The organism is Pseudomonas sp. NPDC088322 (assembly GCF_044740745.1).
Lineage (GTDB): Bacteria > Pseudomonadota > Gammaproteobacteria > Pseudomonadales > Pseudomonadaceae > Aquipseudomonas > Aquipseudomonas shirazensis.
The window spans coordinates 55,068-285,753 of the sequence record NZ_JBIURK010000007.1 but is presented as its reverse complement, the minus strand read 5'-3'; the positions used below and the strand labels follow the sequence as shown (position 1 = coordinate 285,753).

Annotated in this window: 190 protein-coding genes, 3 tRNA genes and 2 pseudogenes (2 of these 195 only partly in view); 100 read left to right on the top strand and 95 right to left on the bottom strand. The window is 62.7% G+C overall.

Annotated elements, in window-relative coordinates:
- Positions 1 to 657, top strand: the 3' portion of a protein-coding gene (locus ACIOAU_RS19660; protein WP_101322428.1) for a serine/threonine protein kinase. The gene continues 318 nt to the left of window position 1, outside the view; only the last 657 of its 975 coding nucleotides appear in the window; the start codon falls outside the window, past its left edge; it ends in the stop codon at positions 655 to 657.
- 62 nt (positions 658 to 719) lie between these two features.
- The gene (gene rarD / locus ACIOAU_RS19655; RefSeq protein WP_150571151.1) at positions 720 to 1,607 is read left to right on the top strand and encodes an EamA family transporter RarD; all 888 of its coding nucleotides are present in this window, start codon (positions 720 to 722) and stop codon (positions 1,605 to 1,607) included.
- A 232-nt stretch (positions 1,608 to 1,839) separates the two neighbouring features.
- Here the strand turns inward: rarD and ACIOAU_RS19650 are convergent, their stop codons facing one another.
- A complete protein-coding gene (locus ACIOAU_RS19650; RefSeq protein ID WP_150573407.1) occupies positions 1,840 to 2,358 on the bottom strand; it encodes a glycine cleavage system protein R in 519 nt (172 codons plus the stop codon).
- Between the two features lie 448 nt (positions 2,359 to 2,806).
- Here ACIOAU_RS19650 and ACIOAU_RS19645 point away from each other — a divergent pair, with 448 nt between their 5' ends.
- Positions 2,807 to 4,984, top strand: a complete 2,178-nt coding sequence (locus ACIOAU_RS19645; protein WP_401184075.1) for a malate synthase G — start codon at positions 2,807 to 2,809, stop codon at positions 4,982 to 4,984.
- A gap of 35 nt (positions 4,985 to 5,019) precedes the next feature.
- Here ACIOAU_RS19645 and ACIOAU_RS19640 read toward each other — a convergent pair whose 3' ends face one another.
- On the bottom strand, positions 5,020 to 5,463 hold the full coding sequence (locus ACIOAU_RS19640) for a response regulator (RefSeq protein ID WP_101322432.1): 444 nt from the start codon (positions 5,461 to 5,463) through the stop codon (positions 5,020 to 5,022).
- 226 nt (positions 5,464 to 5,689) lie between these two features.
- Here ACIOAU_RS19640 and ACIOAU_RS19635 point away from each other — a divergent pair, with 226 nt between their 5' ends.
- From ACIOAU_RS19635 to ACIOAU_RS19600, 8 genes are all read left to right on the top strand, one after another.
- Positions 5,690 to 7,627: a putative nucleotidyltransferase substrate binding domain-containing protein gene (locus ACIOAU_RS19635; RefSeq protein ID WP_101322433.1), complete on the top strand. Its 1,938-nt coding sequence runs from the start codon at positions 5,690 to 5,692 to the stop codon at positions 7,625 to 7,627.
- The gene (locus tag ACIOAU_RS19630) at positions 7,624 to 8,337 is read left to right on the top strand and encodes a PolC-type DNA polymerase III (protein ID WP_401184071.1); all 714 of its coding nucleotides are present in this window, start codon (positions 7,624 to 7,626) and stop codon (positions 8,335 to 8,337) included. Before ACIOAU_RS19635 ends, ACIOAU_RS19630 begins: the two co-directional genes overlap by 4 nt.
- Before the next feature lie 97 nt (positions 8,338 to 8,434).
- On the top strand, positions 8,435 to 8,953 hold the full coding sequence (locus ACIOAU_RS19625; protein WP_150571148.1) for an RNA polymerase sigma factor: 519 nt from the start codon (positions 8,435 to 8,437) through the stop codon (positions 8,951 to 8,953).
- On the top strand, positions 8,950 to 9,906 hold the full coding sequence (locus tag ACIOAU_RS19620; protein ID WP_150571147.1) for a FecR domain-containing protein: 957 nt from the start codon (positions 8,950 to 8,952) through the stop codon (positions 9,904 to 9,906). The genes ACIOAU_RS19625 and ACIOAU_RS19620 overlap by 4 nt, the downstream gene beginning before the upstream one ends.
- Positions 9,907 to 10,012: 106 nt before the next feature.
- Positions 10,013 to 12,418: a TonB-dependent siderophore receptor gene (locus ACIOAU_RS19615; RefSeq protein ID WP_401184067.1), complete on the top strand. Its 2,406-nt coding sequence runs from the start codon at positions 10,013 to 10,015 to the stop codon at positions 12,416 to 12,418.
- A 115-nt stretch (positions 12,419 to 12,533) separates the two neighbouring features.
- The gene (locus tag ACIOAU_RS19610; RefSeq protein ID WP_401184064.1) at positions 12,534 to 13,646 is read left to right on the top strand and encodes a PepSY-associated TM helix domain-containing protein; all 1,113 of its coding nucleotides are present in this window, start codon (positions 12,534 to 12,536) and stop codon (positions 13,644 to 13,646) included.
- Complete coding sequence (locus ACIOAU_RS19605) at positions 13,643 to 13,822, top strand: hypothetical protein (protein WP_101322439.1); 180 nt, start codon at positions 13,643 to 13,645, stop codon at positions 13,820 to 13,822. The genes ACIOAU_RS19610 and ACIOAU_RS19605 overlap by 4 nt, the downstream gene beginning before the upstream one ends.
- A 71-nt stretch (positions 13,823 to 13,893) precedes the next feature.
- Positions 13,894 to 16,704, top strand: coding sequence for a dermonecrotic toxin domain-containing protein (locus tag ACIOAU_RS19600; protein ID WP_401184061.1), 2,811 nt, complete (start codon positions 13,894 to 13,896; stop codon positions 16,702 to 16,704).
- Here the strand turns inward: ACIOAU_RS19600 and ACIOAU_RS19595 are convergent.
- The 8 genes from ACIOAU_RS19595 to glnE form a co-directional block, all read right to left on the bottom strand.
- The gene (locus ACIOAU_RS19595; protein ID WP_401184058.1) at positions 16,677 to 18,119 is read right to left on the bottom strand and encodes a lipopolysaccharide kinase InaA family protein; all 1,443 of its coding nucleotides are present in this window, start codon (positions 18,117 to 18,119) and stop codon (positions 16,677 to 16,679) included. The two genes, ACIOAU_RS19600 and ACIOAU_RS19595, sit on opposite strands and share 28 nt — an antisense overlap.
- Positions 18,119 to 18,871: a lipopolysaccharide kinase InaA family protein gene (locus tag ACIOAU_RS19590; protein WP_181089452.1), complete on the bottom strand. Its 753-nt coding sequence runs from the start codon at positions 18,869 to 18,871 to the stop codon at positions 18,119 to 18,121. The genes ACIOAU_RS19595 and ACIOAU_RS19590 overlap by 1 nt, the downstream gene beginning before the upstream one ends.
- The gene (locus ACIOAU_RS19585) at positions 18,868 to 19,602 is read right to left on the bottom strand and encodes a lipopolysaccharide kinase InaA family protein (RefSeq protein WP_150571141.1); all 735 of its coding nucleotides are present in this window, start codon (positions 19,600 to 19,602) and stop codon (positions 18,868 to 18,870) included. Before ACIOAU_RS19585 ends, ACIOAU_RS19590 begins: the two co-directional genes overlap by 4 nt.
- A complete protein-coding gene (gene rfaP / locus ACIOAU_RS19580; RefSeq protein ID WP_101322444.1) occupies positions 19,602 to 20,408 on the bottom strand; it encodes a lipopolysaccharide core heptose(I) kinase RfaP in 807 nt (268 codons plus the stop codon). Before rfaP ends, ACIOAU_RS19585 begins: the two co-directional genes overlap by 1 nt.
- Positions 20,405 to 21,529: a glycosyltransferase family 4 protein gene (locus ACIOAU_RS19575; protein ID WP_150571140.1), complete on the bottom strand. Its 1,125-nt coding sequence runs from the start codon at positions 21,527 to 21,529 to the stop codon at positions 20,405 to 20,407. The genes rfaP and ACIOAU_RS19575 overlap by 4 nt, the downstream gene beginning before the upstream one ends.
- Complete coding sequence (gene waaC / locus ACIOAU_RS19570; RefSeq protein WP_150573398.1) at positions 21,529 to 22,587, bottom strand: lipopolysaccharide heptosyltransferase I; 1,059 nt, start codon at positions 22,585 to 22,587, stop codon at positions 21,529 to 21,531. Before waaC ends, ACIOAU_RS19575 begins: the two co-directional genes overlap by 1 nt.
- Positions 22,588 to 23,637, bottom strand: a complete 1,050-nt coding sequence (waaF, locus tag ACIOAU_RS19565) for a lipopolysaccharide heptosyltransferase II (protein ID WP_150571138.1) — start codon at positions 23,635 to 23,637, stop codon at positions 22,588 to 22,590.
- 328 nt (positions 23,638 to 23,965) lie between these two features.
- Positions 23,966 to 26,899: a bifunctional [glutamate--ammonia ligase]-adenylyl-L-tyrosine phosphorylase/[glutamate--ammonia-ligase] adenylyltransferase gene (gene glnE, locus ACIOAU_RS19560; protein ID WP_401184051.1), complete on the bottom strand. Its 2,934-nt coding sequence runs from the start codon at positions 26,897 to 26,899 to the stop codon at positions 23,966 to 23,968.
- Positions 26,900 to 27,282: 383 nt separating this feature from the next.
- Between glnE and aceE the strand changes: the two genes are divergently transcribed.
- From aceE to ACIOAU_RS19535, 5 genes are all read left to right on the top strand, one after another.
- Positions 27,283 to 29,928, top strand: coding sequence for a pyruvate dehydrogenase (acetyl-transferring), homodimeric type (aceE, locus tag ACIOAU_RS19555; RefSeq protein WP_101322449.1), 2,646 nt, complete (start codon positions 27,283 to 27,285; stop codon positions 29,926 to 29,928).
- Between the two features lie 13 nt (positions 29,929 to 29,941).
- A complete protein-coding gene (gene aceF, locus ACIOAU_RS19550; RefSeq protein ID WP_101322450.1) occupies positions 29,942 to 31,582 on the top strand; it encodes a dihydrolipoyllysine-residue acetyltransferase in 1,641 nt (546 codons plus the stop codon).
- Between the two features lie 252 nt (positions 31,583 to 31,834).
- Positions 31,835 to 34,528 (top strand): bifunctional diguanylate cyclase/phosphodiesterase, encoded by a 2,694-nt coding sequence (locus ACIOAU_RS19545; RefSeq protein ID WP_150570454.1) that lies wholly within the window; start codon positions 31,835 to 31,837, stop codon positions 34,526 to 34,528.
- Between the two features lie 97 nt (positions 34,529 to 34,625).
- The gene (gene msrA / locus ACIOAU_RS19540) at positions 34,626 to 35,291 is read left to right on the top strand and encodes a peptide-methionine (S)-S-oxide reductase MsrA (protein WP_101322452.1); all 666 of its coding nucleotides are present in this window, start codon (positions 34,626 to 34,628) and stop codon (positions 35,289 to 35,291) included.
- Positions 35,292 to 35,300: 9 nt separating this feature from the next.
- Entirely contained in the window at positions 35,301 to 35,924 is a 624-nt protein-coding gene (locus ACIOAU_RS19535) for a glutathione S-transferase (protein ID WP_101322453.1), read from the top strand.
- Positions 35,925 to 36,030: 106 nt separating this feature from the next.
- Here the strand turns inward: ACIOAU_RS19535 and creD are convergent, their stop codons facing one another.
- The 4 genes from creD to ACIOAU_RS19515 all read right to left on the bottom strand — a co-directional run bounded on the left by creD (position 36,031) and on the right by ACIOAU_RS19515 (position 40,343).
- Positions 36,031 to 37,359, bottom strand: coding sequence for a cell envelope integrity protein CreD (creD, locus tag ACIOAU_RS19530; RefSeq protein ID WP_401184046.1), 1,329 nt, complete (start codon positions 37,357 to 37,359; stop codon positions 36,031 to 36,033).
- A gap of 254 nt (positions 37,360 to 37,613) precedes the next feature.
- On the bottom strand, positions 37,614 to 39,047 hold the full coding sequence (gene creC / locus ACIOAU_RS19525; protein WP_150570457.1) for a two-component system sensor histidine kinase CreC: 1,434 nt from the start codon (positions 39,045 to 39,047) through the stop codon (positions 37,614 to 37,616).
- On the bottom strand, positions 39,047 to 39,727 hold the full coding sequence (gene creB, locus ACIOAU_RS19520; RefSeq protein WP_181089462.1) for a two-component system response regulator CreB: 681 nt from the start codon (positions 39,725 to 39,727) through the stop codon (positions 39,047 to 39,049). The genes creC and creB overlap by 1 nt, the downstream gene beginning before the upstream one ends.
- Before the next feature lie 109 nt (positions 39,728 to 39,836).
- On the bottom strand, positions 39,837 to 40,343 hold the full coding sequence (locus ACIOAU_RS19515; protein ID WP_150570458.1) for an ATP-dependent zinc protease: 507 nt from the start codon (positions 40,341 to 40,343) through the stop codon (positions 39,837 to 39,839).
- 181 nt (positions 40,344 to 40,524) lie between these two features.
- Between ACIOAU_RS19515 and ACIOAU_RS19510 the strand changes: the two genes are divergently transcribed.
- Positions 40,525 to 41,412, top strand: coding sequence for an acyltransferase (locus tag ACIOAU_RS19510; RefSeq protein ID WP_101322458.1), 888 nt, complete (start codon positions 40,525 to 40,527; stop codon positions 41,410 to 41,412).
- 200 nt (positions 41,413 to 41,612) lie between these two features.
- Entirely contained in the window at positions 41,613 to 42,551 is a 939-nt protein-coding gene (locus tag ACIOAU_RS19505) for an RHS repeat-associated core domain-containing protein (protein WP_401184041.1), read from the top strand.
- Here ACIOAU_RS19505 and ACIOAU_RS19500 read toward each other — a convergent pair whose 3' ends face one another.
- Complete coding sequence (locus tag ACIOAU_RS19500) at positions 42,552 to 43,127, bottom strand: DUF2780 domain-containing protein (RefSeq protein WP_101322460.1); 576 nt, start codon at positions 43,125 to 43,127, stop codon at positions 42,552 to 42,554. It lies immediately after the preceding gene.
- A gap of 443 nt (positions 43,128 to 43,570) precedes the next feature.
- Between ACIOAU_RS19500 and ACIOAU_RS19495 the strand changes: the two genes are divergently transcribed.
- Entirely contained in the window at positions 43,571 to 44,482 is a 912-nt protein-coding gene (locus ACIOAU_RS19495; RefSeq protein WP_312387204.1) for an RHS repeat-associated core domain-containing protein, read from the top strand.
- A 352-nt stretch (positions 44,483 to 44,834) separates the two neighbouring features.
- Here ACIOAU_RS19495 and fdhA read toward each other — a convergent pair whose 3' ends face one another.
- The 7 genes from fdhA to glyA all read right to left on the bottom strand — a co-directional run bounded on the left by fdhA (position 44,835) and on the right by glyA (position 53,792).
- Positions 44,835 to 46,034, bottom strand: coding sequence for a formaldehyde dehydrogenase, glutathione-independent (gene fdhA, locus ACIOAU_RS19490; RefSeq protein ID WP_401184037.1), 1,200 nt, complete (start codon positions 46,032 to 46,034; stop codon positions 44,835 to 44,837).
- A 294-nt stretch (positions 46,035 to 46,328) separates the two neighbouring features.
- The gene (purU, locus tag ACIOAU_RS19485; protein WP_101322464.1) at positions 46,329 to 47,186 is read right to left on the bottom strand and encodes a formyltetrahydrofolate deformylase; all 858 of its coding nucleotides are present in this window, start codon (positions 47,184 to 47,186) and stop codon (positions 46,329 to 46,331) included.
- A gap of 10 nt (positions 47,187 to 47,196) precedes the next feature.
- The gene (locus tag ACIOAU_RS19480) at positions 47,197 to 47,829 is read right to left on the bottom strand and encodes a sarcosine oxidase subunit gamma (protein WP_101322465.1); all 633 of its coding nucleotides are present in this window, start codon (positions 47,827 to 47,829) and stop codon (positions 47,197 to 47,199) included.
- Between the two features lie 81 nt (positions 47,830 to 47,910).
- Positions 47,911 to 50,925, bottom strand: a complete 3,015-nt coding sequence (locus tag ACIOAU_RS19475; protein ID WP_220632685.1) for a sarcosine oxidase subunit alpha — start codon at positions 50,923 to 50,925, stop codon at positions 47,911 to 47,913.
- Entirely contained in the window at positions 50,922 to 51,257 is a 336-nt protein-coding gene (locus ACIOAU_RS19470; protein WP_101322467.1) for a sarcosine oxidase subunit delta, read from the bottom strand. The genes ACIOAU_RS19475 and ACIOAU_RS19470 overlap by 4 nt, the downstream gene beginning before the upstream one ends.
- Positions 51,258 to 51,272: 15 nt before the next feature.
- Positions 51,273 to 52,523 carry a sarcosine oxidase subunit beta family protein gene (locus ACIOAU_RS19465; RefSeq protein WP_101322468.1) on the bottom strand — a complete coding sequence of 417 codons (1,251 nt, stop codon included), beginning with the start codon at positions 52,521 to 52,523 and terminating at the stop codon, positions 51,273 to 51,275.
- 15 nt (positions 52,524 to 52,538) lie between these two features.
- On the bottom strand, positions 52,539 to 53,792 hold the full coding sequence (glyA, locus tag ACIOAU_RS19460) for a serine hydroxymethyltransferase (protein WP_188036804.1): 1,254 nt from the start codon (positions 53,790 to 53,792) through the stop codon (positions 52,539 to 52,541).
- A gap of 293 nt (positions 53,793 to 54,085) precedes the next feature.
- Here glyA and ACIOAU_RS19455 point away from each other — a divergent pair, with 293 nt between their 5' ends.
- A complete protein-coding gene (locus ACIOAU_RS19455; protein WP_181108049.1) occupies positions 54,086 to 55,135 on the top strand; it encodes a low specificity L-threonine aldolase in 1,050 nt (349 codons plus the stop codon).
- A 155-nt stretch (positions 55,136 to 55,290) separates the two neighbouring features.
- Here ACIOAU_RS19455 and ACIOAU_RS19450 read toward each other — a convergent pair whose 3' ends face one another.
- The 4 genes and pseudogenes from ACIOAU_RS19450 to ACIOAU_RS19435 all read right to left on the bottom strand — a co-directional run bounded on the left by ACIOAU_RS19450 (position 55,291) and on the right by ACIOAU_RS19435 (position 57,916).
- Entirely contained in the window at positions 55,291 to 56,019 is a 729-nt protein-coding gene (locus ACIOAU_RS19450) for a methyl-accepting chemotaxis protein (protein ID WP_375139967.1), read from the bottom strand.
- A 135-nt stretch (positions 56,020 to 56,154) separates the two neighbouring features.
- A pseudogene (locus tag ACIOAU_RS19445) lies at positions 56,155 to 57,183 on the bottom strand (cache domain-containing protein); the annotation flags it as partial.
- 203 nt (positions 57,184 to 57,386) lie between these two features.
- Entirely contained in the window at positions 57,387 to 57,689 is a 303-nt protein-coding gene (locus ACIOAU_RS19440) for a cell division protein ZapA (RefSeq protein ID WP_101322472.1), read from the bottom strand.
- Positions 57,686 to 57,916 (bottom strand): hypothetical protein, encoded by a 231-nt coding sequence (locus ACIOAU_RS19435; RefSeq protein WP_101322473.1) that lies wholly within the window; start codon positions 57,914 to 57,916, stop codon positions 57,686 to 57,688. The genes ACIOAU_RS19440 and ACIOAU_RS19435 overlap by 4 nt, the downstream gene beginning before the upstream one ends.
- A gap of 282 nt (positions 57,917 to 58,198) precedes the next feature.
- On the opposite strand from ACIOAU_RS19435, the pseudogene ACIOAU_RS19430 reads away from it, so the two are divergent.
- Both ACIOAU_RS19430 and ACIOAU_RS19425 read left to right on the top strand, forming a co-directional pair.
- Positions 58,199 to 58,969 (top strand): annotated as a pseudogene (locus ACIOAU_RS19430) (MCP four helix bundle domain-containing protein); the annotation flags it as partial.
- Entirely contained in the window at positions 58,952 to 59,824 is an 873-nt protein-coding gene (locus tag ACIOAU_RS19425; protein WP_401184171.1) for a methyl-accepting chemotaxis protein, read from the top strand. The pseudogene ACIOAU_RS19430 and the gene ACIOAU_RS19425, both read left to right, overlap by 18 nt.
- 40 nt (positions 59,825 to 59,864) lie before the next feature.
- Here the strand turns inward: ACIOAU_RS19425 and gbcB are convergent, their stop codons facing one another.
- Positions 59,865 to 60,965, bottom strand: coding sequence for a glycine-betaine demethylase subunit GbcB (gene gbcB, locus ACIOAU_RS19420; RefSeq protein WP_101322475.1), 1,101 nt, complete (start codon positions 60,963 to 60,965; stop codon positions 59,865 to 59,867).
- 293 nt (positions 60,966 to 61,258) lie between these two features.
- Between gbcB and gbcA the strand changes: the two genes are divergently transcribed.
- Positions 61,259 to 62,551, top strand: coding sequence for a glycine-betaine demethylase subunit GbcA (gbcA, locus tag ACIOAU_RS19415; RefSeq protein WP_150572818.1), 1,293 nt, complete (start codon positions 61,259 to 61,261; stop codon positions 62,549 to 62,551).
- Positions 62,552 to 63,238: 687 nt separating this feature from the next.
- On the opposite strand, the gene ACIOAU_RS19410 is transcribed toward gbcA, so the two are convergent.
- The 6 genes from ACIOAU_RS19410 to ACIOAU_RS19385 form a co-directional block, all read right to left on the bottom strand.
- Positions 63,239 to 64,009 carry an electron transfer flavoprotein subunit beta gene (locus tag ACIOAU_RS19410; protein ID WP_150572817.1) on the bottom strand — a complete coding sequence of 257 codons (771 nt, stop codon included), beginning with the start codon at positions 64,007 to 64,009 and terminating at the stop codon, positions 63,239 to 63,241.
- 10 nt (positions 64,010 to 64,019) lie between these two features.
- Positions 64,020 to 65,252 (bottom strand): electron transfer flavoprotein subunit alpha/FixB family protein, encoded by a 1,233-nt coding sequence (locus ACIOAU_RS19405; protein WP_103435267.1) that lies wholly within the window; start codon positions 65,250 to 65,252, stop codon positions 64,020 to 64,022.
- Positions 65,252 to 67,204, bottom strand: a complete 1,953-nt coding sequence (gene dgcB / locus ACIOAU_RS19400; RefSeq protein WP_401184025.1) for a dimethylglycine demethylation protein DgcB — start codon at positions 67,202 to 67,204, stop codon at positions 65,252 to 65,254. The genes ACIOAU_RS19405 and dgcB overlap by 1 nt, the downstream gene beginning before the upstream one ends.
- A gap of 202 nt (positions 67,205 to 67,406) precedes the next feature.
- The gene (gene dgcA, locus ACIOAU_RS19395; protein ID WP_101322481.1) at positions 67,407 to 69,467 is read right to left on the bottom strand and encodes a dimethylglycine demethylation protein DgcA; all 2,061 of its coding nucleotides are present in this window, start codon (positions 69,465 to 69,467) and stop codon (positions 67,407 to 67,409) included.
- A 21-nt stretch (positions 69,468 to 69,488) separates the two neighbouring features.
- Positions 69,489 to 70,019 (bottom strand): DUF5943 domain-containing protein, encoded by a 531-nt coding sequence (locus tag ACIOAU_RS19390; RefSeq protein ID WP_101322482.1) that lies wholly within the window; start codon positions 70,017 to 70,019, stop codon positions 69,489 to 69,491.
- A 75-nt stretch (positions 70,020 to 70,094) separates the two neighbouring features.
- A complete protein-coding gene (locus ACIOAU_RS19385; RefSeq protein ID WP_086976918.1) occupies positions 70,095 to 71,072 on the bottom strand; it encodes a dipeptidase in 978 nt (325 codons plus the stop codon).
- 233 nt (positions 71,073 to 71,305) lie between these two features.
- Here ACIOAU_RS19385 and ACIOAU_RS19380 point away from each other — a divergent pair, with 233 nt between their 5' ends.
- Complete coding sequence (locus ACIOAU_RS19380) at positions 71,306 to 71,707, top strand: lysozyme inhibitor LprI family protein (RefSeq protein WP_371411593.1); 402 nt, start codon at positions 71,306 to 71,308, stop codon at positions 71,705 to 71,707.
- A 10-nt stretch (positions 71,708 to 71,717) separates the two neighbouring features.
- Here the strand turns inward: ACIOAU_RS19380 and ACIOAU_RS19375 are convergent, their stop codons facing one another.
- Complete coding sequence (locus ACIOAU_RS19375; RefSeq protein WP_086976920.1) at positions 71,718 to 72,665, bottom strand: GlxA family transcriptional regulator; 948 nt, start codon at positions 72,663 to 72,665, stop codon at positions 71,718 to 71,720.
- Between the two features lie 145 nt (positions 72,666 to 72,810).
- On the opposite strand from ACIOAU_RS19375, the gene choX reads away from it, so the two are divergent.
- The 5 genes from choX to ACIOAU_RS19350 all read left to right on the top strand — a co-directional run bounded on the left by choX (position 72,811) and on the right by ACIOAU_RS19350 (position 76,703).
- A complete protein-coding gene (gene choX / locus ACIOAU_RS19370) occupies positions 72,811 to 73,755 on the top strand; it encodes a choline ABC transporter substrate-binding protein (RefSeq protein ID WP_150570468.1) in 945 nt (314 codons plus the stop codon).
- An 80-nt stretch (positions 73,756 to 73,835) separates the two neighbouring features.
- Positions 73,836 to 74,720 carry a 3-keto-5-aminohexanoate cleavage protein gene (locus ACIOAU_RS19365; protein ID WP_101322485.1) on the top strand — a complete coding sequence of 295 codons (885 nt, stop codon included), beginning with the start codon at positions 73,836 to 73,838 and terminating at the stop codon, positions 74,718 to 74,720.
- 18 nt (positions 74,721 to 74,738) lie between these two features.
- Positions 74,739 to 75,704, top strand: coding sequence for an L-carnitine dehydrogenase (locus ACIOAU_RS19360; RefSeq protein ID WP_401184018.1), 966 nt, complete (start codon positions 74,739 to 74,741; stop codon positions 75,702 to 75,704).
- A 10-nt stretch (positions 75,705 to 75,714) separates the two neighbouring features.
- Positions 75,715 to 76,206 carry a thioesterase family protein gene (locus ACIOAU_RS19355; RefSeq protein WP_101322487.1) on the top strand — a complete coding sequence of 164 codons (492 nt, stop codon included), beginning with the start codon at positions 75,715 to 75,717 and terminating at the stop codon, positions 76,204 to 76,206.
- A gap of 239 nt (positions 76,207 to 76,445) precedes the next feature.
- Complete coding sequence (locus ACIOAU_RS19350) at positions 76,446 to 76,703, top strand: hypothetical protein (RefSeq protein ID WP_101322488.1); 258 nt, start codon at positions 76,446 to 76,448, stop codon at positions 76,701 to 76,703.
- Between the two features lie 6 nt (positions 76,704 to 76,709).
- Here ACIOAU_RS19350 and ACIOAU_RS19345 read toward each other — a convergent pair whose 3' ends face one another.
- The 7 genes from ACIOAU_RS19345 to ACIOAU_RS19315 form a co-directional block, all read right to left on the bottom strand.
- Entirely contained in the window at positions 76,710 to 78,383 is a 1,674-nt protein-coding gene (locus ACIOAU_RS19345; protein WP_401184015.1) for an ABC transporter ATP-binding protein/permease, read from the bottom strand.
- Complete coding sequence (locus ACIOAU_RS19340) at positions 78,380 to 81,163, bottom strand: insulinase family protein (RefSeq protein WP_401184012.1); 2,784 nt, start codon at positions 81,161 to 81,163, stop codon at positions 78,380 to 78,382. The genes ACIOAU_RS19345 and ACIOAU_RS19340 overlap by 4 nt, the downstream gene beginning before the upstream one ends.
- A gap of 29 nt (positions 81,164 to 81,192) precedes the next feature.
- A complete protein-coding gene (locus tag ACIOAU_RS19335; RefSeq protein WP_401184009.1) occupies positions 81,193 to 84,033 on the bottom strand; it encodes a TonB-dependent receptor plug domain-containing protein in 2,841 nt (946 codons plus the stop codon).
- 166 nt (positions 84,034 to 84,199) lie between these two features.
- Complete coding sequence (locus ACIOAU_RS19330; protein ID WP_401184006.1) at positions 84,200 to 85,177, bottom strand: FecR family protein; 978 nt, start codon at positions 85,175 to 85,177, stop codon at positions 84,200 to 84,202.
- Positions 85,178 to 85,277: 100 nt separating this feature from the next.
- The gene (locus ACIOAU_RS19325) at positions 85,278 to 85,778 is read right to left on the bottom strand and encodes a sigma-70 family RNA polymerase sigma factor (RefSeq protein WP_150572808.1); all 501 of its coding nucleotides are present in this window, start codon (positions 85,776 to 85,778) and stop codon (positions 85,278 to 85,280) included.
- Positions 85,779 to 85,897: 119 nt separating this feature from the next.
- Positions 85,898 to 87,004, bottom strand: a complete 1,107-nt coding sequence (locus ACIOAU_RS19320; protein WP_101322493.1) for a GlxA family transcriptional regulator — start codon at positions 87,002 to 87,004, stop codon at positions 85,898 to 85,900.
- 460 nt (positions 87,005 to 87,464) lie between these two features.
- Entirely contained in the window at positions 87,465 to 88,841 is a 1,377-nt protein-coding gene (locus ACIOAU_RS19315) for an L-serine ammonia-lyase (RefSeq protein WP_101322494.1), read from the bottom strand.
- A gap of 452 nt (positions 88,842 to 89,293) precedes the next feature.
- Here ACIOAU_RS19315 and ACIOAU_RS19310 point away from each other — a divergent pair, with 452 nt between their 5' ends.
- From ACIOAU_RS19310 to choV, 3 genes are all read left to right on the top strand, one after another.
- On the top strand, positions 89,294 to 90,241 hold the full coding sequence (locus ACIOAU_RS19310) for a choline ABC transporter substrate-binding protein (RefSeq protein ID WP_101322495.1): 948 nt from the start codon (positions 89,294 to 89,296) through the stop codon (positions 90,239 to 90,241).
- A gap of 81 nt (positions 90,242 to 90,322) precedes the next feature.
- A complete protein-coding gene (gene choW, locus ACIOAU_RS19305; protein WP_178080849.1) occupies positions 90,323 to 91,171 on the top strand; it encodes a choline ABC transporter permease subunit in 849 nt (282 codons plus the stop codon).
- Complete coding sequence (choV, locus tag ACIOAU_RS19300) at positions 91,168 to 92,346, top strand: choline ABC transporter ATP-binding protein (protein WP_101322497.1); 1,179 nt, start codon at positions 91,168 to 91,170, stop codon at positions 92,344 to 92,346. The genes choW and choV overlap by 4 nt, the downstream gene beginning before the upstream one ends.
- Positions 92,347 to 92,472: 126 nt before the next feature.
- On the opposite strand, the gene hisF is transcribed toward choV, so the two are convergent.
- The 6 genes from hisF to ACIOAU_RS19270 form a co-directional block, all read right to left on the bottom strand.
- A complete protein-coding gene (gene hisF / locus ACIOAU_RS19295; protein WP_101322498.1) occupies positions 92,473 to 93,243 on the bottom strand; it encodes an imidazole glycerol phosphate synthase subunit HisF in 771 nt (256 codons plus the stop codon).
- Positions 93,244 to 93,253: 10 nt separating this feature from the next.
- On the bottom strand, positions 93,254 to 93,991 hold the full coding sequence (gene hisA / locus ACIOAU_RS19290; RefSeq protein WP_101322499.1) for a 1-(5-phosphoribosyl)-5-[(5-phosphoribosylamino)methylideneamino]imidazole-4-carboxamide isomerase: 738 nt from the start codon (positions 93,989 to 93,991) through the stop codon (positions 93,254 to 93,256).
- A 27-nt stretch (positions 93,992 to 94,018) separates the two neighbouring features.
- A complete protein-coding gene (locus tag ACIOAU_RS19285; protein WP_101322500.1) occupies positions 94,019 to 94,279 on the bottom strand; it encodes a DUF2164 domain-containing protein in 261 nt (86 codons plus the stop codon).
- Entirely contained in the window at positions 94,280 to 94,918 is a 639-nt protein-coding gene (gene hisH / locus ACIOAU_RS19280) for an imidazole glycerol phosphate synthase subunit HisH (RefSeq protein WP_101322501.1), read from the bottom strand.
- Entirely contained in the window at positions 94,919 to 95,512 is a 594-nt protein-coding gene (gene hisB, locus ACIOAU_RS19275; protein WP_101323128.1) for an imidazoleglycerol-phosphate dehydratase HisB, read from the bottom strand.
- Between the two features lie 209 nt (positions 95,513 to 95,721).
- The gene (locus tag ACIOAU_RS19270; RefSeq protein WP_101322502.1) at positions 95,722 to 97,377 is read right to left on the bottom strand and encodes an OFA family MFS transporter; all 1,656 of its coding nucleotides are present in this window, start codon (positions 97,375 to 97,377) and stop codon (positions 95,722 to 95,724) included.
- Positions 97,378 to 97,755: 378 nt separating this feature from the next.
- On the opposite strand from ACIOAU_RS19270, the gene ACIOAU_RS19265 reads away from it, so the two are divergent.
- The 7 genes from ACIOAU_RS19265 to ACIOAU_RS19235 all read left to right on the top strand — a co-directional run bounded on the left by ACIOAU_RS19265 (position 97,756) and on the right by ACIOAU_RS19235 (position 103,866).
- Positions 97,756 to 100,002: an AsmA family protein gene (locus ACIOAU_RS19265; protein WP_150572807.1), complete on the top strand. Its 2,247-nt coding sequence runs from the start codon at positions 97,756 to 97,758 to the stop codon at positions 100,000 to 100,002.
- Positions 99,999 to 101,066 carry an A/G-specific adenine glycosylase gene (gene mutY / locus ACIOAU_RS19260; protein WP_401183995.1) on the top strand — a complete coding sequence of 356 codons (1,068 nt, stop codon included), beginning with the start codon at positions 99,999 to 100,001 and terminating at the stop codon, positions 101,064 to 101,066. Before ACIOAU_RS19265 ends, mutY begins: the two co-directional genes overlap by 4 nt.
- Positions 101,063 to 101,335 carry an oxidative damage protection protein gene (locus ACIOAU_RS19255; protein WP_101322505.1) on the top strand — a complete coding sequence of 91 codons (273 nt, stop codon included), beginning with the start codon at positions 101,063 to 101,065 and terminating at the stop codon, positions 101,333 to 101,335. The genes mutY and ACIOAU_RS19255 overlap by 4 nt, the downstream gene beginning before the upstream one ends.
- A 91-nt stretch (positions 101,336 to 101,426) precedes the next feature.
- Positions 101,427 to 101,502: transfer RNA gene (locus ACIOAU_RS19250), tRNA-Phe, on the top strand.
- A 213-nt stretch (positions 101,503 to 101,715) separates the two neighbouring features.
- Positions 101,716 to 102,177 (top strand): DUF4234 domain-containing protein, encoded by a 462-nt coding sequence (locus tag ACIOAU_RS19245; protein ID WP_157831768.1) that lies wholly within the window; start codon positions 101,716 to 101,718, stop codon positions 102,175 to 102,177.
- A 144-nt stretch (positions 102,178 to 102,321) separates the two neighbouring features.
- Positions 102,322 to 103,341 carry a polyphosphate kinase 2 gene (gene ppk2 / locus ACIOAU_RS19240; RefSeq protein WP_188036815.1) on the top strand — a complete coding sequence of 340 codons (1,020 nt, stop codon included), beginning with the start codon at positions 102,322 to 102,324 and terminating at the stop codon, positions 103,339 to 103,341.
- A gap of 81 nt (positions 103,342 to 103,422) precedes the next feature.
- Entirely contained in the window at positions 103,423 to 103,866 is a 444-nt protein-coding gene (locus tag ACIOAU_RS19235; RefSeq protein WP_101322508.1) for a hypothetical protein, read from the top strand.
- Positions 103,867 to 104,083: 217 nt separating this feature from the next.
- Here the strand turns inward: ACIOAU_RS19235 and gabP are convergent, their stop codons facing one another.
- The gene (gene gabP, locus ACIOAU_RS19230) at positions 104,084 to 105,481 is read right to left on the bottom strand and encodes a GABA permease (RefSeq protein WP_101322509.1); all 1,398 of its coding nucleotides are present in this window, start codon (positions 105,479 to 105,481) and stop codon (positions 104,084 to 104,086) included.
- A gap of 603 nt (positions 105,482 to 106,084) precedes the next feature.
- On the opposite strand from gabP, the gene ACIOAU_RS19225 reads away from it, so the two are divergent.
- From ACIOAU_RS19225 to ACIOAU_RS19175, 11 genes are all read left to right on the top strand, one after another.
- Positions 106,085 to 106,858 (top strand): ABC transporter ATP-binding protein, encoded by a 774-nt coding sequence (locus ACIOAU_RS19225; RefSeq protein WP_101322510.1) that lies wholly within the window; start codon positions 106,085 to 106,087, stop codon positions 106,856 to 106,858.
- Between the two features lie 11 nt (positions 106,859 to 106,869).
- Positions 106,870 to 107,625, top strand: coding sequence for an ABC transporter substrate-binding protein (locus ACIOAU_RS19220; RefSeq protein ID WP_101322511.1), 756 nt, complete (start codon positions 106,870 to 106,872; stop codon positions 107,623 to 107,625).
- 55 nt (positions 107,626 to 107,680) lie between these two features.
- Positions 107,681 to 108,373 carry an ABC transporter permease gene (locus ACIOAU_RS19215; RefSeq protein ID WP_101322512.1) on the top strand — a complete coding sequence of 231 codons (693 nt, stop codon included), beginning with the start codon at positions 107,681 to 107,683 and terminating at the stop codon, positions 108,371 to 108,373.
- Positions 108,373 to 109,062: an ABC transporter permease gene (locus tag ACIOAU_RS19210; RefSeq protein ID WP_101322513.1), complete on the top strand. Its 690-nt coding sequence runs from the start codon at positions 108,373 to 108,375 to the stop codon at positions 109,060 to 109,062. The genes ACIOAU_RS19215 and ACIOAU_RS19210 overlap by 1 nt, the downstream gene beginning before the upstream one ends.
- Before the next feature lie 7 nt (positions 109,063 to 109,069).
- Positions 109,070 to 110,272: a methyltransferase gene (locus ACIOAU_RS19205; RefSeq protein ID WP_401183986.1), complete on the top strand. Its 1,203-nt coding sequence runs from the start codon at positions 109,070 to 109,072 to the stop codon at positions 110,270 to 110,272.
- 299 nt (positions 110,273 to 110,571) lie between these two features.
- Complete coding sequence (locus tag ACIOAU_RS19200) at positions 110,572 to 110,820, top strand: hypothetical protein (protein WP_371918887.1); 249 nt, start codon at positions 110,572 to 110,574, stop codon at positions 110,818 to 110,820.
- Between the two features lie 97 nt (positions 110,821 to 110,917).
- Positions 110,918 to 110,993 (top strand) — tRNA-Thr (locus ACIOAU_RS19195).
- Positions 110,994 to 111,294: 301 nt separating this feature from the next.
- Positions 111,295 to 111,609, top strand: coding sequence for a hypothetical protein (locus ACIOAU_RS19190; RefSeq protein ID WP_401184167.1), 315 nt, complete (start codon positions 111,295 to 111,297; stop codon positions 111,607 to 111,609).
- Positions 111,610 to 111,745: 136 nt separating this feature from the next.
- Positions 111,746 to 112,246: a sigma-70 family RNA polymerase sigma factor gene (locus ACIOAU_RS19185; RefSeq protein WP_401183982.1), complete on the top strand. Its 501-nt coding sequence runs from the start codon at positions 111,746 to 111,748 to the stop codon at positions 112,244 to 112,246.
- Entirely contained in the window at positions 112,246 to 113,193 is a 948-nt protein-coding gene (locus tag ACIOAU_RS19180) for a FecR domain-containing protein (RefSeq protein ID WP_401183979.1), read from the top strand. Before ACIOAU_RS19185 ends, ACIOAU_RS19180 begins: the two co-directional genes overlap by 1 nt.
- 111 nt (positions 113,194 to 113,304) lie before the next feature.
- Entirely contained in the window at positions 113,305 to 115,722 is a 2,418-nt protein-coding gene (locus ACIOAU_RS19175) for a TonB-dependent siderophore receptor (protein WP_401183976.1), read from the top strand.
- Positions 115,723 to 115,946: 224 nt separating this feature from the next.
- On the opposite strand, the gene ACIOAU_RS19170 is transcribed toward ACIOAU_RS19175, so the two are convergent.
- The 3 genes from ACIOAU_RS19170 to ACIOAU_RS19160 form a co-directional block, all read right to left on the bottom strand.
- Positions 115,947 to 118,376, bottom strand: coding sequence for a TonB-dependent siderophore receptor (locus tag ACIOAU_RS19170; protein ID WP_401183973.1), 2,430 nt, complete (start codon positions 118,374 to 118,376; stop codon positions 115,947 to 115,949).
- A gap of 105 nt (positions 118,377 to 118,481) precedes the next feature.
- Complete coding sequence (locus tag ACIOAU_RS19165) at positions 118,482 to 119,447, bottom strand: DUF4880 domain-containing protein (RefSeq protein WP_150570487.1); 966 nt, start codon at positions 119,445 to 119,447, stop codon at positions 118,482 to 118,484.
- On the bottom strand, positions 119,444 to 119,953 hold the full coding sequence (locus tag ACIOAU_RS19160; protein ID WP_401183970.1) for a sigma-70 family RNA polymerase sigma factor: 510 nt from the start codon (positions 119,951 to 119,953) through the stop codon (positions 119,444 to 119,446). Before ACIOAU_RS19160 ends, ACIOAU_RS19165 begins: the two co-directional genes overlap by 4 nt.
- A 415-nt stretch (positions 119,954 to 120,368) precedes the next feature.
- Here ACIOAU_RS19160 and ACIOAU_RS19155 point away from each other — a divergent pair, with 415 nt between their 5' ends.
- The 3 genes from ACIOAU_RS19155 to ACIOAU_RS19145 all read left to right on the top strand — a co-directional run bounded on the left by ACIOAU_RS19155 (position 120,369) and on the right by ACIOAU_RS19145 (position 121,286).
- Positions 120,369 to 120,638: a hypothetical protein gene (locus ACIOAU_RS19155; RefSeq protein ID WP_259076762.1), complete on the top strand. Its 270-nt coding sequence runs from the start codon at positions 120,369 to 120,371 to the stop codon at positions 120,636 to 120,638.
- A gap of 1 nt (position 120,639) precedes the next feature.
- Positions 120,640 to 120,924 (top strand): DUF3077 domain-containing protein, encoded by a 285-nt coding sequence (locus ACIOAU_RS19150; protein ID WP_150573244.1) that lies wholly within the window; start codon positions 120,640 to 120,642, stop codon positions 120,922 to 120,924.
- 143 nt (positions 120,925 to 121,067) lie between these two features.
- Positions 121,068 to 121,286 (top strand): DUF3079 domain-containing protein, encoded by a 219-nt coding sequence (locus ACIOAU_RS19145; RefSeq protein WP_401183966.1) that lies wholly within the window; start codon positions 121,068 to 121,070, stop codon positions 121,284 to 121,286.
- A gap of 9 nt (positions 121,287 to 121,295) precedes the next feature.
- On the opposite strand, the gene ACIOAU_RS19140 is transcribed toward ACIOAU_RS19145, so the two are convergent.
- The 5 genes from ACIOAU_RS19140 to ACIOAU_RS19120 all read right to left on the bottom strand — a co-directional run bounded on the left by ACIOAU_RS19140 (position 121,296) and on the right by ACIOAU_RS19120 (position 124,820).
- The gene (locus ACIOAU_RS19140) at positions 121,296 to 122,495 is read right to left on the bottom strand and encodes a type II toxin-antitoxin system HipA family toxin (protein WP_401183963.1); all 1,200 of its coding nucleotides are present in this window, start codon (positions 122,493 to 122,495) and stop codon (positions 121,296 to 121,298) included.
- A complete protein-coding gene (locus tag ACIOAU_RS19135) occupies positions 122,492 to 122,743 on the bottom strand; it encodes a helix-turn-helix transcriptional regulator (RefSeq protein WP_101323130.1) in 252 nt (83 codons plus the stop codon). The genes ACIOAU_RS19140 and ACIOAU_RS19135 overlap by 4 nt, the downstream gene beginning before the upstream one ends.
- Positions 122,744 to 122,975: 232 nt before the next feature.
- Positions 122,976 to 123,224, bottom strand: a complete 249-nt coding sequence (locus tag ACIOAU_RS19130; protein WP_401183960.1) for a hypothetical protein — start codon at positions 123,222 to 123,224, stop codon at positions 122,976 to 122,978.
- Positions 123,206 to 123,400, bottom strand: a complete 195-nt coding sequence (locus ACIOAU_RS19125; protein ID WP_401183958.1) for a hypothetical protein — start codon at positions 123,398 to 123,400, stop codon at positions 123,206 to 123,208. Before ACIOAU_RS19125 ends, ACIOAU_RS19130 begins: the two co-directional genes overlap by 19 nt.
- Positions 123,401 to 123,500: 100 nt before the next feature.
- Entirely contained in the window at positions 123,501 to 124,820 is a 1,320-nt protein-coding gene (locus tag ACIOAU_RS19120; RefSeq protein ID WP_101322526.1) for an OprD family porin, read from the bottom strand.
- 470 nt (positions 124,821 to 125,290) lie between these two features.
- Between ACIOAU_RS19120 and ACIOAU_RS19115 the strand changes: the two genes are divergently transcribed.
- Positions 125,291 to 127,393, top strand: a complete 2,103-nt coding sequence (locus ACIOAU_RS19115; protein WP_401183955.1) for a TonB-dependent receptor — start codon at positions 125,291 to 125,293, stop codon at positions 127,391 to 127,393.
- Between the two features lie 456 nt (positions 127,394 to 127,849).
- Here the strand turns inward: ACIOAU_RS19115 and aguA are convergent, their stop codons facing one another.
- Positions 127,850 to 128,956: an agmatine deiminase gene (gene aguA / locus ACIOAU_RS19110; RefSeq protein WP_401183952.1), complete on the bottom strand. Its 1,107-nt coding sequence runs from the start codon at positions 128,954 to 128,956 to the stop codon at positions 127,850 to 127,852.
- 176 nt (positions 128,957 to 129,132) lie between these two features.
- Positions 129,133 to 132,033, bottom strand: coding sequence for an aminotransferase (locus ACIOAU_RS19105; protein WP_401183949.1), 2,901 nt, complete (start codon positions 132,031 to 132,033; stop codon positions 129,133 to 129,135).
- 178 nt (positions 132,034 to 132,211) lie between these two features.
- On the opposite strand from ACIOAU_RS19105, the gene rfbB reads away from it, so the two are divergent.
- Genes rfbB through ACIOAU_RS19070 form a run of 7 tightly spaced genes read left to right on the top strand, consistent with a single transcriptional unit; the run spans position 132,212 to position 139,283 of the window.
- A complete protein-coding gene (rfbB, locus tag ACIOAU_RS19100) occupies positions 132,212 to 133,294 on the top strand; it encodes a dTDP-glucose 4,6-dehydratase (RefSeq protein WP_101322530.1) in 1,083 nt (360 codons plus the stop codon).
- Positions 133,291 to 134,166: a glucose-1-phosphate thymidylyltransferase RfbA gene (gene rfbA / locus ACIOAU_RS19095; RefSeq protein WP_101322531.1), complete on the top strand. Its 876-nt coding sequence runs from the start codon at positions 133,291 to 133,293 to the stop codon at positions 134,164 to 134,166. The genes rfbB and rfbA overlap by 4 nt, the downstream gene beginning before the upstream one ends.
- Positions 134,163 to 134,702: a dTDP-4-dehydrorhamnose 3,5-epimerase gene (rfbC, locus tag ACIOAU_RS19090; protein WP_150570501.1), complete on the top strand. Its 540-nt coding sequence runs from the start codon at positions 134,163 to 134,165 to the stop codon at positions 134,700 to 134,702. The genes rfbA and rfbC overlap by 4 nt, the downstream gene beginning before the upstream one ends.
- A gap of 5 nt (positions 134,703 to 134,707) precedes the next feature.
- Positions 134,708 to 135,568 carry a dTDP-4-dehydrorhamnose reductase gene (rfbD, locus tag ACIOAU_RS19085; RefSeq protein ID WP_150573257.1) on the top strand — a complete coding sequence of 287 codons (861 nt, stop codon included), beginning with the start codon at positions 134,708 to 134,710 and terminating at the stop codon, positions 135,566 to 135,568.
- 39 nt (positions 135,569 to 135,607) lie between these two features.
- Positions 135,608 to 137,422, top strand: a complete 1,815-nt coding sequence (locus ACIOAU_RS19080) for an ATP-binding protein (RefSeq protein WP_101322533.1) — start codon at positions 135,608 to 135,610, stop codon at positions 137,420 to 137,422.
- Positions 137,419 to 138,831, top strand: a complete 1,413-nt coding sequence (locus ACIOAU_RS19075) for a sigma-54 dependent transcriptional regulator (protein ID WP_150573328.1) — start codon at positions 137,419 to 137,421, stop codon at positions 138,829 to 138,831. The genes ACIOAU_RS19080 and ACIOAU_RS19075 overlap by 4 nt, the downstream gene beginning before the upstream one ends.
- Positions 138,828 to 139,283 (top strand): YiiD C-terminal domain-containing protein, encoded by a 456-nt coding sequence (locus ACIOAU_RS19070; protein WP_401183943.1) that lies wholly within the window; start codon positions 138,828 to 138,830, stop codon positions 139,281 to 139,283. The genes ACIOAU_RS19075 and ACIOAU_RS19070 overlap by 4 nt, the downstream gene beginning before the upstream one ends.
- Here ACIOAU_RS19070 and cysQ read toward each other — a convergent pair.
- Positions 139,272 to 140,099 (bottom strand): 3'(2'),5'-bisphosphate nucleotidase CysQ, encoded by an 828-nt coding sequence (cysQ, locus tag ACIOAU_RS19065; protein ID WP_150573327.1) that lies wholly within the window; start codon positions 140,097 to 140,099, stop codon positions 139,272 to 139,274. The two genes, ACIOAU_RS19070 and cysQ, sit on opposite strands and share 12 nt — an antisense overlap.
- Positions 140,096 to 140,662: an ADP compounds hydrolase NudE gene (nudE, locus tag ACIOAU_RS19060; protein WP_150570505.1), complete on the bottom strand. Its 567-nt coding sequence runs from the start codon at positions 140,660 to 140,662 to the stop codon at positions 140,096 to 140,098. The genes cysQ and nudE overlap by 4 nt, the downstream gene beginning before the upstream one ends.
- Positions 140,663 to 140,726: 64 nt before the next feature.
- Between nudE and yrfG the strand changes: the two genes are divergently transcribed.
- The 3 genes from yrfG (at position 140,727) to ACIOAU_RS19045 (ending at position 142,402) form a co-directional block, all read left to right on the top strand.
- Complete coding sequence (yrfG, locus tag ACIOAU_RS19055; RefSeq protein ID WP_101322538.1) at positions 140,727 to 141,389, top strand: GMP/IMP nucleotidase; 663 nt, start codon at positions 140,727 to 140,729, stop codon at positions 141,387 to 141,389.
- A 480-nt stretch (positions 141,390 to 141,869) separates the two neighbouring features.
- A complete protein-coding gene (locus tag ACIOAU_RS19050; protein ID WP_401183939.1) occupies positions 141,870 to 142,133 on the top strand; it encodes a hypothetical protein in 264 nt (87 codons plus the stop codon).
- On the top strand, positions 142,130 to 142,402 hold the full coding sequence (locus ACIOAU_RS19045; protein WP_181089032.1) for a DUF3077 domain-containing protein: 273 nt from the start codon (positions 142,130 to 142,132) through the stop codon (positions 142,400 to 142,402). The genes ACIOAU_RS19050 and ACIOAU_RS19045 overlap by 4 nt, the downstream gene beginning before the upstream one ends.
- 165 nt (positions 142,403 to 142,567) lie before the next feature.
- Here the strand turns inward: ACIOAU_RS19045 and lysM are convergent, their stop codons facing one another.
- Positions 142,568 to 143,008, bottom strand: coding sequence for a peptidoglycan-binding protein LysM (lysM, locus tag ACIOAU_RS19040; protein ID WP_101322541.1), 441 nt, complete (start codon positions 143,006 to 143,008; stop codon positions 142,568 to 142,570).
- Positions 143,009 to 143,181: 173 nt separating this feature from the next.
- Between lysM and fdhD the strand changes: the two genes are divergently transcribed.
- From fdhD to ACIOAU_RS19025, 3 genes are all read left to right on the top strand, one after another.
- Positions 143,182 to 144,021: a formate dehydrogenase accessory sulfurtransferase FdhD gene (fdhD, locus tag ACIOAU_RS19035; RefSeq protein WP_401183935.1), complete on the top strand. Its 840-nt coding sequence runs from the start codon at positions 143,182 to 143,184 to the stop codon at positions 144,019 to 144,021.
- Positions 144,018 to 146,357, top strand: a complete 2,340-nt coding sequence (locus ACIOAU_RS19030; protein ID WP_401183932.1) for an FdhF/YdeP family oxidoreductase — start codon at positions 144,018 to 144,020, stop codon at positions 146,355 to 146,357. The genes fdhD and ACIOAU_RS19030 overlap by 4 nt, the downstream gene beginning before the upstream one ends.
- Positions 146,358 to 146,579: 222 nt before the next feature.
- The gene (locus ACIOAU_RS19025) at positions 146,580 to 147,062 is read left to right on the top strand and encodes a glycine zipper domain-containing protein (protein WP_101322543.1); all 483 of its coding nucleotides are present in this window, start codon (positions 146,580 to 146,582) and stop codon (positions 147,060 to 147,062) included.
- Between the two features lie 69 nt (positions 147,063 to 147,131).
- Here ACIOAU_RS19025 and ACIOAU_RS19020 read toward each other — a convergent pair whose 3' ends face one another.
- Positions 147,132 to 147,566: a thioesterase family protein gene (locus tag ACIOAU_RS19020; RefSeq protein WP_101322544.1), complete on the bottom strand. Its 435-nt coding sequence runs from the start codon at positions 147,564 to 147,566 to the stop codon at positions 147,132 to 147,134.
- Between the two features lie 223 nt (positions 147,567 to 147,789).
- Here ACIOAU_RS19020 and ACIOAU_RS19015 point away from each other — a divergent pair, with 223 nt between their 5' ends.
- Entirely contained in the window at positions 147,790 to 148,134 is a 345-nt protein-coding gene (locus ACIOAU_RS19015; RefSeq protein ID WP_224785581.1) for a hypothetical protein, read from the top strand.
- Complete coding sequence (locus ACIOAU_RS19010; protein ID WP_150570511.1) at positions 148,134 to 148,406, top strand: type II toxin-antitoxin system RelE/ParE family toxin; 273 nt, start codon at positions 148,134 to 148,136, stop codon at positions 148,404 to 148,406. The genes ACIOAU_RS19015 and ACIOAU_RS19010 overlap by 1 nt, the downstream gene beginning before the upstream one ends.
- Positions 148,407 to 148,471: 65 nt before the next feature.
- Here the strand turns inward: ACIOAU_RS19010 and ACIOAU_RS19005 are convergent, their stop codons facing one another.
- The 3 genes from ACIOAU_RS19005 to ACIOAU_RS18995 form a co-directional block, all read right to left on the bottom strand.
- Positions 148,472 to 150,016 carry a phosphoenolpyruvate carboxykinase gene (locus ACIOAU_RS19005; RefSeq protein WP_150570512.1) on the bottom strand — a complete coding sequence of 515 codons (1,545 nt, stop codon included), beginning with the start codon at positions 150,014 to 150,016 and terminating at the stop codon, positions 148,472 to 148,474.
- A 179-nt stretch (positions 150,017 to 150,195) separates the two neighbouring features.
- Positions 150,196 to 151,098, bottom strand: a complete 903-nt coding sequence (hslO, locus tag ACIOAU_RS19000; protein ID WP_101322546.1) for an Hsp33 family molecular chaperone HslO — start codon at positions 151,096 to 151,098, stop codon at positions 150,196 to 150,198.
- A 101-nt stretch (positions 151,099 to 151,199) separates the two neighbouring features.
- Positions 151,200 to 151,601, bottom strand: a complete 402-nt coding sequence (locus ACIOAU_RS18995; protein ID WP_101322547.1) for an RNA-binding S4 domain-containing protein — start codon at positions 151,599 to 151,601, stop codon at positions 151,200 to 151,202.
- 142 nt (positions 151,602 to 151,743) lie between these two features.
- Between ACIOAU_RS18995 and ACIOAU_RS18990 the strand changes: the two genes are divergently transcribed.
- Both ACIOAU_RS18990 and rimK read left to right on the top strand, forming a co-directional pair.
- Positions 151,744 to 152,193 (top strand): ATP-dependent zinc protease, encoded by a 450-nt coding sequence (locus ACIOAU_RS18990; protein ID WP_224785582.1) that lies wholly within the window; start codon positions 151,744 to 151,746, stop codon positions 152,191 to 152,193.
- The gene (rimK, locus tag ACIOAU_RS18985; protein WP_101322549.1) at positions 152,190 to 153,095 is read left to right on the top strand and encodes a 30S ribosomal protein S6--L-glutamate ligase; all 906 of its coding nucleotides are present in this window, start codon (positions 152,190 to 152,192) and stop codon (positions 153,093 to 153,095) included. Before ACIOAU_RS18990 ends, rimK begins: the two co-directional genes overlap by 4 nt.
- 31 nt (positions 153,096 to 153,126) lie before the next feature.
- On the opposite strand, the gene ACIOAU_RS18980 is transcribed toward rimK, so the two are convergent.
- Positions 153,127 to 154,440, bottom strand: coding sequence for an ATP-binding protein (locus tag ACIOAU_RS18980; RefSeq protein ID WP_178080802.1), 1,314 nt, complete (start codon positions 154,438 to 154,440; stop codon positions 153,127 to 153,129).
- A gap of 118 nt (positions 154,441 to 154,558) precedes the next feature.
- Positions 154,559 to 155,299 carry a two-component system response regulator OmpR gene (ompR, locus tag ACIOAU_RS18975; protein ID WP_101322551.1) on the bottom strand — a complete coding sequence of 247 codons (741 nt, stop codon included), beginning with the start codon at positions 155,297 to 155,299 and terminating at the stop codon, positions 154,559 to 154,561.
- A 230-nt stretch (positions 155,300 to 155,529) separates the two neighbouring features.
- On the opposite strand from ompR, the gene ACIOAU_RS18970 reads away from it, so the two are divergent.
- The 4 genes from ACIOAU_RS18970 to ACIOAU_RS18955 all read left to right on the top strand — a co-directional run bounded on the left by ACIOAU_RS18970 (position 155,530) and on the right by ACIOAU_RS18955 (position 160,593).
- A complete protein-coding gene (locus tag ACIOAU_RS18970; protein WP_101322552.1) occupies positions 155,530 to 157,854 on the top strand; it encodes a Tex family protein in 2,325 nt (774 codons plus the stop codon).
- Positions 157,851 to 158,237: a PaaI family thioesterase gene (locus ACIOAU_RS18965; RefSeq protein ID WP_101322553.1), complete on the top strand. Its 387-nt coding sequence runs from the start codon at positions 157,851 to 157,853 to the stop codon at positions 158,235 to 158,237. Before ACIOAU_RS18970 ends, ACIOAU_RS18965 begins: the two co-directional genes overlap by 4 nt.
- A 152-nt stretch (positions 158,238 to 158,389) precedes the next feature.
- The gene (gene gshA, locus ACIOAU_RS18960; protein ID WP_219860607.1) at positions 158,390 to 159,967 is read left to right on the top strand and encodes a glutamate--cysteine ligase; all 1,578 of its coding nucleotides are present in this window, start codon (positions 158,390 to 158,392) and stop codon (positions 159,965 to 159,967) included.
- A complete protein-coding gene (locus ACIOAU_RS18955; protein ID WP_101322555.1) occupies positions 159,967 to 160,593 on the top strand; it encodes a TetR/AcrR family transcriptional regulator in 627 nt (208 codons plus the stop codon). Before gshA ends, ACIOAU_RS18955 begins: the two co-directional genes overlap by 1 nt.
- Positions 160,594 to 160,707: 114 nt before the next feature.
- Here ACIOAU_RS18955 and ACIOAU_RS18950 read toward each other — a convergent pair whose 3' ends face one another.
- From ACIOAU_RS18950 to ACIOAU_RS18915, 8 genes are all read right to left on the bottom strand, one after another.
- Positions 160,708 to 160,923 carry a molybdopterin-binding protein gene (locus tag ACIOAU_RS18950; RefSeq protein WP_101322556.1) on the bottom strand — a complete coding sequence of 72 codons (216 nt, stop codon included), beginning with the start codon at positions 160,921 to 160,923 and terminating at the stop codon, positions 160,708 to 160,710.
- A gap of 30 nt (positions 160,924 to 160,953) precedes the next feature.
- Positions 160,954 to 161,766 (bottom strand): aliphatic sulfonates ABC transporter ATP-binding protein, encoded by an 813-nt coding sequence (ssuB, locus tag ACIOAU_RS18945; RefSeq protein ID WP_401183921.1) that lies wholly within the window; start codon positions 161,764 to 161,766, stop codon positions 160,954 to 160,956.
- On the bottom strand, positions 161,763 to 162,560 hold the full coding sequence (gene ssuC, locus ACIOAU_RS18940) for an aliphatic sulfonate ABC transporter permease SsuC (RefSeq protein ID WP_101322558.1): 798 nt from the start codon (positions 162,558 to 162,560) through the stop codon (positions 161,763 to 161,765). The genes ssuB and ssuC overlap by 4 nt, the downstream gene beginning before the upstream one ends.
- 10 nt (positions 162,561 to 162,570) lie before the next feature.
- Positions 162,571 to 163,719 carry an FMNH2-dependent alkanesulfonate monooxygenase gene (gene ssuD / locus ACIOAU_RS18935; RefSeq protein WP_101322559.1) on the bottom strand — a complete coding sequence of 383 codons (1,149 nt, stop codon included), beginning with the start codon at positions 163,717 to 163,719 and terminating at the stop codon, positions 162,571 to 162,573.
- Positions 163,720 to 163,779: 60 nt separating this feature from the next.
- Complete coding sequence (locus ACIOAU_RS18930) at positions 163,780 to 164,745, bottom strand: sulfonate ABC transporter substrate-binding protein (RefSeq protein ID WP_101322560.1); 966 nt, start codon at positions 164,743 to 164,745, stop codon at positions 163,780 to 163,782.
- 81 nt (positions 164,746 to 164,826) lie between these two features.
- The gene (gene ssuE, locus ACIOAU_RS18925; protein ID WP_101322561.1) at positions 164,827 to 165,420 is read right to left on the bottom strand and encodes an NADPH-dependent FMN reductase; all 594 of its coding nucleotides are present in this window, start codon (positions 165,418 to 165,420) and stop codon (positions 164,827 to 164,829) included.
- 361 nt (positions 165,421 to 165,781) lie between these two features.
- Positions 165,782 to 166,420, bottom strand: coding sequence for a peroxiredoxin (locus ACIOAU_RS18920; RefSeq protein WP_101322562.1), 639 nt, complete (start codon positions 166,418 to 166,420; stop codon positions 165,782 to 165,784).
- 158 nt (positions 166,421 to 166,578) lie between these two features.
- Entirely contained in the window at positions 166,579 to 167,925 is a 1,347-nt protein-coding gene (locus ACIOAU_RS18915; protein WP_150570517.1) for an OprD family porin, read from the bottom strand.
- Between the two features lie 582 nt (positions 167,926 to 168,507).
- Between ACIOAU_RS18915 and tauA the strand changes: the two genes are divergently transcribed.
- From tauA to tauD, 4 genes are read left to right on the top strand one after another with little or no spacing between them, the layout of a single operon-like run.
- Entirely contained in the window at positions 168,508 to 169,479 is a 972-nt protein-coding gene (gene tauA / locus ACIOAU_RS18910; protein ID WP_188036839.1) for a taurine ABC transporter substrate-binding protein, read from the top strand.
- 13 nt (positions 169,480 to 169,492) lie between these two features.
- Positions 169,493 to 170,287: a taurine ABC transporter ATP-binding subunit gene (gene tauB, locus ACIOAU_RS18905; protein ID WP_181108095.1), complete on the top strand. Its 795-nt coding sequence runs from the start codon at positions 169,493 to 169,495 to the stop codon at positions 170,285 to 170,287.
- The gene (gene tauC, locus ACIOAU_RS18900; protein ID WP_103435331.1) at positions 170,284 to 171,114 is read left to right on the top strand and encodes a taurine ABC transporter permease TauC; all 831 of its coding nucleotides are present in this window, start codon (positions 170,284 to 170,286) and stop codon (positions 171,112 to 171,114) included. Before tauB ends, tauC begins: the two co-directional genes overlap by 4 nt.
- A gap of 47 nt (positions 171,115 to 171,161) precedes the next feature.
- Entirely contained in the window at positions 171,162 to 171,995 is an 834-nt protein-coding gene (gene tauD / locus ACIOAU_RS18895; protein ID WP_401183912.1) for a taurine dioxygenase, read from the top strand.
- Positions 171,996 to 172,031: 36 nt separating this feature from the next.
- On the opposite strand, the gene betT is transcribed toward tauD, so the two are convergent.
- Positions 172,032 to 174,035, bottom strand: coding sequence for a choline transporter BetT (betT, locus tag ACIOAU_RS18890; protein ID WP_150570521.1), 2,004 nt, complete (start codon positions 174,033 to 174,035; stop codon positions 172,032 to 172,034).
- A 207-nt stretch (positions 174,036 to 174,242) separates the two neighbouring features.
- Positions 174,243 to 175,175, bottom strand: a complete 933-nt coding sequence (epsC, locus tag ACIOAU_RS18885; RefSeq protein ID WP_101322569.1) for a serine O-acetyltransferase EpsC — start codon at positions 175,173 to 175,175, stop codon at positions 174,243 to 174,245.
- A 247-nt stretch (positions 175,176 to 175,422) separates the two neighbouring features.
- On the opposite strand from epsC, the gene tcyJ reads away from it, so the two are divergent.
- The 9 genes from tcyJ to ACIOAU_RS18840 all read left to right on the top strand — a co-directional run bounded on the left by tcyJ (position 175,423) and on the right by ACIOAU_RS18840 (position 184,440).
- A complete protein-coding gene (gene tcyJ, locus ACIOAU_RS18880; protein ID WP_101322570.1) occupies positions 175,423 to 176,217 on the top strand; it encodes a cystine ABC transporter substrate-binding protein in 795 nt (264 codons plus the stop codon).
- Positions 176,214 to 176,882 (top strand): cystine ABC transporter permease, encoded by a 669-nt coding sequence (tcyL, locus tag ACIOAU_RS18875; protein WP_101322571.1) that lies wholly within the window; start codon positions 176,214 to 176,216, stop codon positions 176,880 to 176,882. Before tcyJ ends, tcyL begins: the two co-directional genes overlap by 4 nt.
- Before the next feature lie 2 nt (positions 176,883 to 176,884).
- Positions 176,885 to 177,640 carry an L-cystine ABC transporter ATP-binding protein TcyN gene (tcyN, locus tag ACIOAU_RS18870; protein WP_101322572.1) on the top strand — a complete coding sequence of 252 codons (756 nt, stop codon included), beginning with the start codon at positions 176,885 to 176,887 and terminating at the stop codon, positions 177,638 to 177,640.
- A 307-nt stretch (positions 177,641 to 177,947) separates the two neighbouring features.
- Positions 177,948 to 179,189 (top strand): SfnB family sulfur acquisition oxidoreductase, encoded by a 1,242-nt coding sequence (locus ACIOAU_RS18865; RefSeq protein ID WP_401183907.1) that lies wholly within the window; start codon positions 177,948 to 177,950, stop codon positions 179,187 to 179,189.
- A 128-nt stretch (positions 179,190 to 179,317) separates the two neighbouring features.
- Positions 179,318 to 180,508 carry an SfnB family sulfur acquisition oxidoreductase gene (locus ACIOAU_RS18860; protein WP_401183904.1) on the top strand — a complete coding sequence of 397 codons (1,191 nt, stop codon included), beginning with the start codon at positions 179,318 to 179,320 and terminating at the stop codon, positions 180,506 to 180,508.
- A complete protein-coding gene (locus ACIOAU_RS18855; protein ID WP_220632764.1) occupies positions 180,508 to 181,902 on the top strand; it encodes an LLM class flavin-dependent oxidoreductase in 1,395 nt (464 codons plus the stop codon). Before ACIOAU_RS18860 ends, ACIOAU_RS18855 begins: the two co-directional genes overlap by 1 nt.
- Positions 181,895 to 182,695: a MetQ/NlpA family ABC transporter substrate-binding protein gene (locus tag ACIOAU_RS18850; RefSeq protein WP_150573674.1), complete on the top strand. Its 801-nt coding sequence runs from the start codon at positions 181,895 to 181,897 to the stop codon at positions 182,693 to 182,695. The genes ACIOAU_RS18855 and ACIOAU_RS18850 overlap by 8 nt, the downstream gene beginning before the upstream one ends.
- A 1-nt stretch (position 182,696) precedes the next feature.
- The gene (locus tag ACIOAU_RS18845) at positions 182,697 to 183,806 is read left to right on the top strand and encodes a methionine ABC transporter ATP-binding protein (RefSeq protein ID WP_401183899.1); all 1,110 of its coding nucleotides are present in this window, start codon (positions 182,697 to 182,699) and stop codon (positions 183,804 to 183,806) included.
- On the top strand, positions 183,796 to 184,440 hold the full coding sequence (locus ACIOAU_RS18840) for a methionine ABC transporter permease (protein ID WP_101322578.1): 645 nt from the start codon (positions 183,796 to 183,798) through the stop codon (positions 184,438 to 184,440). Before ACIOAU_RS18845 ends, ACIOAU_RS18840 begins: the two co-directional genes overlap by 11 nt.
- A gap of 148 nt (positions 184,441 to 184,588) precedes the next feature.
- Here ACIOAU_RS18840 and dibA read toward each other — a convergent pair whose 3' ends face one another.
- Positions 184,589 to 186,484 (bottom strand): phosphodiesterase DibA, encoded by a 1,896-nt coding sequence (gene dibA, locus ACIOAU_RS18835; RefSeq protein ID WP_188036845.1) that lies wholly within the window; start codon positions 186,482 to 186,484, stop codon positions 184,589 to 184,591.
- Between the two features lie 146 nt (positions 186,485 to 186,630).
- Here dibA and desA point away from each other — a divergent pair, with 146 nt between their 5' ends.
- Together desA and ACIOAU_RS18825 are read left to right on the top strand one after the other, a co-directional pair.
- A complete protein-coding gene (desA, locus tag ACIOAU_RS18830) occupies positions 186,631 to 187,812 on the top strand; it encodes a delta-9 fatty acid desaturase DesA (RefSeq protein ID WP_101322580.1) in 1,182 nt (393 codons plus the stop codon).
- Between the two features lie 139 nt (positions 187,813 to 187,951).
- Entirely contained in the window at positions 187,952 to 188,929 is a 978-nt protein-coding gene (locus tag ACIOAU_RS18825) for a sensor domain-containing diguanylate cyclase (protein WP_101322581.1), read from the top strand.
- Here ACIOAU_RS18825 and ACIOAU_RS18820 read toward each other — a convergent pair.
- From ACIOAU_RS18820 to ACIOAU_RS18760, 13 genes are all read right to left on the bottom strand, one after another.
- Positions 188,916 to 189,131 (bottom strand): DUF3077 domain-containing protein, encoded by a 216-nt coding sequence (locus tag ACIOAU_RS18820; protein WP_150573685.1) that lies wholly within the window; start codon positions 189,129 to 189,131, stop codon positions 188,916 to 188,918. The two genes, ACIOAU_RS18825 and ACIOAU_RS18820, sit on opposite strands and share 14 nt — an antisense overlap.
- A gap of 188 nt (positions 189,132 to 189,319) precedes the next feature.
- Complete coding sequence (locus tag ACIOAU_RS18815) at positions 189,320 to 189,559, bottom strand: hypothetical protein (RefSeq protein WP_401183894.1); 240 nt, start codon at positions 189,557 to 189,559, stop codon at positions 189,320 to 189,322.
- 515 nt (positions 189,560 to 190,074) lie between these two features.
- Positions 190,075 to 190,692, bottom strand: a complete 618-nt coding sequence (locus ACIOAU_RS18810) for a GAD-like domain-containing protein (RefSeq protein ID WP_401183891.1) — start codon at positions 190,690 to 190,692, stop codon at positions 190,075 to 190,077.
- 256 nt (positions 190,693 to 190,948) lie between these two features.
- The gene (locus tag ACIOAU_RS18805; protein WP_401183888.1) at positions 190,949 to 191,539 is read right to left on the bottom strand and encodes a GAD-like domain-containing protein; all 591 of its coding nucleotides are present in this window, start codon (positions 191,537 to 191,539) and stop codon (positions 190,949 to 190,951) included.
- A gap of 73 nt (positions 191,540 to 191,612) precedes the next feature.
- Positions 191,613 to 191,945 (bottom strand): hypothetical protein, encoded by a 333-nt coding sequence (locus tag ACIOAU_RS18800; protein ID WP_401183885.1) that lies wholly within the window; start codon positions 191,943 to 191,945, stop codon positions 191,613 to 191,615.
- Positions 191,942 to 200,992 (bottom strand): hemagglutinin repeat-containing protein, encoded by a 9,051-nt coding sequence (locus ACIOAU_RS18795; RefSeq protein ID WP_401183882.1) that lies wholly within the window; start codon positions 200,990 to 200,992, stop codon positions 191,942 to 191,944. Before ACIOAU_RS18795 ends, ACIOAU_RS18800 begins: the two co-directional genes overlap by 4 nt.
- Before the next feature lie 16 nt (positions 200,993 to 201,008).
- Positions 201,009 to 201,527: a toxin-activating lysine-acyltransferase gene (locus tag ACIOAU_RS18790; RefSeq protein ID WP_101322589.1), complete on the bottom strand. Its 519-nt coding sequence runs from the start codon at positions 201,525 to 201,527 to the stop codon at positions 201,009 to 201,011.
- A gap of 10 nt (positions 201,528 to 201,537) precedes the next feature.
- Complete coding sequence (locus ACIOAU_RS18785; protein WP_259076653.1) at positions 201,538 to 203,286, bottom strand: ShlB/FhaC/HecB family hemolysin secretion/activation protein; 1,749 nt, start codon at positions 203,284 to 203,286, stop codon at positions 201,538 to 201,540.
- A 191-nt stretch (positions 203,287 to 203,477) separates the two neighbouring features.
- The gene (locus tag ACIOAU_RS18780; RefSeq protein WP_188036854.1) at positions 203,478 to 204,761 is read right to left on the bottom strand and encodes a response regulator; all 1,284 of its coding nucleotides are present in this window, start codon (positions 204,759 to 204,761) and stop codon (positions 203,478 to 203,480) included.
- Between the two features lie 317 nt (positions 204,762 to 205,078).
- Entirely contained in the window at positions 205,079 to 206,359 is a 1,281-nt protein-coding gene (gabT, locus tag ACIOAU_RS18775) for a 4-aminobutyrate--2-oxoglutarate transaminase (RefSeq protein ID WP_101322592.1), read from the bottom strand.
- A 177-nt stretch (positions 206,360 to 206,536) separates the two neighbouring features.
- Complete coding sequence (gene gabD / locus ACIOAU_RS18770) at positions 206,537 to 207,979, bottom strand: NADP-dependent succinate-semialdehyde dehydrogenase (protein WP_101322593.1); 1,443 nt, start codon at positions 207,977 to 207,979, stop codon at positions 206,537 to 206,539.
- 429 nt (positions 207,980 to 208,408) lie between these two features.
- Positions 208,409 to 210,085 (bottom strand): aryl-sulfate sulfotransferase, encoded by a 1,677-nt coding sequence (locus ACIOAU_RS18765; RefSeq protein WP_401183875.1) that lies wholly within the window; start codon positions 210,083 to 210,085, stop codon positions 208,409 to 208,411.
- A gap of 17 nt (positions 210,086 to 210,102) precedes the next feature.
- Complete coding sequence (locus ACIOAU_RS18760) at positions 210,103 to 212,439, bottom strand: TonB-dependent receptor (RefSeq protein ID WP_188036857.1); 2,337 nt, start codon at positions 212,437 to 212,439, stop codon at positions 210,103 to 210,105.
- A 192-nt stretch (positions 212,440 to 212,631) separates the two neighbouring features.
- On the opposite strand from ACIOAU_RS18760, the gene ACIOAU_RS18755 reads away from it, so the two are divergent.
- Complete coding sequence (locus ACIOAU_RS18755) at positions 212,632 to 213,546, top strand: LysR family transcriptional regulator (RefSeq protein WP_401183872.1); 915 nt, start codon at positions 212,632 to 212,634, stop codon at positions 213,544 to 213,546.
- A 133-nt stretch (positions 213,547 to 213,679) separates the two neighbouring features.
- Here the strand turns inward: ACIOAU_RS18755 and ACIOAU_RS18750 are convergent, their stop codons facing one another.
- Together ACIOAU_RS18750 and ACIOAU_RS18745 are read right to left on the bottom strand one after the other, a co-directional pair.
- Positions 213,680 to 214,585 (bottom strand): TauD/TfdA dioxygenase family protein, encoded by a 906-nt coding sequence (locus ACIOAU_RS18750; RefSeq protein WP_401183869.1) that lies wholly within the window; start codon positions 214,583 to 214,585, stop codon positions 213,680 to 213,682.
- Between the two features lie 41 nt (positions 214,586 to 214,626).
- On the bottom strand, positions 214,627 to 215,679 hold the full coding sequence (locus ACIOAU_RS18745; RefSeq protein ID WP_401183866.1) for an ABC transporter substrate-binding protein: 1,053 nt from the start codon (positions 215,677 to 215,679) through the stop codon (positions 214,627 to 214,629).
- 298 nt (positions 215,680 to 215,977) lie between these two features.
- Here ACIOAU_RS18745 and ACIOAU_RS18740 point away from each other — a divergent pair, with 298 nt between their 5' ends.
- The 4 genes from ACIOAU_RS18740 (at position 215,978) to ACIOAU_RS18725 (ending at position 218,961) form a co-directional block, all read left to right on the top strand.
- Positions 215,978 to 217,582 carry an ABC transporter permease gene (locus ACIOAU_RS18740; RefSeq protein WP_401183859.1) on the top strand — a complete coding sequence of 535 codons (1,605 nt, stop codon included), beginning with the start codon at positions 215,978 to 215,980 and terminating at the stop codon, positions 217,580 to 217,582.
- The gene (locus ACIOAU_RS18735) at positions 217,579 to 218,442 is read left to right on the top strand and encodes an ABC transporter ATP-binding protein (RefSeq protein ID WP_401183856.1); all 864 of its coding nucleotides are present in this window, start codon (positions 217,579 to 217,581) and stop codon (positions 218,440 to 218,442) included. Before ACIOAU_RS18740 ends, ACIOAU_RS18735 begins: the two co-directional genes overlap by 4 nt.
- A 117-nt stretch (positions 218,443 to 218,559) precedes the next feature.
- Positions 218,560 to 218,636 (top strand) — tRNA-Arg (locus tag ACIOAU_RS18730).
- Positions 218,637 to 218,736: 100 nt separating this feature from the next.
- Positions 218,737 to 218,961 (top strand): hypothetical protein, encoded by a 225-nt coding sequence (locus ACIOAU_RS18725; protein WP_101322601.1) that lies wholly within the window; start codon positions 218,737 to 218,739, stop codon positions 218,959 to 218,961.
- A gap of 17 nt (positions 218,962 to 218,978) precedes the next feature.
- On the opposite strand, the gene ACIOAU_RS18720 is transcribed toward ACIOAU_RS18725, so the two are convergent.
- Positions 218,979 to 219,947, bottom strand: coding sequence for an LppP/LprE family lipoprotein (locus tag ACIOAU_RS18720; protein ID WP_181088990.1), 969 nt, complete (start codon positions 219,945 to 219,947; stop codon positions 218,979 to 218,981).
- Positions 219,948 to 219,992: 45 nt separating this feature from the next.
- A complete protein-coding gene (locus ACIOAU_RS18715; RefSeq protein ID WP_150573571.1) occupies positions 219,993 to 220,898 on the bottom strand; it encodes a hypothetical protein in 906 nt (301 codons plus the stop codon).
- A 210-nt stretch (positions 220,899 to 221,108) separates the two neighbouring features.
- Here ACIOAU_RS18715 and ACIOAU_RS18710 point away from each other — a divergent pair, with 210 nt between their 5' ends.
- The 5 genes in view from ACIOAU_RS18710 to ACIOAU_RS18690 are tightly spaced (at most 15 nt apart) and all read left to right on the top strand, a layout consistent with a single transcriptional unit that may run on beyond the window.
- Positions 221,109 to 222,566 carry an SrfA family protein gene (locus ACIOAU_RS18710; protein WP_401183851.1) on the top strand — a complete coding sequence of 486 codons (1,458 nt, stop codon included), beginning with the start codon at positions 221,109 to 221,111 and terminating at the stop codon, positions 222,564 to 222,566.
- Between the two features lie 15 nt (positions 222,567 to 222,581).
- On the top strand, positions 222,582 to 225,662 hold the full coding sequence (locus ACIOAU_RS18705) for a virulence factor SrfB (protein WP_401183848.1): 3,081 nt from the start codon (positions 222,582 to 222,584) through the stop codon (positions 225,660 to 225,662).
- Positions 225,659 to 228,373 (top strand): virulence factor SrfC family protein, encoded by a 2,715-nt coding sequence (locus tag ACIOAU_RS18700; protein WP_401183845.1) that lies wholly within the window; start codon positions 225,659 to 225,661, stop codon positions 228,371 to 228,373. Before ACIOAU_RS18705 ends, ACIOAU_RS18700 begins: the two co-directional genes overlap by 4 nt.
- Positions 228,374 to 228,378: 5 nt before the next feature.
- On the top strand, positions 228,379 to 229,431 hold the full coding sequence (locus ACIOAU_RS18695; RefSeq protein WP_401183842.1) for a hypothetical protein: 1,053 nt from the start codon (positions 228,379 to 228,381) through the stop codon (positions 229,429 to 229,431).
- Positions 229,428 to 230,686 carry the 5' portion of a vWA domain-containing protein gene (locus ACIOAU_RS18690; RefSeq protein WP_150570543.1) on the top strand. Its footprint extends 700 nt past the window's final position, so 1,259 of the gene's 1,959 nt are visible here — the first part of the coding sequence; it begins with the start codon at positions 229,428 to 229,430; its stop codon lies off the right edge, out of view. The genes ACIOAU_RS18695 and ACIOAU_RS18690 overlap by 4 nt, the downstream gene beginning before the upstream one ends.

Genomic DNA, 230,686 nt, shown 5'->3' with positions numbered 1-230,686 from the left:
GGCGGCCGGGCGCCAGAGCCGGGCAATCTCGACCAGCTGTATACCCTAGGCCAGTTGCTCGGGCGCCTGCACAAAGTCAGCGCCACGCGGCCGTTCGTGCACCGTGAGTCGCTCGCTGTGGATAACTTCGGGCATGCCTCGCTGCAGACCTTGCTCGACGGCAACTACGTGCCCAAGGAACTGCTGCCAGCTTATGAATCGGTCGCTCGCGATCTGCTCAAACGGGTTGAAGCGATCTACGCGCGCACCCCGCACCAGACCATCCGCCTGCACGGCGACTGCCACCCAGGCAACATCATGCACCGCGAAGACGCCTACCACCTGGTCGATCTGGACGACTGCCGGACGGGCCCGGCAGTGCAGGACCTGTGGATGATGCTCGCCGGCAGCCGCGAAGAACGCCTGGGCCAGTTGGCCGAGCTGATCGACGGCTACAACGAGTTCCACGACTTCGACCCGCGCGAACTGCCGCTGATCGAGCCGCTGCGGGCCTTGCGCCAGTTGCACTACAGCGCCTGGCTGGCGCGGCGCTGGGACGACCCGGCATTCCCGCGCAGCTTCCCCTGGTTTGGTCAGCCGCGTTACTGGGGCGATCAGATCCTTGCCCTGCGCGAGCAGATCTCGGCGCTGGACGAAGCGCCGCTGAAATTGTTCTAGGAGCAGGTGCAGGTCTGTCTACAATAGGTGCTGTTATTTAGCTACCTAAGCAAGGATTCGGCATGCACGCTGCAAACCCGCGTCGCGGGTATATTCTCGGCCTGACGGCCTACATCATCTGGGGCCTGTTCCCGCTGTACTTCAAAGCCATTCAGAGCGTGCCGGCGGTCGAGATCATCGTCCACCGGGTGCTCTGGTCGGCGTTGTTCGGTTCGCTGTTACTGTTGGTGTGGAAGCACCCCGGCTGGTGGCGCGAGTTGCGCGACAACCCCAAGCGCCTGGCAATCCTCGCCTTGAGCGGCACATTGATCGCCGGCAACTGGCTGACCTATGTCTGGGCGGTAAACAACGGGCGCATGCTCGAAGCCAGCCTTGGCTATTACATCAACCCATTGATCAACGTGCTGCTGGGCATGCTCCTGCTCGGCGAGCGTTTGCGGCGGCTGCAGTGGCTGGCGGTCGGCCTGGCAGCGGTCGGGGTCGCACAGCAGGTGTGGCAGGTCGGCAGCCTGCCGTGGGTGTCGCTGGTGCTGGCGCTGACCTTTGGCTTCTATGGGCTGATCCGCAAGCAGGCACCCGTCGCGGCACTGCCCGGGCTGGTAGTGGAGACCTGGATGCTGGTGCCGCTGGCTGCGGGCTGGCTGTTGCTGCACCCGGCTGCCAGCAGCACGCAGGGGGATTTCTTCAGCAGCACTGAAGCGCTCTGGCTGATTGCCGCCGGGCCGGTCACGCTGGTCCCGTTGGTGTGCTTCAACGCAGCCGCGCGACACCTGCCCTACACCACCTTGGGTTTCCTGCAGTACCTGGCACCGAGCCTGGTGCTGTTGCAGGCGGTGCTGCTGTTCGACGAGCACTTGTCGTCGAGCACGCTGGTCGCATTCATGTTCATCTGGGCCGGTTTGGCGCTGTACAGCGTGGATGCCTGGCTTAAAGTGCGCAAGCGCACCTGATCAATAAATGACCAAAATCCTGCAGGCCACAGCTGGCGTGGGCTGCAGCAACCTCTCCAGAGGTTATCCACATGCTGATCCCCGCGCTTTGTGCACAAGCGCCTGATTACTGAGCGTTTTTTGCTCAATCCTCGGCAAGCGGCATGGGCATTGGGCTGAAGCGGTACGCCCCCAGGTTATCCACAGGGACGTCCCCGTAAATCAGGGATAACCGCACCGCCCTGGCTGTGGACTATTCTTCGGCGCGCAGCTCAAGTTCGACCATCAAATCATCGGCCAGCGCTTCCAGGCTCTGCTGCAGATCCTCCAACGAAAGCGCCATCGGCAACGCCAGCAGCGCGTTGGCGTGGAACAGTGGCTCGCTGCTCATCGGCGCCGGCCGTACTTCAGTGGTGAAGCGCTCCAGATTTACCCCCTTGTCTGCCAGCAATCGGGTAATGTCGCGAACGATACCTGGGCGGTCATTGCCCACCAGTTCCATACTGATTGGCTTCCAGTTAGCGGCAGGCTCGGTGCCGCTCTCGGCGATCAGTACGCGGATGTTGTGGCTGATCAGTTGCTCCAGCGCTTTGACCAATTCAGCGTGGGACTCAGCCGGCACCGCCACCCGCAGGATCCCGGCAAACTGCCCGGCCATGCGCGACATGCGGCTTTCCAGCCAGTTGCCGTTGTGGCTGGCGATGCACTGGGCAATGCGTTCTACCTGCCCAGCCTGGTCGGGGGCGATCACGGTCAATACTAGGTGGTCCACTGCGTACTCCTCTGCCCTGCCAAGGTTTCAGCCAGGCCGAACATGGCGCAAAGGCTGGCAATCGAGTGAGTATAGGCAAGCTGTGGCAACCTGCCGCAGGGCAGTCCGAATGACTAATCGTGTACTGTTTCAAGATTTATCTGGAACAATCTACCTGTTTTTTGCGAACATGCGGCTTCCCAGCGTGACCCTATGCGACCAAATGGTCGCACAGCGACGCTTTTAGTCTGATGTTCACCCGCCTGCTGCTTCATGTAGTATGCCCCGACGCGGACTACAAAACGTCGCTGGATGTCTGCCGATGGCGCCTGTGAAAATACGCAAACCGCCCGCCAGCGCGTCTGGCAGGCCGCACCCAGCCGCCTGCGGGCATGTACTGGTGCGTGTTTGAAGAAGCGCTACAGGCTTAATACGATGAGCGAAATAGCTGAGCAGAGTGAGGCAAGCAATGACTGAACACGTTCAAGTCGGTGGCCTTCAGGTCGCCAAGGTGCTGTACGACTTCGTCAACAACGAAGCCATTCCAGGCACCGGCATCGTCGCCAAGGATTTCTGGCTCGGTGCGGAAAAGATCATCAACGACCTCGCTCCGAAGAATAAAAACCTGCTCGCCAAACGCGACCAGCTGCAAGCCCAGATCGACGCCTGGCACCAGGCGCGTCAAGGCCAGGCTCACGACGCCGCAGCCTACAAGGCATTCCTCCAGGAAATCGGTTACCTGCTGCCAGCAGCAGAAGACTTCCAGGCAACCACGCAAAACGTCGACGAAGAAATCGCCCGCATGGCCGGCCCACAGCTGGTAGTACCGGTGATGAACGCGCGTTTCGCCCTCAACGCCGCCAACGCGCGCTGGGGTTCGCTGTATGACGCGCTGTATGGCACCGACGCCATCAGCGAAGAAGGTGGCGCCGAAAAAGGCCAGGGCTACAACAAGGTCCGTGGTGACAAGGTCATCGCCTTTGGCCGCGCCTTCCTCGACCAGGCTGCGCCACTGGCTGCTGGCTCGCACGTCGACTCCACCGGCTACCGCATCGATGCCGGCAAGCTCGTGGTTGCGCTCAAGGGCGGCAGCAACAGCGGCCTGCGCGACGATGCACAGTTGATCGGCTACCGTGGCGAGGCCGCGGCGCCAACCGCAGTCCTGCTCAAGCACAACGGCCTGCACTTCGAAATTCAGGTCGACGCCAGCACCCCGGTCGGCAGCACTGACGCCGCCGCCGTCAAAGACATCCTGATGGAATCGGCCCTGACCACCATCATGGACTGCGAAGACTCGGTTGCTGCAGTCGATGCCGACGACAAGGTGGTGGTTTACCGCAACTGGCTGGGCCTGATGAAAGGCGATCTGTCCGAAAGCGTCAGCAAGGGCGGCAAGACCTTCACCCGGACCATGAACCCGGACCGCGAGTACACCGCACCGAACGGCGGCAGCGTAAGCCTGCACGGTCGCTCGCTGCTGTTCGTGCGCAACGTTGGTCACCTGATGACCAACCCCGCAATCCTCGACGCGCAGGGCAACGAGATCCCGGAAGGCATCCAGGATGGCCTGTTCACCGGCCTGATCGCCTTGCACAACCTCAAGGGCACCACCACCCGCAAGAACAGCCGCACCGGCAGCGTCTATATCGTCAAACCGAAAATGCACGGCCCGGAAGAAGTGGCGTTTGCCGCAGAAATCTTCAGCCGCGTCGAAGACGTGCTGCAGATGCCGCGCAACACCATGAAGGTTGGCATCATGGACGAGGAGCGCCGTACCACGGTCAACCTCAAGTCGTGCATCAAGGCTGCGGCCGAGCGCGTGGTGTTCATCAACACCGGCTTCCTTGACCGTACCGGTGACGAAATCCATACCTCGATGGAAGCCGGCGCCGTTGTGCGCAAGGGCGCCATGAAGAACGAGAAGTGGATCGGCGCCTACGAGAACAACAACGTCGATGTCGGCCTCGCCACTGGCCTGCAAGGCCGTGCCCAGATCGGCAAGGGCATGTGGGCCATGCCTGACCTGATGGCGGCCATGCTCGAACAGAAGATCGCTCACCCATTGGCCGGTGCCAACACCGCCTGGGTGCCGTCACCGACCGCCGCGGTACTGCACGCCCTGCACTACCACCAGGTTGATGTGCAGGCGCGTCAGGCGGAACTGGCCAAGCGCGCGCCGGCCTCGGTCGATGACATTCTGACCATCCCGCTGGCAGCCGACACCAACTGGTCCGACGAAGAAATTCGCAACGAGCTGGACAACAACGCCCAGGGCATCCTCGGCTATGTCGTGCGCTGGATTGACCACGGTGTGGGCTGTTCGAAGGTGCCGGACATCAACAACGTCGGCCTGATGGAAGACCGCGCGACCCTGCGTATCTCCGCACAATTGCTCGCCAACTGGCTGCGCCACGGCATCGTGCGCGAAGAGCAGGTGCTGGAAAGCCTCAAGCGCATGGCGGCAGTGGTCGATCAGCAGAACGCTGCCGACAGTTCGTACCGGCCAATGGCGCCGAACTTCGACGACAACGTTGCCTTCCAGGCAGCGCTGGAGTTGGTGCTCGAAGGTGCCAAGCAGCCGAACGGCTACACCGAGCCGGTGCTGCACCGTCGCCGCCGCGAGTTCAAGGCGCGCAACGGGCTGTAAGTGGAGAATGCTAGGGCCGCTTTGCGGCCCTAGCTTCACTCAATCCGCAATTCCTTCCTCACCAGCCGCAACAGCTTGTCCAGATCCGGCGGCTTGACCATGAAGTCCAGCACCCCAAGGTGCATCGCCTTGACGGCCTCTGGCACCTGCGACTCCCCCGACACCACCACAATGGGCAGATCTGCCCGCACCGAACTGCGAATCTGCTTGATCAGTTCAAGCCCATCCACTGGCCCCATGCGCAGATCGGTGATCATCATGCCAATACGCGGTTCACGCCTGAGTGCCCGCAACGCAGCCAATGCGCTCGACGCACTGATGCAGCGGATACCTTTGCGATTCAGATACCAGGCCAGGGCTCTACGGCTGAGGATGTCGTCGTCGACCACCAGCACCAGCGGCAGTTGCGGCGGTGGCGCGCTGACCAAGGCCAACGCCTCGCGCTCGGCGTCACTCAGAATGTCGTCATGCTCACCCATGGTCTTCCCGTTGAAATATCGTCTGCACAGCGTATGACCACAAATTCGCCGAATGTGCTATCCGCCCGTGCAGCCAACGTCGCCGAACGGGCGTTATGCCCTCATAGACTTACGTCCAATGGGCACGAACCGGCCGCCAGCCGACCATGGGGACCGAGAACAACAAGGCCGACTTCACTATATATAGTTAGATATATATAGATCGGCACAGCGATACGGTCAGCTCATGAGTAAAAAGGACGCCTACAGCCAAGCCGGCAGAACCGCGGTGTTGCAGAACATCCAGGGCACATTGCAGTTCCTGCAGCGCTTTCCGCCGTTCAAGCAGATGGAACACAGCCATCTGGCCTTTATGGTGGAGCAGTGCCAACTGCGCTTCCACGCCAGCGGCGAAAGCATCATCAAGCCCGCCGATGGCCCGGTCGAGCACTTCTATATCGTCAAGCAAGGGCGGGTCGTCGGTGAGCGCCAGCACGTCAGCCAGGCCGGGGTAGAAACTACCTTCGAGATCACCAGCGGCGAATGCTTCCCGCTGGCGGCCTTGCTTGGCGAGCGTGCGACCCGCACCGAGCACGTTGCCGGCGAGGACACCTTCTGCCTGCAGCTGAACAAAGCTGCGTTCATTCGCCTGTTCTCGATGTCGGATGTGTTTCGTGATTTTGCTCTGCGCGGCGTCAGCAGCCTGCTCGATCAGGTTAATCAGCAGGTGCGCCACCGTGCGGTAGAAAACCTCGGCAGCCAATATTCCCTGAATACACCGCTGGGCGAGCTGGCCATGCGTCACCCGGTGGTGTGCACTCCGGACATGCCCTTGCGCGAAGCGGTGCGCCTGATGCACGAACAGCAGGTCGGCAGCATCGTGATCATCGATCCGCAGCGCTTTCCGATCGGCATCTTCACCCTGCGCGACCTGCGTCAGGTAGTAGCCGATGCCAGCGCCGAACTGAGCGCGCCGATTGCCCTGCACATGACCGCCGCGCCGTTTTACCTGGCGCCGGATGCAACTGCGTTCGATGCGGCCATGGCGATGACCGAACGACATATTGCCCACGTCTGCCTGGTACATGAGCGGCGCCTGTGCGGGGTGGTGTCCGAGCGCGATCTGTTCTCCTTGCAGCGGGTCGACCTGGTCCATCTGGCGCGCACCATCCGCCATGCGCCACGGCTGGACACATTGGTGTCGCTGCGCGGCGAGATCAGCCAGCTGGTCGAGCGCATGCTCGCCCACGGTGCTTCGTCGACGCAGATCACCCAGATCATCACCCTGCTCAACGACCACACCGTGTGCCGGGTGATCGAGCTGGCCCTGGCCGAGCGTGGCGATCCCGGCGTAGCATTCAGCTGGTTGTGTTTTGGCAGTGAAGGCCGCGGTGAACAAACCCTGTTCACCGATCAGGACAACGGCATCCTGTTCGAGGCCGACGATACTGCCCAGGCCGACGCCCATCGGCGCGCTCTGCTGCCGCTGGCGCAGTACATCAACCAGTGCCTGGCGCAGTGTGGTTTCAGCTTGTGCCAAGGCAATATCATGGCCGGCAACGCCGACCTGTGCCTGTCGCGCAGCGAGTGGGCGCGGCGCTTTGCCGGGTTCGTCCGCGAGGCCAGCCCGGAAAACCTGCTCGGGTCTTCCATCTACTTTGACCTGCGCGCGGTCTGGGGCGATGAGCAGGCGGTCGAACAATTGCGCCAGGGCATGCTTGCCCAGGTCCGCGACAATCGCATTTTCCAGCGCATGATGGCCGACAATGCCTTGCGCCAGCGGCCACCGGTGGGGCGCCTGCGCGACTTCGTACTGACCCGTCAAGGCAACGACAAGGCCGCCACCCTCGACCTCAAGGTGCAGGGCCTGACGCCGTTTGTCGACGGCGCCCGTCTGCTCGCCCTGGCCAACGGCATTGGCGCCTGCAACACCCTCGAACGCCTGCGTCAGCTGGTCGCCAGAGAAGTCATCGATGCCCTGGACGGCGCCGCCTTCGAAGAGGCATACCACTTCATCCAGCAGACCCGCATGCAGCAGCATCAACGCCAGAGCCGCGCCAACCAGGCCTACTCCAACCGGCTTGACCCGGACAGCCTCAACCAGCTCGATCGACGCATCCTGCGTGAGTCGCTGCGCCAGGCTCAACGCCTGCAAAGCAGCCTGGCCCTGCGGTATCAGCTATGAGTCTGTTTACCTGGCTGCGCCCTTCCCTGCCTGCCGCCGTCGACCCGGCCATGCGCCAGCGCCTGGCGCAATTGCCCAAGCCAGCGCCGCCAGGCGTGCATTCGCTGCGCGAGCAGCGCTGGGTGGTCATCGACCTGGAAACCAGCGGGCTCAACCTAAACCGTGATCAGGTGCTGTCGATCGGTGCAGTGGCTATCGAAGACGGCGCCATCGATTTCAGCCAGCAGTTCGAACGCACCTTGCACCGCCCGGCGCAGAAGACCACCCCCAGCGTGTTGATCCACGGCCTCGGCCCGGATGCCCTGGCCGCCGGCTCAGCACCCGCAACGGCGCTGCTGGAGTTGCTCGAGTTCATCGGCGACAGCCCACTGCTGGCGTTCCACGCGCCGTTCGATCAGCACATGCTCGGCCGCGCCTTGAAAGACAGCCTCGGTCATCGCTTGCAGCACAGCTTTTACGACGTGGCCGAAATCGCGCCGATGCTCAACCCCGACACGGTAATGCGCGAGGCCGGCCTGGACGACTGGATCGGCCACTTCGGCCTGCAGGTGGATGAGCGCCATCATGCCAGTGCCGACGCCCAGGTCACCGCCGAGTTGGCCCTGATCCTGTTCAGCCAGGCCCGCCGGCAGCAGCTCGACAGCCCCCGGCAACTGAGCACGCGCCTGCAGCAATGGCGGCGGCGCAAGGCTCAGAGTCACAGTTGGTAATAGCTATCCGATAGACGTGGATTGCGTGCGGCCACCCGCCTCTGTAACAATCGCGAATAATTATCGTTAGTTAACGCATTCTTTCCGGGGAACGCTCTTGCCGTCTGCGCACAGTCCACATGCTGATCTGATCGGTGCGCTTTATCGCGACCACCGCAGCTGGCTGCTGGCCTGGCTGCAACGCAGCACGCGCTGCCAGCAACGCGCCGAAGACCTGAGTCAGGACACCTTCGTGCGCTTGCTCGGGCGTGACCAGTTGCCGGTGCCGCGTGAGCCAAGGGCGTTTCTTGCTGCAGTGGCCAAGGGTTTGCTGTTCGATCATTTCCGCCGGGCTGCGCTGGAGCAGGCTTACCTGGCTGAACTGGCGCAGATGCCCGAAGCCGAACAGCCCTCGCCGGAACTGCAACTACTGATTCTCGAAGACCTCAAGGCCATCGACCGCTTGCTTGGCAAACTGTCGAGCAAAGCCCGCGCTGCGTTCCTGCACAACCGCCTGGATGGCATGGGCCATGCCGAAATCGCCGAGCGTCTGGGCGTTTCCGTCTCCCGTGTGCGTCAGTATCTGGCCCAGGGGATGCGCCAGTGCTACATCGCTCTGTATGGCGAGCCGACGTGAGCACCAGCCCGGTCTCGAACAAGGTGCTGGACGCTGCAATCGCCTGGAAGCTATGCCTGGACGACAGCCCCGGCGTGCCAGAGCAGCGTAGTGAGTTTCTACGTTGGCACGCTGCCAGCGAAGAGCACGCTCGCGCCTGGCGCCAACTGGGCATGCTCGACCAGCGTTTCAGCGCCGCAGTCGGCCCAGCGCGCAAGGCACTGCTGCAGTCGCGGGTCAGCCTGCGCCGGCGGGTTGGTACCCTTGGCGGCGGGCTCGCCAGCGTGCTGCTGGTCGCCGCGCTGGTGCTGCAACTCGATGCACCGTCGCTGTCGCCGGGTTACTGGCTGGCCGATCAGCGCACCGCCACCGGCGAATTGCGCACCCTGCGCCTGGAAGACGGCACGTTGCTCAGCCTCAATACCCATACCGCCGTGGATATCGATTTCGAAGGCAGCCAGCGCGTGATCGTTCTGCATCAGGGCGAAATCTCGGTTGAAACCGGCCATGACGACCTGCGGCCACTGCTGGTGCGTACCGATGATGGTCGCCTGCGCCCACTAGGCACACGCTTCCTGGTCAAGCGCGAAGCGCAAGGTACGCGTCTTGAAGTGCTCCAGTCGCAGGTCGCGGCAATGCCGTCCAACCGTGCAGATGAGCAGGTTCTGGCAGCAGGCCAGCAGGTCATGATGACGGCCAATGGCCTCAGCCAGATCAGCCCGGTTGCGGCCGGCGCCGATGCCTGGACCCGCGGCATGCTGGTGGTGGACAACGTGCGCCTGGCCGATCTTATCGCTGAGCTGGGCCGCTACCGCAGCGGCCATCTGGGCGTCGCGCCCGAGGTAGCCGACCTGCGCGTGACCGGCAGCTTCCCGCTGACCGATATCGACCTGGCACTGGCCTCACTGACCCCTGCATTGCCGGTCAAGGTCGAGCAGCGCACGCCATGGTGGGTCAAGGTCGTCGCGCAATGAGCCGCTAGCGGCAGCGCCGATAAATTTATTTCGACAGGCCCCTGTCACTTTTCAATTCTCGCTCGGCAAGGAAGCACAAAGCACTTATCCGTCGAGGAGCCGCTGCATGTCCCGTGCCGTTGATCGTATCCTGCGCCCCAGCCTGATGGCTCTGGCGATTGCCCTGTCTATCCCGATGGCCAGCCCTGCTCTGCATGCTGCCGAGCAATCGCAACTCGCCTATGACTTGCCCAGCGCGCCACTGGCGACGACCCTGAATCAGATCGCTAGCCAGGCGGGTATCGCCCTGGCGATCGACCCAGCCCTGGTCAGCGGGCGCACCGCGGCGCCGGTCAAAGGCCAGTACGATGCCCTCGGCGCACTGCAGGCGGCCCTGCGCGGCAGCGGCCTGCAACTGCAGCAGAGCAGTGTCGGCAGTTACAGCCTGGTGGCCACGCCGGAAGGCAGCCTGGCGTTGCCGGAGACAAGTATCAATGCGGCCGGCGAGTATGAGAGCGCATGGGGTGCCAGCACCGGCTACGTCGCTACGCGCACCGCTGCGGGCACCAAGACCGACACGCCGATTGTCGAGACTGCACGCTCTCTGTCGGTGATTACCCGCCAGCAGTTGGACGACCGCCAGGTTCTCAACCTGAACGACGCCCTGCGCTACACCGCTGGTGTGCAGAGTAGCGGCTATGGCTCCGACTCGCGCGCCGATTGGCTGCGTGTGCGCGGCTTCGACCCGACCCAGTTCCTTGATGGCCTGGCGCTGCCCAAAGGCTCGTTCGCCAACCCCAAGGTCGAGCCATGGAACCTTGAGCGCATTACCGTACTGCGTGGCCCTGCCTCATCGGTTTATGGCCAGACCCCGCCGGGCGGTATGCTCGACATGGTCAGCCGCCGCCCGCAGGCAGAGAGCGCTCATCAGATCGAAGTCCAGGCCGGCAGCAACGAACACAAGCAGATCAACTTCGACAGCACCGGCAAGATCGACGACGAAGGCCGCCTTCTGTACCGCATCAGCGGCGTGGTGCGTGACAGCAATTCACCCATCGATCACATCCCGGACAAACGCTACAACATCGCTCCGAGCCTGACCTGGAACGTTGACGAAGACACCAAGCTGACCTTCATAAGCCAGTACACCCGCGACGATACCGGCATTACCGGGCAGTTCCTGCCGCTGCAAGGCACCAAGTTGCCATCTGCGGCAGGCAAGATTTCTCACCACAAGAATCTTGGCGAGCCCGACTGGGACTTCTACGACCGCACCTACTACGCCCTTGGCTACGCCTTCGAACATCGACTGAACGATACCTGGCAGTTCCACCAGAATCTGCGCTACACCAAAAACGATCTGTCGTTCCAGGCCGTCAACGTTGGTACCGTTAACACCGTCGACGCCGACGGCAACGTCAACCGCGAGTCAGGCATCATCAACGAAGACATCAGCCAGTTTGCAGTGGACAACAACTTCCAGGCTGACTTCGACACCGGCGCCGTCAGCCACACGCTTCTGCTGGGCCTCGACCACCAACGCGCCAATACCAACTACCAATGGTTGTATGGCCTGGGTGTGCCGCCGATCAACGTCAATCGGCCGGTGTATGGCGCTGACATGTCCGGGGTTAGCTACATTACCCTGCAAGATTTCAACCAGAAGACTCAGCAGACGGGTGTGTACGTGCAAGATCAAATGTCACTGGATAACTGGCGCCTGACCCTCGGCGGGCGCGAGGACTGGGTGCACACCGGGACTCGATTCAACGTCAACAATGCCACCAGCACCCAGCGTGACAAGGCCTTCAGCGGCAACGTAGGCTTGAGCTATGTGTTCGATAATGGCGTCACGCCGTATATCTCCTATACCGAGTCGTTCCAGCCCACCATGGGTGCCGATGCCCGAGCAGCGCAGTCGTTCGCACCGACCGAGGGCCGTCAGTACGAGGTCGGCGTGAAATACCAGCCGGTTGGCAGCCAGACCTTGCTGACCGCCGCCGTGTATGACCTGACCCAGCAAAACGTGCGTGTAACCGAAGGCAGCATCACCCGCCAGGTCGGTGAATTGCAGGTTCGTGGCCTGGAGCTGGAAGCGTCCACGCAGTTGACCGACAACTTCAAGGCGATTGCCTCCTACACCTACACCGATACCGAGATCACCAAGGGTCTTGCCACCGACGTCGGCAACCGCATGGCATTGATTCCGCGCAACCAGGCAACACTTTGGGCTGACTACACCTGGCACAACGGCCTGCTTGACGGTTTCGGTGTCGGTGGTGGCGTGCGCTATGTAGGCGATACCTACGGCAACACCGCCAACACCAGCGTGGCGCATGTCAGTTCCTATACGGTCTATGACGCCTCGGCGCACTATGACCTCGGCCGGCTGGACAACAGCATGAAAGGCCTGAGCGTAGCGGTCGAAGCGAAGAATCTGTTCAACAAGGACTACTTGGCGAACTGCGACGGTTTCTGGTGCTATTACGGCGACGAACGCAACGTCGTAGCCAGCGTCAATTACAAGTTCTGAGTCGCGCCCGGGGCCGCTTTGCGGCCCGTTCGCGGGCAAGCCCGCTCCTACAGGTATTGCGCACACCCCACCTTTGGCGCCGCTCCCGACGCCCCCCTGGCAACCCGGAAACGCGATGAAAAGCCTAACCCTGCGCCGCTGGTCCACGGTCCATACCTGGAGCAGCCTGATCTGCACACTGTTCCTGCTCCTGCTGGCAATCACCGGCCTGCCGCTGATCTTCCATCACGAACTGGAACACCTGCTCGGCGACGCCCCCGTACTGCGCCAGATGCCTGCCGATACCCCGCACCTGGACCTGCAGCAACTGGTGCTCAAGGCAGAACAGTATCGTCCTGGTGAAGTCATGCAGTACTTCGGCTATGACGAGGACGAGCCCAACGGCGTAGTCGCCATCACTGCCGCCACGGCAGGCAGCGATCCCAACGACTCGCACACCTTCATGCTCGATGCGCGCACCGGCGAAGCCGTGCCCATGCCGGCTGCCAACGGCGGCTTGATGATGACCATCCTGCGCCTGCACGTGGACATGTTCGCAGGGCTTGCCGGCAAATTATGGCTGGCGTTCATGGGCCTGTTGTTCGTCGTCGCGATCATCTCCGGCACAGTGCTGTATGCGCCGTTCATGCGCCGCTTGCCGTTCGCCAGCGTGCGCCAGGACAGATCGCCGCGCCTGCGCTGGCTCGACCTGCACAACCTGATCGGCATCGTGACCCTGACCTGGGCGCTGGTGGTTGGCGTCACCGGGGTGATCAGTGCCTGTGCTGACCTGGTCATCGCCGCCTGGCGCAACGACAGCCTGGCAGCAATGGTTGCACCCTACCGCGACGCGCCGCCGCTGACCGAGCGTGCGTCGGCCAGCCAGCTGCTGCAGATCGCAACTGCCGCTGCACCGGGGATGCGTGCCGACTTCATCGCATTCCCCGGCACACGCTTCTCCAGTGAGCACCACTATGCCGTGTTCATGAACGGCGCCACGCATCTGACCTCGCACCTGTTCACCCCAGTCCTGATCGATGCCACCACCCTCGCCGTCACAGCAGTCGGCGAGCGGCCCTGGTACATGGACGCGATGGGCCTGTCGCAACCGCTGCACTTTGGCGACTACGGCGGACGGCCGATGCAGATCCTCTGGGCACTGCTCGACGTGCTGACCATCGTCGTGCTCGCCAGTGGCGTTTATCTCTGGTGGGGCAAGCGCCGTACCGGCGCGAAGGCAAAGCCATGAGCCATCGCTCGCAATCCACCTGGCGGATCTTTACCTGGCCTGTGCTGATCGCGCTGCTGGGTGCAGGGGGACTGTTCGCCGCGCTGCTGGGTGACGATGGCTGGGATGTTCTGGCCTGGGTCGGCCTGGGCATTCCTGGCGTGCTCGGCGTGCGGGCACTGATCAGGCGCAGTTGAGTTATCTGGCTACAACCACAGCAGGTTTGCCGTACCTAGGATGCAGGGTCCCCCATGACAAGGAGCGGGCCATGCAACCTCTCGAACTTATCCAAACACTCACCGGCCAGATCAAGGCGCTGCTCGAACCCCTGCCGGTCATCGAGCAGCCGCTGCACAATGATCTGCAGACGCGACGCAAGCTCCACAGCGACCTGGCCAGCTACTGGTCAGAACTCAATACTCAAGGCTTGAACCGCAAGCAGTCGCTGATCGCCCTGCGCCAGATTTACCTGCTGGCCGAAATCGACCTGCGCATCACTGACGACACGCTGAGCGCCGATCAGGCCGCACCGCTGCGCACTTGCATCGAGCAACCGCGCGCCTGGCAACGCCAGCAGATAACGGCAGCACACCGACCTCAGGTCTACCGGCCCCTGCTGGTGAACCTGCAGCCCAACTGGCGCAGCTACCTGCCGGGGGTGATGGTGATCGTCGCGGGCACCCCTGAGGGCACGCTGCTCGACGCCGACAGCGAAACCGGCGAGGCACTGCTGTGCTGCCTGTCACAAGGCATCGAGGTATTTCCCTCGCTCAAGGCCTTGCATGACGAACTGTGCGAACGGCTGGACGACCCTCTACTCAGCAGCACGTTGCTGCACCTGTACGCCGACCCGCAATCCGCCGAGCAGGCGCGTCTGGCTGAGCGTCTGCGTTATGAGTGGTATGCCGATGATCCGATCGAAGCGCAGGTACAGCAACTGATCGACACCCAGCGCCAGCGCCTGAACCTGCCGTCGCTATGGGGCGACGACCAGCCGTCATCGACCACCACGCGACACGCGCAGGTCATGGCGGCACTCAGGCTCGAGGATGATCTTGGTAGCAAGGCGACGCTGAACACGCGCTATTCACGGTTACTGGAAAAACACATGCCGGCATGGCTGCGCGATGCTGACACGCAAAGCCTCAGCCACATCATGCAGACCATGCAGGAACTGGTGGTGGCCAGTGAAAGAGCAGCGGCTCCAGGCATCCCCACCCAAGCGCAGTTTATTCAGCAGAACGATCTCAGGACATGGACGCGAGCCCGCCTGCAAGAGCGCCTGCTCGATGATTTCGGCCTGCAATTGCTACCACAGGACATAACGGTGAGCATCACGCGCGCCCGCCAGGTCGGGCCGCAGCCCTACCCGTTCAACCCATCCCTGTTCATTACCTGGCAAGGCCTCAAACAGGTCGGCAATGAAACCATTGAGATGGTCACCGAGCGCTTGCCACTGGACGATCTGGCCTTGGTCAACCTCGCCTGGTTCAATTACGACTACTGGTTGACCGCCCGTGTCAGCCATACCGAGGCACGCACGCTGCCCCCGGAGCTGACGCCGGCCTACGTGAAGACACTGGTGCGCAGCCTCAATGCCGGCGGGCGCTATGCAGATTTTCTCTACACCCAACTGGTCGACTCGCGCACGGGCCGCTGGCGCCTGCTGGCCCATACTCGAATCAACCGCGCCCGAATGCGTGCCGAAGCGGTCAAGGCCCGGTATGCCGGGCACTTCGCCGAACATCGCGCCGAGCGTGGTTACCGCTGGGCAACGGCGGTACTGGACCAACCCCACAACGCGCTCCGCCCGCCGGTAGATGGCCATACGGTCGTGGTGCGGCAGCTACTGATCCAGGGCCATACGGTGCAGGGGGTGCTACTGATAAACACTGCACAAGGCAGTGTGCCGTCGTTTCTCATGTACACCCCAGGCGCGCCAGACCGACGCAACTGGCGCGAGTTTTCCAGCACCCGGCAATTGCTGCGCACCCTGCGCGACAAACCGGCGCTGCGCCAGTACCTGGCCGCTCGGCTACCACAGGTCGAGGAGAGCCAGCTGCAACGGCTGTTGCTCAAAGGGGGCCTGGGCAGTTCTCTACGCCTGCCAGCCATTCACGACGATCTGTTCTTCGCATTGTATATGGCAGAGGTCCGCGCCCAACTTGCAGCAGTCGACACCAGCAGCCGGACGACCCGCGAGGTCAATGTTCAGTCAGTCATCGACCTGTCCTGGCGGTTGCTGGACCTGATAAGCCTGATACTGCCTGCCAAGCCCCTGATGGCGTTATCGATCGGGCGAATGATCCTGGACATCTGCGATGGCATCCAGGCACACCAGCGAGGCGATATGGAAGGCGTGTTGCGCCATCTCTACAACACCATCAGCCATGCCACGGATGCGGGCGGCAGCTTCTTCGCTACCAGCGTCCTGCGCCGAGCGCTGCGCGGCTTGCCCAAGCAACCGCCACTGCCATTGCCGGCCCGCTACCAAGTCAATGTCGACACCAGCTCGTTGCGCTATCGCATCGATGGTGTGCATGACATCGGTGTCTACGAGCAGGTTTCGGCGTTTGGGGGCTTGTCGTTGTACTTCGTCAGGGACAACCACGGCAGTCATTACAAAGTCAGCTTCGATGGCGAACGCTGGCGGGTTATCGACCCTGAGCAACCGGATGCCTATCTACAGCAGCCGATCAAACGCCTGCGCAGCGGCGAGTGGGTGATCGATTCACCTGTGCTCTGGTATGACGGCCTGCCAGATCTGGCAGCGTTGTGTCATGACTGCCTGCTCACGCCAGCCCGCGCCGGCACCCCTTTGAGCAGCGCAGCGGGCTTGCACGCTGATGGCCAGCAGCTGTACCTGCAGACCCGCAGCGGGCAACTGGGCTTGCGCAGGCATTTGCTGGCAGACCAGTACCACCTGCTGATTCCCCCGGCTGAGCAGACAGGCGTCAAGCCTTGGGCGGTGCTACGCTGGCAGGCGGACGAATGGCGCATCCGGGTGCGCCAGTCGGGCCGCAGCAGCGACTGGCTGGCGCTGCCCGAAGCCTATTCGGCGAGCCGCGGCAACAGCTGATCAATCCGCTTGTGCAAGGCGCTGTCACTCGGCCAGTTTCGCAGCATGCGCGCCCGGTCACGGGCATATGCAGCCGCGAAGCTGAGTTGAGTGGCGTGCTGGCACATGGCGTCGAGGTCGATCAACGACCATTGGCCGTGCTGCCAGAACAAATTATGGCCTTTCATATCGCCATGGCTGATGCGCTCGCGGATCAACTGCTGCATCAACTTCAGCAAGGCCTGCAACTGCTCGTCGGGCGCATCGCCACTGGCGACGAAGGGCGCAAAACACTCGAGCAGATCCGGTCCATCGGCGTATTCGGTGACCAGATAGGCACGGCTGCGCAGGCCCATGACCCGTTGTTCAAGCACCGCCAGCGGCTTTGGCGTGGCGATGTCGAGAAAGCGCAGACGCTGCCCTTCGATCCACGAATGCCAGGCCCGGCTCGGGCGCCAGAAACGCTTCAACCAGTGCACGGTGTTCTTGATGTTGTAGCGCTTGAGCACCAGCGGCCGGCCGCCAACGTCGACCCGGGCAACGCTTGCGGCGCCACCGGTCTTGTACAGGTGGCCTTGGTCGATCAGCGCATCGGCCTGCTCCAGCACCGGCTGCATGGCTGCCACTTCGCTACGATCGATAGCACGCAGGCCAGACAGGCTGCGTTCGACGCTGAACAGGGTGCACTCGCGACCGGCCTTGTCCAGGAAGTCCTTGAGGCGCCAGGCGCGAACCTTGTCGACCTGCTTTTGCAGGGCTTCCAGCGGCAGCGCGTGCTCACCGTTGGCCAGCAGGTAATGCACCAGCAGCTCTTCGGTGAACGGCTCGAGGCGCTTGGGCAACTGGGCGAAGAATACGCCGAGGTTTTCCAGCACGCGCGGGCGCGACAGGTTTTGCCCCGGCGTCTCGGCCTTGATCCCGGCACCATCGATCAGGTACAGCTGGCCACCGTGGCGGAGCAGGTTATCCAGATGCAGATCAGCCTGCCACAAGCCCTTGGCGTGCATCTGCGCAACCGCCCCAAGCGCCTCTCCCAGTACCTGTTGCTGCTCATCGGCCAGCGGCGCCAGCGCCTCGACCTCAGCCCAGGCAGCGCCCAGGCTCTGGGCGTTTTCCAGGTACTCGAACAACAGCCAGCCGCCCTCGCCCTCTTGCAGACCGTCAGCCAGCAGTTGCGGAGTGGTCAAGCCTTGCGCGGCAATCAGCTTGACGCCATCCAGCTCGCGCTGAAAATGCCGTGCAGCATTGCTGCCGACCAGCAGCTTGGCCAGCACCGGCTTGCCGCGCCAAATACCAGCACCGACGTAGCGTTGCCCAGGCAGCACCCGCAGCAGGCTGAGCAGCTGCAGCTCAGCGCTGCCAGCAGCATCGGCCAAGGTAATGTTCAGCGGCAGGCTCGGCGTGCGCCCAGCCGCCTTGAGTTCAGACAAACGCATCAACGGGCCTCTTTTTCATGCTGGCGGCGCACCAGCCGCTGCAGCCAGGTAGTCACCAGCGGGCTGTCGGCCGGTTGCTGCAGATAGGCCGCCAGCAGACTGCGCACATCGCCTTCGCTCCAGGCGCGGGCACGGCGCAGCAAAGGTTCCAGATCTTTCAGCCGGTCGCGCATGCCAAGCAGCAGCGGCCGGGTCTTTTCCAGGTCGATCAGTTGCGCCTGCCAGCCTTCGCGGCGCTCGCGGAGGAAGATGTGCTTGGGATAGAAGCAACCGTGCACCTGGCCGGCGGCGTGCAAGGTACGCCCCAGTTGGCCGCAGGCCTGGAGGATGCCCAGGCGTTTTTCGGCGGCCAGTTGCGGCCACTGCGCCAGCAGGCTGTCGAGGTCGTTCCACTCATCCAGGGCGCGAGTCATGAGCATCGCGCGGTGCTCGCCGTTACCCTTGCGCTCACCGTAGAACACCGCCTGCAAGGCCGGGATCTTCAGCTTCTGGTAGCGCGTGATATTGCGAAACTCGCGGGCAAATGTCGGCTCACCGAAGGGCCGATGCAGGGTGCGAGTGAAGTAGTTGAGCTGGCGTTTGAGGTAGTAGCCCTTGCCCTCCAGCTCCAGGCGAAACACGCTGCTCCAGCCGCCACGGCCGGTATTGGGTTCGTCCACCGCATCGAGTTGCAGCGCCCACAGCGCTTCGAAATCGTTCAAGCCGTGGCGTTGCAGCAGGGCAAGCTCGCTGCTGGCCAGATAGTCGGTCATTCCCTTCCCTCGAAAAAGCGCACCACTTCGCGTACCCGTTTTTTGTCGCTCGCGTTCAACCGCTGGTGCCCGCGGTACTGCAGGTAGAAGCGCAGGCGCTGAGTCGCCGACAGGTGATACTTGGCGACCTTGTCCAGGCAGGCCAGGTCCTTGATCACTCGATGGCGGAGCATGAAGCCGCGCCAGAAATCGCCGGTCGGGCAATCGATGAAGAATAGCGTGCCCTGATCGTCCACCAGCAGGTTGCGCCACTTCAGATCGTTATGGGTGAAGTGGTTGTCGTGCATGACCCGCGTATGCCGGGCCAACTGACGGCTGACGTGGTCGACCCAGGCGCGGTCGGCCAGGCGCGGATCATTGCGCTTGGCCAGTTCGGACAGGTCTTCGGTACGCGGCAGCTCGCGGGTGATCATCGCCCCACGGCCAAAGGCCAGGCCATTGCGCTCCAGGCCCCAGCCGATCACTTCGGCGGTGGGAATGCCCCACTTGGCGAACTGCTTGAGGTTCTGCCACTCGGCCTTGATCCGCGGCCGGCCCAGGTAGCGGCGCAAGTGCTTGCCGGCGCCGGTATAGCGTTTGACGTAGTAGTACACGCCATCGCGCTGGATCCGCACCACTTCGCTGAGCGGGTCACGGGTCAGGCGCTCGCCGTCGATGGCGAACACTGCCTCGAGGCTGCCGAAATCTGCTGCCAGGTGTTGATACTCCGGCAGCAGCGTCCAGCCCGCCATCAGAGTGCATCCCCGTAGCGTTGTTTGCGCGCGTACAGTTTCTGCGCCTTGCCTTCGAGCCAGGCCAGCAGGCGCGCCTCCTCGGTGAGGATCTGACGCAGCGGCTGCTGGAAGTAACCGCGCAGGAAGCGCAGCTTGTCGCGCCGGGTCAGGCCGATATCCAGCGCCGAGAAGTACAGCGCGGCCAGGTCCTTGTCGCGCCAGCGGCGGCTGATGCTGCTGCGGGTCTGGGCGCGGTGCAGGTCGATTACCGACAGTTTGAAGTCGTCGGCACTCACCGGGCGATCAGTATGCAGAAGGAAATGGCAGATGTAGCAGTCGCGGTGGTTGACCCCGGCGCGGTGCATGCCGCCGGTCATCTTCGCCACTTCGGCGATCAGCGCGTGTTTGAGGCGCGGCAGCGGCGGCTGCTTGACCCAGTCGATGCTGAAGTCTTCCAGGCTGATGGTCGGCGCCAGCTCTTCGGTGATGATGAACGAGTGCTGCTGCGCCGGATTGCTGCCGCGCTCGCCGTAGGCGACTGCGGTCATGGTCGGCACGCCGACTTCATGCAGGCGCTGGATGGCGCGCCATTCCTGGCCGGCACCGAGTACCGGCAGCTTGGCGCTGAACAGGTTCTTGAAGATCTCGCCCCAGCCGATGCCACGGTGAATCTTGACAAAGTAACCTGCGCCCTCGACCTCGGTGCGCAGCGTGCGCCGGCCTTCCAGTTCGCGGAACACTTCGCCCTGCAGTTGCTCGGCGGCCTCGAAGGCATCGCGCCCGGCCCACAGCCGTTGGAACGGCTGCGCCAATATCAGCTTCATGCGCGCTCCTGGTTGAGGATCACATCGGCGGCATGCTGCGGCATGCTGTAGAGGTCGGCGCTGTCGGCAAACGCCAGGCCATTGCGCGACCAGGCCGCACGGGCCTCGCCGTCTTCGAGCATGCGTTGCAGGTAGCGGTCGAGCTGCTCCTGCGCGAACGGCTCATCAAGCACCAGGCCGCTGTCGGCCTCGGCGATGTAATGGGCATAACCGCATACTTTCGAGACCAGCACCGGCAAGCCGGCGACCAGCGCTTCGAGCAGCACGGTGCCGGTGTTTTCGTTGTAGGCCGGGTGGATCAGCAGGTCAGCACCCAACAGGAAGCGCGGGATATCGCTGCGCCCCTTCAGAAATTGCACCTGCTCGCCCAGGCCCAGCCCGGCACTTTGCAGCTGGAACACTTTGGGGTCGTCCTGGCCGATGACCATCAGCCGGGTGCGCTTGCGCAACGCCGCCGGCAGCGCAGCCAGCGCCTTGAGGCTGCGGTCGACGCCCTTGGTCTTGAAGCCGGAGCCGATCTGCACCAGCAGCAGGTCGTCGTCAGTGAGTTTGAACTCCTGACGGAACTGCGCACGGATTTCAGCGGCGTTGGCCGGTGCCCGACGGTCCTGGGAAATCCCTGGTGGCAGCAGATGAAAACGCTCCACCGGTGTACCGTAGTGTTTGATGAACAGCGGCTGCTGCACTTCGGAGATCATCAGGATCTCGGTGCGGGCATCCTTGGCGAACACCGCACGCTCGTATTCGGCGAAGTGGCGGTAACGGCCCCAGCGCCGGTACAGGCTGCCGCGCAGGGTCTGCGCCTTGTCTTCGAAGCAGCCGTCGGCAGCGTAGTAGACGTCCAGTCCGGGCATCTTGTTGAAGCCGATCAGGCGGTCGACCGGGCGCTTGGCCAGGTCAGCGGCCATCCAGGCGCTGAGCTTCTCGTTGCGGCGATGGTTGAAGATCGCCTTGACCGGCGCCACCAGCACTTCGAAGCCAGGCGGAACCTCGCCCTCCCAGATCAGCGTATAGACGCGGATCTGATGACCACGCTGCTGGCACTCCAGGGCAATGCGCATGAAGTCACGCTGCAGCCCGCCAAACGGGAAGTATTTGTACAGTACGAAAGCCAGTTGCATTAACGAACATCCTCAGCCAGCAGCAACGCGCTCAAGCGGCTCGCCACATGCTCGGGATTCAGGCGAGTGAAGCACAGCGGCCACTCGCGTTTGATATCGAACCGGCGCAGATCCTCGGCGCTCGGTTTATAGGTGCACTTCTTTTGCAGGCAGGGCGCGCAAGGGAAGTCGCTGGCCTGGTGGACCTGGACACGTCCGTAGGCGCCGGTCAAACCAGGGTTGGTGGGTCCAAACAGGGAAATGGTCGGTACATCCAGTGCTGCAGCCAGATGACCCAGGCCGGTATCCACCGCCACGCAGGCCTTGGCGGCGGCCAACACGCGAGCCACCCCTACCAGATTCAATTTGGGCAGTACCTGGCAATTACTCAAGCCCTGGGCGATGCGCTCGGCACGGTCTTTTTCGGCCTGATTGCCCCACGGCAGGCAGACCTGCAGGTTGCGCCGGCCCATGCGTTCGGCCAACTCGCGCCAGTAGGCCTCTGGCCAATGCTTGGTTGCCCAGGTCGTGCCATGCAGGAACACCACGAACGGCGCCGTGGGTGGCAATTGCAGACGGTCGAGGTCCAGGCCGTAGTTGCCGATGCCTTCGGGCAGGTCGTAAGCCAGCGCCAGGGCAAACAGCTGGCGCAGGCGCTCCACCGCATGCTGGCCGACCGCAACCGACAACGGCCGGTCATAGAAGCGGCTGGACAGGCCTTCACGCGCCGAGAAGCGATCTAGCCCAGCCACCGGCGCCTTGACATAACGGGTCAGCCAGGCCGATTTGACCAGGCCCTGGGCGTCGATCACCAGGTCATACTGGCGCTCGCGCAGGCGCTGCTTGAAGGCTTTCCATTCACCGCTTTTGAGGGTCTGCCAGATGTTCTTGCGCCAGCGCCGGATCGCTACCGGAATCACCCGGTCTACCGCTGGGTGCCAGCTCGGGATCTCGGCAAAACCCTCTTCCACCACCCAGTCGAAACGGATGCCGGGGATGGCGTGGGCGGCATCGGTCAGCGCCGGCAAGGTATGAATCACGTCTCCCAACGAAGACGTCTTGATGATCAGAACCCGCACTCAGTCGACCTCAGCCAGAACATCGATACGGTTCGGCCCAGCCAGATTATGCAGCGCGGCAATGACCTTGCCCGGCTCAAGCAGACGCAGGCAGTTGTAATGACCAAAGCGGCAGGTGCGGTCGAAGCACGGGCTGCATTCCAGGCCCAGGCGGACCACTTCGACTTGTTCGGCCAAGGGCGGGGTGAAGCCCGGCGAGGTCGAGCCGTAGACGGCCACCAGCGGGCGGTTAAGCGCCGCAGCGACGTGCATCAGCCCTGAGTCGTTGGAAACCACCGCATCGGCGCAGGACATCAGGTCGATGGCCTCGGCCAACGAGGTTTCGCCGGAAAGGTTGTAAGACTCTTCGCGCAGGCCGGGGATCAACCGCTCGCGGATGGCTTCGCCAACCGGGTGGTCTTTCTTCGAGCCAAACAGCCAGACCTGCCAGCCCTGGCGGATCATGGCGTCGGCGACTTCGGCGTAGTGCTCGGCCGGCCAGCGCTTGGACTCGCCAAACTCGGCGCCCGGGCACAAGGCCAGGACCGGCCGGTCCAGCGCCAGGCCGAACTTGGCCAGCGCGGCGTCGCGGCTCGGCGCCTCGATCTGCAGGCTTGGCCGCGGATACGGCTGCGGCAGCTCGGCGCCGGGCGCATAGGCCAGGGCCATGAAGCGCTCGATCATCAGCGGGTAACGCGCCTTGTCCAGCTTGCGCACGTCGTTGAGCAACAGGTAGCGCATCTCGCCGCGCCAACCGGTGCGTTTGGGGATGCCGGCAAAGTACGGCACCAGCGCCGACTTCAACGAATTGGGCAACAGGATCGCCTGGTCGTACTGGCCCGCCAGCGACTTGCCGATCCGCCGGCGCGTGGCCAGCTCCAGCGCGCCGTGGCCGAGCGGGAAGCTCAAGGCCTGGCGCACTTCGGGCATGCGTTCGAGCAGCGGCCGGCTCCATTCGGGCGCCAGCACGTCGATCTCACACTCAGGGTGCTGCTGCTTCAGGCACTGGAACAAGGTCTGCGCCATTACCATGTCGCCGACCCAACTGGGGCCAATGATCAGTATTCTCATGCTTTGTCCAGGAACGCTGGGGGAAAGTGCAGCACGGTCTCCCCTCTTTATATTCAGGCTAGGTGGCGTGCAGTGTACCACTGGTGGTGGAGCAAGGCTTTTAGCGCCTGTAACGCAAAAGAACACGAGCTCAGCACGCCGCTCATTACCCTGTGGGAGCGGGTTTGCCCGCGAAGAGGCCGGTCGCAGCCCCCTATTTGTACGGCGAAGGCTTTGCCTTCGTTCGCGGGTAAACCCGCTCCCACAAGTTTTTGCGGCGCAGCCTAACCCTGTGGGTTTACCGGGACGCCGGACTGCCGCGAAGGGCCGCCCTGCGGCCCCAGCGATTTCAGCTCAAACCCAACTCACCCCAGATCCGGCGCACTTCGGCGCGTTCAGTGGCGAACTGCGCGGCGTCGATCACCCCGGCCTGCTTTTGCAGGGCCTGGCGGTGCGAGGCCGAGCGAAACGCCTTGTACACTTCTCGCAGCAATATTGCATCGCTGGCCGGCACCAGCCCGGCCTGTTCGAGTTCTTCGAGGATGCGGATGTTGTCGGTCCAGCGCAGCAGCGCCGGGTGCGCGTGCGACCAGGCCAGCGCCGCGTACTGGACCATGAACTCGATATCGACGATGCCGCCGGCATCCTGTTTGATATCGAACGGCACGCCAGCCTCGAAGGCATTGCTCGCAGTGCCTGCCGCAGTCTGCTTGGTGCCCAGGCTGCCGCGCATCTTGGCGCGCATCTCGCTGACCTCGGCGCGCAGTTTGTCCAGATCACGTGGCTGGCCGAGCACCCTCGCCCGCACCGCTTCAAACGCGCTCGCCACGTCCTTGCAGCCAACCAGCACCCGCGCCCGTACCAGCGCCTGATGCTCCCAGGTCCAGGCTTGCCCTTGCTGGTAACGCTCGAACGCACCGAGCGAGCTGACCAGCAAGCCGGCAGCGCCCGAGGGACGCAGGCGCATGTCGACGTCATACAGCTGGCCGGAGTTGGTCTGGGTGGTCAGCAGGTGAATGATGCGCTGGCCCAGACGGGTGTAGAACTGCGCGCTGTCGATCGGCTTGGCGCCGTCGGTTTCAGCCTGCGGATCGCCGTCATGGATAAACACCAGGTCGAGATCAGAGCCGTGGCCCAGCTCGATGCCACCGACCTTGCCGTAACCGACGATGATGAAACCTGGATCACACAGGCTGCCATCGCTGCGTTTGGGCTGACCGTGACGGGCCACGGTCTGGCGCCAGGCCAGCGCCAGCACCTGGTCAAGAATCGCCTCGGCCAGCCAGGTCAGGTAGTCACTGACCTTCATCAATGGCAGGTTGCCGCTGATTTCCGAGGCAGCCACGCGCAGGCTGTGCGCCAGCTTGAAGTGGCGCAGGGCTTCCATCTGCTGCTCGAGGTCGTCTTCGGGGATGCGGGTCAGCCGCTCGCGTAGCTCGCTGGCCAATTCCGGCGCCAGCGGCGGGCTGAACAGACGGCCCTCGTTGAGCAGCTCATCGAGCAGCAGCGGATAGCGGGCAATCTGTTCGGCGATCCACGGGCTGGCTGCGCACAGCGTCAGCAGACGGCGCAGGGCACTTGGGTTCTCGGTCAGCAACACCAGGTACGCCGAGCGCCGCGCCACCGCCTCGACCAGCGGCAGTACCCGCTCCAATACCAAGTCGGGATTGTCGTGTTCAACGGCCTGAGCCAGCAGGCGCGGGATAAATGCATCCAGGCGTTCGCGGCCCAGGCGCTGCATCGAACGCAGCTGCGGGCTGGCGCGCAGCCCGGTCAAGCGGCGCAAGGCATCGGCTGGCTGGCCGAAGCCGGCTTCTTCAAGCTGGCGGCAGGCGGCCTCTTCATCCTGGGCCTGCTCCCACAGCGGCGACCATTCGCCACCCACCACCAGTTCGCCCTCGGCCTCGTCTTCATCCGGGTCAGCGATGACCTGGCGGAAGTGCCAGTCGATGCGTCCGCGCCAGTACATCAACTGGGCATGGAAGCTGTCCCAGTCGGCAAAGCCGAGGATGAACGCAACCCGCGCCCGATCGATGTCGCTGTCGGGCAACATTTGCGTCTGCCGGTCGGCAATGGCCTGGATGGCGTGTTCGGTATAACGCAGGAATTCATAGCCTTCGCGCAGCTCGGTAATCACTGCAGGCGGCAAATAGCCCTGCCCTTCAAGGGTGGCCAGCACCTTCAGCAGTGGCCGCTGCTGCAGGCTCAGGTCGCGCCCACCATGGATCAGCTGGAAAGCCTGGGCGATGAACTCGACCTCGCGAATGCCACCCGCGCCCAGCTTGATGTTGTCGGCCATGCCCTTGCGCCGCACTTCCTGCTGAATCAGCTGCTTCATGGTGCGCAGCGCTTCGATTGCCGAGAAGTCCAGGTAGCGCCGGTACACGAACGGCCGCAGCATCTCCTGCAACTGGGCGCCGGCAGCCTGATCACCGGCCACAACACGCGCCTTGATCATGGCGTAGCGTTCCCAGTCGCGGCCCTGGTCCTGGTAGTACTGCTCCAGTGCATTGAACGACAGCACCAGCGCGCCGGCCGAGCCGTAGGGACGCAGGCGCATGTCGACGCGAAACACAAAGCCATCGACGGTGACCGGATCGAGTGCCTTGATCAGGCGCTGGCCGAGGCGGGTGAAAAACTCCTGGTTGTCCAGCGAGCGCTTGACCCCCTCGGTCTCGCCGCCCTCGGCAAAGGCGAAGATCAGGTCGATGTCCGAAGACAGGTTCAGCTCGACCGCACCCAGCTTGCCCATGCCCAGTACGACCATGTGCTGCGCCTCGCCACTGCGGTTGCCGATAGGCGTGCCGAACTGCTGGCAATGCCGCGGGTACAGCCATTGGTAAGCCTGATCGATGCAGGCGTCGGCCATATCTGACAGGTCGCGGCAGGTTTCCCCCAGCGCCGCCTGGCGGGTAATGTCGCGCCAGATGATGCGCATCTGCTGACGGTTGCGGGCCCGGCGCAGGTTGCGCGCCAGCTCTTCTTCGCTCTGCGCCGCCTGGGCCACTGCGGCAATCCGCGCGGTCATCTCGCCCGGCGCATAGGCCTGCTCCAGATCACCGCTGGCCAGCAGCTCGAGCAACATACCCGGCTCGCGCTGAGCCTGATCGAAGATGAACTCGCTGGCGGCAGCCACCTGCTCGAACTGCTGCCGATGCTCGGCGCTCAACGTAGACAGGCCAGGGTCGTCCTGACTGCTCAGCGCCTCGTTCAGCAGCTGTTGGTTACGGACGACCAGTGGTTGCAAGCCAGCGGGCAGATCGAGAGGCAAAGGCAGACGCATGGGCTATCCTTGATCGGCAACAAAGAGAGGGGTGTAATTGGCTACGGGGAAGCGGGACCGCGGTTGAAGTGTCATACAAAAGTTGTAAATAGCTGAAATCAACGAATCATTGGCATTAAATATCAAGATCCACCCGCCTCAGCTACATCGCCAACCAACATGAACGTTTTTCCCCACAAGCCAAGGTGCGACCAAACGTCGCATTTCTGTAGTATTACTACTACCCCAACCGTGTAAAAGCATGAAATGCGAAAGCTTTTGTAGTAAAACTACACGGCGCCGGGTCACACTCCGGTAATCCAAGAATTCACGACGTCTGCCCATAAGGCCAGTCGCAAACTCAGGCAGCCGATTCTGGTTGCCTTTCCGCCCTGGAGCAAGCCATGCAAGACCTCGATCCAATCGAAACCCAGGAATGGCTGGATGCCCTGGAGTCGGTCCTCGACAAAGAAGGCGAAGACCGCGCTCATTACCTGATGACCCGTATGGGCGAGCTGGCCACCCGCAGTGGATCCCAGCTGCCGTATGCCATCACCACGCCATACCGCAACACCATCCCTGTCACCCACGAAGCACGCATGCCTGGCGACCTGTTCATGGAACGCCGCATTCGCTCGTTGGTGCGTTGGAACGCACTGGCCATGGTCATGCGCACCAACCTGAAGGATTCGGACCTGGGCGGACACATCTCGAGCTTTGCCTCCAGTGCCACCCTGTATGACATCGGCTTCAACTACTTCTTCCAGGCCCCGACCGACGAACACGGCGGCGACCTGATCTTCTTCCAGGGCCACGCCTCGCCTGGCGTCTACGCCCGTGCCTTCATGGAAGGCCGGATCAGCGAAGAGCAGATGAACAACTTCCGTCAGGAAGTCGATGGCAAAGGCCTGTCGTCCTACCCGCACCCATGGCTGATGCCTGATTTCTGGCAGTTCCCGACCGTTTCGATGGGTCTGGGCCCGATCCAGGCGATCTACCAGGCGCGCTTCATGAAGTACCTCGAAGCCCGCGGCTACATCCCGGCCGGCAAGCAAAAGGTCTGGTGCTTCATGGGCGACGGCGAGTGCGACGAGCCGGAATCCCTGGGCGCGATCTCCCTGGCTGGCCGCGAGAAGCTGGACAACCTGATCTTCGTCATCAACTGCAACCTGCAGCGCCTCGACGGCCCAGTGCGCGGTAACGGCAAGATCATCCAGGAACTCGAAGGCGTGTTCCGTGGCGGTGGCTGGAACGTCAACAAAGTGGTCTGGGGCCGTTTCTGGGATCCACTGCTGGCCAAGGACGTCGACGGTATCCTGCAACGTCGCATGGACGAAGTCATCGACGGCGAGTACCAGAACTACAAGGCCAAGGACGGCGCGTACGTCCGTCAGCACTTCTTCAACACCCCAGAGCTCAAGGCCATGGTCGAAGACCTGTCCGATGACGAGATCTGGAAGCTCAACCGTGGCGGCCACGACCCGTACAAGGTCTACGCGGCGTACCACCAGGCTGTGAACCACAAGGAACAGCCGACCGTCATCCTGGCCAAGACCATCAAGGGTTACGGTACCGGTGCTGGCGAAGCCAAGAACACCGCGCACAACACCAAGAAGGTCGACGTCGACAGCCTGCGTCACTTCCGTGATCGTTTCGACATCCCGGTCAAGGACGACGAGCTGGAGAACCTGCCGTTCTTCAAACCAGAAGAAGGCAGCGCCGAGGCCCGTTACCTGGCCGAGCGTCGCTCCGCCCTGGGTGGCTTCGTACCACAGCGCCGCGCCAAGAGCATGAGCATCCCGACCCCGCCCCTGGAAACCCTCAAGGCTATCCTGGACGGCTCGGGCGACCGTGAAATCTCCACCACCATGGCCTTCGTGCGGATCCTCGCGCAGCTGGTCAAGGACAAAGAGATTGGCCAGCGCATCGTTCCGATCATCCCGGACGAAGCCCGTACCTTCGGTATGGAAGGCATGTTCCGCCAGCTGGGCATCTACTCGTCGGTCGGCCAGCTCTACGAGCCAGTCGACAAAGACCAGGTGATGTTCTACCGCGAAGACAAGAAAGGTCAGATTCTCGAAGAAGGCATCAACGAAGCCGGCGCCATGTCGTCGTTCATCGCTGCCGGTACTTCGTACTCGAACCACAACCAGCCGATGCTGCCGTTCTACATCTTCTACTCGATGTTCGGCTTCCAGCGTATCGGTGACCTGGCCTGGGCCGCTGGCGACAGCCGCACCCGTGGCTTCCTGATCGGCGGTACCGCCGGCCGTACCACCCTCAACGGTGAAGGCTTGCAGCACGAAGACGGTCATAGCCACCTGCTGGCCGGGACCATCCCGAACTGCCGCACCTACGATCCAACCTACGGCTATGAGCTGGCGGTGATCATTCAGGACGGCATGAAGAAGATGACCGAAGAGCAACAGGACATCTTCTACTACATCACCGTGATGAACGAATCCTACCAGCAGCCGGCAATCCCGGCCGGTGTCGAGGAAGGTATCGTCAAGGGCATGTACCTGCTCGAAGAAGACACCCGCGACGCGGCACACCACGTTCAGCTGATGGGTTCCGGCACCATCCTGCGTGAAGTCCGTGAAGCTGCGAAGATCCTGCGCGAAGAGTTCAACGTCGGTGCCGACGTGTGGAGCGTTACCAGCTTCAACGAACTGCGTCGCGACGGCCTCGCCGTAGAACGCGCCAACCGCCTCAAGCCTGGCCAGAAGCCACAGCAGACTTACGTCGAGCAGTGCCTGACCGGTCGCAAAGGCCCGGTTATCGCATCGACCGACTACATGAAGATTTTTGCCGAGCAGATCCGTCAGTGGGTGCCGAGCAAAGAGTTCAAAGTCCTGGGTACCGATGGTTTCGGTCGCAGCGACAGCCGCAAGAAGCTGCGTCACTTCTTCGAAGTTGACCGTCACTTCGTGGTGCTGGCTGCCCTGGAAGCCTTGGCTGACCGTGGCGAGATCGAACCGAAGGTGGTAGCTGATGCCATCGTCAAGTTCGGCATCGACCCGGACAAGCGCAACCCACTGGACTGCTGAGGAGTATTTTTAAGTGAGCGAACTCATTCGCGTACCTGACATCGGCAGCGGTGAAGGTGAAATCATCGAGCTGTTCGTCAAGGTTGGCGACCGCATCGAGGCTGACCAGAGCCTGCTGACCCTGGAGTCCGACAAGGCCTCCATGGAGATTCCGGCGCCTAAAGCCGGCATCGTCAAAGAGCTCAAGGTCAAGCTGGGCGATCGCCTGAAAGAAGGCGACGAACTGCTGGTTCTGGAAGCCGAGGGCGCTGCGGCGTCCGAGGCTCCAGCCGCTGCTGCGCCTGCCGCCGAACAACCGGCTGCCGCGCCTGCGCCAGCCGCCGAGGCTGCTCCTGCGCCGGCCGCAGCTCCTGCTGCTGCCACCGTGCAGGACATCCACGTGCCGGACATCGGCTCGTCGGGCAAGGCCAAGATCATCGAAGTACTGGTCAAGGCCGGCGACACCGTCGAAGCTGACCAGTCGCTGATCACCCTGGAGTCCGACAAGGCCTCCATGGAGATCCCTTCGCCTGCCGCTGGCGTGGTTGAAGAAGTGATCGCCAAGCTGGACGACGAAGTCGGCACCGGTGACCTGATCCTCAAGTTGAAGATCGCTGGCGCCGCACCTGCTGCGGCCCCTGCCCAGGCGGCTGCCGCACCGGCCAAGGCTGAGGCTGCTCCGGCTGCCGCACCTGCCGCCGCACCGGCTCCAGCTGCTGCACCGGCCCAGGCTGCTGCCCCGGCTGCTGCCAGCAACGCCAAGGTCCATGCCGGCCCTGCGGTACGTCAGCTGGCCCGTGAATTTGGTGTCGAGCTGGGCGCTGTTTCGGCTACTGGCCCGCACGGTCGCATCCTCAAGGAAGACGTGCAGGTCTACGTCAAGGCGATGATGCAGAAGGCCAAGGAAGCGCCGGCCGCCGCCGGTGCAACCGGTGGTGCTGGTATCCCGCCGATCCCGGTAGTCGACTTCAGCAAGTTCGGTGAAGTCGAAGAAGTGGCCATGACCCGCCTGATGCAGGTCGGCGCTGCCAACCTGCACCGCAGCTGGCTCAACGTGCCGCACGTGACTCAGTTCGATTCGGCTGACATCACCGAGCTGGAAGCCTTCCGTGTCGCGCAAAAAGCCGTAGCGGAAAAGGCCGGCGTCAAGCTGACCGTACTGCCGCTGCTGCTCAAGGCCTGCGCCCACCTGCTCAAGGAGCTGCCGGACTTCAACAGTTCGCTGGCACCAAGCGGCAAGGCAATCATCCGCAAGAAGTACGTCAACGTCGGTTTCGCCGTCGACACCCCGGATGGTCTGCTGGTCCCGGTCATCAAGAACGTCGACCAGAAGAGCCTGCTGCAACTGGCTGGCGAAGCTGCGGCACTGGCTGAAAAAGCCCGTACCAAAAAGCTTTCGGCCGACGAGATGCAGGGCGCCTGCTTCACCATCTCCAGCCTCGGTCACATTGGCGGCACTGGCTTCACGCCGATCGTCAACGCGCCGGAAGTGGCGATCTTGGGTGTATCCAAGGCAACCATCCAGCCAGTCTGGGATGGCAAGGCCTTCCAGCCCAAGCTGATGCTGCCGCTGTCGCTGTCGTACGATCACCGTGTGATCAACGGCGCCGCTGCTGCGCGCTTCACCAAGCGCCTGAGCGACTTGCTGGGTGATATCCGCACCATCCTGCTGTAATGCTGCAACTGCTGCCCCGGTACATGCCGGGGCAGCAGGCACTACTTTCGAGCTGCCACGCTCGTACCTCAACCCCGCCTCTGGCGGGGCTTTTTTTTGCCCGCAAAACTGCAACCGGCTGCAGAAACTCACGCCCCTGCCGATAAACTGCCAATAGCCCGACATGGCCGCTTGCCAGCCTTCGGGACATGATGCAACCTTGCCAGATGCGCTGCCTGCCAGGCCCTGTCACCCTCTTCAAGCGAGTCTTCGATGAAAAGCCAACCCGATGCCGCGACCCGAGTGGCGGCCGAGGTCGTGACCCAGCTACCCGTGCCCTCGCGGCTGGGCATGCTGCGTTTCGAAAGGCTCAACGAAGCCAACTGGGCGATGCTCTACCTGGACCCCAACTGCGACCGCCAATTCGGCCTGCCTGCCGCTGAGCTGTGCGCGTTGGTCAGCTCGCCGTATGCCAGCCTGATGGAGCCCGAAGCACGCTATCGCCTGCATGACGAGATCCAGCTGCAGCTGTCGCGCCGTGGTCATTACCGGGTGCGCTACACCCTGCACGTTGGCCCGGCGCCATTGCGTTTGCTGGAGTGCGGCGAAGTCTACAAGCAGCATGGCCGGCAGCTGCTGCGCGGGTACCTGACAGTGCTCGATGATCACGCCGAAGACAGCATCAACATGACCGCCAGCGACCTGGAAACCCGCAACAACCGCCTGCAGATCGCTCTGCAGCTGAACCAGCGCGCGCAGCAGGAACAGCTAGAGCATCTGGAGCGGGTACGAGCCCAGCAAGACTTGATTCTGCGCCTGGCGCGGCAGCGCTACAGCGCCGACAACTCGCTGCTCGAAGCCGCCGAGCTGATCACCCGCAGCGCCTGTGAAATCTACAACGTCGACTGCTCGAGCATCTGGTACCTGCATGACCAGCAGCTGGAGCCGATTACCGCTTGGTACCGGCTTGACCAGGAGCACCGCCTACCGGCCCCGATCGACGCCAGCCAGTTCCCCGACTACATCGAAGCGCTGCATGCCAGCCGCGCCATCGACGCGCACAACGCCAGCCACGACCCGCGCACCCGCGACATGGCGCAGAGCCTGTTCCCGGCCTCCGACAACGCCATGCTCGACGCCAGTATCCGCGTCGACGGCCAGGTAGTCGGCGTGCTGTGCCTGGAGCAAACCGGCATGCCGCGGGCCTGGCAGTCGGATGAAATCGCTTTTGCAGGCGAGCTCGCCGACCAGTTCGCCCAGGTCATCACCAACCACAACCGGCGTACCGCTGCCAGCGCGTTGCACCTGTTCCAGCGCGCGGTCGAGCAGAGCGCCAGCGCCTTTTTGCTGGTCAACCGCGACGGCGTGGTCGAGTACGTCAACCCAAGTTTCACCGCGATCACCCAGTACAGCACCGATGAGGTCCAGGGCCATCGCCTGTCCGAACTGCCGGCCCTGGAAAACCTCAGCGAGCTGCTGTTCGATTCGCCGTCGAGCCTGGACATGGGCAACAGCTGGCAGGGCGAATTCAAGAGCCGGCGCAAGAACCTCGAACCCTACTGGGGTCAGCTGTCGATTTCCAAGGTGTACGGCGACAACCGCGAGTTGACCCACTACATCGGCATCTACGAAGACGTCACCCAGAGCAAGCTGGCTCAGCAGCGCATCGAGCGCCTGGCCTACACCGACAACCTGACCAACCTGGGCAACCGCCCGGCGTTCATTCGCAACCTCGATGAGCGCTTCAGCCGCGACAGCGCCAGTTCGCTGTGCCTGCTGCTGGTCGACATCGACAACTTCAAGCGGATCAACGACAGCCTTGGCCACCAGACCGGCGACAAGCTGCTGGTGAGCCTGGCCCGACGCCTGCGCAACAGTCTGACCGTCGGCGGCATCCTTGCGCGCTTTGCCAGTAACGAATTTGCCGTGCTGCTCGACCACACCAGCCTGGAGGGCGGCCAGAGCATTGCCCTGCAACTGCTGCGCACCCTCGACAAGCCGATGTTCGTCGACAACCAGCTGATCAACGTCACCGCCTCGGTAGGCCTGGCCTGCGCGCCGCTGCACGGCAGCGACCCGCAGACCCTGATGAAAAACGCCGGCCTCGCCCTGCACAAGGCCAAGGCCAACGGCAAGCATCAGGTGCAGGTGTTCACCGAAGTGCTCAACGCCGAAGCCAGCTACAAGCTGTTCGTCGAGAACAACCTGCGCCGCGCCCTGACCCAGAACGAGCTGGAGGTGTTCTACCAGCCCAAGCTGTGCCTGCGCAGCGGGCGCCTCCTCGGGCTGGAAGCGTTGCTGCGCTGGAACCACCCGGAGCGCGGCATGATCCGCCCGGATCAGTTCATCAGCGTGGCCGAAGAAACCGGCCTGATCATCCCCATCGGCAAGTGGGTGGTGCGCCAGTCGTGCCGCATGAGCCTTGAACTGAGCGCCGCTGGCCTGGGTGACCTGCACGTCGCTATCAACCTTTCACCCAAGCAGTTTTCCGACCCTGAGCTGGTCAGCTCGATCGGCTCGATCATCAAGGAAGAAGGCCTGCCTTCGCACTTGCTGGAACTGGAGCTGACCGAAGGCTTGCTGCTTGAGGCGACCGAAGACACCCACCGCCAGCTGATCGAACTGAAGGCGTTGGGGCTGACCCTGGCGATGGACGACTTTGGTACCGGCTACTCGTCGCTGAGCTACCTGAAGAAATTCCCGATCGACATCATCAAGATCGACCGCAGCTTCATCAACGAAATCCCGGACAACCAGGACGACATGGAAATCACCTCGGCGGTGGTGGCCATGGCCCACAACCTCAAGCTCAAAGTAGTCGCCGAGGGCATCGAGACCCCTGCGCAGCTGGCCTTCCTGCGCCGCCATCGCTGTGACGTCGGCCAGGGCTACCTGTTCGATCGGCCAATCCCCGGCCGCGAACTGGTTGAGCGCCTCAAGCGCTACCCGCGCGGACCAGTGGCCTGACAGCGCGCTCAGTCTAGGGCACTATACAAGTCATTCGGGCCGCAGCAGCGCGCTGACGGCCCCTGCCTACATCTACTGAATATACAGAGGAGCGGCTATGGTCCTGCGTTCGGAAATCCTGGTGAACAAAAACGTCCTGCCTACTGCGGAGCAGGCCCTGCCTGGCCGCGAGACGCCGATGAGCCTGCCCGAGATGCATTACGTCTTCAACGAGACGCCGCTGCTTGGGCCGTTCTTCCAGAACGTCGATTTCGCCATCTTTGGCCTGGGTTGCTTCTGGGGCGCCGAGCGCCGCTTCTGGCAGCGCGAAGGCGTGGTCAGCACGGTGGTCGGCTATGCCGGCGGCTTCACTCCGAACCCAACCTACGAAGAAGTCTGCTCGGGCCTGACCGGCCACACCGAAGTGGTGCTGGTCGTGTTCGACAAGGACAAGGTCAGCTATCAGGAGCTGCTGGCGATGTTCTGGGAGCTGCACAACCCGACCCAGGGCATGCGCCAGGGCAACGACGTCGGCACCCAGTACCGTTCGGCGATCTTCTGCACCAGCCCCGAGCAGCTTGAGCAAGCCAACGCGAGCAAAGCGGCCTACCAGGCTGAGCTGGACAAGGCCGGCTTTGGCCCGATCACCACCGAGATCGAGCAGGCGCCAACGGTGTACTTCGCCGAGGCCTACCACCAGCAATATCTGGCCAAGAACCCCAACGGCTACTGCGGCATCGCTGGCACCGGCGTGTGCCTGCCGCCCAGCCTGCAAGGCAACTGAGGCCCGGCCATGAGCACGATGACCCTGTTCCACTCGCCGCTGTCGCCGTTTGTGCGCAAGGTCATGGTGGTGCTGCACGAAACCGGGCAACTGCCGCGGGTACAGTTGCAGGCAGTGAATATCAGCCCGGTGGCTGGCGACGAGCAACTCAATCAGGACAACCCGATCGGCAAGATCCCGGCCTTGCGCCTGGAAGACGGCACTGTGCTGCATGACAGCCGGGTGATCTGCGAGTACCTCGACAGCCAGCACGTCGGCACCCCGCTGATCCCGCGTGAGGGCTCGGCCCGCTGGCGCCGGCTGACCCTGGCGGCGCAGGCCGATGCGATCATGGATGCGGCGGTATCGAGCCGCTACGAGAGCTTCCTGCGCCCGCAGGACAAGCGCTGGGATGGCTGGCTCGAAGCGCAGAGCGAGAAGATCCGCCGCAGCCTGGCCAACCTGGAGCAGGAGCACCTGGCCGAGCTGATCTCCGGGTTCGACATGGTCGCCATCGGCGTCGCCTGCGCGCTGGGTTATCTGGACCTGCGCCAGCCTGAGTTCGGCTGGCGTGAGCGCCAGCCCGGCCTGGCGGCCTGGTACGCCGAAGTGTCGCAGCGGCCTTCGCTGCGCGCCACTGCGCCAGCTGCCTGACTGACGGCAAAAGGGGCCGCAATGCGGCCCCTCTTTCAGCGCTGGCCTGGCGCAAACAGCAGGCCGATCTGCAGCGCCAGCCGGCGCCCCAGCTCACGTTCCTCCCTCATGCCGACCTCCCCACCCGCGACCAGTCCAGGCGCCGGGTCAGGACCATGAATACGCCGAGCAAGCCAAAGCACAGCAGCGAGCCCATCAACAGCGCGTAGTCCTCGGCGCTGAGCAACCCGAACAACATCGCGTAGAGCACCGCCAACCCGCCAGCGAAGCCCAACCCGCGCCAGACACTGCGCAGCACGTGGCTGAGGTAGAAGCCGATCAGCAGCACACAAGCCGACGCCGACAAACCATAGGCAGCGCCAAAGCCCAGGTGCTCGGACAGTGACAGCAACAGCAGGTAGAAGAACGCCAACGCCACGCCAACCAGCACGTACTGCACCGGGTGCACGCTGAGGTTTTTCAGCACCTCGAAGAGGAAGAATCCGGCAAAGGTCAGAGCAATGAACAGCAGCGCATATTTTATCGCCCGCTCGCTCTTGAGGTACTGGTCGACCGGGTCGACAAAGCTCACGCCAAAGGTGCGCTGCTTGTACTCACTACAGTCGGCGACCGTCGCACACTGGCGCAGGGCATCTTCCAGGTTGGTGGCAAAGAACGAGGTCTGCCAGTGGGCCTTGAAGCCATCACCGCTGATCTCGCGCCGGCTTGGCAAGTAACTGCCGACAAAGCTTGGGTGCGGCCAGTTGGCCTGCATGTCGACACTGCTGCTGCGCCCGATCGGCAGCACGTACAGCTGCCCGGTGCCTTGCAAGGCAAGCTCGAAGCCATAGGTGAACTCGCGCGCCTGCTGGCCATCGAACTGCGGCAACGGCACGTGCACACCGCCACGCATCCAGTCCAGACCGGTACCTGCAGCGAAAGGCAGGCGTTGATCATCCAGCTGCAGTTCCAGGTTGCTCTCGATGCCGCGGATGTCGCTGATGCCAACCACCAGGAACGGCTTGTCGAAACGGTAATCCTCATAGTCCTTGTCGATGCCCCAACGCTCGGGCAGCTTGAACCGCCCGGCTATCTGACTCTTGGCGTGGAACAGCCGCGCCTGATAGATGCCGCGGGCGCGCAGTTCGGTATCGATGTTGATGTCAGCGTCGAACGTCTCCGGCAGGAAGTACAACTGGCCGTTAACGGTGACCGTCTCCTGTACGCTCTGGCCGTCCTTGTCGATCCAGCGCCGCTCGTACTTGCGGTACGGCACCACCAGCAGTGGACCGGAGATCAGCTGATCGAAGCTTGAGCTCTGGGCGATGTCGGCCAGCACATTGTCGCGCAGGTTCTGCCGGTCCTCGATCAGGCCACCGATCATCAGCAGCGGTATCAACAGCAGCAACATCAGCAAGGCGATCATGCCGAGCTTGAAACTCAGGGTCTTGTTCATGGGTGGAGGCTCCGTTGGCGATGGGCACAGTCTGTGCCGCGCCTGTGGAGCCAGCAGGGAGCCAATGTGGAGATTGCGTGGAGATACTGTGGTGAGTTGCAGTTACCAGCTTCGCCGCCGACACCGCCGGGCCAGCTACGCTGGCCTTTCGCGACACAAGGCCGCTCCTACAGGGGCCGCGTCATGTCAGGTTCACGCGGATCCTGAAGGAGCGGCCTTGTGTCGCGAGAATGTCGCGAAGCGGCCCCAGCAATTCAACAGACGCGCCGCAGCGGCAGCCACAACCTCACCCGCACGCCGCCTTCGACGTTATCCACCGCCAACTCGCCACCATGCAGCTGCATCACCTCGGCGACAAAATTCAGCCCCAGACCGCTGCTCTTGCGCCCACTGCCTGGTCGCGGCAGCGAATAGAAGCGCTCGCTGACGCGCCCTATCGCGTATTGCGGAATTGCCTCACCCTGGTTGAACAGGCTCAACGCGACCCGCTCGCCGCCCTGCTCCAGCTCGAACAGCAAAGTCCCACCCGCCGGGGTGAAGTCCAGTGCATTCTCGAGCAGGTTGGCCAACGCCTGGCGCATCAGGTACGGATCACAACGCAACCGCACCGCCGCTGGCACGCGCTGGCGCACCTGCAAGCCAGCGCTGTCGATACGCGCTGCGTGGGCCAGCAGCAACTCGTCGACCAGCGCCGCCAGCGCCACCTCCTGCTCATCCTCCAGAGCCTGCATCTGCTCGACCTGGGCGAGATTCAGCAAGCGTTCGATCATCTGCTGCAAGCGCCCGCTCTCACGTTCGATATTGCTGGCAAAACGCAGCCTCTGCTCGGCGGGCATGTCGCCCTGCAGCAGCTCGGAGGCGCCACGAATCGCCGCCAGCGGGCTTTTCAGCTCGTGGGTCAGGGTATGCACATAGCGCTCGACATAGGCCTTGCCGGCAAGCTCGGTGCGCATCCGCTCGACTGCGGTGGCGAGTTGCTCGAGCTCGCCGCCCTTGTAATGCGGCAACGCCGCGCGCTGACCCTCGCTGACCGCCTGGGCGTAGTGGGTGAGCCTGCGCAGCGAGCGCGCCAGCCACCACGACAACAGCGCACCGACCAGCAGGCCGAGGATGATCAAGCCCAGGCCAAGATTGAGCAGGCGCCGCTCGGCGCGGTCGATGTACGGCTGCAGCGAGCTGTTGGGCTTGGCCACGGTGACCACGCCGATGATCTTGCCGGCATCCATGATCGGCGCCGCGACGTGCATCACCGAGGTGCTTTCGTCATCCGGATCGCTGCGTGAAGAGCGCGCACCGTATTGCCCGTGCAGGGTCAGGTAGACGTCGTTCCAGCGTGAGTAATCCTTGCCCAGATCGACCCCGGCCGAGTCGAGCAGGACGATGCCATTGGCGTCGGTCACGTAGATGCGGTGGCTGACCTGATTCTTCGCCAGCCCCCAGATCTGCGCGCCGGGGCGGCGCTGGCCGTACGATTCAAGCAACTGCGGCAAGCGGCTCTGGCCAAGGGTCCCGGCCTTGACGTCGTCGTGGAGGATCTCCGCCAGCAGGTTGGCGGTGTCGACCAGGGTTTCTTCGGAAGCCTGGCGCACCACCGGGCGGATCTGCTCACGCACGGTATTGAGCAAAAAATAGCCAGCCAGCCCGACAAACAGGAAGTACACCAGAAAGATCCGAATACCCAGGCGCATCAGGCGTGTTCCGGGCTGTAGCTGTAGCCCAGGCCGCGATGGGTCTGGATCGGCTCGGCGTCAGCGGCGACCTGGCGCAGCTTGGCGCGCAGGCTCTTGATATGGCTGTCGATGGTGCGCTCGTAGCCAGCGTCCCCCGCTACCCCCAGCGCGTCGAGCAACTGCTCGCGGCTGAACACCCGCTGCGGCTGCTCAAGCAAGCACTGCAGCAGGCGAAACTCGTGACGGGTCAGGGCCAGGCTGACACTGCGGTAAACGATCTGCATGCGCAGCGTGTCGACCTGAAACAGCGTCGCCACAGCGGGCGTTTCGCTGCGCGGCGCCATGCGCTTGAGGATCGCCCGCACCCGCGCGGCCACTTCGCGGGGGCTGAACGGTTTGACCACGTAATCGTCGGCACCGATCTCCAGGCCCAGCACCCGATCGATCTCGGCGTCGCGGGCGCTGAGAAACATCACCGGCACTTCGCTGAAGCGGCGCAGCTGGCGGCAGGTTTCAAAGCCACTGATGTCGGGCAGGCCGATGTCGAGAATGACCAGGTCGGCCGGCTGCAGGCGCTGGCGCTCGACGGCAGCGCTACCCAGGGTCACCCACTCGGTGCTGTGGCCGTCGGCTTGCAGGGCGTAGATCAGGGTGTCGGCGATGGCGGATTCATCTTCGACGATGAGGATATGGGGCATTCTTGGCGACAAGCCTCAAGCTGCAAGCTTCAACTAGAAGCGGATCGCGTGAACTTACACCGATCCGCTGTTTCTTGCAGCTTGTGGCTCGCAGCTTGAAGCTGCTCCGTCAGCACTCAGGCTTGCCAGCGGTAAACCTACGCGCGGGGTTTACCGCCGCCTTGAACTCGCGCAGCGCCTTGGCGCCAATCAACAACGGATAATTGAAGCTGCTGCGGTCCGTCAGGTTGACTTCGACGGTACGCTTCTCGCCGCCCAGGCACAGCTCCAGGTCGACCACCGGCCGGCGCGCTGCCTCAGCGCTGTCGCCTTCGTCATCGTCCTCGTCGGCGCGGCTCTTGATCTTGCTGATGCGCGCAACCTTGTGCTCGTAGACCTTGCCGTCGGCATCCTTGGTTGCCAGCTTGAAGCGCACCCAGTCCTCGCCATCACGGGTAAAGCGCTCGATATCCTTGGCCGACAACGAGGCTGTCAGCGCACCGGTGTCCATCTTGGCCTTGAGCGTTTCACCGCCGATCTCCGGCAGGCTGATGTACTCGTAGCGACCATACAGGGTCGGCTCGGCGGCCATGACCGGCAGGGCGAGCAGCGATAACAGGGCAAGCAGTGGTTTCACGGGCTAACTTCCTTGAGACGGGACAGTGCTTAGACTGCACAAGCGCGATAGGTTCGTCGCAAGAGCTTATCCAACATAATGTGAAACATTTGTCCCGGTCGTAGGCCATTGGAAGTTTGGCGTAGGCGATAACCGCACTTATCATTGTCGACCGCTTATTTCACACAACAAGAGTCTCCTTATGCGTCGCCTGCTGACCGGCATCCTCACAACCATTCTGCTATTGCTCAACACCGTGGTGATGATCTGCCCGTTGATGGTCTTCGCCCTGCTCAAGCTGGTGCTGCCGGGCCGAGGCCGTGACTATGCGTCTGCAGGCGTGATGTGGATGGCCGAGACCTGGTCGGAGATCGACAAGGTCATTTTCGCCCTGTGCATCCCTACCCAGTGGGATATCCGCGGCGTCGACAAGCTGCGCCAGGACACCTCCTACCTGTGCGTGAGCAACCACCAGAGCTGGGTCGATATCCCGGCGCTGATCGAAAGCCTCAACCGCCGGGTGCCGTTCTTCAAGTTCTTCCTCAAGAAGGAACTGATCTGGGTGCCGCTGCTGGGCCTGGCCTGGTGGGGCCTGGACTACCCGTTCATGAAGCGCTACAGCAAGGCGTTTCTGGCCAAGCACCCGGAGCTCAAGGGCAAGGACCTGGAAATCACCAAGGCCGCCTGCGAGCTGTTCAAGCGCCAGCCGGTGACCGTGGTCAACTACCTTGAGGGCACGCGCTTCAGCGAGGCCAAGCGCCTTGAACAGCAGTCGCCGTACAAGCACTTGCTCAAGCCCAAGGCCGGTGGCGTGGCGTTCGTGCTGGCGGCGCTGGGCGAACAGCTCGACGCTCTGCTGGATGTGACCATCGTCTACCCGGGCGACCAGGCGCCGGGCTTCTGGGCCCTGCTCAATGGCAGCATCAGCCGGGTGATTATCGACATTCGCGTGCATGAGCTGGACCCGGCGTTGTGGGCGGGCGATTACGAGAACGACCCGGTGTTTCGCGAGACCGTGCAGGCCTGGGTGAACCAGCTGTGGGTCGAGAAGGACCAGCGCATCGAGCAGTTGCGCGCCGAGATGCGCTGAGGCTTGCAGCGGCTGAGCCGGCCTCTTCGCGGGGCAAGCCCGCTCCCACAGGATGTGCGCTTGTGGGAGGGGATCAATGTCCATCAGCCGCAGACGGACAGGAACGTAGGAAGCGCCCTAACACTTCTGCCAGTTATGCAACATCTCGCAGGCCGGGAAACTGAGCTGATCAAAGACTCAGCGCCTGCGAGGCCAGCCCCGTGAACAAACGCCTTAACTTCTACCAAAGCGGACAGATCAATCTCGAGATCACCGGCAACCAGAACTGGAAGCTACTGCAGGGGGCCGGTCAGCCGTTGGCTGAGCGGCGCGACAGCCACTCTGGCATGGACATTCAGCTGTTGATAACGGACAGCCAGAAGTCCGTGTTGAAGACGCACGGCGGCCTTGGCGCAGCCACTTGCATCTATACCGCCTATGGGCATGACGCTCGGTCACAGCCTGCGGCGCCGCGACTTGGGTTCGCGGGTGAACCTCCCGAGCCATTGACCGGCAACTACCTGCTGGGCCAGGGGTATCGCGCTTATAGCCCGGTACTGATGCGTTTCCTCGCACCTGACAGTCTGAGTCCGTTCGAGGAAGGTGGGTTCAATGCTTATGGCTACTGTGCGGGCGACCCCGTCAACTATTCAGACCCGACAGGGCACCATCCAGCGGTGTCAGCGGAGCTTCTGAAAGCCCAGATAGCAAAAATGCGCTCGGCTTCCGCAAAACGTTCCACCCCGCAACCGGTCAAGAAACTGCCCGGCAAAGACGCATCAGTAGAACCCCTGCGCTCCATATTGATAAAAGAGAAGCGCGCTGACCGACCGAAAAAGTCAGTACGCATCGCTGACACGCCGGGTCGCAGTGATGTGAAAACGGATACCCCGACCGCCTTGGTGGCAGCACCAACGGCCCAGTCCATCTTCAAACAAAGGATGGCGCTCTCGAGAGCGTCAGGGAATATCTACGCTGAGCTTGAAAAGCTGGAGCACCACTATGTAGGGGCTTTGCATTACTCCGGAAGTTCGCCCCAAGCCAGACGCCCGCCAGGCAAACTGATATCAGCAAAACTGAAAAGCATCGGCGAGCTAATCGGCAACAGGCGCCAACGGCTATTCGAGCTTCGCGACGCCGCCGAACGCCTTAGAACCTGATCAAACCGAAGGTGTTGTTGCAGGCGCCGGAGTGGTCCACAGGCTACCCAGGTTCTGCAGTAGCGAACCGGCGATGCCTTGTTGACCGAGGTACTGGAGAATCAGCGGGGCGAACTGGCCGATCATGCCGGTATCCATGCCCAGGGCCTTGAAGGCGCTGTCCAGATCGCTGCGGTCTTCGACGTTGTTGCCCAGCGCGTTGCTCAGGGCCGATTGTTTGTCACTGTTCTTGCCGAGCAATTCGCCCAGGCCACTGAGGCCACCGAGGGCGTTGGCGCCGGAGAGCAGGTCCAGGCCGGGCACGGCCTTGGTCAACTGGCCGTAGTCGTCGCTGCTGAGGTTGTTGCGCGCCAGGCCGAGCATTGCCCCGGCGCCGCCCACGGCCTGTTCGGGGGTGATGTTCAATTCGCTGCCCAGAGTGTTGAGCAGATTGGCCGATTCGGCGGGTGCCTGCACTTTGCCTTGTGACTGCTGGCTTTGCGCGGCGGACACGGCATTGGCGGCGTCGCTGAAGTTGAAGGCGAACGCTGGCGTTGCGGCCAGGGTCATCAGGGTTGCCAGGGTGAACGCTTTCATCGGGGGGACCTCGTCGGCCGGAATGGCCTGGGAAACGAGGCATTCGACTGGGGGTTTGGAGGTTTGTTCCGGGCCGGGTATCGGGCCGTTTTCATCCAGCGGGGGGTGGTTTTCGGGCTTCCAGCTTGACGGCAGATTGCCGGGGCTGCTGCACGCTGGGCGGAAAACCAAGTCACAAGGCAACCCTGGCAGGCCGCACTGACTCCTGCGTACAACTGCCATAAACAGCCATCTAATTAACCGAGTTCGCACAGGGCATTTCCTAAGGCCATGTATGGCTACCAACCGTGCGCAGGAAGTTTTGCATTCTAAAGCGGGAATTCAGAAAGCACGCCAAACAGAACTAGTACTTTTGCCAGTTGTGCCCGCTCATTCACTCGCCCGACACTGGAGCAAACTCACCCTGCACCAAGATCGCAGGCAACTCACATGAGCATGCACTAATGACCAAAACCAATGCGGGCGACCGCCTGTACTTTCATCAGAGCGACAAACTCGCCACCGTAAAACAAGGCACGCAAAATCACAGCGTATTCCGTAGCCTCGATACCGCCTTGGCAGAGCAATTAAACTGTGACAGCGAACCCGTGAGGTTCCTGACTACCGATGGCAATGGATCAGTGCTCCAGGTAAAAACTGACCAGCAACTGGAGAGCCTCCCTTACACCGCCTATGGGCACTCCGCATCACAGCCCTCAACCCTGTCACTCCTGGGATTCAATGGTGAGTGCATTGATCCGGCAGAGCTTTATATTCTAGGCAATGGTTATCGCTCACATAACCCTCGCCTTATGCGCTTCTTATCGCCAGACAGCCTCAGTCCGTTTGGCAAGGGGGGCCTCAACAGCTACGCTTACTGCGGTGCAGACCCTGTAAACTTCACCGACCCGTCTGGACACTTCCGACTGTTCGGTCGCTTGTTCGCCCCCAAACTACCCAAACATGTAAAAAACGCGCCTACGCGAGAATTACCCAGCTACTCAGAGGCGCAAAGATATGCCGTGCCCGGCGAGAGGCTACCCAGTTACGATGAGACTCTCAGAAATTACCCCAAAGAGAGAGATATAAGAATCACAAAGACCGCACCCCTTTTAAATAAATTAGAAGCTCGCGTCAAGAAGTACGACAGCTACATTGAACGCCAGCACGTAAAAGCTGATAAAGCCAACAGTGAATACACAATTTACCAAGCCAGCGCCAACCAATACGTCAACGGCTCTGACATGTGGCGCTTCTATACAAGCAAGGCAAATTTGGCCTACGACAAGGAAGCCTATTACAACGTGAAATCAAGAGACTTTACTGCCGATAGGGATAAGATAATTGCGGCCATTGCAGAGCTAAGACAGACTTAATCCTATTATCATTACGGCTGCACAGCATCTATCAGCGGATGAATACTGGGGTTTGCGAGGACAAACGAAGATCAAAAACAGCAACTTATACTTTTATCAAGGCGGCACCCTCGCCTCCGTCAAACAAGGCACCCAAACCCGCACAATCCTGCGCGGCGCTGATATGCCGCTTGCCGAGCGGCATTCAGAGGCCACACAAGGTACGGAGCTTTTAGCAGCCAACGCGCTAGCCGACAGGTCACCTGCGGTCTAGGGATCGAGCATCAGAACAAATCCTGACATTCACCCTGCCAATCATCCCGGCCTCCCCTAAAAAAAGCCCCTGAAAAGGGGCTTTTTTCTCGATGTCACATCACGCCGCACTAAACGTCTTATGCGGATCAATCACAAACTTCTTCGGCACCCCAGCATCAAACTCGCCATAGCCTTCCGGCGCCTGATCCAGGCTGATCACCTGCACGCCCACCACTTCAGCAATATTGATTCGATCCCACATGATCGCCTGCATCAGCTGGCGGTTGTACTTCATGGTTGGGGTCTGGCCGGTGTGGAAGCTGTGCGATTTCGCCCAGCCCAAGCCAAATCGAATGCTCAGCGCGCCGATCTTGGCGGCGGCATCTACCGCGCCCGGGTCTTCGGTCACGTAAAGCCCCGGGATACCAATGTTGCCGGCAACGCGGGTCACCTGCATCAGCGAGTTCAGCACGGTGGCCGGCGCTTCATGCTTGGCGCCCTCGTGGCCATGGCCGCGCGCCTCGAAGCCGACCGCGTCAACGGCGCAGTCCACTTCCGGCTCGCCGAGGATGTCGATGATCTGCTCGTGCAGCGGGGTGTCCTTGGACAGGTCGACCACCTCGAAGCCCTGCGACTTGGCATGCGCCAGACGGGCCGGGTTGAGGTCGCCGACGATCACGCAGGCGGCGCCCAGCAGCCGTGCCGACGCAGCAGCCGCCAGCCCCACCGGGCCGGCACCGGCGACATACACGGTGCTGCCAGGGCCAACCCCGGCCGTCACGGCGCCGTGGTAGCCGGTAGGCAGAATGTCGGACAGGCACGTCAGGTCACGGATCTTCTCCATGGCCTTGTCGCGATCCGGCAGTTTCAGCAGGTTGAAGTCGGCGTAGGGCACCAGCACGTATTCGGCCTGGCCGCCGGTCCAGTCACCCATGTCGACGTAGCCGTAGGCGCCACCGGCGCGGGCCGGGTTGACGGTGAGGCAGACGCCGGTGTGCATCTCTTTGCACGAGCGGCAGCGGCCGCAGGCAACGTTGAACGGTACCGAGACCAGGTCGCCGATTTTCATCCGCTCGACGTCACGACCCATCTCGATGATTTCACCGGTGATCTCGTGGCCCAGCACCAGCCCGACCTGGGCGGTGGTACGGCCACGAACCATGTGCTGGTCGGAGCCGCAGATATTGGTGGAGACCACCTTGAGGATCACACCGTGCTCGATCTTCTTGCCGCGTGGGTCCTGCATTTTGGGGTAGTCGATGTTCCGCACCTCGACCTTGCCAGCGCCGAGATACACCACTCCACGGTTACCAGACATGCTCTTACCTCGCTTGATTTGTACTTATGCAGCGTTGGTTGAAGCGCCGCCATCCATGGGCGGCATGTGTTACTGGAATGGGGGAATTGTGGGCTTGTGGCGGGGAAATGCCGTGACTGGAAACGACAGTGGCTTGCCCGCAGGCGTCAGGTGGGTCTGGAGATAGCCGGGGGCGCTTTGCGCCCCTTTCGCGACACAAGGCCGCTCCTACAAGGACCGCGTCGGCCCAAACTACGCGGTCTTTGTAGGAGCGGCCTTGTGTCGCGAAAGGGCCGCAAGGCGGCCCCGACGATCTCAGAGCACCACCGTCCGATTGGCGTTGAGAAACACCCGCCGCTCAATGTGATATCCCACCGCCCGCGCCAGGGTCAGGCCTTCGATATCACGCCCCTTGGCAATCAGGTCTTCGGGATAGTGACTGTGATCCACCACTTCGACCCCCTGGGCAATGATCGGCCCTTCATCAAGGTCGTTGTTGATGTAGTGCGCCGTGGCACCGACCATCTTCACACCCTTGTTGTAAGCCTGGTGATACGGCTTGGCACCCTTGAACCCAGGCAGCAACGAGTGATGAATGTTGATCGCCCAGCCATCCAGGCGACGGCACAGTTCAGGCGACAGCACCTGCATGTAGCGCGCAAGAATCACCAGCTCGGCACCACTCTCCTCGATCACCTGCAGCACCTTGCGCTCTTGCGCAGGCTTGTCCTTGGGGTCGAGGGCGAAGTGGTAATACGGGATCTTGTGCCAATGCGCCAATGGCTCGAGATCGGGGTGATTAGAGATCACCGCGACCACGTCCATCGCTAGCTGACCAATGCGCTGACGGTACAACAGGTCGTTCAGGCAGTGGTCGGCCTTGGACACCATGATCACCACCTTGGGGCGGTGATTGGGCGCGGTCAGCTCGAAGGTCATGCCAAACGCATCGCTGCGCTCGGCCAGGCCATCACGAAAACCCGCCTCATCGAAATCATCTGGCTGGCGGAACTCGACGCGAATGAAGAAGCGCCCCGACAGCCGATCATCGAAGGAGTGGTGCTCGGTGACATAGCAACGCTGCTCGTAGAGAAACCGCGTCACGACATCGACCGTGCCGAGCATGCTCGGGCAGTCGGCGGTGAGAATCCAGGTATCCGGTGCCCGACTCATGCGTCTCTCCTTAGGCTTCGATGCTCAGGCCGTATTCAGCCGAGGCGTCCTGCAGCCACATCCACCAGTAATCGGCGAAGCTGCGGCGAATCACCAGTTCCCAGGTATCTTCACCGGTGCGGCGGATCACCAGCTGCGACTTGGCGAACACCGTGCCGACCGCCTTGCCCACCGGGAAGTTGTTTGGATGTACATCATAGCTGGTGGATTTCATCAGCACGTCGCGCACGTTGGCGCCCTGCAACTCGAGCAGGGTCTGCCCGCCGCTGACATTGACCACCTGAATGTGCAAGCCCGCGAGGGCGTCGCGCAGTTGCTGCTCGACCGCAAACTCCTGCCCGCCCGGGACGATCAGCAGCCACTCATCCGGGCCAACCCACTGCAGCGAGGTCTCGCCCTTGGCGACCACGGTCAGGGCTACCGGCAGCTCCAGGCCGAGGGCCTTGTGTACACCGCTGGCAAAGGCCGGATCATGGCCGTCGCCACGCAAGGTCAGATGACCAAGCAGTTTTTTCTCGCGCAGGGTCACGCCTGCGTTGTTGCGGCCCTTGCCCACCAGGCTGGCGAGGTCTGCATGATGCAGCGGCGTCTGGGCCTTGGCCTCGGCGCCGGGGTTTTGCTGGAAGACGTTGATAGCGCTCATTGTTACCTGCCTTGAATTCTTGTGTTCAGGCGTGGCAGCGGCGCTCGGCCGCGGCCACGAGAGTTGAGCATCGGTCTGGCGTCAGACGTTCTGCCGCTCACCCTTCGGATCGAAGAACACCGAAGACACAATCTCTGCTTCGATCACGCTGCCATCGGCCTGCGGCGAATACACCCGCTCACCCATGCGCTTGAGACCACCCTTGACCACACCCATGGCGAACGAATAGCCGAGGGAGTTGGAGGCATAGCTGGAGGTGACGTGACCGACCATGTCCATCGGGATCGGCTGCTTCGGATCGAACACCAGCTGAGCGCCTTCCGGCAGCCACTGTTTAGGGTTGATCGGCTTGAGCCCGACCAGTTGCTTGCGGTCTTCGCGCAGGCAGTCTTCGCGGTTCATGCCACGCAGGCCGATCCACGAGTACGGCTTGTTGCGTCCGACACACCAACTCATGTTGAGGTCGTCGGCGTTCATCGAGCCATCGGTATCCTGGCCAACGATGATGAAGCCCTTCTCGGCACGCAGCACGTGCATGGTCTCGGTGCCATACGGGGTCAGGTTGTACTGTTTGCCAGCCGCAACGATCTTCTCCAGCACACCCATGGCGTAGTTGGCCTGGACGTTGACTTCGTACGACAGCTCACCGGTGAACGAGATGCGGAACACCCGCGCCGGCACGCCGCCAACGGTGCCTTCCTTCCAGGTCATGAACGGGAAGGCGTCCTTGTCCAGGTCGATGTCGCTGATCTCGGCCAGCAGCTTGCGGCTGTTGGGGCCAGACAAGGTCATGGTTGCCCAGTGGTCGGTGACCGAGGTGAAGTACACCTTCAGTTCCGGCCATTCGGTCTGCAGGTACAGCTCCATCCAGCCCAGCACGCGCGCTGCGCCGCCGGTCGTGGTGGTCATGATGAAGTGGTTGTCGCCGACGCAGGCGGTCACGCCGTCGTCGAAGACCATGCCGTCTTCCTTGCACATCAGGCCATAACGGGCCTTGCCCACATCGAGCTTGGTCCAGGCGTTGGTGTAGATACGGTTGAGGAACTCACGCGCATCCGGGCCTTGAATGTCGATCTTGCCCAGGGTCGAGGCGTCCAGCAGGCCGACGCTGTCGCGCACGGCCTTGCACTCACGCTCAACGGCGGCATGGATATCTTCACCGGGCTTTGGGAAATACCACGGACGTTTCCACTGGCCGACATCCTCGAACTCGGCGCCGTTTTTAACGTGCCAGGAATGCAGTGCGGTGAAGCGTACCGGCTCGAACAGGTGACCACAGTGACGACCCGCTACCGCACCGAAGGTAACCGGCGTGTAGTTGGGGCGGAACATTGTGGTGCCCATCTGCGCAATGCTGATACCAAGCGAACGGGCGGCGATGGCCAGGCCGTTGATGTTGCCCAGCTTGCCCTGATCGGTACCGAAGCCCAGCGCGGTGTAGCGCTTGACGTGTTCGACCGACTCAAAGCCTTCACGGGTCGCCAGCTCGATGCCGGCAGCGGTGACGTCGTTCTGCTGGTCAACGAACTGCTTCGGCCCGCGAGTGCCTTTGTCATGCGGCACCTGGAACAGGGCCAGGGTAGGCTCCTCGGTGCGCTGGACGGCTTTAGGCAGGGTACCGACCACGGCCTTGAAGCCGGCTTCGGTAGCGGCGCGCACGCCACCTTCAAAACCATCGGCCAGGACATCACCAAGCGGGTAGACGCCATTCATGCCGCCAACACAGACGCGCTTTTGCGGCGCATCACCCGGGACGAAACCGAGGATGTCTTCACGCCATACCGGACGCCCGCCAAGGTGCGAGGCCAGATGGACGATCGGGCTGTAGCCGCCGGAGGTCGCGATCAGATCGCAGGCCAGGGTTTCGCCAGGGCTGGTCACGGTAAACGCCTGGGCGTCGATGGCGGCAACCCGCGCACCGGTCACATGCTTGCTGCCAGTCGCTTCAACCACAGCGCTGGAGGTGAGGATGCGAATGCCCTTGGCACGTGCTTCTTCCACCAGCGAACCGCGTGGGTTGTGGCGTGCATCGGCGATCGCAACCACTTGCAGGCCGGCATCGTGCCAGTCCAGGGCAACGCGATAGGCGTGGTCGTTGTTGGTCGACAGCACCAGCTTGCGCCCAGGCGCCACGCCGTAGCGACGCACGTAGGTGGAGACAGCGCCGGCGAGCATGTTGCCCGGCACATCGTTGTTGCCGTACACCAGCGGACGCTCGTGGGCGCCAGCCGCCAGCACAACTTGCTTGGCACGCACGCGGTGGACGCGATGACGCACCTGGCCAATCGGCGCGCGGTCACCTAGGTGGTCGGTCAGGCGCTCGTGGATGGTCAGGAAGTTATGGTCGTGGTAGCCGTTGACGGTAGCGCGTGGCAGTACCAGCACTTCGGCCATGCCTTGCAGCTCGGCCACGGTAGCCGCGACCCAGTCGGTGGCAGGCTTGCCATCGAGAGTCTCACGGCTGTCGAGCAGGCTGCCGCCGAACTCTTCCTGCTCATCGGCGATGATCACCCGCGCACCGCTGCGGCCAGCGGCCAGCGCTGCGGCCAGGCCGGCAGGGCCAGCACCGACGATCAACACGTCGCAGTGGTGGTTCATGTAGTCGTAGCTGTCCGGGTCGTTCTGCAGCGGCGCGCGACCGAGGCCGGCGGCTTTGCGGATGTACTTCTCGTAAGTCATCCAGAACGATTTCGGGTACATGAAGGTTTTGTAGTAGAAGCCCGGCGGCATCATGCTGCCACCGACCTTGCCGAGGATGCCCATCACGTCGTTGTTGACGTTCGGCCAGCCGTTGGTGCTGGTCGCGACCAGGCCGGCATACAGCGGCTGCTGAGTGGCGCGCACGTTGGGGATCTGGGTGGCTTCGCTGGAACCGATCTGCAGGATCGCATTCGGCTCTTCGGTGCCGGCTGCAATGATCCCGCGAGGCCGCGAATACTTGAAGCTACGGCCGACGACGTCGACGCCGTTGGCGAGCAACGCGGCAGCCAGGCTGTCACCTTCGTAACCCTGATAGGTCTTGCCGTTGAAGCTGAAATTGAGGACTTTGCCGCGGTTGACACGGCCGCCGCTGGCAAGGCGATAACTCTGGCTCATACTTTTTCCCCCAGGCCTTTGACGGTCGACGGCGCGGCGCTAGCCTTGCTGGCGGCAGTGATCTGCGGCTTCTCGCCGATCTTGTAGGTTTCCAGAATTTCGTAGGTCACGGTGTCGCGGGTGACGTTGAAATACTGACGGCAACCGGCGACGTGATCCCACAGTTCGTGGTGAATGCCACGCGGGTTATCGCGGAAGAACATGTAGGTACCCCACTCCTCGTCGGAGCAAGCCGCCGGATCGAGCGGGCGGGCAATATGAGCCTGGCCTGAGGCGTGAAACTCTTCTTCGGAGCGCAGCTCGCCGCAGTGGGGACAGAAAATATGCAACATGACGATTGTCTCCGATTAGTGGGCGACGGCCGCAGCGCCGTGTTCATCGATCAGCGCACCGTTGTAGAAGCGGTCGATGGAGAATGGCGCAGCCAGTGGGTGCATTTCGCCTTTGGCCAGGCTTGCGGCAAACACGTTGCCTGAGCCTGGGGTGGCCTTGAAGCCGCCGGTGCCCCAGCCGCAGTTGAAGAACAGGTTCTTCACCGGGGTCTTGGAGATGATCGGGCAGGCGTCCGGGCAGGTGTCGACGATGCCGCCCCATTGGCGGTTCATGCGTACCCGCGAGAGGATCGGGAACATCTCGACGATCGCCTGCAGGGTGTGCTCGATCACCGGGTAAGAACCGCGCTGGCCGTAGCCGACCCAGCTGTCGATACCGGCGCCGATGACCAGGTCGCCTTTGTCCGACTGGCTGATGTAGCCGTGTACCGCGTTGGACATGATCACGCTGTCGATGATTGGCTTGATCGGCTCCGAGACCAGCGCCTGCAGCGGGTGCGACTCGAGCGGCAGGCGAAAGCCCGCCAGGCGCGCCATGTGCCCGGAGTTACCGGCAGTGACCACGCCGACGCGCTTGGCGCCGATGAAGCCCTTGTTGGTCTCGACACCGATCACCGCGCCGTTTTCCTTGCGGAAACCGGTCACTTCGGTCTGTTGAATCAGGTCGACGCCGAGGGCGTCGGCAGCGCGGGCAAAGCCCCACGCCACGGCATCGTGACGGGCCACACCACCACGGCGCTGAACGGTTGCACCGAGGATCGGGTAGCGGGTGTTCTTCGAGCAGTCCAGGTACGGGATCTCGGCCGCGACCTGGTCGGTATTGAGCAGCTCGCCGTCGACGCCATTGAGGCGGTTGGCGCTGACTCGACGCTCCGAATCACGGATGTCCTGCAGGGTGTGGCAGAGGTTGTAGACGCCGCGCTGGGAGAACATCACGTTGTAGTTGATGTCCTGCGACAGGCCTTCCCACAGTTTCATGGCGTGCTCGTAGAGCTTGGCCGACTCGTCCCACAGGTAGTTGGAGCGCACGATGGTGGTGTTGCGCGCGGTGTTGCCGCCGCCCAGCCAGCCTTTTTCGACCACGGCAACGTTGGTGATGCCGTGCACCTTGGCCAGGTAGTAAGCCGTCGCCAGGCCATGCCCGCCGCCGCCTACAATCACCACGTCATAGACCTTTTTCGGGGTCGGAGTGCGCCACATGCGCTGCCAGTTTTCGTGGTGGCTGAGGGAGTGTTTGAAAAGGCCGAAGCCCGAATAGCGTTCCATTGTCTGTTACTCCACTCAGCGGTAAACCGGGAAGTCGGCGCACAGTGCGGCGACCTGCTTGGCAACGTCGGCTTCGACGTCGGCGTCGCCCAGGTTGTCGAGGACATCGCAGATCCAGCCGGCCAGTGCCACGCACTGAGCCACCTTGAAACCGCGGGTTGTGACCGCCGGGGTGCCGATGCGCAGGCCCGAGGTAACGAACGGCGACTGCGGGTCGTTGGGTACGGCGTTCTTGTTGACAGTGATGTGCGCGCGGCCCAGGGCTGCGTCAGCGTCCTTGCCGGTCAGGCCCTGACGGATCAGGCTGACCAGGAACAGGTGGTTGTCGGTACCGCCGGACACCACGTCATAACCGCGCTTGATGAACACTTCGGCCATGGCCTGGGCGTTGTCGATGACCTGCTGCTGGTACTGCTTGAAGCCAGGCTCCTGCGCTTCCTTGAAGCACACTGCCTTGCCGGCGATGACGTGCATCAGCGGGCCGCCCTGGGCGCCGGGGAATACCGCCGCGTTGAGCTTTTTCTCGATGTCCGGGTTGGCCTTGGCCAGGATCAGGCCGCCACGTGGACCGCGCAGGGTCTTGTGAGTAGTGGTGGTGACCACGTCGGCATACGGCAGCGGGTTCGGGTACAGGCCAGCGGCAACCAGGCCAGCAACGTGGGCCATGTCGACGAACAGCAGCGCACCCACCTTGTCGGCAATAGCGCGGAAGCGCGGGAAGTCGAGGGTCTTGGAGTACGCGGAGAAACCAGCAACGATCATCTTCGGCTGATGCTCGACCGCCAGGCGCTCGACTTCGTCGTAGTCGATCAGGCCGGTGTCGGTGTCGATGCCGTATTGCACCGCGTTGTACAGCTTGCCCGAGGACGAGACCTTGGCGCCGTGGGTCAGGTGGCCACCATGGGCCAGGCTCATGCCCAGAATGGTGTCACCGGCTTGCAGCAAGGCCAGGTATACAGCGCTGTTGGCCGACGAACCGGAGTGCGGCTGGACGTTGGCGTAATCGGCACCGAACAGCTGCTTGGCGCGCTCGATAGCCAGCGCCTCGACCTTGTCGACGTGTTCGCAGCCACCGTAGTAGCGCTTGCCCGGATAGCCTTCGGCGTATTTGTTGGTGAGGCCGCTGCCCTGGGCCTGCATCACGCGCTTGCTGGTGTAGTTTTCCGAAGCGATCAGCTCGATATGATCTTCCTGACGTTGTTCTTCGGCATTCATCGCCGCCAGCAGCGCGTCGTCGTAACCCTGGATCTGGTCTTGCTTGCTGAACATCATGTGTCTCCCGGCAGCGATCATTTTTTGTCAGTAGGGTTCAGTGCCCCTTTGTGCCGATGGTATGACTGCGGCGGGTGGGTCAGATGCCTGCGCACGCCTTGCAATGGCGCGTTTACGACATTCGCCGCTGGGCTGTCGCGCGCGGGCATGCTTGCCAAAATCAGCCATCGGCCTGCGCCCGCGTGCCTGAGCCGCCGGCGGGCCGGGCAATTGCGCCGTGCACGGTTGTATAGGCAACCGGGTAAATGATCGTTTAGAGTGCATCTCTGCGTCGTTCACAGGACCGTGTCATGACAGATAACAGCCAGCAATTCGCCAGCGACAACTATTCCGGCATCTGCCCCGAAGCCTGGGCGGCGATGGCCAAGGCCAATCAGGGCCACGAGCGCGCCTACGGCGACGATCAGTGGACCGAGCGTGCGGCGGCGTACTTTCGCAAGATCTTCGAAACCGACTGCGAAGTGTTCTTCGCCTTCAACGGCACCGCAGCCAACTCGTTGGCCCTGGCCTCCTTGTGCCAGAGCTACCACAGCGTGATCTGCTCGGAGACCGCCCACGTCGAGACCGACGAATGCGGCGCTCCGGAGTTTTTCTCGAACGGCTCCAAGCTGCTCACCGCGCCCAGCGTCAACGGCAAGCTGACGCCTGAGTCGATCCGCGAAGTGGCGCTCAAACGCCAGGACATCCACTATCCGAAACCACGCGTGGTGACCCTCACCCAGGCCACCGAAGTCGGCACCGTGTACCGCCCCGACGAGCTCAAGGCGATCAGCGCCACCTGCAAGGAGCTGGGCCTCAACCTGCATATGGATGGCGCGCGCTTCACCAATGCCTGCTCGTTCCTCGGCTGCTCGCCGGCCGAGCTGACCTGGAAGGCCGGCGTCGATGTGCTGTGCTTTGGCGGCACCAAGAACGGCATGGCCGTGGGCGAGGCGATCCTGTTCTTCAACCGCGAGCTGGCCGAAGACTTCGACTACCGCTGCAAGCAGGCCGGCCAGCTGGCATCGAAGATGCGCTTCCTCTCCGCGCCTTGGGTGGGGCTGCTGGAAGACGGCGCCTGGCTACGCCACGGCAACCACGCCAACCACTGCGCGCAGTTGCTGGCCTCGCTGGTCAGCGACCTGCCTCAGGTGAAGCTGATGTTCCCGGTGGAAGCCAACGGGGTGTTTCTGCAAATGCCGGAGCCGGCGCTCGAGGCGCTGCGCAACAAGGGCTGGCGCTTCTACACCTTCATTGGCAGCGGCGGCGCACGCTTCATGTGCTCGTGGGACACCGAACTCACGCGCGTGCGTGAGCTGGCGGCGGATATCCGCGCCGTTGTGGCGGCCACCCCTCTGTAGAGCCATCCCTGTAGGAGCGGCCTTGTGTCGCGAAAGGGTCGCGCAGCGGCCCCAGATTCTCAGCTTCGCCGCCACTATCGCCGGGCCAGCTTCGCTGGCCTTTCGCGACACAAGGCCGCTCCTACAGGCTCGCGGCAACCCCCGGCGACTGCCCTTTACAGCCTGAAACCACCCATCTGCCGCGCCAGGTCATCGGCCAAGCGGCGCAGTGCCTGGCATTCCTCGCGACAACCAAGCACCTCGGCGGCGGTCTGCCGGGCCAGGTCGGAAATCCCCTGCACGTTGCGATTGATCTCTTCAGTCACCGCTGACTGCTGCTCGGTCGCGGTGGCCACCTGCTGGTTCATGTCACTGATGCGCTCGACCTGATCGGTGATCGCCCCCAGCGAGGCGCCGGTGCGCTGGCTTGCTTCAACCCCGCTACCGGTGGCCAGCTGGCCTGCCTGCATTGACGTCACAGCCACGCCGGCGCCCTGCTTGAGCCGCTGAATCATCTGCTGCACCTGATCGGTAGACAGCTGCGTGCGCCGGGCCAGGGTGCGCACTTCATCGGCTACCACGGCAAAGCCGCGGCCCATTTCACCGGCGCGGGCCGCCTCGATGGCCGCATTGAGGGCGAGCAGGTTGGTCTGCTCGGAAACGCTGCGAATCACCGCCAGCACCTCATCGATCGAGGCCACTTCCTGCGCCAACTGGCCCACCGCCTCGGCGGCCCGGCTGATTTCACCGGACATGCCGTGGATGCCCTGTACCGACTGCTGCACCTGCTCGCGCGCCTGCACCGCTTCGTCACGAGCAGACTGCGAGGCGTACGCCGCATGTCCTGCGTTTTGCGCAACGTCCTGCACAGTCAGGCCCATCTGGTGCACGGCGGTGGCAACCATCTCGGTCATCTGTTGCTGACGTTCCGAGCGGTCGGCGGTGTTGCCGACCACCTGCGTCACCTGTTCGACCGAACGGTGCAGGCGCTCGGTAGTGCTCAGCACCTCGGCGATCAGCGCCCTCTGGCTGTCGAGAAAGCGGTTGAAGCCGCGTGCCAGGTCTCCCAGTTCATCCTCGCGGGAATCATCCAGGCGATGGCTCAGGTCGCCAGCGCCGCCACCAATCTGCACCAGCGCCGTGGTCACCTGACGGATCGGGCGCACCAACCCGCGCGCCAGCAGCACCACCAGCAGCAATGAGAGCAAGGCTACTGCCCCACCAATCAAGCTGGTCAACCATACCGCCTGGCGCATCTGCGCGTAGATCTGCGCCTGCGGCACTTCGGCCACCAGCGTCCAGTTGAGATCACGCAGCGGCAGGCTCAGGGCCAGATACTGCTCGCCGTCACGTTCGAACTGGCTACGCTGCAAGCCTGCGCCCTGCCCCAGTAAACGCTTGGCGGCGTCGCCACCGACCTGTTCGGCGAGCGTGCGTTTGGCGCTGTATTGGTTGTCCGGGTGGACCTGGATCAGGCCGTCGTTGCGCACCAGCATGACCCTGCCCTGCTCGCCAAAGCTGAAGTCGTGGATCAGCTTGGACAACTCGGTCAGGCGCAAGCCCATGCCGGCGATGCCGACCAGCTGCCCGGCCTTTTCGATGCGGTAGTCGATGAACAGCGCCACCTCGCCGGTGGCGCCATCCACGTCGATATTGATCAGCCGCTCGGCACCACTGTCGATGTAGCCATAGAACCACTGGTCCTTGGGGTTCTGCCGGCCAAGGGTGCGATCCAGGCCTTTCTCGTTGTAGTAGTGGCCGCTCGCAGTGGCGGCGAACAACGCGGTAAACGCATGGTTGCGCTGCTTGGCAGCGTCCAGGTATTCGATGAAGCGCGCCGCCTCGGCGGGATTCTCACCGGCAGCGAGCCAGTCACGCAGCAGGGTATTGCCGGCAATATCGGCGGCCGCCACCAGCGGCTGGCTAAGCATGCGCTCGATATCGTTGCGAATGGCCTCGATGCTGGCCGGCAGAGCGGTGTCGAGCAAATAGCGCTCGGTCAGGCGATTGACCGCCACGGTATAGATCGCAACCACCACCAGGATGCTCACCAACAGGGCCGCGCCCATGCCTGCGATCAACTGCAACTGGATACTTCGCCGCCAGATACGCATACGTTTTCCTCCCCAGGATTCTTGTTTTGGAGGATTGTATACACTTACGTATCCATTCAATCCAGCAATCATCGACAAATGCTGAACGCAAAACGGGGAACAGCCACGCGTCACCGCATGGCTGCCCCCCGCTCGAAATTTGCCTGTTGGCTGGTGCTTTACTGCTCGCCGATGGTGCGTGCGATGGCATCTACCGTGGCATCGATCTGCGCCTGAGTGCGGGCGAGCGTCACTTGATGCTCTTTTTGCAGTTCGATCTGCCGCGAGCACAGATTCAGCGCCGCCAGCACCAGCAGCTTGTCACCGATCAGGGTCGGGTACTGGCGCTTGGTTTCGTTGAGGGCGGTGTTGAGCATCCGCACAGCCTGCGAGAGGGTCTCTTCCTGGCCTTCAGGGGCCTTGATCGAATAGTCGATACCCAGAATCGACACGACATTGATCGGCTGCGCTTGCAGTTTCATCCGTTGACGACACCTGCGCTGGCGCGCTCAACCAGCGCCTGGATACGCGCAGCAGTGGCGCCGTGTTTCTCTTCCTGTTCCATCAGCGACAGCTGCAGGCTGTCGTTGTCTTCCTTGGCCTGGGCCAGTTCCTGGGCGATGGCAGCGTTCTGCTCGCTCAGCTGGGTGTTTTTCTGCATCAGGTCGTTGACCAGCTGCTCGAGTTGATTCAGGGAAGTTTCCAACATGGGGTATGTCTATCTCGGGTTGTTGCAGAGGGCGCACACGATAAAGAAAAGCACGCGCCCCCGCCATTAAATATCGGGTCAAAAGGCTTCAGCCAGGCCAGATTGACAGGGGATCGGCCACCTTGTTCCGGCCTGGGTCAACCGCCGGTCAGGATTTGTCGCGGCCAACTCGGGCTTTTGCTCATCGAACTCAAGACTGGCCGGTCATGACCGATAGCCATACAGGTCTTATCTCGACGCAAGGATTGCGCGCCACCTTACCTTGCCCGGATTGTCCAAATCATGTCCCTACGCAATATGAATATCGCCCCGCGCGCCTTGCTCGGGTTTGCCTTGATCGGCGCATTGATGCTTGGCCTTGGCGTATTTTCGCTGGTCCAGATGGGCAAGATTCGCCAGGCGGGTGTCGCCATCGAAAGCATCAACGTGCCGAGCATCAAAACCCTCGATGAACTGACCGCGTTGAGCCTGCGCTTGCGTACGCTGTCCTATCGTCTGCTGGTCAATCGTGACCCGGCCGCTCAGCAAGACACCCTGCGCCTGCTGGACGAGCGCAACGCGCAAATCGACAAGGCCCAGAGCCGTTACCAGACGTTTATCGTCGACGTCGAAGAACAAGCCGCGTTCGATCAGTACGGCCAGTTGCTGACCCAGTACCGCCAGCTGGAAACCCGCATGCGCAACCTGAGTCAGGCCAACCGCATCGAGGAACTGGCCGACCTGCTCAACCGCGACCTGCTGACCAACTCCGAGCAGATCAACAAGGTCATGAACACCCTGCTGGAAATGAACACCGAGCAGGCGCGCAACGCTAACGCCACCGCCGCCAATCAGTACAGCACGGCGTTCACCCTGGTGATCGGTCTGCTCATCGCCGCCACCGTGCTGACCCTGATCTGCGCATTGCTGCTGACCCGCAGCATCGTCAAGCCGATCGAAGAAGCCTTGCAGGCAGCTGAACAGGTAGCCGACGGCGACCTCACCCACACCATTCGCGCCGAAGGCAGCGACGAAGCAGCGCGCCTGCAGCGAGCCATGGCCCGCATGCAGGAAAAGCTGCGCGACACCCTGCACCTGATCGCCGGCTCCTCTACCCAGCTGGCCTCGGCGGCCGAAGAGCTCAACAGCGTGACCGACGAGAGCGCGCGCGGCCTGCAGCAGCAGAACGCCGAAATCGAACAGGCCGCCACTGCCGTTACCGAGATGACCAGCGCGGTCGAGGAAGTGGCGCGCAATGCCGTCAGCACCTCGGAGGCTTCGGCTGAAGCCAGCCGTTCCACCAGCGATGGCCGTGACCTGGTACTGGAAACCGTCAGCGCCATCGAGCGCATGAGCGGTGACGTGCAGGGTACTGCCAAGCTGATCACTCACCTGGCCGAACAGTCGCGTGATATCGGCAAGGTACTCGACGTGATTCGCGGCCTGGCCGACCAGACCAACCTGCTCGCCCTCAACGCCGCCATCGAGGCAGCGCGGGCCGGTGAGGCCGGGCGTGGTTTTGCCGTGGTGGCTGACGAAGTGCGTGCACTGGCGCATCGCACCCAGCAGTCGACCAGCGAGATCGAGCGCATGATCGGCACCATCCAGGGCGGCACCGGCCAGGCGGTCGAGTCGATGCGCACCAGCACCGAACGCGCCGAATCGACCCTGAACATCGCCCGCGGCGCGGGCCTGGCGCTGGACACAATCGCCACGGCCGTAGCACACATCAACGAGCGTAACCTGGTCATCGCCAGTGCGGCCGAAGAGCAGGCTCAGGTCGCCCGCGAAGTTGACCGTAATCTGGTCAACATCAACGACCTGTCGGTGCAAAGCGCCACCGGGGCACACCAGACCAGCGCGGCGAGTGCCGAGCTGTCGCGCCTGGCCGTCGACCTCAGCAGCCTGGTTGCACGCTTCCGCGTCTGACCCAGGCTGCAGCGCTCAAGAGCGCTCAAGCGGCCTCGGCTTAGTACTCGATACGAACGTCGCCGCGCGGCACGCTGCAGCAGGAGAGGATGTAGCCCTCGGCTTCATCCTCTTCGGTGATGCCGCCGTTGTGCTCCATGTCCACTTCGCCGCCCAGCTTGAGCACCTTGCAGGTGCCGCAGATGCCCATGCCGCAGGCTTTCGGGATCATCAGGCCGACCTTGGCCGCCGCCGCATGCACGGTCTCGCCCGGGGCCACGCGGATGCTCTTCTCGCTGCCGACGAACTCCACCAGGTTCAGATCGGACAGATCCACTTCCGGAGCATCGGCTGCCTGTTCGGCGTGCTCGACAGCGTCGGCCTTGGCCTCCGCCGGGGTCGCGCCAAACGACTCCTCGTGGTAGTTCTTCATGTCGAAGCCGACCGCCTCGAGCATACGCTTGACCGCGCTCATGTACGGCGTAGGCCCGCAGCAGAACACCACGCGCTCCATGTAATCCGGGGCGATCAGCTCCATCAGGCGCTGGTTCAGATACCCCCGATAACCTGCCCACGGCTCGCCCAGCCCGTGCTTCTCACAAATGATGTGCAGGCTGAAGTTGGGGATGCGCGAGGCCATCTGTTCCAGCTCGCGGTGGTAGATGATGTCCTTCGGTGAACGCGCGCTGTGGACGAACACCATGTCGACATTGGCGTTGGTGTCGTAGAACCAGCGCGCCATCGACATCACCGGGGTGATACCGACGCCACCGCTAAGGTAGAGCACCTTCGGTGCCGGGAAATCGATTGCGTTGAACAAGCCGACCGGGCCGTGCACCGGCAGTTCGGCGCCTTCGTGCATGGTGTCGTGCAGGTAGTTGGAAACATGCCCACCCGGTACCCGCTTGACCGTGATCGAGAAGCTGTACGGCACCGACGGCGAACTGGAGATGGTGTACGAGCGCATCACCTGCTTGCCTTCGATTTCAAGCTCCAGGGTGACGAACTGGCCGGGCTTGAAGAAGAACATGATCGGCTGGTCGGCCATGAAGCAGAAGGTGCGCACATCCCAGGTTTCCTGGATGACCTTGACGCAGCGCACGATGTGGCGGCCGTTGGCCCAGGTCTGGGTGCTGACCGGGTTGAGGAATGTTTCGGACATGTTGTTCTCCAACGGCCGACTACCGGCCTTTTATGGCTCCGATAATGCTCAAGGCCGTGGCCCGGCACATTCCCATCAGCGACATCGGCGTGCTTATCGCGACCAGCCCCGCACGACAAGGGCTGGCGCGTCGGAATTCGATTCGGCCATGTCGCCCATGGATACGGCTCAAGGCGCCCTTGATCGCACACTCCACGGCAAATAGACCTGATGTTTTCTGCACCTGCCTTGCGGCACTAAAACAACGATTAGCCACCTTTCGCCGGCCTTTATCGGCCTTGAGGATTACAACGATGGACGTCACCGCAACCCTGAGCCTGGGCGATCCACTGGAAGCTGCACGCAAGGCCACCGCCGAGATGCTGCAGACCCGCGAGCGCACCTACTCGCTGCCCCAGCCGTTCTACACTGACGAGCGTCTGTTTCAGATCGACATGCAGGAAATTTTCCAGAAGGAATGGCTGATCGCGGGCATGACCTGCGAGATCCCGACCAAGGGCAACTTCCTCACCCTGCAAGTCGGCAAAAACCCGATCATTGTCATCCGCGGCGCCGAAGGCAAGGTGCATGCGTTCCACAACGTCTGCCGCCACCGCGGTTCGCGGCTGTGCACCAGCGAGAAGGGCAAGGTCGCCAAGCTGGTCTGCCATTACCACCAGTGGACCTACGAGCTGGACGGTCGCCTGCTGTTTGCCGGCACCGAAATGGGCGATGACTTCGACATGAAGGAGTACGGCCTCAAGCCGGTCAACGTCAAGGTCGCTGGTGGCTACATCTTCATCAGCCTGGCGCAGAACCCGCCGGCTATCGACGAGTTCCTGGCTACGCTCGACCACTACATGGAACCGTACGACATGGAGAACACCAAGGTGGCGGTGCAAACCACCTTGATGGAGAAAGCCAACTGGAAGCTGGTGCTGGAGAACAACCGCGAGTGCTACCACTGCTCGGGCTCGCACCCAGAGCTGCTCAAGACCCTGCTCGAGTGGGACGACACCAACGACCCGCGTGCCGATCAGTCGTTCAAGGACCACGTCGCCGCCTGCGCTACGGCCTGGGAAGCGGAGAAGATCCCTTACCTGCACAAGAGCCACGGCCTGCGTAACCGCATCGTGCGCATGCCGCTGCTCAAGGGCACCGTGTCCATGACCATGGACGGCAAGCAGGCGAGCAAGAAGCTCATGGGCCGCATCCAGAACCCAGACCTGGGCTCGATGCGCATCCTGCACCTGCCGCACTCCTGGAACCACTGCATGGGCGATCACATGATTGTCTTCACGGTGTGGCCGATCAGTGCTCAGGAGACCCTGGTCAGCACCAAGTGGCTGGTCCACAAGGACGCTGTTGAAGGCGTTGATTACGACCCAGAGCAGATGCGCAAAGTGTGGGACGCGACCAACGACCAGGACCGCCGTCTGGCTGAAGAGAACCAGCGCGGGATCAACTCCACTGCTTATCAGCCTGGGCCGTACTCCAAGACTTACGAGTTTGGTGTGGTCAACTTCATCGACTGGTACAGCCAGCGCGTGCTGGAAAACCTCGGGGCGGAACCTGCGCCTTATCTGAAAGAAGTCGTTACGCAGTAATAGACCTGCCGGGCATGCCTATGGTGTGCCCGGCAAGTTGTCCACAGGTACCCGGCAGCATCCTCAGACCTCGCTCCACTCCCCTCCTGATCAATTATTGATCAATTCCATGCAGGCCTTTAGATACGTGGCTTGCAGCGGATGCCGAACATGTTGTCCACAGAAGCGCCAACAGACTTTGTGAACAACGCTCGCTACGCATGTGGATAAGCTATCGAGAGCCCTGAATCTCAGGCATCTGAGCATCTTGTGAAGAAGATTGATCGAATTTTGATCAATTCCATGTAAGCCACGGACTACGTGGCCTAGCGAGTTAGCCGAACAGTTTATCCACAGGCCGGCTAACAGCGATTGTGGGCAACTTCAAAGCTTGAACACGCAAAAAAGCCATGAAAATCCATGGCTTAGCCTGATCAATTATTGTACATCTGGCTGTAAGCCGCGAATTCAAAGGGCTGCAGGCATTAGCGAACACTTTATCCACAGCCTGGCTAACAGCAAATGTGCGTAACACCACTGCCCCCTGTAGGAGCGGCCTTGTGTCGCGAAAGGCCCGCAGAGCGGGCCCAACGATGTCAGCGGTGAAGTTGAAAATGTAGGGCCGCTTCGCAGCCCTTTCGCGACACAAGGCCGCTCCTACAGGGACCGCGCGCCACCGCCGTACCCGCATGAGTCGGGAGGCCGCTACTAGCGCAGCACTCCTTCCTCTACCAGCAGCTTGAGGATGGCCTCGGCGCCTTCCTGGGGAGAAACATCCTTCAGCACCTTGCCGCCACCACCGCTGGCCTTGGCTGTTGCAGCCTTCATCCGATCCGCGCCGCTCTTGGCCTTGATCACCTTGAGCCGCTTGGGCCGTGGTCGGGCCGGTTGCAGCTCGGCATCCGCCAGCAGCTCATCTTCGACAATCGCCACATCACGCGCTGCCAGCACGCCACGCCGCGCAGGTCCGAACGCGCTTTGGCGTGGCTTGGGCGCTGCGTTATCCACAGTGGCCAGCAACGGCAAGCGCACTTTCAACCGGCGCCGCTGACCACGCGGCAGCGCCTGCAATACCTGGGCGGTGCCATTCTCGATCGACTCGACCTCGGCCAGCCCGACAATCAATGGCCAACCCAGCTTCTCGGCGAGCAAGAACGGCAACATGCCGGAACCCTCGCCGGTCTCGGCCTGGCTGCCGGTCAACACCAACTGGGCGCCAGCATCACGTAGATAGTCGCCAAGCACCTCGAGCACATCAGCCCCTTCCGGTTGCTCAAGTACATCCAGATGATCCAGGCCCATGCCCAGATAAGCGCGCAGCGCCTCCTGGCGGTGATCGCCAGCATGCACCACCTGCAAGTTATCCCCAGCCAGCTGCAACCCCAGCTCGACCGCACGGGCATCCTGCTCGGCCCGGCGACTACGGCCAGAGCCGGGATGAGCACCAATGGAAACCAGGCTAATGACCTTTGTACTCATGTTGGAACCCTTATGCCGCGTCGCGCTGGCCGCCGCTGCGGTAGTTATCCACAGCTTCGATCAGAGCCTGAAGAATCGCCGCGCTGTCGCCAATCACTGACAGGTCGGCCCGTTTGATCATGTCGCAGCCAGGGTCCATGTTCACCGCCACCACCTTGTCACAGGCACCAATGCCCTGCAGGTGCTGGATCGCGCCTGAGATGCCGACCGCAACGTACACCCGTGCGGTAACCCAGGTACCGGTGGCACCCACCTGGCGCGTACGCGGCATGAAGCCGTCGTCGACCGCCACCCGCGAGGCACCTTCGGTGGCGCCCAATGCAGCGGTGGCACGGTGGAACAGCTCCCAGTCCTTGACGCCGTTACCGCCAGAGACGATGAATTCCGACTCGGCCATGGCAATGGCGGCCGGGTCGACCGCCACCGAGCCAAGGTCTTCGATGCGCGACAAGCTGCGCGCAACGCTTGTGGACAACTCGACCGGCAGCGCTTCATGGCGGGTTTCACTGACCGGCTCGGCGCATTCGGCAGCAGCCAGAATCAGCCGTGCCATGCCCCGTTGCAGGTCTTGTTGGCCCGCGCCAGCACGGCCGATGCACTGGCCATCCTTGATCTGCCAGACCCGCGTCGCCGGGCGTTCACCCAGTGATGCAGCAAAGCGCCGGCCAAGCTCACCGCCACCGGTGCGGCTGTCGGGCAGCAGCCAGTGCTGCGGGGCAAACTGGTTATCCACAGCGCGCAGGCCCTGCACCAGTTGCTCCGGTGCATAACCCTGGAATGCCTCGCCTTCGATCACCAGCAGGCGATCGACACCGGCGGCGCCGAAATTGCCTTCCTTGTGCTCGCCAAAAACAATTGCCAGCACCGCGCCATCCTTGCCGGCCAGGCTGTGGGCCAGGCCGAGCAAGTCGCGGTCGTGAGGGCCAAGGCGGCCGCCGACCATGTCCGGGACCACGGCGATGTAGAACGCAGGATCTGCCACCTGATGTAGCGGCAACTGCACTTCAGCTGCAGCCGTACGCCGGCCCCCGGTAGCGGTGCCTTGCTGGGCACCGCTGCGGTCCAGGCGCTTGAGGCCGCTGGCCGCAATGAAGCCTGCGGCAATTGCGTGGGGGTTCTTGCGGATGATGCCATTGGGCCCCATCCAGCTGGTTTGCTGGGTCTGCATCGCTGCGTGCAGCGGATGCAGACGGTTACGGGCGATCCACTCGGCGCGTGGGTCGCGGCGGATGATGTCGCTCATCAATGCACCTCCGCAGGTTCACGTTTGGCTGCTGCAAGTTTCGCAGTAGCTGGAGCATCGGCTTCGATCAGCACATCGGCGACCAACTCGGCGAGGTCCTTGATCAGTGGCCGTGGTTCGACCACGCCTTCAAGCATCGCGGTGCACTGTGGGCAACCCACGGCGACCACTTCGGCCTCGGTTTCGCGGATGTCGTCCATGCGCATATCGGGGATCCGTTGCTTGCCCGGGATGTCGGTGATCGGCGCACCGCCACCGCCGCCGCAGCAGCGTGAACGGAAGCCCGAGCGCTGCATCTCGCGCACTTCGATGCCCAGCGCCTTGAGCACTTCGCGCGGCGCCTCGTACTCGCCGTTGTAGCGGCCCAGGTAGCACGGGTCGTGATAGGTCACGCTGGAACCTTTGTGCTGGCCGAGGTTGAGCTTGTTGGCGGCGATCAGCTCGGCGATATAAGTGCTGTGGTGCAGCACCTGATAGTCACCACCGAGCGCGCCGTATTCATTCTTCAGCACATGGAAGCTGTGCGGGTCGCAGGTGACGATGCGCTTGAAGCGGTACTGCGCCAGGGTCTGGATATTGCGTTTGGCCAGTTGCTGGAAGGTAGCTTCATCGCCCAGGCGACGGGCAACGTCGCCGCTGTCGCGTTCTTCCAGGCCGAGCACGGCAAAGTCCACGCCTGCCGCCTTCAGCACTTTGACGAAGGCACGCAGGGTGCGCTGGTTGCGCATGTCGAAGGCACCATCACCGACCCAGAACAGCACCTCGGTGGTTTTCACCTCGCTGAGCAGCTGCAGGTTGAGGTCGGCGGCCCAGTTCATTCGCCCACCCGGGTTGAAGCCGCCCGGGTTGTCGGTGGCGATCAGGTTGTCGAGCACCTCGGCGCCCTTGTTCGGCGTGGCGCCTCGTTCCAAAGTCAGGTGACGGCGCATGTCGACGATGGCATCGACGTGCTCGATCATCATCGGGCATTCCTCGACGCAGGCACGGCAAGTGGTGCAGGACCACAGCGTGTCGGCATCGACCAGGCCATTGACGATCGGCTGATGCGGATGGCCGCCATGCTCGCCCAGCGGCTTGCCCGGATACGGGCTGCCGGCGAACTTGGCGTCGGTGCCACCGGCCAGGCCGATGACCATGTCCTGGATCAGCTTCTTCGGGTTCAGTGGCTGACCAGCGGCGAACGCCGGGCACATCGCCTCACACTTGCCGCACTGCACGCAGGCGTCAAAACCGAGCAGTTGGTTCCAGGTGAAATCGGCAGGCTTTTCTACACCGAGCAGCGCGTTCGGGTCTTCCAGATCGATTGGCTTGAGCCCGGTCGAGCGGCCACCGCCAAAGCGTTCGGCGCGGCGGTGCCAGGCCAGGTGCAGGGCACCGGCGAAGGCGTGCTTCATCGGCCCGCCCCAGGTCATGCCGAAGAACAGCTCGGACACGCCCCACAACACACCAAGGCCCAGCACCGCGACCATCACCCAGCCGCCAGTATTGGCGGGCAGGATGCCGGCCACCGGCAGCGTCGCAATGAAGAAGCTCGCCGCGAATATCAACAGGCTTTTCGGCAGGCGCATCCATGGCCCTTTGGAAAGCCGCGCAGGCGGATTGAGGCGCCGCTTGAAGACGAACAGTGCGCCGGTGAACATGATCACGGTGGCGACCAGCAGGGCGTAGCCAAGGATCTTGTTCTGCAGGCCAAAGCCATGCACCAGAATCGCCAGCGCTGCCGACAACACAAAGCCGCCTGCAGTGGCGACGTGGGTGTTGGACATGTACTTGTCGCGCTCGACCACATGGTGCAGATCCACCAGGTAGCGCCGCGGCATGGCCAGCAGGCCGCCGAGCAGGTTGACCTTGGACGGCCGGCCACGGCGCCACATGCGCACCCGGCGCAACGCGCCGAGCACTGCCAGGCCAAGGGCCGCGAACAGCAGAATGGGTAAAAGGGTGTTTAACATGGGAGGCTCCCACAACAGCTGAAATCGTGCGCCGCGCTCAAGCAAGCGCGGCGCGGACCCCTGTAGGAGCGGCCTTGCGTCGCGAAAGGGCTGCAACGCAGCCCCAGGATCTATGTAGCGTCACAAGATCGCCGGGGCCGCTTCGCGACCCTTTCGCGACACAAGGCCGCTCCTACAGGAGGGCCAGTTCATGTGCGATCGATCAGAAGTCCTTGCACAGCCGCAAGGCGTCGTAGATCGCCGCGTGCACGTTGCGCTGGGCCACGCAGTCACCAATGCGATAGAGCAAGTAGCCTTCGCCCGGCTGGCTGAGGATCGGCTGTGGCTTGATGGCAAACAGCGCCTCCACATCGATCTGGCCCTTGTTGCGCGACCCCTCTTTGAGCCCGTAGTACAGCTCTTCGTCAGGACGCACACCGTTCTCGATCACCACCTGGTCAACCACCCGCTCTTCCTTGGCGCCGGTGTACTCGTTTTCCAGCACCGCGATCAGCTTGTCGCCTTCGCGGTAGACCTTTTCCAGCATCAGGTCGCCGGTCATGATCACTTCTTTCGGGTACATGCTGCGGTAGTAGGTCGGGAAGGTGGTGCCGCCCATGGCCACGCCTGGCTTGATGTCGTCGGTGACGATCTCGACCTGGCTGCCTTTGTCGGCAATGAAGTCCGCGGTCGACATACCGGTGAATTCGCAGATGGTGTCGTACACCAGCACGTTCTTGCCCGGCGCAACCTTGCCATCGAGCACGTCCCAACTGCTGACCACCAGGCCTTCGGCAGCGCCCCAATGCTCGTTCTGCTCGACGAACGGATGGCCGCCGACCGCCAGCACGATCACGTCCGGGCGCAGGTCCTGGATGGTCGCGATGTCGGCCGCAGTGCCCAGGCGCAGGTCGATCTTCAAGCGGGCGAATTCGAGCTGGTACCAGCGGGTGATACCGGCAATCTGGTCGCGTTGCGGAGCCTTGGCAGCAATGGTGATCTGCCCGCCCATCTGCTCTTTCTTCTCGAACACGGTGACGTCGTGGCCACGCTCGGCGGCAACCCGCGCCGCTTCCATGCCGGCAGGGCCGGCACCGACCACCACCACCTTGCGTTTGACGCCGGTAGTCTTCTCGATGATGTGCGGCACGCCCATGTATTCACGGGAGGTCGCGGCGTTCTGGATGCACAGCACATCCAGCCCTTGATACTGGCGGTCGATGCAGTAGTTGGCACCGACGCATTGTTTGATCTGGTCGATCTGGCCCATCTTGATCTTGGCGATCAGGTGCGGGTCAGCCATGTGCGCCCGAGTCATGCCGACCATGTCGACATAGCCGCCTTCGAGGATGCGCTGCGCCTGGTTCGGGTCCTTGATGTTCTGCGCGTGCAGCACCGGGACCTTGACCACTTCCTTGATGCCGGCTGCCAGGTGCAGGAACGGCTCCGGCGGGAAGCTCATGTTGGGGATGACGTTGGCCAGGGTGTTGTGGGTGTCGCAGCCCGAACCGATCACACCGAAGAAATCGAGCATGCCGGTCGCATCGTAGTACGCGGCGATCTGCTTCATGTCTTCGTGGCTGAGGCCATCGGGGTGGAACTCGTCACCACAGATGCGCATGCCCACGCAGAAATCGTCGCCAACCTCGGCGCGCACGGCTTTGAGCACTTCCATGCCGAACTTCATCCGGCCTTCGAAGCTGCCGCCCCATTCGTCGGTACGCTTGTTGACCCGCGGGCTCCAGAACTGGTCGATCATGTGCTGGTGCACCGCCGACAGTTCGACGCCATCCAGGCCACCTTCCTTGGCCCGGCGCGCAGCTTGCGCATAGTTGCCGATCACCCGCCAGATCTCTTCCGGCTCGATGGTCTTGCAGGTAGCACGGTGCACTGGCTCACGCACGCCCGACGGCGACATCAGGGTTGGCCAGTTGAAACCGTCCCAGCGTGAGCGACGGCCCATGTGGGTAATCTGAATCATGATCTTGGCGCCGTGCTTGTGCATGGCGTCGGCAAGGTTCTGGAAGTGCGGGATGATCCGGTCGGTCGACAGGTTGACCGAAGCCCACCATTCCTGCGGGCTGTCGATGGCGACCACCGACGAGCCACCACAGATGGCCAGGCCGATACCGCCCTTGGCCTTCTCTTCGTAGTATTTGACGTAACGGTCGGTGGTCATGCCGCCGTCGGTGGCATACACCTCGGCGTGAGCAGTACTCAGCACGCGGTTACGGATGGTCAGTTTGCCGATCTGGATCGGCTGGAACATTGCTTCGAAGGCCATGACGCTATCTCCGGCTCAGGCTTACAACGGCTTTGTAACGAACAGGCCATCTTCGTGGCCCTCTTCCGACCCGCCGTAGACCTGCTCTGCCACTGTGCGCAGCGAGCTGCCACGGGCGGCGAGAATCTGGTCCATGGCGCCGGCAAACCAGCCGGTGAACATGTAGTCGACCTTGCGGCCAACCTTGCCGTACACATAGACGAACGCCGAGTGCTTGAGCCTGACGCTGCAGGTGCCCTTGTCGAGGTCGATGGCTTCAATTTCAAACAGGCCCCAGCCGCGCTGGGACAGGCGCTTCATGTAGTGTTCGAACACCGCCACGCCTTCCAGGCCATGGCATTCGGCTTCTTTTTCACACCAGTGCCAGGCCGACTTGTAGCCGGCCTTGTAGAGGATCTCGGCATAGGCGTCGGCGCCCAGTACTTCTTCGATACCCATGTGGTTGTTGACGAAGAAATGGCGTGGCACATACAGCATCGGCAGCGCGTCGGAAGTCCAGACACCGGTCTCGCTGTCGACTTCGATTGGCAATTGCGGGGCGATCTTGGCCATGGAAACTTAACTCCAGAAATTTTTGAGAGATGGCCCAGACTGTTTTGGCCTGGGCAGAGCGGTTTGGAGTGCGGCTTACTCGCCCCACACATCCTTGAGCACGTTGACCCAGTTCTCGCCCATGATCTTGCGCACCACGCGTTCGCTGTGGCCGCGCTTGAGCAGGGTTTCGGTGAGGTTGGGGAACTCGCCTACAGTGCGGATGCCAAGCGGGTTGATGATCTTGCCGAAGTTGGTCAGACGGCGGGCGTAGCCCTTGTCGTGGGTCAGGTATTCGAAGAACTCCTGGCCGTGACCCTGGGTAAAGTCGGTGCCGATGCCGATGGAATCTTCACCGACGATGTTCATGGTGTATTCGATCGCCTCGGCGTAATCGTCGATGGTCGAATCGATGCCCTTGGCCAGGAACGGCGCAAACATGGTCACGCCAACGAAGCCGCCGTGATCGGCGATGAACTTGAGTTCGGCATCGGACTTGTTGCGCGGGTGTTCTTTCAGGCCCGACGGCAGGCAGTGCGAGTAGCACACCGGTTTTTTCGATTCGAGGATGACTTCTTCGGAGGTTTTCGAGCCGACATGGGACAGGTCGCACATGATCCCGACGCGGTTCATCTCGGCGACGATTTCGCGACCGAAACCAGACAGGCCGCCATCACGCTCGTAGCAACCGGTGCCGACCAGGTTCTGGGTGTTGTAGCACATCTGCACGATGCCGACGCCGAGCTGCTTGAACACATCGACGTAGGCGATCTGGTCCTCGAAGGCGTGGGCGTTCTGGAAGCCGAAGAGGATGCCGGTCTTGCCCAGCTCCTTGGCCTTGCGGATGTCGGCGGTGGTGCGTACCGGCATCACCAGGTCGCTGTTGTCGCGGATCAGCTTCTGGCTGGCGGCGATCTGGTCGACGGTGGCCTTGAACCCTTCCCACACCGACACTGTGCAGTTGGCTGCGGTCAGGCCGCCTTTACGCATGTCCTCGAACAGCTCGCGGTTCCACTTGGCGATGATCAGGCCATCGATGACGATGCTGTCGGCGTGTAATTCGGCTGGGCTCATCAGGCTGTCCCCTTTTTGATATAGGTTGCGCCGAATCAGGTGTCGGCGTTTAGGGCCAGCATATGCCTGCGCGAACGACGAGCCGGATGCAAAAACGACAAGGGCCATACCGAAAGCGTCAAAGCCCTCACCGCGACAGTTGGCTTCATGACAAATGTCGCTCAAGCCTGTTCAAGGGGGCAGCGCTGAGCGAGAATTGCCCGACTTTTTCATGGGAAGTGAACATGCTGCGGATCAATTCATTGATAGGCCTGACTTTATTGTTGAGCGCGCCGTTCGCGTTCGCCGCCGACGATGAGTCCACCCCATGCGACAACGTCGACAGCGATGCCCAGGGCTACGCCTGCGCCGCCTACAACAAGCAGACCGCCGAGCGTGAGTTGCAAGCGGCGTTCGATGACCTGATCCAGCGGATTCGCGACCAGTATCCGGATGAGGGCGACAAGGTGCAGAGCCTGTCCGAGCGTTTCCGCGCTGCGCAGACCCTGTGGACGCAACTGCGCGATGCCGACTGCAAGGTCGAGACCGCCGCTGAAAAACCCGGCAGTAAGGCCTTCGAAGCCGCCTGGAACACCTGCGTAGCGCAGCGCAGCGATGATCGCTCCGAATACCTGCAGTCGATCGGCCAGCAATGATCCGCCGCCTTCATGACGCCGCACTGGTGTGGCGGTCGGCCCGCGGGCAGCGCTCGAAGCGCGCCCGGTAACAGCGGGTAAAGTATGACGCCGAGTCAAAGCCGCAGGCGATGCTGACCTGCAGCACGCTCATGTCGGTCTGGCGTAGCAACTGGCGCGCCTTGTCCAGCCGCAGGCGCAGATAGAAGCCGCTCGGCGTGTCGTTCAGGTGCAGCCGGAACAACCGCTCCAACTGGCGCCGGGTGACCTGGATCAGGTCGGCCAGCACCTGGGTATGCAACGGCTCCTCGGTATTGCGCTCCATCTCGCCGATCACCTTGACCAGCTTCTTGTTGCTCAGCCCGTAGCGCGCGGCAATCTGCATGCGCTGGTGATCCTGGCGTGGGCGGATGCGGCCGAGCACGAACTGCTCCGAGACCTGTACCGCCAACTCGCTGCCATGGGCCTGGGCGATCAGATCGAGCATCAGGTCGATCGAGGCCGTACCACCGGCACAGGTGATCCGCCGCCGGTCGATCTCGAACAACTCCTGCGTGGCCTGTAAGCGTGGGTAGCGCTCCTTGAACGCTTCCAGCGCTTCCCAGTGCAAAGTCGCCCGGTAGCCTTCGAGCAGGCCGGCTTCAGCCAGCAGCATCGCGCCGGTATCGATCCCGCCGAGGATCACTCCTTCATGCTCGAGCCGGCGCAGTGCCTGCTGCAAACCCAGGCTGTAGTGCGCCAGCGGGTCAAAGCCGGCCACCACCAAAAGCATCTGCGGCGCCGCCTCCCCCGCCAATGCAGCATCGGCATTGACCGACATGCCATTGCTCGCCTGCACCGCGCCGCCGTCCAGGCTGAGCACGCGCCAGCGATATAACGTCCCGCGAAAGCGGTTGGCCACCCGCAACGGCTCCAGGGCACTGATAAAGCCCATCGCGGAAAAACCCGGCAACAGCAGAAAGTGAATGGTAACGGCCATCGAGGGCTCCCGCACAAGGTAGTCGCCAGGGTGCAAATGTTGGTCGCCAGCGTGCGACTTTTGCCTGGGCTTGCCGGGTAGCTTAGTCACACGGCCCGCAGAGGTCGCCCACCATAACAACATGCACTGCCGATGGAGAGCCACCATGCACAGCTTGATCCGCCGCAGCCTGTTACCCCTTGTGTTGAGTACCAGCTTTGCCCTGCCAGCATTTGCTGGCGAACCTGCGGTGTGCCAGAAGGTTCGCCTCGGCGTGGTCAACTGGACCGACGTCATCGCCACCAGCGCGATGGCTCAGGTATTGCTCGATGGCCTGGGTTACCAGACCAAACAGACCAGTGCCTCGCAACAGATCATCTTTGCCGGCATCCGCGACAAGCGCCTGGACATGTTCCTCGGTTACTGGAACCCGATCATGAACCAGACCATCACCCCGTTCGTCGAGGCCAAGCAGGTCAAGGTGCTCGCTGAGCCGAGCCTGAACGATGCCCGCGCTACCCTGGCGGTGCCCAAGTACCTGGCCGATCAGGGCCTGCAAAGCTTTGCCGACATCCACAAGTTCGAGAAGCAGCTGGGCGGCAAGATCTACGGCATAGAGCCCGGCTCAGGTGCCAATACCCAGATCAAGGCAATGATCGCCAAGAACCAGTTCGGCCTGGGCAAGTTCCAGCTGGTCGAGTCCAGCGAGGCCGGCATGCTCGCGGCGGTTGACCGCGCGGTACGGCGCAAGGAAGCGGTGGTGTTCTTCGGTTGGACCCCACACCCGATGAACGTCAACATCGACATGGTCTACCTGGGCGCCAGTGAAGACGCCCTCGGCCCCGACGAAGGCCGCGCCACAGTGTGGACGGTGACCGCGCCTGACTATGCCGAGCGCTGCCCCAACGCCAGCCGGCTGCTGGCCAACCTGACCTTCAGCGCCGAGACCGAGAGCCGCATGATGCAGCCGCTGCTCGATCACAAGGACGCGCTGGAATCAGCCCGCAAGTGGCTGCAGGAGCACCCCGAAGACAAAGCCCGCTGGCTTGAAGGGGTGACCACCTTCGACGGCAAGCCGGCTGCCGACAACCTCAAGCTCAGCGCCAACTGATTCGGCTTTTCCGCCCACTGACCGGTTCAACCGGTCGGTGCGGGAGCCCTGCACCCGTATTTAGACCAGGAACCCCCAGCATGAACCACGACGTCATCATTACCTGCGCCCTCACCGGCGCTGGCGACACGGTCGCCAAGAGCCACCTGGTGCCGATAACCCCGGCGCAGATCGCCGCCGCCGCGGTCGAGGCCGCCAAGGCCGGCGCCACGGTCGTCCACTGCCATGTCCGCGACCCGCAGACCGGCCGTTTCAGCCGCGATGTCGAGCTGTACCGCGAAGTCATGCAGCGCATCCGCGAGGCCGACGTCGACATCATCGTCAACCTCACCGCCGGCATGGGTGGCGACCTGGAAATCGGCCCGGGCGAGTCGCCGATGGACTTCGGCCCCGGCACCGACCTGATCGGCCCGCTGGAGCGGCTGGCGCACATCGAGGCGCTGCTGCCGGAAATCTGCACGCTGGACTGTGGCACGCTCAACTTTGGCGACGGCAACGCCATCTATGTGTCGACTCCGGCGCAACTGCGCGCGGGCGCCAAACGGATCACCGAGCTGGGGGTCAAGGCCGAGCTGGAAATCTTCGACACCGGCCACCTGTGGTTCGCCAAGCAGATGATCAAGGAAGGCCTGCTCGATGACCCGCTGTTCCAGCTGTGCCTGGGCATCCCCTGGGGCGCGCCAGCCGACACCGGCACCATGAAGGCAATGGTCGACAACCTGCCGCAGGGTGCGACCTGGGCTGGCTTCGGCATTGGCCGCATGCAGATGCCGATGGCCGCGCAAGCCGTGCTGCTCGGCGGCAACGTGCGGGTCGGTCTGGAAGACAACCTGTACCTGGACAAAGGCGTGCTGGCCAGCAACGGCCAGCTGGTCGAGCGTGCCGTGGAGATCCTCAGCCGGCTCGGTGCACGCGTGCTCACGCCGGCTGAAGGTCGGGCAAAAATGAACCTCAAGCGCCGGTAATTCCCTCAGGAGTCAAACATGCCTTTCATTACCGATATCAAGACTTTTGCCGCGCTTGGCAGTGGCGTCATCGGCAGCGGCTGGGTCGCCCGCGCCCTCGCCCACGGCCTTGATGTAATCGCCTGGGACCCAGCCCCCGGTGCCGAACAAGCCCTGCGCCAACGGGTTGCCAATGCCTGGCCCGCGCTTGAGAAGCAAGGCCTTGCCGCAGGTGCCACGCAACAGCGGCTGCGCTTTGTCGACAGCATCGAAGACTGCGTGCGCAACGCCGACTTCATCCAGGAAAGCGCACCCGAGCGACTGGAGCTCAAGCTCGATCTGCATGCGCGCATCAGCGCTGCCGCCAAGCCCGCTGCAATCATCGCCTCGAGCACCTCAGGGCTGCTGCCGAGTGAATTCTACGAGTCGGCCAGCCACCCGGAACGCTGCGTGGTCGGCCACCCGTTCAACCCGGTCTATCTGCTGCCGCTGGTCGAAATCGTTGGCGGCCGCAATACCGCTGCCGAGGCCATCGAAGCCGCCAAGGTCATCTACACCGCGCTCGGCATGCGCCCGCTGCACGTGCGCAAGGAAGTCCCCGGTTTTATCGCCGACCGCCTGCTTGAAGCGCTCTGGCGCGAGGCCTTGCACCTGGTCAACGACGGCGTCGCCACCACCGGCGAGATCGACGATGCGATCCGCTTTGGCGCCGGCCTGCGCTGGTCGTTCATGGGCACCTTCCTCACCTACACCCTGGCGGGTGGCGACGCTGGCATGCGCCACTTCATGGCCCAGTTCGGCCCGGCGCTGAAGCTGCCCTGGACCTACCTACCCGCGCCGGAGCTCAGCGAACAGTTGATCGAAGACGTGGTTGCCGGCACCTCGGAGCAACTCGGCGAGCGCAGTATCGCGGCCCTTGAACGCTACCGTGACGACACCCTGCTGGCCGTGCTGGAAGCGGTGAAAACCAGCAAAGCCCAGCACGGCATGAGCTTTGCGGACTGAGGAGCAGACGATGCCTGCACAGATTACCTACCGCACCCCAGTCCAGGCGGACTGGGTCGACTACAACGGCCACCTGCGCGATGCCTATTACCTGTTGATCTTCAGCTACGCCACCGATGCGCTGATGGAGCAGATCGGCCTGGACGCCGACGCGCGTGGGCACAGCGGCCATTCGCTGTTTACCCTCGAGGCGCATATCAACTACCTGCACGAGGTCAAACTGGGCAGCGAGGTGTGGGTGCAAACCCACATCCTCGGCTTTGACAGCAAACGCCTGCACCTTTACCACAGCCTGCACCGGGCAGACCTCGAACAGGCACTGGCGGCCAGCGAGCAGATGCTGTTGCACGTGGACCTGGCCGGGCCCAGTGCGGCGCCGTTCAGCGACTACAGCCGGTCGCAACTGCAGGCCATGGTTGCGGCTCAAGCGCCATTGCCAGCAGACACATGGATCGGTCGTACCTTGCAGCTACCGGGCAAAAAAAACCCCGACAAGCCGTGAGCTGTCGGGGCGGGAGAGTGAGCGATATTCACTGTGACGAGTCAGGGTGACCAAACCCCACGTTGCGGTGAATGACCCCAGTGTGCGGGCCCATTGGTTGATCGAGTTAGCCATGAGCGACCTGTTCATAGCCAAAGCAGCCATGTCGGCATTCTGTTGTTGCGGGCATGTCGCGGTCGTCACAGAATCGGTCGTAAATCACAGCAGCACTCTCTTGGCGATAAGAAGGGACAACAACCATGATGCATGCGGATTTGATTGATCAGGACGACCTGCTGGGGCAAATGCGCGCTCGCGGCTTTGATATTCCCGCCGGCGCCAGCGCCGAGCAAGCCTGCGAAGTGGTCGTGCGCGGGCTGACCGAACCCAACGCACGTGCACTCAAGGGCATGGTCGAGCAGATGTACACCGGCAGCGCGACGATCCTCCCGGCAGTGCGCCAGGCCATCGAAAAACAGCTGCTGCCGGCGTTGGCGCAGTTCAACAAGCGCGCCTGATTCGGCTCATGCGGGCTGGGGCTGGGGCTGGGGCTCCAGCTCCAGCGTGCGCTCGAACAATTCGCCGAGGCCGACCTGGTGGGTCACGCCTACCACGGTACACTGCGGCAACTCGCGACGGAGCATGCGCAACAGGCCATAGGCGGCGTTGAAGTCGAGCTGGCTGGTGGCTTCGTCCAGGTACAGCGTGTCGGGTTGGTACAGCAACGCCCGCGCCAGGCTCAGGCGCTGTTGTTCACCGCCACTGAGCACCCGCTCCCACTCTGCTTCGTCACCCAGGCGGCTGACCAGCTCGCTCAAACCGACCTTGACCAGTGCGTCGATCAACAGCACATCGTCGAAACGCTGCAACTGCGGATACGCCAGCAGTTCATCCAGGCGCATCTGCGGCAGATACGGCTTTTGCGGCAGCAGCAGGCTGCGCCCAGGCGGCAACTGCCAATTACCCCGGCAGTACGGCCACAAGCCTTGCAGGGTGCGCAGCAGGGTCGACTTGCCCAATCCGCTGCGACCGGCCAGGCGCAGCCACTGGCCCTGGCCCACCCGCAGATCGAGATTGCTCAGCAGCGCACTGCCATCTGGCCGGCACAGGGTCAGCCCTTGCGCGCACAGGCAACTGCCCTGCGGCGCGCTGACTACCTGCTGCCGGCTGGCTTCGATGGCCCGCTCGAACTGATCCAGCCGCTCCAGCGCCGCGCTCCAGCGCACCAGCTTGTTGTACAGCTTGATGAACCAGCTCAACGAATCGTGCACGGCGCTGAACGCGCTGCGGATCTGCATCAAACCACCCAGGGTGATGGCTTTGCTCATGAACGCCGGCATGGCCGCGAACACCGGAATGATCAGACTCAAGCGCTGGTAGGCGACGGTAAACAAGCTCAGGTCGCGCTCACGGCCGATCAACTGCCGCCAGTTGCTCGCAATCGCCTGAAAACGCCGGGCCAGTTGCTCGCGCTCGACCCCTTCGCCGCGGTACAGGGCGATCTGCTCGGCATGGTCGCGCTTGCGCAGCAGGCTCGCGCGAAAGTCCGCCTCACGGTGCTCGCGTTCGTAGTTCAGTGCGTGCAGCGGCTTACCGATCAGGTGCGTAAGGACACTGCCGGTCAGGGTATAGATGACCACGATCCACAGCAGATAGCCGTGCACGGTAACGGTCGCGCCGAACAGGCTGAAGGTCTGCACCCCGGACAGGTTCCACAGGATCAGCGCAAAGGCGCCAACCTGGGCCAGGTTGATCACCAGTGACGCCACCAATTCGATGCTAAGCCCCACCATCAGGTCGACGTCCTGGGCGATACGTTGGTCAGGGTTGTCCGGCTCGCCGCTCAGGCCCAGCCGATAGAAAGCGTGATCAGCCAGCCAGGCATCGGTCAGGCGCGCAGTCATGGCCTGGCGCCAGCGCAGTTCAAGACGTTTGCGGATGTAATCGAGGCCGACGATGATCAGTACGTAAGCGCCCAGGTAGAGCGCGTACTGGCCCACCAGCCCATACAAGGCAGCGGTATCGAACGCCGCCAGGGTGTCGTAGAAAGTCTTGCTCCAGCTGTTGATCAGCACGTTGATCTGCACCACCAGCAAGCCCAGGCCGATCACTGCCGCCAGCATCAACCAGCCCTGCCACTGGCCGCGATCATGCCAAAAGGGCCGGCTCAGACGAACGAATCTGCGCAGCGTATTCACAGCGCCTGCTCCAGCGCAGTCACCGACGGCAGCAAGCGCAATTGCACCTGATTATCCTGCGGGAACAACAGCCGCGCCTGCTGCTGCAGGGCCGGCAAGCTTAGCGCCGCCGGCAACTGCGCCTGGGTGCGCAGGTAGCGTGGGTCTTGCCAGTGACGTTCGCTGAGGATCAAGCGCTTGAACTGAGTCTGCGGGTCGTCGCGGCGCTTGGCTTCCTGGCGGGACAGTTCGCTTCGTTGCACGGCGACCCACTGTGCATCCACATCCAGTTCGGCCAGGGTCTGCTGCGCCAGCGCCCACAGCTCATCGACCCGGGCCGGGTCGCAGGTGAAGTTCAAGCGGCTCTCGATGCGCTGGGTCTGTGGGTTCAGTTCGCTGTCGAACTGCAAGCGGTAGATCCCCGAGGCCTCCCCGCGCAGGCGCTGCTTGAGGCGCTGGTTGGCCAGATCGCGCAGCGTGGCCACGCGCATGGCCGCTTCAGGGCTCCAGGCCTGCGGCTGATAACTGCTGGCCTCGAGCACGGCCCTGGGCTCCAGCGCGATGGCCAGGTCATGCCGACGCTGGCCGGGTTGCTGCATAACCGGCTTGCTCGGCAAGGCGGACGTGCGCGGCACGCTGGCAAGCTGCTCGCGCACCAGCGGCTCCAGTTGGGCAGGATCAATGGCGGCCATCAGGTAGTAGGTGACAGGCGCACCCGCCAAGCGCTGCCAATCAGCACGCAGTTGCTCGCTGGTCAACGCTTGCAGCGTGGCAGGCGTTGGCGACTGCCACACATCGGCGCCGAACTTGAGCCGACGCTGCTGGCTGTCCTGCTGGCTGCGCACATCATCCGGGCGGCTGTTGCTGCGAGCCAGCAGATCCGCGCGTGCCTCGCTGAACAGCGCCGGGTCGATGTTCGCCTGCTGGCTCAGGCGATAGCTCTGAAACAGGCTTGGCAGCTGCTCGGGCGCTGCGTTGAGGTTCATCTGCAGGCGCTGCGGTGAGTGCTCCAGGCTGATGGTGGCGCGCTGCTGTTTGCGCCACTCGGTCAACGCCTGGCTTGCGCCTGCCTGCGGGGCACTGGCCAGCGCCAGTTGCGCCGCCATCTGCAAGCGCCAGGCCGGCGCACCGTCGATGTTGTAGCCCGCCGATGATTCCGCTTGCAGCAACCACTTGCCGTCCGGGCCGTTGCGGCGCAGCCAGACCAGCCGATCACCGTTGCTCAACTGCCAGTGCTCGACCTGCTCTTGAGCAAAAGCCTTGCGCGCAACGATGGTGCCGGCCGGGCCGGGTGCAGGCAGCTCGAAGCGAGGCGTTGCAGCGACCTTGGGCGCTTCGCTGACGGGTGCCGACAGGCGTGTCTGGGCAATGCTTGCCTGCAGCGCTTCGACTTGCGCGACCGTCGGCAGGCGCACCAGGCTGGCCTCTGGCGCGCTGATCTGCAGCACCCGGTCACGGCTGGCGAGCCAGCGCTGCAGGCGCTGCTCAAGGTCGCTGCGATCGATCTGCTCAAGCACTTCGAGATAACGCCCGGCGGTGGCCTGACGATCGGTCACCCGCCCTTCAGGGGCAGTAGCGTTGCTCAGTTGCTCGACCCACTGTTCGAAGCTGCGCGGTTTGGTATTGGCCACCGTCTTCTCACCGAGGCCGCGAATATGCGCCTGCTCGCGTTGGAAATCGGCCTCGCTGAACCCATGCTGGCGCAGCCGCTCGATCTCGCTGAGCAACTGGCGTAGCGCCTGATCGTGGGCCTGGCCCTCGACACTGGCGGCGATCCCCAGCACGGTCGACTGCCTGCCAATCAGGGTCTTCTGCGCAATCAGGCTACGCACGCCCGGTTGCAGCGGTTGGCGGCGCAGGCTGTCGAGCAGGACGGCCAGGGTCATGCGGTCGATCAGCCGCTCACGCAAGGCATTGCGGCTGCTGCCGCGGCTGTCCGGCTCATGCAGGCGCAGCAGCAGCGAGACTTGATTGCTGCCCGACTGCGGGTCGTGCAGGTGGAAGACCTTGAGGCTGTTGTCCAGCGGCAGGTCGCGATAGGCCCGCGCCGGGCTGCCAGTGCCAGCGGCCTTGCCGAAGGCCTGCACGATCTGCGCCAACATCGCCGCCGGTTCAAAGTCACCGACCGCCGAGATGACCATGTTGCCAGGCTGGTACCACTTCGCCTGGTACGCCTGCAGGCTGCCCAGGCTGGCACTGCGGATCGCCGCTTCATTGCCGATGGTGCGGTGTTCGGGGTAGCGCGAGCCGACCCGCTGCGACGCCGTGCGCTGCTGGTTCATGCGCTGGGCCACGCCAAGGCCGCCGCGCCATTCTTCGATGACGATCGGCCGCTCGCGCTCAAGGTCCGCCGCCGTGTAGTCAGCCGCAAAAACCATGTCTGCAAGTACCTGCAAGGCCTGCGGCGTCTGCTTCACGCCAGCCGGCGGGCTGAGCATGTACTGGGTGCGTTCATAGTTGGTCATGGCATTGAAGTGCCTGCCCTGCACCCAGCCCAGCTCGGTCATGCGCTCGCGCACGTTGCTGTTCTGCCCGGCGCGGCTGTGGAACAGCAAGTGCTCGACCATGTGCGCGACGCCAACCTGGTCTTCAGCTTCGTCGATGGAGCCGGCGTTCACCGCCAGGCGCAAATCGAGCCGGCCGGGCTGGCTGGTCTCGCGCACCAGCCGGTATTGCAGGCCGTTGGCCAGGGTGCCCTGGCTGACTGCCGTGTCCCACGGCAGCGGTCTATCGGCGTCAGGCAGCGCTGCGCAGGCGCCGAGCAGCAGCGGGCCAAGCAGGCCGGCAATGAGCTTTTTCATCAAGGTGTCCACGGTTTTTTATAGGAGGATCAGAAGCGGTAGCCGACTTCCAGCCAGTACTGGCGGCCGACTTCGTAGCTGACCAGGCTGACCGACTCGCGGCTGGCGATCTTGTTGACCCGGTCAGTGACGTTGGTCACGTCGACATTGACGAACATCGCCTGGTCCTTGCCGGTCGGGATCTCCCAGGCCACACGCATGTCCCAGGTTGGCGCGCCGGGGGTGGCTACGGTTTCGTAACGCTTGAGCACCTCACCGTTGACCTCGGCATCCGGGCTGACCCCAACTACCTGGTCGTACGGGCCGCGGTAGCGGAAGAAGTTGCTTACCGACAGGTTCCACTGAGGGATGTCGGTGATGGTGGTCAGGCGCCCGGTCCACGGCCGATTGAAGTCGCTGGCCGGTAGTTCGTGGTAAGCGATGCGCTTGCCGTCGAGCACCACGTCTTCGTTGTCCAGCTGGTCGCCGTCCAGGCCTGCTTCGTAGGTGGCGCCATAAGCATTTTTGGAACGCGACCAGTCCAGTGCCAATTGCACACTGGTGCTGGTGCCATGGAAACGCAGCGGCTGCATCGGCGTGACCGTCAGGCTGAGGTTTTCACTCTTGCTGCTGCCAGCATTGAGGTAGGTGTAGTAATCCTTGCTGTAGCCTTCGGGGATGTCCTTGGCGTCGAGGTAGTAATACGGACGAGTCCGGTAGATCTGCCCCTTGCCGGTACGGTTGACGTACTTGAGCTGGAATTCTGTGTTGAACCAGCGTTGATTGAGACCCAGCATCCACTCATCGTCGTAGGGGATGTCCATCGTCGAGAACTTGCTCAGGTTCGGGTTGCGGCTGGCCAGGGTCCAGTCGTCAGACTGGGCAGTGCGGGTATAACGATTGGTAAAACCCTGGCGCCCATCGGCAAGTCGGTACTTGAAAAGGTTGCGACCGTAGTAACGGTTGGCGCCGAACACCAGCACTGTGCTGCGATCACCGAAGAAGTCGTAGTCGCCGGCAAAGCGCGGCGCCAGGCTTTTCTTCTCCATGTAGTCGTCACCCTCATAGCGCAGGCCCGGGCGCAGGGTAAGGTTGCCGTAGCCGATTTCATCCTGAATGAACAAAGCGTATTTCTTCTGCGCCATGTCGATTTTGCCGGCACCGTAGTTCATCATCGCCGAGCCCCATTGGCGATTCTGACCAGTAAGCAGCAACCCGTTGGAGCACCATGGGTCGCTGCCGCCGCAGGCACCGTTGTCGCGTTTGAGGGTGGTGATAGACAACGCCGAGTCTTCCCGCTCCCAAGTGGCTTGCTGGTAGCCAAGTTCAAGGCCTGTGGTCAGGCTGTGGGTACTGCTGCCCAGGTTGAAGGTCTGCCAGTCGGCCTTGAGCTTGTAGTCGAGGCTGCGCTGGGTCTGGTAGATATCACCAAAACCACCCTCCGAGCTGCGCGCATTGTTCAGGCCCGGGTTACCCCAGTCCTTGCTATCGGACCAGTACCACTTGATCTCCTGATCGCGATCAGACTCGCGCGACGCATACAGATCGCTCATGGCCAGTTGCTGAGTCCAGCGCGCGTTGTCGCCCTCATAGATGGCCTTGAACGAGCCCTGCCAGCCGCCATTGATATTGGTGTAGCCGGAGTCCCGGTAGTCTTCCCGGTAGTAGGTGTTTTCCTGTGGCGCGTAGACGATCGAGGTGTCCAGGGTCAGGCGGTCGTTGACCGTCCAGTAGGTCTTGAGCAGGAAGTTGTCGAGCTGGCGGGTCTGCTCCTGGTCGTTGTCGCTGGTGGGGCTGCTGTAGCCGTTGGCGTAGCCGCGCAGGGGCAGGTACGAGCGCTTCTGCGAGAAGTTCAGCAACGCGCCGAAGTTGTCGGTGAGGTGGCCCTCGAGGGTGCCGCGCAATGTCGTCTTGGTGAACTCCGGCTGGTTTTTCTCGTTCGACGAGGTCTCGAAGTTCTCTTTGTTTTCCCGGGTGATGTGGTAGCTGGTCCACTCCGAACGGGTCATGGCGTAGGAAATCTTGCCGTGCAGATCCTGGCTCGGGCGGCGGGTGATGGCATCGACCACACCGCCATTGAAGCCGCCAAACTCGACCGGCACGTTGCTGTCGTAGACCTTCACTTCTTCGAGCAGGTCGGCGTCCAGCGCGATGCCGTGGGAGCGGCTCGGCGCCGAGTCGAACTGGCGGGTTTCGTTGTAACCGTGGGCACCGGGGTCGAGGTCATTGTTGATCGAGATGCCATCGATCATGAAGTTGTTCTGATAGAACCTGGCGCCGTTGATGCTGATGTCGGCCGGGTCGATTTCGCCGGGCGTGTTCGAGCTTTTCTGGTCGGTGCTGAACTGCACGTTGGGGTGCATCTGCAGCAGCGTAGTGATGTCGCCATTGGCCCCGGGGAATGCTTTGATCGCCTTGCGGTCGATGACCGTGGCGCCCATGTAGCTGTTTTCTTCGGTATCGCCCAAAACCACCGTGTTATGCAGCTCCAGCGCGCCGTCGGCGGCGCTTTGCAGGCGACGAAAGACCAGCGCGCCGTACTCGTAGTCCCAGGCCAGGCCGCTGCCCTGGAGCAAGCGCGACAGGGCGATTTCGCTGCTGAACTGGCCGCTGATGGCGCTCGATTGCAGGCCGTCGAGCAGGTCTGGGTCGACCGTCACCTGCAGGTTGCTCTGCTGGCCGAAGTTGATCAGCGCGATAGCGAGGTTCTGCGCGGGGATGTCGAACATGTGCACCTGGCTCAACAGCGTGCGCTCGGCGGCCTCTTCGGCATGCGCTGGCAGCGCGCCAAACAAGCAGCACAACCCAAGCATGCCGCTGCCTGCGACGTTCTTCAGGCGCAACGACCAACCCCGCGCTGGGCGCGACCTACGGCTTGTTACTACAGTCATCCCACGTCCCCGCCCCGAACACAGTCCGGGTAGCAAATAGAATACGAATCGATCTCAGTTATTGCGCGCGGGGTAGAAGACGGGGTGGTTCGCGGATTTTTCAGAAAATTTTGAAATATTTTTTCTGGGAGCAGCTTCAGGGCTGTCGCTCAGCCCCGAACAGGTCTCAAGGCCGGCTGACAACAAGCAACCAGGGGCCAAAATTTTCGACCTTGCCACCATGTGGCCGCAACACGGCGTTCAGCGCCGCCTGGGGTTTGCGCAGGTCATACACACCGGTCACGCGTTTGCTGCCCAGGCTCTGGTCGCGTAACAGCACCTTGCCTGGCAGGTAACGCTCAAGCTCGTCGATCAGCTCGGCTATCGAGACGTCATCGGCAATCAACTGCCCCTTGCGCCAGGCAGCCGCCTGCGACGGCTGGAAAGTGCGGACCTGGACCAACCCGTCGATATAGCGCAGGCGCTCCCCGGCCGTCAGCGCGCTGGACAACACCCGCGCCTGGCTGGCATCAGCGACGCGCACCGAGCCGTGCTCGACCTCGACGTCCACCTGCTGCGGGCGCAGCTCAACATTGAAAGCAGTGCCGGTAACCGTCACCTGCACAGCGTCGGCGCGGACATGAAACGGCCTGGTAGCGTCCGGGGTGACTTTGAAGAAGGCCTGCCCGGCGAGCAGACGCACATCGCGTTGAGTGCCGGCGTACTGGACGGCGATGGCGCTGTCGCTGTCCATCTGCACCACACTGCCATCTGCCAGGGTAATGTCGCGGGTCTCGCCCTGGCCGGTGCGGTAGTCGGCCTGCATGCGCAAGCTGAGCGAAGGCGCCAGCGCCACCAGCAAGCAGGCAGCTACAGCCGCGCCGAGCCAGCGCCGCCGGCGCCGCGTTGGCCGAGCCGCTGGCGGCAGCGAAACGGGATTGCTGGTTACCGGCAGCGGCCACTGGGCAGCGCTGGTCGGCGTCAGTTGAGCGGTCAGGCGCCAGACCCGCTCGGCCTTGCCATAGGCCTCGGCATTGGCCACATCGCTGGCGCACCACTGCGCAAGCTCAGCCCGCAGCTGAATGTCGTCGGGCGCCTGCTGCACACGCAGGAGCCAGTCCAGCGCCTGGTCACGACGGCTGGAAGCGGGGTCTGCTGACGTCATGTGCGGCCAGTCTCCTGTGGATTAGCGGGCGCGAAGGGTCGCATAGAGTCGGCCCGTTGAGCAAAAGACGCGGCAGCACGTGGTTTTTTCACAGATGCTTTCAAAGATCGCCCTCTAGCCGCTCCAGACAATGGCGCAGGCCATCGTGTACCAGCTGATGGACGAGGCTGACCGAGACGTTCAGGTGGTTGGCCACCTGCTGCAAGGTGAAGCCGCCGAGGCGATGCATCTCGAACGCCAGACGCGTGCGCTCGGGCAGCTCTTCCAGCGCGCGGCTGATGGCTGCCAACTCATTCTGCTGGCTGACGGATTGCTCCGGGGAGGCGCCACTCGAGGGTATATCGGCGAGCAGCTCATCGCCGCCGGGCTGGGCCTTTTCGGTGGCATTGCGGCGGGTTTGATCGAGCGCCAGGTTGCGCACGATGCGGTACAGGTAACTGGCTGGATGGCGGATGTCGGCGCTGTCGTCCTGGCGGCTGAAACGCAACCAGGCTTCCTGCACAACATCCTCGGCGCGGGCGCGGCAACCCACGATCGGCGCGGCGTAATCAAGCAACGCCGCCCGGTGGCTCAGGTACAGCTGCAGTTTGTCGTCCGCCACGGGGTGGTATGCCAGCAATGCTCGGGGCGGCGATGTTACCTGTAGTCGAGAATCATTATCAACCGATTCACGCTACCTAGCCCCGCCTTCGCGGCAAATCCGCGAAGGCCTGCTGAGAGTTACAGCCTTACGCTGGCAAACGTCGACTCGTTGCGCGCCTGGCTCAGTGCAGCCAACGGCCCACTGTGCGGCGACAGGGTCATGGCCTGCGGAATTGGCATCATTGCCACCTGCTGGGTGGTGTTGGAGCCGACGCGCTCATCGCGCGGCGGAATGCCGAAGTACTCGCGGTAGCACTTGGAGAAATGCGGCGTGGAAACGAAACCGCACACCGAAGCCACTTCGATGATCGACATCGGCGTCTGCTTGAGCAACTGGCGGGCGCGGATCAGGCGCAGCTTGAGGTAGTAACGCGACGGCGAGCAATGCAGGTACTTCTGGAACAGGCGCTCGAGCTGACGACGCGAGACGGCGACATAGACTGCCAGCTCGTCGAGATCGATCGGTTCTTCGAGGTTGGCTTCCATCAGCGCGACGATCTCTTGCAGCTTCGGCTGGTTGGTGCCGAGCATGTGCTTGAGCGGCACGCGCTGGTGGTCCTGTTCGTTGCGGATGCGCTCGTAGACAAACATCTCGGAGATGGCTGCCGACAGTTCACGGCCGTGATCACGGCTGATCAGGTGCAGCATCATGTCCAGCGGCGCGGTGCCACCGGAGCTGGTGAAGCGGTTGCGGTCGAGGGTGAACAGGCGGGTGCTCATGTTGGCCCGCGGGAACGCCTCCTGCATCGACGCCAGGCACTCCCAGTGCACGCTGCAATCAAAGCCGTCGAGCAGGCCGGCACAGGCCAGGGCCCAGCTGCCGGTGCACACCGCACCGAGGCGACGCGACTGACGCGCTTGCGCCTGCAGCCAGGTGACGTGCTCGCGGGTAACCGTGCGCTGAATGCCGACACCGCCGCAGACAATCACCGTATCGATCTGCGGCGCGGCGTGCATGGAGGCATCCGGGGTGATCTGCAGGCCGTCGCTGGCCCACACCTGGCCGCCATCGACGGTCAGGGTATGCCAGCGATACAGCTCGCGACCCGACAGTTGGTTGGCCATGCGCAGCGGCTCTACCGCCGACGCCAGAGATATCAGGGTGAAGTTGTCCAGGAGAAGAAATCCGATGGACTGGGGTGCGCTGCGGTTCTGGGTTTGGGTCCCGGAAGTGTACGACGTCATCGCGATTTCTCCTCACTCAAATACAGGGGTGCCTCAGGCGGGCACTGGTTCTTGTCATGGCCCCAGTTCGTCTGCGGGGGCTCTGTTAATAGCACTACCGATTACAACGCAATTGGCATGCCTAAATTGAATGGCCCGCCAACAAAGTCCAAAAACGACCTTGCGCACCAGCGGCCATGGGCTTCTGCTACCGCGATAGTTCTAGCCGCAAGCCCCGCCGTAGGGCTTTTCGTTATCGCCAGTGAGCATTTAAGTAGCAGTGCTGGGAAACATGTCTCTAAACGACATGTAACCCTGTCACCGCTCCAGTATCAGCCTGTTAAACAACTTGTTTGAAAATACAGATGACCGGCGCACCAAAAAGAGGCGCAGTGGTCATTAATGGCAATTTCGAGTTGTGCGAGGTGCACATTCGGCTGCAAAAAAGGGCCGCATGCGGCCCTTGGGAATCAACGCTGAATCAGCATTCGATGACGCTGACGGCAAGACCTCCGCGGGAGGTCTCCTTGTACTTGTCGTGCATGTCGGCGCCGGTATCGCGCATGGTGCGGATTACCTGATCGAGCGAGATGAAGTGCTCGCCATCACCGCGCAAGGCCATCTGCACTGCGTTGATTGCCTTCACTGCGGCAATTGCATTGCGCTCGATGCACGGCACCTGAACCAACCCGCCGACCGGGTCGCAGGTCAGGCCGAGATTGTGCTCCAGAGCAATTTCGGCGGCGTTTTCCAGTTGCGCCGGAGTTGCCCCAAGCACTTGAGCCAGGCCGGCGGCGGCCATCGCGCAGGCGGAGCCGACTTCACCCTGGCAGCCCACTTCGGCGCCCGAGATCGAGGCGTTCTTCTTGCACAGAATGCCTACCGCAGCTGCAGCCAGGAGGAAGTCAACGACGTGGCTTTCATCGACCACGTCGGAGAAGCGCATGAAGTAATGCAGCACCGCCGGGATGATCCCGGCAGCGCCATTGGTAGGCGCGGTGACCATGCGCCCGCCGGCGGCGTTTTCTTCGTTGACCGCCAGGGCGAACAGGTTGACCCACTCCATTGCACTGAGGGTCGAGCCGATCACGTTGGGCTTGCCCAGCTCTTGCAGGCTGCGGTGCAGCTTGGCTGCCCGGCGACGCACATTGAGCCCACCAGGCAGGATCCCTTCATGCTTCAAGCCGTTGTTGACGCAGTCCTGCATGGCGCTCCAGAGCTTGATCAGGCCGGCGCGAATCTCTGCCTCGCTGCGCCAGACCTTCTCGTTGGCCAGCATCAATTGCGACACGCTGAGGTCGTTTTGCTTGCACAACCGGAGCAACTCGGCAGCGCTGTTGAAATCGTACGGCAGCTCGGTCTGATCTGCATCGAGCACACCGCTGGCAGCCTGCTTGGCGTCGACCACAAAGCCGCCGCCAACCGAGTAATAAGTGTCCTGGTGCAGCTCGCCGTGCGCGCCCTCGGCCTTCAAGGTCATGGCGTTGGGGTGGTACGGCAGGTTCTCGTCGAGCAGCAGCATGTCGCGCGCCCAGACAAATTCGACCGGCAGGCGGTTGTCCAGCAACAGGGTATTGGTTTCGCGCAGATCGGCAATACGCGGGACGATCTGGCTTGGGTCAATGGCGTCTGGCCATTCGCCCATCAGGCCCATGATGGTGGCGTGATCGGTGCCATGGCCGATGCCGGTGGCCGACAGCGAGCCATACAGGCGCACCTCGATACGCGTCACTTGTTCAAGCTCGCCGCGCTCACGCAAACCCTCGACGAACAGCGCTGCGGCGCGCATTGGGCCGACAGTGTGCGAGCTGGAAGGCCCTACACCAATCTTGAACAGGTCGAACACGCTGATGGCCATGGTCGGAACACCTCTTGCTGGGCTTGTCTGGCCGCGCCATGTGGCGCGTCTGGCAACTGCTAGGCTGAACCTGCGAGCTGCCGCTATTACCCGCATCATCAGCCTTTTGCGCCGCCACTCGCCGTCTGCAACCGACGTACTTTTGTCAGGCCGCGCCGCGATGTACTGGCGCTGCTACGCCACTGTTCAAGCCGTTTTCGGCTGGGCAAATGCCGCAAAGAGGGGGTGCAGGGGGTGGAAAAATCCATATGCGACATTGCCCGTACTGGATACGACCCATCCTGTACTGGATGCGACTCAGGCAGTAGGCGATTGCCCGGCGCTGGAGGATTATCGAAAGCGACTCGTATTGCACGGCCACGCAACCTGCCCTCTGCAGGCCTGGTCGACCGGACCCTGAGAAGCCCCGGCGACCCACGCGAACCCGAAGAAAAAACTACAGGAGTCCACCTATGAAAGGTTCACCCTCGCTGTTGCTGGTTGCGATGCTCACGGCACCGTTGCTGGCTCAGGCTGCAGAGCCGGAACAGTGTCAGACGGTACGTTTTTCCGATGTCGGCTGGACCGACATCACGGTAACCACGGCGGTTACCAGTGCGGTGCTCGAAGCGCTGGGTTACAAGACCCACACCACCATGATCTCGGTCCCGGTAACCTACAAGTCGCTGGCCGCAGGCAAGGATCTGGATGTATTCCTCGGCAACTGGATGCCGACCATGGAAAACGACATCAAACAGTACCGCGACGCCGGTACCGTCGAGACCGTACGCGCCAACCTGGAAAACGCCAAGTACACCCTGGCAGTGCCACAGGCGCTGTATGACAAGGGCCTGAAAGACTTCGCCGACATTGCCAAATTCAAAGACGAACTGGGCGGCAAGATTTACGGCATCGAGCCTGGCAACGATGGCAACCGCACCATCCAGAGCATGATCGACAAGGATGCCTTCGGCCTCAAGACGGCCGGTTTCAAGATCGTCCAGTCCAGTGAAGCAGGCATGCTGTCGCAGGTCGATCGCTCGCAGAAGCGCGGTGAAGCGGTGGTGTTCCTCGGCTGGGAACCGCACCCAATGAACAAGCGCTTCAAGATGCAGTACCTGACCGGCGGCGACGACTTCTTCGGCCCTGATTTTGGCAAGGCCACCGTGCTGACCAACACCCGCAAGGGCTACACCCAGGAGTGCAGCAACGTTGGCCAGTTGCTGAAGAACCTGTCGTTCTCGCTCAACATGGAAAGCGAGCTGATGGGCAATGTGCTCGACGACAAGATGAAGCCTGATGCCGCGGCCAAGGCGTGGCTGAAAAACAACCCACAAGTGCTCGATACCTGGCTCGCCGGAGTCACCACCGTAGATGGCAAACCAGGGCTGGAGGCAGCCAAGGCCAAGTTGGCGCAATAACCAACACACAACCGGCACTCTCTCGGGGCAGGACCGTGCCTGCCCCGGACTGATTCCAATCTATGCAGGTGGAAGCTCGCTATCATGCTTATTGATCAGAAAATACCTCTGGGGCAGTACATCGCGTCGTTCGTCGAATGGCTGACTCAGAACGGCGCAGATTATTTCGATGCCATCGCTCAAGGCCTGGAGTTCATGATTCACGGGGTGACCAGCGCCCTGACCTGGTTCAACCCACTGGTGCTGATCGCACTGTTTGCCGCGCTGGCGCACTTGATCCAGCGCAAATGGTCGCTGACGGCCTTTGTCGCACTGTCGTTTCTGCTGATTCTCAACCTGGGCTACTGGCAGGAAACCATGGAGACCCTCGCCCAGGTCACCTTCGCCACGGTGGTATGCGTTGCCATCGGCGTGCCGGTGGGCATTCTTGCCGCGCACAAACCGATGTTCTACACCGGCCTGCGCCCGGTACTCGACCTGATGCAGACGGTACCCACCTTCGTCTACCTGATCCCAACCCTGACCCTGTTCGGCCTGGGCGTAGTGCCGGGGCTGATCTCTACCGTGGTGTTTGCGATTGCCGCGCCGATTCGCCTGACCTACCTGGGCATCTGCGACGTACCGCAAGAGCTGCTCGATGCCGGCAAGGCCTTTGGCTGCTCGCGCCGGCAACTGCTGACGCGCATCGAACTGCCGCACGCAATGCCGAGCATTGCCGCTGGCGTCACCCAATGCATCATGCTGTCGCTGTCGATGGTGGTGATCGCCGCCCTGGTCGGCGCTGACGGCCTGGGCAAACCTGTGGTCAACGCACTGAACACCGCTGATATCTCCCTGGGCTTCGAAGCAGGCCTGGCGATCGTGCTGCTGGCAATCATGCTCGACCGTATCTGCAAGCAACCTGAAGCTACGGCAAGGAGTGAGGCATGAGCATCATTCGATTCGAAGACGTCGACGTCATCTTCACCAACAAGCCGCGCGAGGCGTTGTCGCTGCTCGACCAGGGCCAGACCCGCGAGCAGATTCTCAAGCAGACCGGCCTGGTGGTCGGCGTCGAAAAGGCCAACCTGGACATCCAGAAAGGCGAAATCTGCGTGCTGATGGGCTTGTCCGGTTCGGGCAAGTCGAGCCTGCTGCGCTGCATCAACGGCCTTAACACGGTCAGCCGCGGCAAGCTGTTTGTCGAGCACGAAGGCAAGCACATCGACATCGCCCACTGCACCCCGGCCGAACTGAAGATGATGCGCACCAAGCGCATCGCCATGGTGTTCCAGAAGTTCGCCCTGATGCCGTGGCTGACGGTGCGGGAAAACATCAGTTTTGGCCTGGAGATGCAAGGCAGGCCCGAGAAGGACCGGCGCAAGCTGGTGGACGAGAAGCTCGAGCTGGTTGGCCTGACCCAGTGGCGCAACAAAAAACCTGATGAGCTCTCCGGCGGTATGCAACAGCGTGTCGGCCTGGCCCGCGCCCTGGCCATGGATGCCGACATTCTGCTGATGGACGAACCGTTCTCGGCCCTCGACCCGCTGATCCGCCAAGGCCTGCAGGACGAGCTGCTGGCGCTGCAGAGCAAGCTGAACAAGACCATCGTGTTCGTCAGCCACGACCTCGACGAGGCGCTCAAGCTGGGCAGCCGCATCGCGATCATGAAAGACGGCCGGATCATCCAGTACAGCAAGCCCGAAGAAATCGTGCTGAACCCAGCCGATGAATACGTGCGCACCTTCGTTGCCCACACCAACCCACTCAACGTGCTGTGCGGACGCAGCCTGATGCGCACCCTGGACAAGTGCAAGCGCGTCAATGGCTCCGTGTGTCTGGACCCGAGTGGCGACTCCTGGCTCGACCTGGGCGAAGGCAACTCGTTGACCCGCGCACGCCAGGGCCAGAACGGCATGGACATGCAGAACTGGGCGCCGGGGCAGGATGTGGCGTTGCTCGACCGTCGCCCGACCGTGGTGCACGCCGATATCGGCATGCGCGAAGCGCTGCAGATTCGCTATCAGACCGGCAACAAGCTGGTGTTGCAGGATAACGACAAGGTGGTCGGGATTCTTGGCGATACCGAGCTGTATCACGCGTTGCTCGGCAAAAATCACGGTTGACTGCTATTGGGGCTGCTTCGCAGCCCTTCGCGGGTAAACCCTTCCCACAGGTTTTGCAGCGCCGCCGTGACCCTGTGGGAGCGGGTTTACCCGCGAAGGGCCGCAAAGCGGCCCCAATACAATGGCTCAGCGAACGACGATACCGCGCGCGGCCATGTAAGCCTTGGCCTCGGGCACGGTGTATTCGCCAAAGTGGAAGATACTCGCTGCCAGCACCGCGCTGGCATGCCCTTCCAGAATGCCGTCCGCCAGGTGCTGCAGGTTGCCCACACCACCTGAGGCAATCACCGGAATCCCCAGCGCATCGCTGATGGCCCGGGTCACGCCCAGATCAAAGCCGTTTTTCATGCCGTCCTGATCCATGCTGGTCAGCAGAATCTCACCGGCACCCAGGCCTTCCATCTTCTTCGCCCACTCGACTGCATCGAGCCCGGTCGGCTTGCGCCCGCCGTGGGTGAAAATCTCCCAGCGCGGGGTTTCGCCCGGGCCAGAGACCTTCTTCGCGTCAATGGCGACCACGATGCACTGCGAGCCAAAACGCTGCGCAGCCTCACCCACGAACTCGGGGTTGAACACCGCTGCGGTATTGATCGAGACCTTGTCGGCACCAGCATTGAGCAGATTGCGAATATCCTGCACGGTGCGCACGCCACCGCCCACGGTCAGCGGGATGAACACCTGGCTGGCCATGCGCTCGACGGTATGCAAGGTCGTGTCACGACCATCGACGCTGGCGGTGATGTCGAGAAAGGTAATCTCGTCGGCGCCCTGCTCGTCGTAACGACGGGCGATTTCTACCGGGTCACCGGCATCGCGGATGTTCTCGAACTTGACGCCCTTGACCACCCGGCCGTTGTCCACGTCCAGGCAAGGGATGATGCGCTTGGCCAGTGCCATGGGTTGCTCCTCAGCCTTGGTAGGTGTCGCAGAAGGCCTGGGCCTCGGCGACGTCCAGGGTACCTTCGTAGATCGCCCGGCCAGTGATGGCACCGACGATCCCCGGCGCCTTGGCGTCGAGCAGGGCACGAATGTCACCCAGGTTGTGGATGCCGCCCGAGGCGATCACCGGGATGCGTGTGGCTTCGGCCAGGGCTTTGGTGAAGGGCACGTTGCAGCCCTGCATCATGCCGTCCTTGGCGATGTCGGTGTAGACGATTGCCGACACGCCATCAGCCTCGAAACGCTTGGCCAGGTCGATCACCTGCACCGAGCTGACTTCAGCCCAGCCGTCGGTGGCGACGAAACCGTCCTTGGCGTCCAGGCCAACGATGACCTTGCCCGGAAACGCCTTGCACGCTTCGGCGACGAACTCAGGCTGCTTGACCGCCTTGGTGCCGATGATCACGTAGCTGACGCCGGCCTTGATGTAGTGCTCGATGGTTTCCAGCGAACGGATACCGCCGCCGATCTGGATCGGCAGTTGTGGGTAGCGTTTGGCGATGGCAGTAACCACTTCGCCGTTGACCGGCTGGCCTTCGAAGGCGCCGTTGAGGTCAACCAGGTGCAGGCGGCGGCAGCCACCCTCGACCCATTTGGCGGCCATGCTCACCGGGTCATCGGAGAACACCGTGGAGTCTTCCATGCGGCCCTGACGCAGGCGCACGCAAGCACCGTCCTTGAGATCGATAGCGGGAATAATCAGCATCTTGGCAACCTGTCTAATCGTTGGGGTTCAGGGCTTCTCGAGCGCCCACAGGTCGCTTTCGATGCTCTCGAACCGCTCCTTGAGGTGCAGCTGAACATCGGCAATCGCCCTGTTGTAGTAATACGGAGCCACTTCTCGGGAAAACAGGTCGAGGACCTCGGCCACCTCGAACGACCCCAGCTCAAGCTCGAAGCGGTCTTCAAGAAAGCGCTTGAGCTTGTCCAGGGCCTCGCGTTCCTGTTCGGGGGCGAGGGTCAGGATCGGTGGCTTGGTCCGCGACTTGCTCATTTACCAGCGGCCATCCCAGGCAGCGAAGTTCTGCAGCAACTGCAGGCCATGGGTATGGCTCTTCTCCGGGTGGAACTGCACGGCAAAGCGCGAGCCTTCGGCCAGCGCAGCAGCGAAGTCGACGCCGTAGTGGCCGCGACCGACTACCTGGCCAGGCTTGCCGGCATTGATGTAGTAGCTGTGCACGAAGTAGAAGCGGGCACGGTCTGGGATGTCATGCCAGAGCGGGTGCTCGATGGCATGGCTGACTTCGTTCCAGCCCATGTGCGGCACCTTGAGGTGCTCGCCCTGCTCTTGCAGGTCCTTGCCGAAGAAGCGCACCTGGCCGGGGAACAAGCCGATGCAATCGACGCCATCGTTTTCTTCGCTGTGCTCGAGCAGCGCTTGCATGCCGACACAGATGCCGAGAAACGGCCGGTCCTGGCTGACTTCACGGACCAGGCTGTCAAAGCCCAGCCGGCGAATCTCGGCCATGCAGTCGCGAATCGCGCCTACACCGGGGAACACCACGCGATCGGCCTCGCGGATCACCGCCGCGTCGCTGGTGACCAGCACCTTGCCGGCGCCAACGTGCTCAAGCGCCTTGGCCACCGAGTGCAGGTTGCCCATGCCATAGTCGATTACGGCTACGGTCTGCATTTACAGGCATCCCTTGGTCGACGGCATTTGCCCGGCCATGCGCTCGTCCTGCTCGACCGCCATGCGCAGGGCACGGCCGAAGGCTTTGAACACGGTCTCGATCTGGTGGTGGGTGTTGTGCCCGCGCAGGTTGTCGATGTGCAGGGTGACCAGCGCATGGTTGACGAAGCCCTGGAAGAACTCCTGGAACAGGTCGACATCGAAGCCCCCGACCGAAGCCCGGGTGTAAGGCACGTGCATCGACAGGCCTGGGCGGCCGGAGAAGTCGATGACCACACGCGACAAGGCTTCATCGAGCGGCACATAGGCGTGACCGTAACGATAGATGCCTTTTTTGTCGCCAACGGCCTTGGCAAACGCCTGGCCGAGGGTGATGCCGACGTCTTCGACGGTGTGGTGATCATCGATATGCAGGTCGCCCTTGCATTCGATGTCCAGATCGATCAGCCCGTGCCGGGCGATCTGGTCGAGCATGTGTTCAAGGAAGGGCACGCCGATATCGAATCGGGCCTTGCCACTGCCATCGAGGTTGATCGAGGCCTTCACCTGGGTTTCCAGGGTATTGCGCTCGACGGAAGCCTTACGTTCGACCATCACCAGCTCCGCAAAATCATTGGGCGAAAAGGTCGACATTATAGGCCTAGAACGCGCCAGCTTGAAACGCGGATGACATATGGCAACTCGCCGGGGCAAATGCAAACGCGGGTAAACCCACTGGCACCAGGGTTATAAGCACCCTGCGACAGCGAATTTACCCGCGTTTGGCCCGGTTTGGCTGGCATGCAAGCCAGCCAGCGCGGTTGTCAGTGGAACAGTACGGCAGTCTTTTGCAGGGTAATCCAGATACCCCACGCCAGCGGAATCACCACCACGGCCCAAGCCAGCAGCACCAGCGGCAGGCTGCCCGGCGCGGCGTGCCATTCCAGCGAGCGAGCATTGTCGACGCCTTTGTCGTGGCTCAGCGCGCGCTCGGCCGCAAGCTCGGCATCGGTCATGAAGTACTTGTCGGCCACCGGACGCACCAGGGCGTTGCAGATAAAGCCCAGCACCAGCAGACCGGCGAGGATGTACAAGGTCATGTCGTAGGCCGCCGCACGGGCAACCCCGGCCGCCAGTTGCGACTCGCGCAGATAGGTGATCAGCACCGGGCCGAGCACGCCAGCAGCAGCCCAGGCGGTCAGCAGGCGACCATGGATCGCACCGACCATCTGCGTACCGAACAGGTCAGCCAGGTAAGCCGGCACCGTCGCGAAACCACCACCGTACATCGACAGGATGATGCAGAACGCCGCCACGAACAGCGCCACGTTGCCCAGATGGCCCATGTTCGGCACCAGGCTGTAGAGGCCGACGCCGAGGGCGAAGAAGGCAAAGTAGGTGTTCTTGCGGCCAATGTAGTCGGAGAACGAAGCCCAGAAGAACCGCCCACCAATGTTGAACAGGCTGAGCAGGCCGGTGAAGCCGGCGGCGATTGCCGCGATCTGCGCCAGTTGCGCGCTGTTCAGCTCGCTGAAGCTCAGCTCGTTGCCGATCAGCTTGCCGGCGAACACTTCCTGCAGCAGTGGCGAGGCCATGCCGAGGATGCCGATACCGGCCGAAACGTTCAGGCACAGCACCAGCCAAACCAGCGCGAACTGTGGGGTTTTCCAGGCAACGCTGACATGCACGTGACGGTCGGTGACCATCGCGTTGGCTTTTTTCGCCGGCGGCGTCCAGCCCTCAGGCTTCCAGCCGGTTGGCGGTACGCGGTAAGTCAGAGCGCCAGCCGTCATGAACACGAAGTAGATCGCCGCCATGACCACAAAGCTCTGCCACACGCCGACTTCAACCGAGCTGCCGAAATGGCCCATCAGTGCAGTGGCCAGGGGAGCGCCGACCATCGCGCCGCCGCCAAAGCCCATGATCGCCATGCCGGTAGCCATGCCGCGCTTGTCCGGGAACCACTTGATCAGGGTCGACACTGGCGAGATATAGCCCAGGCCCAGGCCGATACCACCGATCACCCCCGAGCCGAGCCACATCAGCCACAGCTGGTGGGTCTTGATGCCGATCGCCGAGATCAGCAGGCCACCGCACCAGCACAGCGCCGAAACCAGGCCAGCCTTGCGTGGGCCGGCGTGTTCCAGCCAGCCGCCGAGCACGGCAGCCGAGCAGCCGAGGAAGACGAAGAACAGCGTGTAGATCCAGCTCAGCATGGAGATCGGCCAGTCACACTCGGCGCTGAACATCCGCGCGATGAAGCCCATGTCCGCCGAACAGGCAACCGGTGCGGTGATGCCGATGGCTTGCGACAACGGCAGCCAGAACACCGAGAAACCGTACGCCATGCCGATGCACAGGTGGATTGCCAGCGCTGCTGGGGGCACCAGCCAACGGTTGAAGCCCGGCCGGGCGATGATGCGCTCCTTGGACAGGAAGCCCGGCGCGCGCGCCGCTTCTCCCGCAGTACTGCTGCTCATGGTGTTTCCTCTTGTAAGTAGACGTTGCCTTCGGCTCTTCGGCCTGGTTGGCTGCACGCACGCTGCGATCGGACATTCACGGCATCCGCGACAATCGGTCGCGTAATGCGGCGAAAGCGGCGCAAGGTTAACCAGCTGAAACGCTCAATGGAAGCAATCTGACATCGTTATTTTTTGCCACCTGCGCAAGCCGGCTGAACTGTAGAGTAGCTGGCGGTCAGAAACTGATAAGCCTGAGTAGAACCAGGCTGCGCAACCCGGCGAAACCGATACTTAGGTAGGAAATAACCTATATCTACTGGCGGGTACTCAGGCTAACCAGCCACGGCGCTATACTCTGGCGCTTGAATTTTCATTTCGGACTACAAGGACTCGCCCATGAAAGCGTTCGGCAAAATCCTGGGGCTGGGGCTTCTCGGGTTGCTGCTGATCATCGTGGCACTGGGCTTTGCCCTGACCCACCTCTTCGATCCCAACGACTATAAAGACGAGATTCGCCAGCTGGCACGGGACAAGGCTCATGTCGAGCTGACCCTCAACGGCGACATTGGCTGGAGCCTGTTCCCATGGCTGGGCCTGGAGCTGCATGAAGCCAGCATCGCCACCCTGAACAAACCCACCGAACCGTTTGCCGACCTGCAGATGCTCGGCCTGTCGGTGCGCGTGCTGCCATTGCTGCGCCGTGAAGTGCAGATGAGCGACGTACGCGTCGAGGGCCTCAACCTGAGCCTGGTGCGTGACGAAAACGGCCACGGCAACTGGCAGGACATCGGCAAACCACTGCCGACCCAGGCCAGCACCACCCCTGGCCAGCCTGCGCCGGCGCCGAGCGAACCAAAAGGCAGCGAAGAAAGCGCCAGCGAGCGCTCGGTCAAGCTGGATATCGACAGCCTGACCGTGAACAACGCCCGCGTGCAGTACACCGATGCCAAGACTGGCCAGAGCCTGACCGCCGAGAGCATCCAGCTGAGCACCGGCGCGGTCCACGAAGGGGCGAACATCCCGCTCAAGGCCAGCGCCTTCATCAGCGCCGCGCAGCCGAACATCAAGGTGCGCAGCGAACTGGCCGGCGAACTGCGCTTTGATCGCAAGCTCAAGCGCTACAACCTCGAAGACATGCGCCTGTCTGGCGAAGCCTCGGGCGAGCCGTTTGCCGGCAAGAGCATGACCTTTGCTGCTCAGGGCCAATTGCTGGTCGACATGGCTGCCAATGTCGCGTCCTGGAATGGCCTGAAGGTTTCCGCCAACCAGTTGCGTGCACTGGGTGAGCTGAACGTGCGCGAGCTGGACAAGACGCCGCTGGTCGGCGGCGGTATCTCCATCGCCCAGTTCGACCTGCGCACCTTCCTCGACAGCATTGGCCAGCCATTGCCAGCCACTGCCGACCCGGCCGCCTTCAGCAAACTGGAACTGGTCAGCCGGCTCAGCGCCAGCCCGACCAGCCTGGCTCTGGAAGGCCTGGCAGTGAAACTGGATGACAGCAGCTTCAGTGGCCGCGTAGCGGTTGAAGACTTCGCCAAGCAAGCCCTGCGCATTCAGCTCAAAGGCGACAAGTTCGACGCCGATCGCTACTTCCCGGCCAAAAGCGAGCAGGCCAAGGGCGCCAAGGCGGCGCGTCAGGCCGAGGTCCAGCAGCAGGAAGCAACCGCCGTTGCCGGTGCCGGCAGCTCGCCGCTGCCAAGCGCACCGACCCAGGTTGCCTGGAGCACCGACAAACTGCTGCCGGTCGACCGTCTGCGTGCCCTCGACCTGCAAGCCGACCTGAGCTTTGGCGCACTGACCCTGGACAAACTGCCAATCAACGATGCCCAACTCAAGGCCAGCGGCCAGGGCGGTTTGATTGCTCTGCAAAGCCTGCGCGGCGAGTTGTATAACGGCACCTTTGAAGCAACGGGCAGCGTCGATGTACGCCCGGCCGTGCCGCAGATCGGCATCAACACCAAGATCAACCGGGTCCCGGTCGAGCACTTCATCAAGTCCGACAACCCGGAACAGGCGCCGCCAGTCAAAGGCCTGCTGACCCTGAGCAGCGACCTCACCGCCAGCGGCAACAGCCAGAAAGCGCTGATCGACACCCTCAACGGCAACGCCAACTTCACCATCAACGATGGTGTGCTGGTCAATGCCAACCTTGAGCAGCAGCTGTGCCAGGCCATCGCCACCCTCAACCGCAAACAGTTGAGCGGCGACCCGCGTGGCAAGGACACTCCATTCCAAGAGCTGCGCGGCAGCCTGGTAGTGCGTAACGGCGTGGCCAGCAACCCTGACCTGAAAGCGCGCATTCCCGGCCTGACCGTCAACGGCCAGGGCGACCTGGACCTGCGCGTGCTCGGTATGGACTACCGCGTTGGCGTGGTGGTCGAAGGTGACCAACGCGCCATGCCGGACCCTGCCTGCCAGGTCAACGAGCGTTTTGTCGGCGTCGAGCTGCCACTGCGCTGCCGTGGCCCGCTGGAACTGGGTGCCAAAGCCTGCCGCCTGGATCAGGACGGCCTGGGCAAGGTTGCCGCCAAGCTGGCCGGCAACCGCCTGAAGGACAAGATCGACGAGAAACTCGATGAGAAGCTGGGCGACAAGGTCAGCCCGGAACTCAAAGACGCGCTCAAGGGGCTGTTCAAACGATGAGCCCCGAGCAATTCTCCGGCGCCGTGCTGGCATGGTATGACCAGCACGGCCGCCACGACCTGCCCTGGCAGCAAGACATCAACCCATACCGGGTGTGGGTCTCGGAAATCATGCTGCAGCAGACCCAGGTCAGCACCGTGCTGAACTACTTCGACCGCTTCATGCAGGCCCTGCCCACCGTGCAGGCCCTGGCCGAAGCGCCGGAAGACGAAGTGCTGCACCTGTGGACCGGGCTCGGTTACTACACCCGCGCCCGCAACCTGCAGAAGGCCGCGCAGATCGTCGTCAGCCAACACGGTGGCGAGTTCCCGCGCAGTGTCGAGCAGCTCACCGAGCTGCCCGGCATTGGCCGCTCCACAGCCGGCGCGATCGCCAGCATCAGCATGGGTATCCGCGCGCCGATCCTCGACGGCAACGTCAAGCGCGTGCTGGCCCGCTTCACCGCCCAGGGCGGTTATCCGGGCGAACCCAAGGTTGCCAACGCCTTGTGGGCGACAGCCGAGCGCTACACCCCACAAGCCCGGGCCAACCACTACACCCAGGCGATGATGGACCTTGGCGCAACCCTGTGTACTCGCAGCAAGCCCAAATGCCTGATCTGCCCGCTGCAGCGCGGCTGCGAAGCGCACCTGCTCGGCCAGGAAACCCACTACCCCGAGCCCAAGCCACGCAAGGCGCTGCCACAGCGGCGCACGCTGATGCCGATGCTGGCCAACCGCGAGGGCGCCATCCTGCTCTACCGGCGCCCGTCTACCGGCCTGTGGGGCGGTTTGTGGAGCCTGCCTGAGCTGGATGACCTCAAGCAGCTCGATGACCTTGCCTATCAGCACGGCCTGCGCCTGAACGGCACGCAGGCGCTGGACGGCCTTACCCATACCTTCAGCCATTTCCAGTTGGCCATCGAGCCCTGGCTGGTGCGCGTCGACCCACTGGGTACGCACGTGGCCGAGCCTGACTGGCTCTGGTATAACCTCGCCACCCCGCCGCGCCTGGGCCTCGCCGCCCCGGTCAAGAAGCTGCTGAAACGCGCGGCCGACGAATTGATTGCAGGAGAGCCGCAATGACCCGCACCGTGAACTGCCGCAAATACCACCAGGAACTGCCCGGCCTCGAGCGCCCACCGTACCCCGGTGCCAAGGGCCAGGACATCTTCGATAACATCTCCCAGCAAGCCTGGGGTGATTGGCTCAAGCACCAGACCCTGCTGATCAACGAGAAGCGCCTGAACATGATGAACGCCGAGGACCGCAAATTCCTCCAGGTGGAGATGGACAAGTACTTCTCTGGCGAGGACTACGCCAAGGCCGAAGGCTACGTTCCGCCTAGCGAATGACCCCGTAAAAGCGTAAGCGACGGAATTAATTTAAAAAATTTTCAAAAAGTCGTTGACGCAAACCTGAAAAAGTCTTTTAATGCGCCCCGTTGCCCAGATAGCTCAGTCGGTAGAGCAGAGGATTGAAAATCCTCGTGTCGGCGGTTCGACTCCGTCTCTGGGCACCAAAACACTAAAACCCTGAATCGAAAGATTCAGGGTTTTTTTATGCCTGGGATTTAATCAGCAGGCCGCAGAGCATGTGTGGCCCCGTGCTATCATCCGCGCCGAATCTGCCCTCCCTGAGCAGATAGCCCCCAAGGACGATGGTTGAGCATGGACTGCCTCCCAAGACACGCAATGTCTCAGCCCGTTTTTCACACTCGAAAATCGGAAGCGCTATGACATCCCCAAGCGAACTCATGAACAAGGTCAACCGCAAGACGCTGCACATGGTGCTGCTGACCATGGCGACCGGCGGCCTGTACCTGCTGCTGTGGCTGTACAAGACCAATCAGCACCTGCGTGAAGCCACCGGCCAAGAGGCGTGCAGTGAGACCTACATTATCTGGATGTTTGTCTGCACGGGCCTGAGCGGCCTGTTCATCAACGATGAGCAACTGGCCTTGGAAATTGCAGCCGGCTTGCTGAGCATTGCTGCCCTTGTGCTGCAAATCGTCTGGGCATTCAATGCCCGACGCATACTGCTGGCCTTCGCCCACGCCAACAACCAGATCCACTTCCGCATGAACGGCTTCAACACCTTCGTCCTCAACCTGTACTACATCAACTACTGCATCAACGAGTTGGGCGAGACTGACCAACGCCAGCAGCCCGTATACAGCCAGGCAATGCAGCCTTGACCAGCCAGTAACAGCGTATCCGCTGCGCCCGTCTGCCTGGCAGCCGTGGCGCAACGCACGCGTCGTTGACCAGTATCAACAAACCATTGGCGCAATATCCTTAGCATGATCGGTGGACACTCGAACCGACCCGCAAGGATTTCCATGAGCGACGAATCCACCCCGCTTCTCTCCCCCGCCCCTGCTGCCGACACCAGCGCCACCCTCAGCGCAAGCGCCACACCGGCCCCGCGCAGCCGTCGCCCACGCCAGCGCAAGCCGGCCGCCAAGGTCAGCGCCGAACCGGCGATTCTCAGCATCAGCCAGCAGCCCGCCGCGCTGCAGGTGGCCAGCGCACGCAAAGGCAGCAACGAGGACAGCACCTCGGCGCGCCTGCCCGCCAGCTACCCGTACCGCACCCGGCTGCGGCGCAACGAATACGAGAAGGCCAAGACCGAGCTGCAGATCGAGCTGCTCAAGGTGCAGAGCTGGGCCAAGGACACCGGCCAGCGCATTGTGGTGCTGTTCGAGGGCCGTGACGCGGCCGGCAAGGGTGGCACCATCAAACGCTTCATGGAGCATCTGAACCCGCGCGGCGCGCGCATCGTGGCGCTGGAGAAGCCATCCGAGCAGGAACAGGGCCAGTGGTATTTCCAGCGTTACATCCAGCACCTGCCGACCGCCGGGGAAATGGTCTTCTTCGACCGCTCCTGGTACAACCGCGCCGGGGTCGAGCGGGTCATGGACTTCTGCACCCCGATGCAATACCTGGAGTTCATGCGCCAGGCGCCAGACCTTGAGCGGATGCTCACCAACAGCGGCATCCTGCTGTTCAAGTACTGGTTCTCGGTCAACCGCGAAGAGCAGCTACGCCGTTTCGTCTCGCGCCGGGACGACCCGCTCAAGCACTGGAAGCTGTCGCCGATCGACATCAAGTCGCTGGACAAGTGGGACGACTACACCGGCGCCAAAGAGGCGATGTTCTTCCATACCGACACCGGCGATGCGCCGTGGACGGTGATCAAGTCGGATGACAAGAAGCGCGCGCGGATCAACTGCATCCGCCACTTCCTGCATTCGCTGGAGTACCCCGGCAAGGACCTGCGCGTGGCCCATGCGCCCGACCCGCTGCTGGTCGGCCGGGCATCGCGTGGCTTTGAAGAAGATGAGGCGCCGGCGGCCTGATCGCGACGCGTGCCTCTTGGGTTTGTCGGGCAAGTGCGATTCAATACGCGCACTTTTGCCCCTCCAAGGATTTCAGGCCCCATGGCTTCCAACACCAAGCAGCAAAAACGCGCCAAGCGCGCCGCCAGCAAAGCCAAGCAAAACCGCATGGTGCGCAGCGGCCAGGCAGTAAAGGCGAGCGCCGGTGACAGCGCCAGCGTCGAGCAGATCTTCAACAAGGCGCTGGAGTCGGACAGCTACAGCGAGCTGTTCAGCAAGATGAAAGCCGCCCAGGAGACCGGCCTGGTGGCAATGATCGCGGTGTTCCTGGTCGACCCACTGCTGACCCTGGTGCTCAAAGGCCACAAGGAAGAGCACGCCACCGACTACATCGTGCTGGTGTTCACCGCCTACCGCACCTGGCTGGACGGCGCCGACGAAGAAACCACCATGGCCTGGCTGGAGAGCGACGAGTTCCAGGAAGCCTACGTAGCGGCCTCTGAAGTGGTAGCCAAGCAGCAGCTGCAACAGAAGCAGTTCGGCTAACTCTGCCTCAGCGGCCCCTGTAGGAGCGGCCTTGTGTCGCGAAAGGGCTGCGCAGCGGCCCCGGATTCTCAGCTTCGCCGCCGAAATTGCCGGGCCCGCTACGCGGGCCTTTCGCGACACAAGGCCGCTCCTACACCGGCAGCGTTGCGACATTAAAAAAGGCCGCGCCCTGATTCAGAGCGCGGCCTTTTTGCATTCAGCTCAACGAGCCGGCAGATCAGTTACTCAGCACAACCCGCCCAGCTGCCACGGCGGCCTTGCGCTTGCGCTGCACCAGCAGGCCGGCAGCGACCACAGCCAGGCTCAGCAGCGCGGTGGCGATGATCTCGATGCGGTGGTCTGGACGAATCGCCATCACCACCAGCACGGCGACGATAAAGGCGATGGTCACCCAGGTCAGGCCCGGGAACAGCCACATCTTGAACTCGATCTTCTCGCCGCGTGCTTCACGCTGGCTGCGCATGCGCAGTTGCGACACGGCGATCACCAGGTACACCAGCAAGGCGATCGCGCCGGAGCTGGCCAGCAGGAACTCGAACACCTGCGCTGGCGCGACGAAGTTGGCAAATACGCAGAGGAACGCCGCAGCGGTCGACAGCAGCACTGCCCAGTGCGGCGTACCCGCCTTGGTGGTGCGCTGGGCAACGGCCGGCGCATCGCCACGCTTGCTCAGCGAGAACAGCATGCGCGAGGAGGTGTACAGCGCCGAGTTGAGGCAGCTGGTCACGGCGATCAGGACGACGATGTCGACGATCAGCTTGGCATTCGGCACGCCGATCATGCTCAGCACGGTCTGGTACGAACCGGTGGCCGCCAGGGCTGGGTCGTTCCATGGCACCAGGGCCACGACCAGGAAGATCGACACCAGGTAGAACAGGCAGATCCGCCAGATCACCGAGTTGGTGGCCTTGCTGATCTGTTTGCCCGGGTCTTTCGATTCGGCGGCGGCGATGGTGACGATTTCAGTGCCCATGAACGAGAACATGGTGGTCAGCATGGCTGCCAGCACTGCGCCGAGGCCGTTGGGCATGAAGCCCTGGGTGTCGAACAGGTGGCTGACGCCGCTGACCTGGCTGCCCGGCACCATACCGAACATGGCCGCGCAACCGACCACGATGAAGCCGATGATCGCCAGTACCTTGAGCAGCGCGAACCAGAACTCGAACTCGCCGTAGTTCTTCACGCTGAACAAGTTGGTAACGGTCAGCGCCAGAGTGATCAACAGCGAGAACGCCCACAGATCAACCGCAGGGAACCAGGCGTTGAGGATCGCAGCCGCAGCGTTGGCTTCGAGCGGGATCACCAGCACCCAGAACCACCAGTACAGCCAGCCTATGGTGAAGCCGGCCCAGTGGCCGATCGAGCGATCAGCGTAAGTCGAGAACGAACCGGTGTCGGGCGAGGCGATCGCCATTTCGCCAAGCATACGCATCACCAGCACCACCAGGGTACCGGCTGCAGCGTAGGCCAACAGGACCGCAGGGCCGGCCGCCGCGATGGCGTGGCCGGAACCAACGAACAGCCCCGCGCCGATCACACCGGCGATGGACAACATGGTGACGTGACGCGATTTGAGCCCCTGAGCGAGGTCATTGGAATTGTGCTTACCGCTCATAAAACTACCTTTGTAAGGAGGTGGACTACCTGAATGACTGGCCAGCGCACCCGGGATTTAGGTAGGCGTCGCTGCATTCTGGAAATCTCCTGTGGCAATTACCGCGCCATCTCAGTGCTCGGCTCATCAGCGTTAGGCCCGATATCAATCACGGCGGGGCCTGCAGAGCATTCGGCCAAGGCTTGACCGAATGCACATTAAATCGGCTTGTGCCGAGCAGATTACTGAAATACCCACTTACAAATGCACCAAAGGTGCTCCTTGGTAACACCCGCGCACAAAATCGAAGCGCTCAGGTGCAACCGTCAGCGCAACCTCCATTCAAGCGAAAAAGAGGGCAGTAGCCACTACGGCTAAAAACGGCTTCCCAGTGCGGTACAAAACTGGCACCATCGCGCCTTTTTTCATCAAGGCTCTGGTGCTGGGCACAAGGCCGGCGGACATCCTCGCGACGTTGCACTGCAACGATGCGACAAACTGCCCCGCCAGCGACCTGAGCCCCTTGCGACCCCGTTGGCTGTCAATGAGCCGCTATGCTAGCGTGGCGCTCGCCAGGAAGGCCGCCAACAGCTGGGAACGCACCCGAACCGAAGAGGACCGCACATGGCCCAGGCCACGCCCGCGCTGGAAATCCGCAATCTGCACAAGCGCTATGGCACCCAGGAAATTCTCAAGGGCATTTCCCTGACCGCGCGCGATGGTGACGTGATCTCGATCCTCGGATCGTCCGGTTCCGGCAAGTCCACCCTGCTGCGCTGCATCAACCTGCTGGAAAACCCGCATCAAGGGCAGATCCTCCTGGCCGGTGAAGAGCTCAAGCTCAAGGCCGCCAAGAACGGCGACCTGATCCCGTCGGACAACCGCCAGATCAACCGCCTGCGCAGCGAAATCGGTTTCGTCTTCCAGAATTTCAACCTGTGGCCGCACATGTCGATCCTCGACAACATCATCGAGGCGCCGCGCCGCGTGCTTGGCCAGAGCAAGGCCGAAGCCACTGAACATGCCGAAGCGCTGCTGAACAAAGTCGGTATCTTCGACAAGCGCCACAGCTATCCCGCCCAGCTTTCCGGTGGCCAGCAACAGCGTGCTGCCATTGCCCGTACCCTGGCCATGAAGCCCAAGGTGATCCTGTTCGACGAGCCAACTTCGGCGCTCGATCCGGAAATGGTCCAGGAAGTGCTTAACGTTATCCGCGCATTGGCCGACGAAGGCCGTACCATGCTGCTGGTAACTCACGAGATGAACTTTGCCCGCCAGGTGTCCAGTGAAGTGGTTTTCCTGCACCAGGGCCTGGTTGAAGAGCAAGGAACGCCGCAGCAGGTCTTCGAAAACCCGAACTCGGCGCGTTGCAAGCAATTCATGTCCAGCCACCGCTAACGGAGCAATACATGCAGACCTACAAGAAGTTTCTCCTGGCCGCTGCCGCCACTTTGGTGTTCTCGGCCAATGCCCTGGCCGCAGACAAACTGCGCATGGGTATCGAAGCGGCCTACCCGCCGTTCAACAACAAGGATGCCAGCGGTAACGTGGTCGGCTTCGACAAAGACATCGGCGACGCCCTGTGCGCCAAGATGAAAGTCGACTGCTCGGTCGTCACCTCCGACTGGGACGGCATCATCCCCGCCCTGAACGCGAAGAAGTTCGACTTCCTGGTGTCGTCGCTGTCGATCACCGACGAGCGCAAGCAAGCGGTTGAATTCACCGACCCGTACTACTCGAACAAGCTGCAGTTCATCGCACCGAAGAACGTCGACTTCAAAACCGACAAGGCCTCGCTCAAAGGCAAGATCATCGGCACCCAGCGCGCGACCCTGGCCGGCACCTGGCTGGAAGACAACTACGGTAGCGACGTGCAGATCAAACTGTACGACACCCAGGAAAACGCCTACCTCGACCTGATCTCGGGCCGCGTCGACGCCATCCTCGCCGACAAGTACGTGCAGTACGAGTGGCTCAAATCCAACGACGGCAAAGCCTATGAGTTCAAAGGCGAGCCGGTGATGGACAGCGACAAGATCGGCATTGCCGTGCGCAAGGGTGACGACAAGTTGCGCGACCAACTCAACGCTGCCCTGAAAGAAATCAAAGCCGACGGTACGTACAAGAAGATCAACGACAAGTACTTCCCGTTCAGCATCGAATGATTCGCCCGACCGGCACGCCCTAGCGGCGTGTCGGTCCCTAGAACGCACCTAATCAATGAATATTGACCTGCACGGATTCGGTCCGGCCTTGATGGCTGGCACCCTGATGACGGTAAAACTGGCGCTCTGCGCCTTGCTGCTGGGGCTGATCCTGGGCCTGCTCGGCGCCCTTGCCAAGACTTCTGCCCTCAAGCCACTGCAATGGCTTGGCGGCTTCTATTCGACCCTGGTGCGCGGGATTCCCGAGCTGCTGTGGGTATTGCTGATCTATTTCGGCACCGTCGGCCTGGTCAACAGCCTCGGCGACGCCCTGAACATGCCCGGCCTTGAGCTGAGCGCATTTGCCGCCGGCGTGATCGCGCTGGGCCTGTGCTTTGGCGCCTACGCCACCGAAGTGTTCCGCGGCGCGATCCTGGCGATCCCCAAGGGCCACCGCGAAGCCGGTCTGGCCTTGGGCCTGTCCAAAGGCCGCATCCTCTCGCGGATCATCCTGCCGCAGATGTGGCGCATTGCCCTGCCGGGCCTGGGCAACCTGTTCATGATCCTGATGAAGGACACCGCGCTGGTGTCGGTGATCGGCCTTGAAGAAATCATGCGCCACTCGCAGATCGCCGTGACCGTGAGCAAGGAGCCGTTCACCTTCTACATGGTTGCCGCGTGCATCTACCTGAGCCTCACCGTAGTGGCGATGGCCGGCATGTACTTCCTGGAAAAACGCGCCGCTCGCGGCTTCGTGAGGGCTGAATAATGAACTGGGAAGTCATCATCAAATGGCTGCCACGCCTGGCCCAGGGCGCGACCCTGACCCTGGAGCTGGTGGCCATCGCCGTAATCGCCGGTTTGATCCTGGCGATCCCGCTGGGCGTCGCCCGCGCCTCGCGCCACTGGTACGTGCGCGCCCTGCCCTACGGCTACATCTTCTTCTTCCGCGGCACGCCGCTACTGGTGCAGCTGTTTCTGGTGTATTACGGCCTCGCCCAGTTCGAAGCCGTGCGCAACAGTGTGCTGTGGCCGTACCTGCGCGATCCGTTCTGGTGCACCGTGCTGACCATGACCCTGCACACCGCCGCCTACATCGCCGAGATCCTGCGTGGCGCGCTGCAGGCCATCCCCAAGGGTGAAATCGAAGCAGCGCGGGCGCTGGGCATGTCCCGCGGCAAAACCCTGTTCTACATCATGCTGCCACGCGCCTCGCGCATCGGCCTGCCGGCCTACAGCAACGAAGTGATCCTGATGCTCAAGGCCAGCGCCCTGGCCAGCACCGTGACCCTGCTCGAACTCACCGGCATGGCCCGTACGATCATCGCCCGCACCTACCTGCCGGTGGAGATCTTCTTCGCGGCCGGGCTGTTCTACCTGGTCATCTCATTCCTCCTGGTGCAAGGCTTCAAGCTGCTGGAACGCTGGTTGCGGGTGGACGCCTGCCAAGGGCGCTAAGGCGCCCATGGCCATCCTCGAAAGCGACCAGCTACGCGCCCGCTTCCACGCCCTCGACCAGTTTCTAGTCGAGCATCAAGCGCTGTGGAAGCCCAGGCCCTTCACCGCCTTGCAGCTCGACTGGGAACAGCAGTATCCAGAACTGGCCAGTTGGCTGCGCCAGTGCACCCTCGAAGACGCCGAAGCCAACCTCGACCCAAACCTGCCACCCGCACCTTATCCACAGCTGGCCGCCCAGGCTCGGCAACTGACCGCCCTGGATGAGTTGCCCGACGCAGGCTTACCGCCCGCCGGCCACCGCCTCGACGTCAACGTGCCCGGGCGCAAGTGGCAGCAGATCGAAGCCTTCAGCCGCCGCCTCGGCTTTCGCCAGCAGACCCAGCACTGGCTCGACTGGTGCGCCGGCAAAGGGCATCTCGGCCGCCGCCTGCTGCAGCCCGGCCAGCAACTGACCTGCCTCGAGTACAACCCGGAGCTGGTCGCCGCCGGCCAGGCCCTCAGCGACCACCACAAGCTGCCCGCCCAGCACCTGCATCAAGACGTTATGGCTGCCGACAGCGCCCGCTGCCTCGACCAAAGCAAAAGCGTGGTCGCCCTGCACGCCTGCGGCGATCTGCACGTGCGCCTGCTGCAGTTAGCCGCCAGCCAAGGCTGCCAACACATCGCGTTGGCGCCCTGCTGCTACAACCGCATCCAGGCCAGCGCCTATCAGGCCCTGTCCAGCCACGCCCGCGCCTCGACCCTGCGACTCGACCTCGACGACCTCGGCCTGCCCCTGAGCGAAACCGTTACCGCCGGCGCCCGCGTCCGCCGCCAGCGCGACGCCTCAATGGCCCGCCGCCTAGGCTTCGATCTGCTGCAACGCGAACAACGCCAGAACGACAGCTACCTGCCGACGCCATCGCTGCCGGTCAGCTGGCTGGACAAGACCTTCGCCGCGTACTGCCAGGGCCTCGCCGCGGTCAAACAGCTGCCCCTCACCGGCAACCCCGACTGGGAAGCACTCGAAGCCGCCGGCTGGCAACGTCTCGCCGAGGTGCGCAACCTGGAGCGCGTACGCAACCTGTTCCGCCGCCCGCTGGAGTTATGGCTGGTGCTCGATCGAGCGCTGTACATGCAAGAACAAGGCTACAACGTGCGCGTTGGGCTGTTCTGCGACTACGCCCTTACACCCCGCAATTTGCTACTTTTGGCCGAGCGCGGGCGATGAGTAACCTGTGGATAAGTCTGTGCACAAGCTTTTGATGAAATTGGCGGATTTGTGGATCCAACTGGCTATTTAGGGCCGTCTGCTTATTCGCTTAAACCTTCAAGCCCAGCAAAAACAGCACTTTGCGCAAAGACCGGCGGTTACGACCAACGGTATGCCCGCACTGCAATCCTGGCATGCCGCTTGTGCATAAGCATTTTCAGAATTGTCTGAAAGCGTGATGGCCACCCGCCTTCGCCCATGCCTACTGAGTTACAATTGCCCGCAACAAAGACTGTCACCGAACGGACTTCGACATCGTGATCCCGATCAAATCCACAGCCCTGCTCAGCTTCGCCCTCGCCGTAACCGGCTGCACCAACACCACCAGCCACGCCCCCGGCAAAGCCCTTGGCTGGGACACCCCCGCCATGCAACTCGGCGGCGACCGCGGCCTGCCGCTGCACGTCGCACAGCCCTGCCGCAAGCGCGGCTGCGACAACGACAAGCTGTTTTTCAACCCCGCCAAGGCCGAGCCAGGCATAAACACCATCCACCGCGGCTGGTAGGAAATTTCTCCTTTCAGGCCGGTGAGTTACGGGTTTTTGCATTGATTGCAAGGAAGTGGTTTACACGGCTGCTCGGATAGCTATAATGCGCCCCTGTGCCGGTATAGCTCAGATGGTAGAGCAACTGACTTGTAATCAGTAGGTCCCGGGTTCGATTCCTGGTGCCGGCACCATACACACACGAAAAACCCGCCTTCTGGCGGGTTTTTTCGTTTCCGGGTTCAAGACATTCCAGCGACGCCCCGCTAGTGACCTTCTAAAGCGACACGTTCAATGACATGCCGGATGGTGCCGACGTGGTCACCGAGCCACGCCAAAGCTGTGCTGCGCCCAAGAAGAGTCATGTATCCCCCCTCGCGCGGCGGCAGAGGCCCGCTGAGTGGATAACTTCAAACGAATTCTCCAGTCAGATTGACGTTCACGTTGCTCGGATGTAGACGAAACCTGGCACTGGCTCAGCGAGGAGAACTTGAACTGGATATCTCAACCGCCCAAAGCATCAAGCTCGCCATTGTGGCGGCAACCGGACTGTCCAAAGACGCGCTGCATATCTACGTGGGCATGGCGATCTACTTGACGCTGATCGTTGGCATCCGACGATTGCGGCCATACCTTGGCTGGCTAGCGGTTTTAATCATTGCATGTGCGGGCGAGTGGATAGATCGACGAGACGATAGTGGAAGCTTCGGATACTGGCGCTGGCAGGCAAGCGCTCACGACCTTCTGAACACCTTGTTTTGGCCGACGGTGCTGACGCTGCTTTGGCTTTTAAAATGCCGCAGTAAGTAAGCGTACCCCCGTAAGCCTCTCGCGATCTGCTCTATGTGATGCTTCATTCAGTGGGTGCTATGGGAAGCCCCTTGCATTAAAATCCCGCCATCATAATAATGAGATCGATTACCATTTATGCCTCGGTGTCTCTCTCATGTCGGCGCTTGATCATTCGGCTCTTAATCGGTTGTACAGCGAACATAACAGCTGGCTGAAAGGCTGGTTGCGTGTGCGTTTGGGCAACGCCGCCGATGCTTCGGACCTGGCTCAGGACACGTTTCTGCGGGTGATGACGGCGCGCAATGACGCACCCATTCGCGAACCTCGTGGCTACCTGAGCGCCATCGCCCGTTCGCTGCTGATCGATAAATCCCGTCGCCGCGCCATTGAGCAGGCTTACTTGCATGCATTGGCACAACGGCCAGAACCGGTGGATGTTTCGCCGGAGATTCGCTTGTCCATCATCGAGATGCTGGTGGCGGTCGATAGCCTGCTAGATGAGCTGGGCCAGCGCACGCGGGAGATTTTCCTGGCGGTTCAGCTCGAAGGTCTGAGCTACGTGGCGGCGGCCGAGCGGTTTGGGGTGTCGGTGACCACGGTGAAGAATCATCTGATTCGCGCCATGACGCGCTGCCTGTTGCTGGTGGATAACTGATGTCTGCGTCGCCCAACCTGGAGACGCTGGAGGCGGCCGCCACCTGGTATGTGCAGCTCAATGATGGCACCGCCAGCGAGGCGCGCACGCGGGCGTGGCAGGCGTGGGTACAGGCCAGCCCTGACCATGCGGCGGCATGGTCGCGGGTTGAAAAGCTTCAGCAGCAGTGGGCGACGATACCGCAGCAGGCGGCGTTGTCTGGCCTCGGTGCAGCGCAGGCACAACGCCGTGATGTACTGAAGATCCTCGGTATGCTGATAGCGGTCGGCGGTGGTACATGGATGGCCGTGGAGCAGGTGCCGTACCGCTCGATGCTAGCGCAACAGCGCACGGGCATCCGGGAGCGTCGTTCGCTGCGCCTGGACGATGGCTCGCAACTGGAACTGAACGCCGACACCGCACTGGACATCCATTTCGACTCCAGACAGCGGCTAATCCGGCTACTCCGTGGCGAAATTATTGTGCAAACCGCCAAGGATCCCGCCCAGCGCCCCTTCATGGTTCAGACCGCGCAAGGGGGCGTGCGCGCGCTCGGCACCCGGTTCAGTGTGCGCCAACTGCCCGAGCAAACCCTTGTCGGTGTGCTAGAGGCGGCGGTTGAAGTCAGCCCGCAAAGGCATGCCGATCACCCGCTGCGCCTGGAAACCGGCCAGCAGGTCACGTTCGACCGTGATCGGGTAGGCAGCGTCCGCCCCCTGCCAGCGGGTTCGACCGCCTGGGTGCAGGGCATGCTCAGCGTCGATGATTGGCGGCTGGGCGACTTCATTGAGGAGTTGGGGCGCTATCGACCGGGCGTCCTGCGCTGTGCCGCCGAGGTTCGGGGGTTGAGCATTTCCGGCGCTTTTCGCATCGATGATACCGACACCGTGCTGGAGAACCTGGGCAAATCCTTACCGGTGAAAGTGCGTTATCTGACGCGTTACTGGGCCAGCATTGAAGCGGCGTGAAGCCGCGTCGCAGAATCTTCAGCGGCAACCTTGCTGATTCAGATTCTCATCCGTCAATGACATAAGCCGCGATACAGCGGGTTTCTGCCAAGACAACGGAAGGATCACCGAATGCCCCCGCTTTCCCACAACACTCCGACGCTGCTGAGGCGCGCCGTGCGCCTGGCCGTTCTGGGCGCTTCCCTTGCCAGCCTGTCTGGCCTGGCGCTGATGCCGGCTCAGGTCATGGCGCAGAGCCTGACCGCTTACCAGGTCGCCCCCGGGCCGCTGAGTAGCGCCCTGGCCGAGTTCGGTGTGCAGGCGGGGGTTACCATTTCGTTCGACACCGAGCAGGCTCGGCATCTCACAACTGACGGGCTCAAAGGCTCATACAGTGTCGAGGAAGGGCTTTCGCGCCTGCTCGCCAACAGTGGCCTGCAAGCTCAACGGCAGAGCAATGGCGGGTACGTTCTGGTCGCGAACAGTACCGACGATGCCCTGGAACTGGGGGCTACGCAAATCACTGCCAACCAGTTGGGCACAGTGACTGAAGGCACCGGTTCGTACACCCCCGGCACTATCGCTACGGCGACGCGCATGGTGCTGACGCCTCGAGAAACACCGCAATCGATCTCGGTAGTAACCCGCCAGGCGATGGATGACTTCGGGCTTGTAGCCATCGATGACGTGATGCGCCATACCCCGGGCATCACCGTATCGACCTATGACACCGAGCGTACCAACTACTATTCCCGCGGGTTCTCCATCGTCAACTTCCAGTACGACGGTATCCCTACTCTGCGCGACGCCCAATATTCGGCGGGCCAGACCCTGACCGACATGGCGATCTATGATCGCGTCGAAGTTCTCAAGGGCGCTACGGGTCTGCTCACGGGGGCAGGCGGTCCAGGGGGTACCATCAACCTCATTCGCAAGAAACCGACCTCCGCGTTCAAGAGCAGCATCGAACTGGGCGCCGGCTCCTGGGACAACTATCGCTCCCAAGCCGACGTCAGCGGTCCCCTGACCGAAACCGGCAACGTCCGCGGCCGTGTCGTAGCGGCGTATCAGGACAAACAATCGTTCCTTGATCATTACTCGCGTAAGACCGGTGTGCTCTACGGCATCCTGGAGGTCGACTTGGATGAAAACACTCTGCTGACCCTCGGTGCCGATTATCAGGACAGCGATCCGAAAGGCTCCAGTTGGACCGGTACACGCACCATCTTTGATGCGACCGGCAAAAAGCTGGACCTGCCGCGTTCGTTCAACAACGGACCAAAATGGGGCTCTTGGGAACAGTACAGCCGCACGGCCTTCGCGAGCCTGGAACATACCTTTGATAATGGCTGGGTCACCAAAGGCCAATACAACCACCAGATCAACGGCTATGACGCTCCCCTGGGCTACATCTCCCAGGACTCCGCCACCGCCAGCTCCATCTACGCCCGCAAATACGTGGGCAAGACCACCAGCGACAGTCTCGATGTGTACGCCTCGGGGCCATTCGAGCTGTTCGGCCGCGACCACGAACTGGTGATCGGTCAGTCTCTGTCCATTTCCAAATGGAAAGCCAAGGACTACACCGCAACCACCTACTTCAACAACTCCTATGATTTCTACAACTGGGACGGCGATGCCGCCGAGCCGCTGTGGACCGCCACCAAGTTCAACGACGAAACGACCCGCCAGACCGGCACCTACGTCACCGGTCGCTTCAGCCTGACGGATGAACTGCACCTGTTGCTCGGCTCACGTATTGCCAACTACCAGGTGACTGGGACCAGCGACACTCAGGAAAGCGGTAAGGTGGTACCGTATGCAGGCCTGACATATGACCTGAACGACAATTTCACCGCATACGCCAGCTATACCGAAATCTTCCAGCCACAGACTCAGTACCGCACCCGCACCCGTGCCATGCTAGCCCCCAACGAAGGCAAGAACTATGAGTTCGGCCTCAAGGGTGAGTTCTTCGGTGGCCGCTTGAATTCCAGCCTCGCCTACTTCGAGGTGCACGAAGAAAACCGTCCGCTGGCCGACACGGCCTGGAACTCGCAGCCGGGCGTCGACTACTCGTACATCGGCACCAAGACCAAGACCAAGGGCTACGAAGCGGAAATCTCCGGCGAATTGGCCAAGGGCTGGCAGTTGCAAGCAGGGTATACCCATAAGATCGCCCGCAATAGCGATGGTGATAAAGTCGCCACCTGGGAACCGGAAGACCAGGTCAGCTTCTACAGCACCTACAAACTCCAGGGCAGCCTGGACAAGCTCACCGTCGGTGGCGGCGCGCGTTGGCAAAGCGCTGGCTGGCAGACCGTCAACAACTGGGGCTACCCCGGTGGTGGCCGCTACGAGAAATTCACCCAAGACCCCTACTGGCTGGTTGATCTAATGACCCGCTACCAAGTGACCGATAATCTTTCGGTCACCTTCAACGTCAACAACCTGTTCGACAAGCACTATTACACCAACATTGGTTTCTATGACTCGGCCTACCCTGGCGACCCACGCAACATGATGGTCACCACACGCTGGGATTTCTGATCTCTGCGATCAAACCGGTCTCCTTTCTGCTGCTCATGCAACACAGCCCTCGTATCGCTACGAGGGCTTTGTTTTTCCGCAGCCCGCGTGGAAAACCGGCATCAAGTACTCGATGGCTTTCTCTCCTTCGGGCGGCATGTTCTGGTTCAGCTCGACCGGCTTGAATACAGGCCACCTCGATAAAAGGGAGTCCCCTTATGTCGCGTACCTGCATCAACCTGCGGCTAGAAATTCCACCGAGTAGAGAGCATCACGTTCCGCGGATCGCCGTAATACACCGAGTTGTAGAAACCAATATTGGTGTAGTACTTCTTGTCGAACACGTTATTGACGTTAAGCGTGGCCGAGACGTTGTCGGTGACTTGATAGCGGACCATTGCATCCACCACCCAAAGTGGGTCTTGGGAGAACTTGTCGGTGGTCATGGTGGTGTAGTTATTGGTCAGCAGTTTCCAGCCGGTACTCTGCCAGCGTACGCCGCTGCCCAGGGTGAGCTTGTCCAGCGGGCCGGTCAGTTTGTAGGTGGTGTAGAGGTTGACCTGGTCTTCCGGTTCCCAGGTGGAGAGTTTCTCACCTTGATTGTCGCGCATGATCTTGTGGGTGTAGCCCGCCTGCAATTGCCAGCCGGGGGCCAGTTCGCCGGAGATTTCCGCTTCATAGCCCTTGGTCTTGGATTCAACGCCCTTATAGGCACCGTCCAGCCCGGGGATGCTGCCTCGCACGTAGCGGTCGTCGGTGACTGCGCGGTTGTCTTCGTGGACTTCAAAGTAGGCGATGCTGGCGTTGAGGCGGCCGTCAAAGAATTCACCCTTGAGGCCTAGCTCATAGTTCTTGCCTTCATCCGGCTCGACCGGTTTGTCATTGATGTCGCGATACTCACGCTGCGGCAGGTAGATATCGGAGTAGCTGGCATACGCCGAGAAATTCTCGTTGAGGTCGTAGGTGATGCCGGCATAAGGCAGTACCTTGCCAGTGTCCTTGACCTGGCTGGTGCCGGTGACTTCGAAGTTGTTCACGCGAGTGCCGAGCATCAGGTGCAGGTCATCCGTCACGTTGAAGCGCGCGGTCATGTAGCCGGCGCTCTGGCGCGTGGTTTCGTCGTTGTAGGCGGTTTCCGGACCTCGGCCCGGCTTGGCGGCGTCGCCGTCCCAGTTGAAATAGTCGTGGCTGTTGCCATCGCTGTAGACGGCGCTGGTGTAGTTGCTGCCGGTCCAGCGCGAGCGCGATACCGAGGTGCCGACCACCAATTCATGCTCGCGGCCAAACAGGCTGAACGGTCCGGTGGCGTACAAGTCGCCGGTATCGCTGATGGTTTCGCCGTCGTAGGCACGAGTCAGCAGCGAGGCTTTGCCGGTGGCGGCGTTTGGCGACAGCAGGGCAGAGAGCGGCGCATTGTAGCCGTTGATCTGGTGGTTGTACTGCGCCTTGCCGACCCAGCCATTGGCGAATGTGTGCTCCAACGTCGCGAAGCCGGTACGGGTGTACTGCTCCCATTTGCTGAACTTGGTGCCGTTGTTGAAGCCGCGGTGGGTGCTGATGCGATTGCCGTCCGAGTCATATAGCGAGGCCGAGCCAGACCAGCTGGAACCCTGCGGGTCGCTGTCCTGGTAGTCGGCGCCAATCGTCAGCAGCGTATCAGGCGCCAGATCGAACTCGAGGATGCCGTAGTACACGGCGGTCTGGCGTTGGTAGTGGTCGAGGAACGAGTGCTTGTCCTGATAGGCCGCGACGGCGCGACCACGGATGTTGCCGGAGTCGGTCAACGAGCCGCTGACATCGACTTCCGAGCGATAGTTGTCCCATGAGCCCGCGCCGAGGTCGATGTAACCCTTGAACTCGGACGTGGGCTTTTTGCGCACCATGTTGATGGTGCCGCCAGGGCCGCCGGCGCCGGTGAGCAGGCCGGTAGCGCCCTTGAGCACTTCGACACGGTCGTAGATCACCGTGTCAGTGAGGGTGTGACCAGAAGAATACTGCGCATCCTGCAGGATCGGGATGCCGTCGTACTGGAAGTTGCGAATGGCGAACCCGCGCGAATAATACGACGTACGCTCACTGTCATAGGCCGCGACCGTGATACCCGGCGTGTGACGCATCACGTCGTCGATCGACTTGAGGCTGAAGTCATCCATGGCCTGGCGCGTCACTACGGAAATCGACTGCGGCGTTTCCCGTGGCGTCAGTACCAGGCGCGTCGCGGTGGCGATGGTGCCGGGGGTATAGGAACCCGAGCCTTCGGTAATGGTGCCCAACTGGTTGGCACTCACCTGCGTCGCTTGCAACTCGACCTTGCCATCCTGGGACACGGGTTTGGCCACCACCCGATACCCGCCGTCTGCAGGTTCAGCCTGCAGCCCTACCGGGCCCAGCAAGCGCTCAAGGCCTTCTTCCACTGCGAAGCTACCTTGCAAACCGCTGCTTTGCACGCCGGAGGAAAGCGCTGAATCAATGCCAACCATCACACCGGCCTGCTGCCCGAACGCACCCAACACGCGGTCGAGGTTACCGGCGGGAATGTCAAAGGCCTGAGCCTGGGAGTGTTCCCCGGTGGTTACCGGGCTGGCGGCAATCGCGCTGTGACTGGCAGTAACCAACGATAAACCGAAGATCGCGGTGCGTAACGCGCTGGCGAGGGGTGTGACGCGGATGAGCATAGAGACTGTCCTGTCGAGAAGGTTGGCGGGCGCTTTTTCAGCGTCTTGCCTGTCTTGATGCTCGAGAACGGAAATACTGCCGGCCACCGTGAAAAATACTCAAAACTAAGCCGGCACCACGCTGGCCAGGTAACCCCACACCCGTTGCACACGCACCGGCAGTACCTTGGCCAGCAGGTCGAGACTGGCCTCGGGTTGGTCCAGCGAGAACGAACCCGACACCTGCAAGCCCGCCACAGCCGGGTCGCAGCGCAGCAGCCCGCGCCGGTAGCGATCAAGTTGCTCAAGCACCTCGCCCAGTGGCATGCGCTCGGCGATCAACAGGCCTTGGCTCCAGGCTTCGGCGGTGGCTGGCACGCGGGTCGGCTGCCCGCTCAGCAGGTTGTTGAAGCTCAGCTGCTGGCCGGCTTCCACCTGGGTGCGGGGGCCACGCGATGGCTCGACCTGCGCACTGCCGGAGAGCATTTGCACCTGCGTACCCGGCTGGCCTGGCAGCCCGTGGCTGATGATCAACCGCGACAGCGCGGCTGGCCGTATCCAACCATCCGCGGTCTTGATCGCCCGACTGTCGCTGGCACCGTTGGCCAGCAACAGCCTGCCCAGGTTAAGCGTCAGGCGAGCCCCCTCGACATCCATCGCGGTGCGGGTATCCAGCTGCAATGCAGCGCCATCGTCCAGCCGTACATGGCGCCGCTCCCCGGTGGCGGTGTGGTAATCGCTGAACAACTCCGGCAGCAACACCCGCTCGCGCACCCCCAAGCCGAGGGCGCTGGCCACACTCAGGCCGGCAAAGCCCTTGAGCAAGGTGCGTCGCGAAACGGCACTGCGCGCCTGCAGCAATTGCCGCGCTCCGGGGGCCGTGAGCACCTGGTTGAGGCGCATGTCGCGGCTCAGCCCGACCAAACGCTGCCAGGCCAGTTCGTGCTGGGGGCTCTCGTTGCGCCAGTGCTGGCACGCCTGCTGCTCGGCAGCACTGCTGGTGCCCGACTGCAGGGCAACCATCCAGTTCAAGGCCTGGTCCAGCACGCTTTCGTCCAGGGGCTGATCGTTAGCGACCTTGAAGCGACTCATGGCGCGTACACCGCCAGGTAGCAATGGCGATAGGCCTTGAGCATGGCTTTTTGCACCACATTCACGCTGAGGTCCATGCGCGCTGCGATCTGTGGATAAGTCAGGCCATCGAGCTGCGACAGCAGGAATATCTCCCGCACCTTGCTGCCCAACCCGTCCAGTACCTGCCCTACCGCGTCCAGCGCTTCGAGCACCAGCAAGCGGGTTTCCGGCGACGGCATATGTTCCGGCTCCAGGATAGCCAGCGACTGTTCATACGCCCGCTCCAGGGCCTGGCGGCGGAAATACTGCACGCACAAGCGGCTGGCGACGGTGGTGAGGTAGGCGCGAGGCTCGCGGAAAACCGGCACGCTGCCGCTGCTCAAAATACGCAGGAAAGTGTCCTGCGCCAGATCCACGGCCTGCTCATGCCCGCCCAGCTTGCGCCGCAGTAACTGCACCACCCAGCTGTGATGCTGAGCATAGAGTTCGCCCACCATTTGATGGGTTGTCGAGGATGAGGCCATGAGTGCGATATCCGACGGGAGACTTGAATGAGTCGCACATGGTAATACTTCTCATTAGAAACGGGTTAGGCGTTTCTTCTCTGCCGCGCAGCAGCGCCGTAGGACATTTCCCAACCTGCAACCAAATGCTTCAGCCGAGGGCTCTTCGGAACTATCCTACGCACCTTGCCGAACCTTCGCTGTTGTCGGGGAAATGCCTCAGGGATAACGTCTCTGGGTCGCCAGTTTCCGGTGACCGGGTGTGAGAACCCGCATGAAATGCAGCGGCAAGTCGTTATGGCAGCCGTGCGCGGGCAGACTTCGGTCTGGCCGGGTTTTGCTCGTTTCCTCGGTTTCTCACCCTGCGTACGGCTGCCACCTTGATCCGTGAGAAAGGTCGAGCTGGTGGCTCCTGTCACGAAATGAGAGATCCACCATGAAGAAACTCGTCCCCGACCCACCCCGCCAAGACTTCACCCAACGGTCCTCCTTCAGCCTCCATCCAAACGTCACTACTTCTGAAATCCTTGCCCATGCCAGCAAACTACTGCTTGGCGTAGCCGAAACCATCGACCAACACCGCCGCGCCCATCCTTACCAGGCCGGGCTGAACATGCTGGCGAACGCCGCCCATACCGCCGATGCCTCACGCGCTCTGATTGACTACGCATTGACCTGCCTGCCCGCCAAGCCGGAGGAATGCTGAGATGAGCGACGATCAAAAAACCAATGTCACGGCCGGCGTCGAAACGTTCTTCGAATCGGGTGAAAGGTCCTCTCACATATTTCGGGTCATGCCCGGAGTGCCGTTCGAGCATGCCTATGAACACGTGTCAGTACTGCTGGGCTACATCAAGCATCTGGTCCGCGAGGGCGATATGGAGAATGACCACAAGCTGCTCGGCGCAGCGGATTACCTGAGCACCTTCGCCAAGGCGATCATGGACGACATCGAGATCGCGCGAAACCGAGCTCAACGCGCGACATCATAGGCGCAGCTAGGGTCGCTCGGCGGCCCTCACACTGCGCAGCTAGACGAGGCACAGGGTAAGCAGCATCAAGTTGATTCCGATCAAAATCCGCACTCACGGCAGCAGTAACCTAAGCGCAATGACCGCTACAACGAGGGCGCTGCATGGCCAAGAAATTCCCCCTCAACCCGAGCCATCCCGAACGCATTTGCTGGGGATGCGACCTGTACTGCCCGGCCAAAGCGCTGGCCTGCGGAAATGGTGATGATCGGACGATGCACCCAGCTGAGTTGTTTGGTGAGGATTGGTACGAGCATGAAGCGTGGTCGCGAGAGACGGACGTTCACAGCGGTGAGAACCTGCCGCAAAATTCAAGCATCTGACCGTGCGTCTCAGCTGCCAAAGCTCCGAATAAACGGCCCTGCACTCTGCTTGATCGCCGCAACTACGTGCGGCGCCTGCTCGCATAGCTCCGGCGCTTTCGCCAGTACTTGCTCAAGCGCCTGCAACTGCTTGCGGATAATTTCACCCGGTTGCGCTACACCACACGTCTCGGCAAAGTCCAGCAAGCCCTGACGGGATGCAAACATCGACTTATTGCCGGCGAGCGTAAGCGCGAGCACATCTTCGGGGATGTAAGCCGTGGTGTTGACGATATCGTAAGCGGGCGCCAGGCGGGCATCGCGCATCACGGGGTCAGAATAGAGCAGGCCAAAGTTTTTCAGATGGGCATCGCCGTTACCGACGATGCAGCTCAGCGTAACCATCTCGAACAGTTGCGTGAGCGAGGCATTGAGGTGCTCGGGTGCGCAGAACACGCGGATTGCCTTGGCAATCGCTGCATAGCTCTTGCTGTACTTCTGCTCTGCTGGCAGTCCCATCAACGCCGTCATGTCTTCAAAACCGATTGGGTTGTGCTGCTCGTCGCGGTCGAAGCGGCGCATGACGAACAACTTGGCGTTGTCCGAGAGGAAGAACGGCGGCACGGGCAGCCCTGAGGCCTGCGCGATGGTCATGCACAGGTACTCATTGATGGCCAGGCCGGGATATTCGTCGCGGCCACTTTTGATGATCAATTCCGAAGTCTTCGAGGTGAACCGCTGTGGTGTTGAATTTCGTTGTTCAGGCACCAGGACTTTAGGCTGCACACCCGAGATACCGGCACGCAGGATGTAGCGATCCACCAGGTCGGCGAAGATGTCGTGCGAGCCGTCCCAAGATAAAATTTCGTCCAGCTTTTCGCCAGGAAACTGCTCACGCTCAAGCAACGCATCAACCGTGCGCGAGCTGACGTACACCCGGCCTATGGGAGAGCTGCTGCCAGATAACGCCAGTAGCAACATGGGGTCGACTTTGGCGATCTTTGCCAGGCGGTTGCGTAGCTGCTCGAGCACATAACCTTCCGGCAGGTTCATCTGAAATACCGGATGCAAATCTCGATGGCGGTACTCTTCCGTGCGGGTAGGCATGAGCAGGCTGACTGCAGCGCGCGGCTCAGCCTCCGCAGCGTAACGAAACAGGTAATCAGCAGCGCTGGTAAGGATTGTTCCGCTGATACCTTGGGGTGTCGTTACAGTCAGTGAAGCGCTCATTCAAACATCCCCTGGATCTCTTCCAACGTAGGCATGGCTGCAGCAATCACTCGCAACTCGCAATCCATTGCGCCAAGAGCTTTAGCATAGGCGGCGATAGCAACGGATAGGCTACCTTTCTCCACAGCGATGATTTTCTGACGAGTAAGGTTTGCCAGCTCTGCAAGCTGTTGCTGGGTGAGCCCTCGATGAAGGCGCCGTGTGCGTATTTGTCGCCCTAAGCGCTGAGTTAGCAGTTCGTGGTCCATGTTTAGAATACGAGACAATTGGATTGACATGTAACGTATACGTGACCATATCGAAAATCAATTGATATGTGGTGAACTGCTGGCCTCGGCCATATGCCGGACCGTTTTGGCAGTTTGCTGAGCCGGTGATCTTCGCTCAAAGCGCAGGTTCAGGGAGGCCGGGTTTGTATACCTCGAGAAGCGAGTAGAAGACGGGTTCTCGGCCCTCGCGGCGCTCATGCTCGTAGCTGAATCAGCGCAAACTACTGCTGATCGCCTCATCTTCAATCAGGTCAGTGAGCAAATACTGGAGGTGATTGCCCTCGCCAACCTTCGAGCCCATCAATTCCAGCTGACGTTTGGTTGTATGTCGGTCGCATTCTGCAACGGCCATATGCATGGCGGGCGTGTGCAGATAACAGCACTGATAAGCAGGCTCGCCGAGCATCAGCGTCGGGGTGAGTTGAACGCTTCTCGCACGTTTTATGAGGGACCAAGCCAATGTGGCATCCAGCCCAGCAAGAAGCCGAAACCGCTACTCGTCAAAGTGCAGTAACTGCCTTTCGGATCGAGCGGATGGGCCAGCGCGAAATATTGCGCTGCCTGGTCCTGATGCTGTGCGCTGATGAGCCCGAGCGGGTCCGTGATGACCTCGGGTGGGCGCTTGATGATGCTCATTCCAGATGTCCCTCGATTTGGAATGAGACTACAGCACTAATCCAACTCCCTAAAACGCAAAAAGGGCCGCTAAGCGGCCCTTTTCGTCACCCAACCAGAATCAGAAGATGCTGATCGGATACTCAACAAACACACGAACTTCGTTGCCGTCGTCGTTGTAGCCGTTCTGCTGTACCGCGTTGTTGGTACGCAGGAACGAGCCACGCAGTTTGACCGACAGGTCCTTGGCCGGGCCGTCTTGAACGACGTAACGGACCTGGCTGAAGATCTCGCGCTCTTTGCCTTCGCCGAAGCCTTGTGGGTTGGCGACGTTGCGGGTGTTGATGTTGTCGCCGACAACGTAGGCCAGCTTGTAGGTCAGGCCAGGCACGCCGAAGGTGCTGAAGTCCAGGCCGTAGCCGAGCTGCCAGGAGCGCTCGTCTTCAGCGTTGAAGTCAGACCAGTACGAGTTGGCCAGGTAGATGGTCGAACCACCGTCACCCACGCCGCCTTCGTTCTGGTACCAGCCGTAGTTGTAGCCGGTGCTGCCGGTGCTGCGCTGGTGCGCCAGGGTGAACGAGTGCGCGCCGTAGGCGTAGGTAGCGGCCAGGCTCCAGATGGTGTTGGAGTCGCCGTTCAGGCCTGCAGCCTGGACGAACTTCTTGTCGATGTCCGACTTGTAGCCGTTGAAGTCGAGGGTCAGCGACTGGTCAGCAGCGATCGGGAAGACGTAGTTCAAGCCCAGGTAGTGCTTCTTCATGACGTCTTCGTTGTCGGCTGTGTACAGCGACGCGGTGAAGTTGTCGGTGAACTTGTAGCTACCACCCAACACATTGATCGACTTCAGGCCACCGCTGTCGCGGTGCTCGGCGCTCTTGCGCACTTCCTGAGTGAAGCGACCGGCGTTCAGCTCGAGGCCTTCGATCTCCTTGGAGGTGATCATGGTACCGGTGAAGCTTTCTGGCAGCAGGCGCGAGTCGTCGTACTGCAGCACTGGCAGGGCCGGCATCTGGTCACCGTACTTCAGCACGGTGTTGGAGATGCGGAACTTGACCGCAGCGCCAGCACGGGCGAGGTCGTTGGCAGCAGCGCTCTGGCCATCTGCGTCAACGGTGTTTTCCCGCTTGAAGAAGTCGATACCGCCGCCGCCGTTACGGCCTTTGCCGCCGTCCAGGCGCAGTGCGTACAGGCCGAAGGCGTCAACGCCTACGCCGACGGTGCCTTGGGTGAAGCCGGAGGAGAAGTTACCGATGAAGGCCTGGCCCCATTGGGACTGGTCATTGGTGCCGTGTTTCTTGTCACGGTTGATGAAACCGTTGCGCAGCAGGATGTTGGCGTGGCTGTCTTCAACAAAGCCCTTGCTCTCGGCCTGGTCATTGGCCTGTGCCTGGGTCGCGGCAACGAGTGCCAGGGCGATCAGGCTGATCCTGGTTTTCAACATTTTCTTTTCCTTTATTTTTAATCAAAAACACTGTGCATTTTTACGCCCGGAAACCAACGCCCCTTCGTAGGTTCGACGTTATGCGGATCCAACTGACAAGCCGTGCCGATGCTCAACTGGCGGGCTTTCGCAGCCGCATGGCCATGTCATGGCCAGCAAGCGATGGCGAATCCTAGCCGCCCCTGCTTCTCAATGTCAAAAAATCGTGAAAGGCAGGTGTATATAACCAAAAAAACACCTCGCAATAGTGCATTTCAATGCGTATCTGCCCTTGCGTGGGGCATTTTTTCCCATAAGGCGGTAATTCAACCTACATACAACAATAAATGGCTCTACGATCAGCGCCGCCGACCCTGTTACATCGAGATACACATGTAAAGACAGGGCTTTACGAATTACCCGAGCAAGCGCTAATAGCAAGCATTACCATCCGCATCCATTTTTCATTAACTGCTTGTTTGGATGCCGTCATGCGTGTGCCTCGCCGCCTTTCGCCCCTGTCCCTGAGCCTGTCGCTGCTGTGCAGCGCGGGCGTTGCCACTGCCGCCACCACTACCCTGCCAGAGCTCTCGGTCACCGCCGATGGCGAGCGTGAACGGGACAACCCCCGGGTCAAGGAAGTCAGCACGGCGACTCGCACCTCCACAGCGGTGCGCGACGTACCGCAAGCCATCGACACGGTGAAGACCAGCAACCTGCTGGATTACGGCAGCAACAACCTGGGCAAGGCGCTGGAAGGCATCCCCAACGTCAGCAGCGGTGCCGATACGCGTTTCGACAGCGTGCGTATCCGCGGCTTCGAGAGCAGCAACGACTTCTATCTGGACGGCATTCGCGACGACAGCCAATACATACGCGATCTGCACAATATCGAGCGGGTCGAGGTGCTCAAGGGCCCGGCCGCGGTGCTGTATGGCCGTGGCGGCCAGGGCGGTATCGTCAACCGGGTGAGCAAGGCGCCAGAGCATGGCCGGCGCTCGAGCATCGAAGCCCAGGCGGGCAGCGAAGATATGCGCAGCCTTTACGCCGACCTCAGCGCCGACCCAAGCGACACCATCAGCCTGCGTTTGAACATGGGTAACCTCGACTACAACAGCTTTCGCGATGGCGTCGATGGCAACCGCCAGCTGTTCGCGCCGTCGATGAGCTGGCAACTGACGCCAGACCTGAACTGGCTGGTGCAGTACGAATACAGCCGCTTCAACCGCACCCCTGATCGCGGCATCCCGGGTGTGAATGGCCGCCCGGCCGACGTCGACCGGGGCACGACTTACAGCGATACCCAGCGCGACTTCATCGATGACCAGGCGCAGTCGCTGCGCTCGCGCTTGAACTATCAGCTCAGCGACAACTGGCAGTTGCGCCACACGCTGGGCCTGTTCCAGCTCGACAGCCAGTTCGACAACACCTACGCCACCGGCTACAACGCCGCCAGCAACACGGTGACTCGCCAGCGGTGGCAGCAGGATCTGAAAACTCGCAACCTGTTCAACAACCTTGAAGCCGAAGGCGAGTTCGCCACCTGGGGCCTGCACCACACCGTGCTGGTCGGCCTGGAGCTGGGCCACCAGCGCCGCGACCCGCTGTTGCGCAACGCATTGCCGACCAACCAAGGCGGCACAGCGGTGCCGAGCCTTGACCTGGACAACCCTGATCGCAGCCTGCAACACAACGGCCGCATGCGCGTGTCGAGCAACAACCACACCGTGGTCGACAGCCGCGGCCTGTACCTGCAAGACCAGATCCGCCTGAACGAGCAATGGCAGATTCTGGCGGGGCTGCGCTTTGACCGCTTCGAGGTCGAGACCACCAACCGCCTTAACAGCGCCAGCGAGCCGCAAACCAGCACCAGCACCAGCCCGCGCATCGGCGTGGTGTACTCACCGTGGCGCGAGCACTCGTTCTACGCCTCGTGGAGCAAGACCTTCTCGCCAGTCGGCGGCGGCCTGATCGGCATCACGCCGGGCGCCGCCGGCAATACCAACAAAACCGACCCTGAGCTGAGCCGGCAGAAGGAAATCGGGGTCAAGAGCGACTGGTTCGACGAGCGCCTGAGCACCACCCTGGCCATCTATGAACTGGAGCTGTACAACCGTCGTACCCGCGATGCCGATAACCCTGAACTGTTCCTGCTCAGCGGCCTGCAACGCTCACGCGGCATCGAGCTGACCGCGACCGGCAACATCATTGGCAACTGGTATGTGCGCGGTGGCATCGGCCTTCAGGATGCGACCATCGTCAAGGACAACAGCAACCAGCAAGGCAACCGCATCAACGATGTAGCCAAGCGCAACGGCAGTCTGTTCATCAGCTGGAAACCGCAACTGGGCTGGTACGCCGAAACCGGCCTGACAATGGTTGGTGAGCGCTTTGCCGACAACCAGAACACCATCCTGCTGCCAGGCTATGGCCGCTGGGACGCGCTGGTCGGCCTGCGCACCACGGACTGGGATGTGCGCGCCGCACTGAACAACCTGACCGACAAGACCTACTACGCCTCCGCCACCAGTGCCGCACAGATCCAGCTGGGCGACCCGCGCAGCCTGGTCATGACCGGCACCTACAACTTCTGATTCACTCGCCCAATAAAAACGCCACCGCAATCAGCGGTGGCGTTCTTGTTCAACAGCTCGGGAGCACTGCCTGCTCAATGCCAGATGGCTACCAGCGCCTCAAGCTCAGCATCGCTGATCAGTCCTCGTGGATAGCGCTCATGCAACAGACGTCGGGTATCGGTCGTCCTGACCCGCTTGCTTCCATGGTGCTTCAACCACTGCGTCAGCATTTTGAGCGATTGGTGATTTACTGCCGATGGGTGCAAAACCGACTCACTTGCTGCATTCATTTCAACACGTACTCCCTGGGCCCGTGAGCGGCTAACTTACGTTGAGTTTGTGACAGATCGGTTTAAACCTATCTGCTTGAAACACAATGGGAAACGATACAAGAGGTGTGCCATTTACCGCGTCTGCCGTCGGCCGCGCATAAAAAAAGCCCGTCAATCGACGGGCTTCTTTTCTATCAGAGAGTTAGCGCTTGTGCGGCGCCGGTTGTTGCTGAGTCAGGCAGTGGATGTTACCGCCACCGAGCAGCAGCTCGCGGCCGGGGATCATCACCACCTCATGGTTGGGGAAGATCTTCGCCAGGATGGCTCTAGCTTCGGCATCTGCCGGGTCATCGAAGCTCGGCGCGATGATGCCGCCGTTGACGATCAGGAAGTTCACGTACGAGCCCGCCAGGCGCTCGGCAGGGCTGCGCTCCTGGCTACCGGCCACCTGGTCGACGCCTGAGCACTCTTCTTCGGTTGCGTAGAGCGGGCCTGGGATCGGCATCTTGTGCACTACAAAAGTACGGCCTTTGGCGTCACGGGTGTTTTCCAGCACTTCCAGTGCGGCGTGGCAGCGCGCGTAGTTGGGGTCGTTGGAATCATCGGTCCAGGCCAGTAACACCTCACCTGGGGCGACGTAACAGCAGAAGTTGTCGACGTGGCCATCGGTCTCGTCGTTGAACAGGCCGTCAGGCAGCCAGACAATGGTGTCTACCGCCAACTGGTCGCGCAGGATCTGTTCGATCTGCTCGCGGCTCAGGTGCGGGTTGCGGTTACGGTTGAGCAGGCACTCTTCGGTGGTGATCAGCGTGCCTTCACCGTCGACGTGGATCGAGCCGCCTTCAAGCACGAAGCCTTCGGTCTGATACCGCTGGCAGCGTTCCATTTCGAGAATTTTGGTGGCGACGTCTTCGTCACGGTTCCACGGTGCATACAAGCCACCATCAAAACCGCCCCAGGCGTTGAAAGCCCAATCGACACCGCGCACTTCGCCGTGGTCGTTGATCACGAAGGTCGGACCGGTGTCACGCACCCAGGCGTCGTCGTTGCTCAGCTCGACCACGCGGATGTTAGGCAGGTCGAGCTGGCGCCGGGCGTTCTGGTATTGAGCAGCAGACACCCCAACCGTCACCGGCTCAAAGCGAGCGATTGCCTTGGCCAGGGTCACGTGCGCCGCTTGCACCGGCTTGCCACCGAGGCGCCAGTTGTCCGGGCGCTCGGGCCAGATCATCCAGGCCTGGGTCTGTGGCGCCCACTCGGCAGGCATATGGAAGCCATCGGCACGGGGAGTCGAGGTGAGGGTTTTCATCGGTGTCCTCTGCATTACAGTTGAGGTATGTGCGGGCGCACAGGGTAGCCCGGCATGCACTAAGAGCAGTTATAGCCGATAATTATCTGTAATTATAGTAACGAAGAAGAAAATACAGACGAAGGGCCGACTCAATAACCGATAACAATCGAGTATTGAGACGGCCCAGTTCGCTGCTAAAGGCCTTCTTGCAGGATGCGATCCACGCAATCGACGAAGTAATCGACGCTGGCCCGGGTGGTGCACATCGGTGGTTTGATCTTGAGAATATTCAGGTAATCGCCGGTTGGCTGCATGAAGATGCCCAGATCGCGCAGGCGATTGCACAAGGTAGTGGTTTCTTCAGTGGCCGGTTCAAGGGTGTGCCGATCACGCACCAGCTCCAGCCCCAGATAGAAACCGGAGCCATGGGTAGCACCCGCCAGCGGATGTTTATCGACCAATGCCTGCAAGCGCGCCTTGAAGTAGCCGCCGACCTTGCGGGTGTTGTCCCACAGGCCCTCCTCCTGCATCACGTCGAGCACGGCCAGGCCGATCCGGCAACTGACCGGGCTGCCGCCGGCGGAGGAGAAGAAGTACCCCTCGGCTTCCAGCGCCTCGGCAATCTCACGACGGGTGATCACTGCACCCAGCGGCTGGCCGTTGCCCATGCCTTTAGCCATGGTGATGATGTCCGGGGCAACACCCTGTTGCTCGAAGCCCCAGAAGTAATCACCGAGGCGGCCATAACCGACCTGCACCTCATCGGCGATGCACACCCCACCACGGGCACGGACCTTGGCGTAGGCCTCGCGCAGGTAGCCCGGCGGCAGCGAAATACCGCCGGCGTTGCCGTACACCGGCTCGCAGATCATTCCCGCCAGCTGACGGCCGCGGGCGTCGAGGTCGGCCAGCTTGGCATCGACGTCACGCAGGTAGTCAGCGGTGCTGTCATCGCCGCGATAGCGACCGCGGAAGGTGTTCGGCGCCTCCACCGGATGCACCCATTCCGGGCGGGTTTGCAGCGCTTGCGGGTTGTCGGCAATCGAGGTGGAAATCGCATCGGTAGCCACCGACCAGCCGTGATAAGCCTCCAGCACGCTGATCAGGTCACGCCCGCCGCTGTAGGCCCAGGCCAGGCGGATGGCGAGGTCGTTGGCCTCGGTGCCGCTGTTGACCAGAAACACCCGATCAAAGCCTTCCGGCGCCAGCGCCAGCAAGCGCTCGGAGAACTCCGCGACAGCGGCGTAGTGGAAGCGCGAGTTGGTGTTGAGCAGCGACCACTGCCGCGCCGACTCGGCGGCCATGCGCGGGTGGCCGTGGCCAAGCACGGCGACGTTGTTGAGCATGTCCAGGTACGAGCGGCCCTGCATGTCGATCAGGTAGTTGCGCCAGCCGCGCTCGATATGCGGCGGCTGTGCGTAGTAGTGTTTCTGCGAGCGGGCGAAGCTGGCATCACGGCGCGCCAGCAGCGCTTGCGCATCGGGCAGCGGCTCGGCGTCGCAGGCAAACCCCAGCAAGGCTTGCGGTGACGGGCACAGCGCCAGCCAAGCGGCCGCCGCTGAAGGCGTGGCGAAGAACGGCGGCTGCACGCTGCTATCGCGGCACAGCTGCACGCTGAGCAGGCTGCCAGTAGTGCCGAGCGCCTCACCCAGATTCAGCGCTTGGCCATCCTCCGGCATGCTCTGCAAGCCTTGCAGCCACAGGCTGAAATGCTCGCTGCGCAGGCAGCCATGGTTGGCGCTCACACGCTGCCATACACCAGCATGCGGCGCTTGCAGCGGGCTGCCCTCAGGTAGCTTCAGCTCGACACCGAGGGCACAGGTGGCCGGCTCGTCGGGACGGTCGATGTGGGTTTGCGACAGCCGATATTGCCCATGCAGGCTGCAAGCAACGCCAGGTTCGGCGGCCAGCACAGCCTGATCAAAACCAGGCTGCTGCCAGTTGCCCGCCTCGCAGTGCCTGCTGAGCACGCCGAGGTCGACGCGGGTGACTGCCTGGCCTGCCAGCGCCGGCAGTAAAGGTGCGCAGTCGGTCAATGCAAGCGTCGGCAATTGCTGGCCAGCGGCTTGCAGAATCGCCGCTTCCATCAATGCTGCTGGAACACGGGTGGCGGTCTCGAAGATCTCCCACTCGTGGGCGATGTTGTCGCGGATGTATTGATTGTCCGGATCGACCGTCAGTTGCTGCTCGCTGCTCAGCACCAGCACCGCAGCACGCATCAACACCAGCGGCCACAGCGCCAGCAACTCGGCCTCGCTGAGCAGATTGACCTCGTGATAGGCGCTGACCACCGGCAGAATCCGCAGCGGATCACCTTCGGCATGGTGCAGTAGCGCAGCACAGGTCACCGACAAGTCAGCGATGCGCCAGGTGCGTACCAGGTCGCCAAAGTCGATCACACCTTGCAACTGCCACTCGCGCTGGGCATCGCGCTGCCAGACCACATTGTCATCGGTGATATCCAGATGCACCGCCTGGCTCGGCAGTTGCGCCTGCACCTTGGCCAACACCTCAACTGCCTGCGCAACCACCGCCTGCAGCTGGGCGCGGCGCGGCGTATCGCCCAGCACCGGCAACAGGTGCTCGATCAACGCCTGGGCATGTTGCGGGTCCCACTGCAGGGTGCGCGCAAGGCCCGGATGGTCGAAGTCGACCAGGGCCAGGTCAACCTTCGCGCACAAGGCGCCGAGCTCGGCCATCAAACTGGCCGGCATATGCTTGAGGCGGGTCAGCGATTGCCCTTCGATATACTCGAGCACGCGCACGCGCAGTGGCTGGCCGTCGACGTCCAGCGCCAGCAGCGTCTCGCCGTTGCGCGCAGCGCGCACACCCGGCACCGGCACGCCCTGCTCAGCCAGATAGGCCAGCGCCGCATGCTGCGCCTGCAGCTCGATCTCGGCATAGCTGCCGTGGCAGGCCTTGAGCACAAAGCGGCCTTGGTCGCTGTCCAGGCGCAGGTTCAGGTCCTGTTGGCTGCCCAGCGCCTGCAGGTTGCCGTCGAGGTCAAAATGCGCCCTGAGCAAAGCATGTGCCTGCGCTTCGCTGAGCGAAGGGCTGGGCTGGCTGGAACGCTGAATCAGGGTGCTGAGGGGCATTTTGCGTGTGACCTCGGTTTTTTTGTCGCTTATATCGCCACTGCTGCGGCCGATATACAAGAGGCAGCTGCAAACAAGCCGACAGAACAGCTGCGCAAATCAATGCGCTTGTCAGTACCGGCGGCAATCGACAAGCTACGCTCCATCCGACGTCAACCGGTTTTACAGAGGCAGACTGATGCGCATACTCGTCACCGGCGGTGCCGGCTTTATCGGCTCGGCGCTGATCCGCCACCTGATCACCCACACCGAACACGATGTGCTCAACCTCGACAAGCTGACCTACGCCGGCAACCTTGAGTCGTTGCAGCCGATCGCCAGCAACACCCGTTACGAGTTCGTCCAGGCCGATATCGCCGACCAGCCGCTGGTCAGCGCCGTGCTCGAGCGGTTCCAGCCAGACGCGATCATGCACCTGGCGGCCGAATCGCACGTGGACCGTTCGATTGACGGCCCGGCAGCGTTTATCCAGACCAACATCGTTGGCACCTACGCCCTGCTCGAGGCCACCCGCGCCTGGTGGAGCAAGCTGCCGGCGGCGCGGCGCGAAGCGTTTCGCTTTCATCACATCTCTACCGACGAGGTCTACGGCGACCTGCACGGTGTCGATGACCTGTTCAGCGAAACCACCCCCTACGCGCCCAGCTCGCCCTATTCGGCCAGCAAGGCGGCGTCCGACCACCTGGTCCGCGCCTGGCAGCGTACCTATGGCCTGCCGGTGCTGCTGACCAACTGCTCGAACAACTACGGCCCGTATCACTTCCCGGAAAAACTGATTCCACTGGTGATCCTCAACGCCCTCGCCGGCAAGCCGCTGCCGGTATATGGCAACGGCCAGCAAGTGCGCGACTGGCTGTTTGTCGAGGATCATGCCCGCGCCTTGCTCACCGTGGTCAGCCAGGGTCAGGTCGGCGAGACCTACAACATCGGTGGCCACAACGAGCAGACCAACCTCGACGTGGTCCGCGCCATCTGCGCCCTGCTAGATGAGCTGGCACCCCAGCATCCGGCCGGGGTCAGCCAGTACGCCGACTTGATCACCTTTGTCCAGGACCGCCCAGGCCACGACCTGCGCTATGCCATAGACGCCAGCAAGATCGAGCGCGAACTCGGCTGGGTGCCGGCCGAGACCTTCGCCAGCGGCCTGCGCAAGACCGTGCAGTGGTACCTCGACAACCGCGAGTGGTGCCGTAACGTCCAGGATGGCAGTTACCAGGGCGAGCGGCTGGGCAACACCCAATTCAAGGATCTGATCTCATGACCAAAGGCATTGTCCTGGCGGGCGGCTCCGGCACCCGTCTACACCCGATCACCCTCGGCGTGTCCAAGCAGCTGCTGCCGATCTACGACAAACCGATGATCTACTACCCGATCTCGGTGCTGATGCTCGCCGGCATCCGCGACATCCTGCTGATTTCCACCCCGCAGGACTTGCCGCAGTATCGCCAGCTGTTCGGCGACGGCAGCCAGTTCGGCATCCACCTGAGCTATGCCGAGCAACCTTCGCCGGATGGCCTCGCCCAGGCGTTCATTATCGGCGAAGAATTCATCGGCAAAGACCCGGTGTGCCTGATCCTCGGCGACAACATCTTCCACGGCCAAGGCTTCAGCGAGCAGCTGCTGCGCGCAGTCAGCCAGCCGTCCGGAGCAACGGTGTTCGGCTACCTGGTGAAAGATCCGGAGCGCTTTGGCGTGGTCGAGTTCGACGAGCAGGGCCGCGCCCTGTCGATCGAAGAAAAACCCGCTGTGGCCAAGTCCAACTACGCCGTCACCGGCCTGTATTTCTACGACAACGATGTGGTCGAGATCGCCAAGGCCGTGCGCCCCTCGGCACGCGGCGAGCTGGAAATCACCGACATCACCAATGCCTACCTGCAACGCGGCGACCTGCGCGTCGAGCGCTTTGGCCGTGGTTTCGCCTGGCTCGACACCGGCACCCACGAGAGCCTGCTGGAAGCGTCGCAATATGTGCAGACCATCGAAAACCGCCAAGGCCTGAAGGTCGCCTGCCTGGAAGAAATCGCCTTCCAGAAGGGCTGGATCTGCCGTGAGCAACTGCTGGCCAAGGCTGAAGGCTTGAAGAAAACCGGCTACGGCCAGTACCTGCGCAAACTGGCTGAAGAGTACCCATGAACGTCATCGCTACCGACATCCCTGATGTATTGATCATCGAGCCAAAGCTGTTTGGCGACAGCCGTGGCTTTTTCTTCGAAAGCTTCAATGAGCGCGCCTTCAAGGAGCAGACCGGGGTCAGCATCAACTTCGTTCAGGACAACCACTCGCGCTCGCAAAAAAACGTGCTGCGCGGCTTGCACTATCAAGTGGAAAACCCACAAGGCAAACTGGTGCGCGTGGTCCAGGGCGAAGTGCTCGACGTTGCGGTAGACGTGCGCGTTGATTCGCCGACCTTTGGCCGCTGGGTGGCCACCCGGTTGAGTGCCGAAAGCCATCGCCAGTTCTGGATTCCACCGGGCCTGGCCCACGGCTTTTTGGTGCTGAGCGAGTCGGCCGACTTCCTCTACAAGACCACCGACTACTTCAACCCGACTGCCGAGCGCTGCATCCGCTGGGACGACCCGGACCTGGCAATCGACTGGGGGCTGGTCGAAGCGCCGTTGCTGTCGGCCAAAGACCAGCAAGGGCTGAGCTTTCGTGAGCTGTTCCCATGAAGCCACTGAAGATTCTCATCTGCGGCCACAACGGTCAGGTCGCGCAGGCCCTACAGGCACAATTCAAAGGCCGAGCTGACGTGCACGCCCTGGGCCGCGATCGGCTCGATCTGGCCCGTCCCGAACAGCTGCGCACGCCGCTGCGCGAGCTGGCTCCGGACTTGATCATCAACGCCGCTGCCCACACTGCCGTCGACCAGGCCGAAAGCGAGCCGGAGCTGGCTTTCGCGATCAATGCCCAAGCCCCGCAGGTGCTGGCTGAAGAAGCCGCCCAGCTCGGTGTGCCGTTGATCCACTACTCCACCGATTACGTCTTCGACGGCAGCAAAGCCACGCCCTACACCGAGCACGACGCGCCCAACCCTTTGGGCGTGTACGGCAGCAGCAAGCTGGCCGGTGAACAGGCGATCACCGCCGTTGGCGGCCAGCACCTGATCCTGCGCACCAGCTGGGTCTACTCGCAGCACGGGCGCAACTTCCTCCTGACCATGCAACGCCTGTTGCAGGAGAAACCGCAACTGCGGGTGGTCGCCGACCAGATCGGCGCGCCCACCTGGGCCGGCACCATTGCCGCCAGCACCCTGGCCTTGTTCGAGCGCTGGCAGGCCGGCGATGCGGGGGCCTGGGGCACTTACCACCTGAGCGCCCAAGGTGAAACCTCGTGGTTCGGCTTTGCCGAGGCGATCGCCGCGCAGCTCAAGGCGCGCGGCCTGCCTTGCGCCGAGCTGATCCCGATCAGCTCCAGTGAGTACCCAACCCCTGCGCAGCGCCCAGCCAATTCGCGGCTGGACTGCTCGCTTCTGGCGCAACAGTGGCACGTCAGCCAGGCGCATTGGCGGGACGCGCTCAACGACTGCCTGAACTAGCGCATAATTGCGCCAGACTCTTTCTGGCGCAGTTGGCACATGATGCACACCCCGACCTCCCCGCGACGCCCCCGCTGGCGCAGCCTGGCCCTTCTGGCAGTGTGCCTGGCGCCGCTGCTGTGGCCGCTGCATCACCTGGCCGAACGCTATTACCAGGACCAGCTCGCCTCGCAGAATCGCCAGACCCTCGACCTGTACGTGGCCAACCTGCTCGGCACCCTGCACCGCTACGAAACCTTGCCGCAGATCCTCGGCGAGCTGCCGGCGCTACGCCAGGCGTTGGCCGATCCGTTCAAGATCGAAGCAATCACCAACGCCAACCGCCTGCTCAAGGACATCACCCGCCAGACCGGCGCCGAGGTGATGTACCTGATGGACGTCAGCGGCAACACCCTGGCCGGCTCCAACTGGGATAAACGCGACAGTTTCGTCGGTCGTAACTTCGCCTTCAGGCCGTATTTCATCGAAGCCATGGAAGGCCGCCTGGGGCGCTTCTTTGGCCAAGGCACGACCTCAGCCAAGCGCGGCTACTTCTTCGCGGCTGCGGTGCGCGATGGCGAGCGGGTGATCGGCGTGCTGGTGGTCAAGGTCGACCTCGACCACACCGAAACTCTCTGGGGCAATACCCCCGAGCAACTGCTGCTGACCGATCAGAACGGCGTAGTGGTGCTGACCTCGCGCCCGGACTGGCGCTTCCGTGCCACCCGCCCGCTGACTCCGGCGGAGCGCTCGGCGATGCTCGCCATCCAGCCCTACCCGACCCAGGCACCGCAGCCGCTCAACCTCAACCCCGAGGCCTGGCTGATCCAGACCCGCGACATCAAGGAAACCGGCTGGCAGGTGAGCATCCTCGCCCCGCACATCCTCATCGACCGCTCGGTGCAGACGGTCATGGCAATTGGCGCCGGCGCACTGCTGGTGTTGATCCTGCTGACCGGTTTGGTGATGCAGCGCCGGCGCCACTATATCGACCGCATCGACCTCGAAGCCCGCGGCCGGCAAGACCTGGAAAACCGCGTGGTGGCGCGGACCGCCGACCTCGAAGGCCTTAATACCCTGCTGAAAAGCGCCGTGCTCGAACGCGAGAGCGCCCAGCAGGAACTGGTCCGCGCTCAGGACGAGTTGGTCCAGGCCGGCAAGCTGTCGGTGCTCGGCACCATGTCGGCAAGCATCAGCCACGAGCTCAACCAGCCGCTGGCGGCGATCCGCAGCTACGCCGAAAACGCCGAAGTGCTGCTCGACCATGAACGTACCGAAGACGCCCGCGGCAACCTCAAGCTGATCGGCGAGCTGACCGGGCGCATGGCCTCGATCATCGCCCACCTGCGCGCCTTTGCCCGGCGTGATCGCCATGCGCCGGAAAGCGTCGCCCTGCAACCGGCGCTGGACGACGCCCTGGCCCTGCTGGCCAAGCGTCGCCGGGCGATGGCGGTGGAGCTGGTTCGCGACCTGCCGGACGCGCCGCTGTGGGTTCAGGCCGGCGAAACGCGCCTGCGCCAGGTGCTCGGCAACCTGCTCGCCAACGCCCTCGATGCGCTCACCGAAAAAGCCAACCCGCGCAAGCTGTGGCTGAGTGCCGAACGGCGCGACGAGCACGTCTATCTGTACATTCGCGACAACGGCCCAGGCTTTACCCGCCAGGCGCTGGAGCGCGCCAAGGAGCCGTTCTTCACCACCAAGACCCGCACCCAAGGCCTCGGCCTGGGTCTGGCGATCTGCGAGAGCCTGATGCTCGCGCTGGACGGTGAACTGCTGCTCGGCAACCACCCTGAAGGTGGCGCCCTGCTGACCTTGCGCATGCGCGTGGCCAAGCCCGGCGCGACCCTGCCCACTTCGGAGGACCCCTCGGCATGACGCCCGAGACGACACTGATCGACAGCCGTACCCAGGTGATCCTGGTCGACGATGATCCGCACCTGCGTCAGGCCCTGGGCCAGACCCTCGACCTGGCCGGGCTCAAGGTAGTCACCCTGGCCGATGCCCAGGGCCTGGCCGAGCGCATCGAGCCAGACTGGCCGGGCGTCGTCGTCAGTGATATCCGCATGCCCGGGATCGACGGCCTGCAACTGCTCGAGCACCTGCGTGGCCGCGATCAGGAGCTGCCGGTGCTGCTGATCACCGGCCACGGCGACGTGCCGCTGGCGGTGCAGGCGATGCGCGCCGGGGCTTACGACTTCCTTGAAAAACCCTTCGCCAGCGACGCCCTGCTCGACAGCGTGCGCCGCGCCCTGGCTCTGCGCCGGTTGGTGCTGGACAACCGCAGCCTGCGTCTGGCCTTGAGTGATCGCCAGCAACTGTCGACCCGCCTGGTGGGCCAGTCGCCGTCGATGCAGCGCCTGCGCGACCAGATCGGCGCCCTCGCCGGCACCCGCGCCGATGTGCTGATTCTCGGTGAGACCGGTGCCGGCAAAGAGGTCGTCGCCCGCGCCCTGCATGATCTGTCGAGCCGCCGCGATGGCCCGTTTGTGGCAATCAACGCCGGCGCCCTGGCAGAGTCAGTGGTCGAGAGCGAGCTGTTCGGCCACGAGCCCGGCGCGTTCACCGGCGCGCAGAAGCGCCGCATCGGCAAGTTCGAATTCGCCAATGGCGGCACGCTGTTCCTCGACGAGATCGAGAGCATGAGCCTGGATGTGCAGGTGAAACTGCTGCGCATGCTGCAGGAACGGGTGGTCGAACGCCTGGGCGGCAATCAGCTGATCCCGCTGGATATCCGCGTGATCGCCGCCACCAAGGAAGACCTGCGCCAGGCTGCTGACCAGGGCCGGTTCCGCGCTGACCTGTATTACCGGCTGAACGTCGCACCGCTGCGCATCCCTGCACTACGCGAGCGCGGCGACGATATCCTGGTGTTGTTCCAGCACTTCGCCGATGCCGCCAGCCAGCGCCACGGCCTCGCCCCGCACAGCCTGCAACCGGCGCAACGGGCACTGCTGCTGCGCCATGACTGGCCGGGTAACGTCCGCGAGCTGCAAAACGCCGCGGAACGCTTTGCCCTCGGCCTGGAACTGGCCCTCGACGGCCAGCAGCCGCCCGCCACGGCCAGCGCCGCGCCGCTGCTCAGCGGCAACCTCAGCGATCAGGTCGAGCAGTTCGAGCGCTCATTGATTGCCGCCGAACTGACCCAGCCACACAGCTCCATGCGCAGCCTCGCCGAAGCGCTGGGCGTGCCGCGCAAAACCCTGCACGACAAGTTGCGCAAGCACGGTCTGAGCTTTGCTGATCATGCCGGCGGCGCTGACGATCACGAGGACTCGCGCCCATGAGCGACGACCGCCAATATCTGGAAGAAGTACTGCACAGCGACATCCCGTTGACCCGCGAGATGGGCCTGCAAGTGCTCAGCTGGCAAGACCAGTGCCTGCAACTGCAGCTGCCGCTGGAGGCCAACGTCAACCACAAGAGCACCATGTTTGGCGGCAGCCTGTACTGCGCGGCGGTGCTGGTGGGCTGGGGCTGGCTGCACCTGCGCTTGCGCGAGGCGGGCATCGATGACGGCCATATCGTCATTCAGGAAGGCCGGATCAGCTATCCGCTGCCGGTCACCGGCGCCGCGGTTGCCCGGTGCCAGCCGCCGCAAGACAAAGCCTGGGAGCGCTTCGTGACGATGTACCAGCGCCGAGGGCGAGCGCGCCTGACGCTGGACACGGTGGTCAGCAACAGTGGCAGTACTGAGCCCGCCGTCACGTTCAGCGGGCAGTACGTGCTACATCGCTGAAGCGAGCTTGATCAGTGCCTGGCGCCACGGGGCGGCGCTGGGCAAGGCCAGGAAGAACGGGTTGAGCAGCGACTCCCGCGCCGGGTACCGGAACGGCTGGCCGTCCAGGCCGATCACCTCACCTCCAGCGCCTTCGAGCACGCCCTGTGCAGCAGCGGTGTCCCACTGTGAGGTCGGTGCCAGGCGCGGATAACAATCGGCTTCACCCTCTGCCAGCAGGCAGAACTTCAGCGAGCTGCCGACGCTGACCAAGTCCAGCTCACCCACTGCACCGCTCAAGCCAGCCAGCAGCGCTTCCTGCTGGGGGCTGGAGTGACGGCGGCTGGCGACCACCGTGAATTGGGCGTCAGCAGGCGGCGCAGTGCGCACCCGGATTGGCGCAGCTGGCGCGTCCTGATCGGCGCGCCAGGCGCCCAGCTCGCGGCCACCGAAGTAGCAGCGGTTGTTGGTCGGCATGCTGACCACGCCAAACACCACTTCGCCCTGCTCGATCAGGGCGATGTTGACAGTGAACTCTTCGCTGCCGGCAATGAATTCCTTGGTCCCGTCCAGCGGATCGACCAGCCACCAGCGGCTCCAGCCGGCGCGTTCGGCGAGGGCAATGTCGCAGTCTTCTTCCGACAGCACCGGGATCTGCGGCGCCAGCGCCTGCAAGCCTGCAGCGATGACGTGATGGGCTGCCAGATCGGCAGCGGTGACCGGCGAATCATCCGCCTTGGACATTACCGCCACATCAGCGCGCCAGTGCGGCAGGATCGCTTCGCCGGCAGCCAGCGCCAGCTTGACCACTTCGTGCATCAGTTGTTGATCGTTCATACGCTGAGCAACCCGCGCTGGGTGAGCATGTCCCGTACCAGGTACAGCGCCGCCAGTGCGCGGCCTTCGCTGAACTGCGGGTGCATCGCCAGGGCCGACAGCTCGCGCAGGTTTACCTTGTCGACACCCATCGGCTCCGGCTCGTCGCCTTCGAGGCGTTCCTCAAAGAGGTCGGTCGCCAGCACCACCTGGATCTTCTGGCTCATGTAGCCCGGCGACAGCGACAGCTCGGTCAAATGTTCCAGCTGGCGTGCGCCAAAACCGGCTTCTTCCTTGAGCTCGCGGTTGGCCGCCGCCAGCACATCCTCGCCCGGCTCGATCAGGCCCTTGGGCAGCGACAGCTCGTATTCGTCGGTGCCGCCGCAGTATTCCTCGACCAGCACTGCATGCTCGGCGTCGAGCATCGCCACGATCATCACCGCGCCATAGCCATTGCCGCGCCCGACCAACCGTTCGTAGGTCCGCTCGACACCGTTGGAAAAGCGCAGCTCGACGGATTCGACCCGGAACAAACGGCTATTGGCGACGATTTCGCGGCTGAGGACGGTGGGTTTCTGGCGCATGGGGCAGCTCCTTGGCGTGAACGGGTTACTATACCGTGGCTAGCCGACTGATCGAGAGTTTCCCATGCCTGTTCTTCCCTGGTCTGCCATCGACACCGTTCTGCTCGACATGGACGGCACCCTGCTCGACCTGCACTACGACAACCAGTTCTGGCTGCAACACCTGCCCCAGCGCTACGCCGAGCTGCACGGTATCAGCCGGGCGATGGCCGAGCTCGAGCTGCAGCCGCTGTTCGAGCGTAACGCCGGCACGCTGAACTGGTACTGCCTGGACTTCTGGAGCCAGGAGCTGAACCTGCCGATCCGCGAGCTGAAGCAAGAGATCGCCGACCTGATTGCCCTGCGCCCGGATGCCGATACGTTTTTGGCGGCGATTCGCAAAGCGGGCAAGCGTGTAGTGATGATCACCAATGCCCATCGTGATTCGTTGTCGTTGAAGTTGGAGCGGGTGGAGCTGGCGGGGTATTTCGAGCGTTTGATCAGCTCGCATGATTACGGCTATCCCAAGGAAAGCCCGCTGTTCTGGGATGCCTTGCAGGCCGACATCGGTTTCGATCCGGCGCGCAGCTTGTTCATTGATGACACCCTGGCGATTTTGCGCAGTGCGCAGCGGTATGGGGTCGGGCATTTGCTCGCGGTGCGGCAGCCGGACAGCAAGGCAGCGCCGCGGGATACCCAGGAGTTTGCGGCGGTTGATGATTATCGGGAGTTGTTGGCGGGGTTGTGAGCAAGGCGCGAGATTGCCGGGGGCGCTCTGCGCCCCTTTCGCGACACAAGGCCGCTCCTACAGGGGACCGCGCAGGTCGACACTACGCGGTCACTGTAGGAGCGGCCTTGTGTCGCGAAAGGGCCGCAAAGCGGCCCCAATCCACCGATCCAAAGCCGTAAGACATTTCCCAAACTGCAACCAAATGCTTCAAATCGACGTCGCTTCGGAACTATCCTACGCGCCTTGCCGAACCTTCGCTGTTGTCGGGGAAATGGCTCAGGGATAACGTCCTTGGGTTGCCGTTTTCCGGTGACCGGGTGTGAGAACCCGTTGAATGAATCACGCGGCAAGCCGTTATGGCGGCCGTGCGCGGGCGGACTTCGGTCCGGCCGAGTTTTCCTTGATTCCCTCGGTTTCTCACCCCGCGCACGGCTGCCACCCTCGATCCCTGAGAAAGTCGAGCGGCAGCCTCCGTCAATGGAATTGAGGAGTTTTGCCATGAAAAAAATCGTCCCCGACCCACCCACCGCCAGCGTCTTCTACGCCTCCATCCAACCCGACCTGTACCCACCCGACGCCCTCGCCCACGCCAGCGAACTATTGCGCGGAGTTTCAGCAACCCTGGAGCAACACTGCCGCACCCATACCGGTGAGCCAGGTACCCACTTGCTGATCAATGCCGGCCACTGTACCGATACCGCACGCGGGTTGGTCGAGCACGTATTCCATCGGCTACAGGCACGTCAGGAGGCAATGGCATGAGCGACCACCCACGCACAGACGTTACCGTTGGCGTCGAAACGTTTTTCGAGGCAGGCGACAAGCCCTGTCATATTTTCCGGGTAATGCCGGGGGTGCCGTTTGAACATGCCTATGAGCAGGTGTCGGTGTTGCTTGGCTATATCAAGCACCTGGTCCGCGAGGGCGACATGGAGAATGATCACAAGCTGTTGGGGGCAGCGGATTATCTGAGTGCGTTTGCCAAGGCGATCATGGATGACATCGAGATAGCGCGGAACAGGATGCACTGATAGAGGGTGTGATATTCGGGATTTTGGGGGCGCTCTGCGCCCCTTTCGCGACACAAGGCCGCTCCTACAGGGGACCGCGCAGGTCGACACGACGCGGTCACTGTAGGAGCGGCCTTGTGTCGCGAAAGGGCTGCAAAGCAGCCCCAATACGCGGACCTGAATTCCTTACTCAGGAATCCGCAAAACCTGCCCCACATAAATCTTGTCCGGATGCGACAACATCGGCTTGTTAGCCTCAAAAATCTTGTTGTACTTGTTCGCGTCACCATAAACCCGCTTGGAGATCGCGCTCAGCGTGTCACCCTTCACGACAGTGACGAAAACAGCCGCCTTAACCACCGGACCGGTCACGGTAATCTGGTCGTCAACGCTGGCCACACCTTCGATGTTTCCCGCCGCGAGAATGATCTTTTCCTTCTCCTCCTGGCTGGCCACGTCGCCCGTGAGGGTAATCTTGTCCCCATCAACCGTAGCGGTGATATTGGGGTTACCCAGCCCCACCTTGCTCACGTGCTCCTTGATCTGCTCTTCGGCCTTGGCATTGCCAGGCGTGAGCAGGTCGATCAACTTCTCGCCGGCTTCCTTCACGAAACTGAATAGGCTCATTGCGCGCTCCATGTTGATAAATCCTCGGAACGGCAAGTCTAGGACAGGTTTGCCCAAACCGCCCGGGTGCGACCAATCGACGCGCTCTATCACGGCATAGAACCTTGCGATTAGACGTCGCCGACGCACAAGCCTAGGCTTGTGCACTAATGAGCCAGACGGTACTGCGCCCGATGAACAGCAAACCTCCGGTCTGCGCGGCGTCCACTGCACTGTCCCTGCCTGCCGCCAGCAACACCTACGACTACGTCCAACTCAGCGATGCCGAGCGTGCCAGCACGCCGCTTGCCGAAGAAGTCGCGCTGGCGATCGCCTACAACGGCTTGAGCCAGGCCGTGATGCTGGTCAGCCCGACCGATCTGGAAGATTTTGCCGTCGGTTTCAGTGTCGGCAGCGGCATCGTCGAAAGCACCGATGAAATCTACGACATAAAGCTTTCTGGCAGTGGCTCGGCGCTGTATGCCGACCTGGAGATTGCCAGCCGGGCGTTCTGGAACCTGAAAAACCAGCGCCGCCAGTTGGCCGGTACCAGTGGCTGCGGCCTGTGCGGTGTCGAAGCGTTGGAGCAAGCGCTGCCAGAACTGGCCAGCCTGCCCGGCGCGCCGCTGCCGCCGGTCGAGTGGCTGCACGACCTGCGCCGGCGCATCGATCAGTTTCAACCGCTGGGCCAGCACTGCGGTGCAGTCCATGCGGCGTTGTTCATGAATAGCCAAGGTGAGCTGTTGCTGGGCCGTGAAGACATCGGCCGGCACAACGCGCTGGACAAGTTGATCGGCGCCTTGCTGCGCGAGCAGATCGACACCCAGGGCGGCCTGGCCATCGTCACCAGCCGCTGCAGCCTGGAACTGATCCAGAAGGTGCTGCGCGCAGGCATCCAGACCCTGGTCAGTTTGTCGGCGCCCACCGGCCTTGCCCTGCAATGGGCGCGCAAGCATCAGCTCAACCTTATTCATTTGCCCAAACACAGTGCACCACGGGTGTTCAGCCCCGTGGCGGAGTCGAAATCGCCGTGACCTCCCATCAGAAGCTTCCGCAAGAACAAACCCCACCTCGCTACAAGCCCTACAACGGCGCCGCCGGCGGCTGGGGTGCGCTGCGCAGTGTGGCCAAGGCCTGGGTCGGCAGCGACAACGCACTGAAGAACATCCGCGCCCTGCTCAAGACCAACCAGAACGGCGGTTTCGACTGCCCGGGCTGTGCCTGGGGCGACTCGCCTGAAAGCGGCATGGTCAAGTTCTGCGAGAACGGCGCCAAGGCAGTCAACTGGGAAGCCACCAAGCGCCGTGTCGATGCGGCCTTCTTCGCTCGCCACAGCGTGACCTCGCTGCTTGAGCAAAGCGACTACTGGCTCGAGTACCAGGGCCGCCTGACCGAGCCGATGCTGTACAACCCGGCCAGCGACCGTTACCAACCGATCGACTGGGACAGCGCCTTCGCCCTGATCGCCCAGCACCTGAACGGCCTCACCAGCCCGGACCAGGCCGAGTTCTACACCTCGGGCCGGGCCAGCAACGAAGCGGCCTACCTGTATCAGCTGTTTGTCCGCGCGTTCGGCACCAACAACTTCCCGGACTGCTCGAACATGTGCCACGAAGCCAGCGGCGTGGCCCTGGGCCAGAGCGTCGGGGTCGGCAAGGGCACGGTGACCTTCGATGATTTCGAGCACGCCGATGCGATCTTCGTCTGGGGCCAGAACCCCGGCACCAACCACCCACGCATGCTCGACCCGCTGCGCGATGCGGTCAAACGCGGCGCACAGGTGGTCTGCGTCAACCCGCTCAAGGAGCGTGGCCTGGAGCGATTCCAGCACCCGCAGAATGCGCTGGAGATGCTCACCAACAGCGACCGCCCAACCAACTCGGCGTATTTCCGCCCGGCCTTGGGCGGCGACATGGCCCTGCTGCGCGGTATGGCCAAGTTCCTTCTGCAGTGGGAGCGCGAGGCCCAGGCCAAGGGCGAGCCGGCGATCTTCGATCATGTGTTCATTGCCGAGCACGGCCACGGCATCAATGAGTACCTGGCGGTGGTCGATGCCACCCCGTGGGATCAGCTGCAGGCCCAGTCGGGCCTGGAGCTGGCCGAGATCGAACAGGCTGCGCGCATGTACTGCAAGGGCAAACGCGTGATCATGTGCTGGGCGATGGGCATCACCCAGCATCGCCACTCGGTGCCGACCATTCAGGAAATGGTCAACGTGATGCTGCTGCGCGGCAACATCGGCCAGCCCGGTGCCGGCCTGTGCCCGGTGCGCGGCCACAGTAACGTGCAGGGCGACCGCACCATGGGCATCAACGAGCGGCCGCCAGCAGCGCTGCTCAATGCCCTGCAACAACGCTTCGCCTTCCCGGTGCCGCGCGCCAACGGCCACAACACCGTCGAGGCGATCCACGCCATGCTCGATGGCCGTTCCAAGGTATTCATCGGCCTGGGTGGCAACTTCGCCCAAGCCACGCCAGACACCGCGCGCACCGCTCAGGCGCTGCGCAACTGCGACCTGACCGTGCAGATCAGTACCAAGCTCAACCGCAGCCATCTGATGCATGGCAAGCAGGCGTTGATCCTGCCGTGCCTGGGCCGTACCGATATCGACATGCAGGCCGATGGCCCGCAGGCGGTCACGGTGGAAGACTCGTTCAGCATGGTCCACGCCTCCAATGGCCAGCTCAAGCCGCTGTCGAAACAGATGCGTTCCGAGCCTGCAGTGATTGCCGGTATTGCCGCCGCAACGCTGGGCAAGCGCCCGGTCGACTGGCACTGGCTGGTGGCTGACTACGACCGCATTCGCCAGCTGATCGCCGACACCATCCCCGGTTTTGCCGACTTCAATCAGCGCCTGAAACACCCGGGCGGTTTCTACCTGGGCAACAGCGCTGGCAGCCGCAAGTGGCAAACCGCGAACGGGCGCGCCAACTTCAAGGCCAACCTGCTGCCCGACTCGCTGCTCGATGAGCGCGTACGCGCCAGCGGCCAGTTGCCGGACCTGATCATGCAATCGATGCGCTCGCACGATCAGTACAACACCACCATCTATGGCCTGGATGACCGTTACCGCGGGGTCAAGGCGCAGCGCGACGTGCTGTTCGTCAACGAAGCCGACATCATTCGTCTGGGCTTCGCGCCTGGGCAGAAGGCCGATATCGTGTCGCTGTGGGACGATGGCATCGAGCGCCGGGTACGTGGCTTCACTCTGCTGGCCTACGATATTCCGGCTGGGCAGGCGGCGGCCTACTATCCAGAGGTGAACCCGCTGGTGCCGCTGGAGAGCATTGGCGACGGCAGCCACACGCCGACTTCCAAGTTCATCGCGATCAAGCTGGAACATGCCAGCGACACCGGTCGAATCCTCTGACGGCATAGCCTCATCGGCTTTCTGGAGACCAAAAAAAGCCCTGTCCGCAATGGTCAGGGCTTTGTCTCAAGTAGCGTATGACAGGCAAAAAACGATTAAGTTTCATATTGAAAACAGTAACTTAGAGAATTGTGTACAACTCGTGTTACTCGTCGGATTTCAATTGCCAGAGTGCTCGCCGAGCCTCAAATTCGCCCTCGTCATCCCTCTGAGGCTCTCTTGATGAAGAAGTACTCCTCGATTCTGTTGTTGTCTTTTGGCTTGCTCAGCGGCGTTGCCATGGCAGGCGGCACGACTGAAGCAGGTATTGGCGGCGCACTGGGTGGGGTACTCGGCTCAGTGGTCGGCCAGCAGCTTGGCGGCAGCACCGGCGGTGCGATTGGCGCAGGCCTGGGCGGCGCTGCCGGCAGTGCGGTCGGTGCCGATAAACGTCAACGCGGTGAAGCCGCAATCGGTGGTGCCCTGGGCGCAGCCGGCGGTAACGTGATTGGCCGCAGCGTAGGCGGCACCAACGGCAGCTACATCGGTGCAGCCGCAGGCGGCGGCGCAGGTGGCGCGCTGGGTAACTACATGGGCAACAAGGCCGATGAAGACGAGCGCGACGACCGTCGTTACCGTCGCGGCTACGATGACCGTCGTCACTACGACCGCGGCCACCACTATGGCCATCGCAAGCACAAGCCGAAACGCCATTGGCGTCACTGACAGCCAAGGGCTTGGCCCAGGCATCAAAAGGCCCCGCCCCTCCCGGTGGGGCCTTTGCATTTGCGCCCTTTAAAGGTTGGGCCGCAGGCCTGCAAGGGTCGCCTGCATGGCCTCAGGCAGCACGGCAGGCTGGCCTGAGCTGCGCTCGATGAACACCTGCACCAGGCTGCCCGCCGCACACGCCTGGGTCTCGCCTGGGCGGAACAGCGCCAAACGGTACTCAACGGTACTGCCAGCCAGCCGCGTCACGCCCAGGCCCACCTCGAGCACATCCGGAAACGCCGGCAAGGCGTAGAAGTCGGCTGCCGAGCTGATCACCAGGCCCGCCAGCGCGCCGTCGCGCAGGTCGAGCTCGGCCTGCTCTACCAGAAATGCCTGGATCGCGGTTTCAAAAAAGCCATGCACAGTAGCGCCAGCGATGTGGCCGTTGACGTCGTTGTCTTGCGGACGGGTGAGGATTGGGTGGAAGTGGTTGAAGTCGGAGCGCAGGGGGGATTCGGTCATGGTTTGCCACGCGGGTTGGTTACATGAAGGCGAAGCTTCCCACAAAGGCTTGGGAAGTCATATAGTCGCAATCAATTGTAGATCGCATAGCATGGTCGCTCCTATGAAACCGAGACATACCCCCGTGCCTACACTACAACTCAATCATGCCGAGCTTCGGCGGATAGCAGAGACCGGCCGCGTCCATGCGACACATGTAGTAGGCCAGCCGGGTGGCTGGGCCGTGCAGATCAATGTCGATGAAAGCGAGCATCTGCTTACCGCCCAACGCAGCGGCAGTGTCAGGCTATTCAAGAAGCTGGAGACCTTGGTCGTTTATCTACATGAACTGGGCATTGATCACTTCGAGATCGACAGTTCCAATTACGATCCTCGCCAATTGAGCACTTATCAACGGCCTGATCGAGCTGAAGCGCTGAAGAGGGTGCATGATGCAGCCGCCTACGAGACTTGGTTTTTTGAACAGGTTGAGGCCAGCCTGAGTGATACAACGCCGGCGACGGATGACGAAGACGCCGAGAGCGCCTTCGCCGCCCGCCGGGCCGCGCTCAGGGCCAAACCGCACTGATGCGTCTGGTTTGGTTGAATATGGCTCTGGAAGACCGCTTGCGAATCATGAATATCATTGCCGAAAGCAACCCTGGCGCGGCCATCACGCTGGATACTGAATTCAGAGACAAAGCAAGGCAAGCGGCTCAGCAACCCAATCTATACAAGCAGGGGCGTTATCCCGGCACCAGAGAGGTCGTGGTTCGCCCCAATTACGTGATGGTCTACCGCTGCGCAGGTGAAAAACTCAAGATTATTCGCATCCTGCATGCACGGCAGCAGTGGCCCTGAACGAAACCACAGTCAAAAAAAAGCCGCCCCTAAGGGCGGCTTCTATCCAGCGTACCGGTTAAAGCTTACAGCTTCGGCCCGGCAGCCTTGATTGCGTCGGAAACTTCAAACTTCTTGAAGTTCTCGATGAACAGCTTGGCCAGACCTTTGGCAGCCTCGTCGTAGGCAGCCTTGTCTTCCCAGTTGGTGCGTGGGTTGAGCAGGTTGGTATCAACACCTTCAACGGCTTTCGGCACGTCGAGGTTGATGATGTCCAGGTGTTCGGTTTCGGCACCCACCAGCGCGCCGCTCTGGATCGCAGCGATCACAGCACGGGTGGTCGGGATGCTGAAGCGCTTGCCAACGCCGTAGCCGCCGCCGGTCCAGCCGGTGTTGACCAGGTAGACCTTGGAGCCGAAGCCGTTGATGCGCTTGATCAGCAGCTCAGCGTATTCGCCAGCAGGACGCGGGAAGAACGGCGCGCCGAAGCAGGTGGAGAAGGTCGACTTGATGCCGCCGCCCGAACCCATCTCAGTCGAACCGACCAGCGCGGTGTAACCCGACAGGAAGTGGTAGGCCGCTTGCTCGTTGTTCAGGATCGACACTGGCGGCAGCACGCCGGTCAGGTCGCAGGTCAGGAAGATAACGGCATTTGGCTCGCCGCCCAGGTTCTTCTCGGAACGCTTGGCAACGTGCTCCAGCGGATAGGCCGCGCGGCTGTTCTGGGTCAGGCTGACATCGGCGTAGTCGGCGTGCTTGGAGGCGTCGTCGATGACCACGTTTTCCAGAACTGCACCGTGCTTGATGGCTTTCCAGATGACCGGTTCGTTCTTCTCGGACAGGTCGATGCACTTGGCGTAGCAGCCGCCTTCGATGTTGAAGACAACGCCTTCGCCCCAGCCGTGTTCGTCGTCACCGATCAGGTAACGGCTTTCATCGGCCGACAGAGTGGTCTTGCCAGTGCCGGACAGGCCGAAGAACAGGGTTACATCGCCTTCTTCGCCGATGTTGGCTGCGCAGTGCATAGGCAGTACGTCAGCGGCCGGCAGCAGGAAGTTCTGCACCGAGAACATGGCTTTCTTCATTTCGCCGGCGTAACGCATGCCCGCGATCAGCACCTTCTTCTGGGCGAAGTTGATGATCACGCAACCGTCGGAGTTGGTGCCATCGCGCTCAGGCGAGCATTCGAAGTTGGCAACGTTGAGCACTTGCCACTCATCACGACCGGCCGGGTTGTACTGCTCCGGGTTGATGAACAGGCAACGACCGAACAGGTTCTGCCAGGCAGTCTGGGTGGTCATGCGCACTGGCAGGTAGTGCTCGGCGGCAGCACCTACATGAACGTAGGACACAAAATGGTCCTGGGCGTTGTTGAACGCTTCAACGCGAGCCCACAAGGCATCGAACTTGTCGGCCGGGAACTTGCGGTTGATCGGGCCCCAGGCAATTGCCTCGGTGGTGCTGGGTTCGTCGACGATGAAACGGTCAGCTGGCGAACGGCCGGTGCGGTGACCGGTTTTCACGACCAGCGCGCCAGTATCGGCCAGCTCGCCTTCACCGCGGGACAGCGCTTCTTTTACCAGCTCATCGACGCTCAGGTCGGTGTACACGGTGTTGTTGGCTTGCGTCATGAGATACCCCATCCGGCCCGAGGCCGAGTGCTCCAAACGTTTTGTAGTGGTCCGAAAAAAACGACTACAGCGAAAAAAGTGGCCGGATTATGCCAGAAAAGCCCAAAAAAAGTAGACCCCTCCTGTCAGAACTGCGGTTTATCGCAGAACGACAGGAGAATCCACTGCAATTAAACGTTTCAGTGACGTGTTTCTGCTGCGCCGCTTGTGCCGCCGCCAGCAAACAATTGCGTAACGTCGGTCGCATCAAACAGATAACGCTGATTGCAGAACTGGCAATCGACCTCGATTTGGCCACCATGCTCGACTACCAGCTGCTGAGCGTCTTCCTGACCGAGACTGACCAAGGCATTGCCTGAACGTTCCCGGGAGCAGCTGCAGCGGAACTGCAACGGCTGCAGGTCGAACAGGCGCACAGCCTCTTCGTGGTACAGGCGATGGAGCATGGTTTCGTTGTCCAGGCCCAGTAATTCCTCGGCTTTGACAGTGTTCGCCAAAGCCTTGACGTGGTTCCAGCTTTCATCGCGCTCATCGCTGTCTTTCTGACGGTCGGCAGGCAACTGCTGCACCAGCAAGCCACGGGCACGCGAGCCGTCGGCAGCCAGGGTGATGGTAGTGTTGATCTGCTGCGACATGACGAAGTAGTTGGTGAAGCACTCCGACAGGTCCTTGCCGTGCAGGTCGACCATGCCCTGGTAGCGCTGACCGTTGATCGGGTCGACGGTCAAGGCCAGCACGCCGTCTGGCATCAGGTCGGTGAGGGTTGCATCGGCGGCAATCTGGTCCGCCTCATAACGGGCCAGGCCACGGATGTCATGCTCGCTGGAGCATTCGATCATCAGCAACGGCACTGGGCCTTCAGAGCGCGCCTGCAGGATCAACAGGCCGTCGAACTTGAGGGTGCCCACCAGTAGCGCGGCGGCGGCCATCAACTCACCGAGCAGGAGCGCGACCGGCTGCGGGTAGGGGTGCTTGGCCAGCACTTCGGCATAACTGCGCTCCAGCCCGACCATCTCGCCACGCACGTCGCGGTCGTCGAACAGGAAACGTTGAGTGAAATCGGTAGCAGGGAGGTCGCTCATAAGGTTCTGGCTATCTGGAAAAATAATGTCCACATATTAACAGGCCTGGTACGGCCCACGCATGAGGCGCTCCCTGTCTCATCCTCTTACAACAGCACAGATCAGTCGAAGCTGCCGTGCAGCTGGTGGATCTGCCGGCGCTGTTTCTTGTTGGGCCGACCATCGGTCGTCATCCCCAGGGCGCCATCCTTGCGTTGCTGCGCGGCCTGCTCGCGGCGGCGGATGCTCTCTTCGGTTTCGCCATACAGCAGCTGCGCCTCAGGCGCGCCACGGCGTACCACCGACAGCGCCTTGACGACGATGGTGCGCTCGTCAAAGCCGGTACGCAGGACGAACTCGTCGCCCACCCGTGGCTCCTTGCCGGGCTTGCAGCGCTCGCCGCGGCAGTGCACCTTGCCGCTTTCGATGGCCGCCTTGGCCAGGGCGCGGGTCTTGTAGAACCGCGCGGCCCACAGCCATTTGTCCAGGCGTACCTTGTCGTCTTCTTCCGACTTTTGTGCCATCTCTTTACCTCGAATTCTGTCTTTAACCGAACTGTACTACCGTCACTGACGGATGCAAAAATTCTGCGCGGTGCTTAAAGTTCACCACCTTATCCCCAGGGTGTGATTAGTGAAGACATTTGACCATCTGAGTGTGATCGGCCTGCGCGAGTGGGTGGCGCTGCCCGAGCTCGGGCTGGCCGGCCTGCGCGCCAAGATCGACACCGGCGCCAGCACCTCGAGCCTGCACGCCACCGATGTCGAGCCGTTTGAACGCGACGGTGAGCAGTGGGTCCGATTTACTGCACACCTCGGCTCCGTGGTGCAGCTGCGCCATCGCCGCTGTGAAGCCCCACTGGTGACCATGAAAAGCATCAAGAGCTCCAACGGCCATGCCCAAGTCCGCTATGTGATCCGCACGCCGCTGGCGCTGGGAGACCGGGTCTGGGAGGTCGAATTCACCCTGGCCTGTCGCAAGGCCATGCGCTACCGCTTGCTGCTCGGTTCCAAGGCATTGATCCACGGCCAACTGGTGGTGGACCCAAGCTCGAAATACGTTCAGGAAAAACCGGCCTTTCCGGTCAACCCTCTCCCTGTCACAGGTGCTGCATGAAGATCGCTGTGCTGTCGCGGAACCCGCGTCTGTATTCCACCCGCCGCCTGGTTGAAGCCGGTACCCAGCGTGGCCACGAGATGGTTGTGATCGATACCCTGCGTGCCTACATGAACATCGCCAGCCACAAGCCGCAGATCCACTACCGTGGGCGGCCGCTGGAGGGCTTTGATGCGGTGATCCCGCGGATCGGCGCGTCCGTTACCTTCTATGGCTGCGCAGTGCTGCGCCAGTTCGAGATGATGGGCGTGAATCCGCTCAACGAATCGGTGGCAATCGCCCGCTCGCGGGACAAGCTGCGCTCGTTGCAACTGCTGTCGCGGCGCGGTATCGGCTTGCCGATTACCGGCTTTGCCCACTCGCCGGACGATATCCCCGACCTGATCCAGATGGTCAACGGCGCGCCCCTGGTAATCAAAGTACTGGAAGGCACCCAGGGCATTGGCGTGGTGCTGTGCGAAACCACCCAGGCCGCCGAATCGGTGATCGAGGCGTTCATGGGCCTGAAGCAGAACATCATGGTCCAGGAATACATCAAGGAAGCCGGCGGCGCCGATATCCGCTGCTTCGTGGTTGGCGACAAGGTAATTGCCTCGATGAAGCGTCAGGCCAAGCCGGGTGAATTCCGTTCCAACCTGCATCGTGGCGGCGTTGCCAGCCTGATCAAGATCACCCCGGAAGAGCGCATCACCGCCATTCGCGCGGCGAAGGTCATGGGTTTGAGCGTGGCCGGCGTCGACATCCTGCGCTCCAACCACGGCCCACTGGTGATGGAGGTCAACTCATCGCCAGGCCTGGAAGGCATCGAGGTCACCACCAGCAAGGACGTTGCCGGGATGATCATCGAGCACCTGGAGAAGAACGGCGGGCCGAATCAGACCCGCACCAAGGGTAAGGGCTGACATTGTCGGGGCCGCTGAGCGGCCCCGGCAATCACACTGCGTTGCGCGGTAGCAGCAAGCCCAACGGCAAACGCACCCGCGCTTCAATGCCGCCGCCAGAGCGATTACGCAACTCGACATTGCCACCATGCTGCGCCGCAATCCGTTTGACGATGGCCAGGCCCAGCCCCGTACCCTTGCCACCGCGCGCACGGTCGCCCCGGATGAACGGGTTGAAGATGGTTTCCAGCTCCGACTCGTCGATCCCCGCGCCGCGGTCGAGCACGCTCAACACCACATACGGCGCGCTATCGTCGCCCGATACATAAGCTGCTACTTCAACGCCCTGCCCCGCATGGTGCAAGGCATTGCCGATCAGGTTGCCGAGCATACGCTTGAGCGAAACACGGCGCAGCGGGAACGGCGGAATAGGCTCCAGGCACAAGCGCACGCGCTCTTCCGGCTGGTTGTACGGCGCAACCACCTCACGCACCAGGTCGGAGAAGTCGATTTCTTCCAACGGCTCGTCACGGCCATCACGGATAAACGCCAGAAACTGATCGAGAATCGCGTCCATGTCTTCGATGTCGCGGACCATGTCGTCGGTCAGGTCGTTGTCGTTGTCCATCAGTGACAGCGACAGGCGCAGGCGCGTCAGCGGCGTGCGCAGGTCATGCGAAACCCCCGCCAGCATCAGCTCACGCTCGCGCCCGGCCTGTTCGACGTCTTCAGCCATCTGGTTGAACGAGCGGTACACCTCGGCCATCTCGCTTGGCGTGTCGCTGACCGGCAAGCGCACACTGCGCCCCTGGCCAAGCTGACGGGCGGCAAACACCAGGCGCTTGAGCGGCTGGTTGAGCTGACGGACGAAGATCCACGCCGACGCTGTCGACAGCAAACCAATGGCCAGGAACCAGCCGAGTACGTTCCAGATTTTTTGCCCGCGCAACGGGTGCGGGTACAGCGGCACCTTCAGCCAGCCTGGGCCCAGGCTCGGCGCATTGACCCACAGCGCCGGCGGCGCATGCACGCGCAGGCGCACTTCGGTGTCCTCGCCCAGCTCGGCCTGCATCTGCCGCTGATAAATTTCGCTGTACGGCCAGTGCTGTTCGCCTTCCGGCACGCCGGCCCCGGTTACCCGGATCAGGCCGGCCGCTTCGGCGATCTTCTCGCGGTTTTCTTCATCGGCTGCCCAATAGGCGCGCAAGGTCAGGGCCACGCCATGGCTGTACTGACGGTCGACCAGCACGTCTTCGTTCATCAGCAGGTAGACCAGGGTCAGCGCCTTGGAGAACAGCACGACGATAAGCACCAGCCACAGGGTGCGGGCGAAGAAGCTTTGCGGGAACCAAACAGGGGTTTTCATCGAGGACATCTACTGCAGAACAGGCGCGAGCAGAGCCCGCCAGATTGCCGGCTGGCCACAGACGCAAACAGGGCGGCCCGTTCGGGTCGCCCTGCAGCGTAGTGGCAAGCCTGCAGACTCATTTGCCGGAGTTTCCGTCCGGCACGAACACGTAGCCCACGCCCCAGACCGTCTGGATATAGCGCGGCTTGGACGGGTCCGGTTCGATCATGCGGCGCAAGCGCGATATCTGCACATCGATGGAGCGCTCCAGCGCATCCCACTCGCGGCCACGGGCGAGGTTCATCAGCTTGTCGCGGGTGAGCGGCTCGCGGGCGTGCATCACCAGCGCCTTGAGCACGGCGAATTCGCCGGTGGTGAGCATGTGCACTTCATTGCCACGCTTGAGCTCGCGGGTGGCCAGCGACAGCTCGTAGTCACCGAAGGTCACGGTCTCGTCTTCGCTGCCAGGCGCACCAGGCACCGGCGCCGACTGGCGGCGCAGCACGGCCTTGACCCGCGCCATCAGCTCGTCGGGGTTGAACGGCTTGGCCAGGTAATCGTCGGCGCCCAGTTCCAGGCCCTTGATTCGGCTCAACTCGTCGCCCTTGGCGGTAAGCATGATGATCGGGATCTGGTTGTTCGCTGCGCGCAGGCGGCGGCAGGCAGACAAGCCATCTTCGCCAGGCAGCATCAGGTCGAGTACAACCAGGTTGAACACCTCACGGGCCAGCAGCCGGTCCATCTGTTCGACATTGGGTACTGCCCGGGTGCGGTAGCCCTTGCTGGTGAAAAAACGCTCCAGCAGGCTGCTGAGCCCCGGATCGTCGTCGACGATGAGAATCTTGTCACCTTCAACTGTGTTAGGCGTGCTGGTCATCAATAACTCCTCTGAGATCGCTGCGCATTATGGCGTAGCCATTGCAGCGCGTGCCGTGTGCATTGTTAGCAGATTTTTCCCCGGGCGCCACTTCCACGCGGCCGCCGATGGCGCGGCGCTATCACCGCAAGCCCGACGCGATGGGTATAATGCGCGCCTTTCACCCAGCGCCGCCGGGCACGAATGCCCACCTGCGGCCTCCAGTATTCACATATTGTCAGGTGGTTTTCATGGACAGCATCAACAGCCGTATTGCCGCAGAACTCGGCGTTCGCCCGCAACAGGTCGAGGCGGCCGTGGCCCTGTTGGACGAAGGCTCGACGGTGCCCTTCATCGCCCGTTACCGCAAGGAAGTCACCGGCAGCCTCGACGACACCCAGCTGCGCCACCTGGATGAGCGCCTGCGCTACCTGCGCGAGCTGGATGACCGTCGCGCGAGCATCCTTGCCAGCATCGACGAGCAAGGCAAGCTGACCCCGGAGCTGGCACGCGAGATCAAGCTGGCCGACACCAAGACCCGCCTCGAAGACCTGTACCTGCCATACAAGCAAAAGCGCCGCACGAAGGGCCAGATCGCCCTCGAAGCCGGCCTCGGCGAGCTGGCCGACGGCCTGTTCAACGACCCGCAACTGACCCCGGAAAGCGAAGCCGCGCGCTTCGTCGATGCCGACAAGGGCGTAGCTGACGTCAAGGCCGCGCTGGAAGGCGCCAAGTACATCCTCATGGAGCGCTTCGCCGAAGACGCCGGCCTGCTGGAAAAACTGCGCAACTTCCTCAAGCAGGAAGCCGTACTCAGTGCCCGCCTGGTACCGGGCAAGGAAGAGGAAGGCGCCAAGTTCCGCGATTACTTCGCCCATGACGAGCTGCTGCGCAGCGCGCCGTCGCACCGTGCGCTGGCAATCTTCCGTGGCCGCAACGAAGGCGTACTCAGCGCCGCGCTTAAAGTCGGCGAAGAGCTGCCGGGCACCCTGCACCCGTGCGAGCTGATGATCGGCCAGCACTTCGGCGTGGAAAACCGCGCCCGCCCGGCCGACAAATGGCTCGGCGAAGTGGTGCGCTGGACCTGGAAAGTCAAGCTCTACACCCACCTTGAAACCGACCTGTTCGGCGAGCTGCGTGAAGCCGCCGAGAGCGAAGCGATCAACGTCTTCGCGCATAACCTGCACGACCTGCTGCTCGCCGCCCCGGCAGGCCCACGCGCTACCCTGGGCCTCGACCCGGGCCTGCGTACCGGCTGCAAGGTTGCCGTGGTGGATGCCACCGGCAAACTGCTCGACACCGCCACGGTCTACCCGCACGTGCCGCGCAACGACTGGGACCGCACCATCGCCGTGCTGGCCGCACTGTGCGCCAAGCATTCGGTGGAGCTGATCGCGATCGGCAACGGCACCGCCAGCCGCGAAACCGACAAGCTTGCCGCTGAACTGATCAAAAAATACCCAGCACTGAAGATGACCAAGGTGATGGTCTCCGAAGCCGGCGCTTCGGTGTACTCCGCCTCGGAGTTGGCAGCACGCGAGTTCCCGGACCTGGACGTATCGATCCGTGGCGCGGTGTCGATTGCCCGACGCCTGCAGGACCCGCTCGCCGAGCTGGTCAAGATCGACCCGAAATCGATCGGCGTCGGCCAGTACCAGCATGATGTCTCCCAGTTGAAGCTTGCCCGCGGCCTGGACGCGGTAGTGGAAGACTGCGTGAACGCCGTTGGCGTCGACGTCAACACCGCCTCGGTGGCGCTGCTGACGCGCATCTCTGGGCTGAACGCGACCCTGGCGCAGAATATCGTTGCCCACCGCGACGCCAATGGCCCCTTCGCCACCCGCGCTGCACTGAAAAAGGTCAGCCGCCTCGGCGAAAAAACCTTCGAACAGGCCGCCGGCTTCCTCCGTGTGATGAACGGCGACAACCCGCTGGACGCCTCCGCCGTGCACCCGGAAGCCTACCCGCTGGTGCAGCGGATTGCCGCCGGCACCGACCGCGACATCCGCTCGCTGATCGGCGACAGCGCCTTCCTCAAGCGCCTCGACCCGAAAAACTTCACCGACGAGACCTTCGGCCTGCCGACCGTCACCGACATCCTGCAAGAGCTGGACAAGCCCGGCCGTGACCCGCGCCCGGAGTTCAAGACCGCCTCGTTCCAGGACGGCGTCGAAGAGCTCAAGGACCTTGAGCCTGGGATGATCCTCGAAGGTGTGGTCACCAACGTCACCAACTTCGGTGCCTTCGTCGATATCGGCGTGCATCAGGATGGCCTGGTGCACATCTCGTCGCTGTCGGAGAAGTTCATCAAGGACCCGCGTGAAGCGGTCAAGGCCGGCGATGTGGTCAAGGTCAAGGTGATGGAGGTGGATATCCCGCGCAAACGTATCGCCCTGTCGATGCGCATGGGCGACACCCCGGGCGAGAAGGTCGAAGGCAACCGCGGTGGTGGCCGGGCCAATGGCGGCAACCGCCCGCAGCAGCCAGCGCGCCCGCGTGAAACTGCCACGGCCGCGCCAGCCAACAACGCCATGGCCTCGCTGTTCGCCAACGCCAAGCAGTTGAAGAAGAAATGACCAACCTGCCCAGCGAATACGTCGAAAGCGCCTTCAGCCAGTTGCTTGGCTGCCGCCTGCAGCGCCTTGAAGAGGGTGTTGCGACGGTGGCCCTGACACTGACGCCACAGCTGCGTAATCGCGGCCAGAAGCTGCACGGCGGGGCGATCTTCAGCCTGGTCGACATCGCCATGGGCCTGGCCTGCTCGGCCAGCCATGGCTTTGACCAGCAAAGCGTGACCATCGAATGCAAGATCAACTACATGCGCGCCGTCAGCGACGGCGAGGTGCTATGCACCGCGCGCGTGCTGCACGCGGGCCGGCGCACACTGGTGGTCGACGCCGACGTAGTCCAAGACGACAAGCTGGTTGCGAAAGCTCAGGGAACCTTCGCGGTTCTCTAGCTCACAAAGCGCTATCTGCGGTATTTTCGGCAGTGTGATGGCACTGCCGAAACCGCGTAACCAGGCGACAACGCCAGTTCCTTTGTCCCTACCCTTGTAGACCGTTATTTCTACCCCCATATTGGGGCGACTGACGCGTGAAGGAATACATCTTGAGCGAACTCCTCAACAGCCGCCTGAGCCTGCTCAGTGCCAATCTCCCCTTGCTCAAGCAGTGCCTGCACGGTATTGAGCGCGAATGCCTGCGCGTGACCGATCAAGGTCGCCTGGCCCAGACCCCGCATCCCGAGGCCCTGGGATCGGCGCTGACCAACGAGCAGATCACCACCGATTATTCAGAATCGCTGCTGGAGTTCATTACTCCGGCCCTGGCCGACCCGGCAGCGGTGCTGGATAACCTCGAAGAGGTGCATCGCTTCGTCCAGTCCAAGCTGGGTAACGAATACCTGTGGAGCCCGTCGATGCCCTGTGCATTGCCGGCCGAAGAGGATATTCCGATCGGCTATTACGGCACCTCCAATATCGGCCAGCTCAAGTATGTCTACCGCAAGGGCCTGGCCCTGCGTTACGGCCGTACCATGCAGTGCATTGCCGGTATTCACTACAACTTCTCGCTGCCCGAGGCCCTGTGGCCTCTGCTGCGCGAAAAGGAAGGCGGCGCCGATAGCGACCGTGACTTCCAGTCGGCGGCGTACATCGCCCTGATTCGTAACTTCCGCCGCTACAGCTGGCTGCTGATGTACCTGTTCGGCGCTTCTCCGGCGCTGGATGCAGGCTTCATGCGTGGCCGTGCGCACCAGCTCGAACAGCTCGACCCCGACACCCTGTACCTGCCCTACGCGACCAGCCTGCGCATGAGCGACCTGGGTTACCAGAGCAACGCCCAGGCCGGCCTGACGCCGTGCTACAACGACCTCGCCAGCTACACCGACAGCCTGCGCAAGGCGGTCGGCACGCCGTACCCGCCATACGTCGAGATCGGTACGCACAAGGATGGCGAGTGGGTTCAGCTCAACACCAATATCCTGCAGATCGAAAACGAGTACTACTCGAACATCCGCCCCAAGCGCGTGACCTACACCGGCGAGCGGCCGATCCAGGCGCTGGCCTCGCGCGGCGTGCAGTACGTCGAAGTGCGCTGCCTGGACATCAACCCGTTCCTGCCGGTCGGTATCGACCTGCAGCAGTCGCGCTTCCTCGATGCATTCCTGCTGCTGTGCGCGCTGGACGACAGCCCGCAGCTAAGCAACGGCGAATGCGGCCAGTGCACCAGCAACTTCCTCAGCGTGGTCAAGCAAGGCCGCAAGCCGGGCCTGGAGCTGCAGCGCAATGGCCAACCGGTGACGCTCAAGGAGTGGGCCGGCGAGCTGATCGAGCGTATCGCGCCGCTGGCCGCGTTGCTCGATCAAGCCAACGGCGGCGACGCCCACGCCAAAGCGGTTGAAGCGCAGCAGGCCAAGGTCGATGATCCCGAACTGACGCCGTCGGCGCAGGTGCTGGCGCGCATGACCGAGCACGATGAGAGCTTTGTCGAATTCTCCATGCGTCAGAGCCGTCTGCATGCCGAAACCTTCCGTGAGCAGCCGTTGAGCCCCGAGCGCCAGCAAGCTTTCGAGACGCTGGCACGTGACTCGCTGGCCGAGCAGGCGCGCCTGGAGCAGGACGAGGTGGGTGACTTCGACCTGTTCGTCGGTGCCTACCAGGCCAGCATCCTGGCCATCAGCAACTGATGACCCGCACGCCCACACCACGCAAGCCGCGCGCCAGCAGCCAGGCCAGGATCGTCACGATCCTGGCGGCAGCCCGCGAGTTGCTTGCGGCGCACGGTGTGGCCGGGCTGTCGATCTACAGCGTGGCTGAACACGCGCAGATCCCGCCGTCGTCGGTGTACCACTTCTTTGCCAGCGTGCCGGCCCTGCTCGAAGCGCTGACGGCAGATGTGCACCGGGCCTTTCGTGAGGCACTGCGCGCGCCGATCGACAGCAGCGCGCTGACCACCTGGCATGACCTGTCGCGGCTGATCGAGCAACGTATGTTGGAGATCTATCAGGAGGATGCCGCAGCGCGGCAGTTGATTCTGGCGCAGCATGGCTTGAGCGAAGTGACCCAGGCGGATCGCAAGCATGATCTGGAGTTGGGCGAGCTGATGCACAAGCTGTTCGATCAGCATTTCCAGCTACCGGCAATGCCGCACGACGTCGATGTGTTTGCCCTGGCGATGGAGCTTAGCGACCGGGTCTATGCCCGTTCGGTGCAGTTGCACGAGCAGATCACCCCGCGCATGGCCGAGGAAGGCAAGCGGGTGTGTGAGGCGTATCTGGGGTTGTATTTGCCGCTGTTCCTGCCTAAACGCTGATAGTTTTGGGGCGCTTTGCGATCCTTCGCGGGCAAGCCCGCTCCCACAACGATCCCTGTGGGAGCGGGCTTGCCCGCGAAGGGCCGCAAAACGGCCCCGACACACCAAACGCCATCACAGCTTGGCGATAGAGACTTCGGTCGATTTGACGAAGGCAATCACTTCACTGCCCACCTGCAATTCCAACTCTTTTACCGAACGCGTGGTGATCACCGAGGTGACCACACCGGAGGCGGTCTGCACGTCGATTTCCGACAATACCGGGCCTTCGAGGATTTCTTTCACAGTGCCTTTGAACTGGTTGCGGACGTTGATCGCTTTGATAGTCATGGTGTGATTCCTTTGTGCTGGTTTCAGGGTTCAGTGAGCCCAACGCAACTGCGTGGGCAAAGGTGCTACAGGGTCCGGCTCGGGCGCAGCGCCCGGTACAGACAAAACTCGGTTGAGAACTTCGCTTTCCAGTGCGGCCAGACGGTGCGAGCCGCGCACCCGGGGCCGCGCCAGCTCGACGTTGAGGTCGAGGCCGACCGCACCGTCTTCGATCAGGATCACCCGGTCGGCCACGGCAACCGCCTCACTAACGTCATGGGTGACCAGCAACACGGTGAAGCCATGCTGGCGCCACAGGCGTTCGATCAGTTGCTGCATCTCGATCCGGGTCAGCGCATCCAGCGCGCCAAGTGGCTCGTCGAGCAGCAGCAGGCGTGGCTGGTGAATCAGTGCGCGGGCCAGGGCCACACGCTGCTTCTGCCCGCCAGATAACGCCGCTGGCCACTCATTGGCGCGGTCGGCCAGGCCAACGGCTTCCAGTGCGTCCAGCGCCTTTTGCCGCCAGTCGCCGTTGAGGCCGAGGCCGACGTTGTCGATGACCTTTTTCCATGGCAGCAGGCGCGCGTCCTGGAACATCAAACGGGTTTCTTCGCGGGCCTCGGCCAGCGGCGCAGCGCCGGCCAGCAACTGGCCGCCGGTGGGCTGGTCGAGGCCCGCCAGCAAGCGCAGCAAGGTGCTCTTGCCGCAGCCACTGCGGCCAACGATGGCGACGAACTGCCCGGCCGGGATGTGCAGATCAATGCCGCGCAGCACTTCGCGCTGGCCAAAGCTCTTGCGCACACCCTGGGTGGCCAGCGGGATGCCACGCAGCAAGCGCGGCGGTTGTTCCTTGAGCACGGTCATGCGCCCTCCTTCTTGGCCACTTGATAGGCCGGGTGCCAGCGCAACCAGGCGCGTTCCAGGCCTCGGGCGGCGAGGTCAGCAAGCTTGCCGAGCACGGCGTAGAGCACGATTGCCAGCACCACCACGTCGGTCTGCAGAAACTCCCGGGCGTTCATCGCCAGGTAACCGATACCGGCGTTGGCCGAGATGGTTTCGGCGACGATCAAGGTCAGCCACATGAAGCCCAGAGCAAAGCGCACACCGACCAGAATCGATGGCAGCGCACCCGGCAGGATCACCTGACGGAACAGGCTGAAGCCGGACAGGCCGTAGCTGCGGGCCATTTCCACCAGGGCCGGGTCAACGTTGCGGATACCGTGGTAGGTGTTCAGGTAGATCGGGAACAGCGTGCCCAGCGCGACCAGAAAAATCTTCGCCGACTCATCGATACCGAACCACAGGATCACCAGTGGGATCAGCGCCAGGTGCGGCACGTTACGAATCATCTGCACCGAGCTGTCGAGCAGGCGTTCACCCCAGTTCGACAGGCCGGTGATAAAGCCCAGCACCAGGCCGATGCTGCCGCCGATGGCAAAACCCAGCCCCGCACGCCAGCCGCTGATGGCCAGGTGAGTCCAGATCTCGCCGCTGCGTACCAGCTCGACACCAGCGCTGACCACTGCGCTGGGTGCGGGCAGGATGCGCGTCGACAGCCAGCCAGCGCTGACCGCCAGTTGCCAGATCGCCAGCAGCAGTACCGGCAGTGCCCAGGGGGCCAGGCGCTGAGCCAGGGTGGATGAGGTTGCACGACTCATGGTCCGGTCCTCAGCTCTGCGACACGGACTTGGGCAGGATGTCGTTGGCGACCATCTCGCCAAACGGGCTGACGTAGCCACCCGCTTTCGGTTGCTCCGGGCGCTGTACATCCAGGTGCGGGAACAGCAGCTCGGCCACACGGTATGACTCTTCCAGGTGCGGGTAGCCAGAGAAGATGAAGGTGTCGATGCCCAGCGCTGCGTATTCCTTGACCCGCGCTGCCACGGTCGGGCCATCGCCGACCAGCGCAGTGCCAGCACCGCCGCGCACCAGGCCAACCCCGGCCCACAGGTTGGGGCTGACTTCAAGGTTGTCGCGGCTGCCGCCGTGCAGAGCGGCCATGCGTTGCTGGCCAACCGAGTCGAAGCGCGCCAGCGAGGCCTGGGCACGGGCAATGGTGGCGTCGTCCAGGTGCGAGATCAGCTTGTCGGCGGCGGCCCAGGCTTCTTCGTTGGTTTCCCGCACGATCACATGCAGGCGGATGCCGAAGCGCACTTCGCGGCCCTGCGCGGCGGCCTTCTCGCGCACCTGGGCGATCTTCTCGGCCACTGCTGCAGGCGGTTCGCCCCAGGTCAGGTACAGCTCGACCTGCTCGGCAGCCAGGTCCTGCGCGGCCTCCGAAGAGCCGCCGAAGTACAGCGGCGGACGTGGTTGCTGGATCGGTGGGTAGAGCAGCTTGGCGCCCTTGACCTGAATGTGTTTGCCTTCGTAGTCGACGTTTTCGCCTTCGAGCACTTTGCGCCAGATACGGGTGAACTCGACCGAAGCTTCGTAACGCTCCTGGTGGTTGAGGTGCAAGCCATCGCCGGCCAGCTCATCCGGATCACCGCCAGTGACCAGGTTGAACAGCGCCCGGCCATTGGACAGCCGATCCAGCGTGGCTGCCTGGCGCGCCGCCACGGTCGGCGAAATGATGCCGGGACGCAGCGCGACCAGAAACTTCAGGTTCTGCGTGACCGGGATCAGCGACGCGGCCACCAGCCAGGAGTCTTCGCAGGAGCGTCCGGTCGGGATCAGCACGCCGCCGAAACCAAGGCGGTCCGCCGCCTGGGCAATCTGTTGCAGGTAACCGTGGTCGACCGCACGGGCGCCATCGGAAGTACCCAGGTACTTGCCGTCACCGTGGGTTGGAAGGAACCAGAAAATATTAAGGCTCACTGGAGTTGTCTCCTCAAGGGTGGCTCAAGCCGGAGCGGCGCCCCGGCGCAGGCAGATCAATCAAGGCGCAGTTGCGACCTTGGCCGGGGGTGTCCAGATCACGTCCTTGATGCTCAGCGGCTTGGGGATCAGCTTGAGCGCCTGGAAGGTGTCGGCAATTTTCTGTTGTGCCGCGACCACTTCGGGGGTCAGCGGCGCTGCGCCGTAGCCTTGACGTTTGACCGAGGTCAGGGTGATGTCGGCCGGCAGGCCCAGCAGCGGTGCGACCTGATCGGTGACCTCCTGCGGATTGGCCTGGGACCACTGGCCAACCGCGCGGACTTCTTCGATCAAGGTGTTGATCACCGCCGGGTGCTGGGTCGCATAGTCGCGAGTCGCCAGGTAGAACTGGTGGTTGTCGACCAGGCCCTGGCCGTCACGTAGGGTACGCGCCTGCAGCTGCTTTTCGGCGGCGGCCTGGTACGGGTCCCAGATCACCCAGGCGTCGACGCTGCCACGCTCGAACGCGGCGCGGGCATCTGAGGGCGGCAGGTAAACCGGTTGGATATCGCTGTACTTGAGGCCGGCATCTTCCAGCGCACGCACCAGCAGGTAGTGCACGTTGGAGCCTTTGTTGAGGGCGACTTTCTTGCCCTTGAGGTCTTTTACCGACTGCACCGTGGAGCCCTTCGGCACCAGGATCGCTTCGCTGTGCGGCGCTGGCGGCTCGTAGGCGACGTAGAGCAGATCGGCGCCGGCGGCCTGGGCAAACACCGGCGGCGTTTCGCCAGTGACGCCAAAGTCGATCGAGCCGACGTTGAGCCCTTCAAGCAGCTGCGGGCCGCCGGGGAATTCGGTCCACTGCACCTGAATGCCTTGCTCGGCCAGGCGCTTTTCCAACGTGCCCTTGGCCTTGAGCAGCACCAGCGTGCCGTATTTCTGATAACCGATGCGCAGGCTCTCGGCCTGGGCTTGAGTAATGGCGCCGAAGGATACAGCCGCCGCAAACAGGGCGACCAGACCGCGACGCAAGAAGACTGTGCGCATGGCGCTCTCCAAGACGTATAGGGTTCGGGTTGCACCTGCTTGCCTCGTTGACGGGCGAGTAAGGTGGAAAAACGTGTGGCTTCAGATGCTCCAGCGAGCACTGATCAAGCGTTCATTGAGCACGCCTGGGGCGACCGGTTGTGGCCGGCGAACCAAGGCGCTGTGAAACGTGTCGAGCGAGTCCAGCAGGCGCGCTTCGAGGCTGGCCGCGAGCTGCGCCGGGGCGCTGCCTTCGCCATAGGCGATCTGGCTGTCGTCGGCGAAGATCCCTTGCAGGGTCTCTTGCGCCTTGAGTGCCGACAGCACGGGCTTGAGGGCGTAGTCCACCGCCAGCATGTGGGCGATGCTGCCGCCGGTTGCGATTGGCAGCACCACCTTGTGTTCCAGAGCGCGCTCGGGCAGCAGATCGAGCAGGGTTTTCAGGGCGCCGGCAAACGACGCCTTGTACACCGGGGTGGCGACGATAAGGCCATCGGCCTGCGCTACCAGCTGCTGAAAGTGCTGCACCTGCGGGCTGTCGAAGCGCGCATGGAGGAGGTCTTCGGCGGCAAACTCGCGGACCTGAAAGGTCACGACCTCAACCCCACGCTCTTGCAGCCACTGGCGTGAACGCTCCAGCAACACCCCGGAGCGGGAACGGGTACTTGGGCTACCACCTACCGAGACAACCAACATGAGCAACGCTTCCTTCGATTCGTGGCGGGGCCTGTTCAGTAGTGCTCCCGCTTGATGTAAGTGACCTTAACAGCAGTCTATATATATCTATAAATCATATTTTTTCATTTGTTTATTCTTTTAATGCATATAAAGCCAAGCCTCGCACAATCCTCTGTAGGAGCGGCCTTGTGTCGCGAAAGGGTCGCGTAGCGGCCCCAAGATTTATGCAGCAGCACAGATTGCTGGGGCCGCTACGCAGCCCTTTCGCGACACAAGGCCGCTCCTACAGGGGCCGTGCGGGGGGCGAATAAAAAAGGGCCGCATGAGCGGCCCGAATATCCCTGCTTGGCTAAGAGCATGTGCAACGAGGATTCTGTATTCAGCGGTTGGGCTGCGGTGTCAGGCGCAGGTAGGGCTTCACGGCGCGGTAGCCTTTGGGGAAGCGTTCCTTGATCTCGGCTTCATCCTTGAGCGAGGGCACGATCACTACCTCGTCGCCGTCCTGCCAGTTGCCTGGCGTGGCGACCTTGTAGTTGTCGGTCAGTTGCAGCGAGTCGATCACCCGCAGGATTTCGTTGAAGTTGCGCCCGGTGCTGGCCGGATAGGTAATGGTCAGACGCACCTTCTTGTTCGGGTCGATGACGAACAGCGAGCGCACGGTGAGGGTGTCGTTGGCGTTGGGGTGGATCAGGTCGTACAGGTCGGAGACCTTGCGATCAGCATCGGCAATGATCGGGAAGTTGACCACGGTGTTCTGGGTTTCATTGATGTCATCGATCCACTTGTGGTGCGAATCGACCGGGTCGACCGACAGGGCGATTGCCTTGACCCCGCGCTTGGCGAAGTCGTCCTTGAGCTTGGCGGTCAGGCCCAGCTCGGTGGTGCACACCGGGGTGAAGTCGGCAGGGTGCGAGAACAGCACGCCCCAGCTATTGCCCAACCACTCGTGGAAGCGAATCTTGCCTTCGCTGGAATCCTGTTCGAAATCGGGGGCGATGTCGCCGAGTTTGAGGCTCATGGTGCGGCTCCTGTGTCTGCGTTATGGGTCCAATGTGCCTGCAATCGAAATAGATTAAAAAGAATAAATATCGATTTATTTATAACCAGAATGCATTACGAATTGCAGGCATAAAAAAGCCTCGCACTAGGCGAGGCTTTTTGGCGTGCAGCTACGACTTACTTGAAAGCGTAAGTGTAGTTGACGATGAAGCGGGTCTGGTCCTGGTCAGCCAGCGAGCTGGTGCCAGTGCCGCGGTACATACCATGGCGCAGGGTCGCGCCCAGGCCTTTCAGGGTGCCTTGCTGGATCACGTAGTCGATCCGGGCGTCGCGTTCCCATTCAGAGAAGGTGCCGTTGCCGTTGGCGTTGCGGCCATCTTCACCGCGCAGGTACGAAACAGCCGCTTTCAGACCCGGCACGCCAACGCGCGCGAAGTCATAGGAGTACTGACCGAAGGTGGTGTTTTCACCGGCCTTGGCGAACTGGTTGATCATGCTGTCGGTGAACAGGTAGAAGCTCGCGCCGCCTGCGCCTTCCGGACGGCCATTGCCATCACGTACCGAACCTTGGTTCAACCAGACGAAACCGCCGTCATCGCTGACGCGTTGATGACCGAGCAAGAAGGCATGACCACCCAGGGAGTAGGTGAACATGGCAGACCAGGTCTTGTTGTCGACCTCGCCTACGTTCTTGGCGTAGCCACCGTTGTTGTTGAAGTTGTAACCACCGCCGTTGCCGTTTTTGCCGTCGCTGCTGCTGTCGAAGTAGCGCAGGTCGGTTTTGAACGACTGGTCGTCAGCGATCTTGAAGACGTGAGTCGCGCCCAGGAAGTGCTGCTTGTAGAAGTCTTCCAGGTTCGAGTAGTAGTACTGCAGGGTCAGGTCTGGGGTGAGCTTGTAGTCCAGACCACCGTAGCGGAACTTGTTGCTGTCAGCGGTAGCACCGTTGACCGACAGACCAGTCCGGTTGCTGGACGCACGGCCCATGGCGTGAGTCATCTGACCGGCGTTGATGGTCAGGTTGTCGATTTCCTTGGAGGAAATGGTGGCACCTTCGAAGGTCTGCGGCAGCAGACGGCCATCGTTGGCAACCAGGATCGGCAAGGCTGGCGACAGCGCGCTACCGAAGTGAGCTTCGGTCTTGGAGAAACGAGCCTTGGCGTTGGCGCCAAAGCGTGCCCATTGCTTCTCGGACGAACCGTCGGAGTCGCTTGGGAAGAAGCTGCTGCCATCAGGGTGGTAGCCCTTGCCGCCGTCAAGGTGGATGCCCCACAGCGCCTGAGCATCTACACCAAAACCAACGGTGCCTTCGGTGAAGCCGGAAATGAAGTCAAGCTTGAAGCCCTGACCCGACTCGCGGTTGTCAGGACGTGGCTTGTTGCCGCCGGCTTCACGGTTATCGTTGTTGAAGTACATGGTACGCGAGCTTACGGACAGCTTGCTGTCCTCGACGAAGCCAGCAGCACCTGCTTGTTGGGCGAGAACCCCCAGTGCCACGGCCAGAGCCAGGCTTGACTTGTACATGTTTTGCTCCTCTACGTTCTAATTTTTGTATATCAGTGGCGGCGAGGTCTATTGCCTCACTCACCATGGACTGGCGATTTAGTCGCAGAGCGTGACCGTCCAGTCAATCATTTCCGAACGTTTCACGACTAAGGTCTAAGCCGCCACCCTGGGCTACAGGATAATGACAATCCTATAAATCCAAAATGACTGTTTTATGAATTGCTAAGACTATTGCGGCATATCATAGGAACCTTTACTACCATTTGCGGTATCGGCAGGGCCCCTTAAGAGCTTTAGGTTATTTGCAAACGTTTGCTCATAACCTTATTTCCTTTTGCTCTAGGCCGGGGGAGCGTAGCAGTGAACAGTCATTACGCCAGCCCGCTTTGCGGGCCTTTCGCGACAAAAGGCCGCTACTACGCCGACCGCGCAACGTGCAGGCAACGCGGTCCCTGTAGGAGCGGCCTTGTGTCGCGAAAGGGGCGCGCAGCGCCCCCAAAAGGCACCTAAGCTAATACCGAAAAGTTATTTATTTTAGGATTCTTAGATCATTTAGTCTCTCGCCATCAACTACCCAGATTGCTGACGAGAGGCAAACCCATGATCCCGCACGCTCCGCTGCGCCTGTTCGCCGCCCTGACCCTCGCCAGCAGCAGCTGGCTGGCCCAGGCCGCTGACCTTACCGTGGCCTACCAGACCACCGTCGACCCAGCCAAGGTTGCCCAAGTCGATGGCGCCTACGAAAAAGCCAGCAAGGCCGATATCGACTGGCGCAAATTCGATAACGGCGCCGACGTGATCACGGCCGTGGCCTCGGGCGATGTACAGATCGGCTACCTCGGCTCCAGCCCGCTGGCCGCAGCCGCGACCCGCAAGCTGCCGGTCGAAACCTTTTTGATCGCCACCCAGATCGGCGCCGGTGAAGCGCTGGTTGCCCGCGACAGCATCAAGACCCCGCAGGACCTGATCGGCAAAAAGGTCGCCGTACCGTTCGTTTCGACCGGCCACTACAGCCTGCTCGCTGCGCTCAAAGCGTGGAACATCGATGCGTCCAAGGTGCAGATCCTCAACCTCGCCCCGCCGGCCATCATCGCCGCCTGGAAGCGTGGCGATATCGACGCCACCTATGTCTGGGACCCAGCGCTGGGCGTCGCCAAGGAGAACGGCAAGGTGCTGATCACCTCCGGTGAGCTGGCACAAAAAGGCGCGCCGACCTTCGACGCCTGGATCGTGCGCAAAGACTTTGCCGCCAAGCACCCGGACGTGGTCAAGGCCTTCGCCAAGGTCACCCTGGATGCCTACGCCGACTACCGCAAGGACCCGGCAGCCTGGCTGGCCAACCCGGACAACGTCGCCAAACTGGCCAAGCTCTCGGGCGCCAAGAGCAGCGATATCCCGGTGCTGCTGCAAGGCAACGTCTACCCGCTGGCCGCCGACCAGGCCAGCGCCCTCGGCACGCCGACCACCCAGGCCCTGAGCAACACCGCAGCCTTCCTCAAGGAGCAAGGCAAGGTCGACGCCGTGCTGCCTGACTACGCCCCATACGTCACCGCCAAATACCTGCCCAACTGATCCGGAGCCCGTCATGGCCTTGCTCGAGCTGGAGCGCATCAGCGCACAGTACCCCGGTGCCGACACCCCGGTGCTGGCCGATATCAACCTGAGCCTGGGCCCGCGCCAGCTGCTGGTGGCCCTTGGGCCATCGGGCAGCGGCAAGACCTCGCTGCTCAACCTGATCGCCGGCTTCGTGCCTGCCAGTGCTGGCCGTATCAGCCTCGACGGCGTGCCGGTGCAAGGCCCGAGTGCCGAGCGCGGCGTGGTGTTTCAGGACGACGCCCTGCTGCCCTGGCAAAACGTGCTCGGCAACGTCGCCTTCGGCCTGGAGCTGGCCGGCGTAAGCCGTGCCGAGCGCGAAGCCAAAGCGCGCGAAATGCTCGCACTGGTCGACCTCGCAGGTTTCGCCGAGCGGCGCATCTGGCAGCTTTCGGGCGGCCAGAAGCAGCGCGTCGGCCTGGCCCGCGCCCTGGCCGCCAACCCGCGTGTGCTATTGATGGACGAGCCGTTCGGCGCCCTCGATGCGTTTACCCGCGAGCAGATGCAGGAGTTGTTGCTGCAGGTGTGGCAACGCACAGCCAAACCGGTATTCCTGATTACCCATGACATCGAAGAAGCGGTGTTTCTCGCCAGCGAACTGGTGCTGCTTGCGCCCAACCCAGGGCGTGTCGTCGAACGGCTGCAACTGGACTTCGGCCAACGCTACGCCGCCGGCGAATCGGCGCGGGCGATCAAGTCCGACCCGCGCTTTATCGAAACCCGCGAACACGTGCTGGCGAGAGTCTTCTCGCAACGCGAAGACGCCCGCCGGGAGCACTCAGCATGAGCACTGTCGAACTGCCGCTGGCCGCCAAGCCGGCCAACCTCAAACCGCTGCCGCGCAAACCACTGTCGACCCGCTGGATCAGCGCCCTGACCCTGGCCAGCCTGTTACTGCTGTGGTGGGCGGTGACCGCCGCCGAGCTGGTCGAACCGCTGTTTCTGCCACCACCGGCAGACATCCTCGGCAAAGCCTGGGTGCTGCTGACCCAGGGCTACATGGACGCCAGCCTGTGGCAGCACCTGGGCGCAAGCCTTGGGCGGATTGGCCTGGCGCTCGGCGCAGCCATCCTCACGGCGATCCCGATCGGCATTGCCATCGGCTCCAACCGCATTGCCCGGGGCATTTTCGACCCACTGATCGAGTTCTACCGGCCAATTCCGCCGCTGGCCTACCTGCCGCTGATCGTGATCTGGTGCGGCATCGGTGAGCTGTCCAAGGTGCTGCTGATCTACCTGGCGATCTTCGCCCCGATTGCCATCGCCACCGCCACCGGCGTGCGCACCGTCGACCCGGCCAAACTGCGCGCCGCGCAGTCGCTGGGCGCCACCAAGGCCCAGCTGATTCGCCATGTGATATTGCCCAGCGCCCTGCCCGACATCCTCACCGGCGTGCGTATCGGCTTGGGCGTCGGCTGGTCGACCCTGGTTGCAGCGGAATTGATCGCCGCCACCAGCGGCCTCGGCTTCATGGTCCAGTCAGCGGCGCAGTTTCTGGTCACTGACGTGGTGGTGCTGGGGATCCTGCTGATTGCCCTGATCGCCTTCGCCCTGGAAATGGGCCTGCGCGCCCTGCAACGCAAGCTGGTGCCTTGGCACGGCCAGACCCACTAAGCACGACTGACCACGCCGGCACTCCGGCGCCCGACAAAGAGACTGCCATGAGCCTGACCATTACTCCGTTAAGCCCGGCCCTCGGCGCGCAGATCACTGGCGTCGACATCAGCCGTGAAATCACAGCCGAACAACGCGACGCCATCGAGCAGGCGCTGCTCAAGCATCAAGTGCTGTTCTTCCGCGAGCAGCGGCTCAACCCGCAGCAGCAAGCCCGCTTCGCTGCGCGTTTTGGCGATCTGCATATCCACCCGATCTACCCCAATGTGCCGCAAACGCCACAAGTGCTGATCCTCGATACCGCCGTCACCGACGTGCGCGACAATGCCGTGTGGCACACCGACGTGACCTTTCTGCCGACCCCGGCGCTGGGCGCGGTACTGAGTGCCAAGCAGCTGCCGGCCTACGGCGGCGATACCTTGTGGGCCAGTGGCGTAGCGGCATTCGAAGGCCTGTCGGCGCCCCTGCGGACGATGCTCGACGGCCTCACCGCCACCCATGACTTCACCAAGTCATTCCCGCTGGAGCGCTTCGGCACCACCGCCGAGGACCTCGCCCGCTGGGAAGCGACCCGGCGCAACAACCCGCCGCTGACGCACCCGGTGGTGCGTACGCATCCGGTCAGCGGGCGCAAGGCGTTGTTCGTCAATGAAGGGTTTACCACGCGCATCAACGAGCTCAACGAGCAGGAAAGCGAGGGCCTGCTCAAGCTGCTGTTTGCCCATGCGACGCGGCCGGAGTACAGCATCCGCTGGCGCTGGCAGGAAAACGACGTGGCCTTTTGGGACAACCGCGTCACCCAGCATTACGCCGTCGATGACTACCGCCCGCAGCGGCGGGTCATGCACCGCGCCACCATCCTTGGCGACGCGCCGTTCTAGCGCAGGCGAGGGGCTGCCCGGCAGCCCCTCACGCAACTACCTGACCATGTGCAGGAACTGCATGTGCCGTTCGTACTGGTCGAGGATGTCGTTGATGATCTGCTCCTTGCTGTAGCCGACCAGATCGTAATCCTGGCTACCTTCTGACAGATGCACCTCGGCGCGGTAATAGCGACGGTTTTTCAGCTCTTGCGCACCCAACCCACCCAAGGCGAAGGACGGCGTGAAATAACCGCGCATCTGCACCTGGTAGATGAACGGCTGCTCTTCACCATGGCCGACTTTCAAGCTGACGTTGTCGTGGCTCGGGTCATCCTGAGTGATCAGCACCAGGCCTTTCTGCTCGAACACCTCGCGCACGTCATTGATCGCCGGGCGCACCACGTCATCCATGAAGCGGTACACCTCATCGCGCGACGGGAAGTGCACAGCCTGGCTCAAGCGCTGACGCCAGCCGCCGCGACCACGGCGGCTCTGGGCGACCGGTGCCAGCGAGTGCAACTGGGCAATACGCCGCTGCGACTCTAGGTAGAACGCCTTGTGCAGGCCCCACATCATGCACAGCAGGATCAGCGAGAACGGCAATGAGGTCAGCACCACCGCCGACTTCAGCGAGTCGATGCTGCCAGCGAACAGCAAGGCACTGGTGATCAACGCAGTCATCGCCCCCCAGAAGATCCGCAGCCAGTTCGGGCCGTCTTCGTCAGGGCTGCCGCCCTTGGCCGACAAGGTCGACAACACCACGGTGCCGGAGTCGGCCGAGGTGACGAAGAAGACGAAGCTGATGAACACCGTCACGGCGATCACCGCTTTGCTCCACGGATAGGTTTCGAGCAGCAGGTACAGGCTCATCGACGGGTTTTCCAGCGCCGACTGGCCGAGCGCGACCAGGCCGTGGTTGAGCACCTGGTCCATCGCGCTGTTGGCGAAGATCGACATCCACGCGAGGGTGAAACCAAGCGGGATCAACAGCACGCCGAAGACGAATTCACGAATGGTCCGGCCACGGGAAATCCGCGCGATGAACAGGCCCACGAACGGCGCCCAGGCAATCCACCAGGCCCAGTAGAACACTGTCCAGCCGCCCAGCCAGTCGCGGTTCTCGCCGTAGGCATAGACGTCGAAGCTCTTGCCTGGCAAGGCGCCAAGGTAGTCACCGAGGTTCTGGATCAGGGTATTGAACAAGTGCTGGGTCGGGCCGGCAAACAGTACGAACAGCAGCAAGGCGCAGGCCAGGAACAGGTTGATGTCGGACATCACCCGCACGCCCTTCTCGACCCCGGCCACGGCTACCGCGACTGCGGCGCCCATCATCAGCGTGATCAGCGCGACCTGCACCCATTGACTGTGCGGGATGCCGAACAGGTAATCGAGGCCGGAGTTAAGGTGCAGCACACCAAAGCCCATGTCGGCGCCCAGGCCGAACACCGTGGCAATGATGCCGAAACCATCCACCGCGTAACCGATCGGGCCGTTGATACGCTTGCCGATCAGCGGGTACAGCGCCGAACGCAGCGCCAGCGGCAGGTTGTGCCGGTAAGCGAAGTAGGCCAGCGCCATGCCGACAAAGGCAAACACGCCCCAGCCATGCAGGCCCCAGTGCAGAAACAGCAGCTTCATCGCCTCGCGCCCGGCCTCGGCGGTGCCGCCCTCGCCCTGGGGCGGTTGCAGCATGTGCGTCAGCGGCTCGGAGACGCAGAAGAAGAACAGCGTGATGCTGATACCGGCGGCGAACAGCATGCCGGCCCAGGACAGGTAACTGAACTCGGGTTCGTCATGGTCGGCACCGAGTTTGATCTTGCCGTAGCCCGACAAGGCGGTGACCACCACGAACACCAGATATAGGGTCATGGCCAGCATGTAGTACCAGCCCACCGTGTTGGCAGCCCAGTTTTGCGCGGCCAGCAACCAGGCACCGGAGGCCTCGGGGTTGACGATCACCACCAGCCCGAAGAGCAGGATAAAACTGGCGGCGAAGTAGAACACCGGGGCGTTCATGCGCATCTTGCTGTCAGCAAGTTCAGGGGTGGGAGTACTCATGCAACCTGCACCCCGCTGTGGGAATTAGGCATAGGATTTAACGGGTTCAGCAAAGGCATATCCTCCTGTTGAACACCGGCAGCGACCAGCGTTTTTATGTTGAACAAGCGTTCAAGTTAAACATGGATCGGCCTTCGATGCGACCTGCCCCGCTGAGCGGGGCAGGTATATAGAGGAGCTGACAACGGCTTTTGCTCGGCGCTTTTGCTATTTTTTTGCCTGGCAGTCGAGCTGCAGATTGGCCTGGGTGATGTTGCTGTCGGCCGGCACGCTGCGGGTCAGCCAGACGTTGCCGCCGATGGTCGAGCCCTTGCCGATGGTGATCCGGCCGAGGATGGTTGCGCCGGCATAGATCACCACATCGTCTTCGACGATCGGGTGGCGCGGCTGGCCCTTGTGCAGGCTGCCGGTTTCGTCGGCGGTGAAGCGTTTGGCGCCCAGCGTCACGGCCTGATAGATACGCACGCGCTCGCCGATGATCGCGGTTTCGCCGATCACCACGCCGGTACCGTGGTCGATGAAGAAGCTCGGGCCAATCCGTGCGCCGGGGTGGATATCGATGCCGGTGGCCGAATGCGCCAGCTCCGAGCTGATCCGCGCCAGCAATGGCAGGCCGGCCAGGTACAGGTGGTGAGCCAGGCGGTGGTGGATGATCGCCAGGATTCCTGGGTAGCACAGCAGCACTTCATCCACGCTGCGCGCGGCCGGGTCGCCGTGGTAGGCGGCGAGCACGTCGGTGTCGAGCAGCACGCGCATCTCTGGCAGGGCCGCAGCGAAGCCCTGGATCAGGCGCAAGGCCTCGCTGTCGGCGTTGGCTTGGTCAGTCTGGCTCTGCCGTGCGGCATAGCGCAGCTCCAGCCGTGCTTGCGCGAGCAGTGCAGTGAGGGCGGTGTCGAGGGTGTGGCCGACGTAGAAATCCTCGCTCTCTTCACGCAGGTCGACCGGGCCCAGGCGCATCGGGAACAAAGCCCCACACAGTTGCTCGAGAATGCGCTGCATTGCTTCACGCGACGGCAGCTCGCGGCCGCCCTTCTCGCCGCTGCTGCGGCCATTTTGCGTGCGCCATTGCTCACGAGCGCCGCGCAGGCCGGTCACGATCGACTGCAACTGCCATTTGCCGGGGGATGATTGTTCGCTCACGATGTGCTCCTGACTGTCGTATAGATCCACTCTACGACAAATCCAGCCCTTGGAAAAAACAACGCTTTATTCCATCCTGCGCTAAGTCGGGCATAAGCCACGCTGACGGGCTACCCTCAACGCAGCCGGCCAACGGCTCAATGCACATAAATGGAATAACAAAATACTTTTTTATTATTTCATGAGCTAAACAGCCCACCCTTATAGTCGCCACCCACTACTTCCACCAAAAGCGCGGGGCCCTGCCATGTCGATCTTTGCCAAACCGCTACTCAATGCCAGCCTTGCCATCGTGCTTGGCACCGGTCTGTTCAGCCAGGCGTTTGCCGGCGAGCAGCTGCAGACCATCAAGGACAAGGGCGTGCTCAACGTCGGCGTCGAAGGCACCTACCCGCCGTTCAGCTTTGTCGATGACAGCGGTAAGCTGTCGGGCTTTGAGGTAGAGCTGTCGGAGCTGATCGCCAAAGAGCTTGGGGTCAAGGCCAAGGTCCAGCCGACCAAATGGGACGGCATCCTCGCGGCGCTGGAGTCCAAGCGCCTGGACGTGGTCGTCAACCAGGTGACCATCTCCGACGAGCGCAAGAAGAAGTACGACTTCTCCGAGCCGTACACCGTCTCCGGCATTCAGGCACTGGTGCTGAAGAAGAAAGAAAAAGATCTGAACATCAAGTCTGCAGCTGACCTGGCCGGCAAGAAGGTCGGTGTCGGTCTGGGCACCAACTACGAGCAATGGGTCAAAGCCAACGTGCCGACCGCCGACGTACGCACCTATGAAGACGACCCGACCAAGTTCCAGGACCTGCGCGTGGGCCGCACCGACGCTATCCTGATCGACCGCCTGGCTGCGCTTGAGTACGCCAAAAAAGCCCAGGATACCGTTGCCGCTGGGGACGCCTTCTCGCGTCTCGAGTCGGGCATTGCCCTGCGCAAGGGTGAACCGGAACTGCTCGCGGCCATCAATCAGGCCCTGGACAAGCTGCGCGCCGACGGCAGCCTGGCCAAGCTGTCCGAGAAGTACTTCGGCGCTGACGTGACTAAATGATTGAAGAAAGCCTGCAACTGGTAGCCGACTCCGCGCCCTTTCTGCTCAAGGGCGCTGGCTACACCATCCTGCTCAGTGTCGGCGGTATGTTCTTTGGCTTGCTGCTGGGCTTTGCCCTGGCGTTGATGCGCTTGTCCAAGGTGCTGCCGCTGGACTGGCTGGCGCGTATTTACGTGTCGTTCTTCCGCGGCACGCCGCTGTTGGTGCAGCTGTTCGTGATCTACTTCGGCCTGCCGCAGATCGGCCTTGAGCTTGACCCGATCCCGGCAGCGCTGATTGGCCTGTCGCTGAACATGGCAGCCTACGTCTGCGAAATCCTGCGGGCGGCGATCTCGTCGATCGAGCGCGGCCAGTGGGAAGCCTGCGCCAGCATCGGCATGACCCGCGCCCAGGCCATGCGCCGGGCGATCCTGCCGCAAGCCATGCGCACCGCCCTGCCGCCGCTGGGCAACAGTTTTATCTCGCTGGTCAAGGACACCGCGCTGGCGGCCACCATTCAGGTGCCGGAGCTGTTCCGCCAGGCGCAGCTGGTCACCGCGCGGACCTTCGAAGTGTTCACCATGTACCTGGCCGTTGCGGTTATCTACTGGATCCTGGCGAGCATCCTCGCCCACTTCCAGAACCGCCTGGAAGCACGGGTCAACCAGCATGACCAGGAGCGTTGAGCATGATCGTAGTTGAAGGCCTGACCAAGCGGTTCAACGGCCAGACCGTACTCGACGGCATCAACCTGACCGTCCAGCCCGGTGAAGTGATCGCCATCATCGGCCCCAGCGGCTCGGGCAAGACTACCTTTCTGCGCTGCCTCAACCTGCTCGAGACCCCCGACGCCGGACGCATCCAGATCGGCGACATCAGCATCGACGCCAACCGCTCGCTGGGTAACCAGCAGAGCGCCATCCGCCGCTTGCGCCAGCAGGCCGGGTTTGTCTTCCAGAACTTCAACCTGTTCCCCCATCGCACGGCGTTGGATAACGTCATCGAAGGGCCGCTGGTGGTCAAGAAGACCCCGCGCGCCACAGCCCTGGAGCTTGGCCGACGTTTGCTGGCCAAGGTCGGCCTGGCCGGCAAAGAAGACGCCTACCCACGACGCTTGTCCGGTGGCCAGCAACAGCGCGTGGCGATTGCTCGGGCGTTGGCCATGGAGCCGGATGTGATCCTATTCGACGAGCCAACCTCAGCGCTGGACCCGGAACTGGTGGGTGAAGTGCTGGAGACCATTCGTGGCCTGGCCGAAGAGCAGCGCACCATGATCATCGTCACCCACGAGATGAGCTTTGCCCGGGATGTCGCCAATCGGGTGATCTTCTTCGACAAAGGGGTGATTGTTGAGCAGGGTGAGGCCAAGGCGTTGTTTGCCAATCCGAAGGAAGAGCGGACTCGGCAGTTTTTGCGCAAGTTTCTTGGGACTGCCGCCTCCTAGCGCCCTGCCTTTCGCGGCACTGGTCAGAATTGCTGGGGGCGCTACGCGGCCCCCGACGTCCTAAAAACCACCGCATTATTAAAGCCAACCGCCGCAAGCCTCAGCACTTCTATCTATATTCCCAAATGATCGTTCAAAATTATTTAATAAGACTTTAAGGTATATACACCGGACCACCGGACCAGCACATGCGCAGCGCAACCACCAAGCGCCGCCGCCACTTTTTTGTGAGGTCAGGAATGGTCAGGAATGCAATCACCCCAGTGCATAACGCCAGGGCATTGAGTACAGCCAAGGAGCGGTACTAATGTCCAGCCAGGCACAAACCCTTCACGCCAGCGACCTCGACAGCCCGCCAGCACTGCTGCCGGCCAAGGTCCTGCGCAACGACGCCGAAGCCCTGCAAGCCGCCCATGAGCTGGCCGCAGTCGCTCGCGCAAACGCCTCCAAACGCGACCAGCAGCGCAAGCTGCCGTGGGCCGAGATCGAGCTGTTCACTCGCAGCGGGCTGGGCAGCATCAGCATCCCCAAAGCCTTCGGTGGTGCCGACGTGTCCTTTGTCACGGTCGCCGAGGTGTTTCGCGTCATCAGCGCTGCCGACCCGGCGCTGGGGCAGATCCCGCAGAACCAGTTCGGCATGCTGCAACTGCTGCGCCTGACCGCCAGCGAAGCCCAGCAGGCGCTGATTTTCGGCTCGGTGCTGAACGGCTGGCGGATCGGCAATGCCGGCCCCGAGCGCGGCAGCAAAGACACCCTCACCCTGAAGGCGCGGATCAGCCGTGACGGCGACGCCTATCGCATCAGCGGCGAGAAGTTCTATTCCACTGGCGCCCTGTTCGCCCACTGGGTTGCGGTCAAGGCGCTGGATGACGAAGGCCGCCAACGCCTGGCTTTTGTCCGCCGTGGCAGCCCGGGCCTGCGCATCGTTGACGACTGGTCAGGCTTTGGCCAGCGCACCACCGCCAGCGGCACCGTGCTGCTCGACCAAGTACCGGTGGAGGCTGAGCTGGTGATCGACAACTGGCGCCAGCGCGACCTGCCCAACATCCAGGGCGCGGCGTCGCAGTTGATTCAGGCAGCCATCGACGCCGGTATCGCCGAAGCAGCCATCGATGACGCGATCAGCTTTGTGCGGGAGAAGTCCCGGCCGTTTATCGACGCCAACGTCGAGCGCGCCAGCGATGACCCTTACGTGATCGCCGACATCGGCCGGCTCAAGCTCGAGCTGCACGCCGCCGAGGCGCTGCTGCGCAAGGCCGCGAAGGTGCTGGACGAGGTCAACGCTGGGGCCATCGATGCTGACGCCGCCGCGCGCGCTTCGATTGCGGTGGCCGAAGCCAAGGTGCTCACCACCGAGATCGCCCTGCAGGCCAGCGAGAAGCTGTTCGAACTGGCCGGCAGCCGCGCCACCCTCGCCGAGTTCAACCTCGACCGGCACTGGCGCAATGCCCGCGTGCACACCCTGCACGACCCGGTGCGCTGGAAATACCACGCTGTGGGCGCCTGGCACCTGAACGGCACCCGGCCTGCCCGACATTCCTGGATTTGAGGGCCTCTGGGGCCGCTTCGCGCCCCTTCGCGGGTAAACCCGCTCCCACAAGGTTCAGCTCAGTTACCTGTAGGAGCGGGTTTACCCGCGAAGGGGCGCGAAGCGGCCCCAAGGCCCCGGAGAACACAATGAACGCAACTGTCATCCGCACTGACGGCGAGGCCCTGGCCGTCGCTGACGAACTCGCCAGGCAACTGCGCCGCGACAGCGCCCTGCGCGACCGCGAGCGGCGCCTGCCGCACGCCGAGCTGGAGCTGTTCAGCCGCTCCGGGCTGTGGGCCATCAGCGTGCCCAAGGCCTTTGGTGGTGCAGGCGTGTCGTATGTCACCCTGGCCAAGATCATCGCCCGGATTGCCCAGGCCGACGGCTCGCTGGGGCAGATCCCGCAGAACCACTTCTACGCCCTGGAAGTGCTGCGGGTAAACGGCACGCCCGAGCAACAGCAGCGGCTGTACGCCGAAGTGCTGGCCGGGCGGCGCTTCGGCAACGCCCTGGCCGAACTCGGTACCAAGACCGCCCACGACCGCACCACCCGGCTCAGCCGCGAGGGCGACGGTTATCGCATCAACGGCCGCAAGTTCTACTCCACCGGCGCGCTGTATGCGCAGCGTATCCCCACTTCGGTGATCGATGACGACGGCGTTCAGCGGCTGGCCTTCGTGCCGGCCGATGCGCCGGGCCTGCAAGTGATCGACGACTGGAGCGGCTTTGGCCAGCGCACCACCGGTAGCGGTTCGGTGGTGTTCGATAACGTCTGGGTAGCCGCTGCCGACGTGGTGGCGTTCCAGAGCGCATTCGAGCGGCCGACACCGGTCGGCCCACTGGCGCAGATCCTCCACGCTGCAATCGATACCGGCATCGCCCGCGCTGCTTTCGAAGACGCGCTGCACTTCGTGCGTACCCGCAGCCGGCCATGGGTCGACTCGGGCCACGACAAGGCCGTCGACGACCCGCTGACCCTGAAGAGCTTCGGCCAGTTGTCGATCCGCCTGCATGCCAGCGAAGCACTGCTGGAACGCGCCGGCGAATTCCTCGACCAGGCCGCGGCAGCCACGCCGGAGACAGCCGCCGAGCGAGTGGCCGCAGCCTCGATCGCCGTCGCCGAGGCCCGTGCCATCAGCACCGAAATCGCCCTCGCCGCCGGCACCACGCTGTTCGAGCTGGCCGGCAGCCAGGCCACCCTGGCCGAGCACAACCTCGACCGCCACTGGCGCAACGCCCGCGTGCACACCCTGCACGACCCGGTGCGCTGGAAGTTTCACGCCATCGGCAACTACTACCTCAACGACATCAACCCACCGCGGCGGGGGACGATCTGATGAGCAAGCAAATCCTCCTCAACGCCTTCAACATGAACTGCGTCGGCCACATCAACCATGGCCTGTGGACCCACCCACGCGACACCTCGACCCAGTACAAGACGCTGGACTACTGGACCGACCTGGCCAAGCTGCTTGAGCGCGGGTTGTTCGATGGCCTGTTCATCGCCGATATCGTCGGCACCTACGACGTCTATGGCCAGTCGGTCGATGTAACGCTGAAGGAGTCGATCCAGCTGCCGGTCAACGACCCGCTGCTGCTGGTCTCGGCCATGGCTGCCGTCACCCGCCACCTGGGTTTTGGCCTGACCGCCAACCTCACCTACGAGGCGCCGTATCTGTTCGCCCGCCGGCTGTCGACCCTTGACCACCTGAGCAACGGCCGGGTCGGTTGGAACATCGTCACCGGCTACCTCGACAGCGCCGCCCGCGCCATGGGCCTGGAGCAACAGCCCGAGCACGACCGCCGTTACGACCAGGCCGACGAATACCTGCAAGTGCTGTACAAGCTGCTCGAAGGCAGCTGGGATGACGACGCAGTGGTCGCCGACCGCGAGCAGCGGGTCTACGCCCGCCCCGACAAAGTGCGCAAGGTCGAGCACCACGGCGAGTTCTACAAGGTCGAGGGCTACCACCTCTGCGAACCCTCGCCGCAGCGCACGCCGGTGCTATTCCAGGCTGGCAGCTCGCCACGCGGCCTGAGCTTTGCCGGCAACCACGCCGAATGCGTGTTCATCAGCGGCCAGGACAAAGCCTCCACCCGTATTCAAGTCGACAAGGTGCGTGCCGCCGCCAAGGCGGCCGGGCGTGATCCGCAGGCAATCAAGGTATTCATGGGCATTACCGTGATCGTCGCCGCCAGCGAAGCCGAAGCCCAGGCCAAGCATGCCGAATATGTGCGCTACGCCAGCCCTGAGGCCGGCGTCGCCCACTTCGCCAGCTCGACCGGGATCGACTTCGCCGCGTTCGAGCTGGACGAGCCGATCGGCTTCGCCAAAGGCAACGCCATCCAGTCCGCGACCCGCCAGTTGCAGGACAGCGCCTGGACCCGCCGCCGCCTGCTCGACCAGCACAGCCTCGGCGGCCGCTACGTGACCCTGATCGGCACCGCCGCGCAGGTCGCCGATGAGCTGATCGGCTGGATCGACGAAACCGGGCTCGACGGCTTCAACCTGACCCGCACCGTAACCCCGGAAAGCTTTGAAGACTTCATCGACCTGGTCGTCCCCGAACTGCAACGCCGCGGCCGCTACAAGACCGCTTACCAGGACGGCAGCCTGCGCGAAAAACTGTTCGCCAGCGACCTGCCGCACCTGCCTGCCGACCATCCCGGTGCCCGCTACCGCAACAACACCCCAATCCCTGCCCCGACTGGAGCCCTGCACCATGCTTGATAAACTGTTCCGGCCCGTCGCGGCCGCCGTACTGTCACTGGCCATCAGCGCCAACGTGCTCGCTGCCGAGCCGCTTAAAGTCGGCACCACCGCAGCCTTTGCCATTCCCCTTGAAGCCGCTGTCGAAGAGGCGCACAAGCAAGGCCTGGAAGTGAAGCTGATCGAGTTCAGCGACTGGATCGCGCCGAACGTCAGCCTCAACAGCGGCGATATCGACGTCAATTACTTCCAGCACATCCCGTTCCTGGAAAACGCCAAGGCCGCTGCCGGCTTTGACCTGGTGCCGTACAAGCCGGGGATCATCAACAACGTTGGCCTGTACTCGAAAAAGTACAAAAGCTTTGCCGAGCTGCCGACCGGCGCCAGCGTGGCCATCGCCAACGACCCGATCAACAGCGGCCGTGGTTTGCAGCTGCTGGCCAAGGCCGGGCTGATCACGCTCAAACCCGGCGTTGGCTACAAGGCCACCGAAGACGACATCGTCGCCAACCCGAAAAAACTGAAGATTCTGCAGGTTGAAGCAGTGCAGCTGGTGCGCGCCTACGACGATGCCGACCTGGTCCAGGGCTACCCGGCCTATATCCGCCTGGCGAACACCTTCGATGCGAAATCAGCACTGCTGTTCGACGGCCTGGAAAACAAGGAATACGTGATCCAGTTCGTTATCCGCCCACAGGAAAAGGACGATCCACGCCTGGCCAAGTTCGTCGACATCTACCAGCACTCGCCTGCGGTAAAGGCTGCGCTGGACAAGGCACACGGCAGCCTCTACCAGGCCGGCTGGGAAGGCTGACATGAGCAGCGCCAGCGCCCTCAGGGTGCCCACTGCCCCAGCCGTCCCGGCGCCCGGCCGCGAGCAGGCGTTGCGGCCCGAGGTCAATCAGGCCCATGTGCGCTTCATCGGCCTGGGCAAGACCTACCCAGGCCAGGCCCAGCCTGCCCTGCAAGGTATCGACCTGAACATCCGCCGGGGCGAGATCTTCGGCATCATTGGCCGCAGCGGCGCCGGCAAGTCGTCGCTGCTGCGTACCATCAACCGCCTGGAACAGCCGAGCCAGGGCCGGGTGCTGATCGATCAGGTCGACATCGCCCCGTTCGACGAAGACCGCCTGGTGGCCCTGCGTCGGCGCATCGGCATGATCTTCCAGCACTTCAACCTGATGTCGGCGAAGACCGTGTGGGACAACGTCGAGCTGCCGCTCAAGGTTGCCGGCGTAGCCAAGGCCGAGCGCCAGCAAAAGGTTCGCGCGCTGCTTGATCTGGTCGGCCTGGCCGACAAGCATCAGGTGTACCCGGCGCAACTCTCCGGCGGGCAGAAGCAGCGCGTCGGCATCGCCCGGGCGCTGGTGCATGACCCGGAAATTCTACTGTGTGATGAAGCCACCTCAGCCCTCGACCCGGAAACCACCGCGTCGATCCTCGAACTGCTGCGCGACATCAACCAGCGCCTCGGCCTGACCGTGGTGCTGATCACCCATGAAATGGCGGTGATCCGCGATATCTGCCAGCGCGTGGTGGTGCTGGAGCGCGGTCAGGTAGTCGAGCAAGGTGAGGTCTGGCAGGTGTTCGGCAGCCCGCAGCATGCAGTGACCCGCACCTTGCTCGCGCCGTTGCAGGGCAAGTTGCCGGCAGCGTTGCAGAGCAGTTTGCTGCCGACTGCTAGCAACCGCGATGCGGCCCTGGTGCTCAAATTGGTGGTGTTTGGCGAGCCACAGTTATCCGGCTTGTTTGACGACCTTGGCGGTCAGGTCAGCCTGCTCCAGGGCGGCGTCGAAACCATCGGTGAACATGCGCTGGGGCGGTTGATCGTGTCAGTGCGGGGTTCAGCGCATGACACCCATGGCGTGCTCGAGCGCGCACGGCGTTGGGCAGATGATGTGGAGGTGTTGGGCTATGTGGACTGAGCGATTGCTGCAAGGCTTGTGGGACACCTTGCTGATGGTGGGCGTATCGTCGCTGGTGGCGTTGCTGCTCGGCATCCCGATGGCGGTGCTGCTGGTCACCAGCGACAAGGGCGGGATTTACCAGGCGCCGTTGCTCAACCGGGTGGTGGGCGCTTTCGTTAACCTGTTTCGCTCGATCCCGTTTCTGATTCTGATGGTGGCGCTGATCCCCTTCACCCGGCTGGTGGTTGGCACCACCTATGGCGTGTGGGCTGCCGTGGTGCCGCTGACCATCGCCGCCACACCGTTTTTTGCGCGGATAGCCGAGGTCAGTCTGCGCGAGGTTGACCATGGTTTGATCGAAGCGGCGCAGGCGATGGGGTGCCGGCGCTGGCATATCGTTTGGCATGTGTTGCTGCCCGAAGCGCTGCCGGGGATTGTTGGCGGGTTCACTATTACCGTGGTGGCGCTGATCAACTCATCGGCCATGGCAGGCGCGATTGGTGCTGGCGGCTTGGGCGATATTGCCTACCGCTATGGCTATCAGCGGTTTGACAGCCAGGTGATGTTGACCGTGATTGCCATGCTGGTGGTGTTGGTGGCGGTGATCCAGCTGGGTGGGGATCGGTTGGCCCGCGGGCTGAACAAGCGGTGACCGGATTGGGCCCGCTGCGCGCGCCTTTCGCGACACAAGGCCGCTCCTACAGGTGATCGCGTCCGGCCAGGCTACGCGGTCCCTGTAGGAGCGGCCTTGCCGGGGCGCCGGACCGGTCGGAAAGGGCTGCAAAGCAGCCCCAAAAATCTCACCCCCACCCCAGATCCGCAGCGGGCACCGGCCGCCCAAACCAGTAACCCTGCCCTAACTGACACTCCTGCGCCAACAAGAACAGCGCCTGCTCCGCCTGTTCGACCCCTTCGGCATGCACCTGCATGCCCATGCTCCGAGCCAGGGCGATGATCACCCGTACAATCGCCACATCATCCTCATCCTGCGGCAACCCCGAAACGAACCCTTTGTCGATCTTCAGCTTCTGCACCGGCAAGCGCTTGAGCCGCAGTAGCGACGAATAGCCCGTACCGAAATCATCGATGGCCAGGCGCAAGCCCAGCTCACGGAGCCGATGCAGCTGCTCCAGCGCCACCTCGGGGTCTTCCATCACCGCGCTTTCGGTCACTTCCAACTCCAGCAGCGCCGGGTTCAGGCCGGTGTCGTGCAGCACCTTGGCCACCTGCAGATACAAATCCCGCTGAGCAAACAGCCGGCTGGAGATATTCACCGCAATGAAGTCCAGCAACTGCCCCGCGGCCTGCCATTCGACCATCTGCCGACACGCCTGGCGCAGCACCCAGCCATCGATCTCGGCAATCAGCCCGCTGGCCTCGGCAATCGGGATGAACTCACCCGGCGGCACCAGCCCGCGCTCGGGGTGCTGCCAGCGCACCAGCGCTTCAACCCCAACCATGTTGCCGCTGGCCAGGTCATGCACCGGCTGGAAGAACAGCCGCAGTTCCTCCTGCTCCAGTGCCCGGCGCAGCTCTGTGGCAATTTCCACCCGCTGCTGGGCATGCGCAGTCAGCTCTTCGGTGTACAACGCATAACCACCGCGACCGTTGCTCTTGGCCTTGAACAGCGCGGCATCGGCATTGCGCAGCAGCTGCGCGGCGCTGAGGGCATCGCTGGGGAACAGGCTGATGCCGACGCTGACCCCGATGAACAGGCTGTGCCCCTCGCAACTGAACGGCTCGCGCATCTGCTCGATCAACGTCTGCGCCAGGGTTGCCGCCTGGCCGACCTGCTGGCAGTTCTCCAGCAGCACGGCGAATTCGTCGCCGCCGAGCCGGGCCAAGGTCAAGCCCTTGTCCAAGGCCGCACGCAGGCGTTCGCCAACCAATTTGAGCAATTGGTCGCCAACCGGGTGGCCAAGGCCATCGTTGATGCTTTGAAAATGATCCAGGTCGAGCAGCAACAGCGCACAGCCGCGCTTGTGGCTCTGCGCCGCGGCCAGGGCCTGCTCGGCGCGATCATTGAACAGCAGCCGGTTGGGCAAGCCGGTCAGCGGGTCGTGGTGGGCGAGGTAAGCCAGCTCCTGCTCGGAATGCTTGATCGCACTGATGTCGCTGAATACCGCAACGTAATGGCTGAGCTCGCCGCTGTCGTCGCGTACGGCGCAAATCGTCTGCCATTGCGGGTAGATTTCGCCGCTTTTGCGCCGGTTCCAGATCTCGCCGCTCCACTGCCCCTGCTCGCGCAAGGTGGCGTAGATCTGCTGATAGAAGTCCGCCCCATGCCGCCCCGACTTGAACTTGCTCGGGCGCTGGCCGAGCACTTCGTCCTGCTGATAGCCGGTAATACGCATGAACGCGCGGTTAACGTGCACGATCAGGCCCTGCCGGTCCGTCACCAGCACGCCCTCCAGGGTGCTGTCGAACACCGCCGCCGCCATGCGCAGGCGCTCGCGGTCCTCACTGCGCAGGCGCGCGCCGATACCGATGAAGTTGAGCAGGCGCGCCCGTGAGATAAAAATCACCAGCGCACTGAGCAACACCCATACCAGCACATTGATGCAGCGCCCCAGGTACAGCGCCAGCGGATCCTCGGACAACTGTTGCAACAGCTGCTCACTGAGCACCAGCCACAGGATCGATAACACCACGTACAGCGCGGCCATGCGCAAGGCGTCGCGAACAGAACCAGTCATGTCGGGTTACTAATGCCCTTAAAAAAAATTGGGGCATTATAGGGCCCGAAACATGTCTTGATGCATTCCCGCTCTGGTTTTATTTCCCGGTCAATGGATAATGCAAAGCGCAGTTCCCCCCCGCGTTTCCGAGGGCTTTTACATTTATGTGGTACTACGGCTTACTCGACCTGTCGGCCTGGCAACTGGTCGCGGTCACCCTGCTGATGACCCACGTGACCATCATCAGCGTCACGATCTACCTGCATCGCTACTCGGCGCACCGCTCGCTTGAGCTGAACGCCGGCCTCAAACACTTCTTCCGCTTCTGGCTGTGGTTGACCACGGCGCAGAACACCCGCGAGTGGACCGCCATCCACCGCAAACACCACGCCAAGTGCGAAACCGTCGATGACCCGCACAGCCCGGTCATCAAAGGCCTGAGCACCGTGCTGCGCAAAGGCGCCGAGCTCTACCGCGAAGAGGCGCAAAACCCCGAAACCCTGCGCATCTACGGCAAGAACTGCCCGGATGACTGGATCGAACGCAACCTCTACTCGCGCTACAAGCTGGGCGGCATTGCCTTGATGGCAGTGCTCGACCTGCTGCTGTTCGGCACCATCGGTATCACCATCTGGGCGATCCAGATGATGTGGATCCCGTTCTGGGCCGCAGGCGTGGTCAACGGCCTTGGCCATGCCGTTGGCTACCGCAACTTCGAGTGCCGCGACGCCGCCACCAACCTGGTGCCGTGGGGCATCATCATTGGCGGCGAAGAGCTGCACAACAATCACCACACCTACCCCAACTCGGCCAAGCTGTCGGTCAAGCGCTGGGAGTTCGACATGGGCTGGGCCTGGATACGGGTGCTGAGCCTGCTGCGCCTGGCCAAGGTACAACGGGTCGCGCCAATCGCCCACCGCGTCGAGGGCAAGGCCAGCCTGGACATGGACACCGCCATGGCGATCCTCAACAACCGCTTCCAGATCATGGCCCAGTACCGCAAGCTGGTCATCGCCCCGCTGGTCAAGCAGGAGCTGGATGTAGTCGATGCCTCGCTGCGCCACCGCTTCCGCCGCGCCAAGCGCCTGCTCTCGCGGGAAACCAGCCTGCTGCAGGACCGCCACCACGTGCGGATCGAGTCGATGCTCGCCCACAGCCAGGCGCTCAAAACCATCTACGAGAAGCGCCTGGCGCTGCAACAGATCTGGGCGCGAACCAGCGCCAATGGCCACGACATGCTCGCGGCCATGAAAGACTGGGTCCACGAAGCCGAGGCCAGCGGCATCCAATCGCTGCGCGATTTCGCCAGCCAGCTGAAAACCTACTCGCTGCGCCCAACCGCCTGATCCCCGTTGATCGGCATGCCCTGTTCTGGGGCATGCCGAGCGGAACTTCACCCCACCTCCTTACTCAAATCCGGCACATCGCCCGCGTGGCGGGCCGGATCGTGGCCGCACGCCCTCAGCCGAGAATCGCTCCGTGCACATGGCCAAACACATACAGCCCCGCGACCCGCCACCTGCCGCTGCGCAAACCCTGCTCGCGCTGTTTCATGCGCAAGGTGAAGTGGCGCGCCTGAGCGAGCGCGAGCAGCTGTTCAGTTCCCTGCTCGAAACCGTCAACGCAGTGCTCTGGGCGTTCGACTGGAAAACCCGCCAGGTGCTCTATGTCAGCCCCGCCTTCGAGCGCATCTTCGGCCGCCAGGTCAGCCGGGTGCTGGCTGACTTCAACGAATGGCGCGACAGCATCTACCCCGACGACCTCGAGTACGCCGAGCGTAGCCTGGCCCAGGTGCTGCTGCAGGGCGCTGTAGAAGACCGCGAGTACCGCATCATCAACGCCGCCGGCGAAATCCGCTGGTTGAGCGACAAGTGCTATATCAACCAGCAGCAGAACGGCGACCGCGTGATCGTGGTCGGCATCGCCGAAGACATCACCGAAAAGAAGCAGCTCGAAGGCGAACTGCAGCGTCTGGCCACCACCGACGTGCTGACCCAAAGCAGCAACCGCCGGCACTTCTTCGAGTGCGCCAACCAAGCCTTTACCGCCGCCCGCGAAGACGGCACGCCGTTGTCGTTTCTGCTGCTCGACATCGATGACTTCAAGCTGATCAACGACACCTACGGCCACCAGCAAGGTGACGAGGTGCTGCAGCACATCGCCGACAGCGGCAAGGCCGTACTGCGCCGCGGCGATGTGTTCGGGCGGATTGGTGGTGAAGAGTTTGCTGCGGTGTTCCCCGGCTGCGAGGCCGAGGTCGCCGAGCAGATCGCCGAACGCCTGCAGCGCGAGATCCAGCGCCTGAGCTTCAGCCATGGTCAGGAACGTTTCGGCGTGACCATCAGCCAGGGCCTGACCAGCCTGCACGACGACGACCTCAGCCTGGACAGCCTGTTCGCCCGTGCTGACGCGGCGATGTATCAGGCCAAGCGTCTGGGCAAGAATCAGATTATTTGCGGCTGACCAGAGCCTTGCGCAGTCCCAACTCCATATCGTCGATCAGTGCTTTGGCCAAACCGCTGAGAATGCGCGCCGCACTCCCCGCCTGCCGGTCATTTTCCATCTCTGCCTCGGTGGTCAGATGGCGGATGCAACCGAGCATGACCGACAACTCCGAGAACGCATGCTCGAACGGCACATCGCCCTGCACGGCAAACAACGCCAGACATTGATCTTGCGCGCCCTCCTGTAGGAGCGGCCTTGCGTCGCGAAAGGCCCGCGAAGCGGGCCCGGCGATATCAGCGGCGGAGCTGAAATCTGGGGCCGCTACGCGACCCTTTCGCGACACAAGGCCGCTCCTACACAGATCGCAGCACATGCTTTCAGCGTTGGTGGATTGAGTGGCTTCGTCCGTCATGGCGTTGCCTCCCCGGCCACGGCGTGGGCGATCAAAGCGCGCATCAGCTGGTTCAGGATATCGACGTTTTCCAGCAGGTAACTGTCGACGCCGATGGGCTCGGTGCCGAGATAAGCTTCGAGGGTGCGGTTCATGCAGTCCATCAACTTGGAAACCTGGGTGAGAGCCTCTTCGCGGCTCAGGTCGCTGATGACTGAGAAGTAGGAAATTGGGGGGTCGGGGACGATCTTTTTCATAGTCGATTTCCAGTACGTAAACGGAAGCGACCACTCGAACCTTTCTCACGGATTTGGGTGGCAGCCGTACACGGGGTGAGAAAACCGAGGTACTGGAAACCCGGCCAGACCGAAGTCTGCCCGCGCACGGCTGCCGTGAAGCATTGCCTAACAGTACTGGTCGGGTTTCTCACACCCGGTCACCAAACCTGGCGACCCCGTGACGTTATCCCTGAGGCATTTCCCCGACAACAGAGCTGCTTCCGCAAGTCGCGTAGGATAATTCCCAAGCTACCCCGATTAGAAGCATTTGGTTTCAAGTTCGGAAACGTCTTACGCAAACACCCGCAAATCTATCGCGTAGGAGCGGCCTTGTGTCGCGAAAGGCCCGCGAAGCGGGCCCAGCGATATCAGCGGCGAAGCTGGGATCTGGGGCCGCTGCGCAGCCCTTTCCGACCGGTCCGGCGCCCCGGCAAGGCCGCTCCTACAGAGACCGCACACTACCCGGTACCAACACTAGGCTGCATGCCACCAACTCAGCCATGACTAAGCTGATGCAAAATCATCAGATGAACATTCACGTCCAATTTCTGTAGGTTTTCGATCCGCGCTTGACCGCCCGCACTCAGCGCTGGCACGAATCCGTAAATTTCGGATTCGCTGAGCGGCCCTAACGTTTGCACCGCACGCTCGAAAAGATAGTTTTCTTCGATATCTTCGAAATCAAAATCATCAGGCTCGGCCATGGCAAAGAAAACACCCAAACTCCGATCTGGATCGGGATTCGGCGTGTGAACCTCACCTTTCATGGCCAGTACCCAATTGTCCGCGCAAGAGACGGTGACCTTGCGGTGATAGCGCTGGCCCCACAGGTAGAACGTGCCAAAGCCCGTGCGGCCGATTACGTGATAATCATCGATATCTGCCAGCTGGCTACGTTTGATCCACTCGCGCAACAGCGGCGTGTACTCATCCGGATCAACCGTCCAGAAACGACCGCCGGCATAACCCGCCCAACCCTCTTGCTGCCAATAGGCCAGCAAACGATCAGGCAAAACGCCGCGATATTTGTCGATGCTCGAAGCCGGCACCTCACGCCGCGAGGTGGCCTCGCCCATATTGTCGATGAACAGCTCGAGGTATTCGTCTCTCATGGTGTTGGCCTCCTTGGCATTACCAGCCGGGATCGCATTCTAAATATTTGCACCCCTCGTACTACGCTGGTGCGCGGTTTGTGTAGGAGCGGCCTTGTGTCGCGAAAGGGGTGCGCAGCGCCCCCAAAAATTCCAGCTCCGCCGCTGCCATCGCCGGGCCAGCTACGCTGGCCTTTCGCGACACAAGGCCGCTCCTACAAAGGCCTTGCCGCCACTGATATCCGCACCCGACATCACAACGCTCGCAGCCATCACCTCACCGACGCAACTGATCCAGAATCATCAGCTGCTCAACCATCTTCACCTTCACCATATGCTCAAGGTCAGCCTTGCCGCCGATGCACAGCGCCGGTTCGAAAGCATACATCTCGTCCTCGGCAACCGGTCCCAGCTTGGCGAGTGCACGCTGGAACAGCGGCTTGCCGTGGCTATCGTCAAAGTCCAGGCTGTCACGTCGGGTAGAACCGAGAAAGATACCGAGGCTGCGGTCTGGTTGTGGGTTGGGTTTGTGCAGCTGGTTTTTAAGCGCGACAATGCCGCCAGCCAAACTCGATACAGTGATCTTGCGCTGATAACGCTCGCCCCAGGCATACAGCGAACCGAAGGCATCCCTGGCAATCACGTGGTAATTGTCGACCTCAGCCAGGCCGCTGCCTTGCAGCCACATATCCAGCGTGGCCTTGTACGCATCCGGGTCTACGATCCAGAACAAGCCATCAGCGAAAGAACACCAGCCTTCTTCGCGCCAGTAGCCCAGCAATGCAGGCGGCAGTTTTGACTGGTATTTGTCGATGCTCGCTGCAGGCACCTCACGACGTGAGGTGGCTTCACCAAGGTTGTCGATCATTGACAGGAAAAACTCATCCCGCACCGATTAAGCCCCTTGATCCGTTTGCAGGTGACGTAACGGCCGCCACCCGTCATTCGTATTTGAAGTCTGCCGCAAACTTGCCGGTCTGTAGATCCAGCTTGATCATGCAGCCTGACCACGGTTTGCCTTGCTCGAACAAATTGTTGCCAGCGAAATACGCCCGCAACTTTATCAACAAGAGGCGGATGTCGTGATCAACCCGCGCAGGTTCAGGCACGAACCACTGCGGCTCACTCCCCTCGGCCTGATAGTCATAAAACAGTTTGGCGTGGTCGCCGGTCGGCGACAGCTCGACCTCAACAGAAACCCACTGAGCCTGCTGGGGCGCTATCGCCATTAGGATTTCGCCCAAGCCCTGATAAATTTCCTGATCTGTACTCATACCCCCCCCGGGCTGTTGGCGAAGTTTTCTATCACCGGCCGGTTGCGACCGATCTGGTAGACAACCCTGAAGCTGTCCGGCCTGACCGATTGACCGGCATAAACTGGTTCGATCTTAACACTGACAGAGTCGCCGCTCTTGAGAGCCTTGGCCCAGGTGTTTTCCATGACCTTCCAAGCGCCCTTGTTGAGGTTGCCATTCATCGGCAACACGTTCAGTCGCTCGCCGGGGCCGTTGAAGATACTCGCTATCAGATGGCCGCCTTCGTCACCCTCAATGCCGCATTTACCCGCCTTGCACTGCTGGTAACCGTTGCGATCTTTCAGGTTCAGCGACAGGGTAGACTCGACGCGGTCGACTCGGCCCAACTCGTCGGTCTGGTAGATCTTGTTGCCGTCGACATTATAGATGGTGTTGGGCTCAGGCTTATTCAGTTCTTTAGACCACGCGCCCTTTTCGCCAGAAGCAATTTCTACTTCCCGCTTGGGCGTTTTGACGGGAGGCTTGGGCAGCGAAGCAGAGAAGTCCCCTGCGTTGTCCACCGCCTGACCATTGTGAGTTACGGTCTGCGAACCATAGCCCCCGCCAGGTTTGGTACTGTACTCGCCATCGACCGCCTTCCACTCAAGGTTCTTGACAGCCTGCCGTTCAGCCATCTGCTCAAGCTTGTCGGTGCTGAGCTTGATACCGACCTTGGCCAGCTTGACGCCGCCTTTGGCAACTCCGCCAACCCCGGTGACAAGGCCACCAACGTCCCACACCAGTTCGCCAATGTCGTAGCCCATCTGCTCGGCGTTGGCGTCACCGCCGACGGTAAGCGCGTTCTCGATGCGAGCGACCTTGGCTTTGAGGTTTTGTTTGACCTCTTCCGGGTAGCCGGCCAAGGCGCTCGGGTCGTCAATCAGGCCGCCGATGGCCTTCACCGTCTCGATCGGGTGCAGAAGCATCTGCGCCAGCCCCGAGATATCGTCAAATCCGGCCTTGATCAAGCCTTGGCCAACGCCACTCTGGGTCAACAGGTCCTGCTTCTTGCTGATATACGCCCACTTGGCCAGCACCTTGAGTTCATCAATGCGCCCTTCAGCTTCTTTGAGCTCCTTGCGCGCCTGGACGTACTGCTGAGTCGCCAACCAGTTGTTATCCACAGCCCCCGAGGCCGCCGCGGTAGCGGTGGCGGCATCGAGGCTGGTGGTGGCGGCGATGCCGGTGACCAGGCTGACGATGAGGTTGCGCTTGGCTTCGCGCTGGCTTTCAGTTTCGGTCGGGCTGGCTTCGGAGAACAGCCCGGTGAGCAGGCTCGACGCCGCCGCGCCGGCCGCACCACTGCCGCAGCTCTGGCTGCTGGCGGCCGCACCGGCGCAGGCGAGGATGCCGTGCAGGGCAGCGTGCATTGGCGTGCCTTCGACCAGGGTGCCGTCGGCGACCAGGTCACCGAGGTAACCGGCGCCTTGCTGCTGCACGTAGTTGACCACCATGCCTTGCATGAACGCGCCGTTGCCGGCACTGATGTTGCCGCTTGCTGCGGCAACCAGCGCGGTGGTGATCTGCCGGTAGGTGCCGCCGGCGCCCCAGTTGCCGGCCACGCCATCCGCTTCGTTGCGCAGCCTGATGGCCTGGTCGCGCAGGGCCTGGCTGAGCTCGGCGTCGCTGGTTTCGAGGGCCTTGGCGTCGGCTGCATCGGCCGCGTTGCGCTTGGCGTCGACTTCCTTGGCCTTGTTGGCAAGCAGGGTGCCGGCCTCGTTGGCAAAGGCGTTGACGATCTCGAAGCCGGCGCGGATCTGCTCTTCGTCGAAGATCGGCTTGAGCGCGTTGGTGCTGTCGCGGTCACTGGAGACATCGCGATTGAGCCCGGCGAGGGTCTCGTCGACGCTCTGGCCGGTGCGCTCGCGCTGGGCAGCGGCGTCGGTGATGAGGATGCTGCCGCCACTGATGCCGCTGCGGGTCACGCTGCTGGCGCTGTCGCTGGCACTGATGGCAATCGGCAGGCTGGCGCCGATCTGTTTGTCGTTGGTGGGGATCTCGGTGCCGGGGGTAATCGCGCCGCCGGTCTGCACCTTGCCGTCCTGGGACTTGCCGATCTCGCTGTAGCCGCCGCCGATGCTGAAGGTGCTGGCGTCGTACTCGGCTTTGTTGCGGATGTCGCTGGTGGTCAGGCTGGCGGTTTCGAGGCGGTTCTTCACGTCAGCCACAGCCTTGTCGCTGCTGGCGATGACCGCGCCTTTGAGGTCGGTGTTGCCGCCGACGCGGATGTCGAAGCCGCCGTCGCCGGCCTTGATCCCGGACTGCTCGGTAACGCTGGCAAAGTCCGAGTCCATGTCGGTGCCGCCGAGGTTGGCGCTGCCGCCGCTGACCGTGCTCATGCCGTAGCAGAACGGCGGGATGCAAAGGCTGATGCCGACACCCATGCTCTTCTCGTCGACCTTGAAGGTGTCGGTGTCTTGCAGGCTCTCGATGTTGAGGTCGCCGCCAACGTCTGCCAGCACCTGACGGCCACTGACCACGGCGCCGCGCAGGTTGGTGTCACCGCCGGAGACCAGCGTGGTGGTGTTGCCTGCGGCGATCTGGGTGTTGGTGTGGGTCAGGGTGTCGCCATCGGCGTCGCCGCGGTTGCCGCTGACGCCCAGGTCGAGGGTGAAGCCGTTGCGCGAGCCGCCCAGCGACAGGCCGATGCCGACGCTGGCGCTCATGCCTTTGCTGTCGCTGTCCTGCTTGCTGGTGTTCTGCGCGGCGAGCAGGTCGATGTTGCCGTCGGCGGCGAGGGTGGCGTTGTTGCCGGCGCGCACCTCGCTGCCCTGGACGAGAATGTTGCTGTCGCTGCCCGCGCCGGTGGCGCGCAGGCGCACGTCGTTGCCGGCAATGATGGTCGAGCCGGCAGCGGCGTCGCTTTGCTGCACGGTGGTGCTCTGTTGCTGCTTGGTGCCCAGCGACAGGCTGATGTTGATCCCGCCGGCAGCGCCCGGGTCCTGGGCGACTGCAGTGGCGGCGTTGTTGACCGCCAGTGCGGTGGTGGCCGCAGCCAGCGCCTGCATGCGGCCGTCTTCGGTCTTGCTCGACGCCTGCTGCATCTGCTGGGTGGTCTGGATCGCGCTGATCACCGGGTTGGTGATGGTCACGGTGAAGCCAGTCTGTTTGAACAGCGTCTCGCGGGTGCGCTCGCTGGTCTCGCGGGCTTCGGTGATGGCGATCTGTTGAGCGAGGATGTCGACGTCGCCTTTGGGCGCGACCACATCACTGCCGACCTGGCGGTACTGGCGCCCGGCTTCGATCATGACATCGCCTTCGGTGCTGCCGATGGTGCTGGCGCGGGCGGTTTCACGGGTGGTGAGGTCTTTGACGCTCTGCTGCTGGGTACCCATGGTCAGGGCGATGCCGCCGCCGCTGAACAGGCCGCTCTTTTTCTCCGACTTGTCGTGGCGTTCGCTACTGCTTTCGGTGGCCGCCTCGATGTTCACATCGCGCTCGGCGACCAGCACCGTTTGCTGGGTCGAGACCACGTCGCTGCCGCGCACGCTGATATCGCGGCCGGCCTGCAGGTAGGTCTGCTCGCCGCTCAAGGTGGTGCCGCTGGCCTGGGTCTGGCTGACGGTGTCGCGCAAGGTGGTGGTCTTGCTCGACAGCATGCCGTTGCTGCCCTTGAACTTGTGCGCTTCGTCGGCGAACTGGTACTGCTCGGCGGCCGTCAGGTTGATGTCGCGGCGCGCTTCGGCAAGGACCATGCCTTGGTCGCTGGTGACCGTGGCGCCGCGGGCGTTGAGGTCCTGGCCGGCGGTGATGCGCAGGTCACCGTTGGTTTGCACGGTGCTGCCGACTTCGCCGCGGCTGGCTTCGTTGCGCCAGTTGCTGGCATCCCAGCGGATCGCCTGCTGCGAACTTTCGCTGACGGTGCCGAGGTTGACGTCGCGCCCGGCCTGCAACTGGGTAGCGCCGCCCTGGCCGGCGTTGACCACCTGGCTGCCTTGCAGGTTGAGGTCATTGCCGGCGGCGACTTTCATGCTGCCGCCATCACCGCTGACAAACAGCCCGGCGACCCGCGACAGGTTGCTGCGGGTGCCTTGCTCGCTGCTGCTGTCGCGGCTCAGCGAGCGGCTGTTGATGTCCTGCCCGGCGTCGATGGCGAGGCTGTCGGTGGCGCCGATCAGGCCGCCAAGGTTGTTCAGGTTGTCGCGGGTCTGCAAGGCGACGTTGTTGCCCTGGATGCGGCCACCGAGGTTGTCGATGTTCTGCGCGGTCAGCGCGACCACGCTGCGCCCGCCGAGGCTGCCGCTGTTGATCAGGTCACCAGACAGGTCGAGCTTGAGCTGCTGGCCGGCGATCAGCGCGCCATTGCCGTTGATGTCGCCCTCTTGCACGCGCACATAGACCTGCGGCACCAGCACCTTGCGCGATTCGCCGTTGGCCAGGGTGACGTTGCGCTCGACCAGCCAGACGATGTCGCTGGTCAGCTGGGCCATCTGCTCGGCGCTCAAAGCAACACCCGGCACCAGGTTCCAGTCGCTGGCCAGGGTCACGGCGTTGTCGATCAGGGCGCGGTACTGCGCTTCGTCGTTGGCAAAGCCGTCGAGGAAGCGCCGGCCGGTGAGCTGGGCGATCTGTTCGCGGATCAGCTTCTGCTCGTAGAAGCCGTCGCCAAGGCGTTGCTGAGTCTGCGCCGGGTCGAACTGCAGGCGCTCGAGCATGTAGTCCGACGACAGCCATTTGCGGTAGCTGGTAAAGCGCGCGTCGGTCTCGATCAGGTAGTTACTGGTGCCTGCGGGGTTGGTCTGGAACAGGCTGTTGTTGGGCAGCGCCAGGTTCAGGCCGCCGGTGCGCACCTGGTCGGCAATGCCCTGGCCGTCGTTGAGCTTGACCTCGACCACGGCGCCGACCCGGTACTGCTCGCCGACCTCGGCGTTGACTGCACCCACCGTAGCCACCTGCTGGCCGACCTGGAGCAGCTCGCGACCGCTCAGCTGAGTGCCGCTGCCGTTGACCACGGCGTACTGGCCGTACTCAGTGGGGGTCAGGTCGATGTCCTGGATCAGCGGCGCCGGGCGGTAATCGGTGATTCTGCGGCCCTGGCTGTCACGGCCCTTGCGCTGGATGCGGTAGAAGTTGGTCGCGGTGCCGGCATCGGTGGTCACCCGCTGGCCGTCCACCTCGGTGTTGATCACTTGCGCGGCGCCGGCCTGGAGCAAGCCACCGGCTAGAATCCGGCTCTTGTCGTTGAGTACGCTGTCGCCGCTGAAGGTCAGGTTGCCGCCGGCCAGAATCTGCCCAGGCGCTGAGCTGGCGATACGGGTTTCGACCACGCTGCGGGTGTAGTCGTAGCGATTGAAGTTGTCGCGCACGCCATCCGGGGCGACCAGATGATCGACTTCGTCGCGGTAGACCGAGACCTGATCAGGGCGGTAGCGGTTGGGCGAGCCGGTGATCTGGAATTCCTGCAACTGCTCGCGGCTGACTTCTACGTCGACGGTGCTGAAGTGTTCGTTGGTGTTGCGCAGCTCGCGGATGTTCAGGCTCATGGCGCCCAGCGATTCGACCGTGGCGCTGGCGTTGGCCAGCAGGTCGGCGCGGCCGCTGGCCTGATCGTTGCCATCCAGCGTGCCGCCGATGGCGAGGTCGCCGGCACTGAAGATCAGCGCCTGCTCGCGGTTGTCGATGCGCTGGCTGCCGATGTCCAGCCGCTCACGGGCGGCGATGACCGCCGCCGGGCCTGCTTCGTCGAGGTTGGCCAGGGTGCGGCTGGCGATGGCCAGACGGTCGCCGTAAATGCGCCCGGTGCCAAGGTTGAACAGCTCATCGGCTTGCAGACGCACCTGCTGACCGTCGATCAGGCCGCGGTTGTGCAGTTGGCCGTTGACCCGCAGGTCGACCTGGGTGGCGGCCATTTCTCCGCTGGCGGCGTTGTCCAGCGCCTGGCCGCGCACGATAAGCGCTTGCCCGGCGAGCAGTTTGCCGCTGTTGTACAGGGCCCCGCCGATATCGATATCGACCTTGCCGTTGGCTTGCACCTGGCCGCCGAGGCTGAGGTTGCCCTGCTGGCGCAGGATCAGGTCACCGAGGCTGAGCAGGCGGCCACTGCCGCTGAAGTACGCCGCATTGAGCGACAGCAGGCTGCCGCCGAGCAAGGTGCCACTGCCGTTGTCGACGGCCAGGCGGTTCTGCGCCGGGTCGCGATCGGCCAGGCGCAATTCGCTGCCAGCCGAGATCAGGCCGGCGTCGTTGTACAGCGCCTGGGCCAGGCCGAGGTCGATGCCGGCGTCAGCGCGCAGGGCGCCTTGCTGGTTTTCCAGAGTGTCAGCGCGCAGCAGCAGCGACTGGCCTTCGATGCCTTGCTCGTTGCCCTGGCTGGTGCGGTTGTCGAGCTGCGCGGTGGTCAGCCGGGTTTGCCCAGCGCTGCGCAGCAGGCCGCCGCGGTTGTCGATGCGCTCGTTCTGTTCAACGATCAACGCACCTTTGGCCTGCACCTTGCCGCCCTGGTTGTCGAGGCGGTTACCGAGCAACTGCACCTGGCTTTCGCCGGCGATCTGGCCCTGATTGTTGAGGGTGGTGGCTGCCAGCAGCAGGTTGCCCTTGGCGCCGATAAAGCCCTGCTGGTTATCCAGTTGCGCGCTGCGCAGCTCGACTTCGGCCTGGCCGACGATGCCTCTGTCAGCGCCTGAGGCGCTGTTGTGCAGGGCGGCGCTGCCGGTGTCGACGAACAGCCGGCCACCGGCCTGGATCAGCCCGCCGCTGTTGAGCAGCTCGCCGCTGCGCAGGTCGAGCCTGGCCTGTGCATCGAGGGTGCCGCCGTTGTTGTTGACGCTTTGCCCACGGCTGTCGAGCAGCAGCTCGCGGCCACTGATCACGCCCTGGCTGTTGTTGAGGCCAAGTGCGCCGAGTTGAATATCGCCAGCCGCTTCGAGGCGCCCGCCCTGGTTCTGCAGCTGACCCTTGCTGACTTCCACGAATAACCCCGCCTCGACCGAGCCGAGGGTGCCGCCGCTGTTGTCGAGCTGGCCGGCAATCACTTGCATGGCCTGGGTCGCGGCGAGGGTGCCGGCGAGGTTGCTGAGGCTGTCGGCGTTCAGGTTGAGGGTATTGCCGGCGCTGAGCGTGCCGCCGTCGTTGAGCACTTCGCCGGCAGTGACGGTCATGGCGCCGCCAGCAGCCAGGGTGCCGCCACGGTTGTCCAGGCGCTGCGCGTCGCGCACTTGCAAAGTGCCGCCGTGGGTGGCGATCACGGTGCCGCCGCTGGTATCAAGGTCACGGCTGTCGAGCAACACTTGCCGGCCTTGGGTCTGGCCGTTGGCAAGCTGGGCCTTTTGCGCGCTGATCTGCAGGGCGCCATTACTGGCCAGGGTGCCGCCGTTACCGTCGATTTCGCTGGCGCGGACGTCGAGTTTGCCGCTGCCAGCGTGCTCGACCTTGCCTTTGCGGTTGGCCAGGGTGCCTGCGTCGAGGCTGAGCTCGCGGGCGTTGCTGGCGATGCGGCCGTCGCTGTTGTCGAGCTGGCCGGCGACTTTGATGAGGCTTGCTGCGGTGCCGGTCTGGACCAGTTCGCCGCCGTTGTTCGAGAGCTTGTCGGCGTTGACCTGCAGGTTGCCGACATTGACCTTGGCGCTGTCGCTGCGCACGGTTGCGCTGGCTTTGGCGTCGAGGCGGCCAGCGCTGTCGATGGTGCTCGAGCTGAGGTCAAGGTCGCCGTTGTTGGCGGTCAGGTTGAGGTTGCCGGCGTAGCTGCGGCTGTGGCTGAGGTCGACCGTATCGCCTTGCAGATCAAGGGCGCCGCTGGCGTGGTTCTGGCCGTGGGCGGCAATCTGCTTAGCCTTGACCGTGAGCGTGGCCTTGCCGCTGGAGGTACCTTGGGCGTCAACGCCGGCTGCCAGCAGCGAGTCGCGGCTGCTGTCGAGTTTGGCCGCGTCGATGTTCAGATTGCCCTGAGCGGCCAGCTCGCCGGTGTTGGTGACCGTGCCCTGGCTGCTGGCGTGCAGGTCGCCTTTGGCGTACAGGCTGCCGCTGTTGTCCACTGCCGTGGCACTGGCCACGCGGGTCGCCCCAGCACTGCTGATGGCGCCCTGGTTGAGCAGCTTGCCGTCGGCGCTGATCACCACGTCACCGGCCATGGCGCCGATCTGCCCGGCGTTGCGTACGCCAACCCCGGCCTCGGTACCGACCAGCTTGATCTTGCCGGCGTACATGCCGCCCAGCTCGGCGACGTCGATGGCCACCTCGGGCTGGGCGCTGTCGTCCTTGGCCAGGGCGGTGGCCTGGGTATTGTCGGCGTTGACCTGATTACGCCCGGTGGTGACCTTGAGGTCGTTGGCCCAGATCCCGGCGTTGACCTCGACGCTGCGCGCGATCAGGTCGGTGTAGTCGCTGTCGCGGGCATCCAGGCCCTTGCCGGTAATGCTCAGGGTGCCGCCTTCGACGCGGTAGCCGGTGATGCGGCCGTTCTCCATCTGCGCGCGGCCGGTGGTCAGGGTCGAGCGGTCGGCATTGATGAAGCCGCAGCCGTCACAGGTGATCCCGGCCGGGTTGGCGATGACCACTTCGGCGCGCTGGCCGGCGACTTCGACGTAGCCACGCAACTGGCTCGGGTTGCTCGAATTGACTTCGTTGAGGATGACCTTGGCACTGCCCCGGCCAAGGTACGGGTTGCCCTCGATCCAGCCGCCCAGCTGGGTTTTGCTGTTGCCGACCGCGTTGTTGAGGATCGCGCCACGGCCGTCGACGTCGAACTGGCTGTAGTTGTTGCGCGACACCCCGCCGGCGCTCGGCGCGCGGATGTTGACCTGCGGCGTGCCGTTGGCGCTGTTGATCACCATCGGCTGCTGCCCGCTGGGCGCGCCACGGTCGGCGACGATGCCAGCGGCCCAGGCCGGGGCCACGCTGAGGCTGATCAGCCCAAGCGCGCCCATCAGGGCGTAGCGCAGGCCGTTGAGGCTGGCGACGCAGGGCTTGGCCACCACGCCGCTGCCACTGCTGACGCCGGGCGCCTTGCCGGCGCTGCTGACGGTTTCGGCGACGACCATGAGCAGGCCGCGCGCCTTGTTGAAAATGATGCGATACAGATGCTTGTTCATTGCAAATCCCTTTGCTTCAGGCGTCGGTGGCCAATGGGTGAGCGGCAAACCAGGCGCGCGCCTGCTCCGGGATCACCCCGATGCCATGAAAAGTGTTGACCCTGAGCCCTTGCTCTTCGCCGCGGTGGTGCAACGCGCGCGCGCAACGGTCAGTGAACAGTCGCCGCGCCAGCAGGCGGCTGAGGGCGACGCTGTGGCCGAACGGGGTGACCCAGTCGTTGATCCACATGCGCTCGCCGCTGCACCAGTCGGCTTCGTCCAGCTCGATCGGTGAGCGGGTCAGGTAGCGCTGTTCGGCGGCCTCGCTGAGGTTCAGCCAGGAGACGAAAAACACCGGGCGACCGCCCTCGCTGCCCAGCACGAACTGGCGGTGTTTGAGCGCCGGCAACAGCAGGCTGGCGAGGCTGTGCAACGGGGCGTCGCGGTGGGCCGTGGAGTGCATCCACAGCCAGGTCGCAGCGCCCAGCGCGGTGGCTTCGTTCCACGGTTCGTCGATCAGGCCTGGGGCGGTGATGTCGAAGGTGTCGATGCGCATGGCAGCCTCCTCAGAACGACAGCGCGACGGTAAACGCGCTGGTGAAGTTGGCGGTTTCGAAGCCATCGGGCTTTTTCAACGGCGTACCCCACGACCAGTCGTAGGAGAGGTTGCGATAACCGCCGCGCACACCGACCACGGCACCGGCCAGGCGTCGGCCGATCAGGTAGTCGGCGGAGTTGCCGCCGACTTCGCCGTAGTCGACCCCGGCGTACAGCTCCTGGCCGCTGCTGCCCAGGGCCAGGCCGAGTTCGTTGCTCAAGGTCCAGCCGCGGTCGGCCGAGAGGATGTTCTCGCCATCGAAACCACGCACCGAGTAGCGCGTGCCGATGCTGAAGCGGTCTTGCGGGACCAGTTCGGTGCGGTTCCACTGCGCGCGCCAGCCGCCGATGTAGCGCAGGCGCTGGCCATAGGCGTCGAACGGCACTTGCAGCTGGGCGTCGGCCTGGATGATTTTCGAGCGGGCGGTGCCGTCGCCGAAGGCTTCTTCCGGCGCCTCCAAGGCGCTGTGGGCGCCGGTGCCACGGCGGTAACTCAGGCCAAGGTCAAGGGTTGAAGCGCCGATGAACTCACGATGACCAATGCCCGCCTGCCAACCGGCCATGCGCCGATGTTGCTGGAGCAGTTCGGTGTCGTCGATGAAGTTTTCCGAAGAGCGCGTCCACAGGCTGCCCCACATCGTGGTCTTGCGCACCGCATCGCGGTACACCAGGCGCGACAGGCGCAGCTCGTTGTTGCGGCTTTCGCCGCGGTAGAGGAAGTCCTGGTTAACCCCGGCAACCGTCTGGTGGTAGTCGTACTCGCTGCTGGTGAACGCCAGTTGCCAGTACCCGAACGGCAGCGAGTAATGCAGGGTGTGCCCTTTCGAGCCTTTGTCGCCGGAGGTGCCGCCGCCCAGGTCGTGGTTGAAGCTGGCGTAGAACAGGTCATTGAGCGACAGCGGGTTGTCCAGCGACAGCGCCACGGCGCCCTGGTATTTGCCGGTGGTCTTGCTGCCGCTGTTGTCCACCGACAGGCTCAGGCGCGCCGGGAAGCGCTGGCGCCAGGCAATGATCACGTCGCTCTCGCCCGGCTTGGCGGTGCTGCTGGCAGCAGGCGCGATGCGGATATCGGCTTCGGCAGTGGGCACCCGCTTGAAGTTTTCCAGCGCTTGTTCGATGTCGCGCAGGTTGAGCAGATCGCCAGGCTTGGCCGGCATCGCGTTCCAGGCGTTGGCCCGCCCGCTGGTGCCCTCGGCAAAGCGCACCTGGCCGATGCGGCCGGGCAGCAGGGTCAGCACCAGGATGCCGCTGTTGAGGTCTTGCGCTTCGGCGAGGACACGGGTGGTGACGTAGCCCTTGGCGATGATCGCGTTCTGCATGCGCTTCATCGTCAGGTTGATGCCGGCACCGCCCAGGCACTGGCCCAGCGCTGGGTCGCCGCTGGGGTTGGCGGCCTGCAGCGCCCACTGGAACTGCTCGGCAGCCTCGCCGATCAGGCGGATATCGTTGATCTTGAAGCAGGGTTTTTCATCACGCGGCAGGCGTGCCTGGGCCTCGGCCACAGGTGCAGCTTCCAGGCGCACGTCGGGGCGGGTGTCGAGTTGCTCGCGCAGGATTCGCTCGCGCTCGCGTTGGCGCAATTCTTCATCGGCAACGGCTGCCGAAGCTGACTGGCTGACCACCAGACCTGCCAGCAGCAGGCATAGTGGAGGAACAAGCGAGGCGAATGAGCGGGCGACAGCAACAGTCACCGCGCCGCGTTGCGCGAGTGGAGGCATGACACGTCCTTGTGAACCGGAAACGGGTAAAGGCCTGGGACAGGGGGGATGTCCTGCAGGCCTGAAATCGAACGCTCTGACGTGTCATTCGCAGAAAAGTTGCGTGATGAAGTAGGAAAAATCAGCACAGCTGAGCGATTTGTGAAACAAATCGCACTCTGAGCGTCGGGTTTTGTCGCGCGGCCCTGTAGTTACTCTTTGCTGACCGTGGCTGATTCATCGGTCGAAGGCGCCTCGCTGGCGGCAGCCTCCTGGCCTGGCGCGGCGTCGACTCTGCGCAGCCGATTCAGCTCTGGCAGGCCGAGTTTCAACAACCGTGCAGTCTTGTTGCTGGCGACCTTTTCCAGGCCTTGATCTGCCGGCACCCGCGCCAGCTGCCCGGCCAGGCTCATGGCCAGAATCTCCCGCGAGTAGACCCCGCCACCCAGGGCATACACCGCCGCAATCAGCTCGCGCAGCGGCAGGGGCAAGCGCCAGCGGGTGCGCAGCGCCGAGCCGAATGGGGCGCCGAATTCGTTGAGCGACAGTTGCACCTGATCTTCATCCAGCTCACCGCCGGCCAGGCGCCACTCCTGCAGGCAACGCAGCACCGCTAGGTCGCCCAGACAATGCAGCAGGCCGGCGCAGTAGCAGCGACCTTCATCAACTTCAAGCATGCGCGCCAGGGTGCGGCCGTACTCTGCGGTGTGCAGCGACAAGTCCCAGTAGTGCGCGGCATGCCGGGCCAGCAGTGGGTCGCTCAGCCGCGCGCTGCGCTTGAGAGTCAGGCCGAGCACCAGGTTCATGCTCTGGGTGCTGCCGAGTTTGTTCAGCGCCTGCAGCAAAGTCTGCGCCGGGGCATCGCTATGCATCGCCGCGCTGTTGGCGGCGGCGATCAATACCGCGGTGATCTGCGGGTCGCTGCGCACCTCTTCTTCAAGCACGCGCAGGTCCAGCCCTTGCGGATTGAGCGCGCGCTTGATGGCTTGCTCGACGTCGGCCAAAAGCGGCCCACCGTCGGCACTGGCGCGGCGCTGCTCAAGATACGCCGGCAGCTTGGCTCCGGGGCTGAGCGGCGGCACCGGGCAGGCGATCTCCTCGCCGGCGCTGGTCAGCAGCACTTCGAGGCGCTTGCGCAGTTTGTCGATGTTGAGCGGTTTGCTCAGGTATTCGGTGGGTTGCAACGGCAGCACTTCGCGCACGCTGGCGCTGTCGCTGCGGTTGCTCAGCAAAATGAACGGCAGGCTCGGCGTCTGGCTTTTGCCACGCACTCTGCGCAGCAGGTCGAGGCCGTCAATGTCACCCACCAACTCACGGTCGGCGATGATCAAGTCAGGCTTGCTGGCCAGTGCCGCCAGTGCCTGGGCACCGTCGGCGCAGATCTGCAGGCGGGCGTCGCAGCGCACGCTTAGCAGGGTTTCGCGCAGCATGTCGCGTACCCATGGGTCGCCTTCGGCAATCAAAACGCAAGGCGCGGTGGGGTTTGCAACGCTCATGGGCTACTCCTGAGTAATCGTGTCACGCAATCCGTTGCAGCTTCCAAAACAGGTCCGTGAGGCTAACGATAGCGTCTAGCCCAGCGGATAGGCATTTTTTTTGGCCTTGGGCTGCTTGCGCAGTACCACTGTAGGAGCGGCCTTGTGTCGCGAAAGGCCAGCGTAGCTGGCCCGGCGATGTCCGCGGCGAAGCTGCAATCTGGGGCCGCTACGCAGCCCTTTCGCGACACAAGGCCGCTCCTACAGGGGGGCGTGTTGGCCTGGGGAGGGGCATAAAAAAACCCGCCTAGGCGGGTTTTTTTCTGACGCGGGTCACATTACGCGAGTTCAGCGAAGCACTCTTCGATGATCGCCAGGCCCTTGTCGAGCAGCGCGTCTTCGGCGGTCAGCGGCACCAGGATGCGCAGGACGTTGCCGTAAGTACCGCACGACAGCAGGATCAGGCCCTTGTCGCGCGCCTTGGCCACGACCTGGTTGACTGCTGCAGCGTTTGGCGTGTGCGAGCCAGCGGCGTCGAACACTTCAACTGCAATCATCGAACCCAGTGCACGCACATCACCGATGATCGGGTGCTTGGCCTGGATCTGGCGCAGGCCAGCGACCAGGTGCTCGCCAACAGCCTTGCTGCGGTCGAGCAGTTTTTCTTCTTCGAACACCTGGATCACGGCCAGGGCCGCGGCGCAGGCGATCGGCGAACCGGCGTAGGTGCCGCCCAGGCCGCCTGGAGCGATGGCGTCCATGTACTCGGCCTTGCCGCACACACCGGCCAGCGGGAAGCCGCCAGCGATGGATTTGGCGAAGGTGGTCAGGTCAGGCGCAACGCCCATCTGTTCCATGGCGAAGAAGGTGCCAGTACGGCCAGCGCCGGTCTGCACTTCGTCGGCGATCAGCAGGATGCCGTGCTGGTCGCACAGGGCGCGCAGGCGCTGCATGAACGGCTTGGTCACCGGGATGAAACCACCTTCGCCCTGAACTGGCTCGATGATGATTGCAGCGATGTCTTTAGGCTCGGCGTCGTTCTTGAAGATGCGCTCGATGGAAGCGATCGAGTCGTCGATGCTCACGCCGTGCAGCTCGTTCGGGAAGATAGCGCGGAAGATGCCGCCTGGCATCAGGCCCATGCCGGCCGAGTACGGTACGACTTTACCGGTCAGACCCAGGGTCATCATGGTACGGCCGTGGTAGCCGCCGGTGAAGGCGATAACGCCAGCACGGCCAGTGGCAGCGCGGGCGATCTTGACGGCGTTTTCAACCGCTTCGGAGCCGGTGGTGACCAGCAGGGTCTTCTTGTCGAAGTCGCCTGGGACCAGCTCGTTGATTTTTTCGCACAGCTCGACGTAAGGCTCGTAGGCCAGCACCTGGAAGCAGGTGTGGCTGACCTTGGTCAGCTGATGCTGAACAGCGGCAACCACTTTCGGGTGCAGGTGGCCGGTGTTGAGTACGGCGATGCCGCCGGCGAAGTCGATCAGTTCGCGGCCTTCAACGTCGATCACGGTAGCGTTCTTCGCGGTGTCGACGAAGATCGGGTGGATCTGGCCAACGCCACGTGGGACGGCGGCGACACGACGTTGCATCAAGGATTCGTTGGTCTTGCTCATAGTGCCCTCAATTGCGCCGACTGATAGCGGCGCTTGGGGGTGGCTGGGTCTGTTCGCGATCAGTATTCGTTGATCGACTGGCGCGAGCGCCCGGGCCACCAGGTCCTGCAATATAAAAAGACCAGCGAGACGTCGCTCTCGCGCCCCGCTGGCAGAGGTAAAAACCTTGCTACTGGATCAGACGCTGATGCACAGGTACTTGATTTCGAGGTAGTCCTCGATGCCGTACTTGGAACCTTCGCGGCCCAGGCCCGAAGCCTTGATGCCGCCGAATGGCGCAACTTCGTTGGAGATCAAGCCGGTGTTGATGCCGACCATGCCGTATTCCAGCGCTTCGGCAACACGGAACACACGGCTCATGTCGCGGGCGTAGAAGTACGAGGCCAGGCCGAATTCGGTGTCGTTGGACATCGCGATGACTTCGGCTTCGTCTTTGAAGCGGAACAGCGGCGCCAGTGGGCCGAAGGTCTCTTCCTTGGCTACGGCCGCAGTTTTCGGCACGTCGACGAGGATGGTCGGTTCGAAGAAGTTGCCTTCGATCAGCTTGCCGCCGGAAAGGATCTTGGCGCCTTTGCTGACCGCGTCCTGGATGTGCTCCTGGACCTTGGCTACAGCCTTGCCGTCGATCAGCGGGCCGGTGGTGGTGCCGTCTTCCAGGCCGTTACCGATCTTGAGCTTGGCCACAGCGGCCTTGAGCTTCTCGGCGAACGCGTCGTAGACACCGTCCTGCACGTAGATACGGTTGGCGCAGACGCAGGTCTGGCCGTTGTTGCGGTACTTGGAGATGATCGCGCCTTCGACTGCCTTGTCCAGGTCAGCGTCGTCGAACACGATGAACGGAGCGTTGCCACCCAGCTCCAGCGAGACTTTTTTGATGTCCTTGGCGCATTCCTGCATCAGCTGACGGCCGATTTCGGTCGAGCCGGTGAAGGACAGCTTGCGCACGATCGAGTTGCCGGTCAGCTCGGTGCCGATGTCGCCGGCGCTGCCGGTGACAACGCTGAACACGCCAGCCGGGATGCCGGCGCGGGTGGCCAGCTCGGCCAGGGCCAGAGCGGAATACGGGGTCTGCGAAGCAGGCTTGAGCACCATGGTGCAGCCAGCGGCCAGGGCCGGGCCGGCTTTACGGGTGATCATTGCGGCCGGGAAGTTCCACGGGGTGATGGCCGCGGTAACGCCGATTGGCTGCTTGATGACGATCAGGCGCTTGTCTGGCTGATGGCCCGGGATGGTGTCGCCATAGACGCGCTTGGCTTCTTCGGCGAACCACTCGATGAACGAGGCGGCGTAGGCGATTTCGCCCTTGGCTTCAGCCAGCGGCTTGCCTTGCTCGGTGGTCATCAGGCGAGCCAGGTCGTCCTGGTTTTCGATCATCAGCTCGAACCAGCGACGCAGCTTGTTCGAACGCTCTTTGGCAGTCAGGGCACGCCAGGCCGGCAGGGCCTTGTCGGCAGCTTCGATGGCGCGGCGGGTTTCAGCGGCGCCCATCTTTGGCACGGTGCCGATGACTTCACCGGTAGCCGGGTTGGTCACCTGGATGGTCTGGCCGTTGTCCGCATCCAGCCATTCACCGTTGACGAAGGCTTGCTGGCGGAACAACTGAGCGTCTTTGAGCTGCATGTCGGCTTCCCTTGAGCACCGTGAGCGCACGGAGCGAATTATTGATTGTTGAACACGCACCCCAACACGGAAAACGGCCGTTACGGGGCTTGAGCGTTTGAAATCTCAAACGAATCGTAAGGGTCTGTTGGGTCTTGGACAATAGGCTGTTCGAAAAAAAGAACGAGTGGTTGAACACCTCGTCCGATTTTCGCCAGCGTTGCGTGGCCCGCGCAGGGCCCGACAACAGTAGCCCCGCTTGTCGTGAAAGGCCAGCGACGCTGGCGCGGCGGATATTTGGGGAATGGCGCAGTCTTGATGTAGGAGCGGCCTTGTGTCGCGAAAGGCCCGCAAAGCGGGCCCGGCGATGTCAGCGGCGAAGCTGATAATGTGGGGGCCGCTGCGCAGCCCTTCGCGGGTGAACCCGCTCCCACAGGTACGTGTACGCTTTTAGAATGCCTTGTCGAGTTCGATGACCAGCGCGCGGTAGCCGACGCTGCCCGGTTGGCGGCTATTCACTTTCAGCTCGACCAGCACCTCTTGCGTGCCGCGGCGCACTTCGTTGAGGGTGGTGGTGGTGAGTTTGTCCTTGGTGAGGAAGCCGACCGAGGCCGAATAGATGAACTGGGTGTCGGTTTCCGGGCGGTAGGCGACCACCGAGGTGACCGGGCTGTACCACTCGTCTCCGCGCTCCTTGCCGTATTCCCAGACCTGCTCGACAGTGCCTTTGGCTTCATCTATACGGTATTCGACGGCGCGGCTGTAGTTGCCGCTGAGCTTGGTCGCGGCAAAGTCGCGGCCCCAGCCGTTATCGAAGACGGTCAGCGTGCCTTTGCCGGTGAGCCAGGCGGTGTGCTGGGTCCACGACCAGTCGAAGCCTTCGCTGGCGATCGGCGTCAGCACCTTGTCGCGCAGGCGCTGCGGCCAGCCCTGCGGTGAGGCCAGAATCCACTTCACCTGCTTGTCGCGACCGATCTTAACCACGCCTTGGTGGCGTGCTGAAATGATAATGCTGTCGTCATCTGCGTCGTAGTCGATGGCATTGACGTGGGCCCAGTTGCGCCCGGTGCCGACTCCGGGGATGTCGCCGAACGGCAGGTCGCCCTCGGCCAGTTCATTGGCCAGGTTGCTGTCCTGCCGAGCCACGCCGGCGGGTAATTGCACGGCGGCCTTGCCGAGGGTTTCCAGCAGGTCGCCGCGATACGGGTCGAGGATCTGGTTGAGGTCCCAGAACTCCAGCACATCGCCGGCTTCGTTGACCTCGATGATGTGGTCGCGCACCGAGCGCACGCGCTTGCCGTCAGGGCGGCGATAGTCGCTGGTGCCGACCCGCAGCAGGTAGGTGCCATGGGGTGTTTCGCGAATCTCGTGAGAGAAGTCGGCGAACTTGTCCGGCAGGTTGCGCTGCCACACCTGGCGGCCGAGCAGGTCGAACTTGGAGTAGGTCTGGCCCTGGCCCCAGATCAGTTTGCCGTCGCGGGTCTGCTGGAAGCCCATGGTCCCGCCGAGGCCATCGCGGCGGTTAGAGTCGTGGATCTGTTCGATGTCCAGATACCAGCGCACGTCGCCATTGCTGTCGGCGATCCAGTTGTTGCCGACCTGGTCCCACTCGGCAGCGCCGCCCAGGGCATTCCACTTCAGGGCACGGCCACCGGGGATATCGCCGAGCAGGTGGTTGAACAGGTAGAGGCGCTGCTCGAAGCCCGGCGCGACCTTGACCGGTACTACTTCAGGCAGGGCGGCGGTCTGCTTGGCCACCACCGGCAGGCGCACGGCCGGGGCGTAGATCTGGTACTGCTCGCGGATGCGCTCGCCATCGAGCTTGTAACTGACCTCGACCTGGTTGACGTGGTCCGGGTACAGGCCAAACACCGGGATGCCGCCGTAGGTCCACAGCGAGCGGTCGCTGACGTCGTAGCTGATATCCACCCCGCGCTGGCCACGGCCGCGCACGCGCACATGGGCGGCGCTGATCGCGCGGCCGCCATCGCGGATGATCGCGGTCAGCGGCGCCAGCCGGTACGGGTTGACCACAACGTCGCCGAGCAGCGCTTCGTCACGGTCGGGGACCTTGGCAGTCAGGCAAGCGCCTTCGGGCAGGTCGAGGGTTTCGGTCTTGGCATTCATGGCAAAGCTCCTTGTACTTAGAAGTCGTAACGGGCGGTGGCACCGAAGGTGCGTGGGGTGCCGAGCACGCCGGCATAACCGCCGTTGGCGGAGTTCCACAGGCTGGTGAAGTAGGTTTTGTCGCCGGCGTTTTTCACCCACAGCGACAGGTCGACGACGCCGTCACCTTGGTCCAGGCGCACACCGGTAGAGAGGTTGACCAGCGCGTAGCTGGGGATCTGGCCGAAGTCGGAGTCATCGATGGTGCCCACCGCCCGCGAGCGGAAGGCGTAGCTGGCGGTGACGTAGGGCTCGATGCGATCCGTCAGCTGCCATTTGTACTGGCCGTTGAAGTTGGCGATGTACTTGGAGGCGCCGACCACTTGATGGCCAGACAAGTCGCAGGTGGCGGTGGCATTGGCCAGGCTCACTTCCGGCGGGCATGGCGCGTCCTTGTAGTCGGTGTAGCGCACGTCGTTCCACGAGCCGTTGAAATTCAGGGTCAGGCCCTGGATCGGCAGCGCCGTGGCTTCGAACTCGACCCCGCGCGAACGCACGCTGCCGGCGTTGGCCAGGTACTGCACGCGGTTGACCTGGTCGTAGACGTTGGCCTGGTAGCCATGCACCTGGGCCCAGAACAGGTTGCTGTTGAGCTGCAGGCGGTTGTCGAACAGGGTGGTCTTGAGCCCGACTTCGGCGTTGTTGACCCGCTCGGTACCGACCAGCAACGAGTCGGTGCCCAGCCTTGGCGCGGCGCCGACGGTAAGGTTGACCCCGCCGGATTTCTCGCCGTGGGTGAGGCTGGCGTAGCCGAGCACGGCATCGCTGAAGCGGTAGCTCAGGCTGAGCAGCCCGGTCGGGCTGAAGCTGTACTGGTTGAGGTCGCCCGAGTCGTAGGCGCCGACCCGGCCATTGCGCGCCGCAGCGGCCGCACCGGTAACCGCCGCGCCACCGCTGGGCGCAGCGCGGTCGACCCAGGCGCTTTTCTCTTCATAGGTGCCGCGTACGCCGGCGGTGAAGTCGAGGCGGTCGGTCAGGTGCCAGGTGCCCTGGGCGAACAGCGCGTAGCTGTCGGTATCGATGTGGCCGTTGCCGATCGTGGTGACGTTGGCCAGCGCGCCCGCCGGGGTGGCGTTCCAGATGTCCGCCTGCGGGCCGTAATAGTTGAACGATTTGTTGTCCAGGTCCTGCTTGAAGTAGTAGGCACCGAGCACGTAATCGAAGAAGCCGCCGGTCGGCGAGGCCAGGCGAATTTCCTGCGAGTACTGCTTGTCGCGCACCGACACGCCGGCGTTGTAGCTGGCCGCCACGTTGAGGCCGTCGTCGTTGCGCGGGGTGAAGTCCCACCAGCGGTAGGCGCTGATCGAGGTGAGGGTGAAGTCGTTGGGCAGGGTCCAGTTGGCCTCGACCGAGGTGCCGCCCTGGAACACCGTTACCTGCTGATCGGAGTCGAAGTTGACCTTGCGGTCCTTGCCCGACACCAGCGTCGCACCGGCCTGGTTGGCCAGGCTTTCATAGCGGTTGACCCCATTGATGGTCGGGCCGGTGCTGTACAGGCTGAGGATGCCGTTGTTGGAGTCCTCTTCGTTGTACTCACCGATCCAGCGCAGGTTGAACGCCTCGTTGGGCTTGAACAGCAACTGGGTACGAAAGCCCTGACGCTTGCCGCCATTGAGGTCGTCGCCGTTGTAGACGTTCTTCACATAGCCGTCGTCTTCGGTGCGGTAAGCGCTGATGCGCCCGGCCAGGGTGTCGCTGAGCGGGCCGGAGTAGCTGGCCTGGGTCTGCCAGTAGCCATCTTCGGCCAGCGAGGTCTGCACGCTGCCCTCTGTATGGAAGGTAGGTTTGCGCGTGGTGATGTTGAGCACGCCAGCGGTGGTGTTCTTGCCGAACAAGGTACCTTGCGGGCCGCGCAGCACTTCCAGTTGCTCGACGTCGAGCAGGTCGAATACGGCCATGCCCGGGCGGCCGAGGTAGACGTTGTCCAGATAGATGCCGACGCTGCCTTCGAGGCCATCGCTGGCCGGGTTGTTGCCCAGGCCTCGGATGGAAATGCTCGACTGGCGTGCATGCACGTAGGAGACGTTGGTACTCGGTACCAGCTGTTGCAGATCCTGCACGCGGTAGATGCGCTGGGTTTCGAGGGTTTCGCTGCTGAGCACACTGATCGGGGTCGGCACGCTTTGCGCGGTTTCTTCGCGGCGGCGGGCGTTGACCGTGACCGTACCGAGTTGGGCACCCGCCTCCACCGCGGGCGTGGCGCTGACGGGTTGGTCAGCAAAACTGCTGTTGGCCGCCGCAAGCAACACCCCGGCGGCAAGCGGCTGCAGGGCAAACAGTGTGGCCCGGGCGGGCCAGCGGGAAAGTCGAGACATACGGGTGCTCCTAGAGGCGTGGGCCTTGGCGAGCATTTCCGTTGGCGGAACCGAATCGCGGTCTGGCAGACTTATATTCTTATTGGATCTATAAATATGTTTAATTCATATTTTGTGGAATAAGTAACACCCTTTATAAGGTTCACAACCCTTCCTGCCAATTGCATTTCACCGAAAGTTTCCATGTAGAAAATGCATATAGATCTGCGCCAACTGCGCCACTTCATCGCCCTGGTCGAGCACCGCAGCTTCGTTGCTGCGGCCGTTGCCGTGAGCCTGTCGCAATCGGCCTTCAGCCGGAGCATTCAGACCCTCGAGCACAACGTCGGCTGTCGCCTGATCGACCGCGCCAGCAGGGAGCTGGCACCGACCCGGCAGGGTTTGCTGGTGCTGGAGCACGCGCGTCGGCTGGTGCATGGCGCGCATAACCTGGCCAACGAGATCAACCAGTTCAACGGCGCGACGACCGGCCTGGTGCGCTTCGGCTCGGGGCCGGCGCCGGCCGGCGGGTTGGTACCGCGGGCGGTGGCGCGGTTCGTTGCCGAATACCCGGCGGCGCGCACCTGTTTTCAGGTGGATAACTGGCAGGCGCTGAACCGCCGGTTGATGGCCGAAGAGATCGAGTTCTTTGTCGCCGACACGCGTCAGTTCGAAGCCGACCCGGACTACCGCGTGCACAAGCTGACGCCGCAGCGCTGGCACTTCTGCTGCCGCGCCGGGCATCCGCTCACGGCTAAAGCCGAGGTGCGCGCACGGGACCTGTTCGACTATCCGCTGGCGACCACCTTCCGCCCGCCGAACATCCGCAAGATCCTCAGCGACCTCAGTGGCCGGCAAGATTTTTTGCCCAGCGTCGAGTGTGAGCATGGTTACGCGCTGCTCAATGTGGTCGCGCACTCGGACACCATCGGCATCGCCTGCAGCGCCAATCTGCGGCCGTATCAGGGGGAAGGTGGGCTGGTGGCGCTGGAGCTGGTTGACCTCAGCCAGGAGCAGGAAGATGAGTGCTATACACGGTATGGCGTGGTTAGCCGAGTGGGGTATGGTTTGTCGCCGTTGGCGCAGGGGTTGGTCAGGCAGTTGCTTGCCTGTGATAGCGAGACTTGAGTGTTTCAGGTCGATCTTGGGGCCGTTTCACGGCCTTCGCGGGTGAACCCGCTCCCACAGATTTCGGCGGCGCTGCAGAATCCTGTGGGAGCGGGTTCACCCGCGAAGGGCCGCAAAGCGGCCCCCGGCCATATCAGCCCTTGCGAGTAGTGCGGCTCAACTGGCCATCCACCCCCACCGGCACTTCGCCGGCCAAGGTCACCCGGCGCACGATGCGCGGCTGGGTGCCGTAGTCGTCCAGCGCGTAATGCTGGGTGGCGCGGTTGTCCCAGATCGCCACATCGCCGACCTGCCAACGCCAGCGCACAGTGTTTTCCAGGCGAGTGACATGCCCTTGCAACACAGCGAACAGGTGCGCCGAATCGGCCTGTGAATAACCTTTGATGCGTTTGACGAACTGGCCCAGTTGCAGCACGCGCTCGCCACTGATGGGGTGCACACGCACCACCGGGTGTTCGGTCTCGTAAACGGTCGAGGTGAACACCTTGCGATGGCGCTCGAGCTTCTCCGGGCTGACATCCGGCTTGGCCGCGGCATAGTCGTATTCGTTGCTGTGCACGGCCCAGAGCTTGTCGGCCAGCTCGCGCAGCGGCTCAGGCAGCTCGCGGTAGGCGGCTGCGGTATTGGCCCAGACGGTGTCGCCGCCAGCGGCGGGAGCGACCACGCTGCGCAGGATCGAAGCTTTCGGGTAGGCATCGACGAAGGTCACGTCGGTGTGCCAGGCATTGGCCCGCTGGCCTTCCGCGCCGTCGAGCTGGAACAGGTAATGGCTGCCGTCGAGTACTGGCACGGTCGGGTGTGCGACTGGTTCGCCGAGGCGCTTGGCAAAGGCTTCCTGGGCAGCATCGTCGAGGTGATGCTGGGCGCGGAAGAAGATCACCTTGTGTTCCACCAGGGCAGCCTGGATGGCATCGATGCTGGCGGCGTCCAGTTCGGCCGACAGCGCGATGCCGCGAATCTCGGCGCCGATGCGGCCGCCAATCGGCAGGATTTCCAGTGCAGCGGTGTGTGGCACGTTAGCAAGTGCGGCATTGCTCATAGCGGTGGTCCTCACGGTCATATGACGAGCGTTGTGATGATTCAGCGGGCGGCCTGGGTGGCCTGGGTCTGTTGCAGGGCAGCGTCGAGGAAGCGTGGCTCGATCCATTCGGAGACCTGGAAGCCACGGCGGATCAGGCGCTCTTTGGCAGCCAGATCGACGCCTTGCTGGAGCAAGCCGACAAACTCGGCATCCAGCCGTGGATCGAAGTACTCGGCGAGGTTTTCGTCAGCCAGGTCGCCTTCCAGAATCACCCGCGGATAATTGGCAGTGGTTGCCACCAGCTCGATGTAGGCCTGGCGGTTGTGCTCGTCGCGCAGCCATTGGCTGGCCTGCTCCTGGGCCTTGACCAAACGTGCAGTCAGCTCGGGGTGCTGACGGATGAATTCGCCGGTGCCCAGCAGCACCGCCTGGGTGCTGCCGGCGCCCTTGAGGTCGCGTGAGCTGACCGGCAGCTCGACCAGCCCGCGCTCACGCAGCGAGAGCAGGTTGGACAGGCCCCAGGTGGCGTCGATCTGCTTGGCGGCGATGGCGGCATTGGCGGCGTTGAAATCCAGGTTGATGACTTTCAGGTCGCGTTCGGACAAGCCCTGGCTGGCCAACGCGCTGGCGAACGACAGCTGGTTTGCCGTGCCGCGGAACACCGCCACGCGCTTGCCCTTGAGGTCGGCCAGGGTCTTGATGCCTGAGCCCGGCACCACGCCGAGGTAACTCTTGACCCCCCGCACACCAGCCGACAGCACCCGCGTATCGAGGCCATTGGCCTTGCCGATGATCGCTGCCAGGTCGCCGAGGTAGGCGAAGTCGGCCTGGCCGTTGGCCAGCGCTTCGTTGATCACCGGGCCGGCGCCCTTGAAGAAGTGCCAGTCGATTTTGATGCCGTCTTTGGCGAATTCCTTTTCCAGCAGTTGCTGGCTGCGCAGCACGTCGACCACGCCACCGGCGCTGGGCTTGCTGCCGGCACTGAGGTCGGGCACGGCGATACGGATGCTGTCGACTTCGGCAGCCTGAGTCGTCAGGGCGAAGCCGCTCAGCAGGCCGGCCAGCACGGTCGGGGCGAAGCGGGTGAGTAGCTGACGTAGCGGGGTTTTCATGGCACGGCTCCTTGGCAGGCTGCCACCGGCAAGGGCCGGCGCTTTGGGCAGAAGCTAGGCAAGGATGGTTAGAAGTAACAAAGACTGAATGTGCATGCTTTAGTAACTAAAAGGCATAAATCAGGGTTGGCGGGGTGTGTCGCCGGGGTTGCGGAACGTGCATTTGAAATATGAGTAGAACGCATTGCCTGGGGGGTTCTCGATGCGTGGCCTGCATGCTCTTATGTCTTGAAATTATCTATGCGTAATTTTTTATTCTTTTATTGAATATGTTAATTGCGGTTTGTTGGAGGGCGCGATGGGCGACATTTTGCGACAGGGACGGGGATTGCTGGGGCTGCTGCGCAACCCTGTTGCGTCCGGCATGGCGCCCCGACATGACCGCTCCGGCCAAGGGTGGCTGGCCTGGATAGTGCCAGTGGGTTTGGCGTTGTTGTGGGTGGTGGCCAGCCGTTGGCATTGGATGAGCGAGCAGATTCTGCCGGGGCCGGCGCTGGTTTGGCAGAGTGCGCTGGAGTTTGGCAGTGCCGAGCTTTGGGGGCACCTGTGGATAAGTTTGCAGCGGCTGCTTTACGGGTTGCTCGCGGGGATTGCCGGCGGATTGCTGCTGGGGACTTGGCTGGGCGCTTCGCGCAGGGCGCAGACGTTGGTGATGCCGACGTTCATCGCACTGGCACAGATCCCGACGCTGGCCTGGATCCCGCTGTTCATGCTGTTTTTCGGCATCGGCGAGCTGCTCAAGCTGGTGGTGCTGATCAAGGCGGTAGTGGTGCCGGTGACCTTGCACACGCTGGTGGGCGTGCGCGATGCACAACCCAAACTGCGCGAAGCCGCAGCGACCTTGCGCCTGCCGGCACATTTGCTGTTCCGTCGGCTGCTGTTGCCGGCTGCCCTGCCGTCGTTTCTGGCGGGAGTGCGGCTGGCGCTGGCGACAGGCTGGACCTCGCTGCTGGCCGTCGAGCTGCTGGCCTCCAGCGAGGGCATCGGCTACCTGATGGTGTGGGGTCGGCAGCTGTTCATGCTCGATCTGGTATTCCTCTGCATCGTGCTGATCGGCGCGGTCGGGTTCTTGATGGACCGCGGTTTCAGCAGCCTGGAGCGGCGCCTGCTGTTCTGGCCGCAAGCGGCTACCGGCGAGCAAGGCCGGGCACAGCTACCACGGGCCTGGCAAGGCTTGTTGTTGCCGCTGGGCCTGCTGGCGCTGTGGCAGGCAGCCAGCAGCTTTGGCTGGGTCGACGACAATATTCTTACTTCGCCACTGGGCGTGCTGGCCAGCCTGCAGGCAGGCATCGCCGATGGCTCGCTGCTGGAGGCGCTGCGCTTGAGTCTGCAGCGGGCACTGAGCGGACTGCTGCTGGGCGGCGGTGCAGGCTTTGCGCTGGGGGTACTGCTGGGCTTGTCGAAACCCGCCGAACGAACCCTCGGGCCTACCCTGTCAGCCCTGCGCCAGGTGGCGATCTTTGCCTGGGTGCCATTGCTCACCGCGTGGTTCGGCCTGGGCGAAGCGGCCAAGCTGGTGTTTGTCGGCCTGGCGGCGTTCTTCCCGCTGTTCATTGCAACCCAGCGCGGCATCGCCAGCCTGTCGCCGCAGTTGGGAGAGGCTGCCCAAGTGATGGGCCTGAACCTGCCCAAACGCTTGCGTTTGCTGATTTTGCCCGGCGCTGCCCCCGCAATATTTGCCGGCCTGCGCCTGTCGCTGATCTATGCCTGGTTGGGCACCATCGGCGCGGAATACTTCATGCCGTCCGATGGCGGTATCGCCAGCCTGATGCTCGGCGCACAGCAGCTGTTCCGCATGGACCAGGTGATGGCGGCGATGGTCCTGATCGGCCTGATCGGCGCCCTGCTCGGCAACCTTGGACAACGCCTCGAATCGCGCGCCACGCGCTGGAGAACTGCATGAACGCCTTCAACACCTCGACCCTGCACGCCGCCAATCAAGCCGACACCACGCCAGCGCTGGTGAGCTTCGAGCAAGTCGGCAAAACCTTTACCGTCGATGGCCAGGCCTTCGAGGCCATCAACAACTTCAACCTGGCCATCAACGAAGGCGAGTTCATTGCCATCGTCGGCGCCTCCGGGTGCGGCAAGTCGACCTTGCTGCGGCTGTTGGTGGGCCTGGATACCGACTACAGCGGCAGTATTCACGTCGATGGCAAGCCGGTGCAGGGCATCGGCGGCGAACGCGGCATTGTCTTTCAGGAGCACCGGCTGTTCCCGTGGCTGACAGTCGAGCAGAACATCGGCCTGGGGCTGGTCAACGAGCAACTGAGCCAGGGCGAACGCGCCCGCCGCGTGCATGAGTTCGTGCAGTTGGTGGGCCTGGTTGGCTTCGAGACGGCGTATCCGCACCAGCTGTCTGGCGGCATGGCCCAGCGTGTGGCAATCGCCCGAGGGCTGGTCGCCAGCCCGCGCATCCTGCTGTTGGACGAGCCGTTTGGCGCACTCGACGCCTTGACCCGACAGCAGTTGCAGGACGAACTGCTGGCGATCCGCGAGCGCTCCGGCATCACCACCTTGCTGGTCACCCACGATGCCGAAGAGGCCACCTATCTGGCGGATCGGGTGGTGGTGCTGGAGCCGCGCCCGGGGCGGATCAAGGCGGTGGTCGAGATAGACCTGCCGCACCCGCGCCAGCGCACCGGGGTGGCCTTGCATGGTTTGCGCGAGCGGGTGCTGCATCAGATCACGGGCGACGGCAGTTACTTCAAGCCCGCGTCGCAGCGAGTGGAGGGCTTGCGCCCGGAGTTGATTGCCTTGTGAGGTAAGCACCGCTCCGACATTCGTGCCCGTAGTGCCGCTGGGCATGTCACAACGAAAACGGCTACAGATCAAGGCGATGGACGCGCTAGGCCAAGATGGGTATCATTGCGCCGCGTTGCACTCGTAGCTCAGCTGGATAGAGTACTGCCCTCCGAAGGCAGGGGTCGTGGGTTCGAATCCCGCCGAGTGCGCCATATCAAGAAAAAGCCCTGGGACTTGTCCCGGGGCTTTTTCGTTTGTGCGGACCTCACCTGCCAAGCAGCGACAAGCCCATTGCAGGGGCGAACCTGGTTGATGTGGCCTGAAGGCTGCCCGTACCGGCAGTCGCTGCAACGCTGGCTGACGCCGCACGGGCTAGAGGTGAACATCACCAGCATTGCCAGCTACGGCATCAGCGGCTTCAGCTTCGCCGACCTGGCGCCAGTGCAGAACTACTTCATCTGCAACAAGCACACTGGCAGCCACCCTGCCAAAGACAGCTTTGCGGCGCTGCTTGGCGCTGAATATCACTTAGCTTGAGCGAAGCGCACCAAGCGTCAACCCGCTGACTTAACCGTATCCGGCAGCTCGGCAAAGGCTGCACCATTCCACTGATACTTGACCACACTCTCCTGGCTCGGGCAGCAGCGTGGATCTTCGTCACTGTGAGTCAACACGGTCACGCCGATCAGGTTCGGGCCGAGCAGCTGCAGGTCGGTGGCGCCGCCGAGGATGGTCTTGCCTTTGGCGCTCCAGCTGTTGCCATCACGGTACAGCGCCGCAAGGGTCTGGAACGAGCCATTGCCACCGCCCTGGCCTTCGATGGTGTAAAGCACCACGGCATCTTCGACGCCATCTCCATCGAGATCCACTTCCAGTACCTGACGGCCTTCGTCGTATTCACTGCCGCCGTCGGTTGCGATTTCGTCCGCGACCATCTGGTCGATGGCGGCCTTGAGCAGCGCATCAGTTGCGCCTGCCGGCTGCACGGCTGGCTGCTGTTCTGGAGCAATAACGGTGCTGGTGGCCGGTTGGCTGGCTGCGCTGTAGTGCGCCATTGCCTGGGCATTCGGGGTCAGGCCAGCAGCTTTGATCCTGGCGATGTATACCTCGCTTATGCGCTTGCGAATAGGCTCCAGTTCGCTCTGGGAAAACTCCATCACCCCTTTGCCATCGAACGGCTGTGCATCGCCAAGAATCCAGCGTGAAAACATCCCGGGGCGGCTCGCTTCGAGCGCACTGACGACGTCATCCTTGACCTCACGCACTGCCTGTTCATAGAGGTCCCAGCCGGCATCGCCAAACATCGCGAGAATGGCCTGCTTGTCTTCCGGCCCGGCGAACGGCACTGCTTCAACCAGACCAATGTTGTAATCAATGGTCTTGCTGACACAGCTGTTGGTGAAATTGCCAAAACACTCCTGGCGCAGCTCCTGCAGCGCTCGCGCCTGCTGGAACTGGCTGACTGCATCGCAACCGGCCAGCCCCAGTACCCCACCCATCGCTACGGCCCATTTCAACTTCATGTTGCTTTCCTTGTGTGACGGGCCGCTCAAGCGACCCGCAGTCGATCAATCCTGTTCTGCCTCGATCACTTGCCCATTACGGCGGTCGCCGTGCACTGCCATGTAGCGCACCAGTTGACCAATCCGCAGGTCGAGTGCCTGCAACAGCCGGTGGCGGGTGTCGTTGACTTCACGCTGATTGAAGAACCCCGGCGCCTGGGTGTAGAGGTCGAACGCCTGGTTGATCTGCGCCGGGGTGAGGACGGTGAAGTTTTCCCCGGCATTGTGGTTGTACAGCGCGACCAGGGTGCCGTTCTGGTTGCCGGCGTTATGCACGAACAGCAGGCTGACGTGCTGGCCGGGGCGGATGCGCACCTGGGTATTGTTGAGCTGGAAGCACGACTCTTTGCCGTTTTCCAGGCGCACCCAGAACTCATGCTCCTGCACGTTGTGGGTGCTCACCTGCATGCTCGACGAACTGCTGCCAGTCGAGCCGGTGCCCTGCCACATCGTGCCGCCAGTGGTGCGGTGCGAGTGGTAGGCGTCGAGGTGGGTCTGGTTGCGCTTCTGGCTGTCGAGCACTTCGCCATTGAAGACAAAGAACCCCAACTGGCGCTCGAAGTGGTTGAACGGCTCTTCGATGAAGTTGACGTCGTCGGGCGCCAGGGTGATGTCGTACATGGTGCGGATCATTTCGGCGCGAGCGGCCTTGTCGCGCTTGGCCTGCTCTTGCAACTGGGCGCGGCGCAGCTTGGCGTCGTCGATGGCCTTGAGCGCCTGGGCCTTGAGAATCGGGGTTTTCTCCTGGGCGTAGACGGTGGCCTTGTCGCTGGCCTGCTTGAGGATCGGCGCAGCTTTTTGCCCGGCCTCGACAGCCAGGTCACGGGCTTTGTCCAGCGCCTGGGCGGCTTTGGCAGCCAGCTCGGGGTTGGCGTCGTAGGCCTTTTTCTTCAGGTCATCCCAGAGACTCATCGTGGTCACGCTCCATTGTGCAAGGGCAGATCAGCCGGTACCGCTGAACGGGTGCGGGCAGTTTAACCGCAAGCCGGGGCAATGACGTCAAAAAGCCATCTAACTTAAATTGACGGCTAAATGGCTTTGCAAGTAGTGTTGCGCGGTTATTCAGTATCAAGGTGTGATTACTGAAACGGATCGATACAAGACTAGGTAGGGTCTACAAGGATGCGCGGAGTATTGCTACGCAGTGGTAAGAGTGAAGACTTTACCGCGTTGGGAGAGACTGGCCAGCCGGTCTATCGTGCCGCTTTGCAGCTGCGCGAGGCGATCCGCCGCAAGTACCCGGAGCATCCGCACCTGGTCGAGCACCTGGCCATCCCGCAGCCGGACGCCCTGGGCAGCACCCTTGACTGGTACAGCGAGCGCCCGGGCGATGTGATCCCGTGGAGCAGCGCTACCGAAGAAGAGCGAGCGCCTGCCCGAGCCCAGCTCGAAGTACTGCAGCTGCGCATCAACGATCTGAGCAACAGTATGCTCGGCCTGGATGCCAACGGTGCGCCGTTGCCCGGTGCCCGTAATGCCGTGCAGGGCGACAATACGGTGTTCGGCAAGCTGCTGACCTGTGTGGTGCCGTTTCCCGACGAAAACTTCGTGTATCTGGTGGATGGCCGCCCGGTCCTGACCTTCTGGGGCTTTATCCATGCCGGCGCCGAGCGCAGCCGCCAGCCCTTGCATTGCCTGTATCCGCGTGCCGCCAAAGCCGCCGAGCCAGTGATCGCACCGCCACCCGTGCCACCGATTGCTCCTGCGCCAGTACCGCCGGTTGCGCCGCCAGTGCCGGTTGCCGCCGCGCCGTGGTGGCGTCGGCTGGGTTGGTGGTGGCTGCTGCCATTTTTGCTGCTGTTGCTGCTGTTGTTCGGCCTGCGCAGCTGCTGGCCAGGGCTGAATGTGCCCGGTATGCAGCTGCCTGACCAGAAGCCGCAAGGTCCAGTGATCGACACTGGAACTCACAGCGGCAGCGGCACTGGCAACCTGGGTACTGGCACCGGTCAAGTGCCGGGCACCGGTGCTGGCCTGCCAGACGCTGGCGGCACTGGCCCAGGGGCCGGCAACCCAGATGCAACGCCACCTGCACCCGAGCCAACACCTGAACCGCCAGTGCCGGGCGAGACCACCGCGCCTGAGCCTGAGCCTGCGCCTGAGCCTGAACCCGCCCCAGCGCCAGCGCCGGAACCTGCGCCTGCACCCGAGCCAGGCCCGAGCACGACGCCACCCGAACTGCCAACAGAACCCCCTGCGCCCGCTCCCCAGGCGAACCTGCTCAGCATTCCGCCTGACGCCGCCGAAGGCACCGCCAGCTTCCTCAATGGCGACTGGGCCGGTGCCGGCATCCAGGAAGTCGGCACCAGCAAGCCGCTGCGCCTGAAGTACGACTTCAAGGACGGCAAAGGCAATGCCACCGTCAGCCGCTCCGATGGCGTGCGCTGCCAGGCACCGGTTTCGGCGGCCATGAATCAAGGTCAGCTGTCGATCACCAGTGCCGGCCAAGCCGCCTGTGCTGACGGCAGCAGCTACGACCTGCCCCAGGTCAATTGCAAGCCAGGCGCATCCGGCCCGGCTGACTGCGCCGGCAACTATGGCGCCGACGCCTTCCCGATGCTGATGAAACAAGCCGGCCAATAATACGAGACGCAGAAGATGTTGCCCGAAATCACCCAGTTCGAAGAAACGGTCACGCTGGTCAGCGATACCGGCATTCAATTCATGGATTTCGCCCTGCGTCTCGGCCCGGACGGCGAGCAAGCGGGCAAGTTCGTCCAGCTCAACAACGGCATGGTGCCTACGCGCCTGCTGTGGTCGCGCGAGTACAAGGACTTCTACGAGCCGGAGCCGGACAAGGTCGTCCAGGTCGAATTCGACAGCAGCGACGACAACCACTTCCGCGTCGCCATGGAAGAAAGCCTGAAGCTGTTCGATGGCGTCTGGCTGCCATTGCCGTTCCTGCGCTTCATGGCGCCGCATCGGTTTGACGAAGGCCCCAACAACTGGTCGCGGATGCGCCTGGTCAAGCTGGCCGAGCCGGACCTGGACGGCAATACCCATCGCCTGACGCTGGCCTTCGATACGCGCATCATGGCCGCAGTGGCCGGTGCTCATTACCTGGCGCCGAACGAAGAAGACGTGCGCTCCGGGGTCGATTTCAAGCTGGCCTGCAGCGCCCGTGAATACGGCTGGTTCCTGACCCACGGCTGGATCCGCGAGTGGCTTGCCGAGCTGTATGGCGAAGCCCGCGCCGAGTGGACCCGCGAGCGCCTCGAACGTGATCTGCAGGGCAACCGTCACCTGGCCCACTACCTCAACCTGCTGAGCCTGTTGCGTCGGCCGGTGCCGGCTGAGCAGAGCGTCGAGAAGCCCAAGGTCGAAATCCCGGAAATCAAGGTTGTCGCCAACGAGATTCAGGGTGTGGTGCAGCCAATCCCGGTCGACCTGGTACTCGATGTGGGCAACTCGCGCACCTGCGGCATCCTCATCGAGGACCACGGCCAGGCAGGCTCCGGCATGCGTCACAACTACGTGCTCGAACTGCGCGACCTGAGCGAGCCGGAGAAGGTCTACAACGAAGCCTTCGAAAGTCGCGTCGAGTTCACCCAGGCCTATTTCGGCAAGGATAATTTCTCGGTCAAGAGCGGCCGCCACAATGCCTTCCAGTGGCCGACCATCGCCCGCGTCGGTGGCGAAGCCGGACGCCTGGCCAGCCGTCGCCGCGGTACCGAAGGCTCGACTGGGCTGTCCAGCCCCAAGCGTTACCTGTGGGATGAAAAGCCCTACGGCCATGGCTGGCGCTTCAATACCTCCTACGTCAAGAGCGACAAGGAGCCGCTGGCCACCGCCGCACCGTTCGCGCACCTGATCAACGACCTCGGCCAGGCCCTGTACCTGCCGCCGAAGAACGACATGCCGGTGTTCACCCCGCGCTATTCGCGCAGCAACCTGATGACCTTCATGCTGGCCGAAGTGGTCACCCAGGCGCTGGCCCAGATCAACAGCCCGGCGCAGCGTTCGCGCCAGGGCCACGCGCGCGTGCCGCGCCGCCTCAACAGCATCACCCTGACCGTGCCGCCAGGCATGCCTCAAGCCGAGCGCAGCATCCTCAGCAACCGCATGTACGAAGCCGTCGGCCTGGTCTGGAAGAGCTTTGGCTGGCATGCCGGCGAGAGCAACCCGTTCAAGGACAAGAGCATCGTCCCGCGCACGCCGCTGCCAAGCATCCGCGTCGATTGGGATGAAGCCAGCTGCGGCCAGCTGGTGTACCTGTACAACGAGGTCAACGAGAACTTCGCCGGTCATCCGGAAGAATTCTTCGCCGCCCTCGCCCGCCCGGACAAGCAGGAAGCCGAGCAGATCACCCTGGCCACCATCGATATCGGCGGCGGCACCACTGACCTGGTGATCACCGACTACCGCCTCGACCGTGGCAACAACGGCGGCGCCGGGGCCAACGCGCACATCGTGCCGAACCAGCGTTTCCGCGATGGTTTCAAGGTGGCTGGCGACGACATCCTCCTCGACGTGATCCAGGAGTTCATCCTGCCGTCGTTCCGCAAGGCCCTGCAGGGCGCTGGCGTGAGTGCGCCGGACGCGATGATGTCGCGCCTGTGCGGCAACGGTGATGCCTCGGCGCAAGAGCGCATCCTGCGTCAGCAGCTCAACCTGCAGATCTTCGTGCCGCTGGGTCTGGCCCTGCTCAAGGCTTACGAGAACTACGACCCGGCGCAGCCGCAGGGCGTCGTCGAGCAGACCTGGCAAGAGGTGCTGGGCACTGCCGTGATCAACGACAGCGTGCTCGAGTTCGTCAATGCCGCAGTGCGCCGCGAAGTCGGCCGCGAAGGCACGCTGGAGCTGCTGCAGACGCCGATCACGTTTGACCTTGAGCAGGTCCATGCGGCCTTCATCGGCGGCCAGATCAACATCACCCGGATCCTCGCCGAGCTGTGCGAAGTGATCTCGCACTACCCTTGCGACATGCTCCTGCTGACCGGCCGACCGTCGCGCCTGCCGGGCATTCAGGCGTTCATCCGCCAGCGCCTGCCGCTGCCGCCAGGGCGCATCCTGCCGCTGCAGAACTACCGCACCGGCGGCTGGTACCCGTTCCACCGCAACGGCCTGATCGATGACCCCAAGAGCACCGCTTCGGTCGGCGCGATGATCTGCCTGCTGTGCTCCAAGCACAGCGTGCCGAACTTCTATTTCCGCACCGTCGAGCTCAAGCCGTACTCGATCATCAAGCACTTCGGCCAGATCGACACCGCCGGCACCATCAAGCATGCCGACGTGCTCTACCACAACCTGCAGTCGGCCAAAGGCCGGATCGAACTGCCGATTGTTGGCGAAGGCGAGCAGCGCGGCACGCCGTGGCTGGAAATGCGCGGCGACATGCACCTGGGCTATCGGCAGTTGTCGGCCGAGCGCTGGTCGGCCTCGCCGCTGTACACCTTGCGCTTCACCCCGCGCGGCAGCAGCGCGTTCTCCAAGGCACTCGGCAAGGGCGGCGAAGCGCCGGTACTGCGCGTGCGCCTGGAGGTCGAGGAGCCGTCGGACCAACTGCTGGAGCAGGGTTTGATCAGCGACAAGCTGATCATCTGCGACCTGCAATCGAATATTCAGGATGCCGATTTCGATTACGACCGGGATCTGGAGCTTGCCCTCAATACCATGCCAACCATGAGCTTGAGTGACAGCGACTATTGGCTCGACAGCGGGAACGTCAAAGGAAAATGAGCGACCTTACGCCGAAGCAACAACAGTTGATGAACGCCTGGGGCGCTGTCCATGAAGGCGCCGGCCAGGCCCTGTCGTGGATCGACCAGGTGCGTGGCAACGCCGCCAGCGTGGAAGCCGAGGCCGATGGCCTGAGCCTGCGTCTGCGCCAGGCGCGCAACCGCGCCAAGGACCTGCGCAAGGCCGCGTCGACGCCAATGGTGATCGGCTTCTTCGGCCTGTCCCAGGCGGGCAAGTCGTACCTGATCTCGGCCCTGGCGGCAGATCAGCGCGGCCGGCTTGAAACCGACTTTGGTGGCAAGACCCTGGACTTCATCGAGCACATCAACCCGACCGGGTTGGGCAAGGAAGCCACCGGCCTGGTTACCCGCTTCAGCCGCCTGGCCAAGCCCAGCCCGGATGCCAACTACCCGGTCGAGCTGAAGCTGTTCAGCGAAGTTGAAGTGGCGAAGATTCTCGCCAACGCCTGGTTCGAGGATTTCGATCAGGAGAAGCTCGACTACAGCTTCACCGACGATAGCCTGCAAGCGCTGCTCAAAGGCTTCGAAGGCCGCGAGCAGGAGCAACTGCATCCCGGCGTCAACGGTGACGACGTGGTCGCCTTGTGGGACTACCTCAAGGGCAACTACGAAAAATCGGTACGCAAGCTCGATGACCACTACTGGCCACGAGCAATCAAGCTCGCGCCGCACCTGAGCTATCGCCAGCGCGCCAAGCTGTTCTCGGTGCTGTGGGGCGAGCAGCCAGCGCTCACCGAAGTGTATGAACTGCTGGTCGGCGGCCTGCACAAGCTGGGCTTCCCCGACACCGTCTATGCGCCTTTGAGCGTGTTGGTGAAGGACGACAACGGCAGCTACACGCCGACCAACAGCATCATGAACGTGGATATTCTTGGCCGTCTCGGCACCAGCCGCGATTTGCCGGTAAGCGTGCTGCCACTGCACGGCGACAAGGTCCAGGGCAGTGTCGGCCTGACCGTCGCCCAGCTCGCCGCGCTGACTGCCGAGATGACCTTCCGCCTGATCAACAGCCCCAAGGACCCGGTGGTCGAAGCGGTCGATCTGCTCGACTTCCCTGGCTACCGGACCCGGCAAAAGCTGCTGCGCCTGGAAGACGCTGCCAGCCCGGACGCGGTCGAAGAGGTCAACCCGGCCTCCAGCCTGATCCTGCGCGGCAAGGTCGCCTACCTGTTCGAGCGCTACACCGACGCCCAGCAGATGAATGGCCTGGTGCTGTGCACCAGTTCGTTCAAGCAGAGTGAAGTCGTCAGCGTCGGCCCGGTGCTGACCCGCTGGATCCACAAGACCCAGGGCGCCACGCCAAAAGAACGCGGCCAGCGCACTCCGGGCCTGATCTGGGCGCTGACCATGCTCGACGGTTTCATCGGCAACACCCTCGGCCTCAGCGAAGGGCAGCTGCCTGAAGGCTGCGAGAACATGATGAAGCTGACCATGATCGAGCGCTTCGGCGCTCAGGAATGGATGAAAGAGTGGGCCGACAGGCCGTTCAACAACACCTACCTGGTGCGCAAGCCGCGCCTGGACACCGCGTTCATCGAGCGCGACAGCGGCAGCGGCGAAGAAACCCACTTCAACGAGCGCCACGAGTTGCGCCTGCAGCAGCTGCAGCAGTGCTTTGCGCAGAGCCCCTCGGTGCAGCGCCATATCAAAGACCCGGCCGATGCCTGGCAAGCCATGCTCGCCCTCAACGACGGTGGCATCAGCCGCTTCAGCGCCAGCTTCCAAGGCATCAGCGACATCGACTTCAAGCTGACGCGCATCGACGAACAGCTGCGCCAGTGCCGCGCCGATCTGCTCGAACACGGCCTGCATGCATGGCGCGAAGAGGACTTCGAGCAGCTGCTGAACAAGAAGCGCGAGAAGACCCAATATCTGGTCGACAACCTCGGTGCCGATCCGGACGCGATCAGCGAGCTGATCAACGCCCTGCAATTGCCCGATGAAGAACTGCGCGAGCTGTACCTGGGCGGCGTGTATGACATCGACGGTATCGATGGCGAGGCAGAGCCCGAGCCGGAAAGTGCCGCCAAGGCGCCGGCCAACAAAGCCCCCGCGATCAACTTCGGTAACCTGTTCGCCAGCCCGGCAGCCGCGCCATCTGCGCCCGCAGCCCCAGCCAAACCGCTGGCCCAGCGCTTGAACTCGGAACAACGCTTTGCCCGCGCCGCACTTAAAGCGTGGATCCGCCACATGCGCGAGCTGGGCACGCAGACCTTGCGCCTGAACAGCATGCGCATCAGCCGCGAACTGGCCGACGCCTTGACCGAAGAGCTGATCAGCGCCGTGCGCCGACCGGCCTTCCTCGCACAGCTCGACCAGGCCGTGACCCGGCGCATCCTCGGTGGCGCCCGGCGCGACCAATTGGTGCAGCGCCAGGTGATGAACGTGCAGCTGTTGATGCGCGACTTCCTGTCCTGGTTCGGCCTGCTTGCGCAGCCACTCAGCCAGCGCCCGAATTGTCTGATCGGCGAGCGCCAGCCAGTGTTCGGCTTCTACCAGAACGTGGCCCTAGGCGAACTGCCGGAGCTGCCGGCGCAGCCGTCACACCAGGAGCAGCGCTTCCTCGTCGACTGGCTGTCGGGCCTGGCCTGGCTGACCCAGGAAAACGCCAAGAACGGCGCCGACCCGGAAATTACCACCGAGCAACGCCGCCAGTTGGCGGTGTTGCTGAACACCTTTGAAGCGAGCTGACTGTAATGGGTATCAGAGTTGATGTGCTGCCACTGACCGTGAACACGCCGGGCCATGCCGTGCTGCGGATCACCGGCTGGGAGGGCGCGAGTGACGGCCTGGAGCTGTCCCTGCAGAGCAGCCAGACCCACGAGTTCCTCCACCCCGGCGCACGCTGGGGCAACGTCGCCCATGGTTTCAAGCTCGATGCCTTGCAGCCGGTGGACGGCGCGCCGGGCCTGGAAACGCGCATTGGTCCTGAGCTGATCGACCCCTTGCTGGAAGCCAGCGGCACCGCCAACTTCCGCGTGGAGCTGAGCGATCCGCAGCAAGGCCAGAGCGACATGGGCATGCTGCGCATCAACAATGAGGTGCTGCCATCGACTTCAGGTGCACCACAGCAGACGCCGCCCCCGCTGCCGGTTCCACCCGCACCTGAGCCGGTCGCGCCAGCGCCAGCGCCAGCGCCAGTCAGCGTGCCTGAAGAACCTGTAACCACAGCCGTTGAACCGGAGCCGAGCCCAGAGCCGGTAATCAATACCAGCAAGCCGATCTCCCCTGCTCCGGCCAAGACCGGCAACCGCTGGCTGCTGCCGCTGTTGCTGGTGGTTTTGTTGCTGCTCGCCGCAGGCGGCGCCTGGTGGTGGTTCAACAAACAACCAACCGCACCGGTCGAAGCACCGAAGCCCGAGCCCAAGACCGAACAGCCAGCGCCCCCTGCGCCCACTGCCGCCCTGCCCTGCACCCTGGAAAGCATGCAGAGCGAAGGCGAGATCCCGTTCGTCCAGGCCTGCATCCAGAACGCCCCAGGCTCGGCCGCGCTGCTGGAAGTGATCAACCAGGCCAAGGCCAGCAACCACTGCGGCGTTGCCCAGCGGCTGTACGCCAACCGCGCCCAGGGCGGCGACATCGAAATCGCCAGTGCCTATGCCCGCGAGTACGACCCCAAGTACCACCAGCCCAGCGAATGCTTCAAGGCGCCAGACAACGCCACCGCAGCCTACTGGTACGAGACCATTCTCGGTTTCGATGAGAACAACGCCGAAGCCAAGCAACGCTTCGAGGAGCTCAAACCATGAGCCTGCGCAGCCTTGGCGCCGCCCTGCTGGCCTTGAGCCTGAGCCCGGTGCTGCACGCGGCCGACAAGCCGCTGCTGCAAGAGGGCAAGAAAACCCTGTTCCAGCGCGTGCTGACCACCCCCGGCTGCAAGCTCAGCGACGCTGCAGGTGCTGCGCCGGGCAAGGCCCAGCCGACCTTCAGCCGCTTTTATGTGTACGAGCGCGCGGCGGTGGACAACCGCCAGTGGCTGCGCGTCGGCCCGGATACCCAGGGCAAGAGCATCGGCTGGCTGCCGGGTGACTGCACTGTCGAATGGAAAATGCAGCTGACCCTGGCCTTCACCAACCCGGCCAACCGCGACCGGCTGATGTTCTTCAAAGACCGCAGCCAGCTCGAAGGCATCCTCGATGCGCCCGACCCGGTCAGCAAGGTCGCGCCATTGCGCGCCCAGCTCAAGAACGGCAAGGAAGCGCCTGGGGTATTGGCCCAGGAGCCGGAGTACTTCGTCGACCTGCAGAAAAACTTCTACCTGCTGCCGGTCCTGAGCGGCGAAGAAGTGATGACTGAAGAAGGCTTCCGCACGCGCATCCTCAACGTCGCCTCGGTGAGCAAGGCCGACGCGGCCAGCAGCGCGGCACCTGCGGCCGGCAGTGCTGCCAGCCAGGCTGCCGCCAACACCCAGATGAAAGCGTTCAGCGCGGCGGTAGTATTCGTCATCGACTCGACCATTTCGATGGACCCGTACATCGACCGCACCCGCGAAGCGATCAAGCGTGTCTACGCCCAGATCGAGAAGGAGAACCTCGGCCAGCAGGTCAAGTTCGGCCTGATCGCCTACCGTTCCAGCACCCAGGCAGTGCCGGGCCTGGAGTACGTCAGCAAGATGTACGCCGACCCCAACACGGTCAAGGACGGTGCCGACTTCCTCAGCAAGGTGGCGGATCTGAAGCAGGCCAAGGTCTCCAGCAAAGTCTTCGATGAAGACGCCTATGCCGGGGTCATGCATGCGGTCGACAAGGTCGACTGGAGCCAGTTTGGCGCGCGCTACGTGGTGCTGATCACCGATGCCGGCGCGCTGGATGGCGGCGACAAACTGTCCAGCACCGGCCTTGGCGCCGAGCAGGTCAAGATCGAAGCCAGCAACCCTGGCGTTGCTCTGTACACCTTGCACCTGAAGACCCCAAGCGGGGCCAAGAACCACGGCAGCGCCGAAGCGCAGTACCGCGCCCTGTCGACCTACCCCGGCACCAACACCTCGCTGTACTACCCGGTCAA

Coding starts and splice junctions, on each gene's coding strand:
- rarD (WP_150571151.1), top strand. CDS start 720: ATGCACGCTGCAAACCCGCGTCGCGGGTATATTCTCGGCCTGACGGCC.
- ACIOAU_RS19645 (WP_401184075.1), top strand. CDS start 2,807: ATGACTGAACACGTTCAAGTCGGTGGCCTTCAGGTCGCCAAGGTGCTG.
- ACIOAU_RS19640 (WP_101322432.1), bottom strand. CDS start 5,463: ATGGGTGAGCATGACGACATTCTGAGTGACGCCGAGCGCGAGGCGTTG.
- ACIOAU_RS19635 (WP_101322433.1), top strand. CDS start 5,690: ATGAGTAAAAAGGACGCCTACAGCCAAGCCGGCAGAACCGCGGTGTTG.
- ACIOAU_RS19630 (WP_401184071.1), top strand. CDS start 7,624: ATGAGTCTGTTTACCTGGCTGCGCCCTTCCCTGCCTGCCGCCGTCGAC.
- ACIOAU_RS19615 (WP_401184067.1), top strand. CDS start 10,013: ATGTCCCGTGCCGTTGATCGTATCCTGCGCCCCAGCCTGATGGCTCTG.
- ACIOAU_RS19610 (WP_401184064.1), top strand. CDS start 12,534: ATGAAAAGCCTAACCCTGCGCCGCTGGTCCACGGTCCATACCTGGAGC.
- ACIOAU_RS19605 (WP_101322439.1), top strand. CDS start 13,643: ATGAGCCATCGCTCGCAATCCACCTGGCGGATCTTTACCTGGCCTGTG.
- ACIOAU_RS19600 (WP_401184061.1), top strand. CDS start 13,894: ATGCAACCTCTCGAACTTATCCAAACACTCACCGGCCAGATCAAGGCG.
- ACIOAU_RS19595 (WP_401184058.1), bottom strand. CDS start 18,119: ATGCGTTTGTCTGAACTCAAGGCGGCTGGGCGCACGCCGAGCCTGCCG.
- ACIOAU_RS19590 (WP_181089452.1), bottom strand. CDS start 18,871: ATGACCGACTATCTGGCCAGCAGCGAGCTTGCCCTGCTGCAACGCCAC.
- ACIOAU_RS19585 (WP_150571141.1), bottom strand. CDS start 19,602: ATGGCGGGCTGGACGCTGCTGCCGGAGTATCAACACCTGGCAGCAGAT.
- rfaP (WP_101322444.1), bottom strand. CDS start 20,408: ATGAAGCTGATATTGGCGCAGCCGTTCCAACGGCTGTGGGCCGGGCGC.
- ACIOAU_RS19575 (WP_150571140.1), bottom strand. CDS start 21,529: ATGCAACTGGCTTTCGTACTGTACAAATACTTCCCGTTTGGCGGGCTG.
- waaF (WP_150571138.1), bottom strand. CDS start 23,637: ATGAGAATACTGATCATTGGCCCCAGTTGGGTCGGCGACATGGTAATG.
- glnE (WP_401184051.1), bottom strand. CDS start 26,899: ATGCGTCTGCCTTTGCCTCTCGATCTGCCCGCTGGCTTGCAACCACTG.
- aceE (WP_101322449.1), top strand. CDS start 27,283: ATGCAAGACCTCGATCCAATCGAAACCCAGGAATGGCTGGATGCCCTG.
- ACIOAU_RS19545 (WP_150570454.1), top strand. CDS start 31,835: ATGAAAAGCCAACCCGATGCCGCGACCCGAGTGGCGGCCGAGGTCGTG.
- msrA (WP_101322452.1), top strand. CDS start 34,626: ATGGTCCTGCGTTCGGAAATCCTGGTGAACAAAAACGTCCTGCCTACT.
- ACIOAU_RS19535 (WP_101322453.1), top strand. CDS start 35,301: ATGAGCACGATGACCCTGTTCCACTCGCCGCTGTCGCCGTTTGTGCGC.
- creD (WP_401184046.1), bottom strand. CDS start 37,359: ATGAACAAGACCCTGAGTTTCAAGCTCGGCATGATCGCCTTGCTGATG.
- creC (WP_150570457.1), bottom strand. CDS start 39,047: ATGCGCCTGGGTATTCGGATCTTTCTGGTGTACTTCCTGTTTGTCGGG.
- creB (WP_181089462.1), bottom strand. CDS start 39,727: ATGCCCCATATCCTCATCGTCGAAGATGAATCCGCCATCGCCGACACC.
- ACIOAU_RS19510 (WP_101322458.1), top strand. CDS start 40,525: ATGCGTCGCCTGCTGACCGGCATCCTCACAACCATTCTGCTATTGCTC.
- ACIOAU_RS19500 (WP_101322460.1), bottom strand. CDS start 43,127: ATGAAAGCGTTCACCCTGGCAACCCTGATGACCCTGGCCGCAACGCCA.
- ACIOAU_RS19495 (WP_312387204.1), top strand. CDS start 43,571: ATGACCAAAACCAATGCGGGCGACCGCCTGTACTTTCATCAGAGCGAC.
- fdhA (WP_401184037.1), bottom strand. CDS start 46,034: ATGTCTGGTAACCGTGGAGTGGTGTATCTCGGCGCTGGCAAGGTCGAG.
- purU (WP_101322464.1), bottom strand. CDS start 47,186: ATGAGTCGGGCACCGGATACCTGGATTCTCACCGCCGACTGCCCGAGC.
- ACIOAU_RS19480 (WP_101322465.1), bottom strand. CDS start 47,829: ATGAGCGCTATCAACGTCTTCCAGCAAAACCCCGGCGCCGAGGCCAAG.
- ACIOAU_RS19475 (WP_220632685.1), bottom strand. CDS start 50,925: ATGAGCCAGAGTTATCGCCTTGCCAGCGGCGGCCGTGTCAACCGCGGC.
- ACIOAU_RS19470 (WP_101322467.1), bottom strand. CDS start 51,257: ATGTTGCATATTTTCTGTCCCCACTGCGGCGAGCTGCGCTCCGAAGAA.
- ACIOAU_RS19465 (WP_101322468.1), bottom strand. CDS start 52,523: ATGGAACGCTATTCGGGCTTCGGCCTTTTCAAACACTCCCTCAGCCAC.
- glyA (WP_188036804.1), bottom strand. CDS start 53,792: ATGTTCAGCAAGCAAGACCAGATCCAGGGTTACGACGACGCGCTGCTG.
- ACIOAU_RS19455 (WP_181108049.1), top strand. CDS start 54,086: ATGACAGATAACAGCCAGCAATTCGCCAGCGACAACTATTCCGGCATC.
- ACIOAU_RS19450 (WP_375139967.1), bottom strand. CDS start 56,019: ATGGTTGCCACCGCCGTGCACCAGATGGGCCTGACTGTGCAGGACGTT.
- ACIOAU_RS19440 (WP_101322472.1), bottom strand. CDS start 57,689: ATGAAACTGCAAGCGCAGCCGATCAATGTCGTGTCGATTCTGGGTATC.
- ACIOAU_RS19435 (WP_101322473.1), bottom strand. CDS start 57,916: ATGTTGGAAACTTCCCTGAATCAACTCGAGCAGCTGGTCAACGACCTG.
- ACIOAU_RS19425 (WP_401184171.1), top strand. CDS start 58,952: ATGGCCCGCATGCAGGAAAAGCTGCGCGACACCCTGCACCTGATCGCC.
- gbcB (WP_101322475.1), bottom strand. CDS start 60,965: ATGTCCGAAACATTCCTCAACCCGGTCAGCACCCAGACCTGGGCCAAC.
- gbcA (WP_150572818.1), top strand. CDS start 61,259: ATGGACGTCACCGCAACCCTGAGCCTGGGCGATCCACTGGAAGCTGCA.
- ACIOAU_RS19410 (WP_150572817.1), bottom strand. CDS start 64,009: ATGAGTACAAAGGTCATTAGCCTGGTTTCCATTGGTGCTCATCCCGGC.
- ACIOAU_RS19405 (WP_103435267.1), bottom strand. CDS start 65,252: ATGAGCGACATCATCCGCCGCGACCCACGCGCCGAGTGGATCGCCCGT.
- dgcB (WP_401184025.1), bottom strand. CDS start 67,204: ATGTTAAACACCCTTTTACCCATTCTGCTGTTCGCGGCCCTTGGCCTG.
- dgcA (WP_101322481.1), bottom strand. CDS start 69,467: ATGGCCTTCGAAGCAATGTTCCAGCCGATCCAGATCGGCAAACTGACC.
- ACIOAU_RS19390 (WP_101322482.1), bottom strand. CDS start 70,019: ATGGCCAAGATCGCCCCGCAATTGCCAATCGAAGTCGACAGCGAGACC.
- ACIOAU_RS19385 (WP_086976918.1), bottom strand. CDS start 71,072: ATGAGCCCAGCCGAATTACACGCCGACAGCATCGTCATCGATGGCCTG.
- ACIOAU_RS19375 (WP_086976920.1), bottom strand. CDS start 72,665: ATGGCCGTTACCATTCACTTTCTGCTGTTGCCGGGTTTTTCCGCGATG.
- choX (WP_150570468.1), top strand. CDS start 72,811: ATGCACAGCTTGATCCGCCGCAGCCTGTTACCCCTTGTGTTGAGTACC.
- ACIOAU_RS19365 (WP_101322485.1), top strand. CDS start 73,836: ATGAACCACGACGTCATCATTACCTGCGCCCTCACCGGCGCTGGCGAC.
- ACIOAU_RS19360 (WP_401184018.1), top strand. CDS start 74,739: ATGCCTTTCATTACCGATATCAAGACTTTTGCCGCGCTTGGCAGTGGC.
- ACIOAU_RS19355 (WP_101322487.1), top strand. CDS start 75,715: ATGCCTGCACAGATTACCTACCGCACCCCAGTCCAGGCGGACTGGGTC.
- ACIOAU_RS19350 (WP_101322488.1), top strand. CDS start 76,446: ATGATGCATGCGGATTTGATTGATCAGGACGACCTGCTGGGGCAAATG.
- ACIOAU_RS19340 (WP_401184012.1), bottom strand. CDS start 81,163: ATGAAAAAGCTCATTGCCGGCCTGCTTGGCCCGCTGCTGCTCGGCGCC.
- ACIOAU_RS19335 (WP_401184009.1), bottom strand. CDS start 84,033: ATGACTGTAGTAACAAGCCGTAGGTCGCGCCCAGCGCGGGGTTGGTCG.
- ACIOAU_RS19330 (WP_401184006.1), bottom strand. CDS start 85,177: ATGACGTCAGCAGACCCCGCTTCCAGCCGTCGTGACCAGGCGCTGGAC.
- ACIOAU_RS19320 (WP_101322493.1), bottom strand. CDS start 87,004: ATGACGTCGTACACTTCCGGGACCCAAACCCAGAACCGCAGCGCACCC.
- ACIOAU_RS19315 (WP_101322494.1), bottom strand. CDS start 88,841: ATGGCCATCAGCGTGTTCGACCTGTTCAAGATTGGTGTAGGGCCTTCC.
- ACIOAU_RS19310 (WP_101322495.1), top strand. CDS start 89,294: ATGAAAGGTTCACCCTCGCTGTTGCTGGTTGCGATGCTCACGGCACCG.
- choV (WP_101322497.1), top strand. CDS start 91,168: ATGAGCATCATTCGATTCGAAGACGTCGACGTCATCTTCACCAACAAG.
- hisF (WP_101322498.1), bottom strand. CDS start 93,243: ATGGCACTGGCCAAGCGCATCATCCCTTGCCTGGACGTGGACAACGGC.
- hisA (WP_101322499.1), bottom strand. CDS start 93,991: ATGCTGATTATTCCCGCTATCGATCTCAAGGACGGTGCTTGCGTGCGC.
- ACIOAU_RS19285 (WP_101322500.1), bottom strand. CDS start 94,279: ATGAGCAAGTCGCGGACCAAGCCACCGATCCTGACCCTCGCCCCCGAA.
- hisH (WP_101322501.1), bottom strand. CDS start 94,918: ATGCAGACCGTAGCCGTAATCGACTATGGCATGGGCAACCTGCACTCG.
- hisB (WP_101323128.1), bottom strand. CDS start 95,512: ATGGTCGAACGTAAGGCTTCCGTCGAGCGCAATACCCTGGAAACCCAG.
- ACIOAU_RS19270 (WP_101322502.1), bottom strand. CDS start 97,377: ATGAGCAGCAGTACTGCGGGAGAAGCGGCGCGCGCGCCGGGCTTCCTG.
- ACIOAU_RS19265 (WP_150572807.1), top strand. CDS start 97,756: ATGAAAGCGTTCGGCAAAATCCTGGGGCTGGGGCTTCTCGGGTTGCTG.
- mutY (WP_401183995.1), top strand. CDS start 99,999: ATGAGCCCCGAGCAATTCTCCGGCGCCGTGCTGGCATGGTATGACCAG.
- ACIOAU_RS19255 (WP_101322505.1), top strand. CDS start 101,063: ATGACCCGCACCGTGAACTGCCGCAAATACCACCAGGAACTGCCCGGC.
- ACIOAU_RS19245 (WP_157831768.1), top strand. CDS start 101,716: ATGACATCCCCAAGCGAACTCATGAACAAGGTCAACCGCAAGACGCTG.
- ppk2 (WP_188036815.1), top strand. CDS start 102,322: ATGAGCGACGAATCCACCCCGCTTCTCTCCCCCGCCCCTGCTGCCGAC.
- ACIOAU_RS19235 (WP_101322508.1), top strand. CDS start 103,423: ATGGCTTCCAACACCAAGCAGCAAAAACGCGCCAAGCGCGCCGCCAGC.
- gabP (WP_101322509.1), bottom strand. CDS start 105,481: ATGAGCGGTAAGCACAATTCCAATGACCTCGCTCAGGGGCTCAAATCG.
- ACIOAU_RS19225 (WP_101322510.1), top strand. CDS start 106,085: ATGGCCCAGGCCACGCCCGCGCTGGAAATCCGCAATCTGCACAAGCGC.
- ACIOAU_RS19220 (WP_101322511.1), top strand. CDS start 106,870: ATGCAGACCTACAAGAAGTTTCTCCTGGCCGCTGCCGCCACTTTGGTG.
- ACIOAU_RS19215 (WP_101322512.1), top strand. CDS start 107,681: ATGAATATTGACCTGCACGGATTCGGTCCGGCCTTGATGGCTGGCACC.
- ACIOAU_RS19210 (WP_101322513.1), top strand. CDS start 108,373: ATGAACTGGGAAGTCATCATCAAATGGCTGCCACGCCTGGCCCAGGGC.
- ACIOAU_RS19205 (WP_401183986.1), top strand. CDS start 109,070: ATGGCCATCCTCGAAAGCGACCAGCTACGCGCCCGCTTCCACGCCCTC.
- ACIOAU_RS19185 (WP_401183982.1), top strand. CDS start 111,746: ATGTCGGCGCTTGATCATTCGGCTCTTAATCGGTTGTACAGCGAACAT.
- ACIOAU_RS19180 (WP_401183979.1), top strand. CDS start 112,246: ATGTCTGCGTCGCCCAACCTGGAGACGCTGGAGGCGGCCGCCACCTGG.
- ACIOAU_RS19175 (WP_401183976.1), top strand. CDS start 113,305: ATGCCCCCGCTTTCCCACAACACTCCGACGCTGCTGAGGCGCGCCGTG.
- ACIOAU_RS19170 (WP_401183973.1), bottom strand. CDS start 118,376: ATGCTCATCCGCGTCACACCCCTCGCCAGCGCGTTACGCACCGCGATC.
- ACIOAU_RS19165 (WP_150570487.1), bottom strand. CDS start 119,447: ATGAGTCGCTTCAAGGTCGCTAACGATCAGCCCCTGGACGAAAGCGTG.
- ACIOAU_RS19160 (WP_401183970.1), bottom strand. CDS start 119,953: ATGGCCTCATCCTCGACAACCCATCAAATGGTGGGCGAACTCTATGCT.
- ACIOAU_RS19155 (WP_259076762.1), top strand. CDS start 120,369: ATGAAGAAACTCGTCCCCGACCCACCCCGCCAAGACTTCACCCAACGG.
- ACIOAU_RS19150 (WP_150573244.1), top strand. CDS start 120,640: ATGAGCGACGATCAAAAAACCAATGTCACGGCCGGCGTCGAAACGTTC.
- ACIOAU_RS19145 (WP_401183966.1), top strand. CDS start 121,068: ATGGCCAAGAAATTCCCCCTCAACCCGAGCCATCCCGAACGCATTTGC.
- ACIOAU_RS19140 (WP_401183963.1), bottom strand. CDS start 122,495: ATGAGCGCTTCACTGACTGTAACGACACCCCAAGGTATCAGCGGAACA.
- ACIOAU_RS19135 (WP_101323130.1), bottom strand. CDS start 122,743: ATGGACCACGAACTGCTAACTCAGCGCTTAGGGCGACAAATACGCACA.
- ACIOAU_RS19125 (WP_401183958.1), bottom strand. CDS start 123,400: ATGAGCATCATCAAGCGCCCACCCGAGGTCATCACGGACCCGCTCGGG.
- ACIOAU_RS19120 (WP_101322526.1), bottom strand. CDS start 124,820: ATGTTGAAAACCAGGATCAGCCTGATCGCCCTGGCACTCGTTGCCGCG.
- ACIOAU_RS19115 (WP_401183955.1), top strand. CDS start 125,291: ATGCGTGTGCCTCGCCGCCTTTCGCCCCTGTCCCTGAGCCTGTCGCTG.
- aguA (WP_401183952.1), bottom strand. CDS start 128,956: ATGAAAACCCTCACCTCGACTCCCCGTGCCGATGGCTTCCATATGCCT.
- ACIOAU_RS19105 (WP_401183949.1), bottom strand. CDS start 132,033: ATGCCCCTCAGCACCCTGATTCAGCGTTCCAGCCAGCCCAGCCCTTCG.
- rfbB (WP_101322530.1), top strand. CDS start 132,212: ATGCGCATACTCGTCACCGGCGGTGCCGGCTTTATCGGCTCGGCGCTG.
- rfbA (WP_101322531.1), top strand. CDS start 133,291: ATGACCAAAGGCATTGTCCTGGCGGGCGGCTCCGGCACCCGTCTACAC.
- rfbC (WP_150570501.1), top strand. CDS start 134,163: ATGAACGTCATCGCTACCGACATCCCTGATGTATTGATCATCGAGCCA.
- ACIOAU_RS19080 (WP_101322533.1), top strand. CDS start 135,608: ATGATGCACACCCCGACCTCCCCGCGACGCCCCCGCTGGCGCAGCCTG.
- ACIOAU_RS19075 (WP_150573328.1), top strand. CDS start 137,419: ATGACGCCCGAGACGACACTGATCGACAGCCGTACCCAGGTGATCCTG.
- ACIOAU_RS19070 (WP_401183943.1), top strand. CDS start 138,828: ATGAGCGACGACCGCCAATATCTGGAAGAAGTACTGCACAGCGACATC.
- cysQ (WP_150573327.1), bottom strand. CDS start 140,099: ATGAACGATCAACAACTGATGCACGAAGTGGTCAAGCTGGCGCTGGCT.
- nudE (WP_150570505.1), bottom strand. CDS start 140,662: ATGCGCCAGAAACCCACCGTCCTCAGCCGCGAAATCGTCGCCAATAGC.
- yrfG (WP_101322538.1), top strand. CDS start 140,727: ATGCCTGTTCTTCCCTGGTCTGCCATCGACACCGTTCTGCTCGACATG.
- ACIOAU_RS19050 (WP_401183939.1), top strand. CDS start 141,870: ATGAAAAAAATCGTCCCCGACCCACCCACCGCCAGCGTCTTCTACGCC.
- ACIOAU_RS19045 (WP_181089032.1), top strand. CDS start 142,130: ATGAGCGACCACCCACGCACAGACGTTACCGTTGGCGTCGAAACGTTT.
- lysM (WP_101322541.1), bottom strand. CDS start 143,008: ATGAGCCTATTCAGTTTCGTGAAGGAAGCCGGCGAGAAGTTGATCGAC.
- fdhD (WP_401183935.1), top strand. CDS start 143,182: ATGAACAGCAAACCTCCGGTCTGCGCGGCGTCCACTGCACTGTCCCTG.
- ACIOAU_RS19025 (WP_101322543.1), top strand. CDS start 146,580: ATGAAGAAGTACTCCTCGATTCTGTTGTTGTCTTTTGGCTTGCTCAGC.
- ACIOAU_RS19020 (WP_101322544.1), bottom strand. CDS start 147,566: ATGACCGAATCCCCCCTGCGCTCCGACTTCAACCACTTCCACCCAATC.
- ACIOAU_RS19010 (WP_150570511.1), top strand. CDS start 148,134: ATGCGTCTGGTTTGGTTGAATATGGCTCTGGAAGACCGCTTGCGAATC.
- ACIOAU_RS19005 (WP_150570512.1), bottom strand. CDS start 150,016: ATGACGCAAGCCAACAACACCGTGTACACCGACCTGAGCGTCGATGAG.
- hslO (WP_101322546.1), bottom strand. CDS start 151,098: ATGAGCGACCTCCCTGCTACCGATTTCACTCAACGTTTCCTGTTCGAC.
- ACIOAU_RS18995 (WP_101322547.1), bottom strand. CDS start 151,601: ATGGCACAAAAGTCGGAAGAAGACGACAAGGTACGCCTGGACAAATGG.
- rimK (WP_101322549.1), top strand. CDS start 152,190: ATGAAGATCGCTGTGCTGTCGCGGAACCCGCGTCTGTATTCCACCCGC.
- ACIOAU_RS18980 (WP_178080802.1), bottom strand. CDS start 154,440: ATGAAAACCCCTGTTTGGTTCCCGCAAAGCTTCTTCGCCCGCACCCTG.
- ompR (WP_101322551.1), bottom strand. CDS start 155,299: ATGACCAGCACGCCTAACACAGTTGAAGGTGACAAGATTCTCATCGTC.
- ACIOAU_RS18970 (WP_101322552.1), top strand. CDS start 155,530: ATGGACAGCATCAACAGCCGTATTGCCGCAGAACTCGGCGTTCGCCCG.
- ACIOAU_RS18965 (WP_101322553.1), top strand. CDS start 157,851: ATGACCAACCTGCCCAGCGAATACGTCGAAAGCGCCTTCAGCCAGTTG.
- ACIOAU_RS18955 (WP_101322555.1), top strand. CDS start 159,967: ATGACCCGCACGCCCACACCACGCAAGCCGCGCGCCAGCAGCCAGGCC.
- ACIOAU_RS18950 (WP_101322556.1), bottom strand. CDS start 160,923: ATGACTATCAAAGCGATCAACGTCCGCAACCAGTTCAAAGGCACTGTG.
- ssuB (WP_401183921.1), bottom strand. CDS start 161,766: ATGACCGTGCTCAAGGAACAACCGCCGCGCTTGCTGCGTGGCATCCCG.
- ssuC (WP_101322558.1), bottom strand. CDS start 162,560: ATGAGTCGTGCAACCTCATCCACCCTGGCTCAGCGCCTGGCCCCCTGG.
- ACIOAU_RS18930 (WP_101322560.1), bottom strand. CDS start 164,745: ATGCGCACAGTCTTCTTGCGTCGCGGTCTGGTCGCCCTGTTTGCGGCG.
- ssuE (WP_101322561.1), bottom strand. CDS start 165,420: ATGTTGGTTGTCTCGGTAGGTGGTAGCCCAAGTACCCGTTCCCGCTCC.
- ACIOAU_RS18920 (WP_101322562.1), bottom strand. CDS start 166,420: ATGAGCCTCAAACTCGGCGACATCGCCCCCGATTTCGAACAGGATTCC.
- ACIOAU_RS18915 (WP_150570517.1), bottom strand. CDS start 167,925: ATGTACAAGTCAAGCCTGGCTCTGGCCGTGGCACTGGGGGTTCTCGCC.
- tauA (WP_188036839.1), top strand. CDS start 168,508: ATGATCCCGCACGCTCCGCTGCGCCTGTTCGCCGCCCTGACCCTCGCC.
- tauB (WP_181108095.1), top strand. CDS start 169,493: ATGGCCTTGCTCGAGCTGGAGCGCATCAGCGCACAGTACCCCGGTGCC.
- tauC (WP_103435331.1), top strand. CDS start 170,284: ATGAGCACTGTCGAACTGCCGCTGGCCGCCAAGCCGGCCAACCTCAAA.
- tauD (WP_401183912.1), top strand. CDS start 171,162: ATGAGCCTGACCATTACTCCGTTAAGCCCGGCCCTCGGCGCGCAGATC.
- betT (WP_150570521.1), bottom strand. CDS start 174,035: ATGAGTACTCCCACCCCTGAACTTGCTGACAGCAAGATGCGCATGAAC.
- tcyJ (WP_101322570.1), top strand. CDS start 175,423: ATGTCGATCTTTGCCAAACCGCTACTCAATGCCAGCCTTGCCATCGTG.
- tcyL (WP_101322571.1), top strand. CDS start 176,214: ATGATTGAAGAAAGCCTGCAACTGGTAGCCGACTCCGCGCCCTTTCTG.
- tcyN (WP_101322572.1), top strand. CDS start 176,885: ATGATCGTAGTTGAAGGCCTGACCAAGCGGTTCAACGGCCAGACCGTA.
- ACIOAU_RS18865 (WP_401183907.1), top strand. CDS start 177,948: ATGTCCAGCCAGGCACAAACCCTTCACGCCAGCGACCTCGACAGCCCG.
- ACIOAU_RS18860 (WP_401183904.1), top strand. CDS start 179,318: ATGAACGCAACTGTCATCCGCACTGACGGCGAGGCCCTGGCCGTCGCT.
- ACIOAU_RS18855 (WP_220632764.1), top strand. CDS start 180,508: ATGAGCAAGCAAATCCTCCTCAACGCCTTCAACATGAACTGCGTCGGC.
- ACIOAU_RS18850 (WP_150573674.1), top strand. CDS start 181,895: ATGCTTGATAAACTGTTCCGGCCCGTCGCGGCCGCCGTACTGTCACTG.
- ACIOAU_RS18845 (WP_401183899.1), top strand. CDS start 182,697: ATGAGCAGCGCCAGCGCCCTCAGGGTGCCCACTGCCCCAGCCGTCCCG.
- ACIOAU_RS18840 (WP_101322578.1), top strand. CDS start 183,796: ATGTGGACTGAGCGATTGCTGCAAGGCTTGTGGGACACCTTGCTGATG.
- dibA (WP_188036845.1), bottom strand. CDS start 186,484: ATGACTGGTTCTGTTCGCGACGCCTTGCGCATGGCCGCGCTGTACGTG.
- desA (WP_101322580.1), top strand. CDS start 186,631: ATGTGGTACTACGGCTTACTCGACCTGTCGGCCTGGCAACTGGTCGCG.
- ACIOAU_RS18825 (WP_101322581.1), top strand. CDS start 187,952: ATGGCCAAACACATACAGCCCCGCGACCCGCCACCTGCCGCTGCGCAA.
- ACIOAU_RS18815 (WP_401183894.1), bottom strand. CDS start 189,559: ATGAAAAAGATCGTCCCCGACCCCCCAATTTCCTACTTCTCAGTCATC.
- ACIOAU_RS18810 (WP_401183891.1), bottom strand. CDS start 190,692: ATGAGAGACGAATACCTCGAGCTGTTCATCGACAATATGGGCGAGGCC.
- ACIOAU_RS18805 (WP_401183888.1), bottom strand. CDS start 191,539: ATGATCGACAACCTTGGTGAAGCCACCTCACGTCGTGAGGTGCCTGCA.
- ACIOAU_RS18800 (WP_401183885.1), bottom strand. CDS start 191,945: ATGAGTACAGATCAGGAAATTTATCAGGGCTTGGGCGAAATCCTAATG.
- ACIOAU_RS18795 (WP_401183882.1), bottom strand. CDS start 200,992: ATGAACAAGCATCTGTATCGCATCATTTTCAACAAGGCGCGCGGCCTG.
- ACIOAU_RS18790 (WP_101322589.1), bottom strand. CDS start 201,527: ATGCGCATCGACACCTTCGACATCACCGCCCCAGGCCTGATCGACGAA.
- ACIOAU_RS18785 (WP_259076653.1), bottom strand. CDS start 203,286: ATGCCTCCACTCGCGCAACGCGGCGCGGTGACTGTTGCTGTCGCCCGC.
- ACIOAU_RS18780 (WP_188036854.1), bottom strand. CDS start 204,761: ATGAGCGTTGCAAACCCCACCGCGCCTTGCGTTTTGATTGCCGAAGGC.
- gabT (WP_101322592.1), bottom strand. CDS start 206,359: ATGAGCAAGACCAACGAATCCTTGATGCAACGTCGTGTCGCCGCCGTC.
- gabD (WP_101322593.1), bottom strand. CDS start 207,979: ATGCAGCTCAAAGACGCTCAGTTGTTCCGCCAGCAAGCCTTCGTCAAC.
- ACIOAU_RS18765 (WP_401183875.1), bottom strand. CDS start 210,085: ATGAATGCCAAGACCGAAACCCTCGACCTGCCCGAAGGCGCTTGCCTG.
- ACIOAU_RS18760 (WP_188036857.1), bottom strand. CDS start 212,439: ATGTCTCGACTTTCCCGCTGGCCCGCCCGGGCCACACTGTTTGCCCTG.
- ACIOAU_RS18755 (WP_401183872.1), top strand. CDS start 212,632: ATGCATATAGATCTGCGCCAACTGCGCCACTTCATCGCCCTGGTCGAG.
- ACIOAU_RS18750 (WP_401183869.1), bottom strand. CDS start 214,585: ATGAGCAATGCCGCACTTGCTAACGTGCCACACACCGCTGCACTGGAA.
- ACIOAU_RS18745 (WP_401183866.1), bottom strand. CDS start 215,679: ATGAAAACCCCGCTACGTCAGCTACTCACCCGCTTCGCCCCGACCGTG.
- ACIOAU_RS18740 (WP_401183859.1), top strand. CDS start 215,978: ATGGGCGACATTTTGCGACAGGGACGGGGATTGCTGGGGCTGCTGCGC.
- ACIOAU_RS18735 (WP_401183856.1), top strand. CDS start 217,579: ATGAACGCCTTCAACACCTCGACCCTGCACGCCGCCAATCAAGCCGAC.
- ACIOAU_RS18725 (WP_101322601.1), top strand. CDS start 218,737: ATGTGGCCTGAAGGCTGCCCGTACCGGCAGTCGCTGCAACGCTGGCTG.
- ACIOAU_RS18720 (WP_181088990.1), bottom strand. CDS start 219,947: ATGAAGTTGAAATGGGCCGTAGCGATGGGTGGGGTACTGGGGCTGGCC.
- ACIOAU_RS18715 (WP_150573571.1), bottom strand. CDS start 220,898: ATGAGTCTCTGGGATGACCTGAAGAAAAAGGCCTACGACGCCAACCCC.
- ACIOAU_RS18710 (WP_401183851.1), top strand. CDS start 221,109: ATGCGCGGAGTATTGCTACGCAGTGGTAAGAGTGAAGACTTTACCGCG.
- ACIOAU_RS18705 (WP_401183848.1), top strand. CDS start 222,582: ATGTTGCCCGAAATCACCCAGTTCGAAGAAACGGTCACGCTGGTCAGC.
- ACIOAU_RS18700 (WP_401183845.1), top strand. CDS start 225,659: ATGAGCGACCTTACGCCGAAGCAACAACAGTTGATGAACGCCTGGGGC.
- ACIOAU_RS18695 (WP_401183842.1), top strand. CDS start 228,379: ATGGGTATCAGAGTTGATGTGCTGCCACTGACCGTGAACACGCCGGGC.